A 230,686-nucleotide genomic window follows, 5' to 3' on the forward strand; every position below is an offset into this window, starting at 1 on the left:
GATATTCGGCTTTGCGTTTCAGCGTTGACCATTGTGGATTGCGGTGCTGCGCTTCTGACTGATGGTAAAATGAGGTCATGTCTTTCAACAGCCTCAAACATCAGAGGGAGAAGCGCAGTGAAACACTATTGTGCACTGGATGTATCGGTGAAAGAGACCGCGGTCTGCATTGTTGATGAGACAGGCAAGATTTGCCGGGAGACGAAAGTTGCCACTCACCCTGAGGATTTGATCTCGGTGATCAAGGATTCGAAGTGGCAGATTGAGCGGATCGGTCTTGAAGCCGGACCACTGTCGCAATGGCTTTATGAAGGGCTCGCCAAGGCAGGATTGCCGGTGATCTGCATCGAGACCAGGCATGCCAAGGCATTTTTGAAAGCCCAACCGAATAAGACGGACCGCAACGATGCGCGTGGCATGGCCCAGATGATGCGCGTCAATCTCTATCGGCCTGTGCATGTGAAGACATTGACGAGCCAGAAGCACCGAGCATTGCTGACCGCGCGCAAACTCTTGCAGGAAAAAGCCATCGCCATCGCGAATGACATTCGCGGATTGTTGCGCAACTTCGGTCTGAAAGTCGGATTGGTCGGCAAGATCAAATTCGAGGAGCGGATCAATGAGCTCGTCGAAGACAGGCCTGATCTACACGACATCATGCAGCCATTGTTGGCTGCACGCAAACTACTGCGCGCCGAGTTCACCAAGCTGCACAAGAAGGTTTTGGATTTGGTCCGCGAGGATGAAGTCTGTCGCCGATTGACGACGATCCCTGGTGTCGGCCCTGTTGTCGCTCTCACCTACACGGCAACCATCGATATTCCTGGCCGGTTTGCACATTCAAAGGCGGTCGGTTCTGTGCTCGGGCTGACGCCGAAACTGAACGAGTCTGGTGAAAGCAAACGGGTCGGGCGAGTATCCTGTTGCGGTGACGCGATGATGCGATCCCTGCTGTACGAAGCAGCGCAAGTCCTGCTTGTAAACGTTAAGAAATGGTCGTGGCTAAAAGCGTGGGCGATGAATATCGCCAGACGCCGCGGGAGGCAAAAGGCGGTTGTAGCGTTGGCCCGACGGCTTGCTGTGATCATGCATCGCATGTGGAGTGACGGAACCGAATTCTGTTGGACACGGGAGAGCTTGCCTGTTGCTGCGTAATTAGCAACCAAGGTGACAAGAACAAAAGGAGACAAGAAGATTCCGCCGACGGTGGAAAGATGTCCTTCGCAGGACGACGGATGGGGTGAGTTCGCTGGTTGTCTTGGTACGGTCGTCTATTGCGATCAGGTCGCCGATTAGATTGTTCCGCCTCATTCTTCTGGTCCCATAGTGGGAGGGCCACGCAGGCCGATCCCGGAGAGAAGCGCGATACTGCGAAGACATCAATCAACCATAGCTACGGACAGTCAGAAGGTGCTTGACCTCACCACGCCGAATAGAGAAGACAACNCCCGGAGAGAAGCGCGATACTGCGAAGACATCAATCAACCATAGCTACGGACAGTCAGAAGGTGCTTGACCTCACCACGCCGAATAGAGAAGACAACCAGCGATGCTCGGAACCGTCGATCTGAACCAGCTCGCCGTAGGCCTCGCGCCGCAGCCGCGGCTGATGGAACGTCCGTCGCTGCTTGCGCGACAGCCACAGGCCGGCCTCCGACATCCATTGGCGCAAGGTCTCGCGCGACACCGTCAGACCATCACGCTCCGCAAGCTTCTCGGCCGCCAGCGTCGGACCAAAGTCCGCATAGCGCTCGCGCACGATCGCCATGGCGTAATCGCGTACGCCGTCGCAGATCCGGTTGTTCGATGGCCGGCCGATCGCCTGGTGCCGGATCGACGCCGCACCGCCAGCGCCGATCCGGTCCAACAGACGACGCACCTGGCGGGTACNGATCCGGTTGTTCGATGGCCGGCCGATCGCCTGGTGCCGGATCGACGCCGCACCGCCAGCGCCGATCCGGTCCAACAGACGACGCACCTGGCGGGTACTCAAGCCAAGCACATGGGCCGCCGACACCAGCGTCATCCGCCCGGCAATCACTTTCGACAAGACCTCAATCCGCTGCAGGTCACGCTCGCTCATCGCAATCAATCCCATCCGCAATCTCCCAGGTCATCAAAACCCGGGGAGAGTGACATTCTTACTTTGCAGGATCAGGACACTTCAACTTTGCGGCTACANCAATCAATCCCATCCGCAATCTCCCAGGTCATCAAAACCCGGGGAGAGTGACATTCTTACTTTGCAGGATCAGGACACTTCAACTTTGCGGCTACACGAGAAAATCAGATAAGATAGATTATGGAACATATAGATGTGCCGAAATGCCCGTTTCCGGGCGTATTGCACCTACTCTTGGCTTGACCCAGCCGTTCGCGGCTGCTTATTCGTTCGCCACGAAACCTCGTTTTGCAAGGCCCGATGCGATGAGCGAATTGCGCGTTCTTTCAGATGCTTTCATTCCAGAACTGCCAAACCGCTACAATGGCAAAGTGCGCGAAAACTATGATCTGCCCGGCGGCGAACGCATCATCATCGCGACCGACCGGCTGAGCGCCTTCGACATCATCCTGACGTCCATTCCGCACAAGGGTCACGTGCTGACGCAGACGGCGCGCTACTGGTTCGAGGAAACCGCCGACATCTGCCCGAACCATGTGATCAGTTATCCCGACCCGAATGTCGTCATCGGCAAGCGGCTCGACATCCTGCCGGTCGAAATCGTCGTCCGCGGCTATCTCGCCGGCACCACCAGCACGTCGATCCTGACGAAATATCGCAACGGCGAGCGCGACATGTATGGCATTCGTTTGCCCGACGGTCTGCGCGACAATCAAAAGCTTCCGCAAGCAATCATCACGCCCACCAGCAAGGCCTTCGACGGAGGCCATGATGAACCGCTGTCGGAAGACGAAATTCTAGAGCAAGGCCTCCTGACGAAGCAACAGCTCGATACCGTGTGGAGCTATGCGCTGGCGCTGTTTGCGCGGGGCCAGGCGCGAGCCGCCGAACGTGGCCTGATCCTTGTCGATACGAAGTACGAGTTCGGCACCGACAAGGATGGAACCATCATCCTTGCCGACGAGATCCACACGCCCGACAGCAGTCGATACTGGATCGCCGACAGCTATCAGCAGAGCTTTGAAAACGGCGAGCGGCCGAAAAGCTTCGACAAGGATTTCGTGCGCGCCTGGGTCACCGAGCGCTGCGATCCCTACAGGGATCCGGTCCCGGAAATCCCGAGAGAACTGGTCGAGCAAACGTCAGCTGTCTATATCGAAGCCTATGAGAAGATCACCGGGCGCACCTTCGTTCCGAATCTTTCGGGTGGCACCGTGCTGGAGCGCATCCGCAAGAACCTGGCGCCGTATTTTTCGAAATAGGCCTGAATATTAGATATTTCGAACACGTGAAGTTCAGGCGTCTCCGAGCACGGGGACGTCGACTTCGAATTCGAGACGCATCAGGTCATAAGCCGGCTCGACATGATCAGGCGTTTCACCTTGGACGGTGTCGTAGTCGAGCGGCACATGCATATGCGTCAGAACGGCTTTCTTCGGACGAAGCCGATCGATCCAGCCAAGTGACTGCACCAGCGACAGATGGCTCGGATGAAATTTGTACTGGAGGGTATCGAGCACCAGAAGCTCGAGACCATAAAGGTTTGCGATCGTTTCCGGCGGAAAGTCGCTGACATCGCTGCAATAGGCGAAATCGCCGACGCGAAATCCGAGCGAGTGGATATTGCCGTGAAACTGCATCAAGGGCTGGAAGGTGATCGGGCCACCTGCCCCTGTTATGATCACGGATGAAAGATCGTCGGCGATGATATGTGCGTCGACGATGGGCGGATAGCCGCTTCCGGGCGGCGATTCCAGGCAGTAATGAAACCCTTCGCGAATCCGGCCCATAGTGAAAGCGTCCGCCCAGATCGGTACTCTCTTCTTATTTTCAATGACATAGCCGCGCAAGTCATCGATGCCATGCAGATGGTCCGCATGGGCATGGGTATAGAGCACCGCGTCGATGTGGCGGACATTTGCCGCCACCATCTGGGCGCGAAAATCCGGACCGGTATCGATGACCACAGTCGTCTTGCCGCCATCCGGCGCGATCTGCTCCACCAGCAGAGCGGCGCGCATGCGGCGGTTCTTCGGATTTTTGGGATCGCAGGCGCCCCAGTCCCCGGTGATACGCGGCACGCCAGGCGACGAACCACAGCCGAGAATGGTGAAAGCGCGCCTGAATGCCACGTTAGAGCCTCGGCATCTTGGAGAAGATGCGGAAAGCGTTTTCCGTCGTATGCGTTGCAATCTCGTCCTTCGTCACACCGATCGTATCGGCCAGAACATCGGCCGTGTGCGCCACATAGGCAGGCTCGTTGCGCTTGCCGCGAAACGGCTTGGGCGCAAGATAAGGTGCGTCGGTCTCAACAATCATGCGATCATGCGGAACCGTCTTCGCGATCTCGCGCAGTTCTTCCGATTTCGGGAAGGTCAGGATGCCGGAGAACGACACGTAGCCGCCGAGCTCGACGCCAATTCGCGCCAGATCCGGACCCGACGAGAAGCAATGCAGAAGGAAGGGGAAGGCGCCCTTCCCTGTCTCTTCGGTCAGGATCGCCGCCATGTCGTCGTCTGCCGAACGGCTATGAATGACGAGCGGCAAACCGGTTTCGCGCGCCGCAGCGATATGCCGGCGCAGACCCTCGGCCTGAGCGTCGCGCGGCGCGTTGTCGTAGAAATAATCGAGACCCGCCTCGCCGATCGCCACCACCTTCGGGTGGGCCGAAAGCCGGATGAGATCGTCTGCAGTGATATCAAGCTCTTCATCCGCGTTGTGCGGATGGGTGCCGACGGAACAGAAGACGTTCGGATAAGCTTCCGCAATCGCAAGGATCGTGTCGAACCGCTTCACGCGTGTCGAGATCGTGATCATCTGGCCGACGCCTGCTGCGCGCGCGCGCTCGATGATAGCGTCGCGCTCAGCCTCGAAGTCGGGAAAATCCAGATGGCAATGCGTATCGATAAGCATGCTGATCGTGCCTTATTACGCTTCCGGGGCGACATAGCGTGGGAAGACCGGCTTCGGCGCTTCAAGCGGCGTTCCGGAGACAAGACGGCCGGTCTCGCCGAGTGCCGCAAAGTCGCGCTTGTCGGCTGGGGCTGCCACCAGGTCGAGCAGTTTTCCTGACGATTCCGGCATGAAGGGCTGCAACAGGATGGCAATCTGGCGAACGACCTCGGCGGTGACGTAGAGCACGGTTGCCATACGCGCCGGATCGGTCTTTTTCAGGGCCCAAGGCTCCTGGCCGGCGAAATAGCGATCGGTCTCCGAAACGACCGCAATGATCGCCGCAAGCGCGCGGTGGATCATCTGCTTGCCCATCTCGTCGCGGGTGATCTCGAGCAGCGCATCGGCGGCCGCCAACATCGCCTTGTCTTCGTCGGTCAACGCACCGCAGACAGGAATATGGCCATCGCAATTCTTGACGATCATCGACAACGAACGGCTCGCCAAGTTGCCGATGCCATTGGCAAGGTCGGAGTTGATGCGGGTTGCAATCCCCTCCTCGCTGTAGCTTCCGTCCTGGCCGAAGGAAACCTCGCGCAGGAAGAAGTAGCGGATCTGGTCGAGACCGAAATGCTCGACGAGATTGAACGGATCGACGACGTTGCCGAGCGACTTCGACATCTTCTCGCCCTTGTTGAGCAGGAAGCCGTGGGCGAAGACGCGCTTGGGCAGCGGCAGGCCGGCCGACATCAGGAAAGCGGGCCAGTAGACCGCGTGAAAGCGGATGATGTCCTTGCCGATGATATGGATGTTCGCCGGCCAGAATTTCGCCCGCGGTCCCTGCGGATTGTCGAGATAGCCGGTCGCGGTGATGTAGTTGGTGAGCGCGTCGACCCAGACATACATGACATGACCAGGATCGTTCGGCACCTTGATGCCCCAATCGAAGGTGGTGCGCGAAACAGACAGGTCCTTGAGGCCTGACTTCACGAAGGAGATCACTTCGTTGCGGCGCTCAGCCGGGCCGATGAAGTCAGGGTTCTCTTCGTAGTGCTTCAGCAGCTTGTCCTGATACTCCGACAGCTTGAAGAAGTAGCTCTGCTCCTCGACCCATTCGACCGGCGTGCCCTGCGGACCGTAACGCACGCCGTCGGCGCGCAGCTCGGTCTCGTTCTCCTGGTAATAGGCTTCGTCGCGCACGGAGTACCAGCCGGCGTAGGAATCCTTGTAGAGGTCGCCCGCCTCGCCCATGCGGTTCCAGATGTCCTGCGACGCCTCGTGGTGGCGCTTCTCGGTGGTGCGGATGAAGTCGTCATTCGACGCGTTCAGGAGAACCGCCATCTTCTGGAATTCCGAGGAGTTCCGGTCGGCGAGTTCCTGAGGCGTCACGCCTTCGCGGCGCGCCGTCTGCTGCATCTTCTGGCCGTGTTCGTCCGTGCCCGTCAGGAAGAATACGTCGCGTCCGTCCAGGCGCTGGTAGCGCGCCATTGCATCCGTTGCGATCAACTCATAGGCGTGGCCGATATGCGGCTTGCCGTTCGGGTAGGAAATCGCGGTGGTGATGTAAAAGGGGGACGTGTCTCTCATAAGCGGATTCAATCTATCTCGGATAAAGCTACCGACGCTCTTAGCGCATACGCCGCGCGGAAGGAACCGGGAGATGGCAGAAAAGCCCGCACCGAAGCCGCTGATCGACATCCATTCCCGCTTGTGTGGACGCAAACGAAACAATAGAACAAATAGGAAACAAACGCGAAGGGATCGTCATGTTGCGCCAGCTTGAACGTCAATTCGAAGCGGCATCGGCCCACTACGCCGAAGACAACGGCATCGAGCGGGATGCAGATTGGTTCATGCTCAAGATGCAGGAGGAAATCGGCGAACTGACCCAGGCCTGGAACAAGCACACCGGCCGCGGCAGGCGGCATGGAAAATCAGAGGACGAGATCCAGACCGATATGGCGGACGAGGCCGCAGATCTGCTGGGTCACGTGCTGCTTTTCGCCCACCATCACGACCTGGATCTGGTCGCTGCGATCAAGCGCAAATGGAAGTTTCAGGTCCAGCTATAGCGCCGCCTTGACGTCGTCCAGCAGCGAAAGAATGGTTTGCTTGCGATCGAGATTATAGGCGTCGCTGATGGTGAGGCGTTCCCCGGTCGTGGCCGAAAGCCGGGCGAAACGCTCGGCGCGCATGATGTCGCCGGCAACGGCCGCATCGCGGGCTTCGCGCATCAGCCGGCCTGTCAGCAGCGACGTGAAGAAATCGAAGATCGTTTCGCTGTCCTTGGCCGAAAGCACGTCGGCAAGTTTGTGCATGTCCTTGCGGATCCCCGGCCCTTGCCCCGCGAGGATCGCCTCGAAGGTCGCGGTGATTTCCAGACCGCCGTAGTTGATGAGCTTCAGCGCCTCCGCCACGCTGCCATTGGCAGCGGCCAGAACGCGCGCGGCATTTTCGCTCTCAAGATCGAAGCCGAGATGACCGAGCGCCTGGCGCAGCGCCAAAGGCTCCAACGGCTTCAGCCGCAGCGGCAGGCAGCGCGAACGGATGGTTGGTAATAGCTTACCCGGCGCGTGGGTCAGCACCAGGAACAGCGACCGACGCGGCGGTTCCTCGAGAATTTTCAGGATGGCGTTGGCGGCGTTCCGGTTGAGATCGTCGGCCGGGTCGATGATGACGATGCGCCAGTTGCCGGTGCCGGATGTCTGCGAAAAGAACTTGCCGGCCCTTCGCACCTCGTCGACGGTGATGGCACCCTTGACCCTGCCCGTCTTCTCGTCGACCGGCCGCGTCAGATGCAGAAGATTGTGCGATGCGCCGGAGGCCAATTGCCGGCCGACGATCGAGGCCGGGTCGGGATCCTCAAGCCTTTCGGGCGCAGTCGCGGGATCCGGGTGATTGAGGATGTGGCTGGCGAAGCGAAACGCAAGCGTCGCCTTACCGATACCCTCCGGCCCTTCGATCAGAATGGCGTGGTGTCCCTTGCCCGAACGGTAGCTCTGGGCCAGAAACGCTTCCGCCTGCTCATGACCAAACAGCCGGTCGTTCTGGACCGGCGCGATTGCCCCTTCAAGTACACCTGGCGCTTCCGACGTCATGGTGCGGACCCCGCATTCGAAGGCCCGGAGACTTCAGCGTTCGCAAGCAAGCTCTCTAGCAGGCCGAGCACCTCTGCGGCAATCGCCTCGGCGGATTGCGTCGCATCGATAACCCGGCACCTGTCCGGATCCGCCCGTGCGATATCGAGGAAGGCCTCGCGGCGCTTTTCATGCGTCTCAAGCTCTTCCTTCTCGAAACGATCCGGGCTGTCATCGCCGGCGCGGCGTTGGGCGCGCTCGAGACCGATAGTCGCCGGCAGATCGAAAATCACGGTCCGGTCCGGGACTACGCCATTGATGGCAACCCGCTCCAGCGTCTCGACAAAGGCCGGCTCCAGATTGCCGGTGATGCCCTGGTAGACGCGCGACGAGTCCATGAAACGGTCGCAAAGCACGATCGTTCCCCCAGTCAGCGCCGGCCGGATGACCTCTTCGACATGATCGCTGCGCGCCGCAGCAAACAGAATGGCTTCCATTCGGACGCCGAAGGCTTCGGCCGCCCCCGAAAGCAGCACATGGCGCACCGCTTCGGCCCCGACCGATCCGCCCGGCTCGCGCGTCGTCAGCACCTTGTGGCCGAGCGCGCGCAGAGAATCGGCGAGCAGGCGCAACTGGGTCGATTTGCCGGCCCCTTCCCCGCCCTCGAATGTTACAAACAGACCTTTTGCCAGCGGCACAATGCTTTCCTATATCGGCATGCGATTTGGCTCTGTTTAGCCGATTGGCCCACCCGATGAAACCGCCAGAACCGGTTTTGTTACAGCCAGAAGAAGAAGAGTTCCTGCAGAGCGTCGAGCGCGCGGCTCGCCAGTGTCCCTTGGCCCACTGCTCCCGCCGTCTTGACCGGAACCTCGCGTAGCAGCTTTTCGCCGTTCCACAGTCGGACGACACCGACCTCGGCGCCGGCTTCCACGGGAGCGCGCAACGGCCATTTGTAGACGACACGGGCCGTCAGGCGTTCCGGGTTGTTGACCGGCAGCAGCACATCAACCGGCCCACCAGCGACAAGCGCGACATGGGAGGCCGCACCGCCGTAGATACTGGCCTCGCCGATCGCCTCGCCATCAGCAAAAATTCGCCGCTTTTCGAACGCCGTCATCGCCCAGTCAAGCACCTTGCGGCTTTCCTCCGTACGCTCCTTATCGGTATCGAGCCCGCCCATCGCGAGATAGACACGCCGGTCGCCACGCTGCATCGATGCGGCCAGCGAAAAACCGTAGCCTTCGGCAAAACCCGTGGCGACACCATCGACCCCGAGTTTGGCCGCGATCAACGGGTTCTTGTTGCGCTGAAGGATCTTGTTCCACTCGAACTCAGGCTGGGCGTAGAGCCGATAGAGATCGGGGTGCGCCTCGTGCAGATGACGGGTCAGCGTCACCAGTTCGGTCATAGTGATCCGGTTCTGGGGATCCGGCAGACCTGTGGCGTTACCGAACGTGGCGATAGGCATGCCGAGTTCGCGAGCGCGGGCCGTCATCTTTTCGGCAAAGGCGGTTTCGCTACCGGCCATCCCCTCTCCGAGGATGATGCAGGCATCATTGGCAAGCTGAACGGCCACCCCTTGCAACAGATCGGCCACGCGAATGCGCGACTTCAGCGCAGCAAACATCGTCGAAGTGCCGGATGGGGCGCCGCCCGTGCGCCACGCGTGTTCGGAAACGTCGAAGGCCGTTTCGGCCGAAAGCTCACCCTTGGCGATGGCCTCGGCCACCACTTCCATCGTCATCAACTTGGCAAGAGAGGCGGGCGGAACCGGTTCGTTCTCGGCGCGGGAAAACAGAACGGTGCCGGTTTCGGCATCCACCAGCAGGATCTGCTTTGCCTTGGTGTCAAACGCCACCGGCGGCGTCTGAGCCGCTGCCGCACTCGCGAGCAACGCCGCAAGGCCGAACGTGACCGTAAGCATCATCAAGCGCATGGGAAACTCCGGTTTCCCATTGGGCATAGCAGCGTCATCAGAATGGTACAACGCCCCAGGTTACCTGAGCGAACCGGTTCTGCCTTGGCGCTTCGCATGGGCAACGATGGATTCAGGCGTAAGCGGATTGGTCTCGACCATGATCGCTTCAAACGGCGATTCCGCATCGCTTACCCGCACTTCCACATAGGCGGCCGCATAGGCCATGTTGCCGTCAGGCATCGGAATGTATTCCGGTCGCTCGCGCGGGATCGGCCCGATTTCCGGAAGCATGACGAACTCGCTCAGCGACGGCGGTGCTGCAAATTGCGGGACAGGTGCAGCCAACGCCGTTACCGTACCGGCGGTATCAAGGGACGATTTCGGCGGAATGACCAGCGTTCCCAACTGGTTGCGCATCGGCTCATTCGAGGCGACCATCACGCCGGTTGCGATCTGGCCCTCCGGCATGACGCCCGGACTGCGGTCGCCCTTCGTGACATAGGACGCCATGAGATAGGGCATGTCGTTGCCTTCAAGCGGTGCGCGGCCGACATATTGCACCCGAACCTTGGCACTGCCCTTCTGCTTGATATCGAGCAAATCGGCTGTCTTCGACGAAACGTCGATGATGCGGCCATATTCATAGGGACCGCGATCGTTCACACGAACGATGACGGAAGTGCCGTTTTCGGTGTTGGTGACACGCGCATAGCTCGGCAGCGGAAAGGTCGGATGCGCGGCGGACAGATGAAGCTTGTCGTAGACTTCGCCATTGGCCGTCAGGCGACCATGAAAGGCCGAGCCGTACCAGGACGCGACACCGGTCTTGTTGTAACCGAAATCTTCCTTCGGCTGGTACCACTTGCCCTTGACCTGATAGGCTTTGCCGACCTGAAAGCGGCCGCCGCCCTTCGGAATATTCTTGCCGGTAGCGACACGGGGGCTCGCCTTCACGCCATAAACGGACTCAGCAAAGTATTCTTTGCTTCTCGACTTGCTCTTCTTGATACTGGACGTCGATCCGCAAGCCGCAAGCGTTGCGCAAAGCACAGGGACCGCCGCAAGGCGCAGTCCCTTGATCAGATATGCCGCATTTTTACTGGATGTCATCTGTCCCACAACATCATTCGAATAAGCCGTACTCGAAACCTTCCACTCGTGCCCCCAGCGGAAATCTCGGCGTCCCGAAACGGAACAGTCGATTAATCATGACAGCAACAAGGCAAAATTGCGAACCGACGAATGGCTGACGGCTCGAAATCTCCAGTTATGGTTTACGAATGGTTACCCGGACAAAATGGGCAGCGGATGCGCCAAGAAAATCTTTCCGCCCACGCATGTTAAATCTTGCAAAGCAGCAAGGCTTCGCGCAATAACGCCCTGCCCGGAGGAGTGGCCGAGCGGTTTAAGGCACCGGTCTTGAAAACCGGCGTGCGTGAAAGCGCACCGTGGGTTCGAATCCCACCTCCTCCGCCATGGCTGTCTCATTTTTCGCCACCCATTATTGCGCTCGGTCGCCAAGTGAATGCTTTGGCGGCGAACGCATACAAGTTTTGCGAGTATTCCCCGATCATAGCCGCAGCATTGACGGCGCTTGCAAGGCGGTGGCTCGACCCGCTTGCCATCCCAGATAATTTGAGGGAAAGTCTGATTCCGGCCCATCGAGCCCTGGGCGATCTCCCAGAACTAGAGAAAACCATGCCTCTTAAATATTTGACGACAGCCGCTTTTCTCGCGCTTCTTGCACTTGCCGGATGCGCAAGCACCGGCGGCAGCAACACGACCTATGCGCAGTGGCAAGGTCCAACACCTGTACCCGATCCGTCTGCGGCGAGTCCCGGCGGTTTCCGGCTCAGCTACTAACTTGCGCTAGTATACGCGTGTCGGACGGAGCGCATCGCGCGCTCCCATCCCCGGCCGCGCGATTTCAGTCGCATAGAGCTATTGGCCGCGAGATATTGTGATCGCGGGGCGATACAGGCGCCCATCGTTTGATCGGACGCCAGTCCCGGTGGAGCCCCTTCCGCTGCTTGATCCTATACTTCCAGGGAAATCGTCGTGAATCGCCGCATCACCGGTGGAAAGTATTGACTTCAATTATATTAGATATTCTTGATATTCAGTCCTCCAACAACCGAGGAACTGAACGATGCCCACCTACATCATTGAACGCGACGTCCCAGGGGCCGACAAGCTCAACCAGGACGACCTTTGCGCATTATCGGCAAAATCCAATGCTGTCGTCGCCGATCTTGGCGTACCATATACATGGATCACCAGTTATGTCGCCGGCGACAAGATTTACTGCGTCCACGAGGCATCAAGCGCCGACGTCATTCGCGAACATTCGGAACGCGCCGGATTTCCGGCGAACAAGATAACCGAAGTTGCTGCCGTCATAGGGCCTGCGACAGCATCCCAGGGGCGCAACGGTAAGTGACCGAAGCGACGTTATCATCGCAGTGCCCGGACACCGGGCACGAATGCGCGACGCAACGCCGGCAAAACAGTGATCCACCGGCACCGTCATTGACTTACGGCGGTATCAATGCAGGCTGGTTTGCCGGCATTCGGCGCCCATGCAGGGTTCCCCGGCACACCTTCCAAGGAGACGATCATGGCAAAAGGTCAAGTGCGAAGTAACCGCGAGGTTAGAAAGCCAAAGAAGGACAAGACTGTCAAAGCCGCCGTTGTGACGGAAGGCTCACAGGTGAAGCTGGCCGGCAGCAGTTTCTCCCTGGGCAAGAAAGACAAGAAGTAAGACGGTCGGCTTTAACCTCTCGAACTAACGACACGAGAGAGATATCCGTCAGTGGCCAGTCGAACTGGGGTGCGCAACGTCTCCGCGACATCCCGGCGCGACTGGTCGAGCACCCGCGGTCAGATGCCGGTTTCGTAGCGCGTTTGAACATCGTATGTATTTGGCTGGAGATGCGAAGATCGCTACAGGCGGATGCCGCTGGCCACTCGCACTCCATTACGGCGTCCAACATCATCGGAAGCATTTGCGGCGGGTATTGTTGATCAGCTGCCAGCGCCACGCTTTGAGGCGGGCGCCGGAAAATCGAAAACGCCAACGCACCTCACGCCAATCTTTGTGCCTTCATTGCCACAGCTTGAGCACCAGTGCTCGCCTTTCGCAAAGAACTGTTGAACACGGCACAGTGCCCGGCATGCTTGCTGGACTTCGGAACGAAAGCACGGTTCACATCGTTAACCAAACCATCGCCGCCACCTCTGATCTAGTGGACGTTCACCGTGCTTGCAGCCTTGCTTATCGCCTCGATTATCGCATCGCCTAACATCGCCCTCAGCGCTGCCACGGTCGACGACCTGCAAGCCGACTTCGAAACGGCCGTGCCCTGCCAGCAGATAGACGGCCGGAACGTTTGGAAGGGAACGATCGCCTACTACATCCAGTCCTTCGTCTATCAAGGCGACACGCCGGTCGCGACCGAAGCGGCCGACGCTGTGCTGCCGGAGGACAACTCCGCGGAAACCGTCAAGGAATTCGAGGACGCCTGCTCCGCGACGCAGCCGGCCTGATTCAGGCCTCCTCTAGCAGATCGCCCATCGATATTTCTGCTGATCCCTTGATGGCAGGCTATTTCCACTGCGTCCCATCGGCCGCGGCGCAACCGTGCGGCGGGTGTCCGTTGCCAAATGTCAGCTTCAGCCGGTCACAACCCCATTGATTGAGCGGCCCGGGCATCGCCGCATTCAACGCGATACCAACTTCGTCAAACGGGCTCTGCTTGTTATCCACGTATTGATACCAGCGAAACCCAAGGATCGCGGTCGCGGCGACAACGATGGTCAGCAAGATTTGAATCAGCTTCGTCATTAAACCCTCATTCCATAAACGGAAGGAGGCATATCAGCCTCGCGCGGCGCGTGCAGCGACGAGTTGGTCAATCTGCGCTTGATTGAACCAACATTCACAGAATTTTAGGCACTTGCGGAACACATATGGAACAGATAGTGTCTGTTCTTGATTTGTTTCACGCCTCTGGAGCGACTTGCCATGCTGACCCGCAAGCAACAGGAATTGCTTCTTTTCATCCATGAACGAATGAAGGAGTCCGGTGTACCGCCGTCCTTCGACGAGATGAAGGATGCACTCGACCTGGCATCCAAGTCGGGTATTCACCGGCTGATCACAGCGCTCGAGGAACGCGGCTTCATACGCCGGCTTCCCAACCGCGCCCGAGCGCTCGAAGTCATCAAACTGCCGGAAGCCTATGCTGCGAGCGCGCAGCCCCGTCGCGGGTTTTCGCCGAGCGTCATCGAGGGTAGCCTTGGCAAACCGCCCGCCCCTGCCCCCGCGGCGAAAACGCTGCCGGTTGCCGACAACAGCTCCGTGTCGGTTCCAGTGATGGGCCGCATTGCCGCCGGCGTGCCGATCTCGGCGATACAGAACAACACCCACGACATTACCGTGCCGCTCGATATGATCGGCAGCGGCGAGCACTACGCCCTTGAAGTGAAGGGTGATTCGATGATCGAGGCCGGCATTTTCGATGGCGATACGGTGATCATCCGCAATGCCACCACGGCCAATCCCGGCGATATCATCGTGGCACTAGTCGATGACGAGGAAGCAACGTTGAAACGCTTCCGGCGCAAGGGCGCTTCAATTGCTCTAGAGGCCGCCAACCCGGCCTATGAGACGCGCATCTTCGGGCCTGACCGGGTCAAGATTCAGGGCAAGCTCGTCGGCTTGATCCGCCGCTACCACTAAGCCCGTCTCACGCCAGCGCAATTCGAGGAAAAGTGCGGAGCGGTTTTCCGCCAGGAAATGCGTAAAAACAAATAGATAGAGCGCCTAGTGACTCCGTTTAAACCGGAAACGCTCTAGCCGCCTTCATGCCGGCCAGCCGCTCTCTTACTTCAACGTCTCGCCACATAGGGTAGCGAGACGGAGATTTTCGGATCGAGTGTTTTTCACGCTCGACGGATTTTACTCGTGAATCGAGTACTCGCCCAACTCGCAGAGATCCTGCTTGTCTTCAGTCGTGTCGAGACCGGAACCTTCTTCGAATTCAAAGCGCATGTCGTATTTGCAGACATCACGTCCGTCGGCGATGGTAATTTCCATGCTTTCGCCCGGATTAAGCACCTGCCGCCCGAAGACGTCGTCTTCCCACTGATCAACACCGACCGGCGATGTGTAGAAGTTCGTCAAAACGGCATTCGTCTTGTTCTTAAGCTGAAAGACGAGATCCTCAGCGCTTGCGGTGGCCGTCGTTACGGCAAGAATGGCAAGAGCAGTCAGGGCGATCTTATATTTCATTTTATGTCTTTTCCTCCATTGTTGGCTTTGTTTGACACTACCTATACGGGTCGCGCTGTTGGGATATTCATTCCCAGTTCTGTCTAGAGACAATATTTTCAGCACTGACAATAGTGACCGAATCACCATTTCGGGGCGCGTCCTCGCAAGGCCATGTCGTTGGCGACTGCGGACGTTCGCAAACTGGCGGGCAAGCGCAGCCCGGTCGAATTGCGCTTTGAAAACAGTGGTTGGCTGCGATGCGGGCAGCCTCGCTGCGCGTGTTGGACGCGCCGCATTGGCCCATGTTCCTTGCCCCCCGAAAACCGTACCTGCGTGCCGGCAGCATGTCCTTTGCGCAGGCACGCACAGCGTTTCACTTTCGACAATCGGGCTGCTATTGACGGAGAACCGCTTTAGCCAATCGCGCAGGCGCTGGGTGACTTGTTGCTTTCATCGTGCGAGGGGCTGAATCACGCGCTCGCCCGCCCTATCTACGTCACACTTTCGTTGACGCTCGCAACGAGCACGCGGCCGCTTACGCCACCGATGGCCGGTATTTCGACCGCCTTCGGATCTGCGTTCGCCTTGAACCTCGCGTGGGGCGTCGACCGCCAGCGGCATTCGCCGCTGCCAAACCTGTTGAGCGTGTGGCCGATGGCGCTCAATTCTCCTGAACGGAAACCCCGTCCTGGCCAATCTTGATCTCTACGCCGGTCGGTTTTGTTTCCTCGCGGTAGACATAGGCGCCGAGACCAATGACGGCGACGGCGAGCATGGCAATGATCAGATAGAGCCCATTACGGTTCATTCAGCAATTCCTCGCTTGGGTACGGTATGGGTAACTAGGTTCGTACCCAAGAAAGGCAACGGTGCGACGCGGACTGTTCGCTCCTCGCGCGGATGATGCAGGACGGATGCGAACGGCCGTAGGCTTTTTCTCCGCACGATCCGTTGGCCGAGCGCTCTTGCGACGCATCGGCTCGGGCCGCGGAACGTCCCCGACGTGGAGCACGAAAGCGTGCTGGCGCACGTATCGGGCACTTGGTCTGAATATGTGCCCGATGCGCGACGAGACGCCTCGTACCCCGCGCCTGAGCCCAATCGGCTGATGGCCCTACAACGAACGGCCTCAACGGGAGTGCGGTCCTCTGGATTGAGACTGCCCCCGAATGCGCTTGAGCACAAGCAACCCACCTCATAAGAAAGCTCATCAAATGCGCTTCAAAATCAGATGGATGATTGGATGAATCTCGATGTTCAGAACCTTGACGGAGCCTGCCACTGCGGAACGGTTCGCTTCAATGTGAAACTGAAGAGCGGCCTCCGCACCGCCCGCCGTTGCACTTGCTCCTATTGCCAGTTGAAGGGCGCGGTTGCCGTCTCTGCCGCCAAGGACGGGGTCACGGTTCTCTCCGGCGGCGAGGCACTCACCAAATATCAGTTCAACACGAAGGCTGCAGAGCATTACTTCTGCTCGAAGTGCGGCATCTACACATTCCACAAGCCGCGCGCGAACCCGGATTTCTACGGCGTCAACGCCGCGTGCCTTGAAGGCATAAGCCCATTCGATTTCGAGGAGCTACCGGTGAACGACGGCATCAACCACCCGATGGACACGAAGGGATCGACCGGCCCAAGGCTCGCAGGAACGCTCAAGTTTATCCCGGCGGAGTGACGACAGGCGCGGCTGGCAGGACGCCGGCCGCAGCCGTTCAAACTGCTGCACCCTGAATGAGGGGGGCGTTCGTTGCGCCGCCAAGACGTCGAAGATCTACTCGCGGAACGCGAACGGGCGCGCTTGACGAGGCAGAGTGTTGCCAGAAGCAATGGGGATGGAATCGGCAATCTGCTGCTTGGATCGAACGTCGAAGAGGGAGATAACGGGAACCAATTGCCACACCAAGAGGAATGTGTGGCAGCAGATGAAATCCTGCAGTCCAAATAGCGAAACTAATTCAACTACTTAGGAGTGGCTTTGGAGGCCTCGCCCGGAATTGAACCGGGGTACAAGGATTTGCAGTCCTCTGCGTCACCACTCCGCCACGAGGCCTCATCGACTGAGATTATCAAGTCGTGGCGAGCGTTTAGAATGAATATAGAAAGAGCGCAAGAGGGGATTTCTGAAAAACGTCCTCAGGCATTTCTGAAATTCCATCTTTCTCCAACTCTTCCACAGGCTTACCGATCCGGCCCCATAACGGATCGCCGCGAACCCCTTCGACGACAGGCGGCGGGCGCTATACGGCAGCGTCCGACACGAGGCAATTGGATGGATTTACCATTTCGACAGACGGCCCGAATCTTCCGTCCAACCCTTCTTCCGACGTCGCGGGGCGCTGCTACCTTGTACACCGTTTCACGGTAAAGCTACCTTGCACCAAGATTCTTCAGGGAATTGGACGTTGAATCCAGAGTTGATCATCTACCCAAGCTCATACTGACGGTAGTTTTCTGTGGAATGTGCATTGCGGTCGCAATCTGGCGTCTATTCCAGCTCGCGGTGACCGGCCGATTGGACATGTCGCCAATTTTCCCGAACCTTAAGGCAGATTTCCGAGCCAATCCCATCAAGCTGCTTCTAGCAAGCTCTCTTGTTGTGTTCTTTCTGGCACTATCGGCTCTGGGGTTGATAATCGGTATTGATATCGCGCTCGGTGGATAACTTAGACGGCTACACGCTTCCGGCCCTCATCATTCTCTCTGATGACGCCGAGCACCGTCTAACACCAGGGCTTGGGCTGTCCCTTCCAGGGCCGAACCAAGCCCTCCGATACGAGCACGGCGCCGAGAGAGCGGCCGTCGCGCATCACCACGCGCAGCTTTTCGCTGTTCTTGTCGTCGCTCCTGCCGATGGCCTCGATCAGCCTGAACTCGCCGGCGTTCAGCAACTCGCGCAATCGCTGCTTGGCGTAGAAGCCGCGGGCACGTTCGCTATCGCAACTCGCCTGCTTGATTCGCGGTGCATCGACGTCGGCGACACGGATCTCCTCGCCCTGGTAGCGGAATGTTCCGCCGTCGACGACGCAATTGTCGTTGCGGGTACCGCAGAAATAGAACTGATTCGCCTGGGGCTCGACGGCCGTGGGCTGCGCGATCGGGCGCTCGACGGGTGTCGGTGCGGCCAACCCGACATTGACTGCGGGTATCGGTCCGTCGACAGGCTTCGTCTTGTGCGTAGCCGAGGGCATGGCGACACGGGCCTGCGCCTTCGGCCGATCGTCCGACCTGGATGTGGATGTCGACTTGGGCGCCGATGCGAACACATCCGAAACGCCCGGCAGATCCCGCAACTGTCCACGGTGGTCGTACGCAACAACGCCGCCGACTGTCAGCACCGCGGCGAGATACCAGGGCAGCATTCCGCCCTTTTTCTTTGTCCGGCTGCCGCGGCGACGCCCGCGGCTTGTCGTGGTCTTAGCCATTCCGCCCCATCCTTAATCCGGGCGGCATTATGCTGCCGATCCGTTGCCGAATGGTTTTCAACGACAGCCCGAATGCGGGAGTTTGCGCACAAGTCGGTCGGGAGGACGCGGCGGTCCATGACTTTCATTCGATTGGAGCCGCCGCCACATCGTCGCCGACGAAGGAGCCGAATAGGCTCGGCTTCCGTGTAGCGTGAGCTTGTGGCGCCCTGTCGAAGCGAGGATCGCCCTCGCGAACGAATCATCGTTCCTTCGAAGACCCCGTCCCGTTGCGTCGGCGCGCCCACCAGACTGCGAACCTTCGGCGGCGGCGGCGTACTGAAGGAATATCGTGCGAGAGGATGAGTAAGCCCAAGGGCACCATCCAGAATCCGAGCACGGGCAGAAAGCCGAGAAAGCCGCCGAATATCAGCAGCCCGCCAACCAGCATGCGCAGCAGTGGTGATTCCGGCAGCCTCAGGCGCCATTTGCCAAGCACGATCTGCCGTGTGTGCGGGTCTATGCCGAAATGCGTCTGTTTTCTGTTTTTATGCATCATTCCCTATCCGGCTGCCTTTCCCACAATTGGGGGCTTCTCCACAGGCTCGCAACAAAACTTCTCACTTTTTTTAAAAAAACAGCTTGGCAAATCGGAAAAGCATTTGTATTAGCAGCCTCACTTCTGCAGGACACGCCGCGCAGATGATCCCTGGTAGCTCAGCGGTAGAGCATTCGACTGTTAATCGACAGGTCGCCGGTTCGAATCCGGCCCGGGGAGCCAGTTTTTAAAGAGCCATTCGCGGTAACGCCCGAATGGCTCTTTTTCATTTTGCGGCTATGGTGCCGGCGACGCCTTCCTCCTTCCTCGCCCCCGGGAATGTCATGAGCGCAAATCCCACAACGCCGATTCTGGTCTGGTTTCGTCGAGATTTGCGCCTTCAAGACAATCAGGCACTTGCCACCGCGGCGCAGACGGGTGGACCGGTGATTCCGATCTACATCAATGAACCGGAGGAAAGCGGCAATGGGCCGCTTGGTGGCGCGCAGCGTTGGTGGCTGCACCATTCGCTCCAGGCATTGCGGGCATCGCTGCGGGCACACGGCTCCGACTTTATCCTGCGGACCGGTGCGCCGTTGGATGTGATCGCCGAGATAGCGCGGGAATCGGGCGCGACGACCGTGTTCTGGAATCGCCGCTACGACCCGAGCGGAATAGGAACCGATGCGCCGCTGAAGAAAGCGCTCGTTGAACGCGGCTTCACCGTCAGCAGCTTTGCAGGGCAACTGTTGCATGAGCCGACACGGCTCCTCACGAAGGGTGGCGGCCCTTATCGCGTGTTCACGCCGTTCTGGCGTGCGTTTGAGGCCAGCGGCGAGCCGGCGGCGCCGATTGAGACGCCGGAAATGATCAGAGCGCCTGTGAGGTGGCCGGCATCCGAGGAGCTTGAACGGTGGAAGCTCTTGCCGACGCGGCCGGACTGGGCATCGACGTTCGCCGAAATCTGGACGCCGGGCGAGCAGGCCGCTGCCGAACGCCTGCACAAATTCGTTGAACATGCCCTTGCCGGCTACAAGGCTGAGCGGGACGTCCCTGCAGCGCAAGGTACGTCCATGCTCTCTGCGCATCTTGCCTTCGGCGAAATCTCTCCGGCGCAGATCTGGCAGGTCACGCGTGGCCTGACGGAAACGCCGGTGGACGATGTCGTCACTTTCCGCAAGGAACTCGCCTGGCGCGAGTTCTCTTACAATCTGCTGTTTCACAATCCGGATCTCGGCCGTCAAAACCTCGATCGTCGTTTTGATGGCTTTCGCTGGCTGGACAATGACGAACAGTTCCACCGCTGGACAAGGGGCCTGACCGGCTATCCGATTGTCGACGCCGGCATGCGGCAGCTCTGGCGCCACGGCTACATGCACAATCGCGTCAGGATGATCGTCGCCTCCTTCCTGATCAAGGACCTGCTGATCGACTGGCGACGCGGAGAGGCGTGGTTCCGCGACACGCTGGTCGATGCAGATCCGGCCTCGAACGCAGCAAGCTGGCAATGGGTGGCGGGGTCCGGCGCCGATGCCTCGCCTTTCTTCCGCATTTTCAACCCGGTGCTCCAGGGCGAGAAATTCGATCCGGAGGGGCTTTATGTGAAGCGTTTCGTTCCGGAGCTCGCTGATCTCGAGGCGCGTTATATCCATCGACCATTCTCGGCCCCCTCGGCAGTACTGGCTGCCGCCGGCATCGAGCTTGGAGTCTCCTACCCCACCCCCATCGTCGACCACGCCTTCGCGCGCGACCGCGCGTTGGCCGCGTTTCAGGAAATCAGAACCTAAAAAATCGCTACAACCGCGCCGCCACCGGTACAAATCCATGGTTGGCCTCTCGCAGGATTATCGCTAGGCTCACGTTACGGATGCAACGATTGCCGGAGGGTGGTTTATGCATGATACAGAAGCCTGCTTTGCCGAATTCGACAACGCCGAGCACCTTTCGACTGAAAATCTCTCGCAGGTGCTGAAGGACTTTCCGCTCAAGGCCCAGATGGTCCTGCGCGGCCTCGTTCACCTTGAGGCCGGCGCGCTGGCGCTCGCTTTGCCCAACGGTCGGCGGCTGCTGGTCAAGGGAAAGGTGCCGGGGCCATGCGCCGCCGTGACACTTCACAACTGGAATCTTCCGCACCGGGCAATCACCGGTGGCACCATCGGCGCCGCGGAAAGTTATATAGACGGCGATTGGGACAGCCCCGATGTCGGCGCCTTTCTCGAGCTTTTCCTTGTCAACGCAGACATCGGCAACAGATTCCCTAACCGGGCGCGCGGGTTGATGCGGCTGGTGGAAAAATTCCTCCACTGGGGCAATGCCAACACCAGGACGGGCGCACAGCGCAATATCTCTGCCCACTACGACCTCGGCAACGCCTTCTACCGTGAATGGCTCGATCCGAGCATGACCTATTCGTCGGCACTTTACGCTAGCGGCGCCAACGATCTGCAGTCGGCCCAGACTGCCAAATACCGGGCACTGGCCGAGGCGACGAATCTACGGCCCGGTGACCATGTGCTTGAGATCGGCTGCGGCTGGGGCGGTTTTGCAGAATTTGCGGCGACCGAGATCGGCTGCAAGGTCACCGGCCTGACCATCAGTCGCGAACAACTCGCGTTTGCCCGGGAACGCATGCACAGGGCCGGCGTCGCCGACCGCGTCGAGCTGAAATTCCAGGACTATCGCGAGGAGAAGGGCCTCTATGACCGAATCGTCTCGATCGAAATGTTCGAGGCGGTCGGGGAAAAATTCTGGTCGACCTATTTCTCGCAGCTGAAGCGCTGCCTGAAACCCGGCGGCAAGGCCGGCCTGCAGATCATCACGATCAAGCCGGAAGCCTACGAGGAGTACCGCTCCAATCCGGACTTCATCCAAAAGTACGTTTTCCCCGGCGGCATGCTGCCGACGCGCGAGCATCTGGTCGATCTCGGGCGCAACGTCGGTCTGCGAATGATCAACGATTTCGGCTTCGGTGGCGACTACGCCCGAACGCTCGGCGAGTGGCGGCAGCGCTTCTGGTCGGTGTGGAGCCGGATCGAGCCGCTCGGTTTCGATCTGCGCTTCAAGCGCCTGTGGGAGTTCTATTTCTACTACTGCGAAGCCGGTTTCCGCGCCCGCAACATCGATGTCCGTCAGATCGTCTTCGAATGAGGCTCGCCGCCGCTACAGCGCCGCGCGTCTTATTAGACGCGCAAAGGTCGCTGTAGCACTTTGAATGGCTGCAAGTTTTTATCCTTAAATCGAATAGGATTTAAGGAAACATGCAGTAGGCTTTACCGATCGTCCGACAACGCCTATGAGGCAACCGATCCAGATCTTTTCTTGAAGGTTCCTCATGCGGCTTGCATGGTTTTTCCTGGCGCTCGCGATCGCGACTGAGGTGGCGGGCCTGACGGCGATGAAGGCCGCATCCGCCAATGGCTCCTATCTCGGCCACGTAGTGATGTATGTCTCCATTGCGCTTTCCTACGTCTTCCTGGCAAAGGCCGTGAAGACCATTTCCGTCGGCGTTGCCTATGCCATCTGGGAGGGGTCCGGGGTCGCGATCATTACGCTCGTTTCGGTGTTCGTGTTCGGCCATGTGCTGACCGGCCGGGAAATGCTGGGCCTGTCGATGGCGGTGGCCGGTATCCTGCTCGTCAATGCAGGCGAACACCGCGAAGAGGACGCTCCGGCCACGGAGGGAGCCATCGATGAGCGCACCTAGTCTCTATTTCGTCTTTGCCGTCATCGCCGGCATCCTCGACATCGCTGCCAATCTCGCTTCGACCAAATCGAATGGCTTCGCGCGCCGCGGCTGGGGCGCGCTTTCCATCGTTCTCGTGCTCGCCGCCTTTGCCTTCCTTGCCGAAGCGGTCAAGGGCATGGAACTTGCGATCGCCTACGCGGTTCTCGGCGCGACCGGGATTTTCGGCACGGCCATTTGCGGCCGCCTGCTCTTCGGCCAGAAGCTCAAGCCGATCGGCTGGGTCGGCCTCGCCCTGATCTTCGGCGCAGTACTGGTGCTTCACACGGCCTGATGTGGCCGCCCCTTGGCGCTCGTGCGGGTGTTCGTCGCTTTTGGCGGCGTCGCGCCTTGCCGGGTCAGCCGGTCAACGAGCGCGAAGTAGGCACCATATGGCAGCAGGCGTGACAACTTTGCGATAGTGATAGAGCGCTTCGGGAAGCTGACTTCGAAATGCTTCGACTTCAGGCCCTCGACGACGTGCTGAGCGGCCTCGTCTGCACTGACCATGCCGGACCTTGCAAATCCAAGCCGCGGCGAACCGGTCGTGTCGACAGGCCCCGGATTGATCAACTGCAGGCGAATGCCGATCCGGTCCAGATCGAGCTTCAAGCTCTCGGCCAGATTGATCAGGGCCGCCTTCGTGGCGCCATGGGCGGCGTTGCCCGGCAAACCGCCATAACCTGCAGCCCCCGACACGATGGCGATGTGGCCCTGCCCCCTTGCCTTCATGTGGGCCACTGCCGGCAGCAGACAATTGACGACACCGTTCACATTGACCGCAAAGCTCCGCTCAAAAGCGTCGCGATGCAGATCGTCGCCCCTCACCGGGATTGTCACCCCCGCATTGAACACGGCCAGAGACAGGTCGCCGTGATCATATTCGATCGATGCCAACACACGTTCCATATCCTGAGGGTCGGTGACATCGCCATCGAGAACGATGATGCGGCCGTCGGCGGCAGCTTCCTGTTGCAGGGCCACCAGTTTTTCGTGATTTCTGGAGGTGACGACCACCGAATAGCCGTCTCGCACCAGCCGCAATGCCAGCGCTCGGCCTATTCCCGAACTCGCTCCCGTTACCCATGCCAACCCATGCTCGGAATTCGTCTTGTGCATACTCATTGCCCATACCTCGGCACGCACCCGCCCGGTGCACGCTCAACTCAAGGGGCCGGCGAATGACACGCCCGGCCCAGACCAATCCCCCTCCAATATCCGGCGCGCACCCAGAGCGGCCTCGACCCTAAGCTTTCCCCTCGAAGACGTTTTTTGTTCGGGACAGGGCAGCGGTGAAACGCTATTTCTTGCCTGGGAAACAGGCTGAGCCGAAAACACGCCAATATTTCGGCGATCCGGTGTCGTTCTCAACGTTCGCCGGCCACTCGGCGTTTTTCTTCGGTAACGCGGCTCGCTTCAGCGGCCGTTCTCAAGCACGAGGTTCTGCAATGGCCATTCTTCCGTCCGTTCTTGAAGCAATCGGCAACACGCCCCTGATCCGGCTGAAATCCGTATCCGAGGCAACCGGCTGCACGATCCTCGGCAAGGCGGAGTTTCTCAATCCGGGACAGTCGGTGAAGGATCGCGCCGCGCTCTGGATCATCCGGGAGGCGGAGAAGGCCGGGCAGTTGAAGCCGGGGGGCGTGATCGTCGAAGGGACTGCCGGCAATACCGGCATTGGCCTTGCCCTCGTCGGGCAGGCACTCGGCTATCGGACCGTCATCGTCATTCCGGAAACCCAGAGCCAGGAAAAGAAGGATGCGCTGCGTCTTCTTGGAGCAGAGCTCGTCGAAGTGCCGGCTGTGCCGTACAAGAACCCGAACAACTACGTGAAGATCTCCGGTCGCCTGGCCGCTGAACTCGCAAAGACCGAACCGAACGGCGCCATCTGGGCAAACCAGTTCGACAATGTCGCCAATCGTGACGCCCATGTCGCCACCACGGCGCCTGAAATCTGGCGCGATACGGACGGCAAGGTCGACGGCTTCATCTGCTCTGTCGGCTCCGGCGGTACGCTTGCGGGCGTTGCAGAGGGCCTGCGCGCCAAGAACCCTGCGATCAAGATCGGCCTTGCCGACCCTGATGGTGCGGCGCTCTACAATTACTACGCGCACGGGGAGTTGAAGGCGAGCGGAAGCTCCATCACCGAGGGCATCGGCCAGGGCCGCATCACCGCCAACCTCGAAGGCTTCAGTCCAGACTTTTCCTACCAGATCTCCGATGCCGAGGCCGTGCCGCTGGTCTTCGACCTGATCGAACGCGAAGGCATTTGCGTCGGCGGATCAACGGGCATCAATATTGCCGGCGCCGTCCGGCTCGCCAAGGAGCTCGGTCCGGGACATACGATCGTGACGATCCTTTGCGACTATGGTAACCGCTATCAATCGAAACTCTTCAACCCGGACTTCCTGGCCTCGAAGGGCCTGCCTGTTCCGGCCTGGTTGAAGGGCCCCTCAAGCATCACCGTTCCATACGAATCAGTCGGATAAGATTTGCGATGACAAAGACCGTGACTGCCCTCTTCCGCGAAGATTTCTATCTCTCGACTTGCGAAGCAAGTGTCACCGGAATTCTGGAGGATGGCGGGATCGAGCTTGATCAGACCTGCTTCTACGCCACGTCAGGCGGACAGCCGGGCGATAGCGGCTTCCTGGAGCGCAGCGACGGCAGCCGCATCGACGTTGCCGTTGCCCGTCATGGCGCGACGAAGGACATCATCATCCATGTCCCGGCGGAAGGACAGCCAGCGCCTGATATCGGCGAGAAGCTGGTCGTGCATATCGACTGGCCGCGCCGCTACCGGCTGATGCGCATGCACACGGCTTGCCATCTGCTCTCCGTCGTTTGTCCCTTCCCGATCACGGGCGCAGCCGTAGGCGAAGATGAAAGCCGGGTCGATTTCGACATGAGCGAAACGATCGATAAGGACGAGGTGACGGCAGCGCTGAGGAAGCTCGTCGACGAGAACCACCCGGTCTATCTGCAGTGGATCACCGACGAGGAACTCGCAGCCAACCCCGGTATCGTCAAATCCAAGAATGTACGCCCGCCCGTCGGGCTTGGTCGCGTCAGCCTTGTCTGCATCGGTGAAAACTCGGCGATCGACAGCCAGCCCTGCGGCGGTACACATGTGTCGGAAACCCAGGAAGTCGGCGCGATCCACATCGCCAAGATCGAGAAGAAGGGCAAGGAAAACCGCCGTTTCCGCATCCGCTTCGGCACGGCAGACGACCGCCAGACAATCTGAACAGGAGATACGACCATGACCAACAACAAAAGCGCTTACGTCGTTTCTCCGGACTGGTTGCAGCAGCGGCTCAACAATCCCACCATTCGCATTCTCGATGCCGCCTGGTATCTGCCAGCCCAGAACAGAGACCCGAAAGCGGAGTACGACGTGGGCCACATTCCCGGTGCCGTGTTCTTCGACCAGGATGCGATCGCCGATCACACGAGCGGACTGCCGCATACGCTGCCGACGCCGGAAGCCTTCGCCACGGCCGTTGGTGCGCTCGGTGTCAGCGAGACCGATACGATCGTCGTCTATGACGGCCCGGGCATCATGACCGCGCCGCGCGTGTGGTGGATGCTGCGCATCATGGGCGCAAAGGACGTCTATGTGCTCGATGGCGGCATGGACGGCTGGAAGAAGGACGGACGCCCGGTGACGACGGACGTTCCCTCGCCCACGCCCGTCACGTTCAACGTTACTTTCACGCCTTCGGCGGTAACCTCGCTTGAGCGCATGAAGGACATCGTGCAATCAGGCAAGGTCCAAATTGCCGATGCGCGGGGCGCCGGGCGCTTCCTCGGCGAAGAGCCAGAGCCGCGTGCCGGAATGCGCTCCGGCCACATGCCGGGCGCGCACAGCCTGCCTTCCACCACCTTTTCCGAGAACGGCAAGTTCAAAGATCTCGACACGCTGCGCAAGACATTTGCCGAGGCGGGCGTCGACCTTTCCAAGCCCGTGGTGACAACCTGCGGCTCAGGCGTCACGGCAGCCATCATCACGCTGGCGCTGCAATCCCTCGGCCACACCGACAATACGCTTTACGACGGCTCCTGGTCCGAATGGGGTGGCCGCGCGGATACCTCCGTTGTGACCGGCAGCGAGTGACATCATGCGCCCTCCCAAGCTCGCCTCACTGACTGCCCACGTCACCGAACTGGAAATGACGGCACCGCCCAAGCAGAGCTTGCCGATGCCGGTCAACATCCAGACGGCAATCCTGCGCGTGTCCGACATCCCGCTGAATTACTATCGGTTCCTCTATCTGCGGGTTGGCAAACGCTGGCACTGGGCCGATCGTATCCGCATGAGCGACGAAAAGCTGGCTGCGTTACTCGCCGACAAACGCACGAGCGTTACCGTGCTCTATGTCAACGGCGCACCTGCCGGCTTCTTCGAGCTTCACCAGGCCGATGACAACGTCGTCGAGCTGACGCATTTCGGCTTGATGGAGCACGCGCTCGGGCTTGGCCTCGGCAAATGGTTCCTGCTGCAAACGCTGTTTGCTGCGTGGACCTTGAACCCGAGCAAGGTTACGGTCACGACCAACAATCTCGACCACCCACGGGCGCTCCAGCTCTATCAGCAATTCGGCTTCTCGCCCGTCGCCACCCGCGAAGCGACCATCGAGCCGCTGACGGACGAAGAACTGCTGGCCTTCGCTAAGAATCTCTGACGTCCGCACGGCCGCAAGTTTCGGGTGTCGCCGCCGCACCAGGCGGGGCACAGTGCGCATCAAATGATCCCTATTGATCTGGAGATGCACGATGGCCCTGCGCTACATACCGATGTCCACCGATCAGGCCGAGCGCCTAAGACAGGGTGGCAACGATGCTTATGGCAACCCGCCGGAACGCCAGATATCCGATGGCGACGGCGTTCCCTGTCGGCATTGCCTTGGCAACGTCGATGCCGGCGACACCTATCTGATCTTCGCGCTGCGGCCTTTTACGTCGCTGCAGCCCTATGCCGAGACCGGTCCGGTTTTCATGCATGCCGACGAATGCCCGGCATATAGCGACGAAGTTCGGCCGCCCATCCTGACGTCGAGCAAAGACTATCTGCTGCGCGGCTACGGCAGCAATGAGCGCATCATCTATGGGACCGGCGGCGTGGTTCCCGCCGAGCAGCTCGAATCTCGCGCTGAAGCTCTGCTCTCCATGCCTGAGGTCGCAAGTGTGCATGTCCGATCGGCCAAGAACAATTGTTATCAATGCAGGATAGAGCGCCCCTGAAGCGTCGGTCCGGCCATGGCCGGACCGACTTCGTTAGGGTTCAGGCGACGTTGAGCACCGCTTCCGGCGCGTAGGCGTCGTAACCGAGTGCCTCGGCAACGGGGGCGTTGGTCACCCGTCCGCGGTGAACGTTGAGACCGGCACGCAGGTGCCGATCTTCCGCGACTGCCTTCAGACCACGATCAGCCAGTTGCAGACCGTAGTGCAGCGTGGCGTTGTTGAGCGCATGGGCTGACGTCACCGGGACGGCGCCAGGCATATTCGCGACGCAATAGTGGACGATCCCGTCGACCTCGTAAGTCGGGTCCGAATGGGTGGTCGCGTGCGATGTCTCGAAGCAGCCGCCCTGGTCGATGGCGACATCGACGATGACGGCACCCTTCTTCATCCCGGTCAGCATTTCCCGCGTCACAAGCTTAGGTGCGGCAGCGCCTGGAATGAGAACGGCTCCGATGACCAGATCGGCAGAGAAAACCTCATCCTCGAGGGCATCGATGGTGGAGTAGCGCGTGTGTATACGACCGCCGAAGATGTCGTCGAGCTGGCGCAGACGAGGAATAGAGCGATCGAGGATGCTGACATCAGCGCCAAGTCCAGCTGCCATTCTGGCGGCATGGAGGCCGACGACGCCGCCGCCGATAATCGCGACCTTGGCGGGAAGCACACCGGGCACACCGCCGAGCAGAATGCCGCGGCCACCGTTGGCCTTCTGCAGCGATGTCGCACCGGCCTGAATGGCCAGGCGACCCGCGACTTCCGACATCGGCGCCAGAAGCGGCAAGCCGCCGCGCTCGTCCGTGACGGTTTCATAGGCGATGGCCGTGACGCCCGAATTGAGCAGACCCTTGGTCTGTTCCGGATCCGGCGCGAGATGCAGGTAGGTATAGAGAATTTGGCCCTCGCGCAGCTGTGCCCATTCGGAAGGCTGCGGCTCCTTGACCTTGACGATCATGTCCGATTTTTCGAACACATCCTTTGCCGTCGCGACTATCTTCGCGCCAGCGGCACGGTAGGTATCGTCATCCGCGCCGATCCCCGCTCCTGCCTTGGTTTCAATGATAACCTCGTGGCCGTGAGCGACATATTCACGTACCGACCCGGGGGTCAGGCCGACTCGGTATTCATGGTTTTTGATTTCCTTCGGGCAACCGACACGCATCGCGCGTTCCTCTCCTGTTGTGGGCAATTTTGCCTCATTGACACGCCCTCAGCAAAACACGCGGCGAAACGAATGTCCTTGCAAAGATGTCTCCGCGGAGGCATCAATTTCGAAGAATATTGCGTCATTGTCCGAGCTATTGGTGGAAATCGCGAATGAGTGAACTTGATGCCATCGATCATGCGATTCTGCGCATTCTTCAGCAGAACGGCAGGATTTCGAACGCCGATCTGGCGGCCAAGGTAGGGCTGTCGCCATCGGCCTGTTCGCGCCGGGTCGATATCCTGGAGAAATCAGGCACCATCAGCGGCTACCACGCCCGCCTCGCCCACAAGGCGCTCGACTACCAGATCATGGTGATCGTGCATATTTCCCTGTCCGGGCAGTTCGCCAAGACGCTGGCCGAGTTCGAGGCAGCGGTAAAGCTCTGCCCCAATGTTCTCGTCTGTTACCTGATGTCGGGCGAATACGACTACATTCTGCGGGTCGCGGCCAAGGACCTGCAGGACTACGAACGCATCCACCGAGACTGGCTTTCCGCCCTGCCCCATGTGGTCAAGATCAACTCGAGCTTTTCCTTGCGGGAAGTGATCGACCGGCCGAACGTCGGCATATAACGAGCTGCGATAGCGTTAGCGGCCGACGACGCAATCGCGACCACGCGCTTTCGCTGAATAGAGCCTGAGATCAGCCTCAGACAGCAGATGCGCAATCGCGACACCATCGTCAGGCGTGGACGACAATCCGATGCTGACGGTCACGGCTTTGCCATCGGGGGTGAAAACACCAGCGGACACCGCTAGCCGGATGGTCTCGGCATGCCTCAGCGCATCGGCATGCGACAATCCCGGGCACAGCACGACGAACTCTTCACCGCCATAACGAAAGAGCCGATCTCCCTGGCGCAAGCGTGCTTTCATCACTTCCACAAGCTTCTGCAGGATGCGGTCACCCTCCTGGTGGCCGAAGCGATCGTTGACGCCCTTGAAGTGATCGACGTCGATGATCAACAGACTGACCGCAGCTTTTGAGGCTACGGCAGCGCGCAGCATCTGCGGCCCTTCGATATCGAAGCGGCTGCGGTCGAGACATCCCGTCAGCGTGTCCTGGCCGGACCGTGAAAGCAGGTCTTCATAGCGTTCGCGGAAAGTCAGATCGTTGAAGATGTCGCCGAGAGGCCGGTCCGACATCGCCAGGAACGGATGGCGCGAAACATTGAGATAGAGGCCGATAGCGATGGCGTAGAAAGTCGCGGCCAGCATTTTCGCGATCCATCCGCCCCACAGCACCTCCATAGGCGCATCGTTCAGCCAGTGCAGAGCCGCGTAAAATGCCAATTGATCGAAGCTCAGGATCACGACACCGCAGATCAGGAAGCGGACGGTTACGAAGCGGCGCAACCATTTGCCGAGACGCTCGTAGAGCAGGATGATCAGGAGCGTATCGAGGTAGAGAACCAACGTCCCCCACACCATCAGCCCGCCCATTTCATCGATGAAGGCGATGTCGGCCGAACGGCCCGGAACAATCGAAACAGTCTCGTGCTGGCGCAGCAGCAGGCTGAGGATGACCGTGAGCAAGTTTCCCGCGAGCAGACCATAGATCGGCTGACGGACGGTCGCGGCATCCTCCTTCACGTAAAGCAAGAGGATGATCATCAGCTTGCCGGAGAAAAGCACGACCGATCCCGGAGAGACGATCCCGAACGGCAATTGCACGTAAAAGACCGCCGCCAGATAGGTTTCGATGAAATGCATCACGCCCAGGGCCGCGACAAAAACGCCGAGACCCAGCCGGGCACGAAGCTGCAACAACCAGATCATCGCCGTGACGTAGACCAGTGCTTCGCCGACGAAAATAATGAGATTGGCGTTGGGCATGCTGTTGAAAAGGTTCCGGTTTCGCCAGACAAACCGTTAGGTGGAAAGCTTAAAGAAAACTTTAGCTCGGTTGCAGACGGACCGGAATTGCAATGCGAGAATCAACTGCTTTGCGAAGTGTTGCCTTTCCGGCATAGTCGCGACCAACCCACCGTGGTTCGCATGTCAAATCAGAAACCGCGGATTGCACACGCAATGGCATTCATCAATGGAGGGCAAGCATGCAATCGACGACATCCCCGTTCCACCTCTCGCGCCGCTCGCTTCTGTCCGGCGTCGCCGCCGCCTCGGCGCTGGTAATGCTTCACCCCTTCTCCGCACGTGCTGCCGCCAACCAGGCGCATCTGCGCATCATGGAAACGACCGACCTGCACGTTCACGTCTTTCCCTACGACTACTACGGCGACAAGCCGAACGACACGCTGGGGCTAGCACGCACGGCCTCGATCGTCGACGCCATCCGGGCGGAGGCAACCAACTCGATCCTCGTCGATAACGGCGACTTCCTGCAGGGAAACCCGATGGGCGACTACATCGCCTATCAGCGTGGCATGAAGGATGGTGACATCCATCCTGTTATCGCTGCAATGAACGTGCTTGGCTACGATTGCGGCACGCTCGGCAACCACGAATTCAACTATGGCCTTGATTTCATGTTCAAGGTGCTGAACGGCGCCAACTTCCCGCTGGTCTGCGCCAACCTGACCAAGGGCGCGCTCGCCGCCGATGCCCGACAGGACCAGCTGTTCCTCAAGCCCTACGTCATTCTCGACCGCAAGGTGAAGGACGGTGCCGGCGCCGAGCATGCGATCCGGGTCGGGCTCATCGGTTTCGTGCCTCCGCAGATCATGTCCTGGGACGCAAAGCACCTTGAGGGCAAGGCCAATGCCCGCGATATCGTCACGGCGGCCCAAGCCTGGGTTCCGCAGATGCGCGAGGAAGGTGCCGATATCGTCATCGCGCTTTCCCACTCCGGCATCGGTCAGCAGGACTACGCCGAAAACCTCGAAAACGCATCGGTTCCGCTGGCCGCGGTCGAAGGCATCGACGCCATCGTGACCGGGCATAGCCATCTCGATTTCCCCGGTCCGAAGTTCGCCAAAATCGCCGGCGTCGACAATGCCAAGGGGCTGATTTCGGGCAAGCCCGGCGTCATGGGCGGGTTCTGGGGTTCGCATCTCGGCCTGATCGATCTGCTGATCGAACGCGAAGGCGGCGCCTGGCGCGTCATCAGCTCCACCAGCGAAGCGCGGCCGATCTACCGGCGCGAGGACAAGAAGGTGATCGCCGAGGTCGCCGAAAAGCCGGAAGTGCTGGCGGCGGCACAAAAGGAACACGAGGCAACACTTGCCTATGTTCGCACGCCGGTCGGCAAAAGCGCGGTGCCGCTCTATTCCTACTTCGCCCTGGTCGCCGACGATCCGTCTGTCCAGATCGTCAGCCAGGCGCAGACCTGGTACATCAAGGACATGCTGAAGGATACGGAGCACAAGGATCTGCCTGTGCTCTCCGCTGCGGCTCCATTCAAGGCCGGCGGTCGCGGCGGCGCCGACTACTACACCGACGTTCCGGCCGGCGACATCGCCATCAAGAACGTCGCCGATCTCTATCTCTACCCCAACACGGTCCAGGCCGTCGTCATCACCGGCGAGCAGGTGCGCAACTGGCTGGAAATGTCCGCAGGCATCTTCAACCAGGTGAAGGCTGGAGCCTCGGATGCAGCCCTGATCAACGGTGACTTTCCGTCCTACAACTTCGATGTCATCGACGGCGTCACTTACCAGATCGACCTGTCCGAGCCGCCGAAGTTCGACAAGGACGGCAATGCCATCAACCCGTCAGCCAATCGTATCAAGAACCTGAACTTCAATGGACAACCGATTGACCCGGCGCAGAAATTTGTCGTCGCGACGAACAACTACCGCGCCGGTGGCGGCGGCCATTTCCCTGATATCGCTGCCGACAAGGTGGTCTTCGTGGCACCCGACACCAACCGCGACGTAGTGGTTCGCTACATCATTGACCAGGGAACCATAAATCCGGCGGCCGATGCCAACTGGACCTTCGCGCCACTCGCGAACACCAGCGTCACGTTCGACAGCGGCCCGAAGGCAAGGCAGTTCCTGTCGCAGGTCAAAGGCGTGACGATCGAGGATGCGGGTGAAGCCGCAGAAGGATTCGCCCGTTTCCGCATCAAGCTGTGATGCCGAGTGCCCCCGCAAGGCGGGGGTACGTCCCCTGGCGTGGAGAACGGAAGTGCCGCTACCAGCAAATGCCAAAAGCGGCAATGCGGATGCTGAAGCAGCCATCAATCTGGACGTGAGTGAGCCGCTTGCGCTTACGATGGACACGAGCTCTTGACGCCAAGTCACTGCAATATTTTTATAAATCGGACGTCGCGGCTTGCCGCCAACAATCAGACTTGCCGCGACGGGGCGTCGTCAGAAAACAACGACGGTCCGGTCTGGTCGATGATCTGGCGGCCCTTGCGGAAAGCGGCATCGATCGCGTCTTGTTCGGACGTGAACAGATCGGCCCGGATGAAGCTGCGCACCCGCACGTCGCCTTCGGCGATCGTCTTCTCGATGCTGCCAGCCAGACGGAACTGCGAGCCTTCGCGCATCGGTGTCGCGCGGATCGTGCACTCTGCATAGGCTTCGGTTTTTCCCGATGCGCCTTGAGCCTCGTTTTCGGTGGAGCCGGAGCGGCCGAACAGTTTTGAGAAAAATGATGCCATGAGCAAGACTTAGACGCGACGGCGAAAGCTGTCAAAGCCAAAGTGTCGATGTCGACCCTCTGCCATTACGTCTCCGCCCACCAGCCGTCAGATGATCAGATTGGACAGGATCTCGTTCTCGGTGATGTCCTGATACCGCAGGCCGGCAGCGTCGAACCGCGACTTCAGGATCGGGAAATTCTCCGCGTGCTTGGTCTCTATGCCGATGAGGATCGAACCGAAATTGCGCGCGGACTTCTTCAAATATTCGAAGCGCGAGATATCGTCCTCGTCGCCGAGCAGGTTGAGGAAGTCGCGCAAGGCACCAGGGCGCTGCGCCATGCGCAGGATGAAATACTTCTTGAGCCCCGCATGCCGCATCGCCCGCTCCTTGACGTCAGGAAGACGCTCGAAGTCGAAGTTGCCGCCGGAGACGACGGCGATGACGGTCTTGCCTTCAAGCTTTTCGCGACCGATCGCGTCCAGCGCCGTGATCGACAATGCGCCTGCGGGCTCGAGCACAACGCCCTCGACATTCAACATGTCGATGATCGTCATGCAGATCGCGTTTTCCGGAAGCAGCATGACCTGGTCGGCAGAGAAGCGGCGAAGAGCCGCAAAATTCAGATCGCCGATCCGCCCGACAGCTGCGCCATCGACGAAGTTGTCGACTTGGTCGAGCGTGACAAGACTGCCGGTCTCGAGGCTCTGCCGGAGGCTCGGCGCGCCTGATGGTTCGCAGAAGACGAAATGGTCGGCGGCGACATCATCCTTCAGATAGCCGGTGACGCCGGCCGACAGGCCACCGCCACCGACCGGAAGCACGACGAGATCGGGCCTGACGCCCTCGGGCAATTGCTCGGCGATTTCAGCGGCAACAGTCGCCTGCCCTTCGATGATGTCGAGATGATCGAACGGCGGCACCATGACGCCATCGATCGTTTCCACATGCTCGCGCGCAGCCTTGTAGCATTGGTCGAAGATGTCGCCGACAAGGCGGATCGTGATGAACTCGCCGCCGAACATGCGGGTCTTGTCAATCTTCTGCTGCGGCGTGGTCACCGGCATGAAGACGACGCCAGGAACACTGAAATGCCGGCAGACGAAGGCGAAGCCCTGCGCGTGGTTGCCTGCCGAGGCGCACACGAAGGTCTTGCCCGTCGCGCCGGCACCAAGCACCTTGCGGAAGAAATTGAACGCGCCTCTGATCTTGTAGGAGCGAACCGGCGAAAGGTCCTCGCGCTTGAGGAAGATGTTGGCGCCGTACCTGGCGCTCAGATGTTCGTTCAATTGCAGCGGCGTGGCCGGAAAAATATCACGCATCGCCGTGGTTGCGTTGTCAACATCCTGCTTCGTCACGTGAGGTCATCCATTGAGTTTGCCGATGGCAGCCGCTATTGCACATTGCAGCGCTCGAGGCCATCGCTTTGACTCGAATCGACCGGCGGTGGACAATGTAACCGCTTCGCGCCTCGCCAGATCACGTAGTTTCATTTCCAGGAAATCGAACGTTTGAACGCAACCCTGATCCGGCATGCTGTGCACATCGCAGCGATCCTCGGCCTCTACCTGTCGGTGGCGATGCTCGTGCCGGCGATGGTCGACCTCTATTACGGCCATCGCGATTGGCAGATCTTTGCTGTATCCGCCTTCATGATCGGCGGCCTTTCGGCAGCGACGTTCATGGCGACGCGCATGGGACCGCCGCCGTTTTCGAAGAAGTTCGGCTTTCTGCTGGTCAACCTGCTCTGGGCGGTATTTTCAGTCGTCGGCGCCATCCCGCTGTGGCTGTCTTCATTGAAGCTCGACTTCGCGCAGGCGCTGTTCGAATCCGTCTCCGCCATCACGACAACCGGATCGACCGTCATCGTCGGGCTCGACGATGCGCCGCCGGGACTGCTCGTCTGGCGCTCGCTCTTGTGCTGGCTCGGCGGCATCGGCATCGTCGTCCTTGGCCTGTTCATCATCCCCTATCTCCGGGTTGGCGGCATGTCGTTCTTCAAGATGGAATCCTCCGATACGAGCGACAAGCCGTTCGCTCGCGTCGCAAGCTTCAGCCGCGCATTCCTTCTCATCTATATCTCGATCACGGTTCTCTGCACGATCGGGTACAACATGACGGGCATGAACCGGTTCGACGCGATCAATCATGCGATGTCGACGGTGGCGACGGGCGGTTTCTCGACGCATGATGCGTCATTCGGCTATTTCGGCAGTATCCCGCTGCTCTGGACGGCGACCTTCTTCATGGCGCTCTGCAGCCTGCCGTTCTCGATCCTGATCGTGCTTGTCGTGCGCGGCCGCCTCGACGCGCTTCGCGACCCGCAGATCATCGTCTTCCTCGGCTATCTCTCGGCCTTCTCGATCGCCGTGGCGATCTATCATCGCCTCGTCAGTGGCGTCGAGTTTCACCTGGCGCTTGCACATTCCTTCTTCAACATCACCTCGATCCTTTCGACCAGCGGCTATGCGAGCGAGGACTACAGCCTGTGGGGTCCCTTCGTGGTGATGGTCGCTTTCATCGCAACCTTCATGGGCGGCTGTTCCGGATCGACTGCCGGCGGCATCAAGGCCTATCGCTTCGTGGTGCTCTTCAACGCCATCCGCTCGGGCCTCAACAAGCTCATCTACCCCAATGCGATCTATGCCGTACGTTACGGTAACAACACTGTTGATGCCGATACGCAGCGCGCGATCTTCCTGTTCTTCACCACCTATATCCTGCTGTGGGTGCTGGGCAGCCTCGGCATGGGCGCGCTCGGCTATGATTTCATAACCGCGACCTCAGCGGTCATCACCTGCCTTTCCAATGTCGGTCCCGGCCTCGGCAGTCTCATTGGCCCGGCGGGCAACTTCTCGACACTCCAGGACCCGGAGCTTTATCTCCTGTCGCTGATGATGTTGCTGGGTCGTCTGGAAGTGCTGACCGTTCTGGTGATTCTGACGCCGATCTTCTGGAAACATTGACCATTGCCGCGCCGGCCCTATCGTCTTGACTCGATGCGGCAAATGCCGAAAGTCGCATCCAAGGGACAAAGGGGAACGTCATGGCGAAACATCGGTCACTGCTGGCGGTGCTAACCGCCGCAAGCATGCTCTGCATAAGCGTCGAGGCAAAGGCCGGGCCGCTCGTCGACGCCGCGACCAAGGCGGAACAATTGGCGACCTCCGGCGACCCGGCCAAAGCACGGGAACTCCTGCGGCAAGCGGTCGGTGATTTTTCGCAAACCCTGCCGTTCTCCATCGGCAAGGCCGTCTTCATCACCAAGGAACCGGCTGGCTATGCCATGTACGAGCCCAAGGACGGGACCGTCTTCAAGACCGGGGAAGCGCTCGTATCCTACGTCGAACCGGTCGGCCTCACCTGGAAGGACGCGGCCACCAAGGGCAAGTTGGAAACGCACTTCACCGTCGATTTCGACATCCTCAATCCCAAGGGCGATATCCTTGCCGGGCAGAAGGCATTTGGCGACTTCACCTTCACCGGTTACCTCAAGAACCAGGAGATCTATTCGACCCTGACGATCGACGTTTCCGGGGCTCCGGTCGGTGACTACGTGCTGCGCTTCCATTTCAACGATATCAACAGCGGCAAGACAGCGACGATCGATCAGCCGTTCAAGATAGCCGGACCGTGAGACAATGCCTGACATGATTACGACGATCGGCTTCGATGCCGATGATACGCTTTGGCAAAACGAACAGTTCTATCGCCTGACCGAGGCGCGCTTCGCCGAACTGCTCAAGGACCATGCCGACACGGAAAGCCTGCCCGCACGGCTGCTGGCCGCCGAAAAGCGCAACCTCGGCCTGTACGGTTTTGGCATCAAGGGCTTCGTGCTGTCGATGGTGGAGACCGCTGTCGACGTGACGGACGGGCGCGTCCCGTCATCGGTGATCGCAGAAATCCTTGCGGCCGGACGCGAGATGCTGGTCCACCCGGTCGAGCCGCTGCCACATGTCAAGGAAACGCTCGAGACGCTTCATGGCACCTTCCGGTTGGTGATGATTACCAAGGGCGACCTCTTCGACCAGGAGCGCAAGCTCGCCGCCTCTGGATTGGGCGATTACTTCAACGCCGTCGAAATCGTCAGCGACAAAACGGCCGCCACATACGATCGCATCTTCACACGCCACGGCGACGGCCCGGCGAAAAGCCTGATGGTCGGCAACTCGTTGAAGTCCGACATCGTCCCTGCCCTCGAGGCCGGCAGTTGGGGCATCTATGTGCCGCATGCCCTCACCTGGGCATTCGAGCATCACGACAAACCCGACAGCCATCCGCGCTTCCGCGAGATCGCCGATCTCGGTGGTCTGTCGGATGCACTGCAAACGTTGCCCGACGACAGCGCCGCGCGTCTAAATAAGACGCGCTAAGGTCGCTGTAGCCCTTTGAATTGCTGCCTGTTTTTATCCTTAAATCGAATAGGATTTAAGGAACCATGCAGTAGGGCTCTCGCCTGGACCAGAGCGGCTTTGACATCGTAAGTTGCGATGACGAGGCTTGTGGTCCTGCGCTTTAGGGCGACCCGAAAAGAGCTATGAAATCCGAACGAATCGGAGAAAGCTGCGGGAAACCGAAAGGCACGTTGAGGGAGAAACAGTTTGGCGGAGCTATTCGGGGCCACTGTCGCCATGGCGTTCACCAGCATGCTGATCGGGTGGATTGTCAGGAAGCTTTCCTCCACGGGCGTCTTTGCATCTCGCCTTGTCGGCTTGGCAATAATGCTGTTCATCGCACCGCCGATCTACATTTTCGCGTCAGGCGGCCCGTATTTCCAGGCATTCTTCGCCTATAGCCTTGGAGCACTGCTTGCTGGCGCGATCTTCTATTGTCTGCGCCAGAAGGAAAAGGACGCATAAACTCCGCCCGATCCAAAGCGCCTTCCGCTTTGCGGCCGTCGAAATAGCCCGGTCCACGGCCCGGCAGCGGGCCCGAAATTGCAATGCAGAGCGTATGTGCGCGTGCAGACGACCGGGTATCGCAGAGACGCTGGCAGCCATCGCACCGCTCGCGGAATCGGCCAGATCTGTGTTATGTGCCGCCATCAATCGAAATCGAGGTGATCGACATGGCCGAAAATTGGGAAAAGCCCGTAGCTTTGGCCCTGGAGGGACCGGAGAAATACACGACCATTACGAACACGACCGAAGCGTCCTGGGCGATGATCGAGGACTGGCCGCTCGAAGACAGCGCGCTGCTGACACTGGCACTCGATACGTGTGCTGCCGTGATCGAGGGCAAGCAACCGGCAGAGGCCGCCCGCAAAGCCTTCATCGATGCTGCGCGCGAAGCGGGCATTCCCGTCCGGGAGTAACCTTGCGCCCCGGGATAGAGCCCGGCTTACCCCTGTTACAAATGTACCTAAAGCGACGCGCGTCTTATTAGACGCGCAAGGTCGCTGTAGCACTTTGAATTACTGCAGGTTTCCTTAAATCGAATACGATTTAAGGAAAGTAGGTCGCCCTCCGGTGGATCGGCACTACCGGCTTCAAAGGCAAATTGGTCGCGCCCAATATAAAGCGACGCCTAAAACATGCCGAACGAGGCGCGAACATCCACAGTACGAACCCGGCCTACCCTTCCCCAATAACCCATTTGAGGGAGGAACAATTGGTGAAAGCGCCGGCAGCGGCTGAGGTCGTCCGGCTGCTCCAAACTCACCGTGAGGCTCACGCTATCGGCCAGCAAGAACGCGACAATCAAGTTTGGATGCAGAACCGCTTCGCCTTCGGACGATCCGCAACAATAAAGACTTCTGAAGACGCCATTTTTCGTTTCTCGACAGCCATTCGACAGCTGCCGTTCAGCTTCAATTAAGCCTAACTCCCAAATAGTGGGGACGATCATAAATCGAGGAAATCTGTGGTGGCGCTTCCCGGACCGGCTTTCATTCTCGCTCTCGTCGCCTTCATCGTCGTGGTACCTCTTGCGGCCAAGAAGGCTGAAGAGGGCCGGATTTACAGCCACAGCATCGCCACGAACTTCTAAACTGACGCCGCAGGTCTGCAACACGCCCCGGCGCACATCTCCTAAAGCTTGCCGTAACCATTCCTAGGTTTCGCCACCTCGACCGCGGTCGAAATACGGCATCTGCCGTATGTCACTGATCTCCCTGCCGATCTACGCCAAGGTTCCCCGTTTGCTAACCGTAGTGCGCCGGGTTCGAACCAAGGAGACTATCAATGAAGATCATCATTGCCGCAGTGGCATCGCTCGCGTTTGCCGGCTCGGCCTTCGCCGCTGTGTCGTCCGCGCCTGTCGAAAAGCAGACAGCCGTCAAGACCCACATCGGTCTTGAACTGGCCTATGGCCGGAATCGCATGAACGCTATAAGTCGTGATGGACCTCCAGCCTCGGAAAAAAAAGGCACAGGATAAACGTGGGGCTGCATCGAGTAACGGTAAGTCTTTTTACAACGGCAACTGAATTTTAGGAAAGGGCGGCCTCGGTCGCCCTGATTTCCGGATATTTTCACCCATGGTCGGGCGCACGCCCTTGGCGTATTTGCCCTGGCCCGAAACCCTATGTAGCGCATCGAACACCGGCGCGCGTTCCGCGGGCGTTGTTTCAAACCAGTGAGGGCAACACGGGCACATGAACTGGGCAACGAAAAATCCGCTGTTAGCCCTTCCAAAACGATAACGCCCAAGGTACTGAAAACGCCCAGTGCGGGCGTGGCGAAACTGGTAGACGCAAGAGACTTAAAATCTCTCGGCCTCGGCTGTGCGGGTTCGATCCCCGCCGCCCGCACCAGATGGCTGTTGCGGAAAGTGCTTCACGCGCAACACAGCGCGCCTACCCGCTCACCGGATGGCCCTACGTAAGTCCGCCTTTAGTTGGTGTGCCGCTTAGTGGTAGTAGAAGCAATCGCATTCGGCCCGCTGAGCATCATCGTGCCAGACCCTGACCGCCAGTTTCGTGCAGGCTCCCTTGTCCTCTAACCGCAGGCCAAGCAGGGAAACCGCTGCCGCCTTAGGGTTGAGTGCATCGACTTCAATTGCCGACCCTACCTGTTGCACGCCATTGCGGGCGGTCCAGGTGAAGATCTGAACGCTGTAGTGTTGCATTGAAAATCCTCCGCTATGCAGATGCAGTGGACGCAATACTCTTGCAGAAGCTTACGTGGAACGGACCGATCAAATTGTCCGAAAAGTCTGTCAACCGTCTTCGACGGTTGCCTCGGGTCGGTCACCGCCATCGGTATGCTCGAAGTGCCAGTCGCCTTTTTCGTCCTGGAAACTGATATCCTCGTCGTCGCCGCCGACCTGCTGTTCAGCCGCTGCGGCCTTGGCGGCCGCCAGCGCCATTTCTCGGCTGGGAAAGGGTTCCGAAAAAGCGTCGGCTGCCTTGTAGGCCCAACCGCCGTCGTGGGGAACGATGGAGTACGTGATGCGCGCCATGCTTCTCTCCCTGCACTCCGAAAGGCAATCCCGCCTTTCGCGGGCCGTTACCGCCCGGCCCAATATTCCTCCTCGTCAATGGCATTCTCATGCCGAACGGGGCGGATATTAACACAGGAATAGGCCGATAGGCCACTTTCGCGAATCAGAATGTGACAGGCCGTGCAACAACGAAAAAGCGGCCCTTTGCGGGGGCCGCTTTCCTTGTGATCTTTCAAGTCTTTTCCGTGGCTTAGGCTGACAGCTTCGTCGCAATCTTGGCGACATGCGCACCCTGATAGCGAGCGGCATCGAGCTCGACCGCCGAAGGCTGGCGCGCGCCGTCAGCGCCGGTGATGGTCGAAGCGCCGTAGGGCGAACCGCCCTTGATCTCTTCAAGACCCATCTGTCCCTGGAAGGCATAGGGAAGGCCGACGACGACCATGCCGTGGTGCATCAGGGTCGGAATGAAGCCGAGAATGGTTGTTTCCTGGCCGCCATGCTGCGTTGCCGATGACGTGAAGGCCGAGCCTACCTTGCCGACCAGCTTGCCCTGCGCCCAGAGAGACCCGGTCTGGTCGATGAAGTTGCGCATCTGCGAGGCAACGGTGCCGTAGCGTGTGCCGGCGCCAAAGATGATGGCGTCATAGTCCGCCAGTTCGTCGATAGTTGCGATCGGTGCGGCCTGATCCACCTTGTAGTACGATGCCTTGGCAACGTCTTCCGAGACCAGTTCGGGAACGCGCTTGACGACGACGTCGGCACCTGCCGATTTGGCGCCTTCCGCAACCGCGTTGGCCATCGTTTCGATGTGTCCATATGCCGAATAGTAGAGAACGAGAACCTTGGCCATAAATGCTCCTTTGGATTCAGGCAATTCCGCTTGATTACCGTCGCCTGCAGGATTTATCAAAATGCGTCCGGTTGCCAGGAGCCGTACGGTCAACAGAGCGTCCTCAATTCTCGAACAATCACCTGATGCTACTGAACAATCATCTCACATAAGCAGGATCGCCAATGAGCAGCCCTAAGATCGTTACTGCCGCCATGGTCGCCATTGGCGACGAGCTGCTGTCCGGCAGGACCAAGGACAAGAACATCGGCCATCTCGCCGACATGATGACGATGGTCGGGATCGATCTGCGCGAGGTCCGCATCGTTCCCGACGAGGAAGCCTCGATCGTCGACGCCATCAACGCCGTGCGCGAGCGCTATGACTACGTCTTTACGTCTGGTGGGATCGGGCCGACCCATGACGACATCACGGCCGACGCGGTCTCGAAGGCTTTCGCTGTAGACTGCATCTATGACGAACGAGCCATGACACTGCTCGGCGCGATGTACGAACGCCGCGGCATGGAATTCTCGGACGCGCGCAAGCGCATGGCGCGCATGCCGGAGGGTTCCCGATTGATCCCCAACCCGGTCTCCACCGCACCGGGCTTTGCCATTGGCAACGTGCACGTGATGGCCGGCGTGCCACAGGTGTTCCAGGCGATGCTCGACGCGATCATGCCGGATCTGCAGACCGGTACGCCGTTGCTCTCGCAATCGGTCCGCTCGCCCTATGGGGAAGGCGACATCGGCACGCCGCTGACCGAAGTGCAGAAGAACCATCCGGAGACGAGCATCGGCTCCTACCCCAAATTCGACGGCAAGGTCTTCTCCACCGACATCGTCGTGCGGGCGCGCGATCCGCAGGCTTTGTCGGCGGCCGCTGCCGATGTGCAGGCAATGATCGATACGATCACCGCCTCCCGCGCCAAAGTCTGACGGCCGGCGGGAGGAGCCGGCAGATGTGGAAGGATGCGAAGCTCTTGCGCACCGGCCGTCATTGCCGCTATTGCATGTCGGCAAATCAGGATGAAGCGTCAGCGCCTGCCCGATCTGCCGGATGCTTCGCCTTTACCTCGTCCAGACAAGCCGGAGCCCAGAAATGTCCCTGCCCGATAAAGCCTTCCCCGTTTCCTGGGATCAGTTCCACCGCGACGCGCGCGCGCTTGCCTGGCGGCTGGCCGACCAGGGGCAGGAATGGCGTGCCATGGTCTGCATCACGCGCGGCGGACTCGTGCCGGCGGCCATTATCTGCCGTGAGCTCAATATCCGCATGATCGAGACGGTGTGCATCGCTTCCTACCACGACTACGACACGCAGGGACAGATGAAGGTGCTGAAGGGCATCGCGCCTGAGATTGCCAAGGATGGCGGCGAAGGCGTGCTGATCATCGACGACCTGACCGATACCGGCAAGACGGCAGCCGAAGTTCGAGCCATGCTGCCGAAGGCACATTTTGCCGCCGTTTACGCCAAGCCCAAGGGCCGGCCGATGGTTGACACGTTCGTGACCGAAGTGAGCCAGGACACCTGGATCTACTTTCCGTGGGATCTGGGCTTCACCTATCAGGAGCCGATCGCCAAGGGAACGCGCGGCTAATAATCAGCTAATGCCAACATGTACGCCCTCGGCTCGCGCCAGCGAACCGAGGGCTTTTTTTACAACGCCGAACGCTTCAGCCAAGCGGCGGGATCGACGTCACCAAGGTTTCGGCCGTCAACCCCGGTCCGGCACGCGCACCGGCAGCACCATGGCGCCAGACACCGGCCGCGGCAGCCTCGAAGGCCGGCATGCCCTGCGCCAGATGCGCACCGACAATGCCTGCGAGAACATCGCCGGATCCCGCCGTTGCCAGTGACGGCGGGGCGTTGGCGTTCACGGCAACCTTCCCATCCGCCCCCGCGATGACGGTATCGGCTCCCTTGTAGACAATTGTGGCGTGGCTGATCCGCGCCGCCGCCTGGGCCTTCTCGATCTTCGACAGCTTTTCGTCGCGAGCGATCTCGGGGAAGAGCCTGGCAAACTCGCCCTCATGCGGAGTCATCACCACCCTGCCGGCCGCAACCGCCAGCCGCTCGAACAATTCTGACCTGCGCTCCTGAAACGACGTGATGCCGTCCGCATCGAGAACCAGCGCGCGGTCGCAAAGTTGTAGCGCAAAGTCGCACGCTCGGTCGCCAACGCCGAACCCGGGCCCGAGAACAAAAGCGCCGAGCCTTGTGTCCCGCAACCAATGCTCCAGGTCCTGCCGATCATCGATCTCCCTCAGCATCACCGCCGTCAGTTGTGCCGCATTGATATCAAGAGCCGATTTCGGTGACGCCACCGTCACCAGACCGGCCCCGGCGGCAAGACCGGCCGCTGCCGACAGCCGCGCGGCACCAGTCGCCTGAGCTCCTCCCGAGAAGACAACCAGATGGCCACGGCGGAACTTGTGGGTCGACGCGTCAAGCCTTGACGCCTGATCTGACCAGAGCGCCGGCGTGTTGAGGCGCCAGCCGCCGCCTTGCGCCTGCACGATGCGAGCCGGTATGCCGATATCGACTACGTCAAGCGCGCCGGACAGGGAGCGGCCGGGAAGCAGCAGATGACCCGGCTTCCTCGCCATGAAGGTGATCGTGTGGCTTGCCGCGAATGCCGCCCCCCGGATTTGCCCGGTTCGACCGTCAACGCCGCTCGGCAGGTCGACGGCAATGACGGGCACGCCCTTAGCGTTGATCCTTTCAATTACTTGCACCACCTGTTCCGGCAGATCGCGCGAGAGCCCTGCGCCGAAGAGTGCATCGACGACAACATCTCCAAGATGCGGCACGAGCGAAGCAAGCGGATCTATCGCGCCATCCCACAGTTGCCGTGCACGGTCCGCATCGCCAGAAAGGGCGGCGGCCGGGTCGCCGAAGGCGAAAACGGCAACGTTCGCACCGCACTCGGCAAGCGCTGATGCCGCGACATAGCCGTCGCCACCATTGTTGCCGGGGCCGCACAGCACGACATAGCGTTGTGCCTGCGGAAACAACCTGAGCACTGCGGCAGCCACTGCCAACCCGGCGCTGCGCATCAGCAGGAAGCTGTCGATCCCCGATTGCGCGGCTGCCAGGTCTATAGCCGCCATTTCGGCCGGCGTAATCAACACGTCATGAAGCGAAGAGTGCATGCCTCAGACTTAACGCTCTGCGCCGGCCAACGGCAAGTGGCACGCACAAAATGCTATCTGCTCATCTTTGATGCATCTGCACATATTTATTGCTTAAATAACGTGCTTTGATGCCTTCCACGACCAGACCATCGTCGCAAATCCGAGGACACCGGTGGAAAACTTATAAAAAATAGGCAGACCTCCTGGCGGCAAAGGCATGGAAAGCAGCCACCGCTCGTCACCCAAAAGAAATTTTGCCACTCGGCAATCATTTTGCAGAAAAACTGGCATGCAACGTGCATATTGAGCGGCGAGCGGGCATGATCCTGCTTTAAAGGGAGAAGCGGAGAGACATTTTCTCATGAAAAAGATCGAAGCGATCATAAAACCCTTCAAGCTCGACGAAGTGAAGGAAGCCCTTCAGGAAGTCGGCCTGCAGGGCATTACCGTCACGGAAGCAAAGGGCTTCGGTCGACAGAAGGGTCACACGGAGCTGTATCGCGGCGCCGAATACGTCGTGGACTTCCTGCCGAAGGTAAAGGTCGAAGTGGTGCTGGCGGACGAAAACGCGGAGGCTGTCATCGAGGCAATCCGCAATGCTGCACAAACCGGCCGGATTGGCGACGGAAAGATTTTCGTTTCCAACATTGAGGAAGTCATCCGAATTCGTACCGGCGAAACCGGCCTCGACGCCATCTGATCCTCAGGGGCCACTCGGCCCTGCACTTTTCAAACCTCGTCATCTCACACAGGGAATTACTGACAATGACGACTGCAAGCGATATTCTGAAGCAAATCAAGGACAACGACGTCAAGTTCGTCGACCTGCGCTTTACCGACCCCAAGGGCAAGCTGCAGCATGTAACGATGGATGTCGTCTGCGTCGACGAAGACATGTTCGCCGACGGCGTCATGTTCGACGGTTCCTCGATTGGCGGCTGGAAGGCCATCAACGAGTCCGACATGGTGCTGATGCCCGATCCGGAAACAGCGCATATGGACCCGTTCTTCGCGCAGTCGACGATGGTCATCATCTGCGACATTCTCGATCCGGTTTCGGGCGAAGCCTACAACCGCGACCCGCGCGGCACGGCAAAGAAGGCCGAAGCCTACCTGAAGGCCTCCGGTATCGGCGACACCGTCTTCGTTGGCCCGGAAGCCGAATTCTTCGTCTTCGACGACGTCAAGTACAAGGCCGATCCTTATAACACCGGCTTCAAGCTCGACTCCTCGGAACTGCCGTCCAACGACGACACTGACTACGAGACCGGCAACCTCGGCCACCGTCCGCGCGTCAAGGGCGGCTATTTCCCGGTCCCGCCGATCGACAGCTGCCAGGACATGCGCTCCGAAATGCTGACGGTTCTGTCCGAAATGGGCGTCACCGTCGAAAAGCATCACCATGAGGTGGCCGCTGCGCAGCACGAACTCGGCGTCAAGTTCGATGCTCTGGTTCGCAACGCCGACAAGATGCAGATCTACAAGTACGTCGTGCATCAGGTCGCAAACGCCTATGGCAAGACCGCAACCTTCATGCCGAAGCCGATCTTCGGCGACAACGGCTCGGGCATGCACGTGCACCTGTCGATCTGGAAGGACGGCAAGCCGACCTTCGCAGGCGACGAATATGCCGGCCTGTCGGAAAGCTGCCTCTACTTCATCGGCGGCATCATCAAGCATGCAAAATCGCTGAACGCCTTCACCAACCCGTCGACGAATTCCTACAAGCGTCTCGTCCCCGGCTACGAAGCCCCGGTTCTGCTTGCCTATTCCGCCCGCAACCGCTCGGCATCGTGCCGCATTCCGTTCGGCACCAACCCGAAGGCCAAGCGCGTCGAAGTCCGCTTCCCGGATCCGACCGCCAACCCCTACCTCGCCTTCGCAGCGATGCTGATGGCCGGCCTCGACGGCATCAAGAACAAGCTGCATCCGGGCAAGGCCATGGACAAGGACCTCTATGACCTGCCGCCGAAGGAACTGAAGAAGATCCCGACCGTTTGCGGCTCGCTGCGCGAAGCGCTCGAAAGCCTCGACAAGGATCGCAAGTACCTGACCGCCGGCGGCGTCTTCGACGACGATCAGATCGATTCCTTCATCGAACTGAAGATGCAGGAAGTCATGCGTTACGAAATGACCCCGCACCCGGTTGAGTACGACATGTACTACTCGGTCTAAGACCGACGGGTCGGACGGCGGATGCCGCACCCGGCCCGAAACGACGTGGCAAGCCGGCGGGGTTCAAGGGACCCCGTCGGCTTGTTTTTTAGGGGCAACCTGCCGCGGAGGTGTAAGAAGGCAGGGAAGACGTACACGAAGCCGTGCATGGCACCCTATTGATGTTTTGGGTTTGGCAACCCAGATAATCCCTTGAAAGGATGTGTTGCGTCATGAAACAGAGAAACGCGAAATTCGAGATCGGACAGGTGGTTCGCCATCGGGTTTTCCCGTTCCGCGGCGTCGTCTTCGACGTCGACCCGGAATACGCAAACACCGAGGAATGGTGGAATGCCATCCCGCAGGAGATCCGCCCAAGCAAGGATCAACCCTTCTACCACCTGTTCGCCGAAAACGACGACAGCGAGTATGTCGCCTACGTGTCCGAACAGAACCTGGTTTCCGACGAGAGCGATCGGCCGATACGCCACGCTCAGGTCGACGCCCTGTTCGAGAAGGATGACATCGGGCATTACAAGCCCAAGGTGACGTTCCGCCACTAGCGGCCGATACTGCCGCCTCGCCCAAATGAAAAACGCCCGGATTTCGTCCGGGCGTTTCTTTATTCCTGGCGTGGGCCGAAGCGCTTAGTTCTGCTTGGCCGCCTTCTGGGCGTCTTCAAGCTTCTTGCGCGCGTCTTCAGCCTTCTTCTGCATTTCTTCCTGCAGCAGGCGCTGGCGCTCTTCGAGCTGCGACTGTTCGATCGGCTCGCCGTCGAAAATGCCGGTAAAGCCTTCGAGACCCATCTTGATCGGGTTCGGTGCGCGCTGGAAGTTGACGGAGGTGAAGACCACCTCGTTGCCCTTCTTCAGGCTTGCGATCAGCTGGTCGGACAGCGGGGCTTCAGCCACGCACTTGTCGGGCATGCAGATGGCGTAGTCGAGCTTCACCGGCTTGCCGCCGTCGATCTGCATCTGGACGCCGGTCGGGATCAGTCGCGCTGACGGCACCGAAATCTGCAGGACCTTGCGGTTGACCTTGCCGGTTACGGTGATGAGGCCAACTGCGGTGACGAGCTGACCGTTGTTTGCTGTCAGCAGATTCTGAACGATGCAGACATCGTTGTCTTCCTGCTTGGTGCAGACCTTGAACCAACCCTGCGGGGGCTTGCCACCTGCCTGCTGGGCAGATGCAACGCCCGGAACGCCCGCAGCTGCTACAGAAAGCGCCAGCGTTGCCAGTCCCGCACGTTTGGTGAAGTTCGACTTGAAGATCATTGTGATTCCGTCTCCTGAAATCCGGTAACGGAACAATTCGTTCCGCAGGTGAGTATCGTCAGCCGCCGTTGTCCTGTTGGCCAAATAAGGCAAATGCATGACCCCGTTTCCGGAAACACCTGTTACATTGGCTCGTGCGGTTTATCCAGTGTTTCTTGCTTTTTTTTGACCTCTTGCCCGCCGGAATTTGCGTATAGCTTCGGTTGGAATTGTCGACCGGCATTGGTAACGTGCCGGGAATCGGCCTAATGCCACTTCACTGGAGATAACGTTGCGCACAATTCTTTCCGGTCTGGCCATCCTGCTGGCCGCAACCGCATTCGGTGGCGCCGCGACGGCCGCTCCCGTGCATGCCATCTCAATGCACGGCGAGCCTGCCCTGCCCGCGGACTTCAAAAGTTTCCCCTACGTCAACCCCGATGTAAAGAAGGGCGGCAAGATTTCCTACGGCGTGGTCGGGACCTTCGACAGCGTCAATCCCTTCATCCTGAAGAGCATGCGCACGACAGCGCGCGGCATGTGGGATCCAGAATACGGCAATCTCGTCTACGAATCGCTGATGCAACGCTCCCGCGACGAGCCGTTCACGATGTACGGCTTGCTCGCCCAGACGGTGGAATGGGACGACGACCGGACGTTCATTCAATTTAACATCAACCCGGATGCCCGCTGGGCGGACGGGCAGCCCGTAACGGCTGATGATGTCATCTTCACCTTCGAACTGATGCGCGACAAGGGCCGCGTTCCCTTCAGCAACCGAATGGCGAAGGTGGCGAAACTAGAGAAGGTCGGCGACCTCAGCGTCCGCTTCACCTTCACCGAAGATGCTGACCGCGAGCTGCCGCTGCTGCTCGGGCTTTCTCCGGTTCTGCCGAAACATGCAACCGATGTGGCGACCTTCGACCAGACAACGCTCAAGGCCCCGCTTGGCTCGGGCCCCTATCGCGTTGCTGAAGTCAAGCCGGGCGAACGGATCGTCTATCGCCGCAACCCGGATTATTGGGCCAAGAACCTTCCTTCCAAGGTCGGATTCGACAATTACGACGAGATCTCCGTCGAGTATTTCCTGCAGGAAAATTCCCTCTTCGAAGCCTTCAAGAAGGGCGAAATCGACATCTACCCGGAAGGCAGCGCCACAAAATGGGCGCGCGGCTACGATTTTCCGGCCGTGCGCTCTGGCGATGTCGTCAAGGAGACGTTCACACCGAAGACGCCTTCGGGCATGCTGGGCATCGTCTTCAACACCCGCAAGCCGATGTTCGACAACCTCAAGCTCCGCCAAGGCTTGGCGCTCGTCTTCGACTTCGAGTGGGTCAACAAGAACCTGTTCGACAGCGCATACACCCGCACCCAGAGCTACTGGCAGAACTCGACGCTTTCGTTCCTAGGCGCGGCAGCCGATGACCGCGAACTCGGGCTGATCGGCGATGCGCGCGAACAGATCAACCCGGCGATCCTCGACGGCACCTACCGCCTGCCGGTGACGGATGCCTCCGGCCGCGACCGCAATGTGCTGCGCGTTGCCGTCTCGCTGCTGCGCGAGGCCGGCTATCAGATCAAGGACGGCAAGATGGTCGACGCCAAGGGCGCACCGCTTGCCTTCGAAATCATGAGCCAGAATGCCGGCCAGGAGAAGATCGCCCTTGCCTACCAGCGCTTCCTGGCGCCGCTCGGCATCAAGGCCTCCGTGCGCACGGTCGACGATTCGCAGTATCAGCAACGCAGCCAGTCGTTCGACTACGACGTCATTATCAAGTCCTTCCCGTCCACGCTCTCGCCGGGCATCGAGCAGGTGGGGCGCTGGACCTCGCAGTCGCGCGATCGCCAAGGAAGCGACAACTTTGCCGGCGTTGCCGACAAGGACGTCGACCGGATGGTCGAGAACATCCTGCAGGCCAGAACGACAGAAGATTTCACCGCGGCCGTTCGTGCCCATGACAGGTTGCTGGTCAACAATTCCTACCTCGTGCCGCTCTACCACTTGGATGCCCAGTGGGTTGCACGGCGCAAGCATATTGCCCGGCCGGCCACCGTGCCGCTCTATGGCTACCAGTTGCCCGCCTGGTGGGACGCGAACGCCCAATAAAAGGGTCGCTTCCCTCTACAGCGCCGCGCGTCTTCTCAGACGCGCCAGGGTCGCTGCGGCACTTTGAATTGCTGCATGTTTTATCCTTAAATCGAATGCGATTTAAGGATAAAACATGCAGCAGGAACGCATTGAAAGCCCGATGGAACCGGCTTATCTCGCAGCTTTGTCCAAGAGGAAAGGCATCTCACATCATGCAAACCGTCAGCATCGATATCGTCTCCGACGTCGTCTGCCCGTGGTGCTATCTCGGCAAGGCTAGGCTCGACCAGGCGATCGCCGATGTCGCCTCGGAGTTGCAGGTCGCAGTGCAGTGGCGTCCCTATCAGCTCAATCCCGACCTTCCGCCTGAAGGCGTCGATCACAAGCAGCATCTTGCCGCCAAGCTCGGTGGCCAGGCAGCGGTCGACAAGGCGCATGAGACGTTGAAAGCACTCGGCAATGCCGATGGCATCGCCTTCGATTTCGATGCGGTGAAGATCAGCCCCAATACGCTCGACGCGCACCGGCTCATTCGCTGGGCGGCGACCAATGGCGAAGTGGCGCAATCGGCCGTCGTCAGCCTGCTCTTCAAGGCGAACTTCGAGGACGGCCGCAATGTCGGCGATCAGGCTGTTCTGCTCGATATCGCCGCTGAGGCCGGCCTCGACCGGCCCGTTATCGCAGCGCTCCTCAACTCGGATGCCGACAAGGATGCAGTCAAAGAAGAGATCGGCATGGCACGCGAGATGGGCGTCACCGGCGTCCCCTGCTTCATCCTCGACGGGCAATATGCCGTCATGGGTGCGCAATCGGTCGAAGTGCTCAGCAACGCGCTTCGCGAAATCGCGCAGATGAAGGCTACCGCTTGATTCCCTTAAATCGGAAGCGATTCAAGGAAGTACGCAGAAAAGCTAAAGCAATGGCAAGTCCTCTCGCGCCGCCAAAGGAACAGCGGCGCGAAGGCGATTAAACCTGTTTCGCCAACCCTGCGAGCTGCGTCATCACCATCGCCGCGCCCGAGAGGCGCTTTTCCGGCGTAACCAGCTCGCGCTGGAAGAAGATGCTGTGATCCGGCCTGATCTTCGCCAGCGTGCCCTGCTTGGCGATGTAGCCGACCAGCGCTGCCGGGTTCGGGAATTCCTTGTTGCGGAGCTGCACGACGACGCCCTTCGGGCCGGCATCGAGCTTTTCGACATTGGCCGTGCGGCAGAGCGACTTGATATAGACGATCTTCAGGAGGTGCTGCACCTCGATCGGCAGCGGGCCGAAGCGGTCGATCATCTCCGCGCCGAAACCGTCGATCTCCTTGAGGTCCGTCAGCTCGCCAAGGCGGCGGTAAAGGCCAAGCCGCAGATGCAGATCCGGCACATAATGTTCCGGGATCATCACCGGCGTGCCAACAGAGATTTGCGGCGACCAGCCGGTATCGTGGACCTCTTCCTCACCCTTGAGCTCAGCGACCGCTTCCTCGAGCATCTGCTGATAGAGTTCGAAGCCAACTTCCTTGATATGGCCGGACTGTTCTTCGCCGAGCAGGTTGCCGGCGCCGCGAATGTCGAGGTCGTGGCTTGCCAGCTGGAAGCCGGCGCCGAGCGTGTCCAGCGACTGCAACACCTTCAACCGCCGCTCGGCCGTTGCCGTCAGCGTCTTGTTGACCGGTAGCGTGAACAGCGCGAAGGCGCGCACCTTCGAACGACCGACGCGGCCGCGAAGCTGGTAGAGCTGCGCCAGGCCGAACATGTCGGCACGATGCACGATCAAGGTATTGGCCGTTGGCACATCGAGGCCGGATTCGACGATGGTCGTCGACAGCAGAACGTCATACTGCCCTTCATAGAAGGCGTTCATGATGTCTTCGAGTTCGGTTGCCGGCATCTGGCCGTGGGCGACGGCGACCTTCAGGTCCGGTACATCGGATTTCAGGAAGTCATGGATCTCCGAGAGATCGCTGAGGCGTGGGCAGACATAGAAGCTCTGGCCGCCGCGATAATGCTCGCGCATCAAGGTCTCACGGATCACCAGCGCGTCGAACGGCGAAATGAAGGTGCGCACCGCCATGCGGTCGACAGGCGCCGTGGTAATGAGCGACAGTTCGCGCACCCCGGTCAATGCCAGTTGCAGCGTGCGCGGGATCGGTGTCGCCGACAGCGTCAGCACATGCACGTCCGACTTCAGCTCCTTCAGCCGTTCCTTGTGCTTGACGCCGAAATGCTGCTCCTCGTCGATGATCAGCAAGCCAAGGTTGGCGAAATTGACCGTCGTTCCGAGCAGGGCATGGGTGCCGACCACGACATCGGTCTTGCCATCAGCTACTTCCTTCTTGGTCAGCGCCAGTTCCTTGGAGCCAACAAGGCGCGACGCCTGCTGGATGCGGATCGGCAGGCCGCGAAAACGTTCGGTGAATGTCTTGAAATGCTGCCGCGCAAGCAGCGTCGTCGGCACGACGACAGCAACTTGAACCCCATTCATTGCCGCGATGAAGGCCGCCCGCAGCGCAACCTCCGTCTTGCCAAAGCCGACGTCGCCGCAGACAAGGCGGTCCATCGGCCGCCCGCTGCCAAGATCCTCGCGCACGGCATCGATCGAACTCAGCTGGTCCTCGGTTTCGTCATAGGGGAAGCGCGCGACGAATTCGTCATAGGCTCCATCCTGGGCCACCAGCACGTGCGCATGCCGGGTGTGGCGCTCGGCGGCGATGCGGATGAGACCGCCCGCCATATCGAGCAGACGCTTCTTGAGCTTCGCCTTGCGAGCCTGCCAAGCGACGCCACCGAGCTTGTCGAGAATCGCATCGGTCCCTTCGGACCCGTAGCGGGACAGGAGCTCGATGTTTTCGACCGGGAGAAAGAGCTTGGCGTTGTCGGCATAGACGAGTTCGAGGCAATCGTGCGGCGCGCCGACCGCTTCGATCGTGCGCAGTCCGACGAAACGGCCGATACCGTGTTCGGCGTGCACCACGTAGCTGCCTTCATCAAGGCCCGCGACCTCGGCAATGAAGTCGGCACCGCGCTTGCGCCGCTTGGAGCGGCGGACCATGCGATCGCCGAGAATGTCCTGCTCGCCGATAACAACGAGATCACCCGTTTCAAAACCCGCTTCAAGGCTGAGGACCGCCGCTGCGGCTTCGCCTGACTTCAGCGTGTTGACGTCGGCCAGCGCCTTGATCTGGCGAATATTGCCAAGGCCATGTTCCACGAGAACCTGCAGCAGGCGGTCGAGAGACCCCTCGCTCCAGCCTGATACGACGACCTTGAAGCCTTTGGAGCGCTTCTCAGCGATGTATTTCACCGCCTGGTCGAAGACGTTGACGCGATCGCTCTCCGCCTCGCCTTCGCCGGCGCTCTTTGCCCAGCGCGCACCTTGCCGCGCATCGACGGTGACGACCTGGCGGACCTCGCCTTCCTGCTCGTTGAAGGGCGTGAGCCGGACGGCGCTGCGCTCGACTAGCGCCGCCGTAAATCCTTCCGCGTTCAGATAGAGGAACTCAGGCGGCACCGGCTTGTAGGGCGTGCCCTGAGTGGCCAGCGACCTGCCCGGCGACGCTGCCGTGTGGCGGGCATCGTAGTAGTCGAGAATGAGCTTCGACCGTTCGGCTGCGGCTTCCCGCGCCACATGGTCGGTGACGATGCGAAAGCCTTCGAGATAATCGAAGACGGTCTCGAGGCGATCGTAGAAGAGCGGCAGCCAATGCTCCATGCCGGCGTAACGACGCCCCTCGGAAACGGCCTGGTAGAGCGCATCATCGCGGGTCGTGGCACCGAAGAGCGACAGATATTGCTTGCGGAAATGGCTGATGGTTTCCGGCGTCAGCGACACCTCGCTCATCGGGTTGAGGTCGAGGGAGCGGACCTGGCCGGTCGTGCGCTGGCTGGCCGGATCGAAGGAGCGGATGGTTTCGAGCGTGTCGCCGAAGAAATCGAGCCGCAGCGGATCGCCACTGCCGGGAACGAAGACGTCGAGAATGCCGCCGCGCACGGCATATTCGCCGACTTCGCGAACGGTCGCCACGCGCTCGAAGCCGTTGCGTTCCAGACGCGCCGCGACATCGTCCATGCGCACCTGGTTGCCGGGACGCGCGGAGAAAGCGAGGCTTTCGATCACATCCTGCGGCGAAATCTTCTGCAGCGCGGCATTGACCGTCACCAGCACGATCGCCGCATGCGGCTTCTTGCGGTGGGCGATCAGAGCGCTGAGGGCCGCAAGCCTGCGCGCCGAGGTATCGGCACTCGGAGATACCCGGTCATAGGGAAGGCAGTCCCACCCAGGCAGGGTCAGGACCGGTATATCGGGGGCAACGAACCCGAGGACCTGCTCCAGGTCGGCTATGCGCTGGCCATCGGAAAGAATGTAGGCGATCGGCGCACCGGCGCGGGCCAGATCGGCAAGCACCAGCGCTTCGGCGCCGGATGGAACCGGGCCAATCGTGACTTCACGGGTCGCGGCGACAATCTTCTTCGGGTCAAGGCCAGCCAGCATCGATCTACTTCATCTCTTCGGGGAGCCGCTCGAAATTGGGGCGGTAGGCCGCGATGCGCGTAAACATCGGCGTCTGGTAGCGTTCGGGCACCGGCTTTTCGCCGATGATCCACCTAACGAGATCGTTGTCTTCCTCGCCCATGATGATCTCAAGCTCGTCCAGTTCAATGTCGGACAAGGCGGAAAGCTCGGCTTCTGCAAACTGCCCGAGGATCAGGTCCATTTCGCGTATGCCGCGATGCCAGGCACGAAACAGGATCCGGCGGCGACGCGGATCGAGATCGGCGCTGGTGCGTGAAATGCCAGTCATGGAGATTCCTTCCTGCCGTCCGCGGAGGTACGGTTTGTCGTCATTGGGCTCTATAAACGCTGAATAGATGATTGTCAGCCTTGCAAAACCCCGAATTGTCGTCGCAATTTCATTGCCATGCGCCCTGCCCTGCTCGACCCGCTCTTTTCACCGCTCAACACCCTACCCGGCATCGGCCCGAAGATCGGCGAGCTATATGCCCGACTTCTCGGCCGCGAAAGCATCGAAGACTGCCGCGTCGTCGACCTGGTTTTCCATGCGCCGCATTCGCTGATCGATCGACGGCAGCAGCCAGGAATCGCCAATGCGCCGCAAGGCGTCGTCGTCACGATCACCGGCCGCGTCGATCGCCATCAGCCTCCACCGCCGGGCAAGCAAAACCTGCCCTACCGTATCTTCCTGCATGACGACACCGGTGAACTGGCGCTCACCTTTTTCCGCGTCAAAGGCAACTGGCTGGAAAAATCGCTGCCGGTCGACGAAACCGTGATTGTCAGCGGCAAGGTCGACTGGTTCAATGGGCGGCCGTCGATGGTTCACCCGGACTATATGGTAAAGGCCAGCGAGGCGGACAACCTGCCGCTGGTCGAACCGGTTTATGGCCTGACGGCCGGTCTCTCCGCCCGCATCTTGCGCAAGTCGATCGAGGCGGCCGTCGCCCGCGTGCCTGACATGCCCGAGTGGATCGACGGTGCGCTTGCGGACAAGCAGGGCTTTCAAAGTGCCGCCGACAGCTTCCGCGCTCTGCATGAACCTCGCGACGCCACCGATATCGACCCGCAGGCGCCGGCGCGCCGACGGCTCGCCTATGACGAATTCCTGGCCGGCCAACTCTCCCTGGCCCTTGTTCGCCAGCGCCTGCGCAAGGTTACCGGGACGCCGGTGCATGCGACAGGCAAGCTGTCAGGCCCTGTCACCGCCGCACTGCCCTTCTCGCTGACCACGAGCCAATCGACTGCGATTGACGATATCCTCAAGGACATGGCCGGAAACGACCGGATGTTGCGGCTGCTGCAGGGCGACGTCGGCTCCGGCAAGACCATGGTTGCACTGATGGCGATGCTGGCGGCGGTCGAATCGGGCGGCCAGGCCGTGTTGATGGCTCCGACGGAAATCCTCGCCCGGCAGCATTTCGCGACGCTGTCGAAAATGGCTGCACCCGCAGGCATTACGATGGATGTTCTGACGGGACGCACCAAAGGCAAGGAGCGCGACGCGATCCTGGAGCGCATTGCCTCCGGCGAGACGCGGATCGTGGTCGGCACACACGCCCTGTTCCAGGATACGGTCAACTACGACCGGCTGACGCTTGCGGTCGTCGACGAACAGCACCGCTTCGGCGTCCACCAGCGCCTGCGCCTGACCGCCAAAGGCATCTCACCCCATATGCTGGTGATGACGGCCACGCCGATCCCCCGCACGTTGGTGCTAGCGGCCTTCGGCGACATGGATGTCTCCAAGCTGACGGAGAAGCCGGCGGGTCGAAAACCCATTCAGACGGTTACCATCCCGACCGAGCGGACCGACGAGATCGTCGACCGCCTCGCTGCAGCCCTCAAGGAGGGCAAGAAAGCCTATTGGATCTGCCCACTCGTCGAAGAATCCGAAGCGATCGACGTCATGTCAGCGGATGAACGTTATCAGGGTCTCTCCAAGCGCTTCGGCCGGGATGTCGGTCTCGTGCACGGCCGGATGAACGGCGCGGAAAAAGACACCGTCATGCTCGCCTTCAAGAACGGTGAAATCCGCCTGCTCGTGGCCACGACCGTCGTTGAAGTCGGCGTCGACGTGCCGGATGCCACCATCATGGTGATTGAACATGCGGAACGCTTCGGCCTGGCGCAATTGCATCAGTTGCGCGGCCGCGTCGGCCGTGGCGACGAAGCATCGACCTGTATCCTGCTCTACAAGAGCCCGCTGGGTGAAACCGGCCGGGCAAGGCTTTCGATCCTGCGCGACAGCGAAGATGGCTTTCTGATCGCCGAGGAAGATCTGAAGCTGCGCGGCGAAGGCGAACTGCTGGGAACGCGCCAATCCGGCACGCCCGGCTTTCGTATCGCCAGCCTCGAAGCGCATGGCGATCTGCTCGAAATCGCCCGCAAGGACGCGGCCTATCTGATCGAGCGGGATCCTGATCTTACATCGCCCCGTGGGGAGGCGCTTCGAACCCTGCTCTATCTCCACCGCCGCGACGAAGCGATCCGCTTCCTGCGCGCCGGCTGAAGCCTCAGGCGCTCTTCTGCTGGGCGATCTGGAGCGGTGGAGCGTTGGCGAGCGGCTTGTAGTCCGGTGCGACGAGACCGCCAGAAATCAAGAGCTTGGCCGCATCCTCGGCGCTCATTTCAAGCGGAATGATCTTGTCGCGGGGTACGAACAAAAGGAAGCCAGCGGTCGGGATCGGTGTCGGTGGCAGGAACACGGTCACCATATCCATGCCACGCTCGGAGAATTTGGCGGCGACTTCGCCTTTGACATCCGTGGCGATGAAGACCAGCGACCAGAGGCCGGGGCTCGGATATTCGATCAAGCCCGCCTTCTTGAACGAGGACGACTGCTCCTGCAGCACCGTCTGGAAGATCTGCTTCAACGACTTGTAGATGGTGCGAACGAGCGGCGTCCGGCTGACGAGCGATTCGCCGAAGGCAACGATCGAGCGACCGACCAGATTGGCTGTGAGGAAGCCCACCAAGGTGATGACGATGAGTGCGACCAGAAGCCCGAATCCGGGAATAGCCACAGGCGAATAGGTATCCGGATTATAGAAATTCGGCAGGTAGGGCTTCACCCATCCATCGGCCCACTCGATGAAGGTGCGCACCAACCAGACGGTGATGGCCAGCGGCGCGCAGATAATCAGCCCCGTCAGGAAATAGTTCCGCAACCGGGTCGCAATATAGCCGCTCTTCGAATTTTCGCCCATGCCTCTTCCGTTTAAACCTCACTCAGTGCCGAAAGCCGGATGATAGGCAACCGTACCTGTCGGTACCGCGCCGGAGAAGGCCAGCGCCATGAAGTATTGCGGCGCACAACCTGGGAATACAAGTGAAGATTCGTGTCGGAATCTGAACTTTTGGTAATAGTCGGGATCGCCCACGACCACACAGCCCAAGGCGCCGTCAGCGGCAAGCATCGCTAGCCCTTCGCGGATGAGCCGACTGCCAATCCCGTTTGCCTGGCGCTCCCGCATGACGGCCACCGGGCCAAGCCCAAACCAGCCTGCTGCCGGCGGCGTAAGGGTCACCGGCGAGAAGGCAACGTGGCCGACGATCTGACCTTCCTCTTCGGCGACGAGCGAGAGCATCAACGCGCCCTCGCCCCGAAGGCGTTCGATGATGAAGGGTTCGCTCTGGTCGCTGTGCGGGTGCCCCTCGAATGCGGCGGCCGTCACGTCGTGGATCGCCTGTTCGTCGCCCGCTCGCTCCGGCCGTATGATGATCATTCGACCGTCACCGATTTTGCCAGGTTGCGCGGCTGGTCGACGTCGGTGCCCATGAACACGGCCGTGTGATAGGCGAGCAGCTGGATCGGCAGCGAGAAGATCATCGGCGCAATGATCTCGTCGACATTCGGCAGAACGATCGTCGCCATCGTCTCGAGCTTCGAGGCGGCCGCCCCCTTTTCGTCGGTGATCAGGATGATGCGTCCACCGCGGGCTGCCACCTCCTGCATGTTCGACACGGTCTTTTCATAGAAGCGGTCGTGCGGGGCGATGACGATAACAGGCATGTTTTCGTCGATGAGCGCGATCGGACCATGCTTCAATTCACCGGCGGCATACCCCTCGGCGTGGATATAGGAGATTTCCTTGAGCTTCAGCGCGCCTTCCATCGCCAGCGGGAAGCTGGTGCCGCGACCGAGATAGAGCACGTCGCGGCACTTCGACAGTTCGCGCGACAGCATCTCGATCTTTGGCTGGATGGCGTTCAGCACCTGGCCCATGATGCGCGGCATTTCCGCGAGGTGGCGAACGAGTGTCTGTTCTTCATCGGCCGAGACAGTGCCACGGGCGCGGCCGGCGCCGATCGAAAGGGCGGCGAGCACCGCCAGCTGGCAGGTAAAGGCCTTGGTCGAGGCAACACCGATCTCAGGACCGGCCAGGATCGGGAACACGGCATCGGATTCGCGCGCAATGGTCGATTCGCGGGTGTTGACGACCGCGCCGATCGTCAGGCCATGGTCCTTGCAGTACCGAAGCGATGCCAACGTATCGGCGGTTTCGCCGGACTGCGAGATGAACAGCGCGGCCGACTGCGGCGACAGCGGGATTTCCCGGTAGCGGAACTCGGAGGCGACGTCGATTTCGACCGGCAGGCGGGCGTAACGCTCGAACCAGTATTTGCCGACGAGGCCGGCGAGATAGGCGGTGCCACAGGCGGAGATCGCCAAACTTGGTACACCGGCAAAATCGATTGAAGCCGTTGTGGCCTTCACCCGGTTTGCGGCAAAATCGATATAGTGGCCGAGCGCATGCGAGATCACCTCCGGCTGCTCATAGATTTCCTTTTCCATGAAGTGCCGGTGGTTGCCCTTGTCGATCATGTAGGCGGCAGCCATCGAGACCTGCCGCGGGCGGTCGACGGCATTGCCGGCGAGATCGAAGATATGGGCGCCGTTGGCGCCGATCACGGCCCAGTCGCCATCGATCAGATAGGTGATCTCATTGGTAAACGGCGAGAGCGCGATGGCGTCGGAACCCAGGAACATCTCGCCCTTGCCGTGGCCGATCGCCAGCGGCGGGCCGTTGCGGGCCGCCATGATGGTAGACGGGTCGTCCTGAAACAGAATGGCAAGCGCATAGGCACCTGTTACACGCTTTAGCATCGCATGCATGGCTTCACGCCGGCCGAGGCCGTCGCGACGGAACTTTGCCAGAAGATGCGCCACGACTTCCGTGTCGGTCTGCGTCTCGAATGTCGCACCGTCGGCGATCAGTTCGTCCTTCAGCTCGGAGAAGTTCTCGATGATGCCGTTGTGGACCACGGCAACGCCATCGGTGAAATGCGGATGGGCATTGCGCTCGGTCGGGGCGCCGTGCGTCGCCCAGCGGGTGTGGGCGATGCCGATCATGCCGGCCAGCGGCTCCTCGCGCAGCCGGGCCTCCAGATTGACCAGCTTGCCTTCCGCCCGGCGGCGCTCAAGCGTACCGGCATTGATGGTCGCAACGCCGGCCGAATCGTAGCCACGGTACTCCAGGCGCTTCAACGCATCGACAAGTCGCTCCGAGACCGGCTGGTTTCCAACGATGCCAACAATTCCGCACATAGTCGTCTCCAAATTCGTCCCGCGCCGTTTCGACGCCCCAATCGACAGCGCGGAAGTCCCGCCCGGCGCGTTGCCTTGGTAACGCATTTGCCGGACGAGGCAATCCGCCCCCGATTTCACTTTCGGTTTCAGTATTTAACGCGAACCTACTCGGCTGCCTTGGCCGCCTTTTTCGCGGCCTTCTGTGCCTCGTAGCGTTCGCGCAGGATACGCGCCCTGCCCGGCTTGATCTCCTGTCGTGCGCGGCCGAAGGCCACGGCATCGGCCGGCACATCCTCGGTGATGACACTGCCGGAAGCAACCAGCGCTCCGTCACCGATCGTCACCGGTGCAACCAGCGAGGAATTCGAGCCGACGAAGGCATTCTCGCCGATGCGGGTCTCGTGCTTGTTCACGCCATCATAATTGCAGGTGATCGTGCCTGCACCGATGTTGGACCCGGCCCCGACGAAGGCATCGCCGATATAGGTCAGATGGTTGACCTTGGCGCCGGCGCCGATTTCCGCCTTCTTGACCTCGCAGAAATTGCCGACCTTCGACTTTTCGCCGAGATCAGCCCCGGGGCGCAGACGTGCATAGGGTCCGACCGTTGCGCCGGCGCGCACCGTCGCTCCCTCGATATGCGAGAACGCATGGATGATGGCGCCGCTCTCGACGCGAACGCCCGGGCCAAACACGACATTCGGCTCGATCAGCACGTCCTGCTGCAGTTCCGTGTCCCAGGCGAGGAAAACGGTCTCCGGCGCGATCATCGACACACCGGACAGCATCAGCTCATGCCGGCGGCGCTGCTGCCAGAGCCGCTCGATATAGGCGAGTTCCGCCCGGGTGTTGCAGCCGGTCAGCTCTTCCTCTGGCGCCTCGACGGCGATGGCGCGGCCGCCGATCGCCCGCACGATCTCGACGAGGTCGGTCAGGTAGTACTCGCCCTTGACGTTGGCATTGCCAATACGATCGAGCAGATCGAGCGCCTTGTGCCCATCGATCGCCATCAGGCCGCCATTGCAATAGGTGATGCGGCGTTCTTCTTCGGTTGCGTCCTTGTGCTCGCGGATCGCGATCAGCGCGCCGTCCTCGACGATCAGCCGGCCATAGCCCGAAGGATCGGCGGCCTCAAAGCCGATGACCACCACATCGTTGCCGGCGGCCAGGCCGTCGCGCGCCGCCTTGAGAGGCTCAGGCGTGATCAGCGGCGTATCGCCAAAAACCACCAGGATGTCATCAAACCCCTTTGATATCGCCTCGCGCGCCGCCAAAACCGCATGTCCCGTTCCGAGCCGCTCCTTTTGCAGGAACGAAGCGATCGATACGCCGTCGATGCCGGCAGCACCTGAAACAGTTTCGGCGTCGCGCCCGACGACGAGAGCGACGTCGGAGATCGATGCACTCGACAGGGCGGCAACCACATGGGCGATCATCGGCCGGCCGGCCACCGGATGCAGCACCTTCGACATCGACGATTTCATCCGCGTGCTTTCACCCGCAGCCAGAACAATCGCCAGGCAACTCCGTTCCATCCAATGATCTCCTTGGTCTTTTTCTTGAGAACCAGATCCGGTCGCCCGATTCGGCCCCTTCCTATCAGCAACATATTGCGGGAAGCATAATTCACACAATCACGTCACGTTAACCCGCTTAAAACCCGATGATGGCATAAGGAGAAGCGGAGCCTGCCTCGGCAACCCATGCGCGTGCCTCGCTCCCCCGGGGAGAGAAGCAGTAATGCATGCCAGCACCGATCTCGACGCAGCGGCAAAGCCGTTCAACATTGCTCGGGCTGCAATCCGGTCGCCGCTTGCAGCGCTCGTTCTGGCGCTCATCCTCCTGTCGCTGCTTCTCACGGTCACGATCCCGCAGCCGATCGGCCCGATGTTCTGGGATCATTATCTTTATCTCGACGCCGCCAATCGCCTTGCTGACGCGCAGATCCCCTCGGTCGACTTCTTCGCACCGGTCGGGGCGCTCGGCTACTATCTCTTTGCAATCTTGCTGTCGGTTTTCCCGAACGGCCATCCCTTGCTGCTGGCCAGCTGGTGCCTTCTCATCGTCACCGGGCCATTGATCGGCCTGGTGGTGCTCGACATCCAAAAGCGTTCGCGCGCGCTGGCCTACACCATCCTGTTGCCGTTCCTTCTCTTTTCCATTCTCCCGTTCAACACCGGCGACTTCTACCCCTATCCGGGATCCGACGGCTTCGGCATCTACAACCGTCAGGTCTGCCAACTGCTTTACGTGCTCGCAGCGGCGCTGATCTATGTCCGCAATCCACGTACCCTCGCTGTTGTTGCCGCGGGAGCGATGATCGCACTTTTTTTCGTGAAGATCACCGGCGCAATCGCCGGTGTCATCCTGTGCTTGATGGCATTCGCGGCCGGACGGCTCGGCCTGCGCTCGGCGGTCACCGCGGCCCTGATCTTCTTCGGCATTCTTGCCGCTATCGAACTGTCGCTCGGCGCGGTATCGGCCTATGTCGCCGACATTCTGGCTTTGGTCGACGTCAATGACGGGATCCTGTTGGCGCGCCTGCTTCAGGCTGCATCGCTCAACGCCGGACTGCTTCTGCCCGCAGGCATTCTCTGCCTCGCCCTCTTCTTTTCCGCGTTGCCGGCCTATTCCATGTCAATGCGGGACGCTTGCCGACGGCCTTCGATCGCTGCCATTCGCAAAGTCTTCGATCAGAATTTCTTGTGGCTCGGTGCCTTTGTCGTTGCCGGCATCCTGTTTGAGAGCCAGAACACCGGCAGCCAGGCCTTCATCTTCCTCTACCCGCTGCTTCTCAAGATCACACTCGATTGTGTCGCGAATGGCTCATCCAGGCGGCAGACCATTGCGGTTTTTATCCTCGCCATCGCGGCGGCGCTGCCACCTATGACAACTGTCGTCCAGAAGAGCGCGCGCGCGTGGATCGGCGCCGTCAACAATATCCGGATCGAGAGCCGCAATCTGAAAACCATGGGGGCTGTCAATGTCCGCCCGATCCTCTCGCTGCGGGCCGAACGGATGCGAGACACCTATCTTGCCGAGCCAGGCGCCTTTGAGGCACTGGCCGACATGGGCGAATTGCCGTCATTCCTGCTTTACAGCGATTTCGACTTCCAGACCGGCTGGCTGACGAATGTCGATGATGCCATCGATGCATTGCGTACCTATGAGCACGCCAATGGCGTTCGCTTCGACACGATCCTCAATATCGATTTCGCCAATCCGTTTCCGTGGCTGATGGATCGCCACGCGCCGAAACGCGTCGCCATCGGCGCAGATCCGTTCCGCGCAATCCCGCCACCGGACTTGGAGGTGCGCGCGGCAGTCGCTGCCGTGGACATCGCACTCGTGCCGACCTGCCCGAGCACAAACGTCAACAGGACGCTGCTGTCGCTCTACCTGCCGAGCCTCGAGGCTGGCCACACGCGCATCACGCTGACGCCATGCTACGACGCATTCGTCCGCAACGGCCTGCGCCCCGGCGAAACGGCCGCCGGTTCATAACGATCACGCCTGCGGCCTCAGTCTGCTCTCGGTCAGAAGCCCGCTTTCCTCCAGGATGGGATAGGCGACCGAGGCTATATGGGCGTTGATGCGCTTCAAATCACGCAGCATGTCGAGATGCAGCGAGCTAGTCTGAAGACTTTCCAGCAGTCCGTCCCGCAGCCGCTCGATATGCCGTTCGGCCGACCGCTTCTCCATGTGGCGGACATTGACCTTTACCTCGATCAATTGCCGGGCGAGATCGGCGTTGCGGGTGACGAAAATGGTCTGAGCAACCCTGAGATTGTCGATCGTCAGGTTGAAGAGGCTCTTCAGCTCCTGATAGCCGTCCTCGGAGAATTTCAGGCCGTTGTTGACCTTCTTGCCGATTTGCTCACAGAGCCCCTTCTCGATGATATCGCCCATATGCTCGAGGTTGATGGCGTAGTCGATGATAACGATCGAGCGGCGGCCATCTTCCGGGCTCAGGCCATCGCGCCCCAGGCGCGATAGGAAAATCTTCACTTCCTGCTGCAGCAGATCGACCTGCTTTTCGAACTTGCCGACATCGCGGATCTCGGACAGATCGTTGTTGTTGAAGGCGGTCTGGGCGCGGATCAGCATCATCTCGATCAGGTCGCCGACCCGCAGCACTTCACGCGTCGCGCCTGAAAGCGCCATGACCGGCGTATGGAGCACGTTCTCGTCGAGGTAGCGCGGCCCGGTTTCGTCCGTTTCGTTATCGGGGATGAAGCGGATCATCAGCCGCGACAGCAGGCCGGCAAACGGCCAGGCAAGGATCGCCACGGCTAGATTGAATGCCAGGTGGATGTCCACCGGCAGGTTCTGCTTCGGCAAAGGCAGGCTTTGCAAGAGCTCGACGCTGACACCGGTCAGAGGCAGCGCGATCAGACATCCGATGGCGCGGACCACGAGATTGCCGAGCGTGACCCGTCGTGCTGACGGCGCCGAAGACAGCGTCGCCATGACAGGCGGGATCGCCCCGCCAAGATTGGCGCCGAGCACCAGCGCAACCGTCAAGCCGACGGAGAGAATGCCGGCCGTAGAAAGGGAAAGCACCAGCATCACCACGGCAAGGCTGGAGGACGAGGCGAAGGCAAGGCCCGCGGAGATGATCAATGCCACAGGCCAGGCGCTATCGAGCATGCCGAGAAACGCGGCCAGCGCCTCGGATTCGCGCATCGGCTCGGTCGCCAGGCCAAGCAGATGCAGCGACAGCAACATCAGGCCAATCCCGACAAAGGCCGCACCAAGACCCTGCCGGGCGTTCGAGCGGCTGACGCGATGCAGCACGACGCCCACCAGAATGATCATCGGCGACAGCCATTCGATGCCGGTGGCGACGATCCAGGCGGTGATCGCCGTGCCGACATTGGCGCCAAGCAACACGATCTGCGCCATGCGCGAGCGAATGAGCCCCTTTTCCACGAAGGATGAGGTCATCAATGCCGTCGCAGTCGAGCTTTGCAGAGCAATCGTGGCGACGAGACCGGTCAGGAACGATCGGGTCGGGCCGCTCGTTCCCTGTGCGAGGCCAGCCCGCAGCTTCGCCCCGAAGGCGCGCGTGACCCCTTCCTTGACCAGGGAAAGGCCGAACAGCAGCAGTGCTACCGCTCCGAACAGGTTGACCATCACGATTGTCGATTGCATGGCATGTCTTTCCGCAGGGCCGCATGAATCGCCTCGCCCCGATACGCGCAACCATAGTTCCTAAGTGTTTTCGATCTCAATCCAACACCGGCAAATTCGTCGTTTTTTCGGTCAAATTTCTGTTGCCGGCTAATAAATCCGACATCCGTTTTGTCAGCAACGTCTTCCCGTCGATGGCCATCGACGTCGCAGACAGCGATCTCGGCTCTCAAATTCGTCAGCGGCCCGAAGTCCCTGCGAATCACATGATTGCCCGCGATCTTCGGCTGGCGCGCAATTTGCGGCATTGCGCCCTTCATTTCCTGTTTCGTTTGTTTTAAGGAACGAACTCGTTTGGCTCACAGCCACCGCACTGCAACGAGGTTTCTGCCCCATGCTCGAATTCCTGAGAAAAGCCGCCCAGACCTGGGTCGTCAAAGGCCTGCTCGTCATTCTCGTGCTGTCTTTCATGGTGTGGGGCGCATCGACATCGATGATCGCGAACCAGTCGGATGCCGTGGTCGTCGTCGGTGACGTCAAGGTCAAGGCTCCGGACTTCCGGCTCGCCTACGAGCGCCAACTTGCGCTCGTTTCCCGCCAGCTCGGCACGCGCCTGACGCCGCAGCAGGCCAAGGCATTCGGCATCGAGCAGCAGGTTTATTCCCAGCTCGTCGCGGGTGCTGCCCTCGATCAGCTAGCCGGCGATATGAACCTTGGCCTTTCGGAAGACCGGCTGGCCAAGCTCATCGCCGAAGACCCGGCTTTCCACAGCGTCAACGGTCAGTTCGACCGCCTGACGTTCTCGAGCGTGCTGCGCAATGCCGGCCTTCGCGAACAGGATTACATCAACAACCGCAGCCAGGTCGCCGTGCGCTCGCAGATCGTCGATGCCCTGTCTGACGGTTATATCGCGCCAAAGGTGCTGAGCGACGCGATCGGCTCCTATCGCCACGAAAAGCGCTCGATCGACTACGTCCTGCTGTCGAACGCCAACATCGATCCGGTAAAGGCACCGGGCGACGACGTTCTCGCCCCCTGGTACGACAGCCGCAAGGCAAACTACCGCGCGCCGGAATACCGCAAGATCACCTACCTGAAGCTTGCACCCGAGGATCTTGCCGATGCGACGGCGGTGGTCGATGCGGACGTTCGTGCCGACTACGACAAGCGCAAGGACAGCTTCCGCACCGAGGCGACGCGCACGATCGAACAGCTCGCCTTCTCCTCGCGTGAGGCGGCAGACGCCGCGGCAGCCAAGCTCGCAGCCGGCACGTCCTACGACGACATCGTGAAAGCCGAAGGCAAGACGTCTGCCGACGTTCTGCTGGGTGACTTCACCACCGCAAGCGCTCCGGACGCAAAGATCGGCGAAGCCGCGTTTGCGATTGCTGCCGATGGCGGCACGTCGCCCGTTATCGATGGTGCCTTCGGACCGGTGATCCTGCGCGTGACGAACATCCGCCCGGAGACGGTTCGCAGCTTCGACGAGGTCAAGGAAGAACTCCGCAAGGAGATTGCCCTCTCCAACGCGCAGAACGAGATCATCGGCCTTCATGACAAGATCGAGGACGAGCGCGCGACCGGTGCTTCGCTCAAGGACATCGCCGAACTGCTCAAGCTGAAGGTCGCGACCGTCGACGGCATCGATGCGACCGGCAAGGACATGAATGGCGATGAAGTCGCCGGCCTGCCGGAGCCGAAGGCTCTGCTGCCGGACGCCTTCAAGGCTGAAGTAGGCGGAGAAACCCTGCCTGTTAACATCGGCCGCGACGGCTACGTCTGGTTCGACCTCGACGAAGTGGTTCCGGCTCGCGACCGCACGCTCGACGAAGCACGTGACGAAGTCGCCGCAGACTGGACTGCAGAACAGCAGCGCACGGCTCTCGCCACCAAGGCGACCGAACTGAAGCAGCGGATCGAAAAAGGCGCGACGCTCGCCGATATCGCAACCGAGCTTGGCCTTGCCGTCGAAACAAAGACGGGATTGACCCGGTCGACGTCTGATGCGGCGCTGAGCCCGGCCGCCGTCGCTGCTGCCTTCAGCGGCCCGGACGGCCACGTCGCCAATGCCGCCGGTATCGGTGGCGATGGTCAGATCCTGCTGCGGGTCACCTCGATCGAGAACAACGGCCCGACCGATGCCCTGGAAGACGACAGCCGTCAGATCCAGGCCATGGCCCGTGCCAGCGGCGACGACATTCTCGACCAAATGGTATCGACCCTGCAGTCGGCCTACGGTGTTTCGATCAATCAGACGCTTGCCGAAACGGCTTTGGCACAGAGATAAGCGGCAAGGAAAGCAACCGATGAGTGATCTGAAACCGTTCGTCGCCAAAGTCGCCGCCGGCGAGGCTCTCAACCGCGAAGACGCACGAGCGGCTTTCGAGATCATCATGTCGGGTGCGGCCACGCCATCGCAGATCGGCGGCTTCCTGATGGCCCTGCGCGTCCGTGGCGAAACTGTCGACGAGATCGTCGGCGCCGTTGCCGCCATGCGCGGCCGCATGCTCCCCGTCGACGCGCCGGCCGATGCTGTCGACATCGTCGGGACCGGCGGTGATGGCGCCGGTACCTACAATATCTCGACACTCGCCTCGCTGATCGTTGCGGGCGCGGGTGTCCCGGTCGCCAAGCATGGCAACCGTGCGCTGAGCTCCAAGTCCGGCACGGCCGATGCCCTGTCCTGCCTCGGCGTCAAGCTCGATATCGGCCCCGAGGCGATTTCACGCTGCATCAGGGAAGCCGGTGTCGGCTTCATGTTCGCCCAGCAGCACCATTCCGCCATGCGCCACGTCGGCCCGACGCGTGTCGAGCTCGGCACACGCACGATCTTCAACCTGCTCGGCCCGCTATCCAATCCTGCCGGCGTCAAGCGGCAACTTGTCGGCGTCTACGCACCGCAGTGGGTCCAGCCGCTGGCGGAAGTATTGCGCGACCTCGGCTCCGAGAATGTCTGGGTCGTGCATGGCGAAGGCCTCGACGAGATCACGACGACCGGCACGACGCAGGTCGCCGCTCTCGATAACGGCAAGATCACCGCTTTCACCTTGACGCCTGAAGATTTCGGCCTGCCAACGGTCACCCTCGACGCCCTGAAGGGCGGCGATGGCGCACACAATGCCGTTGCGCTCTTGGCCGTCCTCGACGGTGCAGAAAACGCCTACCGGGACATTTCGCTTGCCAATGCGGCTGCATCGCTGATGATTGCCGGCAAGGCCGCAGATCTTGGTCAGGGCATGACGCTCGCCCGCCAGTCGCTTTCCAGCGGTGGCGCCAAGGCGGCACTGCAGCGCCTGATCAGCGTTTCGAACGCTGCCTGAGACAACGCTGCTTGAGACAAGGAACCGCGCCATGACCGATATCCTGCGCAAGATCGAAGCCTACAAGCGCGACGAGATCGCTGCGGCCAAATCGCAAACGTCAATCGATGAGCTGAAGGCTCGCATCGCCGATCAATCCGCTCCGCGCGGTTTCCATGCGGCGTTGGCAGCGCGCCAACAGCAAGGCCGCTTCGGCCTGATCGCCGAGATCAAGAAGGCGAGCCCGTCGAAAGGCCTGATTCGACCCGACTTCGATCCACCGGCGCTGGCCAAGGCCTACGAGGCCGGCGGTGCGGCCTGTCTTTCCGTGCTGACGGATGGACCGAGCTTCCAGGGCGCGCCGGCGTTTCTTGAGGCGGCCCGCGCAGCCTGCGTGCTTCCGGCTTTGCGCAAGGACTTCATGTTCGACACCTACCAAGTGTTCGAGGCCCGCGCCTGGGGTGCAGACTGCATCCTGCTGATCATGGCATCGCTCAGCGACGACGATGCCCGGCGTCTGGAAGATTCTGCCTTTTCTCTCGGAATGGATGTACTGATCGAAGTGCATGACGCTGAAGAGATGGAGCGGGCGCTCAAGCTTGCCTCGCCACTTGTTGGCATCAACAATCGCAACCTGAGAACATTCGACGTCGATCTCGCCGTATCCGAGCAACTGGCGTCGATGGTTCCGTCTGATCGGCTGCTCGTCGGCGAGAGCGGTATCTTTACCCATGACGATTGCCAGCGTCTGGAAAGGAGCGGCATCACCACTTTCCTGGTCGGCGAGAGCCTGATGCGCAAGAGCGATGTCGAGACGGCAACACGTGTGCTCCTCACCGGCTCCGAAAGCGTGCTGGCGGCCGAGTGATGGGCAAGACCACACTCACGCATCTCGACAACAGCGGCGAAGCGAACATGGTCGACGTCGGCGCCAAGACCGAAACCGTCCGCATCGCCACTGCGGAGGGTCATGTCCGCATGCGTCCGGAGACACTTGCGCTGATCCTGGAGGGCGATGCCAAGAAGGGCGACGTTATCGGTACGGCGCGGCTGGCCGGCATCATGGCCGCCAAGCAGACGTCGAATCTGATCCCCCTTTGTCATCCGTTGATGCTGACCAAGGTGTCGGTCGACATCACACCCGATCCAGCATTGCCGGGCTTGCGGGTCGAAGCGCTTGCCAAACTGACCGGCAAGACCGGCGTCGAGATGGAAGCGCTGACGGCCGTCAGCATCGCCTGCCTGACGATCTACGACATGGCGAAGGCTGCGGATCGAGAAATGGAAATCGGCGGCATCCAGCTCGTCAGCAAATCCGGTGGACGCTCCGGCGATTATCGGCGCCAGGGAGACTGACCGACGATGTCGTTGCTTTCCGTTGAAGACGCGCTCAACAGGATCCTCGGCAGCGCCAGACCCCGCCACGCAATCGAACATGTGAGCCTGCATGAAGGCCTCGACCGTGTGCTGGCGCAAGATGTAACTGCACGCGTCACCCATCCCGCCTTCGACAATTCAGCGATGGATGGCTATGCGGTTCGCCATGAGGATGTCCACGCCATCGGTGCCGAACTTACGGTCATCGGCCAGTCCGCGGCCGGGCATGGCTTCGATGGCGAGGTAAAGTCCGGGCAGGCTGTCCGCATCTTTACCGGAGCCCCGCTTCCCGCGGGCGCCGATACCGTCATCATCCAAGAAGACACCGAACGGCTTGCCGACAACAAGATCCGCACCTCGTTCGCGCCGGGCAAAGGGCGGCATATCAGACTTTCCGGCCAGGATTTTGCAGCCGGCGAAACGGTGCTGCGCGCGGGAGACGTTCTGGATGCCGGTCGCCTGACGGTCGCCGCCGGCATGAACCATGCGGTGCTGCCAGTGTTCAAGAAACCGACGGTCGCGATCCTTGCAACCGGCGATGAACTGCTGACACCCGGAAGCATACCCGGTGCTGACCAGATCATTGCCTCCAACACATTCGGTGTTGCTGCCATTGCGCGTGACAACGGTGCCGACATCCTCGACCTCGGTATCGTCCCGGACAACCGCCAGGCGATCTCGGCGGCCGTCGAGCGTGCAAGGGCAGCGAGAGCCGATGTGCTCGTGACGCTCGGTGGCGCCTCGGTCGGCGATCATGACCTTGTGCAGTCGACATTGCTTGCGAGCGGGATGACGCTCGATTTCTGGCGGATCGCCATGCGGCCCGGAAAACCACTCATGGTCGGACAGCTCGGCGACATGGCGGTGCTCGGCCTGCCTGGCAATCCTGTATCGAGCCTCGTCTGTGCACTCTTGTTCCTTGAGCCGCTGGTCCGCAAACTGGCGAGACTACCTGATAGAGATCGGCTGACGACGGCCTGCCTCGCCTCGCCGCTGCCTGCCAACGACAAGCGCCAGGATTATGTGCGTGCACGGCTTTCGAGCGATGCGGACGGTTCGCTCGTCGCCCACCCCTTCCCGCGGCAGGACTCGTCGATGATGAAGGTGTTCGCGCAGTCCGATTGTCTGATCGTTCGCGCGCCGAACGCTGAAGAGGCGCCCGCCGGTACACCCTGCGAAATCGTCCGGCTCAGATAGCTTCCGGCGAAATCATCGGGATAAAACAGGCACCCCTTTTGGTCGACCGGACCCGGCGTCAGCAGAAACAAAGAATATTTGCTGTTCCATTGTCATATGCCCGACATGGAGACCCATTAATAACAGGATCATTCAATCATCGCTCAAGGCGGATGACTACGGATGTACTAGCAGGCGCCGTGATGATTTGAGGGAAAGGTCGGGTATTGCCCGACCTTTTGCTTTTCTACGGTTATTTGCTTTCCGGAACGATCATCGTTGCTGCTGCGACGGTGGCAGAGGGGGCGATCAGCGACGCCTACTGCATGTTTCCTAAATCGTATTCGATTTAAGGATAAAACATGACGCAATTCAAAGTGCTACAGCGACCTTTGCGCGCCTAGTAAGACGCGCGGCCCTGTAGGCAGCGTCGCGTCCCCAGCAAGGTTTCAGGCGGCAGTGTTCTCGCAACGGCTGACGAGGATCTTGTCGATGCGGCGGGAATCCATATCGATGACCTCGAAACGGTAACCGTGGGCGATCGCGATGTCGCCCTCTTCCGGCGTCTTGCGCAACTGCTGAACGAGAAAGCCCGCGATCGTTTCAAAATTTCCGTCGGCATCGATGCCTTCGATACCGATGGTCAGGTGGATCTCATCGATCGGCGTGCGTCCGTCGACCAGGTAGGTTCCATCCTCGCGCTGGCGGATCAGTGCGTGCTCGAGATCGTCATAGTTCGACGGCAGCACGCCGACGATCGCCTCTAGAATATCGGCGATGGTGATGATGCCTTCGGTGCTGCCGTATTCGTCGACGATCATCGCCATGTTGATACTCGACGACTTGAAAGCATCGAGCGCCTTCAGGCAGGACGCGGTTTCCGGCAAGGTATGGATCTCGCGCACATACTTGCGAACGTCGAGCGGAACGGACGTCGGGGCATTGAGGATTTCCTTCGCCAGAACCGCGCCAAGCACATCGCCGCTCGGCCCGTCGACCACGGGATAACGGGAGTGGCCGTATTGGCGGATCTTCTCGCCGATGGTCTCCAGGCTGTCGTTGATATCGATGAAGCTCATTTCGGTACGATGCGTCATGATCGATTTCACGTTGCGGTCACCGAGGCGGATGATGCGACGAAGCATCTCGTGCTCCGACTTTTCGATCGCGCCGCTCTCGACGCCTTCCGCCATGATCGCGTGCACTTCCTCTTCGGTAACATGGTCCGGATCATCCGGACGTATGCCCAGCAGCCGCATCATCAACGCGGCCGAGGTCTCGAAGAGATAGACGACCGGCGCCACGATGCGCGAAAGAAGCGTCATCGGCCGCGCCACGAACATCGCGAAGCCCTCGGAGTTCTTCAACGCCAGCTGCTTGGGGATCAACTCGCCGATAACGACGGAGAGGAAGGTGATGAGCGTTACCACGATCGCCACCGCCACCGGATGACCGTAGGGGCTGATCCAGGCGATGCTGTCGAAGAAGGGGGCGAACTTGGCCGCGATCGTCGCGCCACCATAGGCGCCGGCGAGCGTGCCGACCAGCGTGATGCCAACCTGAACGGTGGAAAGAAACTTGCCGGGGTCTTCCGCCAGCTTCAGTGCCGCTTCGGCGCGGAGATTTCCCTGTCTTGCCATCTGGCGAAGCAATGGCTTGCTTGCCGAGACGATTGCCATTTCCGAAAGAGCAAAAAATGCGTTGATCAAAAGCAGGACGAAAATGACAAAAAATTCGGACATGGTCTCCAAGTCACCGTTGACGAAAAGTCGCCCAATCGAGAGCGACCGTTCACCAGATAAGGCCAGCAGGCGATCCGAGCAAGCGCAGTTCTCGAAATCCGTGTCACCAAATGCGCTTCGCCCGTATTTCGCGAGGCGAGAGCGGACCGAAACTCGGACACGTCCGACGAAGGTGGCTCAGTTTTCGCCCGACCTGAGGGCGCCGCGCACGCGCTCGCGCCCGATCTTGATGACATTTTCCATCGCTGCGCGCGCGCCCGCTTCGTCGCGCCTGCCGATTTCCTCGACGATGCGGATGTGATTGCGGGCGACCTCGTCGACGCCGCCCTTTTCTTCGACGGGTGAACTCAGTTTGAAAATGCCGACCAGCGCCGCCTCGATCAGCCCACCGACCGTCCGCATGAACGGGTTGCCCGAAGCTTCCGCAATCGACAGATGGAATTTCAGATCGGCAAAGGCGAGGCTCTCGGCAGTATGGCCGGCCTCACCCATGGCGACCGCGAGGCGCATCATGCGGCTGATCTCGGCCTCAGAAGCGTTGCGCGCAGCAAGAGCCGCAGCGTGCGGCTCGAAGGCGAGACGCACTTCGGAGAGGTGGTAGAGGAACTCCTCGTCCACACCACATTCAAAATGCCAGGTCAGGATGTCGTTGTCGAAGAGGTTCCAATCATTTCTGGGCGTGACGCGCGTGCCAATGCGAGCCCGTGGCACGACCAGACCCTTTGCGGCAAGCGTCTTCATCGCTTCGCGAAGAACCGTGCGCGACACCTTAAAGCGCGCTGCAAGCTCCGGATCGCCGGGCAGGATCGACCCGATCGGGAACTCGCCTGAAACGATCGCCTTGCCAAGCTGGTCGACCACATGCGCATGACTGGTGCGCTTCCGCGTCCCGGAAAGGACAGTCTCCAGCAAGCTCCTGTTCAACCCACCTCCTCCAGGCACTCCCTTGCCTGACAGCGCCAAATGCAGCGCCTCAAAATGCCATATCTCGCCGGTCCACCCATCCCCACGAACAGGATGAGCAGGCCCAGGAATGGCCAACCGATTCCTCAAGCATTACACGAAATGCAGCCAAGCTGCACTATGGCTGAAACCGGCCCGCACGACCGTTGATTGCATCAATCTCGGCTGATTGGGTCATGCCGCAATAATGCGCCACCAAGCCTCGGCCCAATATATCGATAACGACAAACCCCGCCGTAACGGCGGGGTTTGAACATTTTCTGCGTTCTTCCGTTGTGCTTACTTCGGCAGCTGGTCGTCGACGCCTTCGACGTAGAAGTTCATGCCGAGCAGTGTGCCGTCATCCGACGATGCGCCTGCGGCCAGCCACTCGCTGCCATCCTGCTTCTTCAGCGGACCGGTGAACGGCTTCAGCTCGCCCGACTTGATCTTGGCTTCCGCTTCTTCGGCCAGCTTCTTCACGTCGTCAGGCATGTTGGTGTAGGGCGCCATAGTCAGGATGCCGTCCTTCAGGCCGTCCCAGCTCGACGTTGTTTCCCATTTGCCGTCGAGGAAAGCCTCGGTGCGCTTGATGTAGTAGGCGCCCCAGGTGTCGACGATCGCGGTCAGCTGGGTCTTCGGGCCGGCAGCGATCATGTCGGATGCCTGGCCAAAGGCCTTGATGCCGCGTTCTGCGGCCACCTGCATCGGCGCCGTCGTATCGGTGTGCTGGGTCAGGATATCGACGCCCTGGTCGACGAGCGCCTTGGCGGCATCGGCTTCCTTGCCCGGGTCAAACCAGGTGTTGGCCCATACGACCTTGATCTTGAAGTCCGGGTTGACCGAGCGCGCGCCGACGACGAAAGCGTTGATGCCCATCACCACTTCGGGGATCGGGAACGAGGCGATGTAACCGGCAACCCCCTTCTCGGACATCTTGGCAGCGATCACGCCCTGGATGTAGCGGCCCTCGTAGAAGCGGCTGTTATAGGTCGCCACATTCGGGGCGGTCTTGTAGCCGGTGGCGTGCTCGAACTTCACGTCCGGGAACTTCTGGGCGATCTTGATCGTCGCATCCATAAAGCCGAAGGACGTCGTGAAAATCAGGCCGCAGCCGGAACGTGCCATGCGCTCGATCGCGCGCTCGGCATCCGGGCCTTCCGGCACACTTTCGAGGAATTGCGTCTCGATCTTGTCACCGAGCTTCTTTTCCAGTTCCAGGCGACCGATATCGTGTGCCTGGGTCCAGCCGCCGTCGGTCTTGGAACCGACATAGACGAAGCAGACCTTCGCCTTGTCCTGAGCGGCAGCGGCGCTGGCAAAGCCGATGACGGCAGCGGTACTTGCGAGAGCGAGCAGTAGTTTTTTCATTTTCTTGACCTCTGTCGGTTTGAGAAACGTCCGTCTGGGTTGTTATTGTCACCGATCTGGCACAAACGGCTTACCGAGCGATGCCGGCGTATTGATCAGGGTCGTGCGCCGGTTATGTGAAATGAGGATGAGCACGACGATCGTCGCGAGATAGGGAAGCGACGACAGGAATTGCGACGGAATGCCGATGCCGAAGGCCTGCGCATGAAGCTGGCTGATGGAAACGGCACCGAACAGATAGCCGCCGGCAACGAGACGCCACGGACGCCAGGACGAAAACACCACCAGCGCAAGCGCGATCCAGCCACGGCCGGCAGACATGTTTTCCACCCATTGCGGAGTGTAGACCAGCGACAACTGCGCGCCGGCAAGGCCCGCGCAGGCACCGCCGAACATCACCGCGAGATAGCGCGTCCTGATGACGTTGACGCCAAGGGCATGGGCGGAGGCATGGCTGTCGCCGACCGCGCGCAGCTTCAAACCCGCGCGGCTCCTGAACAGGAACCAGTGAACGCCCGCGACCAGGGCAATCGACAGATAGAAGATGATGTCCTGCCGGAACAACAGCGGCCCGAGGACCGGAATATCAGCCAGCACCGGGATGACGATGGGTTGCAGCTTGATGCCCTGCATGCCGAGAAAGCTCTCTCCGAGCATACCGGAAACGCCAAGACCAAGCAGCGTCAACGCCAGGCCGGTCGCCACCTGGTTGGCAACCAGCGTCAACGTCAGGAATGCGAAGAGCTGTGAGAACACAGCGCCGCAGACGACCCCGGCCAGAATCCCGAGGTAGGGCGACCCGGTGATCCGGGTTGCGGCAAAGGCGCAGACGGCGCCCATGACCAGCATGCCCTCAACACCGAGATTGAGCACGCCAGAGCGCTCCGTCACCAGTTCGCCGAGGGCGGCAATGACAAGCGGTGTTGCGGCGGTGATGACGCTCAACAGTATGGCTTCGACGATCCCCATCAACGGCTCCCGTCCGTGTTTGTCTCGGCAAACCGATACCAGACCAGCCGGATGCGATAATGAATGAGCGTGTCGCAGGAGAGCACGAAGAACAGCAGCAGGCCCTGGAAGACGCGCGTGACCTTGTCCGACACGCCAATCGAGAGCTGCGCCGCTTCGCCGCCGAGATAGGTCAGCGCCAGAACGAGGCCGGCGGCGATGATGCCGAGCGGATTGAGCCGCCCGAGAAACGCGACGATGATCGCGGTGAAGCCATAGCCGGGCGAAATCACCGGGCGCAGCTGCTGGATCGCGCCGCTGACCTCGGAGATCCCGGCCAGACCGGCAAGCGCACCCGAGAGCAGCATCGAAAACCAGATCATCCGCCGCGACGAGAAACCGGCAAAGCGTCCTGCCCGCTCCGACTGACCGAGAACCGCGATCTCGAAGCCCTTCAGCGTATAACGCATCATGAACCAGACGAGGATCGCCGCGATGATGGCGAAGGCAAAACCCCAGTGGGTGCGCCCCGACGCGATCAGTTCCGGCAGGATGGCGTCAGCCGCAAAGCTGCGCGTCTCCGGGAAGTTCATGCCCTGCGGATTGCGCCAGGGGCCGCGCACGATCCAGTCGAGAAAGAGCTGGGCGACGTAGACCAGCATCAAGCTCGTCAGGATCTCGTTGGTGTTCATGTGCGCCTTGAGGAAGGCGGGAATGGCGGCAAACAGCGCGCCACCGAGCATGCCCATCAGCATCATCAGCGGCAGCACGAGCGGCGACTGCCACTCGTAAAACACCACCGGCAGGATCGAGCCGGCGATCGCTCCCATGATGAACTGCCCCTCGGCGCCGATGTTCCAGTTGTTCGAGCGGAAACAGACCGAAAGGCCGACGGCGATCAGGATCAGCGGCGCGGCCTTGATCGCCAGTTCGTGCAGCGACCAGACCTCGCTCAGCGGCTCGACGAAGAAGCTGTAGAGCGCCATGACCGGGTTCTTGCCCAGTAGTGCAAACATGATGCCGCCGAAGATGATCGTCAGTAGAAAGGCGATGAATGGGGACAGGATCGAGAACAGCGCCGATATCTTGGCGCGCTTTTCCAGTTCAATGCGCATGCACAGCCCCCGTGTCTTCCGTCTTGCCGTACATGCCACCCATCAGCAGGCCGATCTTCTCGCGCGAAAGCTCGCGCGCCGGATATGGATCGGAAAGCCGTCCTTCACTGATCACCGCGATCTCGGTCGCCACCTCGAAGATCTCGTCAAGGTCCTGGCTGATCACCAGCACCGCGGAGCCCGCCTTGGCGAGATCGACAAGCGCTTGACGGATCCGGCTCGCAGCGCCCGCGTCGACGCCCCAGGTCGGCTGGTTGACGACCAGGACGGCGGGCTGGCGGTCGAGCTCGCGACCGACGATGAATTTCTGCAAATTTCCGCCGGAAAGCGATCCGGCCGGAGGATCTTCCCCGCTCTTGCGCACGTCCATCGCTTCGGAGATGCGCTTGGTCGCCGTGGTCACCGCGTCCCGGCGGATGATCTTGAGAAAGCCGCCGCCGAGGAAGGCCCTGGCGTCGGACCGGCTTCTGGCCAGCACGAGATTGTCCGAGAGCGGCATCGCCGAAACCGCAGCGTGGCCATGGCGCTCTTCCGGAACGAAGCCGGCGCCCATCAGCCGTCGCGCGTTGATGTTCCTGTTGCCGACCGGCCTTTGCCTGATCTGCACCGCAGCATCGTCTGCAACCGGATACTCGCCGGACAGCGCGTCGAAGAGTTCGCCCTGGCCGTTGCCGGCCACACCGGCGATCGCCAGCACTTCGCCGGCACGCACCTTGAGACAGATGTTCTTCAGCGAAACGGCAAACGGCGTGCGTGCGGAAACGGAAAGGTGGCGCGCTTCCAGCTGCACCTCGCCCTTGGTGCTGGTGCCCTCGGCGGTCACCGCCGCAACGTCGCTTCCGACCATCATACGCGCCAGCGACGCCGGCGTTTCCACCTTGGGGTCACAGGCGCCCGTGACCTTGCCGTGGCGCAGCACGGTGGCGCGGTCGCAGATGCGCTGCACTTCCTCCAGCCGGTGGCTGATATAGAGAACCGAACGTCCCTCCGCCTTGAGCTTGTTGAGCGTCTCGAACAGTCGATCGGCCTCCTGCGGCGTCAGCACCGATGTCGGTTCGTCAAGAATGATCAGACGCGGGTTCTGCAAGAGGGCGCGGACGATCTCGATGCGCTGGCGTTCGCCGACGGAAAGGTCGGCCACATGCGCCTTCGGATCGAGCGGCAGGCCATAGGCGTGCGACAGGCGTGAAGCTTCCTCCGCGACCTCGGCCAGCGAAATGTTGCCGTCCATCGACAGCGCTATGTTTTCCGCTACCGTCAGCGCCTCGAACAGCGAAAAGTGCTGGAAAACCATGCCGATGCCGAGCTTGCGGGCCGCGGCCGGGCTGGCGATGCGCACGCTGCGCCCTTGCCACACGATCTCGCCTACCGTCGGCGCGAGAACGCCGAACAGCATTTTCACCAGCGTCGATTTTCCGGCACCGTTTTCGCCGAGAAGGGCGTGGATTTCGCCCTGGTCTATCTGCAGGTTGATTTCATTGCAGGCCGCAAACGAGCCAAACAATTTCGTCAGGTTGCTCACAGTCAACAACGGACCGTTCGCAGTTGCTCCCTCAACAGGCACGCTGCCCTCTTTTCCCCTCTGTCGATCCCCGTCCGCCTTAAGGCTTCGATCAAGGAATCAGCAGTGTTGTTCCACTCGTTTTTCTTGTCTCAAGATCCGTATGCGCGCGACCGGCGTCGGCAAGCGGATAAGTCTGATTGATATTGATACGCACTTTGTTGCTTTGCACAATATCAAAGAGGGAATTTGCACACGCTTCAAGCGCAGGCCGCGTCTGCACATACCCGAAGAGTGTCGGACGCGTCGCAAACAGCGAACCCTTCTGTGCCAGAATGCCGATGCTGAAGGCATCGACAGGACCGGACGAATTGCCGAAGCTCACCCAGAGGCCGCGCGATTTCAGGCAATCGAGCGAGGCCGGATAGGTGTCCTTGCCGACCGAATCATAAACGACATCAACACCCTTGCCGTCGGTCAGTTCCTTGACCCGGGCAACGAAATCGTCCGTGCGGTAGTTGATGACGTGGTCATAGCCATGGGCAAGCGCCAGATCGATCTTGTCCTGCGATCCGGCCGTACCAATGACGGTTGCACCCAGAGCCTTTGCCCATTGGCCGGCAATCAAGCCGACGCCGCCGGCAGCAGCATGGAAGAGCAGCGTCGTTTCAGGCCCAACCTGGAATGTCTGATTGAGCAGATATTGCGCGGTCATACCTTTCAGCATCATCGCCGCCGCCGTCTCAAGCGAGATGCCGTCCGGCACCTTGACCAGTTGCGAGGCTTCGACGTTTCGCTCGCTGGCATAGGCGCCATCCGACGAGGCGTAGGCCACCCGGTCGCCAACACCGAAGAGGCTGACGCCATCACCGACAGCCGTCACGATCCCCGCACCTTCCTTGCCCGGGACAAAGGGCAGGCCCGAGGCGGACTTGTAGAGCCCGGTGCGGAAATAGACGTCGATGAAATTCAACCCGACAGCCACCTGGCGGATCTGCACCTCACCCGGCCCCGGCGGCGAGAGCGTAACGCCCTCCAGCTTCAGGACTTCAGGTCCACCGAGTTCGCGTACGACAATTGCCTGTGCCATCGAAGAGCTCCTAGGTCCGGCCGAGCTTGGGGAGGATCTGCAGGACGAAACCAATCACGTAGAGATAGATGCCTGTTGCAAGAACACCGGTCACCACCCAGGCCGGTGTCACGAAATGCAGAAGCAGGGCGTACATGCTGAGCGCCGACCAGAGGAAAAAGACACCGAGGTTGAGCGGTCTTAACCGCTGGACGCGCACCGGATGCAGGAAGTTGATCGGCAGGAAGGTCAACACTACCGATACGAAGACGACGATCGAGGCGGTCAGCTCGCTCGCCTGGATGACGAACAGCGTAAAGACGACCATGTTCCAGACGACGGGAAAGCCCGAGAAAAAGTATTCGTCGGTCTTCATGCCCATGTCGGCATAGTAGATCGCGCTTGAGACAACGATGGCGCCGGCCGCAACGAAGGACCATGGCTCGCCGATCATGCCGCTCTGGTAGAGCGCAAACGCCGGCAGGAGCACGTAAGTCACATAGTCGATGACGTTGTCGAGCGTGTCGCCCGACCAATTGGGAAGCACTTCCTTGACCCGCACCTTGCGGGCGATCGGACCATCGATGCCATCCACCAGCAAGGCCAGGCCGAGCCACCAGAACATATCGACGAAGCGGTGTTCGGCCGCGGCGACGACGCCAAGAAAAGCGAGGAATGACCCGGAGGCGGTCAATATGTGCACGGAGAAGGCGCGGATCTCGGCGTAGGGGACTCGTTTGTAGTTGAAAAACTTCATCTGCGGACGCCGCCTATCCCCTTCTGCATTTCCCCAGACAGAGTTTTACTCTCTGCCTCAACCGCTGTGGCGGCGCATTGCGCGTAATATGCACCCTTTGCAACGCATCGCCAGCAAAATTCAAGCACGACTTTGTCCGGCGAAGATTGTTCTGTGGACACTTTCAAATTGCTTCTGCGCTGATTCAACCCATTTATTTCGCCTCTGCCCAAGACTAGAAGTAAGATGAGATGAAAGCAGCAGGCGCTTGATGGCGCGAGCGAAAGGGTTCTTTCCATCATGGATCATTACGACATCGCCGTCGTCGGCGCTGGCCTCGCGGGTTCTCTGGCAGCGATCGCTCTCGCGGAGAGCGGCTACCGCGTCGCGCTGATCGGACCGGAACCGGCATCATCAGACGGACGGACGACCGCGTTGATGGACCAGTCGATCGACTATCTGAAGAAATTGAACCTCTGGGAGAAGGTGCAGCCGCTGACGGCGCCGCTATCAACGATGCGCATTCTGGATGGGACAAACCGCCTGCTGCGCGCGCCGACAGTGAACTTCCGCGCGTCGGAAGTCGGCCTTGCGGCCTTCGGCTACAACATTCCGAACGCCCCCTTCCTCGACATTCTGCGGGAGCGGGCATCCGAGACGGAGACGCTCGATCGCATGACGATGTCAGCGTCCGATTTCGACCTCTCCGGCGACAAGGTGCGGATCTCGCTCGATGACGGGCGCGACATCACCGCCGATCTGGTCGTCGGTGCCGACGGCCGTCGGTCGCCGGTGCGGGAAGCCGCCAAGATTTCGGTCAGCACCTGGTCCTATCCGCAGACGGCCGTCGTCCTCAACTTTTCGCACGAGCTTTCCCACCAGGACACCTCGACGGAGTTTCACACCGAGAGCGGGCCCTTCACCCAGGTGCCCCTGCCCGGCAACCGCTCGAGCCTCGTCTGGGTGCGCAAGCCCGACGATGCCGCAGCCACGCTGGCGCTCGATCTCGCCGCACTCTCGCGCGCCGTCGAAGACCGGATGCAGTCGATCCTCGGCAAGGTCACGGTCGAAGGCAGCCCACAGTCCTTCCCGCTGTCGGGCATGAGCGCTCATCGCTTCGGCAAGGGCCGGGTCGCGCTCGTCGGCGAAGCGGCGCACGCCTTTCCGCCAATCGGCGCCCAGGGTCTCAACTTGAGCCTTCGCGACGCGATGACGCTGGTCGATCTGATCGGCGCAAAGACGGACGACAATCTCGCGGGCGACATCGGCGACCGGTTCGACAGTCGGCGCCGCCTCGATATCGTTAGCCGCACGGCGAGCGTCGATCTGTTGAACCGATCGCTGCTGTCGAGTTTCCTGCCGGTTCAGGCGCTGCGCGCCGTCGGCCTGCACATCCTCTCGGCTGCCGGACCGCTGCGCAGCCTGCTGATGCGCGAAGGCGTGCACCCCGGCAGCGCGTTTCACGCGTTGAAGGACAGCTTACGGGAAAAGATCGGCCGGAAGAGCGCCTGAGCGGATCAGATAGAGCAGCCCGGTCACGGTTGCGACCGAAAGCAGCGTCGTGATCAGGATCGTCGCAGAGGCCCGCTCCTGCCAGACGCCATATTGGTGGCCGATGACAAAGACATTGGTCGCTGTCGGCAGCGCCGCCAGCAGCACGGCCGTCTGCACCCACACCGGATCATAGTTGCCCGTCAGGCCGAGCGCCGTGAACACCAGCACCGGATGCAGGATAAGCTTGGCCGGCACGATATAGCCGATCTCGACCGGGATGCGTTTGATCGGCCGGAGCGCCAGCGTCACACCCATCGCAAACAACGCGCAAGGAGCGGCGGCCTGCGCCAGATAGTCGATCAACCGCTGCGCCGGCAGCGGAGGCTGGACCGCGAAAACGCCGCGATGACGCCGGCAAGGGTCGACAGAATGAACGGATGCAGGATGATCTTGCGGGCGATGCCAAGGGCCAGAACCGCAGGCTTTTCCTTTCGCCCACCGGAAAGCGCCATCATCGCCGGCGCCACGGTAAAGTGCGCCGCATTCTCGAAGCAGAAAATCAGTGCGACCGGCACCGCCGCCGCGTCACCCAGCGCCAGCAAGGCGAGGCCCGGCCCCATATAGCCGATATTGCCATAGGCCGCGGCAAAACCCTGGATCGTCGCTTCGCCAACGGTATTGCGCCGGACGTAGAGCCCGATGATGAAGATCAGCGAAAAGACCACATAGGTCGCACCGACGCTCGTCAGGATAAAATCTGCTCGTGTCAGTTGCTCGATCGGCGTTCGCGACACCAGCTTGAAGAACAGCGCCGGCAAGGCGAGATAGATGATGAAGGTGTTCAGCCACCCCATCGCTTCGCCTGGATGCTCGACGAAGCGGGCGGTGAGATAGCCGAGAAAGATCAACCCGAAGAACGGCAATACCAGGCCAGCAATTTCCGTCATGCCTCTCCCCGACCATGCTCATGCGACACATTGAGCGGGCACGTAATCCCCGCTCATAACCCGGTCGCTGTCGCGGTACCCACGCGTTGGGCACGATGCACACGCCCCTCACGCAATCGGGCCTGTTCAACCCAATATCATCAACCCGATCGATTCCAATAGGTTGAGGCGCACTTGGCTAGGGCCAACCCCGTCCATTGACCCGCTGATGACCTAGCCGATTTTCATCAGAATCGGGAAGGTCTGCTGGAACCAGATGGCGACGGAGCTGATGAAGCCGAAGAGGAAGGCAAGGCCGGCCAGCACCAGAAGCGCGCCCATCAGCTTTTCGACGAGACCGAGATGGCGACGGAACCGCAGGAGAAAGCGCATGAACGCACCGGAAAAACCGGCGGCGATCCAGAACGGGATCGCAAGCCCGAGCGAATAGACGGCCAGAAGCATGGCGCCGTCCGTGACCGTATCGCGCGCAGCTGCAACGCCGAGAATCGTGCCGAGCACCGGACCAATACACGGCGTCCAGCCAAAGGCGAAGGCAAGGCCCATGATATAGGCGCCCGACAGCGTCGCCGGCTTGCCGCCGCCTTGAAACCGCGCCTCGCGGGCAAGCAGGCCGATCTTGAACACGCCAAGGAAATGCAGGCCCATGATGATGATCACCACGCCGCCGATACGCGACAGGAGATCCATGTGCTGGCGCAACAGCAGGCCGATCGAGGATGCGCCGGCACCGAGCGACACGAACACGGTCGCAAAGCCGAGCGTAAACAGAAGCGCCGCCGGCAGAACGGCGCGCCGGGTGCTGCGGGCAGAAACCACCTCGCCGCTGCGGAACTGGTCGACCGACACCCCGGCCATATAGCAGAGATAGGGCGGGACAAGCGGCAGAACACAGGGCGAAAGAAAGGACAGAGCGCCAGCGAGAATGGCGGTCCAGATCGAAATATCGGCAATCGACAACGGCAAGAACTCCGGCATGCGGTATTTGGGCCATTCCTTAGCCGCATGACCGTGACGATACCAATCACCTTTTGGCGATCATTGCGCCATGCACCATTTCTTCACGAAAGCCGTAATTTTTGGGTTGACCGGCGGGAAGCTCAAGTGCATATGTCCGCCCACTTCCGCCGGGCTTCACCGCCGCGGCCAGGGAGCGCGTAGCTCAGCCGGTAGAGCAACTGACTTTTAATCAGTAGGTCCAGGGTTCGAATCCCTGCGCGCTCACCACTTAAATTCAAGCGCTTAGCTAAAAATCACTTGATCGCTGCTCCTTAGTGAGTCGCCACCGTACATCGAAATCCCTCAAAATCGCCGTGCCCTAACTGGAACGCCCTTGCCTTCCGCGTTGCTAAGATATGGGAATGCTTCGCCAGAAACACAGGTCACCGTACCGGCCGGCGCTGCTTGTACAGACGCAGGTGGTGACCGTGCCAGCCATTGGCATTCGGTAGCGGGCAGGAAAGTCGACAACCTCGTGGATCTTCTGAACTGGCTGTACGTCCGCCGACAGGCGGGATCGGTGCATTGGTCAGAAATGCAACTTTCTTGCCGGCGTAGTTGGAGCTTTCCCAGCGGCCGCGCGGATGAGAGGCCAAGCAGCGCGCCGGCCGCCTTTGAGAATCGGCACTATCGACAATTGCAAGCATTGCGTAGATGCTGAACCTCACGCCGTGGATGCAAAGACGTGCACCAGGCCCCGGGTTGATATCGAGCAAAGGGATGAAAGCATGAGAAAGCTTGTCATTGCGGTTGGAATGATTGGTACCCTCGCGTCCTGCACTCAGACAGAGCGAGGGACTGCAATCGGTGCAGGAACCGGCGCAATCATCGGAGGCGTGGTGAGCGACAGCTGGGGCGGCGCGGCTATCGGCGCTGTGGCCGGCGGCATTATGGGCAACCTGATTGGTCGTTCCCGGGAGCGTGACGGCTATTGTATCTATCGGGATCGCTATGGCCGCCGCTTCGAAGCACGCTGCCAATAGCAGCAGCCCAGGCGTCCGATAGCGCGACCGCCAAACATAATAATGGCTGGCAAAGGTTCGGTGCGCTCACAACCTTCAGATCCCCTCGCCACCTTCCGACGTCGCACCCGCGCCGCGGTGCCTGCTACGCATCTTCAGCGGGCTCGTCCCATATTCGCGGCTATAGGCGCGGGAAAAAGCCGACAGGCTGTCGAAGCCACAGCGCAGCGCGATCTCGCGGATCGGGCTGCCCGAATCGCGCACCAGTCGATGCGCCACCTGCAGGCGCAGGCGCAGGTAATAGGCGCCGGGGCTGGTCGATAATCCCTTTGTAAACAGCAGTTCCAGCTTCCGCTGCGAAATGGACAGCCGGCGTGCAAGCGCCGACACCGTCAGCGGCCGTTCGAGCGTTCGCTCCATCAGGCGGATCGCCTCAGCCAAACCGGGATCGCGGGTCTCGATCCGCCCGAGAGACACCACGGGCTGGATGTCCGTCGCGCTGTGGGTCTGGTCGTAGACGAAGATGCTGGCGACATCGAGCGCCAGCGCCGAGCCGAGGCGCTGGGTGATGAGGTGCAGCATCATGTCGAAGGTCGGTGACGCACCACCGGAGGTCCAGAACTTTCCATCGGTGACGAACCGATCCCCCAGCACCGTCAATGCTGGAAATGCCTGGCTGAAATCCTCCAGCTCCTCCCAGTGGGCGGTTGCCTTGCGGCCGTTGAGCAGACCGCTGCGGCCGAGCAGCCAGCAGCCCGATTCGATGCCGGCCACGATGCCAAAATGGCGGGCGCATTCCTGAAGCGTGGCGATGAACCGGCGCCCGACATGCCGATCGAGATTGAAGCCACCGATCGCCAGCAGGACATCGCCTTCAAGCGGCAGCGAGAACGTGCCGTCGACCGCGATCGGTATACCGCATGTCAGGATGACCGGCTCACCGTCGGCCGAAAGCAACCGCCAACGAAAGACCTGGCGGCCCGAGACGCGGTTGGCAGCGCGCATCGGATCCAGCACGGAGGCCAGCGACATGATCGACGATTCCGGCAGCACGACCACCACGACATCGATCATAGATTGTATTTTCTCAGTGCCAGACATGCGAGAAATGTCAAATTTCTGGCGTAAAATGTCAATTGGGCGGACCGCATTCAGGCATTATCAGGTGGCAATCGATCTCCCTTCGCGCGGTGCTGCAGCCCCGCGCAGAGACGTTCCCCTTTCCGCGATATTGCCGGAACGGGCCGGCCGGACCTAGATCCGACCGGCCCGTTTTTTTATCCAAGGTTCTTAAGGAGACAAAAGGCCAGCGATGTGCCGGCTCCCGAAATAGCGACGCGCAAGGGCGGACAGCCAGATCATCGACTGCCTCGCGTCAAACTCAACCTGTCCGTGCGATTGGTATGCCAATTGCGAACGAAGCCGGTGGCGGGGCATAGGCGACTATGCAGTTACGGCCAGCATCCTTGGCCTGATAGAGTGCGGCATCTGCCATACTGAAGAGCTCTTCCCAGCTGCTTTTCGCATCCTGTCCGACGACAAACCCGATGCTGACACTGACGGCAATGCGCTGGCCGTCGCAATGGATGTGCAATTGTTCGGTGGCAAGCCGCAACCGCTCGACGATCGCTCGCGCCTGCACCTCGTTCGTTTTCGGAAGGTAGAGCCCGAACTCCTCGCCGCCGAGCCTTGCGAAACAATCGGTCGCGCGCAGGTTTGCCCGCACCAGTTCGGCAAAGGCGATCAGCACCTGGTCGCCCGCCTGATGGCCGTAGCGATCATTGATGCGTTTGAAGAAATCGAGATCCATGACTGCAAGGGCGTCGCCCTTCCAGCCGAAACGCGGCAGTTGCGACAGGAACCACCGACGGTTTCCCACACCGGTCAGCATGTCCGTGTCGGCCGTTCGCCGCAATGCCGCCTCCGCCCGCTCCTTGACCAGCACCAGTGCAAAGAGCGCAATGGCGAAGTGGCTGATGATCAGCAGGAAGAAGGCGTAGGTCGTGGTGATCGGCAGGATATCCGGCTTGAGCAGGCCAACCACGACGGCAAGGCAGAGCGTGGCGCCGATTGCGAGTGAAGCCGCGAAGATGGTCCTGACCGGCAGCGGCTCGCTTTTCCGATCTGCGACGACTGCAAAGGCGGACGCGGCGAGAAACAGGAAGGCACCGGTATTGAATGCACTTGCGCGTATAGAATTGATGACGTGGAAGTGCGTGATCAGGCCGGCAATCGCGCCGGTCAAAGGAATGGCAAGCGCCAACCAATCCGCCCGGTGGCGCCTTTGGCCGCTCAGCCGGCGCAAACCGATCCAGAACAGGGCGTAGCCGCCAAGACCAAGTGTAAAACTGGAAAGCGTCCATAGAATAGCGGGTAGCAGCTTCTGCTCGCCATACCCTGAGAGCGTCGAGGCCAGAGCGAGAAAAAGAAACCCGGCTGCCAGAATGCCGAGCCCCTCGTTCCGGGGTGACTGCCACCGGAGATAAAGAAAGCACAACGCACCGACCAGAAACGACGATTTGTGAAGCAGCAGCACAGTTGCGAGGTCAAGTTGGGCGGTCATCGATCCGGCTCGGCGTGTTTGTTTGTCGCTGCGCCTCTATCGCATGGAGTTTAGGGAGTACTAAATGAAAATGAGAAATCGGCACCAGAGCCTGAAATTCCGGCATATTGGCCGCCAAGGCGCCCTCTCATCGCATCACATTTGGCCTCCCGTGTCGGTCAACGTGAAATTTCATGTTGCAGGGCGTGGGTGAAGCGTGTATCTCCGGCGCCGTTGGCACGGAGTGTAGCGCAGCCTGGTAGCGCATCTGGTTTGGGACCAGAGGGTCGGGAGTTCGAATCTCTCCACTCCGACCAACGAAATCCCTTGAAAATCTTATGTTATTAGTTGCCCTCGATGTTGGTTGCCGCCAATATGTGGGCATATCGGGCATTTTGTGCCCCGGATCGCAGGATGCGGTGATGCCATTGCCACCTCATGGTAAATCGACCACTCACCTTGCACTGACAAAATACGGACGAAAAGCCAGATTTATCCGTCTGAAAGTCATTCCGTTTTAAATCATTCTGCGCTATGGGAAGACGCATGTTGGGGCCGCAAAATGCTCCACCAGCGAAATAACGGAGCCGTTCGAGACAATGTCCGCAAAGATCTATCGTCCAGCAAAGACCGCCATGCAGTCTGGTAAAGCCAAGACGAATCTGTGGTTGCTGGAGTTCGATCAGGAAAAGCCGCGCACCATCGATCCGATCATGGGCTACACCAGCTCCGGCGACACGTTGCAGCAACTGCGACTGACTTTCGAAAGTGCGGAACAGGCAATCGCCTACGCTGAACGCAACGGCATCGAATACCGCGTGATCGCGCCGAAAGAGGCGACGCGCAAGACTGTGTCCTACCCGGACAATTTCCGTTTCAGCCGGATGCAGCCCTGGACCCATTGAGGTCCTGCCGTTTTCGACGGGCCCTGCCCGGAACGGCCCCTTAGCTCAGTTGGATAGAGCACCTGCCTTCTAAGCAGGTTGTCGCAGGTTCGAATCCTGCAGGGGTCGCCACCACTTATGCAGCGCCAGATACGTCTGGACGATCTCCAAAATTCCTGGACTCTGCGCCTCATATGTCTGGACTTAGGGTGATGCAAAGCTACGGAGCGCGCCGGAAGGACCCCGGTTACATAGCCGGCGGGAAAGCCCAACCATGTTTGTGCAAGAGCGCGTGGTCCGTGGAGATAAACTCTGGCTGTATGCCAAACGCTCGCCAAATTGCAACGAACAGTCCGTGCGGGACCGTAATGCGCATTTGATCGCATATGTCGTCCAAGGCGCTGTTCAGGTCGAGTGTCCGCTCATGAGCGACGATCCAGTTCTGCGGCGTTTCTGCCTCTAGCGCCGCTCTCACACTGTCATACACGAGCTGCGGGTCGGCCCAGGGAATTGATGGTGACCCTCTGGACCGAAGTCGTTTCAGAAGGAACGTTTTGCCCAGTTGTTGGAGGCCGTGGGTGAATTGCGTTCCCTCGCCAACGAGTGTGCCAACCCTTAAAACAGTCTGTGACTGTGGCGGGAAGCAGTCTCGAAAGCGCCGCTCGAAGGTGCGCTGCAATTGTGGCAAAGACTTCTCCGCACCTTCCTCGGCCGCCGTGGTGGAACTGATCAGTATCACCCGATCTATGGCGAGGGCGGCCAGTATCTCCAAGGGTTGAACTCTCGAGTAGAGAATTTCGTCGAACCTCTGCCTGAAGTCACGTACATTAACGGACTGACCGTGAGCAAAGATAACTGTCTGGAGTGTCACACCAATCCGATCAATGATTTTAGGCTGGGCGATCAATTCCCGAGCTGAGACCAAACTGATCTCCGTGACGCTCGAGAGGTGCGCCGCCAAAAGCCTACCGATGTAGCCCGAACCAATAATGGTAATTTTTCTCGGCAGCAGCGCGCTCATTGAATACGATCAAACTTCAGCAACATGCCGCCGGCGGGCGTCGCTGAAACCCGGTTTCGGGCGATGTATGATCGAGTCTTGTCGGTAGTGCCGATCAGGTACTTCGCCAATAGAAGCGACACGATAATACGGCACTGTTGCACCGCGATGGCGCGGCCTGGGCATATTTTTGCACCTCCGCCAAATGTGGCCAGCTTCGGGAGATTGGTGGCTGTTTGATATCGTGATGGATCGAACCGTGTACCTCCGTCGAAGCCCCGGCGGTGCATCTCCTCGATGGAAAGGACGGCATAGTCGGAGGCACGTAGGGCGACACCCCCTATGGTGATCGGAGCTTTCACTTCCCTTATGATAAACGGTATCGATGGGTGCAGTCGCAGCGTTTCCTGGACGGTTCTCGCCAGCAATGTCTTGTCGTCTGCGAAATAATCTAAGGGGTTCTCTCTGATCCGTTCGCTGACCTCCGATCTCAGATCGGCCTGCAGGTCGTTGTTCGAAGCCAGCTCGTACAACAACCAGGCGATGGTCGTCGAGGTCGTCTCAAAGCCAGCGATCAGCAATGTCATGAGGTTGTCGATAATCTCTGTCCTAGCGGCTTCAGGCGTCTCGTCGACCCAGTTGTGGGCTACAAGCATGCCCTGCAACTGGTCCATGATAAAATGGCGCAAGTGGAGCCTCTGACGACGGATCGCCAACCCCACGCCCCACCGACGCGTCCATCTGACGAGATCGGGCAAAATTAGAAATGTGCCGGAAGCGTTCCCAGCAGCAGCTATTGCATGTTCGATGGTTGTGGTCGCAGCAGACCCTTGGACATCGAAAACAGTCCGCAACAGAAACGCAGCTGTTACTTCCTGAATCGGCTTGAGTGCGGGATAGACCCCCGTCGGAAACCGTTCGAGGACTGAATAGCTGAAAAACATGAGATCGTCCGCCTCGATCGTCATGTGCTGGCGAATTGTCCGATAAACCGCTTGTTTGGCGGGGGCGTGGCCAGAGCCGCTCGTAACGAATACCGACTCGTCCCCAAAATAGGGTTTGAGGAAGCCGTAAGACGAGCTGACGTCGATCTCCTCAGGCCGCGCCTTGTGAAATTCCGCGAAGTGTTCCGGGTTCCAGAAGAAGGCAACTCTACGCTTTGAAAAACGGACCTGATGGTTGCTACCGCGTTCATTGTAACTTGGAAGAATGAGCTCAACCTGAAAGGTCTCGGCAGAATCAAAGCCCGTGCGGATAAGTTCGCGCTGATTGTAAGCCACCCATTTCAGTGTCCTAACCAGAGCATCCAGCATCGTCCCCTCCGCCATTGCCGGTCGTTTCGTGGCGAAGTTCGGTCCCACCCTTTGTCGCCACGCACTAGTTTTAAGCCGACCGCAATCCAAGTGCAATGTGTGATTGCGCGTCGCCGAAGGGCGTAGTTGGCCAAGTTCAGCGGTTGACACATGCGCCTTGACAGGAGAACGGAAAGTGAACATATTTCACCCGTCCATCCCGTCGGAAAAATCCGGAGATCGATAAAAGTCTACTGATCGGTTTAACCTTCGATAACGAGCTCCCGCGTACAAGCGGAGCTCAATGGGCCACGGAGTAGTCTTATGACTTCGACAGCGACACGAATAGGCATACGGGAAACCCGGTAGATCGTTCGCTGAGTCCTCTCGGCAGCGATCGCCGAGGTCACCCCCGTATGTCGGGTTCAACAAGGTGGCGGATCATGGGTCGCAAATACCTCAATACGCATAAGCAACCGGATCGCTCCCCTGCGACGATGATAGTCGCAGCGCGGTAGCGCGCGTCGGTCGGTTCATCACGAGCCGTCAACGATAACCTCCTGAACATTTCGATCAATGTTTCCCGCGGCCGCGAGGCGGTCAGCGAAGGGAGAAGTCTGTCATGCGTATTCCCCCTTCCGGGTTCACCGAACCCGTCATTGCCCTGTCGACCGATGAAACGGTGACGCTTGGCGTGCCTGTCGAGCTTTTGCAGACGCTGTCTGCAAAATTGGAAATCGGCCGCCACGCTGCTTCGCTCGGCACTCTGAACAAGGGAGCTTCCAAGTGAGCGAGTTCTCTTCTTATCAACTGGCCGCCCTCCAGGACTACATCTTCGGACCGAACCACGCTCCGGCCTGGGAGCCTAAGATTGGCGCGTGGAACCCCACGATCCCGACGATCTTCCCGACGGCCAAGAACCCGCGCCGCTTGGTCTACGCACGGCTTCCGCTGATGCGCCAGGGCCTGATGCAGTTCGACGTCGATCCAGAGGTCGTGTCGATCTCTGCCTGCCCGTTCGAGACGGAATACTGGTCAACCAGCTCGGAGGGCGAAGCCATCAAGCGCGTCCACATCCCCGATGTCGCGATCCTCATGCGGGACGCCCGCGTGATCTGCATCGATTATGTCCCCGTCGGCATCCAGAAGGACAAGCCGTGGCACGAGGCGAAGACGGCACAGCTCGAGACTCACTATGAAGAGGAGTTCGGCTGGCCCTATGTCGTCCACGACGAGCGCCGTGTCCTCGCGCAGCCAATGGCATCGAACGCAGCACTTCTGTGGCGCTACAAGCCGTGTGCCGCCGACCACCCCGCCTTGCCGGCCGTGCGCCGTGCCGTGATGGGAGTCGTACTCCCGGCAGGCATCGCTGCCATCACCCGCATGCTGGCGTCAAGCCATCCCGAAGTCGTCAAGCTTGGGGTAGATGCCGCGGCTTTCGTGTTCACCGCCGTCATGCAGCTGATTATCGCCGGCCGCGTGGTCGTCGATCTCTCCCTGCCTATCACCACAGCGTCGACCGTCATGAAGGGAGCGTCCGAATGAACATGAGCGTCAATCGCATGGAGTTCATGTATCCGCAGATGACGGTCATGACGCCCGCTGACCTCGGTATTCCGCCCTCGCCACGGGACTACAAGGCTGGCCAGCACTACGACATCGTGCCTGGCGACCACTTCCTGATCTACGACGCCGACAAAACCAAGGGCGCGCCGTTCGCCGTCCAACGCTGGCACGAGACGCCCGACGGGAAGAAGCATATCGAGCTTCAGAACGTGAAGGCGAACACGCCGCTCTATCTCGACACCTGGCAGATCGGCCACCTTGAACGCAACGGCCTGATCCGTCCGCTGGTGGCGGCCGCCGGCCGTGGCAAGAATGAGCGTTTGCCCGGATCGGCGCTGTGCCTGACGAAGGAACAGAAGGCCAAAGCCGAATACTGGCAGAGATACCTGCAGGTAGCCCTCGACGAGTGCGTTGAGTTCAACGACGGCAAGCCCTCGAAGCAGCTGATGAAGCAGGCGATCGAGCGTCTGGCCGCCGAGCGTGGCGACCGACCGCCTGGCATCTCGACCATCTACGAGAAGCTCTCGAAGTCGCGGCTCCTCGTAAACTTCGACCCCCTGGTCGCTCTCGCGCCGAACGTCTCGTCAGGCAACGACGACCCGCGCTACTGCGAACGGACCGAAGAGGCCATCAAGAAGGCCGTCGAACTCGCCTGGATGGACCCCAAGGGAACCTGGAAGAGCGTCCGATCCAAGCTGATCGAATGGACGGCCGAGGGTGGCGAGTACTACGATCTCGCCAATCTGGTAATCGACATCGGCGAAACCAAGCGCATGATGTCGCGCCGAACGATCCAGCGTCGCTTCTGGGCCGTGGATGGCTTCACTCGCGACGGTCTGCGCTACGGCTACGATCATGCCGCCCGTGTCCACGCCCGCCGTATCCGCCAGATCAGACCGGAGCGCCCGCTCGATGTAGTGGACGTCGATCATACGACGCTTGGCATCGTTGTCTACGACGACGTCCGCGGTATCGGATTCGGCCGTCCCGATCTCGTCCTCTTTCGCGACCGCCATTCTGGCATCGTCATCGGCTGGGCGATCAGCTTCGGGCCGCCTTCGTTGGAGACGTTCCTCGAAGGCCTCCTGCACGCGATCCTCCCCAAGGATGCGGGCGACCTGCCTTCTGGCATTTCCTATCCCTGGCACGGCCGCCCCGTCATGCTCGGCGTGGACAACGCCAAGCACCTGATCGGCATGCCGGTGCGCGAGGCGGCGATCGAGCTTGGCTTCCAGATCACGCCGTATCGTCCGGGCCATCCGTGGGAAAAGGGCGCGCTCGAGCATCTCTTCCACATCATGAACATCCAGCTGATCGACCGCCTTCCTGGCGCGACGACGATGTCGCCCAACGAGCGCAAGAAGTTCGATGCCGAGAAGATGAAGGCGGTGCCGCAGATTTCGCTCTCGGAGCTGAACGGCTTCCTCGCCTACTACTTTGCCACCGTCCACCACGCGCGCAGCCACGAGGGCCTCGGCGAACTGCACACCATGCACGGCGTTCCTGCGGACCTGTGGGAGAAGGGTATCGTCAACGCCCAGCATCGGCCGCTCGTGGATCGCGACATCATGGTTCGGTTGGCGGGTGACACGACGCCCGTCACGATCCAGGCCGACGGCGTGCGGTGGGAATACCTCGTCTACCAGTGCGCAGAACTCGAACAGTTGACGCTGAACCCGGCCCACAAGTTCGGGACGAAGCACCACAAGGCGACGGAGTACAAGGCCGTTCGCGATCCGGCCGACCTGTCCCGCATCTGGGTCCACAATCCCTATAACGGCCAGATGATCGAAGTGCCGATCTGCGCCGAGATGGCCTCCTACGCGAAAGGCATGCGCCTTTACCAGCACCGCCGGATCGTCGCCCATAACCGCGAGAAGAACCGCGCGGCCGACGACATCGAGATGCTGACACTGTCGATGACCGAGCTGGAAAACGAGCTTCTCGAAATCCACGCCAAGCGCCGCAAGCACGACACGGCCACCAAGCTCGCCCGGTTCATCTCCGGACAGCGCCAGCGCATCCGCCGCACGCAGGCAGTCGTGGTCGCGACATCCGGCGTCGGGCGGGTAGACTACGCCGCCCCGATGCCGGCCACAGAGCCAGACCCGCTCAATCGCCCAGCGTTGCCTGCTCCGGACACCGAGGCAATCTCGGCCGAGCAGCCCGCCGTTACGGCCGATACCACCGACATCGAAACGATCCGCTCCAAGTTCGAAGGATGGGAATGAACGCCATGTTCCACACTGAAGCCTTTCTCGCCCCCGAAGCCCGTGCCGCCGCGGCAGCACTCCCCAAGTCCCGTCGCCAGGAGATGATCAAAAACCTCCTCTACAGATACCCCGTCTTCAATCAGGGCGTGGCCTTCATCGGAAGCTTTCACCGCCCGACGGGCGAAGAACATGACAGTGGAGCCCTTGGCGCACTGATGGGCGAGAGCCACGCAGGCAAGTCCATGATCTGCCGCTACTACGCTTCGCTGTTCCCTAAGGGCGTCGGAGAAGGCGGCGAGACCTACCCTGTCGTCTATCTCGAGGCGACCGAAACCATGACGCCTGTGCATATGGCGGAGCGGCTCTACTATCTCACGGGCGCGCGCTCGATCCCCAAGATCAAAACCGGGGCGCTGATCGACAATTCCATCCTGCGTCTGGCGGCCGCCACCACACAGCTCGTCATCCTGGATGAATCCCAGCTCATTCTGACCGGCCGTCCGATGCCGCAGATCAAGGCATTTCGTGGCTTCATCAAACAGATGGTGGACGCGAGACTGTTCAACGTTCTGCTTGTCGGCGAGGAGACGCTTCACGAGACTGTCCACTCCATGAAGGCGCTCGCCAACCGCGGCTTCTACACCGAGACCGTCGAACCTATGGGCGACAGCGGCACCGAGTTCGAGATGTTCCGGCTGCTCATCGACAAGATCGACGAGCGCCTGCCGTTCCTGTCGAAGTCGGGTCTGGAGGTTTGGGCCAAGGACTTCCATCACTACAGCGGCGGCAAGATCGGCCGCCTGATGGGCCTGCTCGCCCGCGCCGGCCAGTTGGCAATCGGTCAGGACACCGCCTGCATCATGGTCGAGCAATTGCGGGAAACCGTGAACCGCATGCGCGCGCCTGGCGACCGCTATCCCTACTTCGAGAAAGGCTGACCCATGCTTATTGAGAACGCATTGGCGCGGCCGTTTTCCCGCTGGGATGTAGCGCTCGCCGAAGGCGAGCCTGCCTATGGCTACTTCGCGCGGCTGGTGGCGAACGAAGGCCACTCCAGCATGCGGGTGTATGCCAACGAGATCGGTCTGAACGGTCGCAACCTCGTCCCGCAGGAGTTTCTGGCGGCGATCCGACGGCTGCCGTTGTCGGCGGAGACCTTCCAGGCCATGGATCGCTGGACCCCGATCCGCGACGGCAACCTGTATCGGCTCGGTGCCGAGACCGCGCGGTTGAAGCAGATGTCTATGTCGAAGCGGCGCTGGTGCCGCTCGTGTGTGCGGGAGGCGCGCTACCATCGCGTCTGGTGGGACTTCGTGAGCTATCGGACTTGCCCCACCCACGGAGAGGAACTCGTCGATCGGACCGTACGTGAAGAAGTCGTGCGGTGGCACTGGCCGCATTTCGATGTCGGCCCTGACGGTATGGACCTGGCGGACGGTGCGGCACCGGGGACATCGTCTGCTTCGACCTACCTCGAGAGCTTCATCGAAGGCCGATTGCTCGGTCTGAAAGGACTGCCGATGTCCGGGGTCGCCATGCACCACGTTATCGATGCTTGCGAGACACTCGGCACCTTCTTGGCGGAAGACGGCTATGCGGCACTGACGATGCCTGAGGCGGACCTTCGGGATCGGCTGGCCGAGCGTATCCGGGATACGGTGCCGGAAGAGACGAGGCGGAGAGGTGTTCATGGATCACTGGGTCGGCTGGTCGATGGTGACGAGGAACCTGGGTCGCTGCGGCCTTGGCTCGAGCGCCAGTTTATCGAGGCTTTCGCTCTGGTCGGACGGATCGGGCGAAAGCGCTTCAGCCGAATGGAAATCGAGAAGCGGGACTTCACGCTGGCCGAGGCCGCCACCGAACTCGGCGTGAACCCCAAAGGTCTTTCTCGTTTCGCGAAGCATTTCGGGATCGGCCACACGCCATGGAAGGACGTTCACTCGTTCTCCAAGGACGATGTCGAGACGCTGCGCCACAAGCTGGCCGATCTCATCACACTGCCGGAGACGATCCCGATCACGGGAGTGCCTGGCCATGAGTTCCGGTTCCTCGAGAGGGCGGGATTCATCGTCAGCCATCCGAACCTGTTCACGGCATCGCCTGCTGTCCGATACCTCCGGGATGATGTCGTCAATCTGGTGGATCAGGCCGTCGCCAGGGCGGGCATGGAGACGAGCGCCGCGGCGAGCGTGTCTTCCTATGCGCGGCGGACCAATCAAGCGCTCGGCAGCGTCCTGGTGCAGGTTCTGAAAGGCAAGCTTGCATTGGTCGGCCTGTCGCCTGATGGGACGGGGCTTCGGCGTCTTCGGCTGGCGCTGCCGAAATCGGTGACAGTCAAAGCCGGTATGACACTAGGAGAGGCGGCAGCGCTGACGAAGCTCCAGCCGGCGTCAATCAGCGAGCTGGTCTCTTTGGGCGTGATCCAGCGGATCGAGGGATCGCCACGGCTGTCGGAGGCGTCGGTGCTGGAGTTCCATGCGACTTATGTGAACGCTGCGTTGCTGGCCGCCGATTTGGGATGTGCGGCCAGCTGGGCGAAAGCGAGATTGCAGGCGGTTGGTGCGGAACTGGCGTTCCAACTCCGCACCAACACAGTCCTCACCAGAGAAGAAGCATGGCGACTGCGAGATGCCTTACGCCCCCGTCGCCCCAGAGAATGAGCTCCGGATAATTGCTATGGGCGGCGCTTCAAGAGCTCAAGTGTTAGGTACTACAGATCGCGGATAAACACCGCCCCACTGGAGCAACTTCGCAATATTCGCTCAGCCCTAGTTCAGGAATTGCAAGTCTTTCAGAAATAGCCGGCGCTCGCCTCTGTGGCTTCGCTATGTGATGATCGGATTATCAACGTACGCTGGAGCGATTGTGACAACTGCATTTTACGATACTGATTTCTTTATCCGCGGCGGAAGCGCTGACCTTGAAGAGGTTGGTCATCGACGGCCGGCAAACAACAATAGTTCTGATCATGCTTACGTATCCGCATATTTCAGGAACATTAAGGAAGCGATTATCCAGCGGATCAATGAGTACGACGCAGTTTTCGGATGTGTCGCGTGGTTGAGCGATACTGAGGTATTGGACGCGCTTGCTTCAGGCGAAAAAGACGTGTGTATCATCGTTCAGAAAGAAGATTTCTTGAGGCCAGATGGTGACCGAGCAAATTATCGAGATTGGCTGCGTCGTAGTTATGCACGAGTGAAGCAACGGTTTTGGTATCAGGGCTTCCCCGATTACACATCTATAAGCTATCGACGTGAAAAAATGACTGTTATGGCGTACGAGTCCAGCGACAACCTCTGGCCAGGCGCAGACTCAATGACTATTGAGCCGTTCAGGTGTGCAGGGCGGCTGGTAAAACAGGGAGAGTTTATTCCTCGTATGCATAATAAATTCCTCGTTTTCTGCGACAAGGACGAGGAAGGAAATTACCACCCGATCGAAGTTTGGACTGGCAGTTACAACATGAGTAAGACCGCGACGCTCGGGTTTGAGAACGGGGTCGGAATCATCTCGACGGAGATTGGTAAAGCTTACCTCAGCGAATTCAGCGACATTCTTTTGCTCTCTGAGCCCCTTGATTGGCACAGTGAATGGATAGCGCCACAGCTCGCGATAGGGATTAGCTAATACTATTCGTTGACGAAAAAATACCCGTCGACCATCTTCTCCCGCACTTGGCCGAAGGGGTTGCCTCGCTCAATGTGGGCCTCGAACTGCGGATCGAGTTCCCAAGGATGGTCAAGCAGGCACCAGTCCAGGTGCAGGTGATCACCGTCCTTAGAGACGAGAACACCGACACCCTTGGCAGTACGTGTGACCCATGGGAGCGGAAATGGGAATCTGAAGACTTACCCGCGGGGTCGATATTCGGACGCGACAGCATCACGCTGCCAAGTCCTTTCTCGAAGTGGCGAGTAGCCGTGGCGGCTTTGGCCCCGCCAGCAGCCATCCTAATCCTTGGTTGGCTACTGGCGTGGATCGCAGCCGGCGGACGCCTTCGCGGAAGTGATCGCCGGGCTTATGGTTGGGCGACAACCTGGGGGTATTTCATCGTGAAGCCCATTCGCTCCAGTTCCCTGAACATGGTGTCGACGCGCTCGGCGGTAAACCAACCACCTTCGACCCGATCCGTGAATGCTTCTGATGCCTTGTTGAGAAGGCGAACGAGAGTGGCAGGATAGTCGTTGAGGATTTCCTCGCGCGTAAATACGACACGCGTCGTGTAGCGATCACCGCTGACGCCGTGTCCCAAAACGCTAGAGTCACCGCCAACCCCAGTGAGCAGCGGACGTCCCTCGAGACCACAGGGTTCTACGAACACGGCTACCCTCTCTGCCGTGGGGACCATTTCCATGATCGAATGCGCATGGGCAAGAAGGAAGTGCGTCCTGATCAATGTCATCCTCGTGGTCAGGTAGGGACCACGGCTATCCATCACCCGACCGTGGTCTTCATCATAGCTTTGGCAGATGGAGAAGACGCCGTCCGAATATGCCCGCCAATAGTCGAGGGTCGCGCCCAGGACTCTTCTGTTGGCCAAGCGCATACCTTCAATGCCTGTGAAGAGGTCTCCCTCGATATCCCACTGTCGGGCTTTCGGCGACACGTCTTGGCTGGTAAGCGTCAAGAAGTCGGACCAGCCGGAGTATGCAACGGACTTCATTCGGCGGCTTGCGGCCGTCAGAAGCGGCCGCAACTCATCGACGGCCACAAGGCGTCCTTCTTCGGTCAGCAGGGCATAAGCGCTCAGGACGTTATTGCTCGACATGAGCGCCAACAGTTCTTTGTTGACGTCGAGGACGTCACCGTCGCCCTCAAGCTGAACTTCATCGACCTGCAGGGCAAAGTCCTTCCGGGTGTCCTGTGCGAGAGTGGCGATTTTTTTCCAGTCAGGAAGCTCGGGCGGCTTGCCTGCGAGCGCAGCCGCCACCGCAGCCATAAGCTTTGCCTCGAGCTGTTCGGTCACCTTGCGCGCAATCTGGTCAACCTTGATGAGGTCGATCTCCTCGTTCTTCTCTGCGCGACGCCTGGCCCGTACATCCATGCAGGCTTCCAGAAGGTCGTTCCACTGATCGACCGTTTGGGCTGGGATGACCTCCGGCTTTGTGCTTCGGACGAAGACGTCGTAGTCACCCTTATCGGACTTCGCGACAACCGGAATTTCTCCGTGCCGCGGCACGTGGACGACGGGATACCTTCCGTCATGGTAATCCACCATACGAACTTCGCACTCGAATTCGGGGTGGAGGTGCCGTTTCATAATCCGGTGAACCACCTCGGCGGAGAACATCGAGAGCGGGAAGTTCTCGTCTGTCGGCAGCGGTCTGCCTTCGTCCGAGACGCCGAAGTAAATGCGGCCGCCGCCGCGGTTCGCCATCGCCGCGATACTTCTGACAATTTTGATCGCCGGCGGTCCGTCTGCGATGTTCATCCAAGACTTGAATTCAACCTCTCGAGTCTCGCAGCCGCGTCGAAGGTCATCTTCTATCAGTTGGGCATCAGTTTTCATCGGCATTCCCTGTTACTTTCGAGCAGGTTGCCGGATGCTCGTCAGTCGAGCAATCCCTCGGCGTCAGCAGTTGGTTCGGCCTCCCAGCCCCGTCAAGGAAGCGTGATTGTGTCCATGTAGTAATTGTCAGCCTGATCACGTTGGACGCCAAGATTCTGAGCCTCGAATTGGCGTACCTGACCTTCAAAAACGGAGGTTCCACTGACGCTAACTGAAATGACGTTGCGGGATTGGGAGTCCCCTTGCGGGTTGAAAAAGATTGCGCGCTCTGGAAGGCGTACGGTCTGCGCAACCTTTATCCCGATCCCCCTCAGTTCATCGATAGCCTCGACGCCTTGGTTCCACTCACGTTGTTCGGGATAAAGCCGAATTGCGAATGAAATCGGTTCGCCGCTAGGCATGTCGAATTTGCGGGTCAATTTTTTGTAGGCGTAGGCACTCCTTTGGACCCCGTCTGGGTCCACTAACATCGTGAACCCCATCGTTTGCCAGAAGGGAATGGATGTATGCGGGGCGCATTCAATTCGCACCACGGCGTTCCCGCGGTCATAAGCCCTTTGAAGCGCGTGTTCCGCCGCGCGGCGGCCGAGGCCTTTGCCGCGGAGATCAGGACGGACTTCAACGATGTCCGGTCCTCTCCGGCCGTCAGCGACGAAAGCGACCGTCTCGCTGCCGATCGCCAAGACGTCGAGCATGTCCTCCTCGTAGATTGCTTCGATGACGCCCCAGTTACAGAAGAAGCCCTCACCTGTTTCGCGCCGCTCACGTTCGAGCCAACGCTTTACATCTGCCAAGTCTTCCGCAGTGGCCTTCCGAGTAACGATACCTTGCATGTCGCCCCACGATTTCAACGCATTAATCAGACTGCTCGTCTGTATATAGAGGCGAGGACGGTCGTGCTCAATCGCACATTGATCGCTTCAGAGTTTTGGCCTGCCTATCTCGATCAGAATTCCATAAGCGGAATTTCCCGCAATGACTGCGACAATGAGCATCGCTATTATGAAGGCAACTACAAACCAGCCACGGTTTTCCCAAGCGCTATGGGCGACTGGTCTCCATCGTTCAGGAAGAATGGTGTCAATCAAAAGGTCCATCAGGGGTGAGCCTCGAACATTGACAGCTCCAGTGCGAAACCAAAATAGAATGCACGTAGGATAGTGCCGGCGCAAAGCCGACATGAGGTGACTCGTCTCCTAGCGCGCTCCCCGACTTCGTAGATATCAACCCACTGGCACAGCCGCAGTGAGAGTCCAGACGTATGAGGTGATTGGGCCATTGAGTCCGAGGGTATGAGGCACGGAGTCTGGTTTTAATTGGTCCGGCGGCTTGAAACCGTCAATGAAAACAGCGTTTCCGAGTCCAGAGGTATCTGGCGAGGCTCACCACTTTTCCATCTAGTTGATACTCTTGGTCTTACCTGAAATTGGGTGCGACCAAAGACTGTGCGCCAACTGTTCTCACCTCGCCGCATGCTGTCGGCATAGGGCTAAGCTGGCGCGCCGCCAGGCGAGACAATCGATGAGGCCGACACGGCCGTCCCAATCAGCTGGGCGTCGACTACAGCGCACACGTTATCGAGGCGACCCTACATCGCGTCGCACCGACTCTCGGCTGGCGCTGAGCCGCAGCTGCTCGTTTCCTCATGCTGAACGATCGGGCGCTCAGGGAACTGGTGGCGGGTGCGCGATCCCCTGGTAGTAATCACCTTCACCGGGCCCCATGAACTCATTCGTATAGCGTTCGCGTTCGTCACCCAACGTCCGGGCCGGCGGACGGTAGTAACCGTAAGCGCCGTACATCGGCATCGGCTCCACATACACATTGCCCGTCGGCATGGGATCAACATAGACGCCGCCGGGTGCAGGCTCGTAATAGTAGTTGTCGGCAAAAGCCGGTGCGGTGTTCCCGGCCAAGGTGACGACAAATGCGACGCATGACATTTTCGTAGAAATTCTCATGGCGCTGCTCCTATCTCCGGTCGGGATTCAGTCCCACCTGACGAGATACCAGGCAGCCTCTGCCTGCGGGCTTACGCTGCCTGGTAAGAATAACGCTTGATCGCTGCAACCGTTCCACCAGGCAGTCGGTTTCGACACGCAGTCGGTCGACTTGAAGCCTGGATCGGCGATCCTAGAGCGTTTCCGATTTATGCGGAACCGCACAAACGCTCTATCTCTTTGTTTTTACGCATATCCTGACGGAAAACCCGCTTCGCACTTTTCCTGGAAATGCTCTAGACGAAGCGGCCGAATAAAGGCGACCGACGCACGACCCAATTGCTCCCTGGACGACCTTAGGCTGACTGGGCATGAGGTCGTCCAGTATCAGCGGCAAACCGTGACGAAAGAACGAACGTGAAGCGTTAAGCCGGTCGGGGCAGTCCGGCAGGACCCTGCACGACTGCAACGATGGCTAAGAATGCCACCACCCCGGCTATGCCAATAGCCACAGTCATCCAGATGGACGGCACGACGCCGATCCCGGCCATCGACATGGACATGGCGAGCGGCGCAATCGCCGACATCATCTGTTTGGCCGACGTGGCCCAGCCGAGACGACTGCCGTATCCCTTTGGTCCGAACAGTTCGAGCGGCAATGTCCCGCCGACAATGCTTGTCAGACCGGAGCCTAATCCGAAGCAGATAGCGAACATTACCGCTCCGGCCACCCACGGTGTCGTCATCAGGAGGATCGTCAAACCGATTGGCAGGAGCCCGGTCGCGATAACAGCCAGCCATTTCTGCGACAGTTCACGGCCGAAGAGCAGGTTGATCAAGCGACTTGCGACCTGAGCCGGACCGAACAGCGAGGCTACCAGGAGACCTGCGGCACCAAACCCGAGCGCCTGTGTGAGCGGAACCATATGAACCAGGATCGCCGACAGCGCATAGCCTTCGATGGCAAAGCCAAGCAGCATGAGGGAGAATACAAGCGTTCCGTTCGCAAGTGGCCGGTGTTCGCCAACGGCCGCGACGGTACCCCTGGAAGCGAACACCGCAGTCGTCGTCAGCCGCGCCAGCGCCAAATGCACTGGAAGACAGACGAGGAGGTTCAACGCGGCAAAGAGCAGGTAGACTTCTCTCCAAGACAGAAAACCATGCAGCCAGGATGTCAGCGGCCAGAACAGCGAAGAGGCGAAACCAGCGATCAGTGTCAGGTGAACAATCGACTTCTGGGCTTTGTGTCCTCCAGTCTGAACGATAGCCGTGAAGGCAGTGGCATAGAGGACAGCGACAGAGACGATTTCGGTCAGCGCCAGTGCGACAGCGAAGGTGATTGGCCCGGTGGATACCGCCATCAAGACGAGTGTCGCGGAGGCTAACAGCGATCCTGCCGCCATCAATCGCCCCGCACCGATCCGGTCGGCAAGGTAGCCTGAGAGGGGTGCGGCAAGGCTGCCAACGAGCAGAGCCACCGAAAAGGCTCCGAAGACCCATTGCTGCGATTTGCCGATGTCTTCGGCGATTTCTGGCACCAGGATGCTGAAGGCATAATAGAGCGTGCCGTATCCGATAATTTGTGATGCGCCGAGGCCCGCCAGCGCCCATGTAGGAAGCTTCCGTCCTTCCATGATCACGCTCGCTCTTCTTCAACGACCGACGCCGAGCAACCACATCCGGACTTTCCCTCGGATTTGGCGGTCGCGTCGGCGACACAACAGGCATCCGTTTCTAAGGGCGCAGGTCCCCCACAGCATCCGGATGATGTGGCATTCACTGCGAGGTCGACAGAGCACACTCCTGTCTCGGGAAGGACAAGTTCGACCCGTCTGGCGGCGAGATGATCCCCTGCAAGCTCGGCGACCACGGAACGAACCTGTTCGTAGCCGGTCTTCATCAGGAATGTTGGAGCGCGGCCATAGGACTTCGAGCCGACGATGTAGAAATCCTTCTCCGGATGGGCCAATTCATCGACGCTGTGGGGCGGGACGGTACCGCAGGAATGAAGGTTCGGATCGATCAGTGGAGCCAGGGCTGGCGGGGCCTCCACGGCAGGATCGAGATCAATGCGGAGTTCTCGAAGAAACGATAGGTCAGGCCGGAAACCAGTCGTGACCACCACATGGTCGAGCGCCAGTGTGATAGGCTCTCCATTTGACACGGCTTCGACCACCACCCCTTCGCCTTCTGATTTCACACTTCTGGCAGCAAAGGACGTCAGCATTTTGAGGCGACCCTCGTCCATGGCCTTCTTCGCAGCCAACCCGAGGGCACCGCGCTCGGGTAGCTGGTCATTGAGACCGCCGCCAAGAAGGCGAGCTACACCATGGTGACGGAGCGCCCAGAAGATTTCAGTCGCAGGATCACTTTCCTGAAGTTCCAATAAGGCCAAGGCGACATTGATTGCGGAGTGACCACTTCCGACGACCAATGTTCGCTTGCCAACGAAGTCAGCCCGCCTGGTCCCGGCAACATCTGGAATGCCATAGGAGAGCCTGCCGGAGGCAATTTCACCAACAACAGGCAGCCCGTTGATCCCCATCGGGTTCGGTTGCGTCCATGTGCCGGATGCGTCGATAACGGCCTGTGCCTGGACGTCGTGCTCACCCGTTGCATCTTTGTAGCGGACCACGAAGGGCGCAGCCTCACGACCATTTGATGAGACCTTGTCAAACCCCGCACGCGTAATCGCCTTGACCGTAGCACTGAGTTTCAGGTTGTCAGCGATCTGAGGGATAGCAGATAGTGGAAGCAGATAGTTTTGAACGATCTCCCGACCCGTCGGCACACCATCTGCTCGTGGAGCGCTCCAGCCGTGGTCATCGAGCAATCGCCGCGCGGCATCGTCGATGTTGTATTTCCAGGGTGAGAACACGCGGACATGGCCCCAGTCAACAAGTGCTGAGCCGACGGAAGCCCCCCGTTCCAGGATAAGCGGTGTGATGCCTGCCTCGACCAGTCTCGCGGCAGCTGCGAGGCCAACAGGACCAGCACCAATCACTGCCACAGGAAGGTTACTATCTAAAGCCATCTGCATATCCTTTCGTATTTCTGGAAGTTTCGAAATTAGAGTGCGAAAAAAAGCCCTCAGGCTACGGTTTCGTCGGTCTGCTTTGAGCAAGCTGCGTCGGCGCAGCACTCATCGGCAAGGTAGCCAATCAGCGCGTTCATGTGCTTGTAGTTCGCGGTACAAATCAGTGTCGTCGCCTGACGATCCTGGATAACAAGGCCTGTATCGACGAGCCGCTTGAGGTGGTGTGAAAGGGTCGATGCCGGAATTTCCAGCTTCTCCTGCAGCTTCCCGACCGGCAGGCCATCTTCACCGGCACGCACAAGCGCACGGTAAATCTGAAGGCGGGTAACGTTGCCAATCGCTTCGAGCTGCGATGCTGCTTTTTCGATAATCATGGAAATAAGCTATGGCGAAAACCGCCTCCGGTCAAAGAGTATTTCGGCATTTGTGGAAATACGGTGCGCGTAGAAGTATACCGTCAATCTGGGTGCTCGTACCGCCCGCACCGGGCATGATGTTTTTAGGGTCCGGACCCAATAAGTGGGTTTCCTTGCGCACTGCGACGTGATTCACTCGCCTCAGCGAGGAGGCGGTTGCATGTCTGATTTCTTTTGGTTTTCCGACGCGCAGTGGGAGCGGATAGAGCCGCTTTTGCCGACAGATGTGCGAGGCAAGCCGCGCGTGGATGACCGCCGGGTCTTGAGCGGGATCGTCCATGCGCTGCGCTGTGGTGGCCGCTGGGCGGATTGCGCAGATGTCTATGGACCGAAGAAGACACTCTACAACCGCTTCGTCCGCTGGTCCGAACGCGGCATCTGGGAAGGCATCTTCAGTGCGCTCGCAGGGGCCGATGATGCGCCGGATCGACTGTTCATCGACAGCAGTTGCATCAAGGTCCACCGCTGTGCGGGTGGAGGAAAAGGGGGGCCTTGGCTCATGGTATCGGCCGCACCAAAGGTGGACGGAACACCAAGCTCCATGCTGTCTGCGATGCCAAAGGCCGCCCTCACGTCCTGCTCCTGACGCCCGGCAACGTCCACGATTGCAAGGTGGCGAGGCTCTGTATCGAAGCTCTGCCACCCTCCGCCGAACTCGTCGCCGACAAAGGCTATGACAGCCAGGCTCTGCGCGAGTGGCTCGACGAGCGTGGTACCCAAGCCGTCATCCCGCCGCGCAAGAACCGCAAAATCCAATATGAATACGACAAGGCCATCTACAAGCAGCGCAACGTCATCGAGCGCATGTTCTGTCGCCTCAAGGACTGGCGTCGCCTCGCGACCCGCTTCGACCGCAACATCAAAAACTTCATGGGGGCAATCGCACTCGCAGCCGCCGTCATCTGGTGGTTGTGAGTCCGGACCCTAGTTGTTGGGCTCACGTGCCGTGCCAAGTAGAATCACCCTGTCTACTAAAGCAAGGAACGATGGTGCAGCTTCAATCGACCCTTACCTGTCCGCACTGCGGGCAAACGGCAACGGAAACGATGCCCGTCGACGCTTGCCAGTTTTTCTATGAATGTATCGGATGTGGCACGATGCTCCGGCCAAAAGCTGGTGACTGTTGTGTGTTCTGCTCCTACGGTGACGTACCTTGCCCGCCGGTCCAAGAAGACAGGCAAAATAGAACAGGATCGTGTTGCTCCGCCTCCTGATAGGTCTTCATCCCCTGGTGGAGCTTCGAACAAGGCGTTTGTTCAGATGGCCTTGAGCTGAACCCGCTTCTCCAGCTTCTCCGCATCCTCTTTCCGCTCACTGTAGCGGTCAGTGAGGTACGACGACGCATCTCGGGTAAGCCACGTAAACTTCACCAGCTCTTCGCAGACGTCGACGACGCGGTCGTAGTAGGACGACGGCCTCATCCGGCCATCGCCGTCAAACTCCTGGTAGGCCTTGGCAAATGAAGACTGGTTCGGGATCGTGATCATCCGCATCCAGCGACCGAGAATGCGCATCTGGTTGACCGCATTGAACGACTGGCTGCCGCCGGACACTTCCATGACCGCCAGCGTCTTGCCCTGAGTCGGTCGAACGGAGCCGAGGGAAAGCGGGATCCAGTCAATCTGGGCCTTCATGATGCCGGTCATCGCGCCATGTCGCTCCGGGCTGACCCAGACCTGGCCCTCGGACCACTCGGAAAGGTCGCGCAGTTCTTTCACCTTGGGATGGCTGATCGGCGCTTCATCGGGGAGTGGTAAGCCCTTGGGATCGAACACCTGTACCTCGCAGCCGAAGCGCTCCAGCAGGCGGCGAGCTTCGTGTGCCAGAAGACGGCTGTAGGAGATTTCCCGGAGTGAACCGTACAGGATCAGGATGCGCGGCTTGCGTGTCGAGAACGCGGGATGCAGCGCATCGAGATCGAGCATACACAAGTGTTCACTGGCGGCGGCAGGAAGTGTTTCAGACAATGCGCCGTCCCTTCTCATCGAGGACGCGCTCGCCATCCTCCTTCGTGAACGCACCCTTGTGAGTGTCTGGAAGGATATCGAGGACGAGTTCGGACGGACGGGAAAGACGGGTACCCATCGGCGTGATGACGAACGGACGGTTGATCAGGATCGGGTCCTTCAGCATGGCATCGAGCAACTGATCATCGGTCAGCTCCGGATTATCGAGGCCCAGTTCCGCATAGGGCGTGCCTTTCTCGCGGATCGCCTCACGGACCGTAAGCCCCGCATCGGTGATCGTCTGCGCGAGCCGGTCGCGTGTTGGAGGCGTGTTCACGTAGTCGATGACAGTCGGCTCGATACCCGCGTTGCGGATCATTTCCAGCGTGTTGCGCGACGTGCCGCAGGCCGGGTTGTGATAGATAGTGACGTCCATGATCATGCCCTTTCGGCAACGGCTTTTTCGACGATGGTGTTCTTGGCGACGGCAGTGCCTGCTTCGTACCAGCCCTTCGAGCGGTTCACGATCCAGACGACGGACAGCATCACCGGGACCTCGATGAGGACCCCAACGACGGTTGCCAGCGCAGCACCCGACTGGAAGCCGAACAGGCTGATGGCCGCCGCGACCGCGAGTTCGAAGAAGTTTGATGCCCCAATCAGTGCGGACGGTCCCGCAACGCAATGCTGTTCGCCAGTCATCCGGTTCAAAAGGTATGCCAGGCCGGAATTGAAGTAGACCTGAATCAGGATCGGAACTGCAAGCAGTGCGATAATCGTCGGCTGGGCGGTAATCTGTTCACCCTGGAAGCCGAACAGCAGGACCAAGGTTGCCAGAAGCGCCAAGAGCGACAGAGGCTGCAGCTTGGTGAGAAGCCCATCGAGAGCCCTCGTCGTGCCGTCGGCCATCAACATCTTGCGAAGGACCTGCGAGATCGCCACAGGGATCAGGATGTAGAGCGCGACCGAGATCGTCAGCGTGTCCCAAGGGACCGTGATTGCCGACAGTCCGAGGAGTAGGCCGACAATCGGCGCGAACGCGACAATCATGATGGCGTCGTTGAGTGCGACCTGGGAAAGCGTGAAATGCGGCTCACCCTTTGTCAGGTTCGACCAGACGAAGACCATGGCCGTGCACGGCGCTGCGGCGAGAATGATCAGGCCCGCGATATAGGAGTCGATCTGGTCTTCGGGCAGCCACGAACGAAACAGGTAGCCTACGAACAGCCAACCGAGCAGCGCCATTGAGAACGGCTTGACCGCCCAGTTGATGAACAGGGTGACGCCGATCCCGCGCCAGTAGCTGCCGACCTTAGACAATGATCCGAAGTCGATCCTCAGCAGCATGGGGATAACCATCAACCATATCAGGACGGCGACGGGGATGTTCACCTTGGCGATTTCCGCTGCCCCGACGACCAGGAAGACGCCTGGCATCAGATGACCAAGCGCGATGCCGACAACAATGCAGAGAAACACCCAGACGGTAAGGTAACGTTCAAACGTCGACATCAGCTTGCCTTTTCCTGAGGCTGCGTGGAGCCTTCCATCCTGCCGATCTGGCGCAGGTGCTGTTCGAGGGCGAGCTTGTCGATGGAGGAATGCGGCAGGCTGAGAAACGCCGATATGCGGTTCTTGACGAACCTTGCAGCTTGAGCGAAGGCCTTTTGCACCTCGACTTCTGTCCCTTCGACGGCTGCCGGGTCTTCGACACCCCAATGTGCGGTCATGGGATGGCCAATCCACACAGGGCACGCTTCGCCTGCTGCGCTGTCGCAGACGGTGAAGATGAAGTCCATCTGCGGTGCGCCTGGCTCAGCGAAGACGTCCCAGCTTTTCGAGGAAAACCCCGTGGACGGATAACCGAGTGCGTCTAGCTCCCTGATGGCGTGAGGATTGACCTCGCCCTTTGGATTGCTGCCCGCGGAGTAGGCGCGGAAGCTGCCCTTGCCCTCGGCGTTGAGGATGGACTCGGCAAGAATAGAGCGATCGGAATTGCCCGTGCACAAGAAGAGCACGTTATAAACACGTTCAGACATTGGAGTTGTCCCTAGTGGTGTTGGTCCGACTTTAGAAAAATAAAGCCAGTCATGCGCTCACTCCCACGGGTGGGCAGCACGGCATGAGTTCGGCAATCAAAGGGGTGCAAATCTCCGCATTGCCGCCACAGCAGTCCTTGATCAGGAACAGTGTCAGTTCGCGGAACACATCGAGCTTTGCACGGTAGATGATTGAACGGCTGTGGCGCTCACCGGAGATCAAGCCAGCCTGTGTCAGCGTTTTGAGATGCGCAGACATGGTGTTTTGCGGCACGTCGACGATCTTCGCCAACTCGCCAACGGGCAGCCCGTCAGGCTCATGTTTGACGAGCAGCCGGAACGTGTCCAGACGAGTGCTCTGTGCGAGTGCGCCCAGCGCAGTGATGGCTTCCAAGTTATCCATATATCCAACCTATTGGATATATGGATACGAGTCAACGCGTTCTTCGAACTTTGAGCGCCTAGTACCTCTTAACAAGAATTTCTATGCCGGCACGACAGCCCGGCCTTCCCGACTGGGTCATCCGGTGTCCGACGGCACATAGAAAAACTCAATCAGAGAAACTCGTCCTCACACGCCCACGACAAATCCAAAAACGCGACTATCACAAATACTACTACTTCCCGTAGCAACAATATTCGGCTAGGACGGTTGCGCAACAAATTGCGCTGCCTTTTCCTGGAGTTCCGCTTTGCCTTTGTAAACCCCGGTCTCGCTTGTTTCACCACGTACGCCCGATAGCGATCGTCGCTGTCGGATCGCAACTCAATGCGTTCGTCGAGGTGACGGTTCGAGACCGGAATGGCATTGCCGACCTGTCGCCGCACAATTGCTTGTGCGGATCGAACCATCACCAACAACGCTGCCAGACCGCGTCCCCTGAACGGGTGCTCAAACCGTCGTCTTGATGGACTTCCAATCGGAAGAACCAGACGACATGTCTCACACATACCTGGTCCAGTGGACCATCAAACCCAAAATCGCGCCGCGTCCCTGGCTCGCCTGCAACCGTTGCCGAGCAGCACGTCCATTCGAGCCGAGCGGCAAGACACGGCTCAATGCCAATGGTCGGCGGCTGGATGCCTGGCTGATCTATCGCTGCTGCAGTTGCGACAGCACCTGGAACCGCCCCATCTTCGAACGCCGCCACATCCGCGATATCGATCCGCACACGCTCAACGCGCTTCAGACCAATGACGAAGCCTGGATCGAGAAGGTCTCTTTCGATCTCGACGGGTTGCGCCGGGATGCGGGGCAGATCGAGGAGTTTTCCGAGGTTCATGTGCAAAAGACGATTCTGAACCCGGCCGCCGAATCATCCCCGCCTCTGGAGATCGTTCTTGACCTGGCGATGAAAACATCGCTGCGAACGGAGCGGTTGCTATCCATGGAACTCGGCCTATCACGCAAGCGTATCGCCATACTTGAAGAGGCAGGCCGCCTCTCCACAGCACCATCGGGCAAGAACGCTCTACGGCGACCGGTGAAGGATGAAATGCGCATCACCATCGATCTTGCCGGCGAAGCCGATCGTAATGCAATCCTCAGCCGCGCCGGGCCTTAGCCGAAGATTGGCTGGGGTCTCGGCCCCGATCAAAGCGTGAAGAGCACGATGACGACAGCAAAGAGGGCTCCGTGCCATCGGCGCCCTCTCCTCGCATTCACAATCTTTAGAACTTTACGCCGATGCCGACGGTGAATTGATGCTGGTCGAAATCGACGTTGTAGCCGCCGACATCCTTGTCGCCATAGTCGTTGTAGCGATATTCGGCCCGACCGAACAGGCTGTCGGTGAAGGCGTAGTCGACACCGGCACCGATCGTCCAGCCATTGAAGGTTTCCTTTTCCTTGGAAGCCCCAGGCACATCGACAAAGCCGCGCGTAATCGCCCAGCCGCTGGTCGCATAGACAAGTGCCTTGTCGTTGACGACGTAACCCAGACGGCCGCGGACGGAACCGGATACATCGGTTCCGGCTTCCGGAGAGGCGCCGAAGATATCGAAGGTCTTGTCGTTCCAGTTATAGCTGACATCGCCTTCGATACCGTAGACCCAATCGCCTTGTTGGTAGTTGAAGCCGGCGAAGGCACCGAGAAGGCCGCCATTGAAATCCTGTGAAGCGCTTCCGCCCGGCGTACTGAAATCGCCATTAAGCCAGCCGCCACCACCCTGTAGACCGACATAACCGCCGGTCCAGACAAAGGTAGGCGCTGCTTCCACGAGGGGCGCCGGCTCGAGGTTTTCGGTCAGATCGGCGGCCGATGCCGCGGGCGCGAAGGCGGCCGCAGCAATGATTGCAACAAGCACATGCCTGATCATCACAGATGCCTCCTGTTGGTCCGATAGAAAGACTACCAACTTATGTAGGGCGCGTCTGCCGAAAAGGCTCGCTGCAGTGCAAGAATAATGAATTGCGCTTTTAAATCAGCTGGTTGGAAACCGTCAACCGGGCCACGTCGGACACCGTGCCCTGCATCATCAGTTACCGACGATACGAGCGCCTTCCAGCCGATCACCCGGCTTGATGCCGAGCCGTTTGACGGTTCCGGCATTGAGTTCCAGCACATAGGCCACCGGCTCACGCGAATCGATGATCGCCTCGGAAAACGGCACGGCATCCTGATGGATCGTCCGCACAGTACCGCTCTTGTCGATGAACAGCATGTCGAGCGCCAGATAGGTGTTCTTCATCCACATCATCACCCGACGGGTATCACCGAAATCGAACAACATTCCGTGATCGGGTGCCATTGAGCGCCGAAACATCAGCCCCTGCTCCCGCTGATCGGCATCGATGGCAAGCTCGACCGTGAACTCATGGATCTTGTTGTCGGCCGTCACCAGCCGCATCCGGTCGCTGGTGAATTGCGCTTCCGCTAGCGCAAAGGCTGCAAACAGTAGCGCCGACAAAAAAAGCGCCGTGGCGGCGCTTCTTGCAGAAAAGGTTCGAGCCATCGACATCAGTGCGAACGGCTTGTCGGTGTTGGGCCATCGGGATGGATCTCGGCCGCCATCAAGCCCTTTTCACCGTCGCCGAAGCGCACGAGAACCACTTGGCCGGGGCGCAGTTCCGTCAGACCGAAACGGCGCAACGTTTCCATATGAACGAAGATATCCTCCGTGCCCTCGCCGCGCGTCAAGAAGCCGAAGCCCTTGGTCCGGTTGAACCACTTGACCAAGACACGTTCGAGGCCGCTCGTCGGCGTTACCTGCACGTGGGTTCTGATCGGCGGCAGTTGCGAGGGATGAATGGCCGTCGACTGATCCATCGACAGAATGCGGAAGGCCTGGTAGCCACGGTCGCGCTTCTGGATGAGAGCCACGACGCGGGCCCCTTCGAGCACCGTCTGATAGCCGTCGCGCCGCAGGCAGGTCACGTGCACCAGCACATCCTGCATGCCGTTATCAGGCACGATGAAGCCAAACCCCTTGGCGACATCGAACCATTTGATCACGCCGGTGATTTCGACGAGGTCGAGGGCGTCGCTGCCAAAGTCGTCATCATGCATGACGTCTTTTGAAGATGTCCTATCCGCCATTCTCTCCCAGCCCCTCGTTTACGCGCGACTACCGACTACGGTTAACTGATTCTTATTGACCAGAATAACATCGTCCCGCCGCTGGTGCGCAAGACCCTCGGCGTATTTTGGCCTGGATCCAATGTAGGGACGCAGCCTTGCCTCTGGCTTGCTGGCAGATAAGTATACGCCATCTTCTTCGAAACAGGGACATTGCAATGCGTTATCTGCACACGATGGTTCGCGTCAAAAATCTGGACGAGGCCTTGAACTTCTATTGCACGCTTTTCGGCCTCAGCGAAATCCGTCGCTACGAGAACGAGAAGGGCCGCTTCACGCTTGTCTTCCTGGCCGCCCCAGGCGATCTCGACCGGGCAAAGGGCGAACTCTCGCCGTGCCTCGAACTCACCTACAATTGGGACAGCGAAGATTATACAGGCGGTCGCAACTTCGGTCACCTGGCCTATGAGGTGGATGACATTTATGGCTTCTGCCAGCACCTGATGGACAACGGCGTAACCATTAACCGCCCGCCACGCGATGGGCACATGGCCTTTGTGCGCTCACCCGACGGTATTTCGATCGAGATCCTGCAGAAGGGCGAGAACCTGGCGGCGCAGGAGCCCTGGGCGTCCATGGCCAACACCGGCGCCTGGTAAGCCTCGCGCAATTCTGGCCGCCGATGATTGACGTCTGCAGCCGGGAGTTTCGGCTTGGCACAGTCGAGTCGCGGATCCGTTGAATTGACGAATGATCCGGGGCCCGGCATCGACACCGGGCCTTCGCATGCTTGGCGCATGTGGGCTCAAGGTTAGCGCCAGTTTACAAATCACGTATCGTTCAGTAACTTTCCGCGCGAAACGTTGATACGGGGTTCTATCCGCGATGTCTCGTGGCGACGCCCCTAACTGTATTTGGCCTAATCCTTCCCGCGGCGATCCGATTGGTCGCCGCGCGAAATTCGTGTTTGTTTGTTCTGGGCGATGTTTCGGAACTGAGACTTAATGCATGGAAAGGCGACGATCTCGCCGATCATGCACGGAGAGCGGGGATAGGACGTTGCAACATCGGGAAACAAGGGGAGCGCTGCTGGCAACTTTCAGCCGCGCAGCCGCGATATCCGTTTCGCTGTTCGCGTTGAGCGGCTGCGTGTCTGCCGTCGCTGATAGCGAAGCAGCAAATGCGTTGAAGGTAGAGGAAGCGCAAGACGCTCTGCAGGTCGCCGATTCGCCCCAGACCGGCGCGACCGTTCGCGACGCTCAAGTGTCGGCGGTTGGCAGCAACCCGCAGGCATCCCAAGGCAATAGCGCTCTCGCGCCGGGTCAGGCCCCCGCGCAACAGGGTGGGCCGCTGACCATGCAGAGCACGGGCCTGCGTGCGGCCTCATCGAGCATCTATGGCCAGGCTCCGGCCGCGGCCGGTCAAGCGGCGATGGCGGGCGCACAGCCGCAGGCGACGGGCTCCGTCCCGGCCACAGGCGCTGCCCAGCCGAGCATGAACGCAACGACGAACAGCCTCTTCAGCGGCAGCCAAGGACAGGGGCAAATCCAGCCTCAGCCTCAGCCTCAGCCTCAGCCGCAACCCCAGCCGATCATCCAGCCGCAGCAAGGCGCATCGAATGAGACTTCCGGCGCCCCGTCCGATACAGCAGTGATGGCCTATGCCGCCCCGGAAGGCGCTACTCTTCCCGCCTCGGTACCGCTGCCCTTGAGCGCGCAAGCCGCCCTCGGCGGCAAGACATCGCGCGTGCTTCAGCCCGTACAAGCTGTTGAGCAGGCGCAGGCGGCAACAGACGTGGCGACCCAGGCCGCCACGGCCACGCCGAACGCCAAGGCCAGCGAAAGCGGCTCCAAGGAAGTACCGAAGACCTGGACGCTTGCGAGCCTGTTTGCGGGAAAACGCAAGGAGAAACAGCAGCAGGAAACGGCGCGCGCAGCGCAGCCGGCTGAGAAAAAAACCATCACCACCAGCAACGCCAGCCAGCCGCAGATGGCCTCGCTCGCCTATCAGGGCCTGCCCGGCGTCAAGATGAGCCCGCTGTTCAGCGTGGCGCATGAAGACCACGCGGCGGACGAAGAGGACGCACCGGTTCAGGTCGCCTCCCTTTCCGGCTTGGCCCGTCTGGCACCAAGCGGCCTTATCCTGCAGACCGAAAAGGTCGAGGCCGGCTGCTTCAAGCCGGAGCTGATGCAGATGCTCAAACAGGTTGAAACGCATTACGGCCGCCAAGTGATGGTGACTTCGGGCCTGCGCCCGATCAAGGTCAACCGCGCAAAGCAATCCCTCCATACGCGCTGCGAGGCGGCAGACATCCAGGTGAAGGGCGTCAGCAAGTGGGAGTTGGCAGATTTCCTGCGCAGCATTCCCGGGCGCGGTGGCGTTGGAACCTACTGCCACACGGAATCGGTTCATATCGACATCGGCGCCCAGCGCGATTGGAACTGGCGCTGCCGCCGCGGCAAGGGCTGAAGGCAAGCCCTTGTTTCCATGAGCTAATCCGCAGGATCCGTCCATCTTTTCCGGCTTTTGCATTTTTTACAGAAAAATGAAAATTGCCGCTTGCGGTAATCAAATCGCCTGACTATAAGACGCCCACACAGCAAGTGCGCCCTTCGTCTATCGGTTAGGACACCAGATTTTCATTCTGGGAAGAGGGGTTCGACTCCCCTAGGGCGNCGCCCACACAGCAAGTGCGCCCTTCGTCTATCGGTTAGGACACCAGATTTTCATTCTGGGAAGAGGGGTTCGACTCCCCTAGGGCGTGCCACTGTGACCCTCCCCTTCAGATGATTTTGTTATTGGTGATCGGCAGTTTCTTGCCGAGAATTCAGCGTGCGCTCGAATATGCGATGCGCACATGCACGCCGAACGGGTGCAGATTTTTCCGTTTCTTTTTCACGGGAAAAGCACACGAATTTTCAGATTCACGCTTGCAGTCTGCAAAGGCGCTGCCTATAAGGCGCCCACACAGCAAGTGCGCCCTTCGTCTATCGGTTAGGACACCAGATTTTCATTCTGGGAAGAGGGGTTCGACTCCCCTAGGGCGTGCCACTGTGACCNCTGACTATAAGACGCCCACACAGCAAGTGCGCCCTTCGTCTATCGGTTAGGACACCAGATTTTCATTCTGGGAAGAGGGGTTCGACTCCCCTAGGGCGTGCCACTGTGATCCCCTCCCCAGCACATTCGTTTCCGTTTTGGCGCCGATTGCATCGACCCATGCCCCTCGGCTTCAGGCATCTGCGCCATGTTCTTAGCCGTTGATTTTTCCTGCATTTTCCCCAGAAAAACCTCAAAAATCCTGACATTAGCGCTTGCAGCCGGCAAAAGCGCTGACTATAAGACGCCCACACAGCAAGTGCGCCCTTCGTCTATCGGTTAGGACACCAGATTTTCATTCTGGGAAGAGGGGTTCGACTCCCCTAGGGCGTGCCACTGTGATCCCCTCCATCGATCCTCCAAAATCAAAATGGTGAGTGGAAGGCGCGTCTCCTCCTGCGACTTCCGTTCGAGGAAGATGGGAATCGGAACATCAGGTGCCGGCAATAGCCGGGCCATNGCTGACTATAAGACGCCCACACAGCAAGTGCGCCCTTCGTCTATCGGTTAGGACACCAGATTTTCATTCTGGGAAGAGGGGTTCGACTCCCCTAGGGCGTGCCACTGTGACCTTCCCCTCGACATTGTTGATGTTCGGCCTGCACGTCTTCGCAGGACCAAAAATAGTCATGCTCCGTCCCGTGGCGCGGAGTACTTCTGCCCCGTCTCTGACGCAGGTTCACAGGAGATGACTGGACTCGATCCCGGCAGATAGTCATGCATTCCAAGCGGCACCGCAGAGCTTGACGGAATATAGATTCAGGCTGCCGGCTACATTGCCTTGGCAGCGTCGCTTACACGCAACTGCACGCGCCGCTGGCCTTGCCAAAGATCGGCCGAAACCGAACCCGCAACATGAATGGATGCGCCACGGCTGGCGAACAGGAAGTCGCCGAGCGGCGTCTCCACGGCCCGAAAGGCGATACCTTCGAGGCGGCTGCCGTCTTGCCCTTCGAGGGTCACCTTGATGTGGTTGGCTCCAACCTGGCGGCAGTCGCGCAGCCGATGCAGGGGGAAGGCGAAGACCGGCTGCGGATGGGCGGAGCCGTAGGGGCCGGCCTGCTCCAGCAGATCGATCAGTTCCAGCGTTGCGCCAGACGCGCCGAGCGCGCCGTCCACCTTCAGCGTCTGCACCGCAACGAGGTCCCGCACGGCTGCTTCAGCCTTCTCCTCAAAGAATTGGCGCAACCGGCCGAGCTTTGCCCGCTCGACCGTCAGGCCTGCGGCCATGGCGTGGCCGCCGCCTTTCACCAACAATCCGCCGTCGACGGCGGCACGAACCATCTTTCCCATGTCGAAACCAGCAATCGACCGACCCGATCCGGTGCCGCGACCATTCGGATCGAAGGCAATGGCAAAGGTCGGGCGACGGAATTTCTCTTTTATTCTCGCCGCGATCAGCCCGACGATACCGGGGTGCCAGTTCTCCCGCGCCGTCACAATGACGGAGGCGCCCTCGCCCGTGCCGTACTCAGCCAGAACCTCGGCCTCGGCCTCGGCCAACATCGCCGCTTCCATCGCCTGCCGCTCGCGGTTGAGCTCGTCGAGCCGTGCCGCAATCGTTTCAGCCGCAGCACTATCGTCCATCGTCAACAGGCGGCTGCCAAGCGCCGCGTCCCCGATGCGCCCGCCCGCATTGATGCGTGGCCCGACCAGAAAGCCGAGATGATATGGCGTCACGGGACCGCCGATCGCCGCCTTGCGCAACAGCGCGGCCAGCCCGACATTGCCCATATGCCGGGCTGCAATCAGCCCCTTGACCACATAGGCGCGATTGAGCCCCTTCAGCGGCACCACATCACAAACGGTTGCGAGTGCCACGAGATCGAGTTGCGCCAGTAGATCGAAAGTCCCAACGCGCGCATCACCAGCGGCGCGCAGCACCCGCACGGCATTGACGAGAACGAGATAGACGACGCCGGCAGCGCAAAGGTGCCCCTGGCCGGAGAGATCGTCCTCGCGGTTGGGATTGACCAGTGCATGGCATGGCGGCAACGTCGAGCCGACCTGGTGATGGTCGATGACGACGACGTCGATACCGCGTTGGGCCGCGACAGCGAGCGATTCATGGCTGGTCGAGCCACAGTCGACGGTGACGATGAGCCTGGCCCCGTTATCGATCAACTGTTCGATCGCCTGTGGGTTGGGGCCATAGCCTTCAAAGATGCGATCGGGGATGTAGATCTCGACCTCGAGCCCGAAATGTTCGAGGAAGCGCGCCATCAGCGCCGAGGATGCAGCGCCATCGACGTCGTAGTCGCCGAAGACCACTACCTTCTCGCGCCTGGATATTGCCAGCGACAGGCGCTCTGCCGCTTTGCGGCAGTCGGTCAAGGTGTCGGGGTCCGGCATCAGCGAGCGAAGCGTCGGGTCGAGGAAGGTCGCGGCATCGTCGAGCGAAACGCCACGGCCGGCCAGCACGCGTCCAATGAGATCGGAATAGCCATGAACCTGGCTGATCGCCAGCGCGCGGTTCTGCCCGGCCTGGTCGAGACGAGAGACCCAGCGCTGACCGCTGATCGATCGCTCGACGCCCAGAAAAGCTCGCTGTATCGGGTCTACCGGTTCTTCCATGCTGTCCACCTGCCTCAATCTCTTCGTTATTAGCGAACAATGCGCGCACGCAAAACCCGGCATGAAAAAGGCCCCACCGACGCCAATGGTCGATGGGGCCCGTTCTCAACAGCTTTGCACCTTGAGCTAGGCTGCCTTCGGCCGCTCGATGCGGATCACCTGCGGCTCGCCGACCAGATAGCCCTCGCTCTTGATCGCGACGATCGCATCGCGCACCGAATGCTCGGCGGTCGCGTGCGTCACCAAAATGATCGTCTGCGGCTCGTCCGATTCCTTCGGGTGCTTGGAATGCTGCATGATCGATTCCAGCGAAATGCCGTTTTCGGCCATGCGCGAAGCAATGCTCGCAAAGACGCCTGTGCGATCGACGACCTTCAGGCGGATGAAGTAGCCGCCTTCGTGGCTCTGGATCTGCGCGCGCTTGTAAGGCAGCAGCGCATTGGTCGGACGACCAAATGCGGGCACATGCTGGGCGCCAGGGCGGCTCTTGGCGATATCGGCGACGTCGCCGAGAACGGCCGACGCCGTCGCGTTGCCGCCGGCACCCGGACCGACCATCAGCAGCTCGCCGAGAATATCGGATTCGATCGCGACCGCATTGGTGACGCCATCGACCTGAGCGATCACCGAATCATAGGGAACCATCGTTGGATGTACGCGCTGCTCGATGCCGCTTTCGGTGCGCTGGGCGACCCCGAGAAGCTTGATCCGGTATCCGAGATCGGCCGCGGCATTGATATCGTCGATGGAGATATTGGTGATGCCTTCGAGATAGATGTCGTCGGCCGCAATCGCCGTGCCGAAGGCAAGGCTCGTCAGGATCGATAGCTTGTGGGCGGTATCGTTGCCTTCGATGTCGAAGGCCGGGTCGGCCTCAGCATAGCCGAGCCTCTGGGCTTCCTTCAGGCAGGCCTCGAAGGACAGACCCTCCTTCTCCATCTTCGTCAGGATGTAGTTGCAGGTGCCGTTCATGATCCCGTAGACGCGCGAGATCGTGTTGCCGGTCATGGATTCGCGCAGCGCCTTGATGACGGGAATGCCGCCAGCAACGGCAGCTTCGTAGTTGAGCAGCGCGCCGTTGTTCTCGGCAATGGCCGCAAGCTCGATGCCATGTGCTGCCAGCAACGCCTTGTTGGCGGTGACGACATGGATACCACGGCCGAGCGCCGTCTTGACCGCAGCATAGGCCGGGTCGCCGGAACCGCCCATCAATTCGATGAAGACATCGATATCGGCATTGGCAGCGAGCGAGACGGCATCGTCGAACCAGGTGGTCTTCGACAGATCGACTCCACGATCCCTGGAGCGGTCACGCGCCGTTACGGCTGTAATTTCGATTGCCCTGCCACATGTCGTTGCCAGCATCTCGTGACGATCCTGGAGGATTCGCACGAGCGAGGCACCGACGGTACCCAAGCCCGCAATGCCAATTTTGAGGGCATCTGCCATAGCCATTTCCTAACATGTGAGGGTCCCCGCCAGAACGGCGGGGCCGTTGCGGTAGGGGCGCGCGCCTGGCACGCCCCCGTCTTTTACCGATGCGCGTTGAGCGAGATGACGTTGTGCATCGTCTCGTCAGCCGTGGACAGGAACTTCTTGATATTGCGTGCCGCCTGACGAATGCGGTGCTCGTTTTCGACGAGCGCCAGACGCACATAGTCGTCACCCTGCTCGCCGAAGCCGATGCCCGGCGCTACGGCCACATCGGCCTTCTCTACAAGCAGCTTTGAGAATTCGAGCGATCCGAGATGACGGAACTTCTCCGGGATCTTGGCCCAGGCAAACATCGTGGCTGCCGGCGGCGGCACGTCGAAGCCGGCCTTGCCGAAGCTTTCGACCATCACGTCGCGACGGCGCTTGTAGATGTTGCGGACCTCGGCGATGTCGCTGCCGTCACCGTTAAGTGCCTGGGTGGCGGCAACCTGGATCGGCGTGAACGCACCATAGTCGAGATAAGACTTCACGCGCGTCAGCGCCGCGATCAACCGCTCGTTGCCGACGGCAAAGCCCATGCGCCAACCGGGCATGGAAAACGTCTTCGACATCGAGGTGAACTCGACCGCGATGTCGATCGCGCCCGGCACCTCGAGCACGGATGGTGGCGGCGCATCGTTGAAGTAGATTTCCGAATAGGCCAGATCCGACAAGACGATGATGTCGTGCTTCTTCGCGAATGCCACGACTTCCTTATAGAAATCGAGCGTCGCAACCTGCGCCGTCGGGTTCGACGGGTAATTGAGGATCAGCGCCAGCGGCTTCGGGATCGAATGGCGAACGGCGCGCTCCAGCGGCCCGAAGAATGTGTCGTCCGGCTCGACCGAGATCGAGCGGATGACGCCACCGGCCATCAGAAAGCCGAAGGCATGGATCGGATAGGTCGGATTAGGGCACAGGATCACGTCGCCCGGCGCGGTGATCGCCTGAGCCATGTTGGCAAAGCCTTCCTTGGAGCCAAGGGTGGCGACGACCTGCGTGTCCGGGTTCAGTTTGACGCCGAAGCGGCGGGCGTAATAGGCGGCCTGGGCACGACGCAGCCCGGGAATGCCCTTCGACGACGAATAACGATGCGTGCGCGGGTCCTGAACGGCCTCGCAGAGCTTGTCGACAATCGACTGCGGAGTGGGAAGATCCGGATTGCCCATGCCGAGGTCGATGATGTCAGCACCGGCCGCTCGCGCGCTTGCTTTCAAACGGTTGACCTGTTCGAAAACATAAGGCGGCAAACGCCGGACTTTGTGAAACTCTTCCATCTCCAAACCTCGTTTGGCGCACGTATCCGCCAGCGGTTGGCCGTCGCGAAAACATGCGCTTTGGTGAACGGCCGTCATTGCGGCCATTGAACGCTTTGCGTCCAAATCACCTGAAACGCAAGTGCTAATTCGTGATCTGTTTCAACGTGTCGGAGCCGTGGTCTTCGGCAAGCTTTCGCATTTCCTTCATGCGACGCTGATACTCCGCTTCGGAGATGGAGCCGGATTTGCGCGCGGCACCGAGCGCGGACAGCCGCGCCTGCATATCGGCGGCTTCCTGATTGGTCATCTGCTGCGTTGCCGCAGGCTTCTGGCCGTAGACGGAGGGATAATTTTCGAAATCGGTCTTCTGGCTGTTGCAGCCCGCAAGCGTGCCGAGGAGAATGATCCCGGCAACCCAGGTGATGGAGCGCTGTTTTCCGACGGCGAGCATACTGGCAAAGACCTCTGTTTTCGTGGCGCGACGATGCGCTAGCCCTTGTAATCATTTTCGGGCAGAATGTAAAAATACAAAACAAACAAGATGCTGTGGAGGAAACCGGGTGACAGCAGACAGGAATGCCGAAGGCAAGGACGGCTTTGCTGGCTTCGACCCGAAGTCCGTTGAACCCTACATCGTCAAGGATCCCGAAGGCCTCGCGGTCAACCTTGCCCGCGCAATGGAGCAGCTCGGCAAGGCGGCCTCAGCCTGGCTTGCGCCGCGCGAAACCGGCGAAAAATCCGACGTCTTCTCCGAACCTGTCACCGACATGGTCAAAACCCTCTCCAGGGTTTCCGAGTATTGGCTTTCCGATCCACGCCGGACGCTCGAAGCCCAGACCCATCTGATGGGCAGTTTCTTCGAGATGTGGTCTCGAACCTTGCATCGCATGTCCGGTGATGTTGTCGCCACCGATCCCGTGAGCTTGCAGCGCACCGACAAGCGCTTCGCCGACGAGGACTGGGTAAAAAACCCGTTCTTCGATTTCGTCCGGCAGGCCTATTTCATCACGTCGGACTGGGCTGACAAGATGGTGCGCGACGCGGAAGGGCTGGACGACCACACCAAACACAAGGCTGCCTTTTACGTCAGGCAGATTTCGAGTGCGCTCTCTCCGACCAATTTCGTCACCACCAACCCTCAGCTCTACCGGGAAACGGTTGCGACGAGCGGCGCCAATCTCGTCAAGGGCATGCAAATGTTTGCCGAGGACGTGGTGGCCGGTCGCGGCGATCTCAGGATGCGCCAGACCGATACCAGCAAATTCGCGATCGGCGAAAACATCGCGATCACCCCCGGCAAGGTGGTCGCGCAGAGCGACGTCTGCCAGGTGATCCAGTACGAGGCCTCGACGGAAACGGTGCTCAAGCGTCCGCTGTTGATCTGCCCGCCCTGGATCAACAAGTTCTACGTGCTCGACCTCAACCCGCAGAAATCCTACATCAAGTGGGCGGTCGATCAGGGACACACGGTGTTCGTCATCTCCTGGGTCAATCCGGACGAGCGGCATGCGGCCAAGGATTGGGAAGCCTATGCCCGCGAAGGCATCGGCTTTGCGCTCGACACCGTCGAACAGGCGACCGGCGAACGGGACGTGAATGCCATCGGCTATTGCGTCGGTGGAACGCTATTGGCCGCAACACTGGCGCTCCATGCCGCAGAGGGCGACGAGCGCATCCGCTCGGCAACGCTGTTTACCACCCAGGTCGACTTCACTCACGCCGGTGATCTCAAGGTCTTCGTCGACGAAGACCAGATCAGCCAGATGGAAGCCAACATGCGGGTGGCCGGCTATCTCGACGGCTCGAAAATGGCGACCGCGTTCAACATGCTGCGCGCCTCCGAACTGATCTGGCCCTACTTCGTCAACAACTACCTCAAGGGGCAGGAGCCCCTGCCCTTCGACCTGCTCTACTGGAATTCCGATTCGACCCGGATGCCGGCGGCCAACCATTCGTTCTACCTGCGCAACTGCTACCTGGAAAACCGTCTGTCGAAGGGCGAGATGATGCTGGCCGGCAAGCAGGTATCGCTGGGTGACGTCAAGATCCCGATCTACAACCTGGCAACCAAGGAAGACCATATCGCTCCGCCGCGCTCCGTTTTCCTCGGCAGTTCCTCCTTCGGTGGCAAGGTCACATACGTGCTTTCCGGCTCGGGCCACATCGCCGGCGTCGTGAACCCACCGGACAAGGGCAAGTACCAGTTCTGGACCGGCGGTCCTCCCAAGGGAGAGTTCGACGATTGGGTCAAAACGGCCACGGAGACCCCCGGGTCCTGGTGGCCGCACTGGCATCAGTGGATCGAAAAGCTGGACAAGAAGCGCGTGCCCGCGCGCAAGCCCGGCGGCACGCTCAACACGCTGGAAGAGGCGCCCGGCTCCTATGTGCGCGCCCGCGCCTGACCAAAGTGTGAACAGATCTTGATTTTCGATCGGCCACTCGTGCCCGCCACGCTCGTGCAGCGCTACAAACGCTTTCTATTCGACGCTCTCCTCGCCGATGGTACGGCATTGACCGGCTCATGCCCCAACACCGGGTCGATGCGCGGACTGACGACGCCGGGTTCGCGCATCTGGATGTCGGAGCATGATAGCCCGACGCGCAAGTACCGGCAGATGCTCGAAATCGTCGAGGCGGATGGTACGCTGGTCGGCATCAACACCGGCCTGCCCAACCGTCTGGCGGAAGAGGCCATTCGGCTCGGACTTGTCGCCGACCTTCATCTCTACGAGAACCTCGCCCGCGAGCAGAAATACGGGCGCAATTCGCGAATCGACATTCTCTTGAGCGACAGCCTGCGCGGTCTTGCCTATGTCGAGGTGAAGAATGTGCATTTCAGTCGCAACCCTGGCGTGGCCGAGTTTCCCGACAGCCCGACTGCACGTGGCGCCAAGCACCTCGAAGAACTGGGAGACATGGTCGAAGCCGGCCATCGCGCGATCATGGTCTACCTAGTGCAGCGCAGCGATTGCGATCACCTGCAGATCTGCCGCGACTACGACCCTGTATATGCCGCTGCCTTCGATCGTGCCATGACCAGAGGTGTCGAGGCCTATGCGGTGAAATGCCTGGTATCGCCCTCCGAGATAGCACCGATCGGCTTGATCGCAATCGATGAGGCAGGTGCCAGCGCTATTCGCAACTTCGCCTGAGTTACCGATTTGGCACGCACGGCATCGCCAACCCTTAGCAACCTGCAACATTCTACGGATAGGCGCAGGCATTGATCCGCGTTAGGCTTGCCGATCTGCTTAGCGGAAGATCGCGGCTGCGAAATACTGTGCGCTGCGCCCTATATCAGTCCCTCAAGGTGCACGGCAGTGGACGAGGCTGCCCCTGCTGGATTATGAAATTCGACAGGAAACAACTGAAAGTTCTGGAATGGTGACTTACATCGAGGCAGGGTCCGCGCCCTATAAGAACACCGGCGTCATCCGCCTCTACGGACCGGAGGGGTTCGAAGGTATGCGCAAGGCCTGTCAGGTGACGGCGCGTTGCCTCGACGAACTGGTGTCGCGCGTTCGGCCCGGGGTGACGACCGAGGAGATCGACCGCTTCGTCTTCGAGTTCGGCATGGACAACGGCGCGCTTCCGGCAACGCTGAACTACCGCGGCTATACCAAGTCGTCCTGCACCTCGATCAACCACGTTGTCTGCCACGGTATTCCGAACGACAAGCCGCTTCGCGACGGCGATATCGTCAATATCGACGTGACCTATGTGATCGATGGCTGGCACGGCGATTCCAGCCGCATGTATCCGGTCGGCGAGATCAAACGTGCCGCCGAGCGGCTTCTCGACGTGACGCATGAGTGCCTGATGCGCGGCATTGCCGCCGTGCGTCCTGGCGCCCGCACCGGCGCGATCGGCGAAGCCATCCAGGCCTATGCCGAAGCCGAACGGTGCTCGGTCGTACGCGACTTCTGCGGACACGGCGTCGGCCGGCTTTTCCACGACGCTCCCAACATCCTGCATTACGGCCGCGCCAACGAGGGGCCGGAACTGCGCGAAGGCATGATCTTCACCATCGAGCCGATGATCAATCTCGGTCGCCCGCACGTGAAGGTGCTTGCCGATGGCTGGACGGCGGTAACACGCGACCGTTCTCTCTCGGCGCAGTACGAGCATACGGTCGGCGTCACGGCTGATGGCTGCGAGATCTTCACGCTCTCGCCGGCCGGCCTCTTCAAGCCTGACATGGCCGCCATGGGCGCCGCATGAAGAAAAACTCCCGCTCATCCGCAGGCGATGCGACGCAGCCGGCGGACGAACGGTCGTTTTTTGCGGCTCTGCAGCCGCAGGACGCGCATGTCTCAGACGCGGCAGCTCAGGCGGTCGAGGCGCACTATCTTGGCCACCGTGATCGGCTGCGAACACGGTATCGCGAGCACGGCGACGCCGCGCTTGCCGACTACGAACTCCTCGAAATGCTGCTGTTCCGGCTTATCCCGCGCAAGGATACCAAGCCGATTGCCAAGGCGCTGCTGACGCGCTTTGGCACGCTTGCCGGTGTATTCGGCGCACCGCTCCCGTTGCTGCAGGAGGTCAAGGGTGTTGGCGAATCGGTCGCGCTCGACCTGAAGCTCGTCTCGACGATCGGGCACCGAACGCTGAAGAGTGACCTGCGCAAGAAGCACATTCTCTCGTCCTGGTCGGCGGTGATCGAATATTGCCACGCGGCTATGGCCTATGAGACCAAGGAGCAATTCCGGATATTATTCCTCGACAAGCGTAATGCGTTGATTGCCGACGAGGTCCAGCAGACGGGCACGATCGACCACACGCCTGTCTATCCGCGCGAGGTCGTCAAGCGCGCACTCGAATTGTCGGCAACCGCGATCATCCTTGCGCATAATCACCCCTCAGGCGACCCCACGCCGTCGCGGGCGGATATCGACATGACCAAGCTGATCGTCGAGACAGCCAAGCCGCTCGGCATTGCGGTGCACGATCACATCATCATCGGCAAGGACGGCCATGTAAGCCTGAAGGGGCTGCGCCTCTTCTAGAGCGTTTCCGATTTGGACGGAATCGCACAAACGCTTTTTTACGCATTTCCTGATGGAAAACCGCTTCGCACTTTTCCTGGAAATGCTCTAGCCGCCGGGCTTTGCAATCAAAGCCATCGGGCGCGGCGGAAGAAGCGATACAGCGTCAGGCAGAGCCCGATGATCACGGCCAGCACCACGAAATAACCGTAGCGGAATTTAAGCTCCGGCATGTCGTCGAAGTTCATCCCGTAGATACCGGCAATTGCCGTCGGCACTGCAAGGATAGCTGCCCAGGAGGCAAGCTTGCGGGAGATCTCCGTCTGCTCGGATTGGCCGATCATCAAGCTGGCTTCAAAGGTGAAGGCCAGAACCTCGCGCAACGCATCGATATCTTCCTGCACGCGGCGGACATGGTCGGTCACATCGCGAAACAGCGGTTGCAGTGCCGCCTCCATGCCGGGCAGATCGATATGCTCGTGCCGCCGGCAGACATCGACCAGCGGCACGGCGGCATTGCGAAGCCTGAGCAGGTTGCGCCGGAGCAGATAGAGCCGTTCGATATCCGCCTTCTCCAGCCGTTGGCGAAGCAGACGATCCTCGAGCCGTTCGACTTCCTCGTGAATGGCCTCGATTACCGGCATGTAATTGTCGACGATGAAATCGAGGATCGAATACAGGATATAGTTCTCACCATGAGCAAGGGCAGCGGGTGACGCTTCGCATCGCTGCCGCACGGCCATATAGGAGGTCGAGGCGCCGTGGCGAACCGAGACGACGTAGCCGCGCCCGACGAAGAGATGCGTTTCGCCGAACGCGATTTCGACTCCGACCATATGAGCGGTGCGGGCAACGACGAAAATCGAATCGCCATAGATCTCAAGTTTAGGACGTTGATGCGCCTTGCAGGCGTCTTCGATCGCCAGGTCATGCAGATCGAACTCGCGCTGCACCTGGCGAAGCAACGCAGCATCCGGTTCATGGAGACCGATCCAGATGACGGCATTCGGGCGGTTTCGCCATTTGCTCGCATCTTCCACCTGAATGTCCTGGATGCGCACGCCGTTTTCGTAGACCGCAGCGGCGATCACGCCCTGCCTGTCCTCCCCATGCGGCGGTTCCGTGGTGCGCGAATAGTCCGAGCTTGGCTCGTTCATCAGGTCGAACGCCATAGAAGACCTCCCATGCCCGCATGAATTCCATGCACCGGTATGCTATTGGGTCATCGAGCATACGCGTATTTCGTCATATTCGCACCCAACAGGTTTCAAAGACGAAAACCACTTCATCAAACTGTGCGATTGACGATATAGACGCATGCGAGCGAGACTTTTCGCAGCGCACAACGATTCTTCCTTTTTTACGGAAATGCCCATGAACCAGTTCGATCTCATCGTCGTCGGAAGCGGACCCGCCGGCCGCCGTGGCGCCATCCAGGCCGCCAAGCTCGGCAAGAAGGTTCTCGTCATCGAACAGGGCAAACGCGTCGGCGGCGTTTCCGTGCACACGGGCACGATCCCGTCGAAGACCCTGCGCGAAACGGCGCTCAATCTCTCGGGTTGGCGCGAACGCGGCTTTTACGGCCGCTCTTACCGCGTCAAGGAGGAGATCAGCGCCGAGGATCTGCGCCAGCGACTGATCATCACCCTCAATCATGAGGTTGAGGTTCTCGAACACCAGTTTGCCCGCAACCGCGTGCAGCAGATGCGCGGCAAGGCAAGTTTCGTCGATCAGACCACGCTTGAAGTGGTCAAGGACGACGGCGAGACTTTGCTCGTTTCGGCGACCAGCATCATGCTTGCCGTCGGCACGAAGCCATTCCGTCCGGACTACATGCCCTTCGACGGCAAGACCGTGCTCGACAGCGACGAGCTGCTCGATATCTCGCAGTTGCCGCGCTCGCTCGTGGTGATCGGCGCCGGCGTCGTCGGCATCGAATATGCGACGATATTCAGTGCGCTAGACACGCAAGTGACGGTGATCGACCCGAAGACGACGATGCTCGACTTCATCGACAAGGAGATTGTCGAGGACTTCACCTATCAATTGCGCGACCGCAACATGAAACTCCATCTCGGGCAGAAGGCGGAAAAGGTCGAACGGCTCGACGATGGTAAGGTTCTGCTGACGCTCGACAACGGCCGCAGGATCGTGACCGACATGGTGCTCTTTGCCGCCGGCCGCATGGGCGCGACCGACACGCTCAATCTTCCGGCCGCCGGGCTCGAAGCCGACAGCCGCGGTCGGCTCAAGGTCAATCCCGAAACCTTCCAGACCTCAGTGCCCAACATCTACGCCGCCGGCGACGTGGTCGGCTTCCCGAGCCTTGCCTCGACTTCGATGGAACAGGGACGCATTGCTGCTCGCGTCGCAGTCGGCGCCATCGCCATGGAGCCGCAAAAATACTTCCCTTACGGCATCTATGCCGTTCCGGAAATCTCCACCTGCGGCCTTTCAGAAGAGGAGGTCAAGGAGCGCGGCATTGCCTATGAATGCGGCATTGCGCGCTTTCGCGAAACCTCGCGCGGCCACATCATGGGGCTCGACTCCGGTCTTTTGAAGATGATCTTTTCGCTAAAGACGCGCCGCCTGCTCGGCGTGCACATCCTCGGTGAAGGCGCGACCGAGCTGGTTCATATCGGCCAGGCCGTGCTGAACCTCAAGGGCACCGTCGAGTACTTTGTCGAGAACACGTTCAACTATCCGACGCTTGCCGAAGCCTACAAGATTGCCGGCCTCGACGCCTGGAACCGCATGGGCGAGATCAAGCCGACGGCTTAAAATGCCGCGAGGCCGGCCAGGTCGGCCCCGAACAAACCGCCGCGAATCAGATAGCCTCGCCGCCCTGACGTCGCCAAATCCGGCCACTTGAGAACGGCATCAAGTGATCGGCCTGGGCTTCGTTTTCACGCATACGGCCCGAATATGCTGCGCATCGTCGGGCCGTGTTTTGGCGAGCGATTGAGCATGGCACTACGCATCCTCTCCCTGAATGCCTGGGGCGGCAAGCTGCATGCGCCGCTGATACCGTATCTTGTCGAAGTCAACGCAGACATCCTGTGTCTGCAGGAGGTCGTGCGCTCTCCGGAGACGAGGTCAGAGTGGCTCCTTTACCGCGATCGCGATGTCGAGCTGCCGCAGCGCGCCAATCTCTTCGACGAGATCTGCGCAGCCCTGCCTGATCATGACGGGTATTTCTGCCCGACGTCGAGAGGCGAGCTTTCCGATGGCGATCGTATGGTCCATTCCGAATTCGGATTGGCGACATTCGTGCGCAAATCCTTTCCCGTCATCGGCCAGGCGCTCGATTTCGTCCATGGCGAGTTTTCGCCCGACGGTTGGGGCGAACATCCGCGCGCCCGAAATGCCCACTGCCTCCGCCTCTTCAACTATGAGCATGGCTTTTCCATAACCATCGCGCAGATGCACGGCCTGCGGACCACGAACGGCAAGGGCGACACGCCGGAGCGGCAGGCGCAGGCGGATGCGCTGGTACAACTTATCGGCCGCATTTGGCCCGGAAACGAAAGGCTCGTCGTCTGCGGCGATTTCAATGTCCTGCCTGAAAGCGCAACCTTTGCGGCGCTCGGCAGTCTCGGCCTGTCCGATCTCGTCACCGGTCGAGGTCACACGGATACACGCACATCGCACTACGGCAAATCAGGGCGTTACGCCGATTACATGCTGGCCACGCCGGATGTCGATGTCATCAGCTTCGACGTTGTCGAACAACCGGAAGTCTCGGATCACCGGGCGTTGCTGCTCGATCTTCGGTAAAGCAAAACGTCTCTGTGCACCCACCACGCACGACAAACATTTCCCCAACAGAAAAGGCCCCGCCGTAAACGGCAGGGCCTCAATTTGTAAGCAATCGAAGAAGTGATTACTCGGCGCTGTCGTCAGCAGCCTTTTTCTTGGCCGGAGCCTTCTTCTTCGGAGCAGCGGCTTCTTCGCCTTCAGCGGCGTCAGCCTTGGCAGCGGCCTTCTTCTTGGCCGGAGCCTTCTTGGCAGCCTTGCCTTCGGTTTCTTCGTCGTCAGCCGTCAGCTCTTCCTTGGAAACCGTCTTGTCGGTTACCGAGATCTCGGAGAGCAGGTGATCGACAACCTTCTCTTCGAACAGCGGAGCGCGCAGCGAAGCGGCGGCACCAGGCGTGTTCTTGAAGTAGTCGAGGATCTGCTTTTCCTGGCCCGGGAACTGGCGGAGCTGTTCGAACAGCGAACGCTGCAGTTCGTCGTCGCTGACCTGAACGCCGGCCTTTTCGCCGATTTCCGAGAGAACGAGGCCGAGGCGAACGCGACGCTCAGCGAGCTTGCGGTATTCGGCGCGTGCTTCTTCTTCGGTGGTTTCTTCGTCAGCGAAGGTCTTGCCGGCCTGCTGCAGATCGGTGTTGATCTGACGCCAGATGTTTTCGAATTCGGCTTCGACGAGGCGCTCCGGCGTATCGAACTGGTAGAGTTCGTCGAGCTGGTCGAGGATCTGACGCTTCACCTTCTGGCGGGTCAGCGAGCCGTACTGGCTCTCGATCTGGCCGCGAACGATTTCCTTCAGCTTGTCAGCCGATTCGAGGCCGAGCTTGGTGGCCAGTTCGTCGTTGATTTCGATGTCCTGGGCCGAAGCAACGTCCTTGACGGTGATGTCGAAGGTGGCTTCCTTGCCAGCGAGGTTCGCTGCCGGGTAATCGGCCGGGAACGTCACGGTGATGGTCTTCTCGTCGCCAGCCTTGACGCCGACGAGCTGCTCTTCGAAGCCCGGGATGAAGCGGTTGGAGCCGAGAACGAGTTCTGCGTCTTCGTCCTTGCCGCCGTCGAAGGCTTCGCCGTCAACCTTGCCGAGGTAGTCGATGGTGACGCGGTCGCCGTTGGCGGCCTTGCCCTTCTTCGATTCGTAGGTGCGAGCGCTTTCAGCGATACGCAGGATCTGCTCGTTGACTTCGTCTTCGGCGATCTCGACGACTTCGCGCGTCACCTTGATGCCGCTGACGTCCTTGAGTTCGATCGCCGGGATGATTTCGTAAGCGACGGTGAACTCGAGGTCAGCCTCAGCGTTGAGGATCTTGTCGGCTTCGGACTCGTCCTCGGTCATCGCGATTTCCGGCTGGGTCGCCGACTTCTCGCCACGGCCCGAAAGGATCTCGGTCGGCTTTTCGCGGACGATCTCGTTGACGAGATCTGCCATGATCGACTTGCCATAGACCTTCTTCAGATGCGCGAACGGCACCTTGCCCGGCCGGAAGCCGTTGATCTTCACACGGTCCTTCACTTCGGCCAGACGCTCGTTCATCCGAGCTTCCATGTCCTTGGCCGGGATAACGACCTTGAGTTCGCGCTTCAGCCCTTGAGCGAGCGTTTCGATAACCTGCATGTTCAAACCTTCATTTCACGTTGACTGTGCTCTTCCCCTTAGAAAGGTCTGGCGAGCACGTGAGCCGATCCATTTGCCGGGAGTGGCTTTACGCAGTTCCGTAACCGTTTTGCAAGCAAAATGGCACTCCAGCCCCCTTCATCATAGCAGAATCCGGACTTTTGGCGCGATGCTTGTCTTGGTGCGGGTAGAGAGACTTGAACTCCCACGCCTTGCGGCACCAGAACCTAAATCTGGCGTGTCTACCAATTTCACCATACCCGCGTTCAGACAATCGCACCGCCTGATCGTATTCCCGCAAGACCAACCAACGGAAATACCGCAGATAGAATGGGCATGCTGAGGTTCAGGGCTTTCCCGAGCGCGGCGTCTCTATATCACTCGTTTTCGCGGGATCAAAGGGAAAATGCGGTTACCCACGACAGATCGATCCGATCCCGCAGCAAGCGGTCAATAGAGCGTCTCTTCGTAGACAGGCGTGCCTTCGACGGCGATCTGCCTTATCTGTGCGCGCCCCGCATTATTGACGCGAACATTGACCGAAAGCGCCTCGGCATTGCGCGCTTGCTCCAGCACCCGGCCCTCGCCCTCCGGAACATAGAATCGCTCGATGCCATATGCGACGTTTATCGATGACGGGTTTTCACTCGACGAAGGGTAATAGGTGAACGGTTGCGATTGAAGCACGACACTGTCATCCGTCGGCGCAAGGGGCTTGAAGGACGCTTGCGCCGCACCCCAGAAGCCGTCCGGTTGTTTTGCCAGACGCACGAAAACCGTCGCTTCCGCCGGCGCCGTCGGCAATCCGTCCTTGAAAAGTGCCGGCGGCAGCCAGGAAATGTCATAGCTCAGGATGACGTAGTCGCCGCGCAGCAGATCCCTCGGATCAACCGGCACGGTCTTCAGCAGGACTTCCTTGCCGTTGCGCAGGATCGAAGCCCGGCTTTCGACCATGTAGCCAAGCGCTGCCGTCTGAAGGACGGCGGCAATCAGCGCGGCGATGAGCGGCGGCAACCAGCGACGCTTTGGCGAGAGACCAGTCATGGCGAAACCTCCTCGCGTCGCGTCCGCATCAGGCGCCCTTCGATCCGGATCACCAGCCAGGCGATCGCCGCCACCAGCAGGCCGGAAATCAGGAAGAAGCCCGAGGTTCCGAGCATTGAGCCCAGCGTCTCGAATGCGAGATAGAGAAGTTCACCAGCAAACGCCGCATAACCGAGGTAACGCACTGCCCCGTTCTGCGCGCCGGCAAGTGCGATCCCAAGCAGAGCGACGATGAGCACGGCCGCGCCGGCGGCCACTTCACTGGTCAAACCGTCAGCTTCAAACTGCAGCACCGAGAAACCGATGAGTGCCAAGGCGAAGGAATAGAATGCGGGCGCGGAGCCGGCTTCAAGCGCGATGGGGCGAAGCGGCGAGCCCGGCATGGCTGCCGCAAGGAAGGCGACAATGCCGCCGCCTGCCAGCGTGCCGGCAAAACCCAAGGACGAGTTCTCGATATAGAGCCAAATCAGCCATCCCGTGACGAGAAGATAGGCGAGGTGCCGCGCGCGACCTGCATCCGTCACACGCACCAGAATGACCACGAGGATGGCGAGCGCCGGGACGAGCCAGGTCTGCCATTCGACGATATCGCCAAGACCGCCCTCCGACAGCAACGTCAGGAAATAGGCCCAGGCCAGCCCGCCGCACACTGTTGTGACAGCCGCCGATCGAAAGGCGAGCGCCGTCACGCAAGCGCCGGCGATCCAGAGCAGGATCGCATCGGCTGCATCACCCGAGAGATGATACATCTGCCCGACCAGGGCAATGCCGGCACCAAACGACATCGCCGCCAGCACCAGAGCCGCCGCGGCCAGGCCGCCATTGCCTCGCCGGAGAAGCAACGCACCGGCAAGATGAAAGCCCCAGATCAAGGCGACAATACCGATCAGGCGGGCAAGACGCGGCAGTGCTTCCCAATTGGCCGCGACAAGCAGCAGGACGGAGGCCGACAGCAGCAGGGCGGCGAGCACCAGCAGAACACGCCCCGCCCGAAAGGTGGATTCGCGACCATCATACTCCGCAAGCATCTGTCGCGCGGAAGCCTCCGGCAGAAGCCCCATGCCAACCCAATGCTTGAAGTCCTTTTCCAGACGACCGCGATACATGCTGCCCCACCTCCTTCGGCGGCCCTGCCCTTGAAGACAAAAACCGAGGCGCTTACCTAATCACGCAATGGCGGAAAAACACAACCATTCGATCGCTCGGACCAGACGTTGGTCCGCCAGGATCTGACGGCTTGCGCAATGCGCATATCTTCCATGCGGATATTGCACTGCACAAATCGATTTAAACACCCTATATTCAAATCATCAGAAGCGAACGAAGGCAAACAGCCAAGCGGACGCTAGCGGCAATGGTCAACCGCCCCGGAGTGCCGGGAAAGACCCGGACGAAAGTTCGATGGAATTCGGAGCGGCGCACTCCTCCTCCCAGCGCCCCTCCGATACGATTGGCAACACTCCTCCTCCCAGTTGCCAATCACCTTCAATGACGCTCGCTGGACCTCCTCCCCCAGCGGGCGTTATTTCTTTTCAGCCCCCCCGTTTTTCATCCATCGCGACCAAGCGAAGCAATTGCACAATATTTGCGCAGATATCTGTCGACTTCACATCGAGGTATGCGCCGCATGCATAGGTGCCATGAGGTAACTGATCTACCCAAATTCGGCAGACTGAAGTACCTTCAACTCATCGATCGGGGCGGCGCACTCCTCCTCCCAGCGCCCCTCGATTTGGATTGGCAGCACTCCTCCTCCCAGTTGCCGATCAGAATAAAACGACGCTCGCTGGATCTCCTCCCCCAGCGGGCGTTGTTTGATTCAGCCATCTTCTTCTCTCTGCAGTCTCTTACGGTTCTGTCGGCATCCGGCAGCACATTGGTGGTATGGCGTCGACATCCCGGCCACAATGAGACTTGCAATAGCTGCATGGGTGCGATGCAGCATTATCTCTGTAACTTCTGCTAAAATCGATTATATTTCGGGTCATCAGATGACGGCCAGCCGAGAGATAAGCGCTGGCACACGACCCTAGAAAGGATAGGATCATGAACCTCGCACGCTCTTTCAACAATTGGCGCAAGTATCGTCAGACCTGCAACGAACTCGGCCGCATGAGCGACCGGGAACTGAGCGACCTCGGCATCGGCCGCGGCGACATCCAGTACGTTGCACGTCAGGCCATCAAGTAATTCCAGGAGCGCTGCTTCGCGCAGCGCGCCGGACATTACCAACGCCCTCCGGTTCATTCCGGGGGGCGTTTTTCGTTGTCGAAATGCTGCCGCAAAATCACCTTCGCAATTGCGAAAGCGCGTCACCGATGGAGTTCTGCTTATAGCCAAGCAATCGTGCCTGGATTGAAGCTGGGAACCGCGGCGACACCGTCGGGCATCCGCGCAGAAAATAGCGCGATTACAAATCCTTAACGGGCCGCGCACGCACTTTAATCAATCTTTAAGTGATGGCGCGTTTTCGAGCGGGTGCAAATGTTGCCCAGCAATTTGGCGATGCACTGCACAAATGCATAGCAGCTGCATTTTCTTTGCACTCCACCTTCCAATTAGACAAGCGTATAAGAACCTCAACGACGCAGACAGATGGCTGTCGCGACAAACCGATCTTGAGGAAAAAGTCATGAACCCGATTCGTATCGCAAAAAGCTGGATTAACTACCGCCGCACCGTTAGCGAGCTCGGCAACCTGTCGAACCACGCTCTCAATGACATCGGCATCACCCGCTACGATATCCGCAACATCGCATCGCGTTCCTTCCGTTAATCGGAACGAACGACCAGACTTCCAAGACGGCGCCTTCAGGCGCCGTTTTCGTTTGTTCCCGGCGCAACGGCGGTTGGAACGACAGGACGAGCATGGTAGGAAGCCGACCATGAGCAAAGACACCTCCTCCCACTCTCCCATTCATGTCATCGGCGGCGGCCTTGCCGGCTCCGAAGCGGCCTGGCAGATCGCCGAGGCCGGCGTTCCGGTCGTGCTGCACGAGATGCGCGGCGTCCGCGGCACCGATGCACATAAGACGGACGGCCTTGCCGAACTCGTCTGTTCCAACTCGTTCCGCTCCGATGATGCGACCAGCAATGCCGTCGGCGTACTCCACGCCGAAATGCGCCTTGCAGGCTCGCTGATCATGAAGGCGGCCGATGCCAACCAGGTTCCGGCCGGCGGCGCGCTTGCCGTCGACCGCGACGGCTTCTCCGACGCCGTCACCGCGGCGATCGACGGCCATCCGCTGATCACCGTGGTACGCGAAGAAATCCGCGGCCTGCCGCCGAAGGAATGGGACCTTGCAGTAATTGCAACCGGTCCGCTGACAGCGCCTGATCTCGCCGAATCGATCCGCCAGGAAACGGGCGCTGATGCGCTTGCCTTCTTCGACGCCATCGCGCCGATCGTCTATACCGAGACGATCGACATGGACATCTGCTGGTACCAATCACGCTATGACAAGGTCGGCCCCGGCGGTACGGGCAAGGACTATATCAACTGCCCGATGAACGAAGAGCAGTACAACGCCTTCATCGACGCACTCGTGGCCGGCGACAAGACCGGCTTCAAGGAGTGGGAAGGCACGCCTTACTTCGATGGCTGCCTGCCGATCGAGGTGATGGCGGAGCGCGGACGCGAGACGCTTCGCTACGGACCGATGAAACCGATGGGGCTCACCAACGCCCACAATCCGACGGTCAAGGCCTATGCCGTCGTCCAGCTTCGTCAGGACAATGCGCTCGGCACGCTCTACAACATGGTCGGTTTCCAGACGAAGCTGAAGTATGGCGCGCAGGCGGAAGTCTTCCGGATGATCCCCGGTCTCGAGAACGCCGAGTTCGCGCGCCTCGGCGGCCTGCACCGCAACACCTATATCAACTCGCCGACCCTGCTCGACGGCACACTAACTCTCAAGTCGCGGCCAGGCCTGCGCTTTGCCGGTCAGATCACTGGCTGCGAGGGTTATGTCGAGAGCGCAAGCATCGGCTTGCTGGCCGGCAGGTTCGCCGCGGCGGAACGCAAGGGTGAAACTTTGGCTGCACCGCCGGCAACGACGGCCTTCGGCGCGCTGCTCAACCACATCACCGGCGGTCACATCGTTTCCGACGACGAGCCGGGCAAACGTTCGTTCCAGCCAATGAACGTCAACTTCGGCCTGTTCCCGCCGCTGGAACCCGGCGCCATCATCAAGCCCGAAGGCGCCAAGCGCTTCCGCGGCAAGGAAAAGGCCGCAGCGAAGAAACAGGCCACGGCCGCCCGAGCGCTCGGCGACTGCGCCGCCTGGCTGAACGGATGCGCCTGAGAGCCAAACATTTCCTCGCAAACCGGATCCACTCCGGTTTGCGAGGGCTTTCCTTTTACAGAACTAAACTGATGTCATGAATGCCCGCAGCGTTTGCTAGCGGAGCGCCGGCTATTCGCTCGCCTGCGCCGAAGACGGCACATTTGCCTCGTCTGCCGTAAACTCGGACTTCGGGCTGAAACTGCCCAACAGCCACAACGATACCTCGGCCGCCTCGGCAGCGTTGTGAAATTCGAACGCGTTGTCGAGATAGGCGAAATCAGGGAAATGGACAATCAGACCGCGGCCGCTGTCCGAACTGTTGACCCGGACTTTTCCCGGCTGAATGACGTGGCAGACATAATGCGTGCCGTGCGACTGGATGAAACCAGCCTTGCCGTCATGCAGCCGCAGAAAAATTGCCTTGCGGTCCGCCGTCGAATGAAGTGCACGGATCGCTTCGTCCGGAAAGGCGCGCCCGAACTCGACCATTGCCGAGCCAGCATCCGGATCGTCCCAATCCCGCTCGGCCCGTGCGTTCATCCACATGTAGAAGGCGCCGGCGAGAATGGCGATGATGATGAAAAGCAGCCAGAGCATCAGACAGGCCCCCTAAGTCGGTAATGAGTCGATAGGGTGTGTTTATACGATGCGAGCCTTGCGCCAATTTGACCAGCCTCGTGCCGTGGCTAGCTGGCCTACAACATGCCGCGCAGGTCTCGGCACCAAAGCGCGCCGCCATCTTTCGCTAACGTTTGACTTCGCTTCAAGCTCTGGTTTTTGTGCAGGTCGTTATAGCAAAGCCATTGAACACATTTGCGCGGCCGGCTTCAAAACCGCTTGCGCCTGCTCGCCCACCACATCCACCACTGCCGCCGCCATTGCGCCGGCCTTATCGGATTGCGCAGCAACTCTGCGCCGACAGCATCCGCGCGATTGAAGATCGGCTCGGCGAGGGCCAGGGGAACGAAGGCGGCGAAATTGTCGGGTGAGATCGTGTCGAGCCGGGCGCGCGCCTTGGCCAGATGATCGCGGCCGAAACCGGCGAAGGCCCGGATCGCCCGCCCGATTGCTTGCCCGTCTTCTCCGGCGAGCAGCGCTTCGCGGTCAAGCCCGGTTGCTCGCAGAAGCTCGGCCGGCAGATAGACCTGGCCGCGGCGGGAATGTTGCGGCAGGAGCAGAAGCAGGCCTGCGACGGTCTGCGCGACGCCGGCATGACCGGCTGCCTCCGCAGACCTTGCGGCGTTCTGCGGATCGAGGACGAGCGACGACAGCTGAATGAGCGCCGAGGCGGTCTCGCCGGCGTAACCTTCGAACGCCGCCCTGTCCTCCATCGGATCATCGTAGAGGTCGAAGATCCGTGCATCGATCATGTTCTGAAATACAGCGATCGGAAGCCGATGCTTACGAATGCACGCGAGCAACGCCCGCGCGAGCGGATGCCCCTCGCCCGTCGCCGCTTCGTTCTCCAACAGCTCCCGCCACCATTGCATTCGGATTTCACCGGGGATGGGCTCGTGCACGAGTTCGCGAATGCGGGCGAGCTCGGCGTTGAAGGCATAGAGCGGAGCGAGTGACGGCTGGCTGGCCACCGGCGCCAGCAGACAGGCGAGGTAACGGTCGCGATCCGTGTCCCTGAGGTCGGTCAGGATCTGGGCATCAATGTCTTGCACGCAAGTCTTCCCCTGGCCGCTATCAGACGGCAATCAGCGCGACGGCGACCGCACGCGCTTCGGCCAGCATCACGTTGTAGGTTCTGACAGCTGCTCCCGTGCTCATCGGATCGGACGAGATGTTCAATGCACGCAGGGCCGTTTTCAGCTCGGCCGGCAGTTGCCGGATATCGAGGCCGGTGCCGACCAACAGCACCTCGATGTCACTCGCTTCGTCCAGCACGCGCTGGAACTTCTCGACCAACAACGGATCGCCTTCAACAACGTCCCACGCATAGACGCCCGATGGCAGCATCAGCACGGAGCCGCGGTGCGACATATCGGCAAAGCGGAAGCCGCCATTGCCATAGGCATCGATCGGGGCGCGCCCCGGAAAATGCGCTTCGCGGATCTCGATACCCTTGGGCATTTCAGACTGAACCCTTTGCCGTTTGCGCCGCTCCGGCGCCCGGGCCGGAGGAATTCTCCCCGCCCTGGAAATGGTCCGTCCGCTTGCGGAAGAGAATGAGGATCGGACCAGCGATATAGATCGAAGAGATCGTGCCGACGATGACGCCAAACAAGAGGGTAACGCTGAAAGAGCGGATAAGACCGCCACCGAAGAGGTAGAGCGCCGCCAGCGCCAGCACCGTCGTCAGCGCCGTCAGGATCGTGCGCGACAGCGTCTGGTTGATCGAGGCGTCGATCAACACCGACAGCGGCATCTTCTTGTAGCGGCCGAGGTTCTCCCGGATACGATCATAGATGACGACCGTATCGTTCAGGGAGTAACCGACGATGGTCAGAACGGCGGCGATGCTGCCGAGATTGAACTCGATGCCGGTTATCACCAGGAAGCCGATCGTCAGCAGCACGTCGTGCAGGGTTGCGATGATGGCGCCGAGCGCGAAACGCCATTCGAAGCGCAGCCACACGTAAAGCAGGATCGCAGCAAAGGAGACCGCAAGCCCAATAGTGCCGGCGCGCGTCAATTCGCCCGAGACAACCGGACCGACGACTTCGACGCGCTTGAACGCATATTCGTCGCTGAGCTCTGCCCGGATGACGCCGATCGCGGTCTGCTCGGCGTTGTCGCCGGCTTCCTGTGACGGCACGCGCACCAGGACATCGTTACCAGAACCCAGATGCTGTACCTGAACTTCGCCGAGGTTCAACTCATCGAGCCGCACGCGCAGATCGGCGATATCGACATTGCCGGCCTTGCTTTCGAGTTCGATGATCGAGCCACCCTTGAAGTCGACCCCCAGATTGAGACCGAGACTTGCGAGCAGCAGTACGGAAGCAACCGACAAGGCGGCCATGACGATGAAGACCGGGTTGCGGATCGCCATGAAGCGGATGTCGAGATCGCTGAAGCGTCCCGTACGAATACCCTTCGGCAGATGCTGCGCCTTCCAGCCGCGCAGCCAGGCCTTGGCGATCCTGCGGGTGATCGTGTAGGCGGTAAACAAGGTCGTGAAGCTGCCGATCGCAAGCGTGACGGCGAAGCCGCGCACGGGACCAGACCCAAGGTAGAAAAGGATCGCACCGGCAATCAGCATCGTTAGATTGGCATCGAAAAGGCTGCTGAACGCGCGCGCAAAGCCCTTGTTGACCGATTGGACCAGCGGTTGACCACCGCGCGCTTCCTCGCGGATGCGCTCATAGATCAAAACGTTGGAATCGACAGCCACGCCGATGGTCAGAATGATTGCGGCAATACCCGGCAATGTCAGCGTCGCACCGGTGAGTGAAAGTGCGGCGATGATCAAAATGAGATTCACGGCCAGAGCCGCGACGGCGAAGATGCCGAAGACGCCGTAGAAGAAAATCATCGAAACAGCGACTGCAACGGCAGCGATGAAGCCGGCCTTGAGGCCGTCACCGATCGCGTCATCGCCCACGCCCGGCCCGACGGTCCGCTCCTCGACGACAGTCAACGTCGCCGGTAGTGGCCCGGTTCTGACGAGGGCTGCGAGATCGGTGGCACCCTCCTCCGGCAGATCGGCGGTAATGATTGCCGTATCGCCCTTGACGGCAGCCGCAAGTGTCGGCGCAGCGACGACCTGGTCGTCGAGAATGATCGCGACTTTCTGGTCGGCGCCCTTTGCCTGAAGTGCGGCAACACGGCCGGTTGCCGCCGGTGTCAGCTTGATCGCGACCGACGCCTCGGCACTTGTCGCGTCGATATCCGGCTGCGCGGCGGTGAAGTCTTCGCCCGACAGCAGCCGGGTCTTCTCGACGAGATAGGGTATCGGCGGATCGTCGAAGGAATAAAGAACTTCGCTGCCGGCCGGCGGCTGCGCTTCAACAGCCTGCTCAACGGGCACGGCGACATTCAGCATCTGGAAGGAAACGCGGGCGCGCTGGCTAAGCAGGTCCTTCAGGCGCTGCGGATCCGCCAGACCCGGCACCTGGACGATAAGCCGATCATCACCCCGGCGCTGGATCAGGGGGTCTGCCACCCCGACTTCGGCAATCCGGCGCCGAACGACGTCCATGGTCTGTGCCAGAGCCTGCGACATCCTGTAGTCGATGCCTTCGTCGCTCAGGCGAAGGCGGATCAAGTCGTCTGCCTCGGCGCTGTCGAAGGCAAGTTCGGTAACTTCGTCGCTGACCAGACCACCAGTTTCCACCGGTGCCATGAGCGGAGCAAGCGCCGCACGCGCTGTCGGCAACTTGGCTCGGTCACGAACCCGCAGCGAGATCAACTGACCTTCGCCCGACAGGCCGAAATAGGCAATGTCGGCATCGCGCAGCGCTTTGCCGACATCATTTGTCACCGCTTCAAGCCGCTCGGCGAGAATGTCCTCGCGCGAGGCCTGCAGCATGAAATGCGAGCCACCCTGGAGGTCGAGCCCCAACGCCACCTGACGGTGCGGAAGCCACGAAGGCAGCGCATCCGCCTGTTCCTTCGTCAGGAAGTTCGGCATCGCGAGCGCGACACCCAAAAGCACTGCCAGCCAAACAAGAGCGCTCTTCAACGGCTTCAGATTGGACATGCCTCAAACGCTCCGTTTCCCGGACACATCCGGTTGTGGCTGGACTTCGATTATTCCTTTACGGGTTCGCCCTTGACGCGAACTTCCGATACGCCGCTGCGAACGACGCGAATCTTGATGCCTTCGGCAATTTCGACTTCCAGCTCGCTATCGTCGACCACCTTCGTCACCTTGCCGACGATGCCGCCGCCGGTCACGACCTGGTCACCGCGACGGATGTTCTTCAGCAGCTCGTCGCGGCGCTTCATCTGTGCACGCTGCGGGCGAATGATGAGGAAATACATAACAACAAAGATCAGCAGGAAGGGCAGAATGGACATAAGGATGTCCGCGCCGCCGGTCGACGGGGCGCCGGCTGTCTGCGCAAAAGCTTCGGTAATGAACATCGATCACTCCTTGAGTTCAAAATATGCGGCGGTTCCTCCGCGCCAAATCGGCCGGAATATAAGGGCGCGCAGCCGCAATGCAAAGCGACGGCACCCGTATCCGTTCCAGTGCCTCTGACATAATTTGGGCAAGAGGAGAACCCCCTCTCCCACCCAGTGCGGCCTTTTCCAGCGCAAACCTGCGTGCTACCCGGTTAAACCGAAGCCAAGTGACTGATTCAGCAAGCGGAGATGGACCGATGAGTGAAACAAAGATCGACGTTCTCATCAAGGAAATGCAGAAGCTTTCCGCGGCGATCGAACGCATCGCCGGCCCCGCTGCCGCTGCCAACGATTGGGACGCGGCAGAGTGCTTCGTCTGGGCGCCGGCAAGCCACCACTTGCAGCCGGTCAAAAGACCGAACCGGATCGAACTGTCGCTGATCACCGGCGTCGACCACGTGCGTGATATCCTGGTCGACAACACGTTGCGCTTTACCGAAGGTTATCCGGCAAACAACGTGCTTCTGTGGGGCGCGCGCGGCATGGGGAAATCCTCGCTGGTCAAATCGGTTCACGCACAGGTCGCACGCGATACGGGCATCGCCGTGAAGCTGGTGGAGGTTCACCGCGAGGATATCGCGACGCTACCGGCGCTGATGGAAATCCTGAAATCCGCGCCGGTGCCGGTGATCGTTTTCTGCGACGACCTTTCCTTCGACCATGACGACACGTCCTACAAGTCGCTCAAAGCCGTGCTCGACGGTGGCGTCGAGGGGCGTCCGACCAACGTATTGCTCTACGCCACGTCCAACCGGCGTCATCTTCTGCCGCGGCACATGATGGAAAACGAGCAATCGACCGCCATCAACCCATCGGAAGCAGTCGAAGAGAAAGTATCATTGTCGGATCGCTTCGGACTGTGGCTCGGCTTCCACAAATGCAGCCAGGAAGATTATCTGGCGATGATCGACGGCTATGCGGCTCACTACGGCCTTGCGGTGGACAAGGATATTCTGCACGCCGATGCGCTGGAATGGTCGACGACGCGGGGAGCAAGGTCCGGCCGCGTCGCCTGGCAGTTCATTCAGGATCTGGCCGGTCGCCTGCGCCACCGGCTGGAAGGCTAAGCCGCCTATTCCAGGAACGTGGCCGGGTTCACGGCGCTGGCGTTCTTGCGCACTTCGAAGTGGACTTGCGGCTGGCTTGCGCGGCCGGTCATACCGGATGCCGCGAGCGTCTGGCCGCGCTGCACCTTCTGGCCGCGCTGGACTTTCAGTTCGGAAGCATTGCCGTAGACGGTGACCGTGCCGTCGTCGTGACGGATGAGAACGGCGTTGCCCAGTTCCTTCAGGCTGCTGCCGGAGTAGATGACCACACCATTTTCAGCTGCCTTGATCGGCGTGCCCTCGGGCACGGAGATGTTGATGCCGTCGTTGCGGTTGCCATCGACATTGGCGCCGTAGCCGGCAACGACCGCGCCGCGTACCGGCCAGCGATACTTGCTGATACCCGTCGACTTCGGCGATTCCTCGTCAACGTCAGGGGTCTTGCTGGCGACTTCGGACACGCTCTGCTTGGCAACGGGAGGCTGGTACTCGGCGGGCTTGCTCTTGTCGAGCGCGGCGACCTGACCTTCGGCTTTCTTGGGCGGAACCGATGCCGTCTTCACCTGGTCGGTCGCTGCGCCCGGCACCTTCAACGTCTGGCCGACACGGATCGATTCTGCCGTCAGGCCGTTGGCCTGCTTGAGGGCGCCGACCGAAACACCCGTTGCCTTGGCGATACGATTGAGGGAATCACCCGGCTTGACGGTGTACGAGCCGTTGCCGCTGCCCTCGCCCGTCGAAGCGACCTTGCCTGCAGCAACATCCGTCTTGCCTGCACTCTTATCGCGGGACTGCGACTGACCGGGCAGGATTGCGACATCGCGCTGATCGGTCGGCAAGGGCGATGGCTGGCGCTTGCTGCCATCCAGATCGGTCATCGTGTTGGACGCGGCAGCCTTCGCGGCACTGCTCGCAACACCGAAGGTCGGGATCACCAGGCGCTGACCGGGCTCGACCTGTCCAGCGGTCTTCAATCCGTTGGCCTTCAGGATTTCCTTTTCAGGAACACCGAAACGCTTGGAGAGAATGGACACACTGTCGCCCTGGCGAACCATGATCGAGGGAGCATTCTGCGTCGTCCAGCCGCTCTTGCTCGCAGTATCGTTGACGGCAGCGGGCAATGCCTGACGCGTGGCCGTGGAGACCTGCTCGACCTGGCGTGCGGCTGGGAACGGTTGCGGATCAATACGCTGGCTGGAGGCCGCCGTCGGATCGGCGAGGGTCGAACGCTGCACGCTCATCGGCGTCGAGGCGGCGCGGGCGCTGGAGACCGGCGTCGACGCCGTATTGACCGGATCGTAGCCACCGTTCGCCGCGGGATAAGGCTGCCCGAGAGCCGAGTTGCGCGTATCGGCCGGAGAGACAACAGCCATCTGGCCGCTGTCGACATCGCCGCGCGGCACCGGCGTGGTATTTCTCTGAATTGAGCTGGTCGTCAGCGTGTCCGATCGCGAAAACAAGCCGTCGAAACGGCTGGCGTCGGAGCTGCACCCTGTGGCAACGCCTGCCAGCAAAACTGCTGCACACAGGCGGATCGTGGACTTTCCAACCTTGGGAGATACAAACTGACGCATGACGCTTACCCACTCCGAACGCAACTCGATGTGGGATGATTAAAGCGTATTAGAGTTACCGCACGGTTAAGGGCGACACCACCAAAGACCTAGTTTGACAGAATGCTAACCATAGACCGGTGCAAAGGCTCGCCTTAGCGGCGCTGCAAACTTAGATCAGTTCGGAATAGAGGCGTTCGATCTCGGAGACGGCACGCCGCTCGGTTGGCTCGCCCTCATAGCTAATGCTTGTCAGATCCCAGGCAAAAATCTGGCGTCCAGCCGGCGCTGCGGGAGCTTCCGACTGCGCAGTCTTGTCTTCCTCGAGAAGCACGCTCACCAGCGTCTGGAACGTCGTCTCTCCATCAAGGCCGCTTGCCTGATCGTATTCGAGCGAGCGTAGCCCGGCGACAGCCGCCTCACGCGTCCCGAAATAGCGCAGGCTATGCTGGTCCTCGGACCGCAGGCCATCATAGTACTCGATGAAGCCCTTGTAGTAGCCACTGTGATCACCGGTCTCCAGGAACTTTCCGAACGCCTGGTATTCCCGCAAGGCCAATTGCGGCGACAGGCGGTTGTTCCACTCGTCGCGCGTCAGGGCCGGTTGGCCGTCGGAGGATCTTCTGTTCTGACTGAGATAAAGCAGCGCATCGGCGGAAAGCGAAATCCGCGGCGTCGGATCGAAGAACGTGGCCTGCATCGCCTGAGCGGCATTTTCATCCTTACCGCCTGCGCCGGATTGCCCCGCCGCACGGCCGGCAAGGTTGCCCAGTCCATCGCCTGATGCCGCGGCCGTCAGCCTGTTCGCAATCTGCATGTGCCGTCTCCGTCAACCGCACGACCAGATCGCCTTTCCGAACCGCATAGAAATTCAGCGACTCGCAAGGCCAAACCTTTCGTGCAGCCGAAGGCGTATGGCGCGAAGCTTGCGCGAAACTGGAGAGATTAGGATTTTGTTAACCAATAGACGGTCGTCGGGGCGATCCGCCCGCCCTCATCACGTGGCCACGACGAGGATCTCTGCGTCGCACTTTTAAAAGAGCCGCCATGCCTACTGCATGTTTTCTTAAATCGCATTCGATTTAAGGATAAAAACATGCAGCAATTCAAAGTGCTACAGCGACCTTTGCGCGTCTAATAAGACGCGCGGCGCTGTAGTGTCCTGAGACGTCACGATCCGTGAGCACGGCTCTGACGAGCCGCGCCATGCTCCAATTCCCCCACATGAATGTGCATGGTTGGGCTCCAAGCCGTAGCGGGACAGCACAGATCACGCAAGTGGGTTGCTAACCTAGAGGTAAGACGCCAGTTGCGGAACGATCGGAAGGTAAGGCGCGTCGAACAGATCCTCACGATCGAGGCGGCTGCCGGTGCGGCTGACACGAACGATGCGACAATGCGTTTCGCTCATCATGATCGGAACGACCAGCGTTCCGCCGGACACGAGATGGTCGGAGAACATGCGCGGCAGGCTGTTGAACGCAGCGGTAATCAAGATGCGATCGAACGTGCCCTCGCCCGGTACTCCGGCACTGCCATCGGCATGGCGGACGATGACATTGCGCACACCCGACTTTTCCAGGCTTTTCTGCGCAGTGGAGACGAGTGTCTGGTAGCGGTCGATTGTCAGCACGCGCTCGGCGATGCGGCCCATCACTGCAGCGGTAAAGCCGCTGCCGGTTCCCACCTCGAGGATGCGCTGCCCGGACTTGAGGTTAAGGCAGTGCAACAGCCGGACGGCGAAGTCATAGCCTTCCATGAACGAGCCGCAGTCGAGTGGGATCGTCCGCTGCGAATGAGCGTCCGCCTGGAACTGCGGCGGCGCGAAATGGCCGCGCTGCGTCTGCTCGACCGCGTTCAGCAGGCCCTGGTTGCTGATGCCTTCGGCGCGCAGCCGCAAGACCATCGCCGCAAAGCCTTCCTGTTCCGAAACACGTCCGCTCAAGCGACGGTCCCTTCGCTCAAGGCCCGTGCCAGACGGTCCTGCACTGAATAGTCGGTCAGGTCGAGCTTGAGCGGCGTCACCGAGATCCGGTTTTCACGAAGCGCGTGGATATCGGTACCGGCGCGAAAATCACCGAAGCGCTCGCCAAAACGCAGCCAGAAGTAGGGAAAGCCGCGACCGTCGGCACGCTCGTCGATGGAAAGACCGAAGTCGAGCTTGCCTTGCGAAGTCACTTCGGTGCCGGCGACGGCATCGGCGGAGCACTTCGGGAAGTTGAGGTTGAGCAACGTACCATCAGGAAGATCAACTGCCAGCAGGCTGCGGATCAACGCAGGCGCGTGACGCTCGACCACGTCCCAGGCCACCGCCTCGCCGACGACGTGGCTGTAGGCCTGGCTCAACGCCATGGAGCGGATGCCCTGCAGCGTTCCCTCGATCGCACCGGCGACGGTGCCGGAATAGGTGACGTCGTCAGCCATGTTGGCGCCGATATTGACGCCCGATAGGACGAGATCCGGCTTGCTGTCCAGCACCTTGCGCACAGCCATGATCACGCAATCAGTCGGCGTGCCCCTGAGCGCAAAACGCTTCTCGGAGATCTGACGCAAGCGCAGCGGTTCCGACAACGTCAGCGAATGGGCAAGACCGCTCTGATCGGCCTCGGGCGCCACCACCCAGACATCCTCGGAAAGCGTCTTGGCTATCCGCTCGAGGACCGCAAGGCCTTCGGCGTGGATGCCATCGTCGTTTGTCAGCAGGATCCGCATTGCGATTTCTTTCCCGTCAGGCAGCTTTTTCGATACGTTTCTGGCCGCCCATATAGGGAAGCAATACATCCGGCACCGAAACCGAGCCGTCGGCGTTCAGGTAATTTTCGATAACGGCGATCAGGGCGCGGCCGACGGCGACGCCGGAACCGTTCAGCGAGTGAACGAACCTTGTGCCCTTGTCTTCCTTGTTGCGGTAACGCGCATTCATGCGCCGCGCCTGGAAATCGCCGCAGACCGAGCAGGACGAAATCTCGCGATATGTGTCCTGTCCCGGCAACCAGACCTCGAGATCGTAGGTCTTGCGGGCGCCAAAGCCCATGTCGCCGGTGCAAAGCGTCATCACGCGGTAGTGCAGACCCAGACGCTTCAGCACTTCTTCGGCGCAGGCAGTCATGCGCTCATGCTCGGCAACGGACGTCTCGGCATCGGTGATCGACACGAGTTCGACCTTGTTGAACTGGTGCTGGCGCAGCATGCCACGCGTGTCGCGGCCCGAAGAACCGGCCTCCGAACGAAAGGACGGGGTCAACGCGGTAAAGCGCAACGGCAGCTTTTCGCCATCGAGGATCTGCTCGCGCACGATGTTGGTCAATGGCACTTCCGCCGTCGGGATCAACCAGCGATCGTCGGTTGTGCGGAACAGGTCTTCGGCAAATTTCGGCAGTTGGCCGGTGCCGTACATCGCATCGTCACGCACCAATAGCGGCGGCTGTACTTCGGTATAGCCGTGCTCTTGGGTGTGCAGGTCGAGCATGAACTGGCCGAGCGCGCGTTCGAGCCGGGCGAGCTGGCCCTTCAGGATGGTGAAGCGGGATCCGGCAATGCGCGCGGCTCCCTCAAAATCCATCAGCCCGAGCGCCTCGCCGACTTCGAAATGCTCGCGCGGCTGGTGGTTCCAGGTGGGTTTGGCACCGATAACCCGTGTCACGACATTGCCCGCCTCGTCCGAACCAACAGGGACGTCGTCGAGCGGAATATTAGGAAGACGCGACAGGGCGTCGTTCAGTTCGGCTTCGACCTGGCGGCTCTCTTCCTCGAGCGCCGGCATTGAATTCTTCAGTTCGGCAACTTCGGCCTTGAGCTTTTCGGCGAGCTCATTGTTCTTCTGTGCCATGGCCGCGCCGATATCCTTCGACGCCGCGTTGCGGCGCGACTGCATGTCCTGCAGCGACTGAAGGATTGTGCGGCGACGTTCGTCGATGGCGATCAGCGACGCAGACGATGGTTCCGCGCCCCGCTTCGCCAGGGCGGCATCCAGCACATCGGCATTCTCACGGATCCATTTGATATCAAGCATTGTCGTTCCACGCGTTTTGCAGGTCACGGCGCGGAACCGTCGAATGCTCAGCCCTTTGCGGGGCCAACCTCTTCGGAAGTTTCTTCCTGCGACTGGGCAGCCTCACGCTTGAGCGCATCCGCTGCCCGCTGTCTCTCGACGAGTCGCGCCGTATAGATCGAAATTTCGTAGAGAAGGATGGCGGGCAGTGCAAGGCCGATCTGGGAGACTGGGTCCGGCGGTGTCAGGACGGCCGCGACAATGAAGGCAATCACGATCGCGTATTTGCGCTTCTCGGCAAGTCCCTGTGCGCTGACGAAGCCAACGCGGGCCAGAAGCGTGGTGACCACCGGCAGCTGGAACACGAGGCCGAAAGCAAAGACCAGCGACATGATCAGGCTCAGATATTCCGAGACCTTGGGCAGAAGCTGGATTGCAACATGCCCCTCGTCACCGCCCTGCTCCATCGCCAGGAAGAACCACATGACCATCGGCGTGAAGAAGAAATAGACGAGCGCGCCACCGAGCAGGAACAGGAGCGGCGAGGCAATCAGGAACGGCAGGAATGCCGCACGCTCGTTCTTGTAGAGGCCGGGGGCGACGAACTTGTAGATCTGCGACGCGATCACCGGAAAGGCGATCACGAGAGCGCCGAACATCGCCACCTTGATCTGGGTGAAAAAGAACTCCTGCGGAGCAGTGTAGATCAGCTCGACATTGCGTTGATCCATCCCGGCCCAACCGACCGCCCATTTGAACGGCAGCACCAGAAGGTTGAAGAGACCCTTGGCAAAGTAGAAGCAGACGAGAAAGGCGATGAAGAACGCGCCAACGGCCCACATCAGCCGCTTTCTGAGCTCGATCAGATGTTCGATCAGCGGCTGCGGCCGGTCCTCGATATCGCCGCTCATACGTCACCTTTCTTGCGCGTTGCCGCGCGTGTCTTTTGTGTTTTTTCTTTCGGCTGCTCTGCCTCGACCTTGGAAGGCCTCTTTGCAGCCGTCTTGGCGGGTGCAGATTTGGCGGTTGCCGCCTTCGCCGGTGAGGCCTTCTTGGGCGCGGGCGTAGCGTCTGCCTTGGCCTTCGTTACCCGTTTCGGCTTTGCCGCAGGCTCAGAAGCTTCGGCACGCTGCATTTGCCGGCTGGCAGAACCAATCGCCGCGGCCGCAATGCTGTTGGCTGGCTTTGCCTCGGCCGCGCCAACGGCAACCGGTTCCACGGAGGAAACTGGCGGCTCTGCAGCGGATACGGGCGCCTTGTCTGGTGATGCGGCCTTCTGGAGATCGGATTTGATCTCGTTGCCGATCTGGCGCAACGGGTTCATCGCGTCACGTAGCGCATTTGCCGGATTGAGGCTTTGCGCGTCGCTGATCGTTTTACGGACGTCTTCGAGATCCGCCTCACGCAACGCCTCATCGAATTGCTGGCGGAAATCCGACGCCATGCCGCGCAGCTTCGACGTCATGCGGCCAAAGGCGCGCAACATCGGCGGCAAATCCTTCGGTCCGACAACAACGATCAGTACGATGGCAATGACGACTAGCTCGGTCCAGCCGATATCAAGCATTCGATATGTCCTGCAAACCCGTGGTGCGGCCGGCCGGGAGGTAATCCCAGCCTGGCGCTATCGGTGCTCGATCGTTAGCGAACTTCGTCAGACTTGTGATCAACAGTCTTGCCGTCGAGCGGCTTGTCGGCGGAAGCGACGTCGTCGTCGTTCATGCCCTTCTTGAAACTCTTGATGCCCTTGGCAACGTCGCCCATCAGTTCCGGAATCTTGCCGCGACCGAACAACAACAGCACCACGACCAGAACGATCAGCCAGTGCCAGATACTAAAGGAACCCATGCGTTTACTCCCTCTGAGCCTTCCCCGATTTAGGCCCTATTCGCGTGTCAATTTTCAGGCGCGCCACCAGCACAGCCTCTTTTCGCCACAGACCCTAAGATGTCGGAACATCTTTTTCAAACAGCAATATATCCCGCTCGTTAACTGAAAGCATTACATCGCGCAATCCTTGCGGCAATTGGTCCGCGCGGATACGGGCGCGCACGGTTCCATCGCAGCCCGCCACAGCCAGTTCGAGCAGTTCGACAACGCCGATGAAACGGCGCGAGACGATCCGCGCCTGTATGTCGCCTTCGTCCTTGCCGACACGCAGCCCCGAAAGCCGCACGGCCACGGAAAGGCGCTGGCCATCGCGGTACTTGCTGGCATCCACGCCGCCGAGCGGCGTATCGACGCGACCGTTGCGCACCTGGGCGTCGAACACGTTGATTTCCGAAAAGAAACCGGCGGCAAACAGGTCCCGTGGCTCTCGATAAAGCTCGTCGGCGGTGCCGACCTGGACCAGGCGCCCATCCTTGAGCAGAGCGATCCGGTCGGCCATGCGCATCGCTTCCTCGGCATCATGCGTGACGACGATCGCGGTGGCACGCGTCTCTCTGAGGATGGCGAGCGTATCGGCGCGGATCGAATCCTTGAGCCGCGAGTCGAGCCCGGAGAACGGTTCGTCCATCAACAGCACAGCAGGCCGCGGCGCGAGCGCACGGGCGAGCGCCACACGCTGCTGCTCGCCACCCGAAAGCACATGGGGATAACGATCTCCGTAATGCGAAAGACCGACCCGTTCCAGGGCTGCGTCGGCCTGGATCAGCGCTTCTTTCTTCGGAAGCGCCGTCAGCCCAAAGCGAACATTGTCGCGGATCGTCATGTGCGGAAACAGCGCAAAGTCCTGGAACATCAGACCGACACCGCGCTTTTCCGGCGGCAAGAAGACCGACGGGCCAGAAATCTCCTGGCCGTTAAGCAGGAGGCGGCCGGCGCTTTGCATCTCGATGCCGGCGGCGATCCGCAGCAGCGTCGTCTTGCCGGAACCGGAGGGGCCGAGCAGGCAAAGGACCTCGCCGGCCTTGGCCGCCAGGCTGACGCCCTTGATAGTCTCCTTGGAATGGTAGTTGTGGTGGATATCCTCGAATGTCAGGCTCGCCGCGAAAGATACGCCCGCCGTCCGTCGCGTTGCCATGACGGGCCCGTCCTGCGTATCTGAAACCATGCTGCGTATTCCTTGACACCGGTGGCACCGCGGCGACCATGCCGGGTGCAGGCTCGATGGAGAAAGCCGATATCTCCAATCAGGTTTTTTAATCGGCCTCTTCGCCCTTCGGAGTCAAGAGCCCCAGTTCTTCCAGATCGAGCTGGGTGATCGGATCCTCGTTTTCCGCCAGGTCATCTTCGCCGACGGGCACGGGAATATGCAGGTTGGACGGAACGCGGCCGGAGAGAAGCCCCGCTCCCTTCAACTCCTCGATGCCAGGCAGGTCGCGCAGTTCCTCCAGGCCGAAGTGGTCGAGAAAATCGCGTGTCGTTCCGAAGGTGACCGGACGCCCGGGCGTGCGGCGGCGGCCACGGAAGCGGACCCAGCCCGCCTCCATCAGCACATCCAGCGTGCCCTTGGATGTCTGCACACCGCGAATGTCTTCAATTTCGGCGCGGGTAACCGGCTGGTGGTAGGCGATGATCGCCAGAACCTCTAGCGCGGCGCGCGACAACTTGCGAACCTCCTTCTCATCCGTCTGCACGACGAAGGACAGGTCGGCGGCCGTGCGGAACGCCCAGTGATCGGCCACCTGCACCAGATTGACGCCACGGCCTGCATAAAGCGCCTTCAATCGCGCCATGATGCGCGGGACATCGGCACCGCGCGGCAGGCGGGTGGCGATGTAAGCCTCGGAGATTGGCTGCGCGGAGGCAAACACCAGCGCTTCGGCAATTCGCTCGGTTTCCTGCTCCATGCGCGGATCGAACACAAGGCCGTCGTTCTCGCCGTCTTCGTCTGTCACGTCCGGGAGGTATTTCTGCGGCTCAGCCACGGGCTGCCTCCATATCGGCGAGCGTCGCCGCATCGATCGGGTTCGGCCCACGCCGCAGATATATCGGCGCGAACGCTTCTTCCTGGCGGATTTCCAGGCGCCCCTCACGTACCATTTCCAGCGAGGCGGCAAAGGAACTGGCGATGGCCGTCGCCCGCTCCTTCGGCGTCGTCATGTAACGCAACAGGAAGTGATCGAGCGCGGTCCAATCGTCCAGATGGCCGATCATGCGTGCCAGGATCAATCGCGCATCGGCGAGCGACCAGACGTGGCGCTTTTCGATCGTCACTTGCGTGATCGCTGTCCGTTGCCGCAAGCTCGCATACGCGGTCAGCAGATCGTAAAGCGAAGCGTCATAGTCCGACTTCCGCTCGGTGACGATATGCTCCGGCGCACCACGCACGAAAACATCGCGGCCGAGGCGGTTTCGGTTGATCAGCCGGGTGGCGGCCTCGCGCATGGCTTCGAGGCGCTTCAGCCGGAACGCCAGCGCCGATGCCATTTCCTCACCGGAGGGACCATCATCCTTCGCCTGCTGCGGGATCAGCAGCCGCGACTTGAGATAGGCAAGCCAAGCCGCCATGACGAGATAGTCGGCGGCCAGTTCGATGCGGATGCTGCGCGCCCGCTCGACAAAGGCGATGTATTGTTCGGCCAATGCCAGCACCGAGATGCGAGCAAGATCGACCCGCTGGCTGCGAGCAAGATGGAGGAGCAGATCGAGCGGGCCCTCGAAGCCGGCGATGTCGATGACCAGCGCCTCATCGTGCAATCCGCGCTCCGCAGTCTCGTCCTGCCACAAGGGATCCATCGGCGCTTTCGCCCCGGACCTGCCTTGCTTTTCACCCGCGTTGCTCACGACAGCCTGATCCTTTCCCGCCGGCCGTACCCGTCCTCAAACCGTCGCGAACAGGCTGTTGAATTCGGCACGTAGTTCCTGCTCGTTCGCATTATCAGGCTTGCGGAAGGCGGCCTCTGCGGCCCTTGCCCTGCGCAATGTCTCTCCGGCCAGAACCGGGACGACATCCGCTACAGCCTTCATCTCGTCCATTATGCCATGACAATGCAAGACGAGATCAAGTCCGGCGTCGATGATGTTGCGCGCGCGGGTGGACATGTCGCCGGCCAGCGCATTCATCGAAACGTCGTCGGACATCAACAACCCGTCGAAACCGATATGGCCGCGGATGATCTCACGCACAACCTTGGCCGAGGTCGTTGCCGGATTGTCCGGATCGATCGCCGTGAAGACCATGTGCGCCGACATCGCCATGACCTCGTCCTTCATGGCGATGAAGGGCAGGAAATCGCTCTTGGCAAGCTCGTCGAAGGTTTCGCTGACCACCGGCAGGCTGTGGTGGGAATCGACGAAAGTGCGGCCATGGCCGGGCATATGTTTCATTACCGGCAGCATGCCACCGGACTTAAGGCCTTCCGCCATCGCCCGACCGATCGCCGTGACACTCTGCGGATCGTGTCCATAGGCGCGATTGCCGATCACATCGTGACTGCCGGGAACCGGCACGTCGAGCACCGGCAGGCAATCGACGGTGATGCCGAACCGCATCAGATCGAACGCATGCAGCCGCCCCATCAACCAGGCCGCACGCAAACCGCCCTCGGCATCACGGCGGTAGATCTCGCCGATCGCCGCACCATTCGGATACTGCTGAACAAGCGGCGGCCGGATGCGCTGAACACGTCCGCCTTCCTGGTCGATCAGCACGGGTGCCGCGGGATTGCCGATACTGTCACGTAGCGCCGCGACCAGATCGGAAATCTGCTGTTCCTCGCCAATGTTGCGGCCAAAGAGGATGAAGCCCCAGGGCCGCTCGCCATCAAAGAAGCTGCGCTCTTCGCTCGAAAGAGAAAGACCCTTGCAGCCGGAGATAAATGCTTTTGATTCGCTCATGCCAAAAGCATAATGCGCGGCTTGCCCACAGCGAAGCGAGAATAGCTATCGGTGCGCGTCATGCACAGACTACTGTCACTGAAACGTGAAAGGGCGCGGCATCTCTGCCGCGCCCCTCTGGGGATAATATTGCTGCTGTGACTACTTGGTCACGAGGCAGCTGCCACCAGCGCCCTTGTAGCGCGAGCAAAGCGCATTGGCCTCTTCGCGCGAACCGGCCGGGATGCGGACACGATAGTAGGTGCCCTTACCCGCGATCTCCGCCTTGCGGATATCCACGCCGCGACCACCGATAACGCTTCCGAACTTGTTCGAAAGGCTGTTGTAGGACTTCTTCGCTTCGGCCTCGGAGGGCAGCGACGCCACCTGGATGAAGTAGGTGCCAGCCGGCACTGATGCCGTCGAAACCTGCTGGGTATCCGTTGCAGGGTTGGCGGCGGCCTGCGTTTCCGCCGGACGTGCGCTTGCGCTTTCAGGTACGGCGCCAGCCACGTTGCCAGCCTGCCCGGTCGGGCGGGTCTGAGGCAGCGGTGCCTCAACGCCAGCGGCGTTTACCGTGGCGTCGCTCGCGGCAGCAAGTGCGACCTGGTCGGCACCTGCAAGTGCCTCGCCGGCTGCGCGAAGTTCGGAACCGGCGCCCGTGGCTGTCGCCTGGCCCTCAGTGCCCGACGCCGCAACCTGACCCGAAGCCGTTGCCGGAACCGGCTGGGTGTTGCCAGCAACTTCCGTCGCCGGTTCAGCAACCGGCTCTTCGCGGGCGACGAGCGTGCCGTCCGGCTTGACGATCATCGTGCGTACTTTTCGCGGCGCGACTGCGGGAGCCTTGTCCTCTTCCTGATCAGCCGGCACGGCAGCACCGTCACCAGGCAGAAGGCGGGCAGACTCCTCGTCCGCATTCGGTGAAGCACCCAGAGCATCCGCTTCATCGCTGCCGTCATTCGGCAGGTTTTCCGGTGTCAGCGTCCGCTGGACGACGTCCATCGGTTCCTCGGTCGAGGAGACGAGTGCCTCCTGCCGAGGACCCGTGCCCTGAGCACCGGCAACGCGGTCATAGACGGCCTTGTCCTGGTTCGGCACGGTCTTCCCGCCCTTTTCCTCGGGCACGACCTTTACCGGGGACTTGTCGGCGAGAATGATCTTCGGACCCTCGCCGGACGAAACGGCATCGCTGCCACCCATCCAGGCGTAGACGCCTGCACCACCGAGAATGATGATGCCGGCGACGCTTGCAGCGAGCAGCATTGTGCGCTGCGAGCAGCGACCGGAGCCGTATTCGTTATAAACACCGGCGTCGGCCTGGCCGGACATAGGCTGAGCGCGCTCGGATTCGCGCGGCGTGTTCTGACGTTCGACCATCGAGCGACGGAAGTCTTCTTCCATTGCCTTCTCGAACTCGTCGAAATCATCCATCGGTGCTGCGCCGAGCGATGCGGCCGGCTTGGCTGCCGGCGCGGAGCGTGCAGGTTCACGAGCCTCGACGGGGCGAGCCTGCGTCTCCCTGACGGATGGTGCCGGCGTCCCGAAGAGCTGGGCCATTTCCGCGTCGATATCGAGATCGTAGTCGGCGGGATAAGCGACCGGCTTTTCTGTCTCGATGACCGGCAGTTGCGGTACATCCATATCGGCGATCGGTGCGACGCCGGTATCGGCTTCAGCGATCATCGACGGATCGAACGGCAGAACGCTTTCAACCGGCGGCTCTTCGATTTCTAAGGGCGCAGCTGCGACCGACGGTGCTACGAAGGGCTCTTCATGCTGTACCGGCTCCTGCTCGATAGCGGCGAAAACCGGCTGCTGCACTGCGGCGGCGATATCCTCAGAAGCGTCGAATTCCGGAAGCTCCATTTCCATCGCCACATCCGAGAGCTCCATTTCGAAGTTCTCGATGTCGAAGCTCGGCTCGTTCTCCGGCTCGGTAGCCGGAAGAGCGGGCTCGACGACAGCCTCTGGCGCAACCGCTGCGGCCACCGGTGCGGCGGCTACAGGTGCTGCGGCAGCAGGGATCGACGAGACGATCGGACCAGCAAAGGCGCGCTGCTGGCCGGCACCCGAGGGCGAAGCGACCGGGGTGGCGCGACTGAACGTCGGCGTGAAGGGATAGGGGCTCTTCTTGACAGGTGGCGCAGCCACGACAGCCGGCTCGGCCCGCGCATGAATCGCAGGATGAGTGTGAACTGCAGCGGCGACCAGGCCGGTCGCAGCCGGTACCGGAAACCGCTCGATATCGGCAAGAAGCTCATCGACGGCGTTATCTGTTGTCGGCTCTGCCGCAACCGCAGCGACCTGCTCGATCACTGCCGGTTCGTACGAGTAGGCATTGTCCGACGCATAGGCGTTGCTGCCCTCGGCAGCCGGAGCCGGTTCGAAAGCCGGCTCTACGGCAACCGGAGCGACCTGCTCGATCACTGTCGGTTCGTACGAATAGGCATTGTCCGACGCATAGGCGTTGCTGGCCTCGGCGGCCGGAGCCACTTCGAAGGCTGGCTCGACGGACAGCGAGGCCTGCTCTGTTGCCAGTTGATCGGCGAAATCGGAAACGTCGAACGAAATGTCCTCGACCGGCGCATGCCATTCTTCAGGTGCACCAACGTGCTGTTTGATCGGCGCAATCTCGGCCGTCGGAGAAAGATCGACGTCACCGAGCGAGAGCTCGAGTTCGCGTTCCAGATCGAAGGTCGGCTCGACCGCTTCCGAAACCACGTCGTATCCCGTTACGTCAGTGATCGAAGTGGACGTCGCCTCGGGAACCGCAACGAATTCGGCGTGGCCGCGGTCGACTTCTTCAAGAGCGGCCTCTGGCCATGTCTCTGCGAGTTCGACCGGCTGATACTCCGGTTTAATCGCCGGCGCATCTTCGATTGGCGCCGATTCGGCCACAGCAAACTCGGCTGGCGCAAATTCAAGCACCGGCTCGACCTGCTGAAGCTCTTCTGCGGGCGCAGCTACAGTTTCAACTGGATCGTTGTCCGGCTGAACATCTGCCGCGCGCGGCGCATCATAGGTATCGAACTCTCGAAGGAGCTCTTCCTCGAGATCGAACGTCGGATCTTGCCGGACGGCTTCCTGGTGGCGTTGCAATTCCTGCAACTGCTGGACAGCCGGCCGGGCATCGTAGCCGACGATCCGGGCGAGTTCGGCCAACGGATCATCGTCTGCCAATACATCGAATTCAGCCGGCCCGCTTCGTGCGAATTGTTTGTCTGCCATGCTCTCCACTCACAATTGCCTGCATTCACTTGCCAGTGCATTGTGGGAAAATGGTGACAATACTTATCGCATTTCTTCCGGTGCAGAGGTGCCTGTAATGGACAGGCCCGACTTCAGTACGGAAGCGACAGCATGCACCAGCCCGAGTCTGGCAGTACTTAATTCTCTATTTTTATCGTTAACAAAACGTAATTCCGGATTCTCTTTACCTTTGTTCCAGTGTCCATGGAAGGCAGCGGCAAGATCGTAAAGGTAAAACGCGATGCGATGCGGCTCTTGCGCCAGTGCCGCAGCCTCCACGACGCGCGGATATTCTGCGAGCTTGGCGACCAGCTGCAGCTCCGCCGGATCGACGATCAGGCCATTGATTGCGCCGGCAAAATCGACGGTGGACAGGTCGAGTTCGGGGAAAGCGTCCGCAGCCTGACGGAAGACAGACCGGCAACGCGCATGTGCGTACTGCACGTAGAAGACCGGGTTGTCCTTGGACTGCTCTGTCACCTTCGCAAAATCGAAATCCAACGGCTCGGAGTTCTTCCGGTAGATCATCATGAACCGGACCGGATCGCGTCCGACTTCATCAACGACGTCGCGCAACGTCACGAAGTCACCGGAACGCTTGGACATCTTGACCGGCTCACCCTCGCGATAGAGCTTGACCAACTGGCAAAGCAGTACAGTCAGCTTCGACGCACCGCCAGACACCGCGCGTGCCAGCGCCTCAAGCCGCTTGACGTAACCACCGTGGTCGGCGCCGAGCACATAGATCATTTCGTCGAAGCCGCGGTCAAACTTGTCCTTGAAGTAAGCAACGTCGGCAGCGAAGTAGGTATAACTGCCATCCGACTTGATCAAAGGCCGGTCGATATCGTCGCCGACCTCGGTCGAGCGGAACAGCGTTTGCTCCCGGTCTTCCCAGTCCTCCGGCAGCTGGCCCTTCGGCGGTGGCAGCGTGCCCTTGTAGACGTGGCCCTTGAAGGTCAGGTCGTTGATCGCGGTGCGGATCTTGGCAGCGCCATTGGCATGCAGGGTCCGCTCCGAGAAGAAGACATCATGGGTGACGTTCAGGGCGGCAAGATCCTCGCGGATCATGACCATCATCGCATCAATAGTGCGCTCCTTGACCAGCGGCATCCACTTGTCCTCGGGCATCAGCCGCAGGCTCGTGCCGAATTCGTCGGCCAGCGCCTCGCCGACGGGTACGAGATAATCGCCGGGATAGAGGCCCGACGGGATCTCGCCGATCTCCTCGCCAAGCGCCTGCCGGTAGCGAAGGAAGGCCGAACGCGCCAACACATCGATCTGCGAGCCGGCGTCGTTGATGTAATATTCCTTGGTCACCTCGTAGCCGGCAAAGGCTAGCAGGTTCGCAAGCGCGTCGCCGACGACGGCACCGCGGCAATGGCCGACATGCATTGGCCCGGTCGGATTGGCCGACACGTATTCGACGTTGACCTTGCGGCCGGCACCGGTCGTGCTGCGGCCGTAGTCCGCACCGGTGCGAACCATCGCGGTCAACAGCTTCTGCCAGTAGGAGACGGAAAGCCGCACGTTGATGAAGCCTGGACCGGCAACGGAAACATCGGTGACCTCAGGGTCCTGCTTGAGCTTCTCGACGATCAGATCGGCAAGCGCGCGCGGATTCATGCCCAGCGGTTTGGCAAGCACCATCGCGGCATTGGTCGCGACATCGCCATGGCTGGGGTCGCGCGGCGGCTCGACATTGATACGGGCGAAGTCAAGTTCGGATCGCTTTTCTCGAACGACATCAAGCGTTTCGAGAATATCCTTAATTCTTGATTCGAAGTCCGTGAAGAGATTCATCTGATCCGTCCGCTTTTCCCGACAGAATATGGTCGGTGCAAAACTCAAAAGGAGGCCCGGTTCGGTTGAACCAAAAGCCTCCGGGCGGGGCGTCCCTACCGCAAATCGGGCGTATGGTCAAACAAACGGCGGTGGACACTGATGGCGAAGGTATCCGTCATTCCGGCCAGATAGTCGCCGACATGACGCGCCCGCGCCGGCTCGGCCATACCAGGGATCTGGTCGATCCAATAATGTTCGCGCATCAGCAAAGGGTCGGCCATGAAGGCGCGATAGAGATCGCAAACGATCGACGCAGCTCCTTCGCGCACCCGCATCACCTCGGGATGGCGATAGATCCGCGTCATCAGCAGTCTCTTGATCTGTTTGTCGGTCTCGCCCATCTCGTCCGAGAATGTCGCTATGACCCTACCAGCCTGCCTGACATCCATGGCACTTTCGGGCCTGATATCCCGGAGGCGCGTCTGCGCGACCGCAATCACGTCCTCGACCATCGCCGTGATCTGGCGGCGCATAATCTCATGGGTGAAGCGGCTCGCTTCAAGGCCGGGATAACGATCGCTGACCTCGCGCATCAGGCGGGCGAGAAACGGCACGTCCTCCAGCATCTCGAAGGTCAGGTAGCCGGACCTCAGACCGTCATCGATATCATGGGTGTTGTAGGCGATATCATCGGCGATCGCCGCCACCTGTGCTTCGAGGCTCGCAAAGCTTGCAAGCTCAAGGTCGTGAATAGCGCAATAGTCCAGGATCGGCTGCGGCACCGGGCCGTGGGTGCCCTGCCCGTCAAGGCTCAGAAGCGGCCCATTGTGTTTTACCAGCCCCTCCAGGCTTTCCCAGGTGAGGTTCAGGCCGTCAAACTCGGCGTAGCGCCGCTCGAGTTTGGTGACGATACGCAACGATTGGGCGTTGTGATCGAAGCCGCCATAGGGCTTGAGCATCTCATGCAGCGCATCCTCGCCCGTATGCCCGAACGGCGTGTGGCCGAAATCATGGACGAGCGCCACGCCTTCGGCGAGGTCCTCGTCCAGCTTCAGCGCTCGCGCCAGCGCGCGTGCAATCTGCGCCACCTCGATCGTGTGGGTCAGGCGGGTGCGATAGTGGTCGCCGTCGGCGGCGATGAAGACCTGCGTCTTGTGTTTTAGCCGGCGAAAGGCGGTCGTATGCACGATGCGGTCGCGGTCACGTTGAAAATCGGACCGCGTCGGGCTTGTCGCTTCCGGGTAGAGCCTGCCGCGCGTCGCCCAGGGATTCGACGCGAATGGCGCATGTTCACCGTAACCGAAGCCGAGCGCATTTTTGTCGAACGTCATTTCACACCTGCGTGGTCGCCCCATTGACGGGACATTCAAGCCTTCATACCTATAGTGAAAGCTACGGGAAAGCGTCGACCAAACATCGACCGATTCCGGAAGTCAAAGCAACGGTTTGGCGCTCGACATTAAAAGACATGTCGAAACCGGCCAAGTGCCGAATATGCAATGAAAACGAATCTCTCCGGTTCTTGACCCCGGCAGGAGGCAAATATGACACAGGAAACAGTGACCCTTTCCGACGCGGCCGCCAAGCGGATCGCCACCATTCTGCATTCGGACGGCCATAAGAATGCCATGCGGGTTTCCGTCGAGGGCGGTGGCTGCTCGGGCTTCTCGTACAAATTTGATCTGGTCGACGATGCGAACGACGACGACCTCGTGCTTGAAAAGGACGATGCCAAGGTCCTGATCGACAGCTTGTCGCTCGTCTATATGGGTGGCTCGGAGATCGACTTCATCGACAACCTGCTCGGCCAGTCCTTTCAGATAAAGAATCCGAATGCTGTCGCAAGCTGCGGATGCGGAACGAGTTTTTCCATCTGACCCAAGCGGGCGCATTCCCGTGCGCCGCTCATTGCTACAGATATGGCGATCCCAGCCAGAGCAGGCGGTTTGCCAAGCGCGCAGCTAAAGGCTGGGCATTCAAATCCTTTAGCGTCACCTCTTCCGCAGACTCCGCGATTGCGGCGATGCGGCTGCTGACATCGCGTGCGAAGCCGTCATCGAGCACTTCGAGATCGAATTCGAAGTTGAGGCGTAGCGACCGCGGATCGAGGTTCGTCGAGCCGACATAGGCCCAAGTCTCATCAACGGCGAGCAGCTTGGAGTGATTGAAGGCACCCTTTGCGCGCCAGACGCGGCAATGCCCCTTCAACACCTGATCGAACTGCGCTGTCATGGCGCGGTCGACCAGCAGCAGATTGTTGACCGCGGGCACGACAATATCCACCTCTACGCCACGGCGGGCGGCCGTCACAAGCGCGCTGATCAACTCCCGGTCAGGAAGAAAATAGGGCGACATCAGTCGAATGTTCTTTCGCGCCACCGAGAACGCACCCATCAGCATCTTGTGATTGGTTTCATTCGTTTTGTCGGGCCCCGACGGTACAGCGCGCATCAGAATGCCGGGCGCCTTTGCCGCCGGCGAGGTCGGCTCGATTTTCCACGTGTCACTTGCCAGAAGTTCACCCGTCGAAAACTGCCAATCCTCGGCAGAAACCTGGAAGATGTCGGCAACGACAGGCCCGGTGATGCGGAAATGGGTGTCATAGGCCGCTTCGGGACCGGCGATTTCGGTGGTGAAGCCGGCGCGGATGTTCATGCCGCCGGCAAAGGCGACCTTGCCATCGACGACCAGGATCTTCCGGTGCGTGCGCAGATTGGCATAGGGCAATCTGAGCCCCATGATGATGTTGCCGTTGAAGACGGCCGTGGGCACGCTCGCAGCCTTGAGATAACCGACGATGCTCGGTACGGAGTAGCGTGCGCCCACCGCATCGATCAGCACCCGTACCTCGACCCCTCGCCCACGCGCCGCTATCAATGCATCGGCGAAGCGCAAGCCGAGCGCGTCTCGATCGAAGATGTAACTTTCAAGCAGGATGCTGCGGCGCGCGTGGGTGATCTCATGCAGCATGGCGGTATAGGCCGCATCCCCGCCCTCGAGCATGCTTATGCGGTTGCCTGTGGACATCGCATGCCGCGACACCCGGTCACCGAGGATTTTCATTGCCGAGAATCGTTGGCCGAAACGCGTGCCAATCTCGGCATCGGATACATCGAAGCGCCCGAACTGATCGGGGCCGCGGCCGCGCAGCAACGAGCGTTGCATGCCGATGGACGAGCGGCGGATGCGGTTAATGCCGGCAACACCATAGACGACCGCCCCAACAATCGGTGACAGCAGCACGACGCCGACCCAACCGGCTGCCGCCCGAACATCGTCCTTGGTCATGGCGGCATGGATGGCCGCCGGCACGCCCAAGACGAAAGACAGGAAAACGAGGAAATGCGGCCAATAGTTCTGGATGAGGTCGATCATGTGGGGGACTATAGCCTTCGGCGGGTGGGAATCAATTCAACGGCATGCCCGCATACGGCAAGTGCGTGAAAAGCGCTGCCCGTTATTGATGTACGGGGCCTTTCTCCGCGAAAAGACCGCAGGTATCGGATTTGTCAAACGAATCCCGAGTCGTTACAAGAAGCCGTCCGGAAGGATTCACTGACATAGAAGGGCGTTTCGAGCCATGAAGATTGCCACCTGGAACATCAATGGCGTCAAGGCGCGAATCGACGGCCTGCTGGCGTGGTTGAAAGAATCGAACCCGGACATCGTCTGCCTGCAGGAGATCAAGTCGGTCGATGAAAACTTCCCGCGCCTTGAGATCGAAGCGCTCGGCTATCACGTCGAAACGCACGGCCAGAAAGGCTTCAACGGCGTTGCGCTGCTTTCCAAGCTGAAACCTGACGAAGTCAACCGCGGTCTGCCGGGCGACGACGCGGACGAGCAGGCTCGATTTATCGAAGGCGTCTTCTCCGTCTCCGGCGGCGTCATCCGCGTCTGCTCGCTCTACCTGCCAAATGGCAACCCGGTCGATAGCGAGAAGTACCCTTACAAACTGCGCTGGATGGAGCGCCTTTCCGCCTACGCGCAACGTCGGCTGGAACTGGAAGAGCCGCTCATTCTTGCCGGCGACTACAATGTCATCCCCGAGGAACACGACTGCTGGGACGTCAAGGTCTGGCAGAACGATGCGCTGTTCCTGCCTGAGACACGCCAGGCTTTTCGCCAGTTGCGGAATCTCGGCCTGACTGACGCAGTGCGCTCGACCACGGATGACGTTCCCCTCTACTCATTCTGGGACTATCAGGCCGGATGCTGGCCGAAGAATTTCGGGATACGGATCGATCACCTGATGCTATCGCCGGAAGCGGCGGACAGGCTGGTCTCGACGTCGATCGAGAAGCACGTGCGGGCCTGGGAAAAACCATCCGACCACGTACCGGTCGCGGGCTATTTCGCGTTCGAACGTCCGCTTTGAAGCGGAGGTGACGCCAAGGGCAGCGCCTAGTCGTCGTCGCCCTGCGTGTGCATGTTCTGCGACAGGTTGATCGCCTTACGGCGATCATCTTCGGTTGCCAGAGAAAATGCCTGTTCCTGCATCGACTGCAGCCATGGCCGATCCTTCGGCGAACATTGATCGAGTGCCGCGGTCATGTAGGCGAGACCGCGGATGGTCTGACCTTCCTGGAAAATGACATTGCCGAAAACGCCCATGGCGCCGGCATGACCGTTCTTGCGTGCGCGGTTCAGCCACTTCTTGGCCTGCTGGACGTTGACGTTGCCGCCCTCGCCCGAAAGCAACATGCGCGCCAACTGGAACTGCGCCTCCGATACGCCGAAGGTCGATGCAGCCTGAAAGTAAAGCTGACGTGCCTGCGACATGTCGGACTTGATGGGGCTGTCCGGAATACCGCGACGATAGTAGCCGGCAAGCGAGATCAGCGCGTTGACAAAGTAGCCCGTATCCTCGGAGCCAGGTTCGACACCCTGCTGGGCAATCTCGCTGTAAATCTTGAAGGCTTCGAGGTCGTTTTCGGCGACGCCGTCGCCGTAGGCATACATATTGGCAAGCGCCCAGCGGGAGCCGGTATGCCCCTTTTCGGCGGCATAGCGGTAGGCTTCGACCGCTTCGTCCTTGCGGCCGTTCTTGTAGGCGGAGAAGCCGAATTTGAACAGGGCAAACGGACCGGATTCCTTGCTGACACCGGTGCCCGGATCAAAGGCACGTGCCGGACCAGCCGTAGCGCCGCCGACCACCAGCGACACGCCGAGCATCGCAACCTTCAGAGACTTCAGTTCACCCGCAAGCATCACAGTCTAATTCTTCCGTTCCAGCCGGCCACGCCGAACTCATCACCGCTGCAAACACAAACGCCTGAATGACTCTTTGCCATTCACTTGTTCACCGAAACCGCCGAAAACACCGGCTCACTCAGTCCAGAATGAAACTCCATTGTGTGTAGCCTTACCGAACCATTTCCGCGGAAGTGCGGCAGTTCGTTCAAGACGACACATGACGTCATTTCGTTACAAACATTGCGGGCCCGATCCTCAAGTCGCACGTTTGTCCTTAACATCGCTGCTCCCTGTTTGTGGCGGGAAATGGACATACTGACCTTGAGTCCGACCCTAGCAAACTCTAGCATTAAATGTGTTGCTGAATCGTCACATTGGCGTCGAGCGGAACAGTCACCAACAGATGTCGCTCAAGGCAAAAAGAAAGGCCCGGTGATGAAACCGGGCCTTGCGCGTCCTGATCAATGGAGGATCAGAATTTTACTTTGATCGCTGTCGAAATCGCACCGAAGAAGTCGTTGCCATAGTCGTAGGAAACATCGTCTCCGATGACCTGGCCGTCGAAGTTGACGGCGCCAGAACTGCCGCTCGTCAGGATACCGACAGCACCTGCAAGGCGGAACTCAACATTCTTCGTGGGCGAATAGGCAACACCGGTGCCCAGCGCCCAAGTGTCGGACTGTGTGCCATAGCCATGGCTCGTGCCACGATCCCACGTTAGGCTGACGGCACCGCTCCACTGTTCATTGAACTTGTGACCAACGCCGCCAGAGATCGTCCAGCCGTCGCGATAGAGCAGGTCGAGCGAGGTGCAAGGCTGCTCCAGGGTACCGCCGGAAGGCGGGCAGAACTTGAGAACCTGAAGCTGGCTCCAGTCCGTCCACTTGACCGAACCGAACGCGACCCAGCCAGGTGCAATACCGGATTGAACTTTGAGCTCGAGCGAGTCCGGCATGGAGGCGAACCCGGCCACATCGTAGAAGTTGACCGGCGCCGGTCCGCGCACATTGCGCAGATCGATCGTACCCGCCAGATTATCCAGATCAACGGCACTGTTATAGACCAAGCTTGCGCGTACCGCGTACTCCGGTATTTCGTAGCCGACGCCGGCGCGCCAACCCCAACCGTCACCTTGGAGATCCAGCCTGCCGATGCCGGATTGCAACCCGCCGAATGCCGGCGGCACACCCGTGAAATCCTGTACCAATCTCTCCTTGAAGCCGCCGACCTCTTGGTAAAAGACGCCGCCGATGACGCGGAACTGGCCCTGCCCCATGTCAAACTTGTATGAGCAAGTCGCGGCGTAGTTGTCGCTCTCGACCTTCGTCTCAATGTTGTTGTTGGCGCCGGCCCAATTTACGCCCGGATTTGTATGAGCTCCCCATGGCTGCGAATAGTCAGCCATGCAGTCGACGTCCTCTCCGAAGCGGGCCTTGATGCCCACACGCGGCACCCAATAGCTCTCCGTGTCTTCGACAGAATTGGGACGGGAGTTCAGATTGCCACCGCCAGTACCGGGTCCGGTTCCGTTGAATGGGAAGGCTGCAGACGTCGTATTCGTATCCCTGACGTTCTTCAGTTCGCGCTGCGGGTTGACATAGGTTGTCGTCGCTTCCGCTGCATAGTCCGACGGGTCGAACAGCAGGTCGATATTGTAACCGCCGCGTTCAAGACCGCCAGCGTGCGCCGCCGATGCAACCAGAATTCCGGCCGCCAACGCAAAGACGCCCCGCTTCAAATTCTCATGAGCCATTAAGCTCCTCCCCCTGCATTTCAATCTGCGACAATCCACCTCACGTCGCCTGTGCGAAAAGTATTCTCACGATCGTGTGAAATCGCAAATGCCGCTTTCCAGGGGTATTGTGCTCATGTGCGCCATAAAATTTACGTAAGATTCTCATCATCTGAACACAATCCAAACAATTTGAAATATTTTTGCGCAATACGGGTATTTATCGACTAATGTTAGGATATTTTACCAGCATAACCCGAAAGTGTTACTCAACAACAACAGCATTGGTTTTTGCAGGAAAAAACGCGAATTTGGGTTTGAAAGCGGGGCTCTAACTCCCAGGTCGGTGCGTCAGAAAGCCACTGTTTTGGCCGAACGAATCGGCTTGGCGACACCTCTAGCGATCTCGCCAGAAAATGCGAAATCCGCGACGTTTCCGCCGCGGATGACACAAGATCAGAGCTTGCAGTACCCTCAGCCGGCTTCTGCAACCCGCGCCAAGGCGATGCCGAGGGAGTCCTTCTGCAGATCCAGTTCAACGAGACGTTCACGCTCGGCTTCGACCAGCTCCGGCTTTGCATTGGCGACGAACTTCTCGTTGGCCAGCTTGCTGAGGATACGTTCCCGCTCGACTTCGACCTTGGAGATCGCTTTTTCCAGACGCGATTTTTCGGCCGAGAGATCGATCAGGTTGCCAAGCGGCAGGCAGAACGTTGCCTCCGCAACGACGATCTGCGCGCTGCCGCCCGGCGCCACCGCCACATGGTCGATATGCTCGACGCGCGCCAGGCGACCGATGGCCGAAGCATGCCGCTCTAGCCGCTCGCGCGTCAGTGCATTGGCTGCGACCACGATGAGTGGTGCGGTCGCTGCCGGCGGGACGTTCATTTCCGAACGGACCGAACGGATGCCGGAAACCAGATCGATCAGCCAGTTGATCTCGTCAGCTGCGGCATCGTCGGCGTAGGAGGCAGACGGCCATTCCGCGTGGCAGAGCAGGCCCGCGCGCTCACGCCCCTCGCCCGCCGTCTGATCCCAGAGCTCTTCGGTCATGAAGGGCATGAAGGGGTGCAGCAGCTTGTAGATCTCATCGAGAACATAGGCGACACAAGCTTGGGATTCGCGTTTTGCCGCTTCATCCTCGCCGCTGAAGACCGGCTTCAGCAGTTCGAGGTACCAGTCGCAGAACTGGTTCCAGACGAACCGATAGAGACTGCCAGCGGCCTCGTTGAACCGGAAGCCTTCGAGCGCTTCGGTGACATCGCGGATCGTCCGTGAGAGCTCGGTCAGGATCCAGCGATTGATCGTCAGCGACGATGCCTCGGGGATGAAGCCGTCACTATTGGTGACGCCGTTCATCTGGGCAAAACGCGTGGCGTTCCAGAGCTTCGTTCCGAAATTGCGGTAGCCGGCAATGCGAGCGGTGTCGAGCTTCACGTCGCGCCCCTGGGCGGCCATGATCGCCAGGGTAAAGCGCAGCGCGTCGGCACCGTATTCGTCCATCAGTTCCAAGGGGTCGATGACGTTGCCCTTGGACTTCGACATCTTCTGCCCATTCTTGTCGCGAACGAGCGCGTGGACATAGACGGTGTGGAACGGCTCGACCGGCGTACCGTCCGCATCCTTCATGAAATGCAGACCCATCATCATCATGCGGGCGACCCAGAAGAAGATGATGTCGAAGCCGGTGACCAAAACATCGGTCTGATAGTATTTTTCGAGTTCCGGCGTTTCGTTCGGCCAGCCGAGCGTCGAGAACGGCCAGAGCGCCGACGAGAACCAGGTGTCCAGCACGTCTTCGTCACGGGTCAGGATCTCGCCCGGCTTGAAGTTTTCAAGCAGGTCTTCGACATAGGCCTTCATTGGACCTTCGTGCGCCAGATAGTGCTGGATCGCGGCGTGCAGCGCCTCTTCCTCGGTCTTCTCTACGAAGACCTGGCCGTCCGGGCCATACCAGGCCGGGATCTGGTGTCCCCACCAGAGTTGGCGCGAGACGCACCAGGGCTGGATGTTCTCCATCCATTCGTAATAGGTCTTCTCCCAGTTCTTCGGGACGAAGTTGGTACGACCTTCCTTGACCGATGCGATCGCGGGCTTCGCCAGCGTCTTCGCATCGACATACCATTGCTCGGTCAGGCGCGGCTCGATCGGCACCCCGCCACGGTCGCCGTGCGGGACCATGTGCTTGTGCGGCTCAATCTTGTCGAGCAGGCCGCCTTCCTCGAAGATCCGAACGATGATCTTGCGCGCTTCGAAACGGTCCTTGCCCTCAAGCTCATCCCAGGCGCCATGCAGGGCCGCGGGGTCGCTGAGGCCCTCGAGGAACTCCTCATTGTCCTTGATGGTGATCCGACCTTCGATGGTCAGGATGTTGATGGCTGCGAGGCCTGCACGTTTGCCGACGTCGAAATCGTTGAAATCGTGCGCGGGCGTAATCTTGACGGCGCCCGTTCCAGCGGTCGGATCGGCATAGTCGTCACCGACAACGGGGATACGGCGGCCGACAATCGGCAGAATGACGTGTTTGCCGATGAGCGGCTTGTAGCGCGCGTCTTCCGGATTGACGGCAATACCGCTGTCGCCAAGCATCGTTTCCGGCCGCGTGGTGGCAACGACCAGGTAGTCGCGAGTTTCCCATTCCGTCGCCTTGCCGTTTTCGTCGAAGGCGACCGGATGCTGATAGGTGACACCCGGCTCGAGTGGATAGCGCAGGTACCAGAGGTTTCCGTTGATTTCGTGCTGCTCGACCTCCAGGTCGGAAATCGCCGTCAGCAGCTTCGGGTCCCAATTGACCAGACGCTTGTCCTTATAGATCAAGCCTTCCTTGTAGAGCGAGACGAACACTTCGAGGACGGCCTCCGACAGACCATCGTCCATGGTGAAGCGCTCGCGCGACCAGTCGCAGGAAGCGCCAAGCCGCTTCAGCTGGTTGAAAATCAACCCGCCGGATTCGGCCTTCCACTCCCAGACCTTCTCGATGAAGGCTTCACGGCCCATCTGGCGGCGGTGCTGCTGTTGTTCCATCAGCTTGCGCTCGACGACCATCTGCGTGGCGATACCGGCATGGTCCATGCCCGGCTGCCACAGCACGTCCTTGCCGCGCATGCGCTCGAACCGTACCAGCACGTCCTGCAGCGTGTTGTTCAGCGCATGGCCCATGTGCAGCGAGCCCGTCACGTTCGGTGGCGGGATCACGATACAGAAGCTGTCGGCGCCGGGCTTTGCTCCCGCACCCGCACGAAACGCGTTTTCTTCGTCCCACTTCTTGGCGATACGTGGGTCGACGGATGCGGAATCGTAGGTCTTATCAAGCATTTTGAAGCCAATTTTGGAGATTGATGTCTATGTCTTGTAAACCGGAACGACCGGTGCAAGTCAACACGAACGCAAAAAGGCCGCGACTGTTCCGCGGCCTCTGTATCGGAAAGGTTCAGATCCTAGCGCCGGGGGCCGCGCGCGACGCGTTCGATCTCTTCACGCACCAGCCGTTCAACCAAGGTCGGTAGGTTGTCGTCCAGCCATTCCTGCAGCATCGGGCGCAGCATTTCTTCGGCAATTTCGTCGAACGACCGCCGCGTGCTGAGGTCGACCGCCTGGGCAAGATTGTCGAAGGACTGAGCGACCTGACGACCAACCTCGGGTGAAAGGATCGCAGGCGCGGCCTTTTCGGTCACGGGCTCTTCGGCAATAACAGCCACCGGTCCGCCCGAAACGGCTACGGGTGCCGGGTCTGCTACCTTCAGCGCTTCAACAGCTACCGCCCGATTGACGGGCTCTTGTACGGCGCTCACCGAGAGACGATCAACCGGCGCCGGCGGCGCGGACACTGCTGCCATACGTGACGTGATGACCGGACTATCCTGAACGCTGCGCGAAGGCACATCCTTGACCGGCTCTTTGGCGGTATAGCTCATGGTGTGGCGCTCGGAGGCCGCCCTTACTCGGGCTGCAACGTCCGCCAGCGAAAGCGGCGGCTGCGCGATGCTCGAATGCGGCTCCGAAGGAATGACGGCCACCTCGATCTCCGGCGAAGGTGTAGCGAGCTTGGACGCCTCGCCATGGTCCTCCCGCCTGCCGAAAGCGGCAGCCTCGATTTCGCTGTCGATCGTCAGTTCAATCTCATCCGAGCCGTCGTCCTCGTATTGGTCACGCGAGGAGAAATCGGTCTGCCCCGGCTCATTGCTCTCGATGATCTTGCGAATGGATGCGAGAATCTCATCCATCGAAGGTTCACGCGCGACATTGAGCTGTGCCATTTCTATCCCCGTTTGACGCGGCAGAGCATGTGTCCCGAAACGACGCATGTGCCGATAACAAACAAACCTTAAGTGAGTCCGCGGACGAAACATACGCCACGAATCAGACACTTGGATTGTTGCACAGATTTGTTTCGATCGGCAGAAGCAGAAACGCCCCGGTTTCCCGAGGCGTTTTCTTTGATCAGCGGCCGTCGACGGTTCGAAGTCCGAACCATTTGTCCTTGACGGCTTCGTAATGCTCTTCGGCGCGATATTCCGCGACCTGCAGGCCCTGGCTCTTGACGCTCAGTGTCGCGGTGGCAGCGAGCAGACCGTAGCTTGCGACGACGGCGTCGCGCTGGGCGATAGCCAGCTGTTCCTGCGCATTCAGAACGGTCTGCTGCGAATCGAGCACGTCGAGCGTAGTGCGCTGACCAACATTGCGCTCTTCGATGACGCCGGCAAGCGCCATGTTAGCCGCCGAGATCTGCGTCTTGTTGGCGCCGATGCGCGCAATTGCCGCCTCAAGTTGGGCGTGTGCGCTCACGACGTTCTGCTGAACGGCGGCGCGCTGCGAATCGACGAGGATGCGCTGCTGGCCCAAGGTCTCCTTCGCTTGGCGAATCTGACCGTATTCCGCGCCACCCTGGTAGATCGGCACCGTCAGGCGGGCAGTAACGCTCGACGCGTTGCTGTCAAGACCGTCGCCGGAGTTGCCGGTCACGCGTCCAACCTGCCCCTGAATGCTCACGCCGGGCAGCATGGTGCCTTCAGCAGACTTCACCTGGAAGCCGGCCGTATCGACGTTGTACTGGGCGGCGAGAATGGTCGGGTGCTGACGCAATCCCAGGGCAACAGCCTGATCGAGCGAACGCGGAAGCCCCTTGGTGGCCGGCCCCGGCTGCTTGATACCCGTCGGCGCAACGCCGACGATCTGCACGTAGACTGATTCGCTCTGCTTCAACTGCGCAATGGCGGTAATCAGAAGCGACTGCGCGTCGGCAAGCGATGCCTCGGAAAGGCTGACGTCCGTGCGGGTGCCTTCACCCACGTCAAGGCGAGCCTGGGATGCGTTCAGCTGTTCCCTGAGGAAGGCGAGGTTCTGCCGGCGAATAACAACGATCTGCTGGTCGCGCGCGATGTTGGCGTAGGACGTGGCTGCTGCGAGCAGAATCTGGATCTCGTTTGCGCGAAGCGATTCGCGGTTGGCGAAGACATTCGATTCAGCGGCGCGAACATTGTTCAGCGTCTGAAAGCCATCAAAAATCATCTGGGTTACGGTGATACCGATCTGCCCCTGATGAAAGTCCCGGCTTCCGGTAAGCTCGTTGTCGACGTTTGAAAGCGTTCCGTTTGCAAAAGCCGAAACCTGTGGACGAAACCCGGACTTCGCGATCGGCACCCCTTCGTCGGTCGCCCTAAGACCAGCGCGCGCGGCGTTCAGATCCGGGTTATTTTCATAGGCTTTGGCCATTGCGCCGAAGATCGTCTCCGCCAGCACGGCCTGCGGCGCAAGCAGTACACTCGTCGAGACGGCAGCCCAAAAGGCTGCTTTGCGGACAATCGACACCATACTTCCCTCTCCGATCGGGGCGGCAAAGCCAGCCCACTATTTCCTGCGGCACCATTCCGACGTCGAAACCGGGCCGCCCTAAATACGGCGATGAAGCGCTCACACCGCCCACCGGTGAGCAAATCACTACCTCAGCACTCTTTGAAACCCGGATTCGGCCTGATCACAACTGTACACCGATACTGCGCACGATCATTTCAAAAAGAAACAGGTGGTTCGTTGCCAATTGGCAACATTGCTATTTTAGCAGCACAATCAAATGTTGAGATACCTCAATAAGTGGCACCTCAAAAAACAAAAGTCTGCTCGCGGCGGAAGCCGGGAAGCGGCTTGACCGCAGTGTTGAAATCCGCCCTTTCGGACGTCTTCCCATGCTCATGGACATAAAGCTTAGCACGCGAAGCGTTACCGAAGCCTTCAACGGCAATAAGCCGGCCGCCGTCGCGCAACTGCTCGAACAAGGCCGGAGGAAGCACTTCTACCGAACCATGAACGAAAATGACATCATAGGGTGCCTCGCCGGCATATCCCTTGCCAAGATCGCCGGTGACCACGGCAACGTTGTCATAGCCCAGCCGTGCCAAGGTTTCCGTCGCAGTTGCGGCAAGCGCTTCATCGCTTTCGAGTGCGACGACCGAACCGGCGATCAACGAAAGCAGCGCCGAGGCGTAACCGGTGCCACAGCCGATCTCCAGCACCACGTCTGACTTCGAGATTTCGGCGAGTTGCAGCAGCTTGGCGAGCGGCGACGGCTCCATCAGGTACCGCGGGCTTGCGCCCTTAGCGCCGTCGAGTTCGATGTCGGCATCGATATAGGCGAGTTCCTTCATCCGCGAAGGCACGAATTCTTCGCGCGGTACGGAGAGGAAAGCGGACAGGATCGCATGGGACGTCACATCCGTCGTCCGGATCTGGTTGTCCACCATCTTGGTGCGCGCCGCTTCGAAATTCATCATACTGCCCTCGTGTCCGGATGGCACGGCACCGGTATCCCGGATGACCGCGCAGTCGTCTTCTGGCTGCCAAATATGGCGCCTTTATATAAGCTCATAAATCGCCCTCCCGCTGGTTTCAAGCGACAGCGACATCTTGCAGCGGAAAAAGGAACGAGAAACACCGAAGCGACGTTTGCACGGCCCGGCACGGGCGGCGGCGCTGGCTGCCGCCAGAACAGAGAGAGCCTGACGTCAGCGGCCAGGCGCCCCTTCGAGCCCAACGAGGGCAATCTTCGTATAACCGGCGTTCTGGATGAGGTTCATGACCGTCATCAGCTCGCCGTAGTCGACGGCCTTGTCCGCACGCAGCAGAACGCGCGTCTCGGTGTTACCCTCCGTCAGGCGCTGAAGCTCCACCGCAAATTCCTCACGGGCTGTTTCTTCGTTGCCAATCGCCAGACCGAGGTCGGCGTTGAGCGTGACGAAGACCGGCTTATCGTCGCGCGGCGTCGGCTTGGAGGCCGATTGCGGCAGATCGACCTTCATGTCCACGGTCGCAAGTGGTGCCGCGACCATGAAGATGATCAGCAAAACGAGCATGACATCGATGAATGGGGTGACGTTGATCTCGCTGTTCTCGTCGAGATCGCCGCCGCTGTCGGTAACCTTGCCGGCCATGTCTCACCCGATCCTTGCGATCGACGCGTCTGCCGGATGGGCAAAGCCATCCTGGCGACGCGGTTGCGCCTTGCGGACCAGGCGATGATCGAGATCGCGGCTGACAAGCCGTTCGACGGCGGCTGCCGCGTCGGCGAGGATCACCTTGTAGCCACCCACCGCGCGGGCAAAGTAGTTGTAGATGATAACGGCGGGGATAGCGGCAACGAGACCGATTGCGGTCGCCAGCAGCGCTTCGGCAATACCGGGAGCAACGATCGCCAGGTTGGTCGTCTGCGCTTTGCTGATGCCAATGAAGGAGTTCATGATCCCCCAGACGGTTCCGAACAGACCGACGAACGGGCCGACGGAGCCGATCGAGGCAAGGATGCCCGTTCCGCTCGTCATGCGCTTGCCGGCGCGAACCTCGATACGCGTCAGCAGCGATGCGACGCGTTCCTTGAGACCAGCTGCCGGTGCGTGATCGAGCACAGCCTCCGAACGCACCATCTCATCGATCGCAGCGGCAACCATTTCCGCGGCAGGGCCCGCCTTGCCGTTGAATGTGGACTTAAGCTCTGCCAACCCGTTTGCAGCGGAGAGCTGACGGACGGCGCGGCTGAGGCGCGCCTTTGCGGCGAAGAGTTCAAACGTCTTGGCCACGAAAATCGCCCAGGTGATGACCGAGGCGAGCGCCAGCCCGATCATCACTGCCTTCACCACCATGTCGGCGGCAAGGAACATGCCGATAGGCGAAAGGTCGTGTGGCAGGACTGGGTTGGCCGCCGCTTCTGCTGCGGGCGTCTCAATCGACACAGCCGGTGTTTGTGCGCCGGCTTCAGACCCGGTGGCCGGAAGACCGTCGACAGTCGGCTGCTCGCCACGGGCCGCTGCATTGGCATTGGCCCGTGCCGTTCCCGCAGGTCCCGCGTCTTGAGCCTGGCTGACCGCAGGAGCGGTCGTTTCGGTTGAGGTTGTCGCCTGTGCAAACACGACCGTCGAGGGAAGACCAGAAGCCAGCACCAATGTCGCTGCGGCCAACAAATTCAGCTTCGATCGTGTTCGATTGGGCATCTTGTTCCTCGCGTACTGGTCCGTTTCGCCATCACAAAAATCACAGGGCAGCCGGAATTTCGGCCACCTCAACGTGCATTGGCCGCTCTTTACGACAAACTATGAACGAAACACAAGGATTTGTGGAGTATAAAGATCAAGAATAATTTCATGCCTGCGTTTCAATCGAGATCTCAAAGGGCGGGAGAGTTATCGACGAAGCCGTCACTTCTCCAGTCATATGCGCGGTGCCGCTCCCAAGGGCGTTGCAGCGACGTAAACGACGTCTTGAAGCGCATTTTCGGAAGCTCATCGCCTGCAACCGGCTCGGCGAAAATCTCGATCGCACCTACCAATCGCAGCAGGCGTCCACTCAGGATCCGCGCCCGGCCGGATGAACAGGTCCGCTCGGTGCTTCCCGGCACGATCAGCAGATCGACCTGATTGCACAGCACCTCAAACAGGTAGGGGTTTTCGACGAGAGCAACGGTCCAGCCGGCATCGCTTCGAGCGATGCACCATTCTTTCTCGCGGCACGAAAAAGCATTCGGCGAAACTTGGCCGAGCGCGGAGTTGATATCGTGACGGATGGCGGCGGCTGTCGCGGCATCGATGGTCCTCGTTTGCGCCTTCGCGGGCCGTAGCTTCGCCTCGGGATAAAGACCATCAGCGACCGCCCCTTGCGCGGGCATCGGAGCGACGTGGGCGTCGACCGCCAATGCCCGCTGCCATTGAGAGAAAAGGAAGTCGGAGGGACGATCCCGGTTCGTCGCAATGGCGGCGTCGGTGACCAATCCGACGAGGCGCCCATCTTCCGATACCACGATCGCCGGCAATTGCCTGTCTTCGAACGCGAGGCACACGAGTCCGGAAAACAGCAGCACGGCTCCGAGCCCTGCCAGCCAAGTGCGCAACACACACAGAATAACGCCGCCGGCAGCGATAAGAACGAATGCCAGCGGCCCGACGCGGCCGGTCAGAAACTCGCCGTCGAGCGACGTGACGAAGCGGGCGATCACCAGCATACCGTCAAGGCCCCAAGCCATGACGGSGAGCGGGTACTGCTCGAGACCGAAAGGCGTCAACACCATGGCGAAGAGGCCGAACGGCATGATCACAATGCTGATCAGTGGCGCTGCGAGAATATTGGCGAGCAACCCATAGGCCGGCAGTCGCTGGAAATAGGCGGCAGAGTAAACCGCGGTTGCAAGTCCGCCGATCAATGAGGTCGCAACCACGCCGATAACGAAACCCGTGACGAGCCGCCTGCCCCACCAACGCCCGGCGACTGCCGGCTCTTCTGCTTCCGCACGCTCGCGCCAGCGCGCATAGCCAGCAACCAACGCCAGCGTGGCGGCGAACGACATCTGGAAGCCCGGCCCCGCAACGGCAGATGGCGTGATCACGATGATGACAATCGCAGCCAGCGCGATATTTCTCAGGCTGATCGACATGCGGTCGAAGAAGACCGCAACCAGCATGTTCGAAATCATGATCCAGGCGCGGACGGCGGATACGGCTCCACCGGAAATCAAGATGTAAAGGAAGACCATTGCCAGAGCGCCCGCAGCGGCAACCTTCTTGATCGCCACGCGCTGCGCCAACCCGGGAACCGCACTCAAGACGGTACGCGCTCCGATTAGAAACGTACCTGCCGCAAGCACCATGTTGAGACCGGAGATCGCCAAAACGTGCGCCAAGCCCGCCTGTCGCAGCATCTCGACGGTGTCGCGACCAATCGCCCTTTCTTCCGCCGTCACCAGGGCTGCAGCGAGCGCACCAGTGTCGCCACCGACTGCCGTGCGGATCCGCTCGCCGACCGTTTCGCGTAGCGCGGCCAGATACTCCGCCATCCGCATCCAAAACGAGCGGTCCGCCACCGTCGCAGCACCGTCGGCTATCGGGCTAAGTGGCGCACCATAGAAGTAACCGACGGCGCCGATCTGCCGGAAATAAGAATCGAATGCGAAGTCGTTGAGGCCTGGCAACGCAGGGCCGGAAGGCGGCGAAAGACGCGCCCTGCCCTCGATCGTTGCCCCGATCGCCAACGGCGCGTGCGGGCTGCGCGACAGCACCATGGCCTTCAACGGCGCACGGCGCAACGTCGGCTTCGTGGTTTGCTCGATGACAATTCCGTAGCGCCAGTGGTCCCGATCATTCTTCTCGCGCGAAAATACCTTGCCGCGCAGGTTCGTCGTTACCGGTCCATCGAGAACGATCGTGTCGATGCGCGATGCCTCGATCGCCGCAAGCATCATTCCCGCCGTGAACAGCCCCGCTGCGATCCTCGGCGCACGCAGGGCGCGCACACGGAGGTTGCACAGCAAGGCGGCTATTCCGAAAACGCAAAGCAGCAGTGCAAGTTTGATGAGTCCGAGGTCATAGGGCAGCGAGAGCCACGTCAGCACGCCGGCGGCTAACAGGACGGGGACAAGCACCAATCCGTGGCCGAAGGCCGATTCTTCTTCGACCGCTTCGCGCCAGTGTGCGGCAATCGCCTCTGGTCGGAGGCGTGCGTGCGCGAGCGCGGCGCAAGATTTGACAAGGGGAAAAACGAGGTTGCCGCGTGCATTCGCAGGCGTTGCAGACATGCTCCCGATCGAAACCGAAGCGGGTGGTGCCGGAGCGACACGATCTGCGTCCTGCATCAAAGACCGGACTTCGATCTCGCTCATCGTACGGTACCACTCCCCTAAGACGGTAGAGGTCGATCATGCAACCAACATCACCCAACCGCAACCTGAACGTCATCTGCCGAAAAAAGCGGCAAACCTATATGGAATGGTACCGCATCATTATCCTGACAGTTATTGATCCGGTTGGACATATTGCTCTAACGTGCGATTATTGCGTCGCCATATGCACATTTTCGCATCGCACAATTTGCCTTTCGTACAGCTTGGCAGCCGAAAATAAATCATATAGCAAATTCGCAACGTTCATTTTCGTGGCATGGTCTCTGTGCCACGTTGCCATAAGACGGAGGGTCCCCATGACAGAAAAAAGCGCGGTCGTAACATTCGATGGAAAGTCGGCGGAGCTACCAGTGCGATCGGGGTCCATCGGTCCTGATGTGGTCGATATCGGCTCGCTCTACAAGCAGACCAAGATGTTCACCTACGACCCGGGCTTTACGTCGACGGCGTCGTGCGAATCCAAGATCACCTATATCGACGGTGACGAAGGCGTGCTCCTGCACCGCGGCTACCCGATCGAACAGCTCGCAGAACATGGCGACTTCCTCGAAGTCTGCTATCTCCTGCTTTACGGCGAACTGCCGACGAAGGCGCAGAAGGCTGACTTCGACTACCGCGTCACACACCACACCATGGTGCATGAGCAGATGTCGCGCTTCTTCACCGGCTTCCGTCGCGATGCCCACCCGATGGCCGTCATGTGCGGTTGCGTCGGCGCCCTGTCGGCCTTCTATCACGACTCGACCGACATCACCGATCCGCACCAGCGCATGGTCGCTTCGCTGCGCATGATCGCCAAGATGCCGACGATCGCCGCGATGGCCTACAAGTACCATATCGGCCAGCCGTTCGTTTATCCGAAGAACGATCTAGACTACGCCTCGAACTTCCTGCGCATGTGCTTTGCCGTGCCTTGCGAGGAATATGTAGTGAACCCGGTGTTGTCGCGCGCCATGGATCGCATCTTCATCCTGCATGCCGACCACGAGCAGAATGCTTCGACCTCGACCGTGCGCCTTGCCGGTTCGTCAGGTGCCAATCCCTTTGCCTGCATCGCCGCTGGCATCGCCTGCCTCTGGGGCCCGGCCCACGGCGGCGCGAACGAAGCTGCGCTCAACATGCTGGCCGAAATCGGCACGGCTGACCGCATTCCGGAATACATCGCCAAGGCCAAGGACAAGAATGATCCGTTCCGCCTGATGGGCTTCGGCCACCGCGTCTACAAGAACTACGATCCGCGCGCCAAGATCATGCAGAAGACCACGCATGAAGTGCTTGCAGAACTCGGCCACAAGGACGATCCCCTCCTCGAAGTGGCGATGGAACTCGAACGTATCGCGCTCACCGACGAGTACTTCGTCGAGAAGAAGCTCTACCCGAACATCGACTTCTACTCCGGCATCACGCTGAAGGCGCTGGGCTTCCCCACCACCATGTTCACCGTGCTGTTCGCGCTTGCGCGCACCGTCGGCTGGATCGCCCAGTGGAACGAAATGATCGAAGATCCGGAACAGCGCATCGGCCGCCCGCGCCAGCTCTATGTCGGCGCTCCGCAGCGTGACTACGTGCCGGTCTCCAAGCGTTAACGCCAAACGGAAATCAGGAAATGAGAAAAGCCCGGTCAGAGATGACCGGGCTTTCGATTTTGCAGATAGGAGAGGACGATCTCGGCGCCCAATTCGCCCGGCGGTCTGCTTGTCGCCATGCGCTGCTGTACCAGCGCGTAGCCGTCGAGCATCGACGCGCGCTGGGCCGTCGGCCCGGACAGCCGCTCGACCCAGCGGGTCAAGGCGCCCGGACGAATGCTCTGGTTGAAATACTCCGGCACGATCGGGAAATCGGCGATGAGATTGGGAAGCGCCCCGCTCCAGATGCGGATGCGGTTGTGCAGCAACCGCACAAGCCAGTCGGCATCATAGGTAGAAACGACGGGAACGCCGGCTAGCGCAAGCTCTAGGATGACCGTTCCCGACGCGGCGATTGCCGCATCCGCCTTGTCGAAGGCAGCCCATTTCTCGGTGGCTCCCACCAATATTTCCGGCTGAACCGTCCAACCGGCCGTGATCTCGCGCACCAGTTTTTCCTGGCGCGGAACCGTCGGCAACAGCAAGCGGACGCCGGAATGCCGGCGAGCGAGTTCCTCGGTCATCTGCCTGAAGATCGGTAGCAGCCGCTTGATTTCGCTTGAACGCGATCCCGGCAGAAGCAGGCAGGTGGAAACCGCGCTACCATTGACGTCGTTCAGTCTTTCGCGTCGGCTGGCGCGGACGGCAAGCACATTGGCATCCGAGGCAAGCCGATGGCCGATATAGGTCGTCGGCGGCCCCTCAAGCTTGCGCATGGTCTCGGGCTCGAACGGCAGCACCGCCAGAACATGATCGACATAGCTGCGCATGCGCGGCGCGCGTTCCGGCTTCCAGGCCCATACGCTCGGGCAGACATAGTTGATGACAGGCAGATCCGGCAGCGCGTCGCGAACGCGACGCGCGACACGATGGGTGAAATCCGGACTATCGATGATCAGCAAGGCATCGGGGCGCGCAGCAATAATGGCATTCGCCGTCTGGCGGATGCGCAGAATCAACTTTGGCAGACGCGCGAGCACTTGCGAGAAGCCCATGATCGAAAGTTCGGAATAATCGAACAGCGATTCCAGGCCTTCGCCCTCAAGACCGTCGCCGCCAACGCCGACAAGCTCGACATCACGCCCGCATTGTGCACGCAGTGCCCGCACCAGATCTGCGCCAAGAAGATCGCCCGATACCTCGCCGGCAATGACCGCCAGCTTGTAGCCTTGTCCGCTCATGCTTTTCCCCGGTGACCGCTCCGCTCGACACCAATGACAAACAGCCCCGCGCGGTTGGCAGCTTCGATCACCTCCGCGCGCTCGAGCACCAGGGCGCGACCGGCCTCGACAGCAATTCCGGCAAGCCCGGCCGCGACAGCGCCAGCGACGGTCGATGGTCCGATCGATGGCAGATCCGCACGCAAGTCCTGCCCCGGCTTACAAAGCTTGACCAGAACGCCACGCCGACGCGCCGAGACGCGTCCTTCCGTCTTGAGTGTCGCCACCCGCTCGAGCATCGCATCGGTGCCCTCGGCGCCCTCCAGGGCAACCACGCGACCACCGACAGCGATGGCGCCCTGCCCCACGTCGAGTTCGCCAAGCGCGTTGGCGGCAGCGATGCCGGCCTCAACGTCGCGTCTGTCATCGTCCGATGGGGCGATAGCGCCAATCGGCCCTGGATCCGCCAGAAGGTTCGGAACCACCTCATGCACGCCGATCACGTGGGCGCCGCTTGCTTCGATGAGTTGCATCGCCATGCGCAAGACAGCGTCATCGCCGCCAGACACCAGCGTCTTCAAAACGCTCGGTATTCTGGCAAGCGTTTTCAGCGTCGGGCGAATGTCGCGCCATTCCGGTCTACGACGGACCCAGCCCGAAAGCACAACGCGGTCGATGCGTTGTTCTTTGAATGTGCGGCTGATGCCGGAGAAATCGCCGATGGCGAGCACGGAGTGATCGAAACCGACCCAATCGCTCTCTTCCGCTTCGCGCGAGAGCGCGATCACAAATGGATCTTCTCCACGGGCACGAACGGCCTCGGCCACATGATGCGGCAGCGCTCCGCCGCCGGCGATGATCGCGAGCCGGCCGCCAGTTGCTGCGCGGCTCGCCGTGGCCGACATCACGGTCAGGCCTTGCCGCGACTTGGTGAAGACAGTGCCCTGTCGCTTTCGGCTGCGATGAAATCGAGGATTTCGACAACAGGCGCACAGTCGGCATAATCAGCGCGAATGGCGGCGGCATTGGCGCGAACTGATTCTGGGCCCTCGAAGATCTGCTTGTAGGCGCGGCGAACCACGTGGATCGTTGCACGCTCAATGCCCGCCCGGGTCATGCCCACAACGTTCAGCCCGCTCAGGACACCGGGATTGCCGTTGAGCATGCCATAGGGAATGACGTCGTAGCTTACGGCGGAGAGGCCGCCGATGAACGCCTGACGACCGATGCGCGTGAATTGGTGCACGGCACAGCCGCCGCCAAGGATAGCGCGGTCCTCGATCGTCACATGGCCGGCCAACAACACGTTGTTCGACATGATGATGTTGCTGCCGAGGCGGCAATCATGCGCCACATGCGAATAGGCGAGGAACAGATTGTTATTGCCGACGATCGTCGCACCGCCATATTCGACGGTTCCCGCATTCATCGTGACACCTTCGCGGATCGTGCAGTTGTCGCCGATCTGCAAAATGGTGTCGACAGTGCTGTGATGCACGCTTTGCGAATCTCCGCCAATGACGGCATTCGGGAAAATCTTGGTGCCCTTGCCGACCGTCGTGCGGCCGGCGACAACGACGTGGCTCATCAGTTCCATGTCGTCTCCGAGAACGACTTTCGGCCCGATGTAGCAAAACGGGCCGATTTTGACGTTCTCACCGATGACCGCGCCATCTTCGATGATCGAGGACGGGTGGATCTTCGCTGTTGATGCAATCATGTTTAAGCGTCTTCCGTGCTGACTATCATCGCGCCGATATCAGCTTCCGCGACAAGTTGCCCGTCAACTTTTGCGTCACAATGAAACTTCCAGATATTGCCGCGCTGTTTCTGCTTCACGACATGAAACTCAACACGATCACCCGGAACAACCGGCTTGCGGAAGCGCGCATTGTCGATGGTCATGAAGTAGACGAGGTTGGTACCCGAAGCAGTCTTGCGCGCGCAGATCGCGCCCGCCGTCTGCGCCATGCCCTCGATCAGCAGGACGCCCGGCATGATCGGCTTCTCCGGAAAATGGCCGGTAAAGTGCGGCTCATTTGCCGAGACGTTCTTGATGCCGATCGCCGAATTGTCGCCGTCGATCTCGATGATCCGGTCGACGAGCAGGAAGGGATAACGATGCGGAAGAAGCTTCAGGATCTCCTGAATATCAGCCGTACCCAGAACCGTTGCCGCCTCACTCATTCGTGCCATCCTTCTTTTTCTGTCTGTCACTTGCGCGCAAGGCCATTTCGGCGACATCGCGCAGGAAATCGCGCATGGGGCGCGCTGGAATACCGCCATAGCGTTCGCCCGCAGGGACGTCGCTTGCAACGCCGCTCATGGCAGCGATCTGAACGCCGTCACCCACAGTGATGTGGCCGTTGACGCCGCTACCGCCGCCGATCATCACGCCGTCACCAATCCTGGTGCTGCCGGCGATGCCGACCTGACTGACGATGCCGCAATAACGGCCGATGCGGACGTTGTGGCCGATCTGTACAAGGTTGTCGATCTTCGTGCCTTCGCCGATGACGGTGTCGTCCATGGTGCCACGATCGATCGTCGTGTTCGCGCCGATCTCGACATGATCCTGAATGATCACACGTCCGACCTGAACGATCTTGATCATTCCACCCTTGGGGCCCGGCGCGTAGCCGAACCCATCCTGGCCGATCCGGGCACCTGGGTGAATGATGACACTGTTGCCGACAAGAGCGCAGAGAACGCTTGCGCCCGCCGCGATCGTGCAGTCTCGGCCAATGCGAACGCCCGGCCCTATGACGACACCTGCGGCAATTCTCGTTCCGCTACCAATTTCGGCGCCGGCCCCAACGACTGCCATCGGCTCGATCTCCACGCCCTCTTCAAGGCGTGCCGTCGGGTCAACGAAGGCGGCCGGCGACACACCGGCAAGGCTGGTATTGCGCGCCGGGCGCATGGCAGCCTCGTGCAAGAGTGTACCTGCCAGCGCGAAGGCCGTATGCGGCCGCGCAGTCAAGAGAACGGGAATGTGAGACGGTACGAGTGGGGCGATCGTCTTGTCGCAGATAATCGCGGAAGCCTGGCAGCTTTCCAGCTCAGCACGGTACTTGCGCGAAAGCATGTAACAGACGTCACCGGGCTTTGCCCGATTGACAGGTGCTACCGAGTGGATAGCGCGATCTGCCACCGCGCCATCCGTCAGATCCGCCCCAATTTGGTTCGCCAGGTCACCCAGACGAATCCCTTGATGGGGCGGAAAAAACCAATTCTGTTCCATGGACACTCCAGAACGATCTACTTTTGGCAGTTCTGGACTGCTTCTTTATCAGAACGACGAGGAAATACCGAACTTCAGATTCTGAACCCGGTCGAAATCTTCCTTCGCGATCGGCCAAGCGTAGTCGACACGCAGCGGACCGAACGGCGACGCCCAGATCAGGCCGAGACCGACCGATGCACGCAGCGAGGAGTCGTTACCCAGTACCGTTTCACTGGGCAGCGTAGCGACCTTATTGCTGTAGAGCGTACCTGCATCGGCGAAGATTGCGCCGCGGAAGCCGCTGTCACGCGGGATGCCAGGCAGCGGAAACGTTGCTTCGGCCGACGCCGTGAAATAGGTGGTGCCACCAAGCGCATCGCCTGTTGCCTGATCACGCGGGCCGACCCCGTTGCGCTCGAAGCCACGAATATCGTTGCTGCCCAGTTGGAACTGGTCAAAGACCTGAAGATCGCTACCGGTCTCGAAGATATGACCCGCACCGCCGGCAAGCGAAGCAATAATATCCGCCTCATCGTTCACCGTGTAATACCACTTGGCCTTACCGGTGATCTTGTAGAAATCAGAGTCGCCACCGAGGCCGGCGAACTCCTGCGTAAACGTCGCCAGAATGCCATCGTGCGGCAGTTGCGCATCATCGAGCGTGTTGTAAGTGATCGATTGCGATACCGACGAACGGACCCAGTTTCCGCCTTCAACCGCTCGGACGTAAGGCGAAGACAGATCTGCAATATTACCGCTATAGTCAAACGTCGTGAAGTTATACCGCAGCGTGGTCGACAGGTTCTCTGTGATCGGCGCCGCTATGCGCAGGCTGAAACCCTGGTCTTCATAGCTGTAGTCTTCGTCGTCGAAGTCGTTTTCGTTCTTGAAGACGTCGAAGCCGGCAGCCAGACGATAGCCAAGGAAATACGGCTCGGTGAACGAAACGTTGTAGGTCCGACTCTCTTCGCCGCGACCTGCCGCGACGCGAATGTACTGACCGCGACCCAGGAAGTTCTTTTCCTCGATCGAGGCTTCGACGAGGAAGCCGCCACCGCTGCCAGCGGAGTAGCCGGCACCGATACCGAACGAACCGGTCGACTGATCCTGTACGTCAACGATAACCACGACGCGGTCTGCCGCACTGCCAGGTGCCGTCGAGATATTGACGGTCGAGAAGTAACCGAGAGCCTCAAGGCGACGCTTGGCGCGCGCAACCATTTCCTGATTGAAGGCATCGCCTTCACCCATATCGAACTCGCGGCGAATGACGTAGTCGCGAGTTCGGGTGTTGCCGCGAATTTCGATACGCTCGACGTAGGCGCGCTCGCCCTGATCGACGAGATAGTCGACGGCAATCGTATGATTGCTGAGGTCGCGGTTACCGCGCGGCGTCACGCGGGCAAACGGGTAGCCAGCCGAAGCGACGCGCCTCGAGATCTCGCTCATCGTTTCCTGAATGTCCCTGGCCTTGTAGACCGAGCCTTCGCGGCTAAGCACGACGCCCTTCAGCGATTCGGCATCCACACCTTCAACCGTCGATTCGACAGTCACTGCACCAAAGTCGTAGCGCGGACCTTCTTCAACGGTGATCGTCACGGTGTATTCGTTGGTCGCCTCATTAAGAGAAGACTCGGACGAAACGACCTGGAAGTCGGCATAACCGCGGTTGTAGTAGAACTGACGCAGCAACTCTTCGTCAGCGCGCAGCTTGTCCGGGTTGTAGACGTCCTTGCGGGTCAGGAACGAGAAGATACCTGATTCCTTCGTCGCAATGATGGATTGCAGACGACCATCGCTATAGGCTTCGTTGCCGACAAAATTGATCTGCGCAATCTTGGTGCGCTCGCCTTCGTTGATGACGAAAGCAAGATTGACGCGACCTTCAGCGATCGGGACGACCTGGGTCGTCACAGTGACATCACTGCGACCGATCGCAGCATAGGCGTCCTTGATCGACTGGATATCCGTTTCGACCGTCGCCTGGCTGTAGGGTCCGAGCGGCTGCGTGCGGACGGCGAGCTGAAGCTTGTCGTCCTTGATCTTGCGGTTGCCGTTGAAGACGACCTGGTTGACCAGTTGGTTCTCGCTGACGGTGACGACAAGCGTGCCGCCAGCGACATTGATGCTGACATCGGAGAAATAGCCTGTCGCGTAAAGGCGCTTCACGGAAGCATCGATATCGGCGTTGCTGAAGCTCTTGCCAGGGACAATCGTGATGTTCGCACGAACCGTTTCAGCGCTGACGCGCGTGGCTCCGCGGACTTCAACACGACTAATGGTCGCGGCCTCTGCGACGGAAGCGCCTGCGAGCAATCCAACACCAGCGCCAGAAACCACCATACTCGTGGACAGCGCAAACGCCGACACCGCGTTCAAAAACCTTGAACCAGCTTTCATGTTCAAATCTTACCTTTTCCCAACGTCGCGCGGCAATTTCGTGCCGACTCCGGTCACGGTTGCCGTTTTACCCGCTTTTCCCATACAAGCAAGTCAGCTCGTTAATTTCTGTTTACTTCAATTCGAACCGTGGCTTAACGGCCACTACAGATTCGAGTTATCGTAAACAAATCCTTGCTGGACAAGCCATTGAAATCCAATCGTTCACAGTATCGGTCGTCGTCCGCCTCAGATGCTCGCCGGCCGAACGCTAGCCGAAGAACATCGAAATGTCGTTCCAGGTCGCAAAAACCATGAGCATCAGCACCATGGCAAAGCCGATCCGATAAGCGACGTCCTGCGCAGCAGCTCCAACCGGCTTTCCGCGCAAGGCCTCAACCGCATAGAACATCAGGTGGCCGCCATCAAGCACCGGAACCGGCATGAGGTTAAGCAATCCTATGGAAACTGACAGGACGGCTGCAAGCTGCAGCACGGCAGCCACACCCAGTGTCGCCATTTGGCCCGAGGCCTGAGCGACACGGATCGGACCACCAAGCTGATCCGCCTTCATACGTCCCGTAACGAGGTTCGCCAGATAGTCGAACGTGCCGGTGACAATGTGCCAGCTCTGAAGCGCCCCCTGCCCTATGGCTTCGATCGGACCGTAAGTCACCAGTCGGAAATTGCCCGCATCCTGATCGGTGACGATACCGATGATTCCGACCTCCATCTTGTTGCCGAACTGGTCCGATATCTCGGTTCGCTCAGGCACCATCGGAAGATCCAGGAATGAACCGTCCCGCTGGATCCGGATCTTGATTTCCAGTTCAGGTCGCACGCTGACATAGCGGCGAACGTCGTCGAAGGTCGCGACCGGCGTTCCGTCGATGGCGATCAACCTATCGCGCGGAAGAATGCCTGCCTTGGCGGCAGCACTGTTCTCTTTCACCTGGGCAACGACCGGGTCCGCAACCGAACGCCCATAAACGGCGAAGAGAACGGCAAAAATGGCGATGGCAAGGATGAAGTTGGCGATCGGACCGGCCGCAACGGTCGCGGCACGCTTCCACAGCTTGGCGCCCAGGAAGGTTCGTGACCGTTCCTCAGGCGAGATCGCCTCCAGCCGCTTGTAATCGGGCGTACTGGCCGCATCCTCGTCGCCATAGAACTTGACGTAGCCGCCCAGCGGTATTGCACAGAACTTCCACCTCGTGCCGTGTTTATCGGTCCACCCGAGCAGTTCCGGCCCGAAGCCGACCGAAAAAGCCAGGATACGAATGCCCGACCACCGGCCGACGAGGTAGTGTCCCATTTCATGCACGAAGACCAAAAGGGTCAGCACCAACAGGAAGGGTACGATGTAGCCGGTCACGAATTGCAGGCCAACAAGCAGATATGTCATGAACTTTCCTTAAGCCTGCCACCAGCATCACAGGCCGAGCAAGACCGAACCAAAGGCGATCTGACGCCCATCGCTGAGGACATACTGTATCAGCACCAGGACCAGCGTAGCGATGCAGGCAAAGACCAATCCGTCGACCCGATCCATGACCCCGCCATGCCCAGGAATGAGATGGCTCGAATCCTTGACGCCGAATCGGCGCTTTATGAAGGATTCGAAGAGGTCTCCGATCTGGCTCGCGACGGAGAGAACCAGCGCCACAGCCGGGACACGCAGATCTTGCAGCGGAAAATATGCCATAAAAACGGCAATGCCGGCCACAACGCCGGAAATCGTCCCGCCAATGGCGCCCGACCAGGTCTTGCCGGGCGAAATGCGCGGCGCGAGCTTGGGGCCTCCGATCGCCCGACCGACGAAATAGGCAAGAATATCGGTTCCCCAAACGACGGCGAAGACGAACAAGGTCGCGATCAGGCCGGGTTGGTCAACCCCGCGCAGGGCCGCCAGCGAGATGCCGGTCAATCCTGCGTAGACGATGCCGCCGGGCAACCACCAGCTGCCTTTCTTGAGCGATACCCAAAGCACTGCGATAACGACAGCAATGAGCAAGGCCGGCAGACTGTAGCCGATATATCCGAGAAGAATGAGAGCGGCGATTATCGCCAGCGACAGCCAACCGAAGGCATTGCCTTGAAAATCGCGCTCCGGCAGCCCGGTAATCGTCGACCACTCGTAGTAAACGAGCAGTGCGATCAGGACCGAAAGAAGCTGGAAGGCCAAGCCGCCGAACCAGGTCGCACCGAGTGCGACCGCCGCGAGCACCACTCCCGAGGCGATGCGAAGCTTGAGTTCTGTTTGCATTTACGAACCAACCGCTAACGTCGGCTGCGCCAGACCGCCGAAGCGACGCTCGCGGCAGGCGAATTTCTCGAGCGCAGACAGAAACGTCTCACGCGTGAAGTCTGGCCAAAGCTCCGGAACGAACAGCAGTTCGGAATAGGCTCCCTGCCAAAGAAGAAAGTTTGAAAGCCGTTCTTCGCCGCTGGTGCGAATAATGAGATCCGGATCGGGAATGCCGGCCGTATCGAGCGAAGCGGCGATGCGCTCAGGCGTTATGTCCTCTGGCCGCAGACGGCCTTCGGCAACTTCAGTTGCCAGGCGGCGCATGGCGCGCGTCATCTCGTCACGCGCACCATAGTTGAAGGCGATCACCAGCGTAATGCCGGTATTCCCGCTCGTCGTCTCCTCAGCCTCGATCAGCAGGGGCAGGATGTCGCCGCGCAGGTTCGATCGCTCCCCGATGACGCGGATGCGAACGTTCTCGCGGTGCAGGTCGGCAAGGTCGCGACGAATGAAGGCCTTGAGCAAGCCCATCAGATCCGTCACTTCGGCCTGCGGCCTGTTCCAGTTTTCGGACGAGAAGGCAAACAGCGTGAGGTAACGGATCCCCGCTTCAGCCGCCGTCTTCACCGCGTCACGAACCGCTTCAACACCCTTGCGGTGTCCCATCGTGCGCGGCAGACCGCGCGCATTCGCCCAGCGCCCGTTGCCATCCATGATGATGGCAACGTGTTCCGGAACGGTGATCGGGATGAGATTTTGCATAAGGCGTCCGCGAAAGGAGACTCAGATCAAGAGCAGATCAGACCTGCATAATTTCCTTTTCCTTATCGACGAGCAAGCGGTCGATATCGGAAATCGTTTCATCGGTCATCTTTTGCACCCGCTCAGACTGAGCACGGCTAATATCCTGTCCGATGTCGCCATCCTTTTCGGCTTTTTTCAGGTCGTCCATACCATCGCGCCGAACATGGCGGACCGCGACCTTGGCCTTCTCGGCATAGTCGTGCGCCACCTTGACCAGCGACTTGCGGCGCTCCTCGTTGAGTTCAGGCAGCGGGATGCGCAGGTTCTGGCCGTCGATGATCGGGTTCAGGCCGAGGTTTGATTCGCGGATGCCACGGTCGACAGCGCCGACCATCTGCTTGTCCCATACCGAAACGGACAGCATGCGCGGTTCCGGCACGGTGATGTTTGCCACCTGATTGAGCGGAACACGCGAGCCGTAGGCTTCAACGGTTACCGGATCGAGAACATTCGCCGACGCGCGGCCGGTGCGCAGCGACGCGATATCGCTCTTGAATGCGGAGATAGCGCCGTCCATGCGACGCTTCAGTTCCTTCAGGTCTACACCTTCACTCATGGCTGGAAACTCCCGTTCTGTCTTTCATCGGCCGATAGCCGTCTTGCAGCTCTTAATTGTCGGTAACGATGGTGGCGCGGCCGCCACCCGTCAATATTTCAGCGAAGCCACCCTTCTCGTGGATCGAGAAGACGACGATCGGAATGGCGTTCTCGCGTGCGAGCGCCACCGCTGCCACGTCCATGACCGCGAGGCCCTTTTCCAGGACTGCGCTGTGGGTCAGGCGGTCGAAGCGTGTGGCCGTCGGATCCTTCTTCGGATCAGCGGAATAAATGCCGTCGACCTGCGTGCCCTTGAAGATCGCCTGTGCGCCCATTTCGGCGGCGCGCAAGGCAGCGGCAGAATCGGTCGTGAAGAACGGATTGCCCGTGCCGCCTGCAAAGATCACAACGCGTCCGAGCGACAGATGATAAAGCGTTGCGCGCTGCGAGAAGCTCTCGCAGATTTCCGGCATTGCGATTGCCGAGAGCACCACCGTGTCGATGTCGAGCTTGCGCAGAGACGTCGCCAGCGCCAGCGCGTTGATGACGGTCGCCAGCATGCCCATATGGTCGCCAGTTACCCGGTCGCCGCCCTTGGAGGCAACGGCCACGCCGCGGAAGATGTTGCCGCCGCCAACGACGACGCCCACTTCGACGCCCATGGCGCGTGCTTCGGCAATGTCGGCGGCAATGCGGTCGGCAACCGCCACATCGATACCGAAGCCCTGGCTTCCCATCAGGGCTTCACCGGAGGCTTTGAGTAGAACACGCTTGTAGATTGGCTCGGCCGACATCATCGCTCCTGAACAGATCGGTACGCGGGCGCACAAAACGGCGCGCTGCGTATAAGGACATATTGCGCTACCCGGTTTCAACCGCTGCGGAGCTTTTTCCGGCGGGTCCGGCGCATTGACGAAGCCGGATACACGAAGGGCACCGCGTTGTCACGCGATGCCCCAAGGTTTTCCAAACAAGGGTGAAGAAATCAGCCCTTGGCGACAGCCGCAACTTCGGCTGCGAAGTCCGATTCTTCCTTCTCGACGCCTTCGCCGAGCAGAAGGCGCGCCATGCCGGTCACTTCGATCGGTGCGCCAGCGAGCTTTTCAGCGTCCTTGACGGCCTGACCGACGGTGATTTCCGGGTTCATGACGAAGGCCTGCGACAGCAGGGCGACTTCTTCGAAGAACTTGCGCATACGGCCTTCGACCATCTTTTCGATGATGTTGTCCGGCTTGCCCGAAGCGCGCGACTGTTCGATGAACACGTTGCGCTCGCGCTCGGCGACAGCGGCGTCGACTTCGTCGGCGCGGATTGCCAGCGGGTTGGTGGCAGCAATGTGCATGGCGACCTGACGACCGACCGAGAACAGAACTTCCTTGTCGCCAACCGACTTCAGCGCAACGAGAACGCCGAGCTTGCCGATGCCGTCGCCGGCAGCGTTGTGGATGTAGGTGGCAACGACGCCATCTTCGACCTTGAGCAAGGCTGCGCGGCGAAGCGTCATGTTCTCGCCGATCGTGGCAATCGCGTCCTTGATCGTCTCGTCGACCGACTTGCCGGTTGCCGGGTAGTTGGCATTGGCAATGGCTTCGACAGAACCGTCGGTGCCGAGCGCGACGTTGGCAACGCCACGAACGAGTTCCTGGAAGGCTTCGTTGCGGGCAACGAAGTCGGTCTCCGAGTTGACTTCGACGACAACGGCCTTGACGCCGCCGCTGACAATACCGATGAGGCCTTCAGCAGCCGTGCGGCCCGACTTCTTGTCGGCCTTGGCGATGCCCTTGGCACGCAGCCAGTCGATCGCAGCTTCCATGTCGCCGTTGGTTTCGGCGAGCGCCTTCTTGCAATCCATCATGCCTGCGCCGGTCTTTTCGCGCAGTTCCTTCACCATTGCTGCAGTTACACTCATCTTTTTGCCTCTTTGTCTGTTTGGCTGGCGCGCTGCCCGCAAGTGGCGCGGCACCAGGAGGTGTGGCAGGGGAATGGCTTGCGTATGTGACACCGTGATGAACGCGCCCACCGCGATGATATCCGGGGCGCGGATCGCCGGCCCAAGCCGCTTCATCCCTCGCTGAAAAGAACAAGGCCGTTCAGACTTTTCATCACAAACGGCCTCGCCCCGACATTAGATTGGTGCGGCGGTTCATGCCCGCCGCGCCTTCCGATCAGGCTTCGGAGGCTTCGTCGAGCGCCGGCTCGATCATAGCTTCAGCCGATGCGCCGAGATCGCGGCCCGATGCGCCCTGCTGACGGGCAATGCCGTCGATGGCTGCACGAGCGATGAGATCGCAGTAAAGAGCGATCGCACGCGAGGCGTCGTCATTGCCCGGGATCGGGTAGTCGATCTGGTCCGGATCGCAGTTGGAGTCGATAACGGCAACAACCGGGATGCCAAGACGCTTGGCTTCGTCGATTGCAATCGATTCCTTGTTGGTGTCGATGATGAACATCAGGTCCGGCGTGCCGCCCATGTCGCGGATACCGCCGAGAGCGCGGTTGAGCTTTTCGCGTTCGCGCTCGAGGTTCAGGCGCTCCTTCTTCGTGAAGCCCGAAGCTTCCGAAGCGAGGATTTCGTCGAGCTTGCGCAGGCGCTGGATCGAGTTCGAAATCGTCTTCCAGTTGGTCATCATGCCGCCGAGCCAGCGAGCATTGACGTAGTACTGGGCCGAACGCTTGGCGGCGTCAGCAATGATTTCCGAAGCCTGGCGCTTGGTGCCGACGAACAGAACGCGGCCGCCGTTGGCGACGGTGTCGCTTACGATCTGCAGGGCGCGCGACAGCATCGGAACCGTCTGTGCGAGGTCGATGATGTGAACGTTGTTACGATCGCCGAAGATGTAGGGCTTCATCTTCGGGTTCCAGCGATGCGTCTGGTGGCCGAAGTGAACACCAGCTTCAAGCAGCTGGCGCATGCTAAAATCAGGCAATGCCATGCCTTTTCTCCTTTTCCGGTTGAACCTCCGCGAGACGTCGAGCTCATCTTTCGAAAAGCCCACCGGCGGAACGATCCGGATTTCTCCCGGAACATCCCATGCCTCACGTGTGGAATGGGCAGCCCCTTAGCGGCTACTGCCCGACAAATCAAGACTTGAAGTCTGTTTTTGTCATATCGACTACTTGCATTCCTCCGATTTGAAGACTTCGAGGTCGGCAAGCTTGCCGCTCAGCACGAAGTCGCCGTAATCCATCGTCAGGTCGCGGGTGATGCCGTTTTCGTAGAGTTTGAACGACATGCGGTAGATCGGCAGCGCGTCGCTGCTGTTGTCGTCGTTGAAATAGGAAATGGTGACCGGCCAATAATTCTCGGCGCCGAGCTTGCCGGCCTTGCCTGCATCCGGCTCATCGGGCGCCGGTTTACGCGACTTGCCGACGAAGGTCGAGGTGATCAGCGTCTTGTCGCCCGAATCGGAACCATCGAAGATCCGTGCCTCGAAAAAGCTCTCGCCCTTCTTGGCACGATCGATGACTTCGACCATGTGCTGGGTCGGAAACCGGCTTGCAGCCAGCTCGACCTCGCGCTTGTCCGGCGCGGTCAGCTCGACCTTGACGCCGGTCTTGTCGTCATGGGCCGTGCCGCGCACCTCCTTGTCGAGCTTTTCGTCGGTGAAGGAGCGGGTCAGAAAGCGGAAGTTGCCCGACTTCAGATCCTCATAGGTGGTCGTCTGCTGGTCGGTCATGCGCGTTTCTTCGCCGGTATTCACCTGCGTCACGAAACGGAAGCTGACCGTATACCCCTCGCAGGCCGATCCGTTGAACTCGTAGACCATGCGGCCGTACATGCCGGAGATACCCGAGCGGTCGGAAGCGTCTTTGAGTTCGAGATCGTAGACCGCCCGATGTGGCACGAGGACACTGGCGCTTGCCGTACCGACGCCCGAAACCGTCATCACCGCGAAGCAGGCGCTGCCTAAACTGGCGAGACCGAAGCCTTTACGAAACATCCGTTTCCTCCTGTTGGACTCGCCGGCAATGCTATAAACAAGCTTTCGGCAGAAGCGAGGCGTCACCACATTTAAATGCCGCATCCCGCTGCGATCCGGTCTGAATGCCGGATTTTAACACAAAAGACAACAACGGAGCTTTCCATGTCCGCAGAGATCGAAACGCGCCTCAAGGACCTCGGCGTCACCCTTCCCCAGGCTGCAGCCCCGGCGGCGAACTATGTGCCCTACGTCATCAGCGGCTCGATGCTCTACATCTCCGGACAGCTGCCAATGGAAGGCGGAAAGATCGCCGTTACCGGCCATGTGGGCAAGGACGTTGACGTCGCGGGCGCCCAGCGCGCCGCCGAACTCTGCGCGATCAACATTCTGGCACAAGCCAAATCCGCACTTGGCGGCGACCTCGGCCGCATCCGCCGGCTGGTCAAGATCAACGGCTTCGTTGCCTCGACACCAGAGTTCATCGAACAGCATCTCGTCCTCAACGGCGCATCCAACCTGCTTGCAAACGTCCTTGGCGACGCCGGCAAGCACGCGCGCGCTGCCGTCGGCATGGCCGCCCTGCCCTTCAATGCCGCCGTCGAGATCGACGCGGTCATCGAGATCGCGTGATCGGGTGCCGGGCATGACAGATATTTCCTGGCTGAAAGCTCAACCGATCGCCCATCGCGGCTATCACGACATGAACAAGCAAGTCTGGGAAAACACGCTTTCGGCGTTTTCCCGCGCTGTTGATGCCGGCTTTGCGATCGAATGCGACCTGCAATACACCGCCGACAGCGTGCCGGTCGTCTTCCACGACGACGACACCGAGCGGCTGTGCGGCATCAAGGGTGACGTGCGATCGAGGACGGCCGGCGAGCTCGGCCTGATGTCCATCGGCGGAACGAAGGACAGGGTGCCAACGCTGTCGCAAATGCTTCGGCTCGTCAAAGGGCGCGTGCCGCTCATCATCGAGCTCAAGGGACGCAAGGACGACGACGAGGGGTTTGCCGCCGCCGTCCTGGAAACGCTCGAAGGCTACAAAGGCCATGTCGCCCTCATGAGCTTCGACCATTGGTTGCTCAAGGATCTGAAAGCGCTCGATGCACCCTATCCGCTCGGGTTGATCGCCGAGGGGGCAAGGCCGGAGACCTTCTTCGTGCATGAAGAGGCCATGCAACTCGGCCTCGACTTCATCTCCTACCACTACGGCCATCTGCCGAACTCGTTCATCACCAAGGAACGTACGCTAGGCCGAACGATCATCACCTGGACCGTTCGCGACAGGCAGGCTGAAGAATATACCTACGCCAACGCCGATCAGATGACCTTCGAGGGTTTCGACCCGCGGGAGGCATTGATTTCCTGAGCTCATGTCCGACGCCGTCACCATCCGCATAGAGCAATCCTTCTCCGAGATACCGGCGGCGCGCTGGAACATGCTTTCCGGCGCGGCGAAGGGACGAGACGGGGCGGTCTACAACCCGTTCGTCTCGCACGCCTATCTCTCGGCGCTGGAGGAATCGGGCTCGGCCACGGCCAAAAGCGGCTGGCTCGGCCAACACCTGCTGATGGAGGGCGCTGACGGAGAGCTTCTTGGGGCGCTCGTCTGCTATCTGAAAAACCATAGCCAGGGCGAATATGTCTTCGACCACGGCTGGGCGGATGCGTTCGAGCGCGCCGGCGGTCGTTATTACCCCAAACTTCAAGGCTCCATTCCCTTCACGCCCGCAACCGGACCGAGGCTCCTGACGGTTTCGGGCCAAGACGGCTCGCCCGTACAGGACGGGCTTGCGGCAGGTCTGAAGGAGCTTGCACGGCGGCATGACGCCTCATCGGCGCATGTGACCTTCGTCCCGGATGCCGAGATGCCGGTATTCGAACGGGCAGGTTTCCTGCATCGAACCGACCAGCAGTTCCATTTCCTGAACGAAGGCTATGGCACGCACGGCGAATTCCTGGAAACGCTGGCATCCAGAAAGCGCAAGGCCCTGAAGAAGGAGCGTCGCGCCGCACTCGAAAACGGCATCACGATCGACTGGTTGACCGGCAGCGATCTGACGGAAGCAATCTGGGACCAGTTCTTCACGTTCTACATGGACACCGGCGACCGCAAATGGGGGCGCCCCTATCTCACCCGCGCCTTCTATTCGCTGATCGGCGAGCGCATGGCGGACGACATTGTGCTGGTGATGGCACGGCGCAACGGCCGCTATATCGCAGGCGCGATCAACTTCATCGGCGGCGACGCGCTCTATGGCCGCCACTGGGGCTGCATCGAGGAGCACCCCTTCCTGCATTTCGAAGTCTGCTATCACCAGGCCATCGATTTCGCCATCGCAAAGTGCCTCAAACGCGTGGAAGCCGGCGCGCAGGGCGAGCACAAGCTCGCCCGCGGCTACATGCCGGTCACGACGCATTCAGCGCACTACATCAGCCATCCCGGCCTCGCCCGGGCGGTCTCGGACTATCTCGTTCGCGAACGAAGGGATGTGGAAGAGACGGCTGAGTTTCTTGCCGAACACGGCCCTTTCCGCAAAGGTGAGCGCCAGGACGATTGAACCGCTCTCGGCGCTGGCCGGATCCAATCTACGAGGAAATACAATGAGCGTTTACGACACCAACAACATCTTCGCGAAGATCCTGCGGGGCGAGATCCCGTCGCACCGGGTCTACGAGGACGATGCGACGATCGCCTTCATGGATGTGATGCCGCAGGCTGAAGGCCACATACTGGTCGTCCCCAAAGCCGCTTCCCGCAATCTGCTGGATGCCGACGCTACGAGCCTGCCGGCACTGATCACCGCCGTTCAGAAAATCGCCGTCGCAGCCAAGGAAGCCTTCGACGCCGACGGCGTGACGATCATGCAGTTCAACGAGGCTCCTGCCGGCCAGTCCGTCTTCCACCTGCACTTCCACGTTATCCCGCGGCGCGACGGAATTCCGCTGAAGCCGCATTCCGGCACGATGGAAGATGGCGCGGTATTGGCCGCCAACGCCGAGAAAGTGCGCCAGGCACTTTAAATGCGAATCTGACGGTCGCACCAGCGGCCGTCACCGGCTGCGTATTGAGCCCCTAAAGTATGTCCCGCAAAAGTGTTCAGCGGTTTTGCGATAACGACATACGCAAAAACAAAAGCTTAAAGCGCATCAAGTGAATCTGAAAGATCGCGACGCACTTTAGAAGCCCAGCCACCATAGGCCTGCAGCCAACGTTGCGATCGTTGTTGCTATGCCGATTGCCGGTTTGCGGCCAAGCAGGAAGAATGCCGTTGCCCCTATCGCGACGGCTCCCAGACGCAGCCATAACGGCGATTGCTCAAGAACGCCTGTCGGATAGAGTATGAGCTTGGCAATGACGGCTGCGACGAGCGCAGTCGCCACCGCCCTCACCCAGTTCAATGCCTCGGAATCGTCGCGCAGCCGGTTTCCGGCGATAACACCCAGCCAGCGCCAGATGTCGGTCGCGAGCCAGCCGGCGATCGCGATGAAGGCGTAGGCCCACCAACCGTCCTGCCAGGTCATGCGCCGATCTCCCGGCGACGGCGCCAGAGCCCTTCCACCGCCCAGGCCAGCGTGCCGCCGCCAACGCCTGCGAGCAGGATGTCAAATTCAGGGGCGAGCCAATAGAACAGCGGACTGGCGATAAGACCGAAGAGCAGCGCGATGTAGACCACCGGATGACGTGCCGAATGCCAGATCGAAGCCAGGAAGTAGATCGGCGTCAGGAAGAACAGGCAGCCGGCGACAATCGGCGGAAAATCGGCGACAAAGTGATAGACGATGGCGACCAACACCATGTTGGCGACGACGAGCGTGATGCCAAAGCCGGCGAAGAAGGCAACGCGCTTCTCGCGTGGCACCGCCTGCACCTTTTCCATGGCAAAGACCCAGGCGGTGATCGCGACAAAGTGCGACAAGAACAGCAGTAGCCATGTCGGCGTTTTCGCTGTGCGCAGCTCCGGAATGAGTGCTGCAACCATCGGCATCAACCGGACAGACGAAAGCGACACAGCGAGGAAAGCAGCCGCGAGACTGGCACCGCTCATCATCGAACTGACGAGAATGACCTTGGCCGGCAGTGCCCACACCATGCCGGTCATGAAAACGACCTGCTCCGGCGGAATTCCAGCCTGAGCCGTCAGGGAACAGAAGCCGACGAAGGACAGCATCAGGATAAAGGCCGGAAGGCTGAACAGGCCACGCATCCCAGTCAGAAACCAGACGACCGACGACTGGTCGTTTTCATCACTCTTCATCAGTCATTCCGGGATTGTTTTCATTCAGAGAAACGCTGCCGGATGAGACCATCCGGCAGCGCCAAACATCATGCCCGATCGGGCTACTTCTTGCGTGGCACCTTCGGCACCGTCTTGCCCTTTCGTGGGCTCGCCTCGCCGGCAGCCTTACCGTCGTCGTCCGAAGACGACTTGGTTGCTACCTTCTTCGGCTTGGCCTTCGGTGCCGGTTCAGCGCCGACGGCTTCCTTTTCCTCGGCCTTCTTCGGTTTGGCGCTCTTCATCGCGGGGCGGGTCACTTCCGCCTTCGGCCTGATTGGCGCCGTTTCCGGAACGGCATCAAGCAGCAACCCCTTGGTTCCGTCGGCCTTCGTGCCGATCGTCACGCGCAGTACGCCGCCCTTCTTCAACTTGCCGAACAGAATCTCGTCGGCGAGCGGTTTCTTGATGTGCTCCTGGATGACGCGGGCGAGCGGCCGCGCACCCATCTTCTCGTCGTAGCCCTTCTCGGCAAGCCACGCGATGGCATCGGGCGCCAGATCGAACGTGACGTTGCGTTCGGCCAACTGGGTTTCCAGCTGCATGACGAACTTCTGCACGACCTGATGGATAACCGGCGTCGGCAGCGATGCGAACGGGATGACCGCATCGAGACGGTTGCGGAACTCGGGCGTGAACAGGCGGTTCAACGCTTCTTCGTCCTCGCCGGTGCGCTTGGACGACCCGAAGCCGATAGCGGCCCGTGCCATTTCCGAAGCGCCCGCATTGGTCGTCATGATCAGGATGACGTTACGGAAGTCGATCTTCTTGCCGTTGTGATCCGTGAGCGAGCCATGGTCCATGACCTGCAGCAGGATGTTGAACAGGTCTGGATGCGCCTTCTCGATTTCGTCAAGCAGCAGCACGCAATGCGGATGCTGGTCGACGCCATCGGTCAGAAGGCCGCCCTGGTCGAAGCCGACATAGCCGGGAGGTGCACCGAGCAGACGCGACACGGTGTGCCGCTCCATGTATTCCGACATATCGAAACGTAGGAGCTCGACGCCGAGCGACGTCGCAAGCTGCTTGGCGACTTCGGTCTTGCCGACGCCGGTCGGACCGGAGAAGACGTAGCAGCCGATCGGCTTGTTCGGTTCACGCAGGCCCGCGCGGGCGAGCTTGATCGACGAGGCAAGCGCCTCGATCGCCAGATCCTGGCCGTAGACGACGGAACGCAGTTCCTTCTCGAGGTTGGCCAGCACCGCCTCGTCGTCCTTGGAGACGGTCTTCGGCGGAATGCGGGCCATTGTCGCGACGGTGGCTTCGATCTCCCGCTCGGTGATCAGCTTGCGGCGCTTGCTGACCGGCAGCAACATCTGGGCTGCACCGGATTCGTCGATCACGTCGATCGCCTTGTCCGGCAGCTTGCGGTCGTTGATGTAGCGGGCCGAAAGCTCGACCGCCGCCTTGATCGCCTCGTTCGAGTATTTCAGATGATGATAATCCTCGAAGTAGGGCTTCAGGCCTTTCATGATCTCGATGGTATCGGCGATCGTCGGCTCGTTGACGTCGATCTTCTGGAAGCGGCGCACCAGCGCGCGGTCCTTTTCGAAGAACTGCCGGTATTCCTTGTAGGTGGTCGACCCGATGCAGCGGATCGCGCCCGACGAAAGCGCAGGCTTCAACAGGTTCGACGCATCCATAGCGCCGCCTGAGGTGGCGCCGGCACCGATGACCGTATGGATTTCATCGATGAACAGCACCGCACCCGGGTAGTCCTCGAGTTCCTTGACGACCTGCTTCAGGCGCTCTTCGAAATCGCCGCGATAGCGCGTTCCGGCCAGCAGCGTGCCCATGTCGAGCGAAAAGATCGTCGCGTCCTGGAGCGCCTCCGGCACCTTCTTTTCGATGATGCGCTTGGCAAGGCCCTCGGCGATCGCCGTCTTGCCGACGCCGGGGTCGCCGACATAGAGCGGGTTGTTCTTCGAACGGCGGCAGAGAACCTGGATCGTGCGGTTGACCTCGGCGTGGCGGCCGATCAGAGGATCGATCTTGCCGGACTTCGCCTTTTCGTTGAGATTGACGCAATAGGCCGTCAGGGCATCCTGCTGCTTTTTGGCGCTTGCCTCTTCGTTTTCGCGTGCAGGCTTCTGCTCGGATTCGTGTTCCTCAGCTCCGCGCACCGGACGTGCCTCGGAGCTTCCCGGCCGTTTGCCGATACCGTGCGAGATGAAGTTGACCGCGTCGTAGCGCGTCATCTCCTGCTCCTGCAGGAAATAGGCGGCATGGCTCTCGCGCTCGGCGAAGATGGCAACGAGAACGTTCGCCCCCGTCACTTCCTCGCGTCCGGACGATTGGACATGAATGACGGCGCGCTGGATGACGCGCTGGAAACCGGCGGTCGGCTTCGAATCCTCGTCATAGCCGGTGATCAGGTTCGACAATTCGTTGTCGACATAATCTGTCACGGTCTTGCGCAGCGTCTCGAGATTGACGTTGCACGCGCCCATCACGGCCGCTGCGTCGGCATCGTCGATCAATGCCAGAAGCAGATGCTCAAGCGTCGCATATTCGTGGTGGCGCTCGTTGGCAAAAGTCAGTGCCTGGTGCAGCGCCTTTTCGAGGCTGGGCGAAAATGTTGGCACGTTAGTTCCTCATTTCTTTTCCATGACGCATTGCAACGGATGCTGATGCTGGCGGGCGAAATCCATCACCTGCGTCACCTTCGTTTCGGCGACTTCGTACGTAAAGACGCCGCACTCCCCCACACCGTGATTGTGGACGTGGAGCATAATGCGAGTCGCCTCTTCCGGGTTCTTCTGAAAAAAACGTTCCAGAATGTGGATGACAAACTCCATTGGCGTGTAATCGTCATTCAAAAGCAGAACGCGATACAAACTCGGCTTCTTGGTCTTCGGCTTGGTGCGCGTGATGACGGAGGTGCTGCGATTGCTTCCGCCTCCTTCGTCGTCGCTTCCTTGCTGCATCCGGACCGGCATGGCGATCATTCGTGTCTTTTCCTTAGTACAAGCCGCGGATCCATCTGATGTGGCCGCAGCGTGCTTGCCCTTTATCTAATGGTTCGTTTCTAGATTTTAAGACCGAACCAACGCACTGCAATCATAATCGCACGGAGAGGCAGAAGATTGATCAACTTTCTTCGATCCACCGCGAAGTGCGCGAAACAGCAAAAAGGCCGGTCGCTGTATCGGCGACCGGCCTTCCAAATGACGGCAATGATCCGTTGCGTTACGCGGCAGCAGCAGCCTTGACCGCTGCGGTTGCCTTGGCAACCGGCGCTTCGTACGGCTTGTAGGCGTCCTTGGCGAGGTCGGCATACATCTCGCCGATCTTGGTTGCCTCGGCAAAGAAGCCTTCATAGCTCGACTTCAGGAAATTGGTCTGCAGTTCGAAGGCCGTCTCGACGCTCTTGACGCTGGAGAGCTTCTCCACATGGGCAACGCTGTCTTCGAAGGACTTCTTGGAAAAATCGGCAGCCTCGGTCGCAATGGCCTGAAGGCCCTTGGTCCAGGCGGAATAGCTTTTCACAGCCACGTCAATGGCTTCTTTGCTTTTCTTGTTTGCATCATCGAAGTTGAACATCGGGTGTCTCCTTAGTGACGGCCTGATCTGAAGGCTTTAGTTTATGTGCACTGCACAAAAAGTCAAGTCCAGCGTGCAGTGCAATAAAACACAATACTTGCAACAGCTTGATGAAAAAACGCAGCCGACGTTCAAAATTCTTCGACTTTACGCCCTGAAAAAACATGAAAGCATTGAAAAACCCGGCGCGATCGCTCGCCACCGGGTCATTTCCTGAAACCATCGATCAGCGACTTAGAGGTCGATGTCAAGGATCGCCATGGAGAAGTTGTAGGACAGTTCGCCATCTTCTTCGTCGCGGAAGACGACGCCGAGGAATTCGTCACCGAGATAGACTTCAGCCGACTCGTCCTTCTTCGGGCGAGCCTTGACGACCATCGACTGGTTGAACGTGCGCTTGAGGTAGGCTTCAAGCTTGCGGATTTCTTCGGGCTTCAAATGTCTTCTCCGTAGCCGTTTTTGATGTGCGGCGCTTCTCGCACGCTGCATTGGCGGGTGTAAACCCCTCGAAAGCAGCTACGCACCGGTTCCCGATGGTTCAAATTTCGAAGCTGCTCAGGATCTGGTCCATCTGGCGCGACGGTTCGGAACACCCGGCTTCGCCGACGACCTTGGCGGGAACGCCCGCAACCGTCGTTTTCGGCGGCACCGGTTTGAGGACGACCGAGCCGGCAGCAATGCGCGAGCAGTGGCCGATGTGGATATTGCCGAGGATCTTGGCGCCTGCACCGATCAGCACGCCGTCGGCGATCTTCGGATGACGGTCGCTGCCTTCCTTGCCGGTGCCGCCAAGCGTGACCCCATGCAGGATTGAAACGTTGTCGCCGATGACAGCGGTTTCGCCGACCACCAGCCCGGTGGCGTGATCGAGGAAGATACCGCGGCCGATCCGGGCAGCCGGATTGATGTCGGTCTGGTAGACGCTGGATGCCCTGCTCTGCAGATAGAACGCGAAATCCCGGCGCCCGCGCTTCAGGAGCCAATGGGCGAGACGGTGCGTCTGGATCGCGTGAAAGCCTTTGAAGTAAAGCACGGGCTCAAGGAAGCGGGTGCAGGCCGGGTCTCGATCGTAGACGGCCTGGATGTCGACGCGCAGGATCGCGCCCCATTCCGGCCAATCCTCCAGCATTTCGGCAAATGTCTGCCGCAGCAGGTTCGCCTGCAGATCGGGATGATCGAGGCGCTCGCAGATACGGTAGATGACGCTTTCTTCCAGCGAATGCTGGTTGACGACCGTCGAATAGAGGAACGCTGCCAGCATCGGATCCTGCTCGGCGGCAAGACGGGCCTCCTCGCGCAGGCTGCTCCAGATCGGGTCCATCAACTTGAGGGATTCCGTCTGACGAAGTTCGGTCGTCGCGACCATCGTCGCACTCCTTCTTAATCGGTCGATGCCTTCAATATAGGGGAAATCCGGCAGGACATAAATGGCCGGGCCACAGTTCGACCAGAGGTCGTAGACACACCTAAGCTCGCCCCACCTCTTCGAGAAATTCGAGTACCGCCTTCTTGAACACCCGATCACCGACCGCAAGCATATGGTCCCTGCCCGGAATATCAAGCGCACAGGCATTCGGCATCAGGTCTGCAAGTTCCTGCGGCGAGCCGGCGATATCGTCCGTTGTGCCGACGCCGATCAAGGTCGGAGCGTCGATGCGGCCCATATCCTCGGCGGTCAGAAGGTCACGCGACGTCGATATGCAGGCGGCCAGTGCCTGACGATCGCTCTTGGTCTGGTCGGCAAACGCGCGGAACATGCGGCCGCGTGCATGCGTCACCACATCGAGCGACGGCGCAACCAGCGCGTCGGCGATCGGGTCCCAATCGCCGACCCCGGTGACCATGCCCATACCGAGGCCACCGAACACCAGAGAGCGCACGCGGTCGGGATGGGCAAGCGCCAGGAATGCGGAGATGCGCGCGCCCATCGAATAGCCCATCACATGCGCCTCTGCGATGCCGAGATGCCCGAGCAGTGCGACCGCATCGCCGGCCATCTGCTGGGGATGGTAGAGGGCTGGATCGTATGGCTTGCTACTTTTGCCATGGCCACGGTTGTCGAACGCGATTACCCGGTAACCGGCATCGCCAAGCGTCTTCAGCCAGCCGGGAAAAACCCAGTTGACGTTGGCGCTCGAAGCAAAGCCGTGAACGAGCAGGATCGGCGCACCGGAAGGATCGCCCTCGTCGAAGAAGGCGATATCCAGCCCTTCATGCGTGAAGTGCGAAAATGGCGGCGGATTGAGATCCATCATTCTGGTCCTTGAGGCGGCATCGGTTTGGCGCAACCTAATTTGTCGTCCCGTAGAGGGGAACCCCGGCCCGGCAAAAACCACAGGTGCGGCGTGTTTGCCGCTACACTTTTGCAACAAAGCTCACTATGGTGCCGGCAAATTCGACCCTCAAAGACTTGCATACATCGGAGCATGACATGGCCGGCCACAGCATCCCCCATTTCCAGAATGACGGCGGACATCAGGCAATCGAGATCGGCGTCAAGGAATTCATGTGCACCGGCGCGTCCGTTCCCTACGACCACCCGCACATCTTCATCGACATGGGCGACGACAATGAAAAGGTCTGCTCCTACTGCTCGACGCTCTATCGCTACAATCCGAAGCTGAAGGCGACCGAAACCAACCCGCCGGGCTGTCTCTTCACCTTCCAGGCGACCTGATACCCGCGCGGATGTCAACCGCGGTCGCGATCGTCGGTGCCGGCATCGGCGGGCTCACGGCGGCCCTGTGCCTCGCGCATCGCGGCTTCGACGTCGACATTATCGAACAGGCGGCCGTTCTGACCGAAGTCGGCGCCGGGCTTCAGCTTTCCCCGAATGCATCGCGCATCCTCAGCGAACTCGGCTTGCTCGACGCGCTCGAATCCGTCTGGACCGAGCCGGATGCGATCACGCTCGTCGATGGAAAGTCGCTTCGCGCGCTTGCACGCGTTCCCTCGGGGCGTTTTGCCCGTGACCGCTGGAGCGCGCCCTACGGCGTGTTACACCGGGCAAGCCTTCAACGAATCCTGATTGCCGCCGTGACGGCCGAGCCGCGCTGCCGTCTCCACCTGGGACACCGCATCGAAGGCGATGCCGAACAGGCGATTGCCTCCACTACCGGGCGGACGCCGGCGCTGATCATCGGTGCCGATGGCATCTGGTCGCGCCTGCGCAATGCGATTGCGGGTGCTGGCACCGTCCAGTTTTCGGGCAATGTCGCCTGGCGCTTGACGGTCACGCGCGCTGCCGCCGACAACCTTCTGCAGCCGGATCGCGTTACCGCCTTTCTTGGCGCACGGGCGCATCTTGTCGCCTATCCCCTGCGAGAAATTGGCGGCTTCAACCTGGTTGCGATCATCGAAGGCAAGGAAACCGACGGCGTCTGGGTCGGCAAGGATTCCGAAGTCAGGCGTCGCGACTACCTTGACGCCTTCTCAACCTGGAACAACGGCCTGCAAACATTGCTGAAAAACGCCGACGCGCCGACCTATTGGCCACTTTGCACAGTGACTGACGGCGCTTGGCAGGATGGACGAAAGATCGTTCTGATCGGGGACGCTGCCCATGCGATGACGCCGTTTGCGGCGCAAGGCGCTGCCATGGCGATCGAAGATGCAGACGCACTTGCAGCCTGCCTCAGCAGCGCAAACGACATCAGCGAAGCGCTGAGGGCCTTCGAGGCCACACGCCGGCCACGCATCGCCCAAGTGCGCCGCCGCGCCGCTTTCAACCGCTTCGCCTACCACGCCCGCGGCCCGTTCCGGCTCGGGCGAGATATCGTCCTGTCGATGAAGGGTCCGGAAGCGCTCGCAGCCGATTTCGATTGGCTCTACGGCTACGGCGCTCCCGAACGCTAAAAACGGTCAGACTGCCCTTGCTGCGGCAAGTCCCGCCTCGATATCCCGGCGAATATCGGCAACATCCTCAAGACCGATCTGCAGGCGAAGGACCGGCCCCTCGGTCGGCGCCAACGCCACCTTTCGATCCGACAGGCCAACGTGAAGCGCCAGACTTTCGAAGCCGCCCCAGGAATATCCAAGGCCGAACAGCGACAGCGCATCGAGGAACGCGTGCGCCTTCGCCTTGAAGCGCTCGGGGCTTTCAGCTTTCAGCACGAAGGAAAAGATGCCGCTCGCCCCGGTAAAATCGCGCTTCCAGAGGTCGTGGCCGGGGAAGCTCGGAAGCGCCGGATGCAGAACGCGGGCAACCTCATCACGGCCTTCCAGCCACGTGGCGAGCGACAGCGCGCTTTCCTGGTGCCGCTCGAGGCGGATGCCCATGGTGCGCAGCCCGCGCAGGATCTGGTAGCTGTCATCCGGAGACACGCAGACGCCGAGCGTGACCATGGCTTCCGTCAGCGCCGGCCAATGGGCGGCGTTGGCGGAGACCGTGCCGAGCAGCACGTCGGAATGGCCTGAGGGATATTTGGTGGAAGCATGGATCGACACGTCGACGCCATGGTCGAGCGGTTTGAAATAGACCGGTGTCGCCCAGGTGTTGTCCATGGTGACAACGCAGCCGTGGCGGTGCGCGACGTCGGCTATCGCCCGGATATCCTGCATCTCGAACGTATTGGAGCCTGGCGCCTCCGTATGAACCAGGCGCGTGTTCGGGCGAACCAGGCTTTCGATCGCAGCGCCAATCATCGGGTCGTAATATTCGACGGTAACGCCGAGACGCTTCAGCATCGTGTCGCAGAAATGCCGGGTCGGGAAATAGACCGAATCGACGATGAGCGCATGGTCGCCGGACGAGAGATAGGCGAGGAACGGCACGGTGACGGCAGCAAGGCCCGAGGGAACGAGGATCGTGCCTGCAGCTCCCTCGAGCTCGTTGATCGCGTCACAGAGCGCATCCGTCGTCGGTGTGCCACGGGTGCCGTAGGTGTATTTCTGCTCGCGCGTCTCCATCGCCCTGGCGTTCGGGAACAGCACCGTGGACGCGTGAACGACCGGTGGATTGACGAAACCGAAATAGTCGGAAGGTTTGTTTCCGGTATGGGCCAGTCGGGTGTTGATACCCATCTTGCCATTCACATTGCCGCTGTCTGCCATTGAATATTCCGATGTTGAAAAACCGATCCGGAACTCTTCGAACGCCCTACAACCGCGGTCAAGTGGCAAAATCCGACAAAGGCGCTTTGCGACCGAAAGCAGCAGCCATTGACGAATTTTCGCCCAGCAATTGCCCGTTCTCTGCAAAACCTGCCTAAACTTCTGGCTTATTTCAGGTTTTTTACTCGCAAGTTCAGAAAATCGGCGACGTCTCTTGACCCTCATTGATTTTGAGCATGAGATAGATTGCACTCGCGCCATGAGGGTGGCGGAGGCTGCACGCGCAGGGAGACGCGCTGGTGCAGACGGGAACGAACGACAACAGAAAAAGGTTCTAAAAATGGCAAGAAGAATTCTGACAGCCCTCGTTGGCGCTGCTGTCATGGGGATTGGCGCACATGCGGCTTCGGCTGCGACACTCGATGACGTGAAGGCCAAGGGCTTTGTCCAATGCGGCGTGAATACCGGCCTCGCCGGCTTCGCTGCCCCGGACGCTTCGGGCAACTGGAGCGGATTCGACATTGATTATTGCAAGGCGATCGCTGCCGCGATCTTCGCGGATGGCTCCAAGGTAAAATACACACCCACTTCGGCCAAGGAACGTTTCCCGGCCCTGCAGTCCGGTGAAGTCGACGTGCTTGCCCGTAACACCACGTGGACGATCAACCGCGACACCGCTCTCGGCTTCAACTTCCGCCCGGTCAACTATTACGACGGCCAGGGCTTCATGGTCCGCAAGGGCCTGAACGTTAAGTCGGCCCTCGAACTCTCCGGCGCCGCCGTCTGCGTACAGACCGGCACCACCACCGAGCTCAACCTTGCCGACTATTTCAAGTCCAACAACCTGCAGTACAACCCGGTCGTCTTCGAAAAGCTCGACGAAGTGAACGCGGCCTATGACGCCGGTCGTTGCGACGTCTACACCACCGACCAGTCGGGCCTCTATTCGCTGCGCCTGACGCTTTCCAAGCCCGACGATCACATGATCCTGCCGGAAATCATCTCGAAGGAGCCGCTTGGTCCGGCCGTCCGCCAGGGTGACGACCAGTGGTTCGATATCGTCAGCTGGGTTCACTACGCGCTGATCCAGGCCGAAGAGTTCGGCGTCACGCAGGCAAACGTCGAAGAAATGAAGAAGTCCACCAACCCGGACGTTCAGCGCTTCCTCGGCGTCGAAGCTGACAGCAAGATCGGCACCGACCTCGGCCTCACCAACGAATGGGCCGTCAACGTCATCAAGGCAGTCGGCAACTACGGCGAAGTCTTCGACCGTAACATTGGCGCCGGCAGCCCGCTGAAGATCGAACGCGGCCTCAACGCGCTGTGGAGCAAGGGCGGAATTCAGTACGCTCCTCCGGTCCGTTAAGACGGCCCGACACGAAAGGGGGAAGCGGCACGCCGCTTCCCCATCCCAACGATAAAAACACCCAAAAGGGTGACAAGGGGAAAGAGGCATTGCATGGCGATTGGCGTCACAACTACGCCTGAGAAGAGCAAACCTTCGGGCTCGTTCATCAACGACCCGCAAGTGCGCGGGATATTTTACCAGGTCATAACCGTCGTTATCCTCGTTGCCGTCGTCTATTGGATAGCGGACAACACGATCGAAAACCTCAAGCGTGCGAACATCGCGTCCGGCTACGGCTTCCTCAAGGGGCGTGCCGGTTTCGACGTCGGACAGTCCTTGATCGCCTATACCAGCGATTCCACCTACGGGCGCGCGCTCGTCGTCGGTTTCGTCAATACGCTGCTGGTTGCCGTGACCGGCATCATCACCGCAACGATCATCGGCTTCATTGTCGGCATCGGGCGGCTCTCGCACAATTGGCTGATCGCGAAACTGTCACTCGCCTATGTCGAAGTGTTCCGCAACATCCCGCCGCTGCTGGTCATCTTCTTCTGGTACAGCGGCGTTCTGGCCGTGCTTCCGCAACCGCGGGAATCGGCAGCGCTGCCGCTCAACATCTTCCTCAACAACCGCGGCATTGCCTTTCCGAAGCCGGTCTTCGGCGACGGCTCGCAGTATGTCTTCTACGCGTTCGTGATCGCCGTCATCGCCAGCTTCTTCGTGGCCCGCTATGCGCGCATCAAGCAGGAAGCAACCGGACAGCGCCTCCCGGTTCTGTGGATAGTGCTAGGCCTCGTCGTCGGCCTCCCGCTCCTTGTCTTCCTTGCAACGGGTTCGCCGATCACCTTCGACGTGCCGGTCGCCGGCAAGTTCAACCTCACCGGCGGCTCGGTCATCGGACCGGAGTTCCTGTCGCTGTTCCTGGCGCTTTCCTTCTATACCGCAGCCTTTATCGCCGAAATCGTTCGGGCAGGTATCCGTGGCGTGTCAACGGGACAGACCGAGGCAGCCCACGCGCTGGGCGTCCGGCCCGGTCTCACGACCCGCCTCGTCGTCGTGCCGCAGGCGATGCGGATCATCATTCCGCCACTCACCAGCCAGTATCTCAACCTGACCAAGAACTCGTCGCTGGCGATCGCCATCGGCTACGCAGACTTGGTTGCCGTCGGCGGAACGATCCTCAACCAGACTGGTCAAGCGGTCGAGATCGTGTCGATCTGGATCATCGTCTACCTGTCGTTGAGCCTGTCGACGTCCTTGCTGATGAACTGGTTCAATGCCCGCATGGCCCTGGTGGAAAGGTAAGATCATGAACACGCACCAGGGAAATTTCGTCCGCACTTCGATGATCGAGGCTGCACCCGCTCCCATACTGACGGGCGGCCTTGCCTACTGGCTTCGCAAGAACCTCTTTGCGACGCCGAAGGATTCGATTCTTACGATCATAAGCCTGCTCGTGCTCGCCTGGCTCGTACCGCCGGCAGTGCAATGGCTCTTCATCGATGCCGCCTGGACGGGCGGCGGGCGTGGGGTCTGCGCCACCGTCGCACAGGGCGGCTCGCAGCCGGACGGCTGGAGCGGCGCGTGCTGGGCCTTCGTCAATGCCAAGTTCGACCAATTCCTCTTCGGGCGTTACCCGATCGAGGAGCGCTGGCGGCCGGCCCTCATCGGCATCCTGTTCATCCTGTTCCTGACGCCGATGCTGATCCCGAAGGTCCCCTACAAGAACATTAATGCGATCCTGCTTCTCGTCGTGCTACCGATCCTGTCGCTTATCCTTTTGCCAGGCGGTTGGTTTGGTCTGACCTTCGTCGAAACCCCACTGTGGGGCGGCCTGATGGTGACGCTGGTGCTGTCGTTCGTCGGCATCGCGGTATCGCTGCCCCTAGGCATCCTGCTTGCGCTTGGCCGAAAATCGACCATGCCGGTGATCAAGATGCTGTGCACGTTCTTCATCGAAGTTGTGCGCGGCATCCCGCTCATCACCGTTCTGTTCATGGCCAGTGTCATGCTGCCGCTGTTCCTGCCGCAGGGTGTGACCTTCGACAAGTTCCTGCGCGCGCTGATCGGCGTGTCGTTCTTCGCCTCCGCCTATATGGCCGAGGTGGTGCGCGGCGGTCTGCAGGCGATCGGCAAGGGGCAGTATGAGGGTGCCGATTCGCTCGGCCTCAGCTACTGGCAGAAGATGAACCTCATCGTGCTGCCGCAGGCGCTGAAGCTGGTGATCCCCGGCATCGTCAACACCTTCATCGGACTGTTCAAGGATACGTCGCTGGTTTCGATCATCGGCATGTTCGATCTGCTCGGCATCGTCCGGCTGAACTTCTCGGATGCCAACTGGGCCTCGGCGGTCACGCCGATCTCCGGGCTAATTTTCGCAGGCTTCATATTCTGGCTTTTCTGCTTTGGTATGTCGCGCTATTCAGGCTTCATGGAACGTGTGCTCGACACGGCCCATAAACGATAAAAGGGGGGAACCGCATGGCAAATACAGCCACTGCTTCCAAGATGACCGTATCCGCGACCGACGTTGCGGTCGAAATCAACGGAATGAACAAATGGTACGGGGACTTCCACGTTCTCCGTGACATCAACCTGAAGGTCATGAAGGGCGAGCGTATCGTCATCGCCGGCCCGTCGGGCTCCGGCAAATCGACGATGATCCGCTGCATCAACCGACTGGAAGAGCACCAGAAGGGCAAGATCGTCGTCGACGGCATCGAGCTCACCAACGACCTGAAGAAGATCGATGAAGTGCGCCGCGAAGTCGGCATGGTGTTCCAGCACTTCAACCTGTTCCCGCACCTGACTATCCTGGAAAACTGCACGCTTGCACCGATCTGGGTTCGCAAGATGCCGAAGAAGCAGGCCGAAGAAATCGCGATGCACTTCCTGAAGCGCGTCAAGATCCCAGAGCAGGCCCTCAAATATCCAGGCCAGCTTTCGGGCGGTCAGCAGCAGCGCGTGGCGATCGCCCGCTCGCTGTGCATGAAGCCAAAAATCCTGCTGTTTGATGAGCCCACTTCGGCGCTCGACCCGGAAATGGTCAAGGAAGTGCTCGATACGATGGTCGGCCTTGCTGAAGAAGGCATGACCATGCTGTGCGTGACCCACGAAATGGGCTTTGCCCGCCAGGTCGCCAACCGCGTGATCTTCATGGACCAGGGCCAGATCGTCGAACAGAACTCGCCTGCCGAGTTCTTCGACAATCCGCAGCATGAGCGCACCAAGCTCTTCCTCAGCCAGATCCTGCACTAGGCATCCGAGCTAGACTTCAAACAGAAAGCCCGCCTTTCCGGCGGGCTTTTTTGCTATCTGGCCGTCGTGAAATGCGGTCACTCGACGTGATAGCGCAGCATACCGACCGACCAGCGGATGCCGCGCTTATCCAGGTCCTCGGTCCAGGTCTTCTGCAACCGCGAGACTATTTCGCTCAAGGTCTCGCGCGCGCGGAGCTCGACCTTGAGTCCCCGTGCCTTCGGCGCGACCGCCGCCAGATCAACGGGATCGTTGACCACCAGGGCAACGAACGCACTCTCACCTTCGCCCGATGCTTCGAAGTCGAAGCCGTAATATTCGTCCGGCAGTGTCAAAGGCACGTTGGCGCTGAGTGGGGTAATCTTCTGCGCGAACTCGTTGGGAAAGATCTGGGTTGCTGCGCCCTCTGCATTGACGTCGAGCAGGATGAGGCTCCCGGCAATCTTGCTTGCGACCGTCAGCTTGAACACGTCACCGGCCTTCATCGACGTTGGCCTGTCGATGCCGAGGGTCACGTCACCAGCGTCGGCCTTGCCGACGATATCGCCGACCGCATCGATTGCATTCGCATCCTGATAGCTTACCTGGCCGGTACTGCTGCCGGTAACGGGCTGATACCGAGCCTTCGCATCCGCACGCGCCTGTACCGGCGCTATGGCACTGGCACCGAGGTTCTGCGCCTTCGTCTCCAGTTGCGGGTCGAGGGTCTCGCATTTTTTCTGCGAGGCGCAGTAAGCGGCAGATTGCACCGTGACATATTCGAAAAGCTCGGCGTTGCTGGTCAGGCCATTGGCGTTCGCGTCCGCCGCCGCCCCCATCTGCCCGGCGACATAGGCCGCGGTGAAGACACCGTGACGGCTTTCGACGGGCAGCCGCACATCGTCCCAGGCCACCTGATAGGGCGCGCTTGCGCTCCAGGCAACGGTACCGCTTTCGTTGACGTGGGCCGGCTTGTCGACGACGCCGAGATCGATCCGCAGCCCGCGCGTCAGTGCCTGCTCCACCGGTTTCGCCACGGGGCGCGGTAGGAAACGCGCGCCGTCGATGCCTGCGGACACATCGTTGGAGAGCGACCGCGAGATCGTGCCAGAGTGACAGGCGTCGATCACCAGGGTCACCGCCCTGCCCTTCAAGCGTTCGAGGATGGCATCGAGCTCGTCATCAGTGATGGCGCCATCCCAATCCTTGTTCTTGGCGACCAGATCGAATGGCGCCAGCGCCTCATCCATGCCGTCGTCCTCGTCGTCATCGAGATCCGTCACCTGAAGACCGTGACCCGAATAATAGAGATAGGCCCGGTCACCGGGCTGCGTGCCCGCGACCAGCCATTCTTCGATCGACGACAGGATGGCCGCGCCCGTCGCCTGCTCATCCTTCAGTACTCGGATCGCGGAACGATCGAAGCCGAGTGTGCCTGTCAGCAATCCTTCCATGGCAACGAGGTCGTTTTTCGGGCCGTGCAGGAACAGCTTCGGCGGCAGGTTCTGATAGTTTCCTATCCCGATGAGCAAGGCCCGGTCCGCAGCCAAGACAGGCGAACAGGTCCCCAGCGCCATGAGCGGCAGCAGGAAACGCCAGACACCGATGTCCGCGGTCATTGCCCGCGCTCCCGCGTGTAGAGCGGTTGGATAGCGACGGCACTGTCGGTGCCGTCCAGCCGCTCTTCCAGAAGGCGCAGAAACTCGGATGCCTCGACGCCTGGGCTGGATAAAGCAGCAACCACCGCATCGATCGGGGCGTTTGTCGAGACGACCACAAGATGATCGGCGCCAAAAGGTTTGACCACCTCCAGGTCCCTGAGCTTGAACACATGGCTGCCGGAGCCCGAGACCTGGGCATCGAGAAGCTGGACTTCCCCGGTATTAGCCAGATTGAACACCAGCATGTTCGCGTATCCGGACTGCGGAGCGTCGAAGTTCAGGCGGTCGCCTGATGAATAGATGTCCTTGACCGGCGTCAGCGAGACTTTGCCCGGGTTCTGCGCGGCAAGCACCTTCAGGAAATCAAGAAGGATGAATTTATCGACCACACCCTGCACCATGTCGGCAGCGACATGTTCGCCGGCAACGTCGCCGTTCGGCGTGTAGAATGTGCCGCTCGTGGCATCCCATCGATAGGGAACACCGCTGCCACCGACATTTTCAAGCGTCGGCGCTGTGCCGTTGACGCTGAGCGCCAGCGTTCCTGTCCAACCCATGTCTCGGGCGGGCTTCAGCTTTGACGACCGGCCTGTTGCTGCTGCACCATTGCCGTCTGCCAGCGCCGCACTTCTCGGCAGCGACAGGACGATCTCCCTGTCCGATCGCGGCACCTGTGGTGTGAAGTTCGGCACCTGCAGCGCCTCGGACTGGAGCTTGACGTTGGAGAAGACGTAATCCTCGAGTTCGACCCGCGAAATCAGCCCGTCGCCATCGCGATCGGCGGCCCCCTCAAGCGCGCGGGCGAAACTCCAACTGAGCGCGCCGCGCGGCTCGCCTTCAATCACCACCTCCGGTGTCAGCTGGCTCTCAAGCGATGCGGCAAGGATAGTCACCTGCGACAGGTCCGCATCCTTCACCGCCGCGCCGGAAACCGCCTCTTGCGACGGCGGCGGCAACTGCGCCCGCACCGTCGGTGCGAGCCGCGTCTTGCCGGAGATCGATCGGTTCATGCCGCCGGAATAACAGCTGTCGGAGACAAACAGCACCTGGACACCCTTGGCCTCAGCTTCCGCGAACCAGGCATTGAGTTCATTGTCGACGATGATCTCCTTTGCCGTCTCCTCGGCCCGGCTACGATCGAATCCCGGCAACTCCAGAAACTCATCAAGCCCATCCGGCTCGCTGCCGGCGACAAGTTCCGGCATCTGGGCGCCGTGACCGGCATAAGTGAAGATGATCATGTCGCCTTTTGTCGCGGCACCGACAAGTTCCAGCCAGCCGGCGCGGATCGCGTCCTTCGTCGCCTTTTCGTTGATGAATTCGCGGATGGTGCCGACGTCCGCCGTCTTCAGTGCCTGGGCAACGTCGCGCGCATCCTTGACCGCGCCATCGAGGCTGACCTCATGCGGATAGACGTCGACGCCGACGACAAGCGCCGACGTGGCCGCCAGCGCCGGCAGACCCGCTAGACTAAAGAAAGCGCACGAAATCAGAGCCTTGCGCAGCACAGCCTATTTCTCCACATCAACTTCGACGCGGCGATCCAACTGATGTAGCATCGCTTCGTCGTAGGCACCCGGATCATCCGGTTTGAACGGCTCCTCCTCGCCCTTGCCAATCGTCGTCCAGGTGCCCTTGTAGCCAGCACCGACAAGATAGTTGGCAAGCGCCTCGGCCCTTGCCAACGACAGTTTCAGGTTCGCCTCAGCGCTGCCGATCGGATCAGTATGGCCGATCAAGGTAATTGCATCCGCCTTTGCCGATTTCAGGCACTCGAACAAATCCTTTGCCGACTGCAACCCTTCAGGCGTGAACTCGGCTGTTCCGAAGACATAGCGAACCGGCGTCGCCTTCTTTCTGATCGAGACACCGCGATAGGAGAACTTGCAGGCGCCGCGCATCGCAAGCTTCACCGGCTTGATTGCTGCAAGCCGCATCTCGGAGGCGAGCCGATCGAGGCGCAGAATGTAAGCCTTGTCCGGCGCCATCCACTCGGGCGTCAGTTCCTCGTTGGCCGCATCCTCAAGTGCCTGCTGGTAATAGGTTGCCGCACGTTCATAGTTCTTTCGCTCCCGGTCGATGTCGCCGAGCGCGTCGAGGATCTGCCAAGGCCCACCGACGTCGCTCAGCACAGCTTCAAGCTCACCCTCGAAAGTATCGAGCCTGGCACCGGCCCCGACTGCGTTGGCGATGCGATTGAACGTTGCTAGCGCCGCTACACGCCGGGTAAGCGCTGCCTCGGTACTCGAACATGCATTCGTGCGCTCCGGCGCGGCCGCTGCCCGCGCCCCGACCTCGTCGCCCCTGTTGAGAGCCTCCGAGGTTTTCACTAACGCGTCGCAGGCGCGCGCCGGGTAAGCGAGCGGCAAAAGCATTGCGGATGCGACGATCAACCCTTTCATCAATTCATCCATCGCGCATCCGCTATTCTCTAATCTCGAAAGTTACCATCTGCACGCTGCTGGCGCCGTTGTCGGCCTGCGCCTTCTTCGCGAGATTGACCGCCAATCCGCGCGTCGGCGGCAACTTCGATTGGACGACGAATGCGCGCGCTTTCTCCACCGTGAGCCTTTGATCGGCCAGACCGCCAACCCGGCAGAAGGCCAGCATGGTTTCGGCGGGCGCTGCCGTATCGAAGGTCAGCGTGCCGGTTCCCGGCTGCGGGATCAGCCTGCTTTCGCCGGGCTGCAGCGTCGTGTGGCCGATCATCTCATCTGGGATGATTTCGACATTGCCGTTTTCCTCGACATAGAGGATCTGCAGTTCGCAGGCCTGATTGACGCTGAGTTCGAACGACAGCTGGTCACCGACCTTGGCCGTCGTCGTCGGCACCTTCAAGGCAAGCTCAAGCTTGGTGCCGCCAGCCTTCTCCTGCTTGCGATAGTCAGGCGCGGCTGCGGCTACGGATTGCGGTTTTTCCTCCGACTGCTGCTCGGTGCCGGCAACGACGATCGTGCTGGTATCGAGCGGGCGCCGCTGGGCGAGCGGCTCCAGCAACAGGGCATATTGCTGTTCGACCTCGTTGCGCGGAACAGTCCCGCCAGCTTCGAGCGTCGTGACCCAATCAAGCCCGAGACGCAGGACATCCACTTCCGCTACTCGCTTGATCGCCTCAGAAAACTGCTGCGGCGTCATGTCGAACTCCGCCGCCAGAGCATCGAAGTCGAGCTCATCTTCATACTTGTCGGCAAAGTAGGTGACGATCTCGGCGTCGCCGGGTGCGTGCTTGCTCTGAAGCCCGCCATCCGGCGTCGGTTCGGTTACGTCGAGTTTTTGCAGAGCCTCGACGAAGCGTTCGCGGTCCTTGCGGTAGGCCTCGTCCAGCTCCTCCTGCTTCACGTACATGGCCAACAGCACGCCCTGCTGGTCCTTGCTGAACAGCGTCGACGTGGCGATATGCTCGCGCAACTGATCACGTTTCGACAGAATGCCATCGGCGTGGCAATCGAAGCAGGAGCGGGCATTGACGATCTCCACGCCCTTGCCGATCGGCCGGTCACGGAACGAAACGATGGTCGTCGGCCCGACATCGAGCTGTTTTCCTGCCGCGGTCGACAGATAATAACCCTGCATGCCGTTGGGCAGTGAAAAGATCATCTCGCCACCGTCGTGCTCGAACGGCACAAGGCCGGCATCGAGCGCACCCAACTCCTTGGGTCCATGCGGAAAACGCTTGAGCACCTGTTTGCCGACATCGCCGGCGAAATCGTAGGATTTCCAATAGTAGCCGCCAAACGGCATGTCGTGACGCTCGAGCATGCGATTGTGGTCCGATACGCCGGACGAACCGTCAGCAAAGCCGGCACGCAGAACGTTACGCCGCCTTATGTTGTCGTCGACATCGATCTTGAAGCGCGTTTCCAGCTCGCGAATATGCGTCGGCAGCTTCATCAGTCTGTTATAGACCTCCGGCCGGGCGCCATTGCTCATGAACCAGTCGATCCGCATGATCGGCAGTTGCGTATGCGTCTCGGTGGAAAGCGCCTGAAGCGACGCATCGCTCGTCGGATCAACGCCGTAGAAATAGCGCTTGATCAGGAAATCGTAATCAGCGTTATCCCACTGCAGCTCGCGCAGATCGACCCGGACGAGCAGACCATTGGTGCCGTCCACCTCCGCCGGCACCACCAGCTTCGGGCCATAGGACAAGGAATTCAGCAGCTTCTTGAAGCCACCGGCCAGCACGTCCATGCGCTTCATGAACGTGGCGTCGTCTTCGCAACCCATCATGCCGTTATACTGGTCACGGTAGGAGAAATAGCGCATGTGCTGACGATCAAGCGCACTGACCTTGGAAATGTCCTTGAGCGCCGCCTCGACGAACTGGTCATGGGACAGCATCGGGCGCGATCGGGCGGGTTTGGTGGCTGCCGTCTGCGGCAGGTTCTTTTCGCTGAGCGAATTGATCCAGTCCTCGAGCACCTTGACCTCTTCGTCCGTCGGGCGCTTGCCAAGCGGCATGCGGCCGCTGGTGACCGAGGTGAAGAGGCGCGATTTCGCAGCATTGCCCGGCGTGACGAAATTGGCATCGGCGGCGATCGATGTCAGCTCACCGGCGGGGTAGCTGCCTTGAGAGCTTTCACCCGGCCCATGGCAGTTGCGGCAATACTTGCCGATGAAGGCATCGGCCTGTTGGGCGACTTCGGCATTGTCGCCGGTCAGCGCCGTCGAGGCCGTGGTCTCCTTGCACACTGCCGTCACAGACTGCGCCACCGGCGCCGGTGCTTTCACCTCGCGATCGGACAGGAACGCGTAGATCGCGCGACGATCGTCGTCGCTGAGTATCGAAAGTCCCTTGGCGATCCGTCGCATGACCGGGTCGCTGATCGGTGCGCCCGAAAGCTTCTTGCCTTCGTCTATAAGGCCCGTGGTAAACACTTCCGGCGCAGTGAGCCCCGCCATCTTCGCCTTGCCGATATCCGGTGCGACCGCACCGGTCAGCCCCTTCTCGCCGTGAAAAGCTCTTTCCAGGTCGAGCCCATAAGTCGTCGTGCGCGGCGTGTGACAGTCGCCACAGCCACCGACATTTTCGACCAGGTAACGGCCACGCTCCATCTGCGACGCTTCGCGCGGCTGGTAGGCTTGAACTGTGAAATTGCTGCGTTTCCAGAGAGTTATGGTCGTTTGCCGACTAAAAGGAAAAGCGATCTCATGTTCCTTCGAGACGGCGTCTGATTGCGGCAAGGTCTCGACGTAAGCCTTGATATCGAGCACGTCCTCCGGCTTCATACCGCCATAGGATGTGTAGGGCATGACCGGGTAGAGATTGTTGCCGTCACGATCAAGCCCGACCATGACAGCGTTGAGGAACTGGGCGTTGCTCCAGCCACCGATGCCGTTGGCATGGGGCGAAATGTTCGGCGCGTAGAAAGTGCCGATCGCCGTGTTCATCTCCATGCCGCCGGACAGCAGTCCAGTTTCGTCGCCCGACCCGTGGCAGGCGCCACAACCAGCGGCGTTGAACATGTACTTGCCGTTCTCGACATTCGCCTTGTAGGTCGAGAAGGCGTCCTCGGCGAAAGCGTCGCGCACCGATGCGACGCCGGGACAGAGCATGGCGGCCAGCAGACCGGCGGCCAGAGCCAGTGCGTGCCTATTGCGGATGCCGGCACCTGACGAGACGTTCGCTCGCATTTCACGCAGACTGCGCATGGCCGTACTCCCTTAATCCAAAAATCTTCAATAAAACTGCTATCGAAACTGAAACTGTTCGAACTCTACGCGACGCGGCTTCTTTCCAAGCTCTTTCAACCCTTTGACGATCGCCTCCCGCAGCGGCGCAGGACCGCAGAACCAAAGATCGGCCTCGCCCGGATCGATGACGCTGCCCGCCGCCAGTTTGGCCGCGTCCAGCCGCCCGTCTGTGGCCGAATCGTGCAGCACGAAGCTGAAGTTGCCGAGCTTTTCCGCCTGCGCCTCGAAGGTTTCAAGGCCGATGGCTTCCTTTCGGTCGCGCACGCAATAGACCATGTGGATGTCCTGGTCCTCATCGCCCTTCAAATGGCTGGCCATGGCGAGAAACGGCGTGACCCCGATACCTCCGGCAAGCCAGATCTGCTTCTTCGCCCCGCGTCGGTGATTGAACTGGCCGTATCCGCCTTCGAGCTTCAACCGGTCGCCGACAGCAATCTGATCGCGCAACGCCTGCGTATAGTCGCCGAGCGGCTTGATGGCGAAGCGCACCGTGCCGTTGCCATCGATGTCGGCGATTGTGAAGGGGTGCGGCTCGCGCAGACCAGCCTTCAGGACACGCAGGAAACCGAACTGCCCCGGTTTGGCCCTCAGCGCGCGCCCCTTTGAACGCGCCGAAATGATCGTCGCACCATCGTGCTTTTCGACCTCGGAAACCTCGTAGCATCGCGTCCTCAGCCACGGCAGAAGCTGCGTATAGGCGTAGCTGAGGATCCCGAGTGCTGCGAACGCATTGAGATAGACCGCCAGCAGCGCCGTGCTGTCATAGGGGCGCTTGATGAACATCTGGTGGAACGCGACAAGCGCGAACAAGAGCCCGATGAACCGATGGGTATAACGCCACAGGTGATAGGGTATCTCGATTCTGGTCTTCGGGATGATCTTGACGATGCTGAGAACAAGCAGCGCCGTCAGCCCGTAGAAGCCATACTTGCCGGCGGAGGCAGCAAGCTGGTTCAAACCGCTGGTGAACGACAGCCCCTTGAAATCAGGCGTCAGGAAATAATGGACGAGAATGAGCATCAGCACGGAGATGCCGATCCGGCGATGAAGGTGATAGATGCGGTCGAGCCCGCCGAACAGCGGTTCGATGACGGGCGGACGTGCCGCCATGAACTGCGCAATCGCCATTCCGACGAAAGCCATCGAGGACGCCATCAGCGAGAACGTCGTCTGCGCGTTCGTATGGCTGACCGCCGGGACGGCAAGCAGCCCCGCAAACACAATCAGCGACCAGACCAGAAACGCACCCACCTTCAGCCCAAGCCCCTCAACGTCGATGTCCGACGTTCTTTTTAGAGAAGACTGACAAGCAGTTTCCTCTTCGTCAACACCATTCAAGGCTGGAACGGCCGAACGAGCACTTTTATTCAGGCCATTGAAATCTGAAGCTTTTACCGACTCATAATGATTACTTCGACCAGCATAATCCTTCCTGATTAGTGGTCATCAGTTCGTTTGCCATCGAAACGAAACTGTGCCACGTTCTGATATATCAGAAACTGTGGGATGCGTATGTCGGTTCACTCCCAGGCCCACCTCGCCTATCTCGCCCTCGAGCGACTGATCGTCACGCTCAAGCTTGTGCCCGGCATGCTGCTGACGGAAAAGCAGCTGATCGAGCTTGCCGGTCATGGCCGTACGCCCGTGCGTGAAGCCATTCAGAAACTCGCCTGGCAGGAACTGATGGAGGTTCGCCCGCGTGTCGGCCTGCAGATAACGACAATCGGGCCGGACGATCGAGCGCATGTGATGCAAACCCGTCAAAAGCTGGAACCGCTGGCGGCAAGCCTGGTGGCGGAGCATGCCGACGCGGATGCACGACGAGCCATGAAGGGATGCGCCGCAGAGATGAGCCGATGCGCGGATGCCGGCGATCTCGAAGGCTTCCTCGTGGCCGACAAGGTCTTCGATGAACTGATGGAGGAGGCCTGCCCCAATACGTTCCTGACGGCCGCCCTCGCCCCGCTGCAGACGCACGCTCGACGCATCTGGTTTGCCGACGCAACCGTTGAGCGAATGCGCGGATCGGTCGACCGCCACATCGAGGCGATCGACGCCATCGTGCTTGCCGACGCCGAGGGTGCCGCGGCGGCGATGTCAGCCTTGATGGACTACCTGGCTCGGGATTGAGGCATCAGGCGCCCGGCAACATGCTGCCCGTCTTCAGCCGACGTACATGCCAGTCGAAGGCTTCCTCGAGGATATGCGGCGTCTGCCCCGCACGCGCTGCAACAGCCCGCTTGAAGTAATCCCCCAGCAACTCGCGGTAAGCGGGATGGCAACAGTTGCGGATGATGATCGGCGCGCGCTCGCGCGGCGCCAGCCCGCGGAGATCCGCAAGCCCGTGCTCGGTGACCAGAATATCGACGTCATGCTCCGTGTGGTCCACATGGGAAACCATCGGCACCACGGACGAGATCGCCCCACCCTTGGCCACCGATTTGGCGACGAAGATCGACAGGAAGGCGTTGCGGGCAAAATCGCCGGAACCGCCGATGCCGTTCATCATGTCGGTGCCGCCGACATGGGTCGAATTGACGTTGCCGTAGATATCGAACTCGAGCGCGGTGTTGATGCCGATGACGCCCAGGCGCCGGATGATTTCCGGGTGGTTGCTGACCTCCTGCGGCCGCAGGATCACCCTGTCCTTGTAGGCGCGGATGTTGCGAAAGACGCGATCGGCCCAGGCGCTGCTCAGCGTCATCGATGCCGCCGAGGCGAAGCTGAGCTTGCCGGCCTCAAAGAGCTCGAAGGTGCTGTCCTGCAGCACTTCGCTGTACATGCGCAGATCATGAAAGGGGCTGTCGACGAGGCCGCTCAGAACCGAATTCGCAATAACGCCAATACCCGCCTGCAACGGGTTCAACGTCATGTCGAGCCTACCCTTGCGCACCTCGTCCTGAAGAAAGCCGATCAGGTGGCCCGCGATCGAATTGGTCTCGGCATCGGGCGGCGAAATGCGCGCGGCACTGTCCTGCTTTTCGGTGATGACGATCGCGGCAATCTTGTCCGGATCAACAGGGATATAGGGCGAGCCGACGCGAATGTCGCAGGCAACTACCGGGATCGGCGTGCGCGATGGGCGTTTCGCCGGGATGTAGATGTCGTGCAGCCCCTCAAGCTCCGGGCTGTGGCTGAGATTGAGCTCGACAATCACTTTCTTGGCGAGGATCGCAAAACTTGCGGAGTTGCCGACCGATGTCGAAGGAACGATGCCGCCATCCTCGGTGATCGCCACGGCCTCGACGACGGCATAGTCGATCGGGCTGATCTGGCCGGAGCGGAGTTGCTCGACGGTCTCAGACAGATGCTGGTCGATGAACATGACCTCGCCGCGGTTGATCGCCGCGCGAAGGGCCGGATCGGACTGGAAGGGAAGCCGGCGTGCGAGAACACCCGCTTCCGTCAGGATCTTGTCGATGTCGTGCCCAAGCGAGGCCCCGGTCATCAAGGTGATGCGAAACTTCTCCTGCGCCGCACGCTGCGCCATGGCCAACGGCACCGCCTTGGCGTCGCCTGCCTTGGTAAAGCCGCTCATGCCGATCGTCATGCCATCCTCGATGAGCGCCGCCGCCGCCTCCGGCGTGACGATCCGGTCATGCAACGATTTGCGGCGAATTCTGGTCTCAAGGCTCATGGGCCACTCCCTGCAAGATCCGCTGTCGCCGGCGATCTCCGGCGGGGACTCCTTCTTGGCCGTTCGTTCCGCATGGACGCGGTCGAGCGACATATGAAAATGCTGGGGAACGATAGTGTCTGCGAAAGGCTGCCGGTACGCTGATTGCTCAGATCGGGGCTGCCGGAAACGCATAGCTCATGCTCCGGTCGCGACTGTCGCACAGATGCGAAAAAGGGCGCACCCGATGATGCGCCCTCCAAATGCTGCGACGATGTTTCGTATCTTGTCGTCAGTTAGCCGACAAAGGCGCGCTCGATGACGAACTCGGCCGGCTTGTTGTTGGACCCCTCGGTCAGGCCTGCGGCCTCGAGGATTTCCTTGGTGTCCTTCAACATTGCCGTCGAGCCGCAGATCATTCCGCGATCGATGGCTGGGTCGAGCGGCGGCAGACCGAGATCGGCAAAGAATTTGCCGTTGACCATCAGGTCGGTCACACGGCCCTTGAAGGGATAGTCCTCGCGGGTCACCGTCGCATAATGGCGAAGCTTGTCGCCGACGATCTCGTTCAGGAATTCGTGATTGCGAATTTCCTCGACGAGGTCGAAACCGTATTTCAGCTCGGCCACATCGCGGCAGGTGTGCGTGAGGATGACTTCCTCAAACTTCTCGTAGGTCTCGGGGTCGCGGATCAGGCTGGCGAAAGGCGCAATGCCGGTGCCGGTCGAGAACATGTAGAGCCTGCGGCCGGGAACCAGCGCGTCGAGCACCAGCGTGCCGGTCGGCTTCTTGCGCATCAGCACCTTGTCGCCTGGCTTGATCGCCTGCAGGTGAGATGTCAGCGGGCCATCAGGAACCTTGATCGAGAAGAATTCGAGTTCCTCGTCCCAGGCCGGGCTTGCGATCGAGTAGGCGCGGTAGACGGGTTTGTCGCCGACCATCAAACCAATCATCGCAAACTCGCCGGAGCGGAAGCGGAACTCCGCAGGACGGGTCATGCGGAAGCGGAAGAGCCGATCCGTATAGTGGGTGACGCTCGTCACCGTTTCAACGAAGACACCGGCGGGTGCCTGGATCGCGAAATCTTCCGTTTTTGCCGGAGCATTCATCGTGGCTACAGTCCTGTAAATGATGACCCTGTCTATCAACAATACGCGGATATTCCAAGCCGCACTCAACGGGAAGGAATTCCCTTCTAAATATAGTCGCTTTCGCGCATTTCGGCGTGCTTCACACTGTCGCGGTCAGCACTGCCTTCAAGAAACGCGCCGCCAGCTATAGGACCTGGCGTCAGCAGAGGGTCTCGCGGTCGGCTGATAGTGGTTGGCGATACCGGGCAACCGGCCTTCCGTCAGACGCTTCAGGGCCATGGCATTGGTTACCGCGAAACTGTCGACGCCGCAACGCAGCATCAACGGGATCTGATCGATCAGAACGTCGCCGACAGCCCTCACCTCACCGGCAAAACCAAGCCGCGCGCGCAGCAGCGACGCATGGCTGAAAGCCCGCCCGTCATTGAAGGCCGGGAACGCGACCGCGACCAGCGCAATACGATCGAGATAGGGTTGTAGCTTGGCAACGTCATCTGCAGGAGCGACGACTACGCCTAAACCCACCTCGTCCGTCTCAGCCACCTTGGCGAGAAACGTCTCGAAGCCGAGTATCGCCTTCTCGTTGGAACCCGCTTTGGTCTCGTCGTTTTCGATGATCCAGGGATCGTCGCTCACAAAGCCGGTTTCTTTCCAGATTTTTGTCATGTCCGTTCCTTGCGCCTCAAGCGGCTTCCTGTGCGCTGCCGCCGTAGAGCGCGTCCTTGAAGGGTTGCGGGCCGACGCGACGGTACGCTTCGAGGAACGTCTCCGACTTGTCATTGCGCAGCCCGAGATAGGTATCGACGATCGTTTCGATCGCGTCGGTCACCTTTTCCGGTTCGAAACCGCGACCGATGATCTCGCCGATCGACGTGTTCTCGTCGCCGGAGCCGCCGAGCGTGATCTGATAGAGTTCCGCCCCCTTCTTCTCTACGCCGAGCAGGCCGATATGGCCAACGTGGTGATGGCCGCAGGCATTGATGCAGCCGGAGATCTTGATCTTCAGTTCGCCGATCTCAGCCTGACGTTCAGGCGCGCCGAAGCGCGTCGAGATCTCCTGCGCCACCGGGATGGAGCGCGCATTTGCAAGCGCGCAGTAGTCGAGCCCGGGACAGGCAATGATATCGGTGATCAGTCCGGCATTGGCTGTCGCCAGGCCGGCAACGACGAGCGCCCGGTAGATCGGCTCCAGATCAGCCAGAGCCACATGCGGCAGGATCAGGTTCTGCTCGTGGCTGACACGGATCTCGTCGAAGGCATACTCCTCGGCGATGTCTGCAACAGCCTCCATCTGCGCGTCGGTCGCGTCCCCCGGAATGCCGCCGATCGGCTTCAGCGAGATCGTCACCATGCCGTAGTCCGGATGCTTGTGCGGCTGCACGTTCTGGTGAACCCAGCGTGAGAATTCCGGATCGGTCTTCTTCCAGCGCGCCAGACTTTCCCAGCCCTCGGCACGCGGCTCCAGCGCTGGCGGCGCGAAATAGGTGGAGATGGCCTGAATATCAGCTTCTGGAAGCTTCAGCTCCGTATCCTTCAGCGCCGCGAACTCGACCTCGACCTGACGGGAAAGCTCTTCGGCACCGGTTTCGTGGACGAGGATCTTGATGCGCGCCTTGTACTTGTTGTCGCGACGGCCATGCAGGTTGTACACGCGCATGATCGCCGTCGTGTAGGACAGCAGGTCCTCTTCCGGCAGGAAGTCCCGGATCTTCTTGGCAATCATCGGCGTGCGGCCCTGTCCGCCACCGACATAAACGGCAAAGCCGATGCGGCCGTCCTCATCCTTTTTCAGGTGCAGGCCGATGTCGTGCACCTGGATCGCGGCGCGGTCGCGCTCAGCACCTGTGACAGCAATCTTGAACTTGCGCGGCAGGAACGAGAATTCCGGGTGAACGCTCGACCATTGTCTGAGGATTTCGGCATAAGGCCTTGGATCAGCGACTTCATCGGCAGCAGCGCCGGCGAAATGATCGGCCGTCACATTGCGAATGCAATTGCCCGACGTCTGCAACGCGTGCATCTCGACGCTTGCCAGCTCATCCAGGATATCCGGCGTGTCGGAAAGGCGCGGCCAGTTGTACTGGATGTTCTGACGGGTGGTGAAGTGGCCATAGCCGCGGTCATACTTGCGGGCGATGTGGGCGAGCATACGCATCTGGCGGCTGGACAGCGTGCCATAGGGGATCGCAACGCGCAGCATGTAGGCGTGCAACTGCAGGTATACGCCATTCATCAGGCGCAGCGGCTTGAATGCGTCTTCGGCCAACTCGCCACTCAGGCGGCGCTCGACCTGATCGCGGAACTGGTCGACGCGCGAGGAGACGAAGGCATGATCGAATTCATCGTAACGGTACATGTTGTATCGGTTCCTCAGGCAGCAAAGTTCGGGCCGGCAAGGCCATTGTATCCGGCGGCATAGGGGATCGAAGGGCCTTCGGCCCGGATACGCTCGCGCATGCGCAAGGGCCGCAGGGTGCCGTTGACTTCCTCGACGTCGACGACATTGGCATCGACCACCTTGTTGTCGTCGAAGGCAACCTTGCCTGTCGCTTCCAGTGCGGTGACCGCCTCGGCATGGCGGGCGATGAAGGCCTGCTGGAGCGATTCGACCCAGTTGCCCGAGGCATCCAGCCAGACGGATATGCCATCCGAAAGCCGATTTGCCGTCAAAACCTTGTTCACCATGACGTTTCCCTTAGTTCAGAATCTGTTCGCTGCGCTCCGCAGCTTCGATCTTCGTTTGCTTGTTGGTGCGTTTGCCCGCCACCAGAGGCTCGGAACGCTCGAAATTCGCGCCGGCGACAGCGTCACCGATAATGACCATCACCGGGCCGGAAAGTTCCGTGCGGCCCTCTAGGTCCGGCAAGTCCTTCAGCGTGCCATGCATCAGCCGGCGATCGGCACGGCTGGCGTTCTCGATCACAGCCACGGTGGTTTCTGCGGGCAAGCCCGCCTGCATCAAGCGACCGGCAACCGACGCAGCGACAGTGCGGCCCATATAGACGGCGATCGTGGCGCCGGAGACGGCAAGCCGCGCCCAGTCGGGCAGCACTTCACCGGTCAGATCGTGGCCGGTTGTAAAGACCAGTGACGACGCGACGCCGCGCAGGGTCAGCGGCAGTTCGAAATCGGCAGCAGCGGCAAAGGCGGAAGTGATGCCCGGCACGATCTCATAGGTAATGCCCGCATCGCGCAATGCTGCCATCTCTTCGCCAGCACGGCCGTAGACAAGCGGATCGCCGGATTTCAGGCGAACGACGCGCTTGCCCTCACCCGCGAGCTCCACCAGCAGCTGGTTGATCTCGTCCTGCGACTTCGTGTGGCAACCCTTGCGCTTGCCGACGGAGAGCCTTTCCGCATCGCGGCGACCCATATCGACGATCGCCTGCGGCACCAGCGCATCATAGACGATCGCATCGGCTTCCATCATCACGCGCTGCGCCCTGAGCGTCAGCAGGTCTTCGGCGCCCGGACCGGCGCCGACGAGCCAGACGTGGCCCGCGGTGGCATGCGCGGCATCAAGCAGGCGAGAAGCCTCGCGGCGCGCGGCGGCGACATCACCCAGCGCAACCTTGTCCGCAACCGGCCCCTGGAAGAAACGGCGCCAGTACAGGCGGCGCGCAACGCCGCGCGGCACCAGTCGATCGACGGCATCACGATAGCTGGCTGCGAGCGACGCAACGAGCCCCAGCGACGGCGACAGCAGCTGGTCGATCTGTGCCCGGATCATCTGGGCAAGCACCGGGCCGGCGCCTTCGGTGCCGATCGCAACGGCAACTGGTGCGCGATTGACGAGCGCCGGCGTGAAGAAATCGCAGTAGTCGGGCTGGTCGACGGCATTTGCCGGGATTTTCTGTTCGCGTGCAGCAATGACGATCTGGCGATCCTTGGCCGCATTGCCAGTCGCGGCAAACACAAGGATGACGCCTTCAAGCTGGTGCGGAGCGAAGGTATCGCGCACGGTTTCAATCACGCGCTCGCCGAGGTATGCCGCGAAGTCTGCCTCGGGCGCGTCCGCGTAGACGACGATCGAAGCTTCGGTGTTGAGCAGCAACCGCACCTTTGCAAAGGCCTCGTCGCCATTGCCGAACACCGCCACGCGCTTTTGCGCGACGCGAAAGAATGCGGGAAAGACGGAGAGCTGCTGCACCATGTTCTTGCAATCGGTTCCTACTACAGGCTCCGCTGAATATCCCGCATAGCCCACGGCAATTGAAGAAACAGAAATTTCAATGGCTTTCGGGTCACGTATTGTTTTGCTCGGCCATGCAGCATTTTGAGCAAATATCTCCGGAAGGGCCGGCCGGTGGCGCTGTCGGTGGCCATTGCGCCAAAGGGGCAACCTCCGTTAAATGCCGCAACACATCTGCCGGAGACTGAAGACATGACACAATCCGAACTGGCCGAACGGCTGCTCAACGTGATCGAGCAGGACATCCTGCCCCTGACGGAAAAGGGTGTCGCCGCAGGCAACAAGGTGTTCGGCGCCGCGATCCTGCGCAAAACAGACCTTTCTCTCGTTCTCGCCGAGACCAACAACGAGACCGAAAACCCGCTCTGGCACGGTGAAGTGCACACGCTCAAGCGCTTCTACGAGATGGCAGAAAAGCCTGACACGCGCGATCTGATCTTCCTTTCCACGCACGAGCCTTGCTCGATGTGCCTGTCGGCGATCACCTGGGCGGGCTTTGACAATTTCTACTATTTCTTCAGCCACGAAGATTCGCGCGACAGCTTCTCCATTCCGCACGACCTGAAGATCCTGAAGGAAGTGTTCCTGCTTGAACCCGGCGGCTACGCGCAGAACAACGCCTTCTGGACGTCGTCGTCGATCGCAGCGGTCGCAAAGGACGCCGACCAGTCAACGCGAGAGAAGCTTGCGGCCCAGGACGCGCGCATCCGCGAGCGCTATCAGCACCTGTCCGACAGCTACCAGTCGGGCAAAAACGACAACGCCATTCCGTTGAACTGATCCCATGGAACCATCACGCGACATCAAGGGCCTTCTCGACATCATGCAGGCGCTCAGGCAGCCGGAGACCGGCTGCCCCTGGGACGTCGTCCAGACGTTCGAAACGATCAAGCCCTATACGATCGAGGAAGCCTACGAAGTTGCCGACGCAATCGAGCGCGGCGACATGCATGACCTTTGCGACGAGCTGGGCGACCTGCTGCTGCAGGTGGTTTTTCACGCCCGCATGGCCGAAGAGGCCGGCGAATTCGCCTTCGGCGATGTCGTCGAGGCCGTTACGCGCAAGATGATCCGCCGCCACCCGCATGTTTTCGCCCGTTCGGACGCCGACACGCCGGAAACGGTCAAGACCCAGTGGGACAAGATCAAGCAGGCTGAAAAGGCCGAGCGCCAGGCGCGGCGCGCCACACGCGGCCTGCCATCCGACGGCGCTGCCAGTCATCTGGGCTCGATCCAGCGCAGCTTCCCGGCCCTTATCGAGGCGCTGAAGCTTCAGGAGCGCGCCGCCAAAGTCGGTTTCGACTGGTCGGAGCCGGAACCGATCCTCGACAAGATCGAGGAAGAGATCGGCGAGCTGCGCCAAGCGCTGCGGGAAAAGGACCGTGCGAAGGTAGCCGATGAACTCGGCGACCTGATCTTTGCGGTGGTGAATATCGGCCGGCATGTCGGCGCCGACCCTGAAATGGCGCTGCGCGGCACCAACACCAAGTTCCGCCGCCGTTTTGCCCATATCGAGCATGAGCTTGAAGCTCACGGAGAAACGCTCGAGGCGGCAACGCTGGAACGGATGGAAGAACTCTGGCAAGCGGCCAAGGCGATCGAACGGCAATTGGCCTGAGGCGATAGCGCCTCAGGCAGAAGATCTTACCAGTCTTCGGCGACCGGCTTCGGCCCGTTGCCGAGACGCCGCTCCAGGTCCACAGCCTCGTTTTCGGTCAGGCGCAGATCGAGGCTGACCGTGCCGTCCTCGAGATCTTCGCGACCATCGACGATCGCGTGTTCGTAGACCCAGGGCAGAAGCTGCAACTGATCGACGCCGAGAACGACGGTGCACTCTGTCAAGACGCCGGACAGACGACGACCGATCTCGGCAAGCAGCACGTCGACGCCCTCGCCTGTAATCGCCGAGACCGCCACGGTGTTATCAGTGCTTGCAGCCTTGTTCGTCAGGGCTTCGCGCGCTTCCGGCTCAAGCCGGTCGATCTTGTTCCAGACTTCGACAAGCCTCGCTGCCGCTTCCTTCTCGTCGATACCGAGATCAGCAAGGATGCGCAGAACGTCACTTGCCTGCGCCTGATTGTCCGGATCGGAAAGATCGCGCACATGCAGGATCAGGTCGGCTTCGAGCACCTCTTCGAGCGTCGCACGGAAGGCGGCGACAAGATGCGTCGGCAGGTCGGAGATGAAGCCGACTGTGTCGGACAGGATCACCATGCGGCCATGCGGCAGTTTCAACCGCCGCAGCGTCGGGTCGAGCGTTGCAAACAGCATGTCCTCGGCCAGCACGCCGGCTCCGGTCATTCTGTTGAACAGCGTCGATTTGCCGGCGTTGGTGTAGCCGACAAGCGCCACGATCGGGTGCGGAACCTTCTTGCGCTTGGAGCGATGCAATTGCCGGGTGCGGCGAACCTGCTCCAGCTCGCGCTCGAGCTTGACGATGCGGTCCTGCAGCAGGCGCCGGTCGGCCTCGATCTGAGTTTCGCCGGGGCCGCCCATGAAGCCGCCACCACCGCGCTGACGCTCAAGGTGGGTCCAGCTGCGCACGAGCCGGCCCTTCTGATAATTGAGATGCGCCAGATCGACCTGCAGCGTGCCTTCCTTGGTGGAAGCGCGTCGCCCGAAGATTTCAAGGATCAGGCCCGTCCGGTCGATGACCTTGGCGTTCCATTCCTTTTCCAGGTTGCGCTGCTGCACGGGCGTCAGCGGATGGTCAACGATGACGAGGCCGGCATCCTGTTCGACGAGGATGTGGCCAATCTCTTCGATCTTGCCGGTGCCCAACAGCGTCCCCGGCTTTGGCTGAGCCACTGAAACGATGGCGCCATGAACGACGTTCAGGTCGATCGCCCGAGCCAGGCCAGTCGCCTCCTCCAGCCGACTTTCGTCGGTGCGGGTGCTGG

General features: G+C 60.3%; 212 protein-coding genes, 14 tRNA genes and 4 pseudogenes (1 of these 230 cut by a window edge). 95 read left to right on the plus strand and 135 right to left on the minus strand.

Translation table 11 applies throughout. From position 1 onward, the window contains the following. The first annotated feature begins 117 nt into the window (after positions 1-117). Complete coding sequence (locus ASD52_RS21035; protein WP_057225463.1) at positions 118-1,155, plus strand: IS110 family transposase; 1,038 nt, start codon at positions 118-120, stop codon at positions 1,153-1,155. A 388-nt stretch (positions 1,156-1,543) separates the two neighbouring features. Here ASD52_RS21035 and ASD52_RS40240 read toward each other — a convergent pair. Then, positions 1,544-1,890, minus strand: a pseudogene (locus ASD52_RS40240) (ISNCY family transposase); the annotation flags it as partial. A 1-nt stretch (position 1,891) separates the two neighbouring features. Then, positions 1,892-2,098: pseudogene (locus ASD52_RS40245) on the minus strand (helix-turn-helix domain-containing protein); the annotation flags it as partial. Between the two features lie 338 nt (positions 2,099-2,436). Between ASD52_RS40245 and ASD52_RS21045 the strand changes: the two are divergent. Then, on the plus strand, positions 2,437-3,384 hold the full coding sequence (locus ASD52_RS21045) for a phosphoribosylaminoimidazolesuccinocarboxamide synthase (protein WP_025427063.1): 948 nt from the start codon (positions 2,437-2,439) through the stop codon (positions 3,382-3,384). 33 nt (positions 3,385-3,417) lie between these two features. Here the strand turns inward: ASD52_RS21045 and ASD52_RS21050 are convergent, their stop codons facing one another. The 3 genes from ASD52_RS21050 to metG are packed head-to-tail and all read right to left on the minus strand — an operon-like array spanning position 3,418 to position 6,601. Then, on the minus strand, positions 3,418-4,254 hold the full coding sequence (locus ASD52_RS21050) for an MBL fold metallo-hydrolase (RefSeq protein WP_057210388.1): 837 nt from the start codon (positions 4,252-4,254) through the stop codon (positions 3,418-3,420). A 1-nt stretch (position 4,255) separates the two neighbouring features. After that, entirely contained in the window at positions 4,256-5,035 is a 780-nt protein-coding gene (locus ASD52_RS21055; protein ID WP_025427061.1) for a TatD family hydrolase, read from the minus strand. Positions 5,036-5,050: 15 nt separating this feature from the next. Then, positions 5,051-6,601, minus strand: coding sequence for a methionine--tRNA ligase (gene metG, locus ASD52_RS21060; protein ID WP_057210390.1), 1,551 nt, complete (start codon positions 6,599-6,601; stop codon positions 5,051-5,053). Positions 6,602-6,780: 179 nt separating this feature from the next. Here metG and ASD52_RS21065 point away from each other — a divergent pair, with 179 nt between their 5' ends. Continuing rightward, on the plus strand, positions 6,781-7,086 hold the full coding sequence (locus tag ASD52_RS21065; RefSeq protein WP_057214155.1) for a pyrophosphatase: 306 nt from the start codon (positions 6,781-6,783) through the stop codon (positions 7,084-7,086). Here the strand turns inward: ASD52_RS21065 and ASD52_RS21070 are convergent. The 4 genes from ASD52_RS21070 to ASD52_RS21085 form a co-directional block, all read right to left on the minus strand. Continuing rightward, positions 7,081-8,112 (minus strand): DNA polymerase III subunit delta', encoded by a 1,032-nt coding sequence (locus tag ASD52_RS21070; RefSeq protein WP_025427058.1) that lies wholly within the window; start codon positions 8,110-8,112, stop codon positions 7,081-7,083. The genes ASD52_RS21065 and ASD52_RS21070 overlap by 6 nt on opposite strands. After that, positions 8,109-8,789 carry a dTMP kinase gene (tmk, locus tag ASD52_RS21075; protein WP_038576098.1) on the minus strand — a complete coding sequence of 227 codons (681 nt, stop codon included), beginning with the start codon at positions 8,787-8,789 and terminating at the stop codon, positions 8,109-8,111. Before tmk ends, ASD52_RS21070 begins: the two co-directional genes overlap by 4 nt. 80 nt (positions 8,790-8,869) lie before the next feature. Continuing rightward, entirely contained in the window at positions 8,870-10,030 is a 1,161-nt protein-coding gene (locus ASD52_RS21080) for a D-alanyl-D-alanine carboxypeptidase family protein (protein ID WP_025427057.1), read from the minus strand. A 60-nt stretch (positions 10,031-10,090) separates the two neighbouring features. Then, positions 10,091-11,122 carry a septal ring lytic transglycosylase RlpA family protein gene (locus ASD52_RS21085; protein ID WP_025427056.1) on the minus strand — a complete coding sequence of 344 codons (1,032 nt, stop codon included), beginning with the start codon at positions 11,120-11,122 and terminating at the stop codon, positions 10,091-10,093. Positions 11,123-11,398: 276 nt separating this feature from the next. On the opposite strand from ASD52_RS21085, the gene ASD52_RS21090 reads away from it, so the two are divergent. The 4 genes from ASD52_RS21090 (at position 11,399) to ASD52_RS21105 (ending at position 13,558) form a co-directional block, all read left to right on the plus strand. After that, positions 11,399-11,488, plus strand: a tRNA-Ser gene (locus tag ASD52_RS21090). Positions 11,489-12,161: 673 nt separating this feature from the next. Further along, on the plus strand, positions 12,162-12,452 hold the full coding sequence (locus tag ASD52_RS21095; RefSeq protein WP_025427055.1) for a DUF4242 domain-containing protein: 291 nt from the start codon (positions 12,162-12,164) through the stop codon (positions 12,450-12,452). A gap of 177 nt (positions 12,453-12,629) precedes the next feature. Further along, the gene (locus ASD52_RS39420) at positions 12,630-12,773 is read left to right on the plus strand and encodes a hypothetical protein (RefSeq protein WP_164474927.1); all 144 of its coding nucleotides are present in this window, start codon (positions 12,630-12,632) and stop codon (positions 12,771-12,773) included. A 497-nt stretch (positions 12,774-13,270) separates the two neighbouring features. Then, a complete protein-coding gene (locus tag ASD52_RS21105; RefSeq protein WP_025427054.1) occupies positions 13,271-13,558 on the plus strand; it encodes a hypothetical protein in 288 nt (95 codons plus the stop codon). A gap of 58 nt (positions 13,559-13,616) precedes the next feature. Here the strand turns inward: ASD52_RS21105 and ASD52_RS21110 are convergent, their stop codons facing one another. After that, positions 13,617-13,856: a hypothetical protein gene (locus ASD52_RS21110; protein ID WP_025427053.1), complete on the minus strand. Its 240-nt coding sequence runs from the start codon at positions 13,854-13,856 to the stop codon at positions 13,617-13,619. Between the two features lie 180 nt (positions 13,857-14,036). Here ASD52_RS21110 and lexA point away from each other — a divergent pair, with 180 nt between their 5' ends. Beyond that, a complete protein-coding gene (gene lexA, locus ASD52_RS21115; protein WP_025427052.1) occupies positions 14,037-14,753 on the plus strand; it encodes a transcriptional repressor LexA in 717 nt (238 codons plus the stop codon). A gap of 219 nt (positions 14,754-14,972) precedes the next feature. On the opposite strand, the gene ASD52_RS21120 is transcribed toward lexA, so the two are convergent. Both ASD52_RS21120 and ASD52_RS39425 read right to left on the minus strand, forming a co-directional pair. Further along, positions 14,973-15,305, minus strand: a complete 333-nt coding sequence (locus ASD52_RS21120; RefSeq protein WP_025427051.1) for a hypothetical protein — start codon at positions 15,303-15,305, stop codon at positions 14,973-14,975. A 643-nt stretch (positions 15,306-15,948) separates the two neighbouring features. After that, positions 15,949-16,095, minus strand: coding sequence for a hypothetical protein (locus ASD52_RS39425; RefSeq protein WP_025427050.1), 147 nt, complete (start codon positions 16,093-16,095; stop codon positions 15,949-15,951). Positions 16,096-16,530: 435 nt separating this feature from the next. On the opposite strand from ASD52_RS39425, the gene ASD52_RS21125 reads away from it, so the two are divergent. After that, positions 16,531-16,962, plus strand: a complete 432-nt coding sequence (locus tag ASD52_RS21125; protein WP_025427049.1) for a GFA family protein — start codon at positions 16,531-16,533, stop codon at positions 16,960-16,962. 301 nt (positions 16,963-17,263) lie between these two features. Here ASD52_RS21125 and ASD52_RS21130 read toward each other — a convergent pair. The 3 genes from ASD52_RS21130 to ASD52_RS21145 form a co-directional block, all read right to left on the minus strand. Beyond that, positions 17,264-17,337: transfer RNA gene (locus ASD52_RS21130), tRNA-Cys, on the minus strand. Between the two features lie 670 nt (positions 17,338-18,007). Next, positions 18,008-18,709 carry a thermonuclease family protein gene (locus tag ASD52_RS21140; RefSeq protein ID WP_025427047.1) on the minus strand — a complete coding sequence of 234 codons (702 nt, stop codon included), beginning with the start codon at positions 18,707-18,709 and terminating at the stop codon, positions 18,008-18,010. 241 nt (positions 18,710-18,950) lie between these two features. Next, complete coding sequence (locus tag ASD52_RS21145) at positions 18,951-19,244, minus strand: hypothetical protein (protein WP_025427046.1); 294 nt, start codon at positions 19,242-19,244, stop codon at positions 18,951-18,953. 150 nt (positions 19,245-19,394) lie between these two features. On the opposite strand from ASD52_RS21145, the gene ASD52_RS21150 reads away from it, so the two are divergent. The 5 genes from ASD52_RS21150 to ASD52_RS21170 all read left to right on the plus strand — a co-directional run bounded on the left by ASD52_RS21150 (position 19,395) and on the right by ASD52_RS21170 (position 23,242). Further along, a tRNA-Asn gene (locus ASD52_RS21150) sits at positions 19,395-19,469 on the plus strand. A gap of 101 nt (positions 19,470-19,570) precedes the next feature. Continuing rightward, positions 19,571-21,013 (plus strand): deoxyribodipyrimidine photo-lyase, encoded by a 1,443-nt coding sequence (locus ASD52_RS21155; RefSeq protein ID WP_057225465.1) that lies wholly within the window; start codon positions 19,571-19,573, stop codon positions 21,011-21,013. Between the two features lie 106 nt (positions 21,014-21,119). Beyond that, entirely contained in the window at positions 21,120-22,373 is a 1,254-nt protein-coding gene (locus ASD52_RS21160) for a cyclopropane-fatty-acyl-phospholipid synthase family protein (protein WP_057214161.1), read from the plus strand. 184 nt (positions 22,374-22,557) lie between these two features. After that, the gene (locus ASD52_RS21165; RefSeq protein WP_025427043.1) at positions 22,558-22,929 is read left to right on the plus strand and encodes an SMR family transporter; all 372 of its coding nucleotides are present in this window, start codon (positions 22,558-22,560) and stop codon (positions 22,927-22,929) included. After that, positions 22,916-23,242 (plus strand): SMR family transporter, encoded by a 327-nt coding sequence (locus tag ASD52_RS21170; protein ID WP_025427042.1) that lies wholly within the window; start codon positions 22,916-22,918, stop codon positions 23,240-23,242. The genes ASD52_RS21165 and ASD52_RS21170 overlap by 14 nt, the downstream gene beginning before the upstream one ends. Here ASD52_RS21170 and ASD52_RS21175 read toward each other — a convergent pair. Continuing rightward, positions 23,230-24,072 (minus strand): SDR family NAD(P)-dependent oxidoreductase, encoded by an 843-nt coding sequence (locus ASD52_RS21175; RefSeq protein ID WP_025427041.1) that lies wholly within the window; start codon positions 24,070-24,072, stop codon positions 23,230-23,232. The two genes, ASD52_RS21170 and ASD52_RS21175, sit on opposite strands and share 13 nt — an antisense overlap. A 323-nt stretch (positions 24,073-24,395) precedes the next feature. On the opposite strand from ASD52_RS21175, the gene ASD52_RS21180 reads away from it, so the two are divergent. The 5 genes from ASD52_RS21180 to ASD52_RS21200 all read left to right on the plus strand — a co-directional run bounded on the left by ASD52_RS21180 (position 24,396) and on the right by ASD52_RS21200 (position 28,191). Further along, a complete protein-coding gene (locus ASD52_RS21180; protein ID WP_025427040.1) occupies positions 24,396-25,436 on the plus strand; it encodes a cysteine synthase A in 1,041 nt (346 codons plus the stop codon). Between the two features lie 8 nt (positions 25,437-25,444). Then, positions 25,445-26,194 carry an alanyl-tRNA editing protein gene (locus ASD52_RS21185; RefSeq protein WP_025427039.1) on the plus strand — a complete coding sequence of 250 codons (750 nt, stop codon included), beginning with the start codon at positions 25,445-25,447 and terminating at the stop codon, positions 26,192-26,194. Between the two features lie 15 nt (positions 26,195-26,209). Further along, positions 26,210-27,064 (plus strand): 3-mercaptopyruvate sulfurtransferase, encoded by an 855-nt coding sequence (sseA, locus tag ASD52_RS38655; RefSeq protein WP_025427038.1) that lies wholly within the window; start codon positions 26,210-26,212, stop codon positions 27,062-27,064. Between the two features lie 4 nt (positions 27,065-27,068). Further along, entirely contained in the window at positions 27,069-27,632 is a 564-nt protein-coding gene (locus ASD52_RS38660) for a GNAT family N-acetyltransferase (protein ID WP_025427037.1), read from the plus strand. 91 nt (positions 27,633-27,723) lie between these two features. After that, positions 27,724-28,191 carry a DUF1203 domain-containing protein gene (locus tag ASD52_RS21200; RefSeq protein WP_025427036.1) on the plus strand — a complete coding sequence of 156 codons (468 nt, stop codon included), beginning with the start codon at positions 27,724-27,726 and terminating at the stop codon, positions 28,189-28,191. A 40-nt stretch (positions 28,192-28,231) separates the two neighbouring features. On the opposite strand, the gene ald is transcribed toward ASD52_RS21200, so the two are convergent. Beyond that, the gene (gene ald, locus ASD52_RS21205; protein WP_025427035.1) at positions 28,232-29,350 is read right to left on the minus strand and encodes an alanine dehydrogenase; all 1,119 of its coding nucleotides are present in this window, start codon (positions 29,348-29,350) and stop codon (positions 28,232-28,234) included. 155 nt (positions 29,351-29,505) lie between these two features. Here ald and ASD52_RS21210 point away from each other — a divergent pair, with 155 nt between their 5' ends. Continuing rightward, positions 29,506-29,967: an Lrp/AsnC family transcriptional regulator gene (locus tag ASD52_RS21210; RefSeq protein ID WP_025427034.1), complete on the plus strand. Its 462-nt coding sequence runs from the start codon at positions 29,506-29,508 to the stop codon at positions 29,965-29,967. A 15-nt stretch (positions 29,968-29,982) separates the two neighbouring features. On the opposite strand, the gene ASD52_RS21215 is transcribed toward ASD52_RS21210, so the two are convergent. Continuing rightward, positions 29,983-31,230 (minus strand): GGDEF domain-containing protein, encoded by a 1,248-nt coding sequence (locus tag ASD52_RS21215; protein ID WP_025427033.1) that lies wholly within the window; start codon positions 31,228-31,230, stop codon positions 29,983-29,985. A 221-nt stretch (positions 31,231-31,451) separates the two neighbouring features. Between ASD52_RS21215 and ASD52_RS21220 the strand changes: the two genes are divergently transcribed. Next, complete coding sequence (locus ASD52_RS21220; RefSeq protein ID WP_025427032.1) at positions 31,452-33,434, plus strand: bifunctional 2',3'-cyclic-nucleotide 2'-phosphodiesterase/3'-nucleotidase; 1,983 nt, start codon at positions 31,452-31,454, stop codon at positions 33,432-33,434. A 212-nt stretch (positions 33,435-33,646) separates the two neighbouring features. Here ASD52_RS21220 and ASD52_RS21225 read toward each other — a convergent pair whose 3' ends face one another. Both ASD52_RS21225 and ilvA read right to left on the minus strand, forming a co-directional pair. Further along, a complete protein-coding gene (locus tag ASD52_RS21225) occupies positions 33,647-33,967 on the minus strand; it encodes an HlyU family transcriptional regulator (RefSeq protein ID WP_025427031.1) in 321 nt (106 codons plus the stop codon). 87 nt (positions 33,968-34,054) lie between these two features. Beyond that, positions 34,055-35,305, minus strand: coding sequence for a threonine ammonia-lyase (gene ilvA / locus ASD52_RS21230; RefSeq protein ID WP_025427030.1), 1,251 nt, complete (start codon positions 35,303-35,305; stop codon positions 34,055-34,057). A 153-nt stretch (positions 35,306-35,458) separates the two neighbouring features. Here ilvA and ASD52_RS21235 point away from each other — a divergent pair, with 153 nt between their 5' ends. From ASD52_RS21235 to ASD52_RS21270, 9 genes are all read left to right on the plus strand, one after another. After that, positions 35,459-36,913 carry a TrkH family potassium uptake protein gene (locus tag ASD52_RS21235; protein WP_025427029.1) on the plus strand — a complete coding sequence of 485 codons (1,455 nt, stop codon included), beginning with the start codon at positions 35,459-35,461 and terminating at the stop codon, positions 36,911-36,913. Positions 36,914-36,993: 80 nt separating this feature from the next. Continuing rightward, positions 36,994-37,584, plus strand: a complete 591-nt coding sequence (locus ASD52_RS21240; protein WP_025427028.1) for a hypothetical protein — start codon at positions 36,994-36,996, stop codon at positions 37,582-37,584. 4 nt (positions 37,585-37,588) lie between these two features. After that, positions 37,589-38,323, plus strand: a complete 735-nt coding sequence (locus ASD52_RS21245; RefSeq protein WP_057210396.1) for an HAD family hydrolase — start codon at positions 37,589-37,591, stop codon at positions 38,321-38,323. 228 nt (positions 38,324-38,551) lie between these two features. After that, the gene (locus tag ASD52_RS21250; protein WP_025427026.1) at positions 38,552-38,809 is read left to right on the plus strand and encodes a hypothetical protein; all 258 of its coding nucleotides are present in this window, start codon (positions 38,552-38,554) and stop codon (positions 38,807-38,809) included. A gap of 209 nt (positions 38,810-39,018) precedes the next feature. Continuing rightward, positions 39,019-39,264: a DUF982 domain-containing protein gene (locus ASD52_RS21255; protein WP_025427025.1), complete on the plus strand. Its 246-nt coding sequence runs from the start codon at positions 39,019-39,021 to the stop codon at positions 39,262-39,264. Positions 39,265-39,563: 299 nt separating this feature from the next. Continuing rightward, positions 39,564-39,767, plus strand: a complete 204-nt coding sequence (locus tag ASD52_RS21260) for a hypothetical protein (RefSeq protein ID WP_128090372.1) — start codon at positions 39,564-39,566, stop codon at positions 39,765-39,767. Positions 39,768-39,815: 48 nt separating this feature from the next. Then, positions 39,816-39,938 carry a hypothetical protein gene (locus ASD52_RS40630; RefSeq protein WP_255569942.1) on the plus strand — a complete coding sequence of 41 codons (123 nt, stop codon included), beginning with the start codon at positions 39,816-39,818 and terminating at the stop codon, positions 39,936-39,938. Positions 39,939-40,132: 194 nt separating this feature from the next. Next, entirely contained in the window at positions 40,133-40,327 is a 195-nt protein-coding gene (locus ASD52_RS21265; protein WP_057225466.1) for a hypothetical protein, read from the plus strand. A 291-nt stretch (positions 40,328-40,618) separates the two neighbouring features. Beyond that, a tRNA-Leu gene (locus tag ASD52_RS21270) sits at positions 40,619-40,703 on the plus strand. A 95-nt stretch (positions 40,704-40,798) separates the two neighbouring features. Here ASD52_RS21270 and ASD52_RS21275 read toward each other — a convergent pair. From ASD52_RS21275 to wrbA, 3 genes are all read right to left on the minus strand, one after another. Continuing rightward, positions 40,799-41,017, minus strand: coding sequence for a hypothetical protein (locus ASD52_RS21275; protein WP_025427022.1), 219 nt, complete (start codon positions 41,015-41,017; stop codon positions 40,799-40,801). 90 nt (positions 41,018-41,107) lie between these two features. Beyond that, positions 41,108-41,350 (minus strand): DUF2188 domain-containing protein, encoded by a 243-nt coding sequence (locus ASD52_RS21280; RefSeq protein WP_025427021.1) that lies wholly within the window; start codon positions 41,348-41,350, stop codon positions 41,108-41,110. A gap of 232 nt (positions 41,351-41,582) precedes the next feature. Beyond that, positions 41,583-42,182: an NAD(P)H:quinone oxidoreductase gene (wrbA, locus tag ASD52_RS21285; protein WP_025427020.1), complete on the minus strand. Its 600-nt coding sequence runs from the start codon at positions 42,180-42,182 to the stop codon at positions 41,583-41,585. Positions 42,183-42,346: 164 nt separating this feature from the next. Here wrbA and ASD52_RS21290 point away from each other — a divergent pair, with 164 nt between their 5' ends. After that, on the plus strand, positions 42,347-43,102 hold the full coding sequence (locus ASD52_RS21290; protein ID WP_025427019.1) for a competence/damage-inducible protein A: 756 nt from the start codon (positions 42,347-42,349) through the stop codon (positions 43,100-43,102). Between the two features lie 163 nt (positions 43,103-43,265). Continuing rightward, a complete protein-coding gene (gene gpt, locus ASD52_RS21295; RefSeq protein WP_025427018.1) occupies positions 43,266-43,763 on the plus strand; it encodes a xanthine phosphoribosyltransferase in 498 nt (165 codons plus the stop codon). 76 nt (positions 43,764-43,839) lie between these two features. Here the strand turns inward: gpt and ASD52_RS21300 are convergent, their stop codons facing one another. Then, on the minus strand, positions 43,840-45,318 hold the full coding sequence (locus ASD52_RS21300) for a bifunctional ADP-dependent NAD(P)H-hydrate dehydratase/NAD(P)H-hydrate epimerase (protein WP_057209392.1): 1,479 nt from the start codon (positions 45,316-45,318) through the stop codon (positions 43,840-43,842). A gap of 343 nt (positions 45,319-45,661) precedes the next feature. Between ASD52_RS21300 and ASD52_RS21305 the strand changes: the two genes are divergently transcribed. The 3 genes from ASD52_RS21305 to hspQ all read left to right on the plus strand — a co-directional run bounded on the left by ASD52_RS21305 (position 45,662) and on the right by hspQ (position 48,017). Further along, positions 45,662-46,000, plus strand: a complete 339-nt coding sequence (locus ASD52_RS21305) for a P-II family nitrogen regulator (protein WP_025427016.1) — start codon at positions 45,662-45,664, stop codon at positions 45,998-46,000. A 65-nt stretch (positions 46,001-46,065) separates the two neighbouring features. Beyond that, positions 46,066-47,475, plus strand: a complete 1,410-nt coding sequence (glnA, locus tag ASD52_RS21310) for a type I glutamate--ammonia ligase (protein ID WP_025427015.1) — start codon at positions 46,066-46,068, stop codon at positions 47,473-47,475. A gap of 212 nt (positions 47,476-47,687) precedes the next feature. Further along, entirely contained in the window at positions 47,688-48,017 is a 330-nt protein-coding gene (gene hspQ / locus ASD52_RS21315; protein WP_025427014.1) for a heat shock protein HspQ, read from the plus strand. Positions 48,018-48,101: 84 nt separating this feature from the next. Here the strand turns inward: hspQ and ASD52_RS21320 are convergent, their stop codons facing one another. Continuing rightward, on the minus strand, positions 48,102-48,731 hold the full coding sequence (locus ASD52_RS21320; RefSeq protein ID WP_057209395.1) for an invasion associated locus B family protein: 630 nt from the start codon (positions 48,729-48,731) through the stop codon (positions 48,102-48,104). A 271-nt stretch (positions 48,732-49,002) separates the two neighbouring features. On the opposite strand from ASD52_RS21320, the gene ASD52_RS21325 reads away from it, so the two are divergent. Beyond that, positions 49,003-50,817 (plus strand): extracellular solute-binding protein, encoded by a 1,815-nt coding sequence (locus ASD52_RS21325; protein WP_025427012.1) that lies wholly within the window; start codon positions 49,003-49,005, stop codon positions 50,815-50,817. A gap of 194 nt (positions 50,818-51,011) precedes the next feature. After that, positions 51,012-51,668 carry a DsbA family oxidoreductase gene (locus ASD52_RS21330; RefSeq protein WP_025427011.1) on the plus strand — a complete coding sequence of 219 codons (657 nt, stop codon included), beginning with the start codon at positions 51,012-51,014 and terminating at the stop codon, positions 51,666-51,668. 97 nt (positions 51,669-51,765) lie between these two features. On the opposite strand, the gene mfd is transcribed toward ASD52_RS21330, so the two are convergent. Together mfd and ASD52_RS21340 are read right to left on the minus strand one after the other, a co-directional pair. Next, entirely contained in the window at positions 51,766-55,275 is a 3,510-nt protein-coding gene (mfd, locus tag ASD52_RS21335; protein ID WP_057209398.1) for a transcription-repair coupling factor, read from the minus strand. A 4-nt stretch (positions 55,276-55,279) separates the two neighbouring features. Next, positions 55,280-55,585: a succinate dehydrogenase assembly factor 2 gene (locus ASD52_RS21340; RefSeq protein ID WP_025427009.1), complete on the minus strand. Its 306-nt coding sequence runs from the start codon at positions 55,583-55,585 to the stop codon at positions 55,280-55,282. 117 nt (positions 55,586-55,702) lie between these two features. Between ASD52_RS21340 and recG the strand changes: the two genes are divergently transcribed. After that, a complete protein-coding gene (gene recG, locus ASD52_RS21345) occupies positions 55,703-57,808 on the plus strand; it encodes an ATP-dependent DNA helicase RecG (protein WP_025427008.1) in 2,106 nt (701 codons plus the stop codon). A 4-nt stretch (positions 57,809-57,812) separates the two neighbouring features. Here recG and ASD52_RS21350 read toward each other — a convergent pair whose 3' ends face one another. The 4 genes from ASD52_RS21350 to glmU all read right to left on the minus strand — a co-directional run bounded on the left by ASD52_RS21350 (position 57,813) and on the right by glmU (position 62,364). Next, positions 57,813-58,505: a DUF502 domain-containing protein gene (locus ASD52_RS21350; RefSeq protein WP_025427007.1), complete on the minus strand. Its 693-nt coding sequence runs from the start codon at positions 58,503-58,505 to the stop codon at positions 57,813-57,815. An 18-nt stretch (positions 58,506-58,523) separates the two neighbouring features. Next, entirely contained in the window at positions 58,524-59,021 is a 498-nt protein-coding gene (locus tag ASD52_RS21355; RefSeq protein WP_025427006.1) for an N-acetyltransferase, read from the minus strand. Then, entirely contained in the window at positions 59,021-60,847 is a 1,827-nt protein-coding gene (gene glmS, locus ASD52_RS21360) for a glutamine--fructose-6-phosphate transaminase (isomerizing) (RefSeq protein WP_025427005.1), read from the minus strand. Before glmS ends, ASD52_RS21355 begins: the two co-directional genes overlap by 1 nt. Positions 60,848-60,993: 146 nt before the next feature. Continuing rightward, a complete protein-coding gene (glmU, locus tag ASD52_RS21365; protein WP_025427004.1) occupies positions 60,994-62,364 on the minus strand; it encodes a bifunctional UDP-N-acetylglucosamine diphosphorylase/glucosamine-1-phosphate N-acetyltransferase GlmU in 1,371 nt (456 codons plus the stop codon). 205 nt (positions 62,365-62,569) lie between these two features. Here glmU and ASD52_RS21370 point away from each other — a divergent pair, with 205 nt between their 5' ends. Then, complete coding sequence (locus ASD52_RS21370) at positions 62,570-64,333, plus strand: hypothetical protein (RefSeq protein WP_025427003.1); 1,764 nt, start codon at positions 62,570-62,572, stop codon at positions 64,331-64,333. A 3-nt stretch (positions 64,334-64,336) separates the two neighbouring features. Here ASD52_RS21370 and ASD52_RS21375 read toward each other — a convergent pair whose 3' ends face one another. Continuing rightward, on the minus strand, positions 64,337-65,983 hold the full coding sequence (locus ASD52_RS21375; RefSeq protein ID WP_025427002.1) for a Na/Pi cotransporter family protein: 1,647 nt from the start codon (positions 65,981-65,983) through the stop codon (positions 64,337-64,339). A 23-nt stretch (positions 65,984-66,006) separates the two neighbouring features. Between ASD52_RS21375 and ASD52_RS21380 the strand changes: the two genes are divergently transcribed. Genes ASD52_RS21380 through glp form a run of 6 tightly spaced genes read left to right on the plus strand, consistent with a single transcriptional unit; the run spans position 66,007 to position 71,835 of the window. Further along, positions 66,007-66,303 carry a hypothetical protein gene (locus tag ASD52_RS21380; RefSeq protein ID WP_057209401.1) on the plus strand — a complete coding sequence of 99 codons (297 nt, stop codon included), beginning with the start codon at positions 66,007-66,009 and terminating at the stop codon, positions 66,301-66,303. A gap of 53 nt (positions 66,304-66,356) precedes the next feature. After that, complete coding sequence (locus ASD52_RS21385) at positions 66,357-68,249, plus strand: peptidylprolyl isomerase (RefSeq protein WP_025427000.1); 1,893 nt, start codon at positions 66,357-66,359, stop codon at positions 68,247-68,249. 19 nt (positions 68,250-68,268) lie between these two features. After that, positions 68,269-69,282 carry an anthranilate phosphoribosyltransferase gene (gene trpD / locus ASD52_RS21390; protein WP_025426999.1) on the plus strand — a complete coding sequence of 338 codons (1,014 nt, stop codon included), beginning with the start codon at positions 68,269-68,271 and terminating at the stop codon, positions 69,280-69,282. A 31-nt stretch (positions 69,283-69,313) separates the two neighbouring features. Then, a complete protein-coding gene (gene trpC, locus ASD52_RS21395; RefSeq protein ID WP_025426998.1) occupies positions 69,314-70,129 on the plus strand; it encodes an indole-3-glycerol phosphate synthase TrpC in 816 nt (271 codons plus the stop codon). Next, positions 70,129-70,617 (plus strand): cyclic pyranopterin monophosphate synthase MoaC, encoded by a 489-nt coding sequence (gene moaC, locus ASD52_RS21400; protein ID WP_025426997.1) that lies wholly within the window; start codon positions 70,129-70,131, stop codon positions 70,615-70,617. The genes trpC and moaC overlap by 1 nt, the downstream gene beginning before the upstream one ends. 6 nt (positions 70,618-70,623) lie before the next feature. Continuing rightward, positions 70,624-71,835 (plus strand): gephyrin-like molybdotransferase Glp, encoded by a 1,212-nt coding sequence (gene glp / locus ASD52_RS21405; protein ID WP_057209404.1) that lies wholly within the window; start codon positions 70,624-70,626, stop codon positions 71,833-71,835. Between the two features lie 428 nt (positions 71,836-72,263). On the opposite strand, the gene ASD52_RS21410 is transcribed toward glp, so the two are convergent. The 8 genes from ASD52_RS21410 to pcsA form a co-directional block, all read right to left on the minus strand. Continuing rightward, positions 72,264-73,556 carry a hemolysin family protein gene (locus ASD52_RS21410; RefSeq protein ID WP_025426996.1) on the minus strand — a complete coding sequence of 431 codons (1,293 nt, stop codon included), beginning with the start codon at positions 73,554-73,556 and terminating at the stop codon, positions 72,264-72,266. 177 nt (positions 73,557-73,733) lie between these two features. Then, positions 73,734-74,480: a FadR/GntR family transcriptional regulator gene (locus ASD52_RS21415; protein WP_025426995.1), complete on the minus strand. Its 747-nt coding sequence runs from the start codon at positions 74,478-74,480 to the stop codon at positions 73,734-73,736. Between the two features lie 318 nt (positions 74,481-74,798). Continuing rightward, complete coding sequence (locus ASD52_RS21420; protein WP_025426994.1) at positions 74,799-75,869, minus strand: BMP family ABC transporter substrate-binding protein; 1,071 nt, start codon at positions 75,867-75,869, stop codon at positions 74,799-74,801. 48 nt (positions 75,870-75,917) lie between these two features. Next, positions 75,918-76,838 (minus strand): ABC transporter permease, encoded by a 921-nt coding sequence (locus ASD52_RS21425; RefSeq protein WP_025426993.1) that lies wholly within the window; start codon positions 76,836-76,838, stop codon positions 75,918-75,920. Next, complete coding sequence (locus ASD52_RS21430; protein WP_057209407.1) at positions 76,838-77,932, minus strand: ABC transporter permease; 1,095 nt, start codon at positions 77,930-77,932, stop codon at positions 76,838-76,840. Before ASD52_RS21430 ends, ASD52_RS21425 begins: the two co-directional genes overlap by 1 nt. Continuing rightward, a complete protein-coding gene (locus tag ASD52_RS21435; RefSeq protein ID WP_057209410.1) occupies positions 77,922-79,496 on the minus strand; it encodes an ABC transporter ATP-binding protein in 1,575 nt (524 codons plus the stop codon). The genes ASD52_RS21430 and ASD52_RS21435 overlap by 11 nt, the downstream gene beginning before the upstream one ends. Positions 79,497-79,545: 49 nt before the next feature. After that, positions 79,546-80,523, minus strand: a complete 978-nt coding sequence (locus tag ASD52_RS21440; protein ID WP_025426990.1) for a quinone oxidoreductase — start codon at positions 80,521-80,523, stop codon at positions 79,546-79,548. Between the two features lie 10 nt (positions 80,524-80,533). Next, complete coding sequence (gene pcsA / locus ASD52_RS21445; RefSeq protein WP_025426989.1) at positions 80,534-81,259, minus strand: phosphatidylcholine synthase; 726 nt, start codon at positions 81,257-81,259, stop codon at positions 80,534-80,536. Between the two features lie 279 nt (positions 81,260-81,538). On the opposite strand from pcsA, the gene ASD52_RS21450 reads away from it, so the two are divergent. Further along, on the plus strand, positions 81,539-82,750 hold the full coding sequence (locus ASD52_RS21450; RefSeq protein ID WP_025426988.1) for a UbiH/UbiF family hydroxylase: 1,212 nt from the start codon (positions 81,539-81,541) through the stop codon (positions 82,748-82,750). Here the strand turns inward: ASD52_RS21450 and ASD52_RS21455 are convergent. Then, positions 82,718-83,679, minus strand: a pseudogene (locus ASD52_RS21455) (AEC family transporter). The gene ASD52_RS21450 and the pseudogene ASD52_RS21455 sit on opposite strands and share 33 nt — an antisense overlap. Positions 83,680-83,892: 213 nt before the next feature. Beyond that, on the minus strand, positions 83,893-84,639 hold the full coding sequence (locus tag ASD52_RS21460; protein WP_025426986.1) for a cytochrome c biogenesis CcdA family protein: 747 nt from the start codon (positions 84,637-84,639) through the stop codon (positions 83,893-83,895). Between the two features lie 191 nt (positions 84,640-84,830). Between ASD52_RS21460 and ASD52_RS21465 the strand changes: the two genes are divergently transcribed. Beyond that, positions 84,831-84,906: transfer RNA gene (locus tag ASD52_RS21465), tRNA-Lys, on the plus strand. A gap of 500 nt (positions 84,907-85,406) precedes the next feature. After that, positions 85,407-85,661 carry a YMGG-like glycine zipper-containing protein gene (locus tag ASD52_RS21470; protein ID WP_025426985.1) on the plus strand — a complete coding sequence of 85 codons (255 nt, stop codon included), beginning with the start codon at positions 85,407-85,409 and terminating at the stop codon, positions 85,659-85,661. A gap of 75 nt (positions 85,662-85,736) precedes the next feature. Here the strand turns inward: ASD52_RS21470 and ASD52_RS21475 are convergent, their stop codons facing one another. Together ASD52_RS21475 and ASD52_RS21480 are read right to left on the minus strand one after the other, a co-directional pair. Beyond that, a complete protein-coding gene (locus tag ASD52_RS21475) occupies positions 85,737-86,741 on the minus strand; it encodes a GlxA family transcriptional regulator (protein WP_025426984.1) in 1,005 nt (334 codons plus the stop codon). Positions 86,742-87,021: 280 nt separating this feature from the next. Beyond that, a complete protein-coding gene (locus ASD52_RS21480) occupies positions 87,022-88,203 on the minus strand; it encodes a GGDEF domain-containing protein (RefSeq protein WP_057209414.1) in 1,182 nt (393 codons plus the stop codon). A gap of 219 nt (positions 88,204-88,422) precedes the next feature. Between ASD52_RS21480 and ASD52_RS21485 the strand changes: the two genes are divergently transcribed. From ASD52_RS21485 to ASD52_RS21495, 3 genes are all read left to right on the plus strand, one after another. After that, positions 88,423-88,499 (plus strand) — tRNA-Pro (locus tag ASD52_RS21485). 282 nt (positions 88,500-88,781) lie between these two features. Continuing rightward, positions 88,782-89,087 (plus strand): ETC complex I subunit, encoded by a 306-nt coding sequence (locus tag ASD52_RS21490; protein WP_025426983.1) that lies wholly within the window; start codon positions 88,782-88,784, stop codon positions 89,085-89,087. Between the two features lie 34 nt (positions 89,088-89,121). Then, positions 89,122-89,198 (plus strand) — tRNA-Arg (locus tag ASD52_RS21495). A 115-nt stretch (positions 89,199-89,313) separates the two neighbouring features. Here the strand turns inward: ASD52_RS21495 and ASD52_RS21500 are convergent. Together ASD52_RS21500 and ASD52_RS21505 are read right to left on the minus strand one after the other, a co-directional pair. Next, positions 89,314-90,087 (minus strand): hypothetical protein, encoded by a 774-nt coding sequence (locus tag ASD52_RS21500; protein WP_057225468.1) that lies wholly within the window; start codon positions 90,085-90,087, stop codon positions 89,314-89,316. Then, positions 90,084-91,379, minus strand: coding sequence for a cytochrome P450 (locus ASD52_RS21505; RefSeq protein ID WP_162254174.1), 1,296 nt, complete (start codon positions 91,377-91,379; stop codon positions 90,084-90,086). Before ASD52_RS21505 ends, ASD52_RS21500 begins: the two co-directional genes overlap by 4 nt. Before the next feature lie 601 nt (positions 91,380-91,980). Here ASD52_RS21505 and ASD52_RS38665 point away from each other — a divergent pair. The 6 genes from ASD52_RS38665 (at position 91,981) to ASD52_RS38670 (ending at position 98,767) form a co-directional block, all read left to right on the plus strand. Next, the gene (locus ASD52_RS38665; RefSeq protein ID WP_156613008.1) at positions 91,981-92,148 is read left to right on the plus strand and encodes a hypothetical protein; all 168 of its coding nucleotides are present in this window, start codon (positions 91,981-91,983) and stop codon (positions 92,146-92,148) included. Further along, positions 92,145-92,903: a hypothetical protein gene (locus ASD52_RS21510; protein ID WP_057225472.1), complete on the plus strand. Its 759-nt coding sequence runs from the start codon at positions 92,145-92,147 to the stop codon at positions 92,901-92,903. The genes ASD52_RS38665 and ASD52_RS21510 overlap by 4 nt, the downstream gene beginning before the upstream one ends. Beyond that, entirely contained in the window at positions 92,900-95,155 is a 2,256-nt protein-coding gene (locus ASD52_RS21515; RefSeq protein WP_057225474.1) for a DDE-type integrase/transposase/recombinase, read from the plus strand. The genes ASD52_RS21510 and ASD52_RS21515 overlap by 4 nt, the downstream gene beginning before the upstream one ends. Further along, complete coding sequence (locus ASD52_RS21520; RefSeq protein ID WP_057225475.1) at positions 95,152-96,075, plus strand: TniB family NTP-binding protein; 924 nt, start codon at positions 95,152-95,154, stop codon at positions 96,073-96,075. Before ASD52_RS21515 ends, ASD52_RS21520 begins: the two co-directional genes overlap by 4 nt. 3 nt (positions 96,076-96,078) lie before the next feature. Continuing rightward, entirely contained in the window at positions 96,079-97,797 is a 1,719-nt protein-coding gene (locus ASD52_RS21525; protein ID WP_057225477.1) for a TniQ family protein, read from the plus strand. A gap of 205 nt (positions 97,798-98,002) precedes the next feature. Continuing rightward, on the plus strand, positions 98,003-98,767 hold the full coding sequence (locus tag ASD52_RS38670; protein ID WP_156613009.1) for a phospholipase D-like domain-containing protein: 765 nt from the start codon (positions 98,003-98,005) through the stop codon (positions 98,765-98,767). Between the two features lie 391 nt (positions 98,768-99,158). On the opposite strand, the gene ASD52_RS21535 is transcribed toward ASD52_RS38670, so the two are convergent. Together ASD52_RS21535 and ASD52_RS21540 are read right to left on the minus strand one after the other, a co-directional pair. After that, positions 99,159-100,649, minus strand: coding sequence for an ATP-binding protein (locus ASD52_RS21535; RefSeq protein WP_162254175.1), 1,491 nt, complete (start codon positions 100,647-100,649; stop codon positions 99,159-99,161). A 92-nt stretch (positions 100,650-100,741) separates the two neighbouring features. Then, entirely contained in the window at positions 100,742-101,482 is a 741-nt protein-coding gene (locus tag ASD52_RS21540) for a GNAT family N-acetyltransferase (protein ID WP_057225482.1), read from the minus strand. A 707-nt stretch (positions 101,483-102,189) separates the two neighbouring features. On the opposite strand from ASD52_RS21540, the pseudogene ASD52_RS38675 reads away from it, so the two are divergent. Further along, a pseudogene (locus tag ASD52_RS38675) lies at positions 102,190-102,273 on the plus strand (flavin-dependent oxidoreductase); the annotation flags it as partial. A gap of 40 nt (positions 102,274-102,313) precedes the next feature. On the opposite strand, the gene ASD52_RS21545 reads toward ASD52_RS38675, so the two are convergent. From ASD52_RS21545 to ASD52_RS21560, 4 genes are all read right to left on the minus strand, one after another. Beyond that, on the minus strand, positions 102,314-102,610 hold the full coding sequence (locus ASD52_RS21545) for a hypothetical protein (RefSeq protein WP_025426897.1): 297 nt from the start codon (positions 102,608-102,610) through the stop codon (positions 102,314-102,316). 404 nt (positions 102,611-103,014) lie between these two features. Beyond that, positions 103,015-104,223, minus strand: a complete 1,209-nt coding sequence (gene arsK / locus ASD52_RS21550) for an arsenite efflux MFS transporter ArsK (protein WP_057204995.1) — start codon at positions 104,221-104,223, stop codon at positions 103,015-103,017. Positions 104,224-104,225: 2 nt separating this feature from the next. Continuing rightward, entirely contained in the window at positions 104,226-105,623 is a 1,398-nt protein-coding gene (locus ASD52_RS21555) for an FAD-dependent oxidoreductase (RefSeq protein WP_057225520.1), read from the minus strand. 56 nt (positions 105,624-105,679) lie between these two features. Further along, positions 105,680-106,000 (minus strand): metalloregulator ArsR/SmtB family transcription factor, encoded by a 321-nt coding sequence (locus ASD52_RS21560; RefSeq protein ID WP_025426894.1) that lies wholly within the window; start codon positions 105,998-106,000, stop codon positions 105,680-105,682. Between the two features lie 202 nt (positions 106,001-106,202). On the opposite strand from ASD52_RS21560, the gene ASD52_RS37645 reads away from it, so the two are divergent. Both ASD52_RS37645 and ASD52_RS40250 read left to right on the plus strand, forming a co-directional pair. After that, positions 106,203-106,957, plus strand: a protein-coding gene (locus ASD52_RS37645) for an IS5 family transposase (protein WP_156408123.1) whose coding sequence is annotated in 2 segments (ribosomal slippage) — positions 106,203-106,536 and positions 106,536-106,957 — 756 coding nt in all. Because the reading frame shifts where the segments join, the coding sequence is not laid out codon by codon here. Between the two features lie 74 nt (positions 106,958-107,031). After that, positions 107,032-107,256 (plus strand): GDCCVxC domain-containing (seleno)protein, encoded by a 225-nt coding sequence (locus ASD52_RS40250; protein WP_239637575.1) that lies wholly within the window; start codon positions 107,032-107,034, stop codon positions 107,254-107,256. A 42-nt stretch (positions 107,257-107,298) separates the two neighbouring features. Here ASD52_RS40250 and arsH read toward each other — a convergent pair whose 3' ends face one another. The 5 genes from arsH to ASD52_RS21590 are packed head-to-tail and all read right to left on the minus strand — an operon-like array spanning position 107,299 to position 110,430. Next, entirely contained in the window at positions 107,299-108,027 is a 729-nt protein-coding gene (gene arsH / locus ASD52_RS21570; RefSeq protein WP_025426893.1) for an arsenical resistance protein ArsH, read from the minus strand. Continuing rightward, positions 108,002-108,430 carry an arsenate reductase (glutaredoxin) gene (arsC, locus tag ASD52_RS21575; RefSeq protein WP_225906175.1) on the minus strand — a complete coding sequence of 143 codons (429 nt, stop codon included), beginning with the start codon at positions 108,428-108,430 and terminating at the stop codon, positions 108,002-108,004. Before arsC ends, arsH begins: the two co-directional genes overlap by 26 nt. Continuing rightward, the gene (arsB, locus tag ASD52_RS21580) at positions 108,427-109,500 is read right to left on the minus strand and encodes an ACR3 family arsenite efflux transporter (RefSeq protein WP_057205006.1); all 1,074 of its coding nucleotides are present in this window, start codon (positions 109,498-109,500) and stop codon (positions 108,427-108,429) included. Before arsB ends, arsC begins: the two co-directional genes overlap by 4 nt. Beyond that, complete coding sequence (locus ASD52_RS21585; protein ID WP_057225484.1) at positions 109,500-110,027, minus strand: arsenate reductase ArsC; 528 nt, start codon at positions 110,025-110,027, stop codon at positions 109,500-109,502. Before ASD52_RS21585 ends, arsB begins: the two co-directional genes overlap by 1 nt. A gap of 49 nt (positions 110,028-110,076) precedes the next feature. Next, entirely contained in the window at positions 110,077-110,430 is a 354-nt protein-coding gene (locus ASD52_RS21590; RefSeq protein ID WP_025426889.1) for a metalloregulator ArsR/SmtB family transcription factor, read from the minus strand. Between the two features lie 535 nt (positions 110,431-110,965). On the opposite strand from ASD52_RS21590, the gene ASD52_RS21595 reads away from it, so the two are divergent. Then, entirely contained in the window at positions 110,966-111,592 is a 627-nt protein-coding gene (locus ASD52_RS21595; protein ID WP_057205010.1) for a DUF1062 domain-containing protein, read from the plus strand. A 106-nt stretch (positions 111,593-111,698) separates the two neighbouring features. Here ASD52_RS21595 and ASD52_RS21600 read toward each other — a convergent pair whose 3' ends face one another. From ASD52_RS21600 to ASD52_RS21610, 3 genes are all read right to left on the minus strand, one after another. Continuing rightward, positions 111,699-112,346, minus strand: coding sequence for an outer membrane protein (locus ASD52_RS21600; RefSeq protein ID WP_025426887.1), 648 nt, complete (start codon positions 112,344-112,346; stop codon positions 111,699-111,701). A gap of 159 nt (positions 112,347-112,505) precedes the next feature. Then, entirely contained in the window at positions 112,506-112,988 is a 483-nt protein-coding gene (locus ASD52_RS21605) for a DUF192 domain-containing protein (protein WP_025426886.1), read from the minus strand. After that, positions 112,988-113,566, minus strand: coding sequence for a cold-shock protein (locus ASD52_RS21610; RefSeq protein WP_025426885.1), 579 nt, complete (start codon positions 113,564-113,566; stop codon positions 112,988-112,990). Before ASD52_RS21610 ends, ASD52_RS21605 begins: the two co-directional genes overlap by 1 nt. Positions 113,567-113,763: 197 nt before the next feature. Here ASD52_RS21610 and ASD52_RS21615 point away from each other — a divergent pair, with 197 nt between their 5' ends. From ASD52_RS21615 to ASD52_RS21650, 8 genes are all read left to right on the plus strand, one after another. Further along, the gene (locus ASD52_RS21615) at positions 113,764-114,204 is read left to right on the plus strand and encodes a VOC family protein (protein WP_025426884.1); all 441 of its coding nucleotides are present in this window, start codon (positions 113,764-113,766) and stop codon (positions 114,202-114,204) included. Between the two features lie 400 nt (positions 114,205-114,604). Then, positions 114,605-116,014 carry a YcbK family protein gene (locus ASD52_RS21620; RefSeq protein WP_057214177.1) on the plus strand — a complete coding sequence of 470 codons (1,410 nt, stop codon included), beginning with the start codon at positions 114,605-114,607 and terminating at the stop codon, positions 116,012-116,014. Between the two features lie 136 nt (positions 116,015-116,150). Beyond that, positions 116,151-116,223 (plus strand) — tRNA-Glu (locus tag ASD52_RS21625). 14 nt (positions 116,224-116,237) lie between these two features. Next, a tRNA-Glu gene (locus ASD52_RS21630) sits at positions 116,238-116,312 on the plus strand. Between the two features lie 209 nt (positions 116,313-116,521). Next, positions 116,522-116,596 (plus strand) — tRNA-Glu (locus ASD52_RS21635). Between the two features lie 37 nt (positions 116,597-116,633). After that, positions 116,634-116,708, plus strand: a tRNA-Glu gene (locus ASD52_RS21640). A gap of 197 nt (positions 116,709-116,905) precedes the next feature. Beyond that, positions 116,906-116,980: transfer RNA gene (locus ASD52_RS21645), tRNA-Glu, on the plus strand. Positions 116,981-117,133: 153 nt separating this feature from the next. Then, positions 117,134-117,208: transfer RNA gene (locus ASD52_RS21650), tRNA-Glu, on the plus strand. A gap of 207 nt (positions 117,209-117,415) precedes the next feature. On the opposite strand, the gene recJ is transcribed toward ASD52_RS21650, so the two are convergent. The 4 genes from recJ to ASD52_RS21670 form a co-directional block, all read right to left on the minus strand. Then, on the minus strand, positions 117,416-119,218 hold the full coding sequence (recJ, locus tag ASD52_RS21655; RefSeq protein ID WP_057205021.1) for a single-stranded-DNA-specific exonuclease RecJ: 1,803 nt from the start codon (positions 119,216-119,218) through the stop codon (positions 117,416-117,418). A gap of 126 nt (positions 119,219-119,344) precedes the next feature. Beyond that, positions 119,345-120,667 (minus strand): homoserine dehydrogenase, encoded by a 1,323-nt coding sequence (locus ASD52_RS21660; RefSeq protein WP_025426881.1) that lies wholly within the window; start codon positions 120,665-120,667, stop codon positions 119,345-119,347. 83 nt (positions 120,668-120,750) lie between these two features. After that, positions 120,751-121,968 carry an LL-diaminopimelate aminotransferase gene (locus tag ASD52_RS21665; protein ID WP_025426880.1) on the minus strand — a complete coding sequence of 406 codons (1,218 nt, stop codon included), beginning with the start codon at positions 121,966-121,968 and terminating at the stop codon, positions 120,751-120,753. 124 nt (positions 121,969-122,092) lie between these two features. Further along, the gene (locus tag ASD52_RS21670; protein WP_025426879.1) at positions 122,093-122,401 is read right to left on the minus strand and encodes a hypothetical protein; all 309 of its coding nucleotides are present in this window, start codon (positions 122,399-122,401) and stop codon (positions 122,093-122,095) included. Positions 122,402-122,510: 109 nt separating this feature from the next. Between ASD52_RS21670 and phaC the strand changes: the two genes are divergently transcribed. The 4 genes from phaC (at position 122,511) to radC (ending at position 126,959) form a co-directional block, all read left to right on the plus strand. Beyond that, positions 122,511-124,352, plus strand: coding sequence for a poly(3-hydroxyalkanoate) polymerase subunit PhaC (gene phaC / locus ASD52_RS21675; protein WP_025426878.1), 1,842 nt, complete (start codon positions 122,511-122,513; stop codon positions 124,350-124,352). A gap of 18 nt (positions 124,353-124,370) precedes the next feature. Next, a complete protein-coding gene (sfsA, locus tag ASD52_RS21680; protein ID WP_025426877.1) occupies positions 124,371-125,102 on the plus strand; it encodes a DNA/RNA nuclease SfsA in 732 nt (243 codons plus the stop codon). Positions 125,103-125,331: 229 nt separating this feature from the next. Continuing rightward, the gene (gene map, locus ASD52_RS21685) at positions 125,332-126,171 is read left to right on the plus strand and encodes a type I methionyl aminopeptidase (RefSeq protein ID WP_057205024.1); all 840 of its coding nucleotides are present in this window, start codon (positions 125,332-125,334) and stop codon (positions 126,169-126,171) included. Continuing rightward, the gene (gene radC, locus ASD52_RS21690; RefSeq protein ID WP_057225486.1) at positions 126,168-126,959 is read left to right on the plus strand and encodes a DNA repair protein RadC; all 792 of its coding nucleotides are present in this window, start codon (positions 126,168-126,170) and stop codon (positions 126,957-126,959) included. Before map ends, radC begins: the two co-directional genes overlap by 4 nt. A gap of 107 nt (positions 126,960-127,066) precedes the next feature. Here the strand turns inward: radC and ASD52_RS21695 are convergent, their stop codons facing one another. Beyond that, the gene (locus tag ASD52_RS21695; protein WP_025426874.1) at positions 127,067-128,110 is read right to left on the minus strand and encodes a magnesium and cobalt transport protein CorA; all 1,044 of its coding nucleotides are present in this window, start codon (positions 128,108-128,110) and stop codon (positions 127,067-127,069) included. Between the two features lie 202 nt (positions 128,111-128,312). On the opposite strand from ASD52_RS21695, the gene sthA reads away from it, so the two are divergent. Both sthA and ASD52_RS21705 read left to right on the plus strand, forming a co-directional pair. After that, entirely contained in the window at positions 128,313-129,719 is a 1,407-nt protein-coding gene (sthA, locus tag ASD52_RS21700) for a Si-specific NAD(P)(+) transhydrogenase (RefSeq protein WP_025426873.1), read from the plus strand. 186 nt (positions 129,720-129,905) lie between these two features. Continuing rightward, positions 129,906-130,715: an endonuclease/exonuclease/phosphatase family protein gene (locus ASD52_RS21705; RefSeq protein WP_025426872.1), complete on the plus strand. Its 810-nt coding sequence runs from the start codon at positions 129,906-129,908 to the stop codon at positions 130,713-130,715. Between the two features lie 106 nt (positions 130,716-130,821). Here the strand turns inward: ASD52_RS21705 and tig are convergent, their stop codons facing one another. The 4 genes from tig to ASD52_RS21725 form a co-directional block, all read right to left on the minus strand. Continuing rightward, the gene (gene tig, locus ASD52_RS21710; protein WP_025426871.1) at positions 130,822-132,300 is read right to left on the minus strand and encodes a trigger factor; all 1,479 of its coding nucleotides are present in this window, start codon (positions 132,298-132,300) and stop codon (positions 130,822-130,824) included. A 179-nt stretch (positions 132,301-132,479) separates the two neighbouring features. Next, a tRNA-Leu gene (locus ASD52_RS21715) sits at positions 132,480-132,564 on the minus strand. A gap of 186 nt (positions 132,565-132,750) precedes the next feature. Further along, positions 132,751-133,344, minus strand: a complete 594-nt coding sequence (locus tag ASD52_RS21720) for a GDYXXLXY domain-containing protein (protein ID WP_025426870.1) — start codon at positions 133,342-133,344, stop codon at positions 132,751-132,753. Further along, complete coding sequence (locus ASD52_RS21725) at positions 133,341-134,450, minus strand: DUF2157 domain-containing protein (RefSeq protein ID WP_057205027.1); 1,110 nt, start codon at positions 134,448-134,450, stop codon at positions 133,341-133,343. Before ASD52_RS21725 ends, ASD52_RS21720 begins: the two co-directional genes overlap by 4 nt. Before the next feature lie 940 nt (positions 134,451-135,390). On the opposite strand from ASD52_RS21725, the gene ASD52_RS37655 reads away from it, so the two are divergent. From ASD52_RS37655 to trmFO, 3 genes are all read left to right on the plus strand, one after another. Further along, positions 135,391-135,534 carry a DUF1127 domain-containing protein gene (locus ASD52_RS37655; protein ID WP_067698887.1) on the plus strand — a complete coding sequence of 48 codons (144 nt, stop codon included), beginning with the start codon at positions 135,391-135,393 and terminating at the stop codon, positions 135,532-135,534. A gap of 442 nt (positions 135,535-135,976) precedes the next feature. After that, positions 135,977-136,120 carry a DUF1127 domain-containing protein gene (locus ASD52_RS37660; protein ID WP_065781539.1) on the plus strand — a complete coding sequence of 48 codons (144 nt, stop codon included), beginning with the start codon at positions 135,977-135,979 and terminating at the stop codon, positions 136,118-136,120. Between the two features lie 109 nt (positions 136,121-136,229). Next, positions 136,230-137,648 carry a methylenetetrahydrofolate--tRNA-(uracil(54)-C(5))-methyltransferase (FADH(2)-oxidizing) TrmFO gene (trmFO, locus tag ASD52_RS21730; protein ID WP_025426868.1) on the plus strand — a complete coding sequence of 473 codons (1,419 nt, stop codon included), beginning with the start codon at positions 136,230-136,232 and terminating at the stop codon, positions 137,646-137,648. Positions 137,649-137,759: 111 nt separating this feature from the next. On the opposite strand, the gene ASD52_RS21735 is transcribed toward trmFO, so the two are convergent. From ASD52_RS21735 to yajC, 5 genes are all read right to left on the minus strand, one after another. Then, a complete protein-coding gene (locus ASD52_RS21735) occupies positions 137,760-138,227 on the minus strand; it encodes a hypothetical protein (RefSeq protein ID WP_025426867.1) in 468 nt (155 codons plus the stop codon). Between the two features lie 230 nt (positions 138,228-138,457). After that, positions 138,458-139,300: a phytoene/squalene synthase family protein gene (locus ASD52_RS21740; RefSeq protein ID WP_025426866.1), complete on the minus strand. Its 843-nt coding sequence runs from the start codon at positions 139,298-139,300 to the stop codon at positions 138,458-138,460. Between the two features lie 22 nt (positions 139,301-139,322). Further along, the gene (locus ASD52_RS21745) at positions 139,323-139,709 is read right to left on the minus strand and encodes an Mth938-like domain-containing protein (RefSeq protein WP_025426865.1); all 387 of its coding nucleotides are present in this window, start codon (positions 139,707-139,709) and stop codon (positions 139,323-139,325) included. A 1-nt stretch (position 139,710) separates the two neighbouring features. Beyond that, positions 139,711-142,281: a protein translocase subunit SecDF gene (secDF, locus tag ASD52_RS21750; RefSeq protein ID WP_057214180.1), complete on the minus strand. Its 2,571-nt coding sequence runs from the start codon at positions 142,279-142,281 to the stop codon at positions 139,711-139,713. Between the two features lie 50 nt (positions 142,282-142,331). Continuing rightward, the gene (yajC, locus tag ASD52_RS21755) at positions 142,332-142,667 is read right to left on the minus strand and encodes a preprotein translocase subunit YajC (protein ID WP_025426863.1); all 336 of its coding nucleotides are present in this window, start codon (positions 142,665-142,667) and stop codon (positions 142,332-142,334) included. A 239-nt stretch (positions 142,668-142,906) separates the two neighbouring features. Here yajC and ASD52_RS21760 point away from each other — a divergent pair, with 239 nt between their 5' ends. Further along, on the plus strand, positions 142,907-143,776 hold the full coding sequence (locus tag ASD52_RS21760; protein WP_025426862.1) for an ATP-binding protein: 870 nt from the start codon (positions 142,907-142,909) through the stop codon (positions 143,774-143,776). Between the two features lie 5 nt (positions 143,777-143,781). Here the strand turns inward: ASD52_RS21760 and ASD52_RS21765 are convergent, their stop codons facing one another. From ASD52_RS21765 to ASD52_RS21835, 15 genes are all read right to left on the minus strand, one after another. After that, on the minus strand, positions 143,782-145,329 hold the full coding sequence (locus tag ASD52_RS21765; RefSeq protein ID WP_025426861.1) for a peptidoglycan DD-metalloendopeptidase family protein: 1,548 nt from the start codon (positions 145,327-145,329) through the stop codon (positions 143,782-143,784). A 151-nt stretch (positions 145,330-145,480) separates the two neighbouring features. Next, on the minus strand, positions 145,481-146,125 hold the full coding sequence (locus ASD52_RS21770) for a hypothetical protein (protein ID WP_025426860.1): 645 nt from the start codon (positions 146,123-146,125) through the stop codon (positions 145,481-145,483). Between the two features lie 474 nt (positions 146,126-146,599). Further along, positions 146,600-147,253, minus strand: coding sequence for a protein-L-isoaspartate(D-aspartate) O-methyltransferase (locus ASD52_RS21775; RefSeq protein ID WP_057214183.1), 654 nt, complete (start codon positions 147,251-147,253; stop codon positions 146,600-146,602). After that, entirely contained in the window at positions 147,250-148,020 is a 771-nt protein-coding gene (gene surE, locus ASD52_RS21780) for a 5'/3'-nucleotidase SurE (RefSeq protein WP_057205034.1), read from the minus strand. Before surE ends, ASD52_RS21775 begins: the two co-directional genes overlap by 4 nt. 16 nt (positions 148,021-148,036) lie before the next feature. Then, positions 148,037-149,320 (minus strand): serine--tRNA ligase, encoded by a 1,284-nt coding sequence (serS, locus tag ASD52_RS21785; protein ID WP_025426857.1) that lies wholly within the window; start codon positions 149,318-149,320, stop codon positions 148,037-148,039. Between the two features lie 47 nt (positions 149,321-149,367). Further along, complete coding sequence (gene tatC / locus ASD52_RS21790; protein WP_025426856.1) at positions 149,368-150,210, minus strand: twin-arginine translocase subunit TatC; 843 nt, start codon at positions 150,208-150,210, stop codon at positions 149,368-149,370. Continuing rightward, positions 150,207-150,866, minus strand: a complete 660-nt coding sequence (gene tatB / locus ASD52_RS21795) for a Sec-independent protein translocase protein TatB (RefSeq protein ID WP_025426855.1) — start codon at positions 150,864-150,866, stop codon at positions 150,207-150,209. Before tatB ends, tatC begins: the two co-directional genes overlap by 4 nt. Positions 150,867-150,940: 74 nt before the next feature. Continuing rightward, positions 150,941-151,147, minus strand: coding sequence for a twin-arginine translocase TatA/TatE family subunit (locus tag ASD52_RS21800; RefSeq protein ID WP_025426854.1), 207 nt, complete (start codon positions 151,145-151,147; stop codon positions 150,941-150,943). Positions 151,148-151,241: 94 nt separating this feature from the next. Continuing rightward, positions 151,242-152,354, minus strand: a complete 1,113-nt coding sequence (locus ASD52_RS21805) for an ABC transporter ATP-binding protein (protein ID WP_025426853.1) — start codon at positions 152,352-152,354, stop codon at positions 151,242-151,244. An 88-nt stretch (positions 152,355-152,442) separates the two neighbouring features. After that, a complete protein-coding gene (scpB, locus tag ASD52_RS21810) occupies positions 152,443-153,171 on the minus strand; it encodes an SMC-Scp complex subunit ScpB (RefSeq protein ID WP_025426852.1) in 729 nt (242 codons plus the stop codon). Further along, positions 153,164-153,982: a ScpA family protein gene (locus tag ASD52_RS21815; protein ID WP_057214186.1), complete on the minus strand. Its 819-nt coding sequence runs from the start codon at positions 153,980-153,982 to the stop codon at positions 153,164-153,166. Before ASD52_RS21815 ends, scpB begins: the two co-directional genes overlap by 8 nt. 84 nt (positions 153,983-154,066) lie before the next feature. After that, entirely contained in the window at positions 154,067-155,083 is a 1,017-nt protein-coding gene (nagZ, locus tag ASD52_RS21820) for a beta-N-acetylhexosaminidase (protein ID WP_025426850.1), read from the minus strand. A 141-nt stretch (positions 155,084-155,224) separates the two neighbouring features. After that, positions 155,225-158,290, minus strand: a complete 3,066-nt coding sequence (locus ASD52_RS21825) for an SPOR domain-containing protein (RefSeq protein WP_057225488.1) — start codon at positions 158,288-158,290, stop codon at positions 155,225-155,227. A 63-nt stretch (positions 158,291-158,353) separates the two neighbouring features. After that, entirely contained in the window at positions 158,354-160,114 is a 1,761-nt protein-coding gene (gene argS, locus ASD52_RS21830; RefSeq protein ID WP_057205041.1) for an arginine--tRNA ligase, read from the minus strand. 95 nt (positions 160,115-160,209) lie between these two features. Beyond that, complete coding sequence (locus ASD52_RS21835; RefSeq protein WP_057205045.1) at positions 160,210-161,427, minus strand: deoxyguanosinetriphosphate triphosphohydrolase; 1,218 nt, start codon at positions 161,425-161,427, stop codon at positions 160,210-160,212. Between the two features lie 213 nt (positions 161,428-161,640). Between ASD52_RS21835 and erpA the strand changes: the two genes are divergently transcribed. Next, on the plus strand, positions 161,641-161,973 hold the full coding sequence (gene erpA, locus ASD52_RS21840) for an iron-sulfur cluster insertion protein ErpA (protein WP_025426846.1): 333 nt from the start codon (positions 161,641-161,643) through the stop codon (positions 161,971-161,973). A 34-nt stretch (positions 161,974-162,007) separates the two neighbouring features. On the opposite strand, the gene ASD52_RS21845 is transcribed toward erpA, so the two are convergent. After that, a complete protein-coding gene (locus ASD52_RS21845; RefSeq protein WP_025426845.1) occupies positions 162,008-163,471 on the minus strand; it encodes a phosphatidylserine/phosphatidylglycerophosphate/cardiolipin synthase family protein in 1,464 nt (487 codons plus the stop codon). A 205-nt stretch (positions 163,472-163,676) separates the two neighbouring features. Between ASD52_RS21845 and xth the strand changes: the two genes are divergently transcribed. Further along, positions 163,677-164,471 carry an exodeoxyribonuclease III gene (gene xth, locus ASD52_RS21850; protein ID WP_025426844.1) on the plus strand — a complete coding sequence of 265 codons (795 nt, stop codon included), beginning with the start codon at positions 163,677-163,679 and terminating at the stop codon, positions 164,469-164,471. Positions 164,472-164,497: 26 nt separating this feature from the next. Here xth and exoR read toward each other — a convergent pair whose 3' ends face one another. The 9 genes from exoR to ASD52_RS21895 all read right to left on the minus strand — a co-directional run bounded on the left by exoR (position 164,498) and on the right by ASD52_RS21895 (position 178,152). Further along, positions 164,498-165,304 (minus strand): exopolysaccharide production regulator ExoR, encoded by an 807-nt coding sequence (gene exoR, locus ASD52_RS21855; RefSeq protein ID WP_025426843.1) that lies wholly within the window; start codon positions 165,302-165,304, stop codon positions 164,498-164,500. A 457-nt stretch (positions 165,305-165,761) separates the two neighbouring features. Beyond that, a complete protein-coding gene (locus tag ASD52_RS21860; RefSeq protein ID WP_025426842.1) occupies positions 165,762-167,042 on the minus strand; it encodes an OmpP1/FadL family transporter in 1,281 nt (426 codons plus the stop codon). Between the two features lie 453 nt (positions 167,043-167,495). Then, positions 167,496-170,336, minus strand: coding sequence for a valine--tRNA ligase (locus ASD52_RS21865; RefSeq protein ID WP_057214197.1), 2,841 nt, complete (start codon positions 170,334-170,336; stop codon positions 167,496-167,498). A gap of 122 nt (positions 170,337-170,458) precedes the next feature. Beyond that, positions 170,459-171,277, minus strand: coding sequence for a PopZ family protein (locus tag ASD52_RS21870; RefSeq protein WP_057214200.1), 819 nt, complete (start codon positions 171,275-171,277; stop codon positions 170,459-170,461). 184 nt (positions 171,278-171,461) lie between these two features. Then, on the minus strand, positions 171,462-172,832 hold the full coding sequence (gene tolC / locus ASD52_RS21875) for an outer membrane channel protein TolC (RefSeq protein WP_025426839.1): 1,371 nt from the start codon (positions 172,830-172,832) through the stop codon (positions 171,462-171,464). A 287-nt stretch (positions 172,833-173,119) separates the two neighbouring features. Then, entirely contained in the window at positions 173,120-173,785 is a 666-nt protein-coding gene (locus tag ASD52_RS21880) for a protein-L-isoaspartate O-methyltransferase (RefSeq protein ID WP_025426838.1), read from the minus strand. 234 nt (positions 173,786-174,019) lie between these two features. Next, positions 174,020-174,445, minus strand: a complete 426-nt coding sequence (exbD, locus tag ASD52_RS21885) for a TonB system transport protein ExbD (RefSeq protein WP_025426837.1) — start codon at positions 174,443-174,445, stop codon at positions 174,020-174,022. Positions 174,446-174,448: 3 nt separating this feature from the next. Further along, positions 174,449-175,498: a tonB-system energizer ExbB gene (gene exbB, locus ASD52_RS21890; RefSeq protein ID WP_057205051.1), complete on the minus strand. Its 1,050-nt coding sequence runs from the start codon at positions 175,496-175,498 to the stop codon at positions 174,449-174,451. A 173-nt stretch (positions 175,499-175,671) separates the two neighbouring features. Further along, positions 175,672-178,152, minus strand: coding sequence for a ComEC/Rec2 family competence protein (locus tag ASD52_RS21895; RefSeq protein WP_057214203.1), 2,481 nt, complete (start codon positions 178,150-178,152; stop codon positions 175,672-175,674). Between the two features lie 317 nt (positions 178,153-178,469). On the opposite strand from ASD52_RS21895, the gene gltA reads away from it, so the two are divergent. Further along, positions 178,470-179,759, plus strand: a complete 1,290-nt coding sequence (gene gltA, locus ASD52_RS21900) for a citrate synthase (protein ID WP_025426831.1) — start codon at positions 178,470-178,472, stop codon at positions 179,757-179,759. A gap of 35 nt (positions 179,760-179,794) precedes the next feature. On the opposite strand, the gene lpxB is transcribed toward gltA, so the two are convergent. The 14 genes from lpxB to ASD52_RS21970 form a co-directional block, all read right to left on the minus strand. Beyond that, complete coding sequence (gene lpxB, locus ASD52_RS21905; protein ID WP_057205058.1) at positions 179,795-180,979, minus strand: lipid-A-disaccharide synthase; 1,185 nt, start codon at positions 180,977-180,979, stop codon at positions 179,795-179,797. Continuing rightward, a complete protein-coding gene (locus ASD52_RS21910) occupies positions 180,976-181,863 on the minus strand; it encodes an LpxI family protein (protein ID WP_025426829.1) in 888 nt (295 codons plus the stop codon). Before ASD52_RS21910 ends, lpxB begins: the two co-directional genes overlap by 4 nt. Positions 181,864-181,868: 5 nt before the next feature. Continuing rightward, the gene (gene lpxA, locus ASD52_RS21915; protein WP_025426828.1) at positions 181,869-182,678 is read right to left on the minus strand and encodes an acyl-ACP--UDP-N-acetylglucosamine O-acyltransferase; all 810 of its coding nucleotides are present in this window, start codon (positions 182,676-182,678) and stop codon (positions 181,869-181,871) included. A 2-nt stretch (positions 182,679-182,680) separates the two neighbouring features. Further along, the gene (fabZ, locus tag ASD52_RS21920) at positions 182,681-183,145 is read right to left on the minus strand and encodes a 3-hydroxyacyl-ACP dehydratase FabZ (protein ID WP_025426827.1); all 465 of its coding nucleotides are present in this window, start codon (positions 183,143-183,145) and stop codon (positions 182,681-182,683) included. Beyond that, positions 183,138-184,202 carry a UDP-3-O-(3-hydroxymyristoyl)glucosamine N-acyltransferase gene (lpxD, locus tag ASD52_RS21925; protein ID WP_025426826.1) on the minus strand — a complete coding sequence of 355 codons (1,065 nt, stop codon included), beginning with the start codon at positions 184,200-184,202 and terminating at the stop codon, positions 183,138-183,140. Before lpxD ends, fabZ begins: the two co-directional genes overlap by 8 nt. A 48-nt stretch (positions 184,203-184,250) precedes the next feature. Continuing rightward, positions 184,251-186,584, minus strand: coding sequence for an outer membrane protein assembly factor BamA (gene bamA / locus ASD52_RS21930; RefSeq protein WP_025426825.1), 2,334 nt, complete (start codon positions 186,582-186,584; stop codon positions 184,251-184,253). A 250-nt stretch (positions 186,585-186,834) separates the two neighbouring features. Next, a complete protein-coding gene (rseP, locus tag ASD52_RS21935; RefSeq protein ID WP_025426824.1) occupies positions 186,835-187,968 on the minus strand; it encodes an RIP metalloprotease RseP in 1,134 nt (377 codons plus the stop codon). Between the two features lie 27 nt (positions 187,969-187,995). Next, positions 187,996-188,829: a phosphatidate cytidylyltransferase gene (locus ASD52_RS21940; RefSeq protein WP_025426823.1), complete on the minus strand. Its 834-nt coding sequence runs from the start codon at positions 188,827-188,829 to the stop codon at positions 187,996-187,998. Continuing rightward, the gene (locus ASD52_RS21945) at positions 188,830-189,573 is read right to left on the minus strand and encodes an isoprenyl transferase (RefSeq protein WP_025426822.1); all 744 of its coding nucleotides are present in this window, start codon (positions 189,571-189,573) and stop codon (positions 188,830-188,832) included. 37 nt (positions 189,574-189,610) lie between these two features. Further along, entirely contained in the window at positions 189,611-190,171 is a 561-nt protein-coding gene (frr, locus tag ASD52_RS21950) for a ribosome recycling factor (protein WP_025426821.1), read from the minus strand. 52 nt (positions 190,172-190,223) lie between these two features. After that, the gene (gene pyrH, locus ASD52_RS21955) at positions 190,224-190,946 is read right to left on the minus strand and encodes a UMP kinase (RefSeq protein ID WP_025426820.1); all 723 of its coding nucleotides are present in this window, start codon (positions 190,944-190,946) and stop codon (positions 190,224-190,226) included. Between the two features lie 191 nt (positions 190,947-191,137). Continuing rightward, entirely contained in the window at positions 191,138-192,061 is a 924-nt protein-coding gene (gene tsf / locus ASD52_RS21960; protein WP_025426819.1) for a translation elongation factor Ts, read from the minus strand. Between the two features lie 256 nt (positions 192,062-192,317). Next, on the minus strand, positions 192,318-193,085 hold the full coding sequence (gene rpsB / locus ASD52_RS21965; RefSeq protein ID WP_038576045.1) for a 30S ribosomal protein S2: 768 nt from the start codon (positions 193,083-193,085) through the stop codon (positions 192,318-192,320). Between the two features lie 180 nt (positions 193,086-193,265). Further along, positions 193,266-194,093: a cell envelope integrity EipB family protein gene (locus ASD52_RS21970; RefSeq protein WP_025426817.1), complete on the minus strand. Its 828-nt coding sequence runs from the start codon at positions 194,091-194,093 to the stop codon at positions 193,266-193,268. 144 nt (positions 194,094-194,237) lie between these two features. Between ASD52_RS21970 and ASD52_RS21975 the strand changes: the two genes are divergently transcribed. The 4 genes from ASD52_RS21975 to ASD52_RS21990 are packed head-to-tail and all read left to right on the plus strand — an operon-like array spanning position 194,238 to position 197,099. Continuing rightward, positions 194,238-194,705 carry a RidA family protein gene (locus ASD52_RS21975; protein ID WP_025426816.1) on the plus strand — a complete coding sequence of 156 codons (468 nt, stop codon included), beginning with the start codon at positions 194,238-194,240 and terminating at the stop codon, positions 194,703-194,705. Between the two features lie 13 nt (positions 194,706-194,718). Next, positions 194,719-195,444 (plus strand): glycerophosphodiester phosphodiesterase, encoded by a 726-nt coding sequence (locus tag ASD52_RS21980; RefSeq protein WP_057214206.1) that lies wholly within the window; start codon positions 194,719-194,721, stop codon positions 195,442-195,444. Between the two features lie 4 nt (positions 195,445-195,448). Beyond that, on the plus strand, positions 195,449-196,636 hold the full coding sequence (locus ASD52_RS21985; RefSeq protein ID WP_057205064.1) for a GNAT family N-acetyltransferase: 1,188 nt from the start codon (positions 195,449-195,451) through the stop codon (positions 196,634-196,636). A gap of 43 nt (positions 196,637-196,679) precedes the next feature. Further along, a complete protein-coding gene (locus ASD52_RS21990; RefSeq protein ID WP_025426813.1) occupies positions 196,680-197,099 on the plus strand; it encodes an HIT family protein in 420 nt (139 codons plus the stop codon). Positions 197,100-197,255: 156 nt separating this feature from the next. On the opposite strand, the gene ASD52_RS21995 is transcribed toward ASD52_RS21990, so the two are convergent. The 9 genes from ASD52_RS21995 to ASD52_RS22030 form a co-directional block, all read right to left on the minus strand. Continuing rightward, on the minus strand, positions 197,256-197,600 hold the full coding sequence (locus tag ASD52_RS21995; RefSeq protein ID WP_038576042.1) for an AzlD domain-containing protein: 345 nt from the start codon (positions 197,598-197,600) through the stop codon (positions 197,256-197,258). Continuing rightward, positions 197,597-198,334 carry an AzlC family ABC transporter permease gene (locus ASD52_RS22000; RefSeq protein ID WP_025426811.1) on the minus strand — a complete coding sequence of 246 codons (738 nt, stop codon included), beginning with the start codon at positions 198,332-198,334 and terminating at the stop codon, positions 197,597-197,599. Before ASD52_RS22000 ends, ASD52_RS21995 begins: the two co-directional genes overlap by 4 nt. An 83-nt stretch (positions 198,335-198,417) precedes the next feature. Next, positions 198,418-200,937, minus strand: coding sequence for an ATP-dependent Clp protease ATP-binding subunit ClpA (clpA, locus tag ASD52_RS22005; RefSeq protein ID WP_025426810.1), 2,520 nt, complete (start codon positions 200,935-200,937; stop codon positions 198,418-198,420). Positions 200,938-200,946: 9 nt separating this feature from the next. Further along, a complete protein-coding gene (gene clpS, locus ASD52_RS22010; RefSeq protein WP_025426809.1) occupies positions 200,947-201,300 on the minus strand; it encodes an ATP-dependent Clp protease adapter ClpS in 354 nt (117 codons plus the stop codon). A 241-nt stretch (positions 201,301-201,541) separates the two neighbouring features. Then, positions 201,542-201,895: a phasin family protein gene (locus ASD52_RS22015; protein WP_025426808.1), complete on the minus strand. Its 354-nt coding sequence runs from the start codon at positions 201,893-201,895 to the stop codon at positions 201,542-201,544. Then, positions 201,879-202,097 carry a hypothetical protein gene (locus tag ASD52_RS38680; RefSeq protein ID WP_128090394.1) on the minus strand — a complete coding sequence of 73 codons (219 nt, stop codon included), beginning with the start codon at positions 202,095-202,097 and terminating at the stop codon, positions 201,879-201,881. The genes ASD52_RS22015 and ASD52_RS38680 overlap by 17 nt, the downstream gene beginning before the upstream one ends. A 32-nt stretch (positions 202,098-202,129) precedes the next feature. Continuing rightward, positions 202,130-202,333: a DUF3126 family protein gene (locus ASD52_RS22020; RefSeq protein WP_003535016.1), complete on the minus strand. Its 204-nt coding sequence runs from the start codon at positions 202,331-202,333 to the stop codon at positions 202,130-202,132. 100 nt (positions 202,334-202,433) lie between these two features. After that, positions 202,434-203,261: a serine O-acetyltransferase gene (gene cysE / locus ASD52_RS22025; RefSeq protein WP_025426807.1), complete on the minus strand. Its 828-nt coding sequence runs from the start codon at positions 203,259-203,261 to the stop codon at positions 202,434-202,436. A 100-nt stretch (positions 203,262-203,361) separates the two neighbouring features. Further along, positions 203,362-204,147, minus strand: coding sequence for an alpha/beta hydrolase (locus ASD52_RS22030; protein ID WP_025426806.1), 786 nt, complete (start codon positions 204,145-204,147; stop codon positions 203,362-203,364). Between the two features lie 179 nt (positions 204,148-204,326). On the opposite strand from ASD52_RS22030, the gene ASD52_RS22035 reads away from it, so the two are divergent. Together ASD52_RS22035 and ASD52_RS22040 are read left to right on the plus strand one after the other, a co-directional pair. Further along, the gene (locus ASD52_RS22035; protein ID WP_025426805.1) at positions 204,327-204,572 is read left to right on the plus strand and encodes a zinc-finger domain-containing protein; all 246 of its coding nucleotides are present in this window, start codon (positions 204,327-204,329) and stop codon (positions 204,570-204,572) included. 11 nt (positions 204,573-204,583) lie between these two features. Beyond that, positions 204,584-205,750, plus strand: coding sequence for an FAD-dependent monooxygenase (locus ASD52_RS22040; protein ID WP_025426804.1), 1,167 nt, complete (start codon positions 204,584-204,586; stop codon positions 205,748-205,750). 6 nt (positions 205,751-205,756) lie between these two features. Here the strand turns inward: ASD52_RS22040 and ASD52_RS22045 are convergent, their stop codons facing one another. Further along, a complete protein-coding gene (locus ASD52_RS22045; RefSeq protein ID WP_025426803.1) occupies positions 205,757-206,947 on the minus strand; it encodes a cystathionine beta-lyase in 1,191 nt (396 codons plus the stop codon). A 340-nt stretch (positions 206,948-207,287) separates the two neighbouring features. Between ASD52_RS22045 and ASD52_RS22050 the strand changes: the two genes are divergently transcribed. The 4 genes from ASD52_RS22050 (at position 207,288) to ASD52_RS22065 (ending at position 211,553) form a co-directional block, all read left to right on the plus strand. Beyond that, positions 207,288-208,313 (plus strand): amino acid ABC transporter substrate-binding protein, encoded by a 1,026-nt coding sequence (locus ASD52_RS22050; protein ID WP_025426802.1) that lies wholly within the window; start codon positions 207,288-207,290, stop codon positions 208,311-208,313. 93 nt (positions 208,314-208,406) lie between these two features. Beyond that, positions 208,407-209,600: an amino acid ABC transporter permease gene (locus tag ASD52_RS22055; RefSeq protein ID WP_025426801.1), complete on the plus strand. Its 1,194-nt coding sequence runs from the start codon at positions 208,407-208,409 to the stop codon at positions 209,598-209,600. Positions 209,601-209,604: 4 nt separating this feature from the next. Next, positions 209,605-210,762 (plus strand): amino acid ABC transporter permease, encoded by a 1,158-nt coding sequence (locus tag ASD52_RS22060; protein ID WP_025426800.1) that lies wholly within the window; start codon positions 209,605-209,607, stop codon positions 210,760-210,762. Positions 210,763-210,776: 14 nt separating this feature from the next. Next, on the plus strand, positions 210,777-211,553 hold the full coding sequence (locus tag ASD52_RS22065) for an amino acid ABC transporter ATP-binding protein (protein ID WP_025426799.1): 777 nt from the start codon (positions 210,777-210,779) through the stop codon (positions 211,551-211,553). A gap of 77 nt (positions 211,554-211,630) precedes the next feature. Here the strand turns inward: ASD52_RS22065 and ASD52_RS22070 are convergent, their stop codons facing one another. Genes ASD52_RS22070 through ASD52_RS22090 form a run of 5 tightly spaced genes read right to left on the minus strand, consistent with a single transcriptional unit; the run spans position 211,631 to position 220,138 of the window. Further along, positions 211,631-213,151: a caspase family protein gene (locus ASD52_RS22070; protein ID WP_057225490.1), complete on the minus strand. Its 1,521-nt coding sequence runs from the start codon at positions 213,149-213,151 to the stop codon at positions 211,631-211,633. After that, positions 213,148-214,701: a caspase family protein gene (locus ASD52_RS22075; protein ID WP_025426797.1), complete on the minus strand. Its 1,554-nt coding sequence runs from the start codon at positions 214,699-214,701 to the stop codon at positions 213,148-213,150. The genes ASD52_RS22070 and ASD52_RS22075 overlap by 4 nt, the downstream gene beginning before the upstream one ends. Positions 214,702-214,704: 3 nt before the next feature. Then, positions 214,705-215,595: an OmpA family protein gene (locus ASD52_RS22080; protein WP_158071682.1), complete on the minus strand. Its 891-nt coding sequence runs from the start codon at positions 215,593-215,595 to the stop codon at positions 214,705-214,707. 22 nt (positions 215,596-215,617) lie between these two features. Continuing rightward, positions 215,618-218,845, minus strand: a complete 3,228-nt coding sequence (locus ASD52_RS22085; protein ID WP_057205076.1) for a c-type cytochrome — start codon at positions 218,843-218,845, stop codon at positions 215,618-215,620. A 39-nt stretch (positions 218,846-218,884) separates the two neighbouring features. Continuing rightward, a complete protein-coding gene (locus tag ASD52_RS22090) occupies positions 218,885-220,138 on the minus strand; it encodes a ferric reductase-like transmembrane domain-containing protein (RefSeq protein ID WP_025426794.1) in 1,254 nt (417 codons plus the stop codon). A gap of 261 nt (positions 220,139-220,399) precedes the next feature. Between ASD52_RS22090 and ASD52_RS22095 the strand changes: the two genes are divergently transcribed. Further along, entirely contained in the window at positions 220,400-221,017 is a 618-nt protein-coding gene (locus tag ASD52_RS22095) for a GntR family transcriptional regulator (protein ID WP_025426793.1), read from the plus strand. A gap of 4 nt (positions 221,018-221,021) precedes the next feature. On the opposite strand, the gene ASD52_RS22100 is transcribed toward ASD52_RS22095, so the two are convergent. From ASD52_RS22100 to cysG, 6 genes are all read right to left on the minus strand, one after another. After that, positions 221,022-222,524 carry an acetyl-CoA hydrolase/transferase family protein gene (locus tag ASD52_RS22100; protein WP_025426792.1) on the minus strand — a complete coding sequence of 501 codons (1,503 nt, stop codon included), beginning with the start codon at positions 222,522-222,524 and terminating at the stop codon, positions 221,022-221,024. A 275-nt stretch (positions 222,525-222,799) separates the two neighbouring features. After that, positions 222,800-223,612 (minus strand): ferredoxin--NADP reductase, encoded by an 813-nt coding sequence (locus ASD52_RS22105; protein WP_025426791.1) that lies wholly within the window; start codon positions 223,610-223,612, stop codon positions 222,800-222,802. Positions 223,613-223,759: 147 nt separating this feature from the next. Further along, a complete protein-coding gene (locus ASD52_RS22110; protein WP_057225492.1) occupies positions 223,760-224,260 on the minus strand; it encodes a DUF934 domain-containing protein in 501 nt (166 codons plus the stop codon). A gap of 16 nt (positions 224,261-224,276) precedes the next feature. Beyond that, positions 224,277-225,950 carry a nitrite/sulfite reductase gene (locus ASD52_RS22115; protein ID WP_025426789.1) on the minus strand — a complete coding sequence of 558 codons (1,674 nt, stop codon included), beginning with the start codon at positions 225,948-225,950 and terminating at the stop codon, positions 224,277-224,279. Positions 225,951-225,964: 14 nt separating this feature from the next. Then, a complete protein-coding gene (locus ASD52_RS22120) occupies positions 225,965-226,279 on the minus strand; it encodes a DUF2849 domain-containing protein (RefSeq protein WP_025426788.1) in 315 nt (104 codons plus the stop codon). Positions 226,280-226,289: 10 nt separating this feature from the next. Further along, on the minus strand, positions 226,290-227,747 hold the full coding sequence (cysG, locus tag ASD52_RS22125; RefSeq protein WP_025426787.1) for a siroheme synthase CysG: 1,458 nt from the start codon (positions 227,745-227,747) through the stop codon (positions 226,290-226,292). Positions 227,748-227,978: 231 nt separating this feature from the next. Here cysG and ASD52_RS22130 point away from each other — a divergent pair, with 231 nt between their 5' ends. Continuing rightward, on the plus strand, positions 227,979-228,566 hold the full coding sequence (locus tag ASD52_RS22130) for a nucleoside deaminase (RefSeq protein ID WP_025426786.1): 588 nt from the start codon (positions 227,979-227,981) through the stop codon (positions 228,564-228,566). Between the two features lie 4 nt (positions 228,567-228,570). Further along, positions 228,571-229,404, plus strand: a complete 834-nt coding sequence (gene mazG / locus ASD52_RS22135; RefSeq protein WP_025426785.1) for a nucleoside triphosphate pyrophosphohydrolase — start codon at positions 228,571-228,573, stop codon at positions 229,402-229,404. Between the two features lie 26 nt (positions 229,405-229,430). Here the strand turns inward: mazG and hflX are convergent, their stop codons facing one another. Beyond that, positions 229,431-230,686, minus strand: the 3' portion of a protein-coding gene (gene hflX / locus ASD52_RS22140) for a GTPase HflX (RefSeq protein WP_057205085.1). Its footprint extends 70 nt past the window's final position; 1,256 of the gene's 1,326 nt are visible here — the last part of the coding sequence; its start codon lies beyond the right edge, outside the window; its stop codon occupies positions 229,431-229,433.

Source organism: Ensifer sp. Root142, assembly GCF_001426785.1.
In the GTDB taxonomy this organism is placed as follows: Bacteria; Pseudomonadota; Alphaproteobacteria; order Rhizobiales; family Rhizobiaceae; genus Ensifer; species Ensifer canadensis.

Coding starts and splice junctions, on each gene's coding strand:
- ASD52_RS21055 (WP_025427061.1), bottom strand. CDS start 5,035: ATGCTTATCGATACGCATTGCCATCTGGATTTTCCCGACTTCGAGGCT.
- metG (WP_057210390.1), bottom strand. CDS start 6,601: ATGAGAGACACGTCCCCCTTTTACATCACCACCGCGATTTCCTACCCG.
- ASD52_RS21065 (WP_057214155.1), top strand. CDS start 6,781: ATGTTGCGCCAGCTTGAACGTCAATTCGAAGCGGCATCGGCCCACTAC.
- ASD52_RS21070 (WP_025427058.1), bottom strand. CDS start 8,112: ATGACGTCGGAAGCGCCAGGTGTACTTGAAGGGGCAATCGCGCCGGTC.
- ASD52_RS21080 (WP_025427057.1), bottom strand. CDS start 10,030: ATGCGCTTGATGATGCTTACGGTCACGTTCGGCCTTGCGGCGTTGCTC.
- ASD52_RS21085 (WP_025427056.1), bottom strand. CDS start 11,122: ATGACATCCAGTAAAAATGCGGCATATCTGATCAAGGGACTGCGCCTT.
- ASD52_RS21095 (WP_025427055.1), top strand. CDS start 12,162: ATGCCCACCTACATCATTGAACGCGACGTCCCAGGGGCCGACAAGCTC.
- ASD52_RS39420 (WP_164474927.1), top strand. CDS start 12,630: ATGGCAAAAGGTCAAGTGCGAAGTAACCGCGAGGTTAGAAAGCCAAAG.
- ASD52_RS21110 (WP_025427053.1), bottom strand. CDS start 13,856: ATGACGAAGCTGATTCAAATCTTGCTGACCATCGTTGTCGCCGCGACC.
- lexA (WP_025427052.1), top strand. CDS start 14,037: ATGCTGACCCGCAAGCAACAGGAATTGCTTCTTTTCATCCATGAACGA.
- ASD52_RS21120 (WP_025427051.1), bottom strand. CDS start 15,305: ATGAAATATAAGATCGCCCTGACTGCTCTTGCCATTCTTGCCGTAACG.
- ASD52_RS39425 (WP_025427050.1), bottom strand. CDS start 16,095: ATGAACCGTAATGGGCTCTATCTGATCATTGCCATGCTCGCCGTCGCC.
- ASD52_RS21125 (WP_025427049.1), top strand. CDS start 16,531: ATGAATCTCGATGTTCAGAACCTTGACGGAGCCTGCCACTGCGGAACG.
- ASD52_RS21140 (WP_025427047.1), bottom strand. CDS start 18,709: ATGGCTAAGACCACGACAAGCCGCGGGCGTCGCCGCGGCAGCCGGACA.
- ASD52_RS21145 (WP_025427046.1), bottom strand. CDS start 19,244: ATGCATAAAAACAGAAAACAGACGCATTTCGGCATAGACCCGCACACA.
- ASD52_RS21155 (WP_057225465.1), top strand. CDS start 19,571: ATGAGCGCAAATCCCACAACGCCGATTCTGGTCTGGTTTCGTCGAGAT.
- ASD52_RS21160 (WP_057214161.1), top strand. CDS start 21,120: ATGCATGATACAGAAGCCTGCTTTGCCGAATTCGACAACGCCGAGCAC.
- ASD52_RS21165 (WP_025427043.1), top strand. CDS start 22,558: ATGCGGCTTGCATGGTTTTTCCTGGCGCTCGCGATCGCGACTGAGGTG.
- ASD52_RS21170 (WP_025427042.1), top strand. CDS start 22,916: ATGAGCGCACCTAGTCTCTATTTCGTCTTTGCCGTCATCGCCGGCATC.
- ASD52_RS21175 (WP_025427041.1), bottom strand. CDS start 24,072: ATGAGTATGCACAAGACGAATTCCGAGCATGGGTTGGCATGGGTAACG.
- ASD52_RS21180 (WP_025427040.1), top strand. CDS start 24,396: ATGGCCATTCTTCCGTCCGTTCTTGAAGCAATCGGCAACACGCCCCTG.
- ASD52_RS21185 (WP_025427039.1), top strand. CDS start 25,445: ATGACAAAGACCGTGACTGCCCTCTTCCGCGAAGATTTCTATCTCTCG.
- sseA (WP_025427038.1), top strand. CDS start 26,210: ATGACCAACAACAAAAGCGCTTACGTCGTTTCTCCGGACTGGTTGCAG.
- ASD52_RS38660 (WP_025427037.1), top strand. CDS start 27,069: ATGCGCCCTCCCAAGCTCGCCTCACTGACTGCCCACGTCACCGAACTG.
- ASD52_RS21200 (WP_025427036.1), top strand. CDS start 27,724: ATGGCCCTGCGCTACATACCGATGTCCACCGATCAGGCCGAGCGCCTA.
- ald (WP_025427035.1), bottom strand. CDS start 29,350: ATGCGTGTCGGTTGCCCGAAGGAAATCAAAAACCATGAATACCGAGTC.
- ASD52_RS21210 (WP_025427034.1), top strand. CDS start 29,506: ATGAGTGAACTTGATGCCATCGATCATGCGATTCTGCGCATTCTTCAG.
- ASD52_RS21215 (WP_025427033.1), bottom strand. CDS start 31,230: ATGCCCAACGCCAATCTCATTATTTTCGTCGGCGAAGCACTGGTCTAC.
- ASD52_RS21220 (WP_025427032.1), top strand. CDS start 31,452: ATGCAATCGACGACATCCCCGTTCCACCTCTCGCGCCGCTCGCTTCTG.
- ASD52_RS21225 (WP_025427031.1), bottom strand. CDS start 33,967: ATGGCATCATTTTTCTCAAAACTGTTCGGCCGCTCCGGCTCCACCGAA.
- ASD52_RS21240 (WP_025427028.1), top strand. CDS start 36,994: ATGGCGAAACATCGGTCACTGCTGGCGGTGCTAACCGCCGCAAGCATG.
- ASD52_RS21245 (WP_057210396.1), top strand. CDS start 37,589: ATGCCTGACATGATTACGACGATCGGCTTCGATGCCGATGATACGCTT.
- ASD52_RS21255 (WP_025427025.1), top strand. CDS start 39,019: ATGGCCGAAAATTGGGAAAAGCCCGTAGCTTTGGCCCTGGAGGGACCG.
- ASD52_RS21265 (WP_057225466.1), top strand. CDS start 40,133: ATGAAGATCATCATTGCCGCAGTGGCATCGCTCGCGTTTGCCGGCTCG.
- ASD52_RS21275 (WP_025427022.1), bottom strand. CDS start 41,017: ATGCAACACTACAGCGTTCAGATCTTCACCTGGACCGCCCGCAATGGC.
- ASD52_RS21280 (WP_025427021.1), bottom strand. CDS start 41,350: ATGGCGCGCATCACGTACTCCATCGTTCCCCACGACGGCGGTTGGGCC.
- wrbA (WP_025427020.1), bottom strand. CDS start 42,182: ATGGCCAAGGTTCTCGTTCTCTACTATTCGGCATATGGACACATCGAA.
- ASD52_RS21290 (WP_025427019.1), top strand. CDS start 42,347: ATGAGCAGCCCTAAGATCGTTACTGCCGCCATGGTCGCCATTGGCGAC.
- gpt (WP_025427018.1), top strand. CDS start 43,266: ATGTCCCTGCCCGATAAAGCCTTCCCCGTTTCCTGGGATCAGTTCCAC.
- ASD52_RS21300 (WP_057209392.1), bottom strand. CDS start 45,318: ATGCACTCTTCGCTTCATGACGTGTTGATTACGCCGGCCGAAATGGCG.
- ASD52_RS21305 (WP_025427016.1), top strand. CDS start 45,662: ATGAAAAAGATCGAAGCGATCATAAAACCCTTCAAGCTCGACGAAGTG.
- glnA (WP_025427015.1), top strand. CDS start 46,066: ATGACGACTGCAAGCGATATTCTGAAGCAAATCAAGGACAACGACGTC.
- hspQ (WP_025427014.1), top strand. CDS start 47,688: ATGAAACAGAGAAACGCGAAATTCGAGATCGGACAGGTGGTTCGCCAT.
- ASD52_RS21320 (WP_057209395.1), bottom strand. CDS start 48,731: ATGATCTTCAAGTCGAACTTCACCAAACGTGCGGGACTGGCAACGCTG.
- ASD52_RS21330 (WP_025427011.1), top strand. CDS start 51,012: ATGCAAACCGTCAGCATCGATATCGTCTCCGACGTCGTCTGCCCGTGG.
- mfd (WP_057209398.1), bottom strand. CDS start 55,275: ATGCTGGCTGGCCTTGACCCGAAGAAGATTGTCGCCGCGACCCGTGAA.
- ASD52_RS21340 (WP_025427009.1), bottom strand. CDS start 55,585: ATGACTGGCATTTCACGCACCAGCGCCGATCTCGATCCGCGTCGCCGC.
- recG (WP_025427008.1), top strand. CDS start 55,703: ATGCGCCCTGCCCTGCTCGACCCGCTCTTTTCACCGCTCAACACCCTA.
- ASD52_RS21350 (WP_025427007.1), bottom strand. CDS start 58,505: ATGGGCGAAAATTCGAAGAGCGGCTATATTGCGACCCGGTTGCGGAAC.
- glmS (WP_025427005.1), bottom strand. CDS start 60,847: ATGTGCGGAATTGTTGGCATCGTTGGAAACCAGCCGGTCTCGGAGCGA.
- glmU (WP_025427004.1), bottom strand. CDS start 62,364: ATGGAACGGAGTTGCCTGGCGATTGTTCTGGCTGCGGGTGAAAGCACG.
- ASD52_RS21370 (WP_025427003.1), top strand. CDS start 62,570: ATGCATGCCAGCACCGATCTCGACGCAGCGGCAAAGCCGTTCAACATT.
- ASD52_RS21375 (WP_025427002.1), bottom strand. CDS start 65,983: ATGCAATCGACAATCGTGATGGTCAACCTGTTCGGAGCGGTAGCACTG.
- ASD52_RS21380 (WP_057209401.1), top strand. CDS start 66,007: ATGAATCGCCTCGCCCCGATACGCGCAACCATAGTTCCTAAGTGTTTT.
- ASD52_RS21385 (WP_025427000.1), top strand. CDS start 66,357: ATGCTCGAATTCCTGAGAAAAGCCGCCCAGACCTGGGTCGTCAAAGGC.
- trpD (WP_025426999.1), top strand. CDS start 68,269: ATGAGTGATCTGAAACCGTTCGTCGCCAAAGTCGCCGCCGGCGAGGCT.
- trpC (WP_025426998.1), top strand. CDS start 69,314: ATGACCGATATCCTGCGCAAGATCGAAGCCTACAAGCGCGACGAGATC.
- moaC (WP_025426997.1), top strand. CDS start 70,129: ATGGGCAAGACCACACTCACGCATCTCGACAACAGCGGCGAAGCGAAC.
- glp (WP_057209404.1), top strand. CDS start 70,624: ATGTCGTTGCTTTCCGTTGAAGACGCGCTCAACAGGATCCTCGGCAGC.
- ASD52_RS21410 (WP_025426996.1), bottom strand. CDS start 73,556: ATGTCCGAATTTTTTGTCATTTTCGTCCTGCTTTTGATCAACGCATTT.
- ASD52_RS21420 (WP_025426994.1), bottom strand. CDS start 75,869: ATGAAAAAACTACTGCTCGCTCTCGCAAGTACCGCTGCCGTCATCGGC.
- ASD52_RS21425 (WP_025426993.1), bottom strand. CDS start 76,838: ATGGGGATCGTCGAAGCCATACTGTTGAGCGTCATCACCGCCGCAACA.
- ASD52_RS21430 (WP_057209407.1), bottom strand. CDS start 77,932: ATGCGCATTGAACTGGAAAAGCGCGCCAAGATATCGGCGCTGTTCTCG.
- ASD52_RS21440 (WP_025426990.1), bottom strand. CDS start 80,523: ATGGCACAGGCAATTGTCGTACGCGAACTCGGTGGACCTGAAGTCCTG.
- pcsA (WP_025426989.1), bottom strand. CDS start 81,259: ATGAAGTTTTTCAACTACAAACGAGTCCCCTACGCCGAGATCCGCGCC.
- ASD52_RS21450 (WP_025426988.1), top strand. CDS start 81,539: ATGGATCATTACGACATCGCCGTCGTCGGCGCTGGCCTCGCGGGTTCT.
- ASD52_RS21470 (WP_025426985.1), top strand. CDS start 85,407: ATGAGAAAGCTTGTCATTGCGGTTGGAATGATTGGTACCCTCGCGTCC.
- ASD52_RS21475 (WP_025426984.1), bottom strand. CDS start 86,741: ATGTCTGGCACTGAGAAAATACAATCTATGATCGATGTCGTGGTGGTC.
- ASD52_RS21480 (WP_057209414.1), bottom strand. CDS start 88,203: ATGACCGCCCAACTTGACCTCGCAACTGTGCTGCTGCTTCACAAATCG.
- ASD52_RS21490 (WP_025426983.1), top strand. CDS start 88,782: ATGTCCGCAAAGATCTATCGTCCAGCAAAGACCGCCATGCAGTCTGGT.
- ASD52_RS21500 (WP_057225468.1), bottom strand. CDS start 90,087: ATGAGCGCGCTGCTGCCGAGAAAAATTACCATTATTGGTTCGGGCTAC.
- ASD52_RS21505 (WP_162254174.1), bottom strand. CDS start 91,379: ATGCTGGATGCTCTGGTTAGGACACTGAAATGGGTGGCTTACAATCAG.
- ASD52_RS38665 (WP_156613008.1), top strand. CDS start 91,981: ATGCGTATTCCCCCTTCCGGGTTCACCGAACCCGTCATTGCCCTGTCG.
- ASD52_RS21515 (WP_057225474.1), top strand. CDS start 92,900: ATGAACATGAGCGTCAATCGCATGGAGTTCATGTATCCGCAGATGACG.
- ASD52_RS21520 (WP_057225475.1), top strand. CDS start 95,152: ATGAACGCCATGTTCCACACTGAAGCCTTTCTCGCCCCCGAAGCCCGT.
- ASD52_RS21525 (WP_057225477.1), top strand. CDS start 96,079: ATGCTTATTGAGAACGCATTGGCGCGGCCGTTTTCCCGCTGGGATGTA.
- ASD52_RS21535 (WP_162254175.1), bottom strand. CDS start 100,649: ATGAAAACTGATGCCCAACTGATAGAAGATGACCTTCGACGCGGCTGC.
- ASD52_RS21540 (WP_057225482.1), bottom strand. CDS start 101,482: ATGCAAGGTATCGTTACTCGGAAGGCCACTGCGGAAGACTTGGCAGAT.
- ASD52_RS21545 (WP_025426897.1), bottom strand. CDS start 102,610: ATGAGAATTTCTACGAAAATGTCATGCGTCGCATTTGTCGTCACCTTG.
- arsK (WP_057204995.1), bottom strand. CDS start 104,223: ATGGAAGGACGGAAGCTTCCTACATGGGCGCTGGCGGGCCTCGGCGCA.
- ASD52_RS21555 (WP_057225520.1), bottom strand. CDS start 105,623: ATGGCTTTAGATAGTAACCTTCCTGTGGCAGTGATTGGTGCTGGTCCT.
- ASD52_RS21560 (WP_025426894.1), bottom strand. CDS start 106,000: ATGATTATCGAAAAAGCAGCATCGCAGCTCGAAGCGATTGGCAACGTT.
- arsH (WP_025426893.1), bottom strand. CDS start 108,027: ATGAGAAGGGACGGCGCATTGTCTGAAACACTTCCTGCCGCCGCCAGT.
- arsC (WP_225906175.1), bottom strand. CDS start 108,430: ATGATCATGGACGTCACTATCTATCACAACCCGGCCTGCGGCACGTCG.
- arsB (WP_057205006.1), bottom strand. CDS start 109,500: ATGTCGACGTTTGAACGTTACCTTACCGTCTGGGTGTTTCTCTGCATT.
- ASD52_RS21585 (WP_057225484.1), bottom strand. CDS start 110,027: ATGTCTGAACGTGTTTATAACGTGCTCTTCTTGTGCACGGGCAATTCC.
- ASD52_RS21590 (WP_025426889.1), bottom strand. CDS start 110,430: ATGGATAACTTGGAAGCCATCACTGCGCTGGGCGCACTCGCACAGAGC.
- ASD52_RS21595 (WP_057205010.1), top strand. CDS start 110,966: ATGTCTCACACATACCTGGTCCAGTGGACCATCAAACCCAAAATCGCG.
- ASD52_RS21600 (WP_025426887.1), bottom strand. CDS start 112,346: ATGATCAGGCATGTGCTTGTTGCAATCATTGCTGCGGCCGCCTTCGCG.
- ASD52_RS21605 (WP_025426886.1), bottom strand. CDS start 112,988: ATGTCGATGGCTCGAACCTTTTCTGCAAGAAGCGCCGCCACGGCGCTT.
- ASD52_RS21610 (WP_025426885.1), bottom strand. CDS start 113,566: ATGGCGGATAGGACATCTTCAAAAGACGTCATGCATGATGACGACTTT.
- ASD52_RS21615 (WP_025426884.1), top strand. CDS start 113,764: ATGCGTTATCTGCACACGATGGTTCGCGTCAAAAATCTGGACGAGGCC.
- recJ (WP_057205021.1), bottom strand. CDS start 119,218: ATGGAAGAACCGGTAGACCCGATACAGCGAGCTTTTCTGGGCGTCGAG.
- ASD52_RS21660 (WP_025426881.1), bottom strand. CDS start 120,667: ATGGCAGATGCCCTCAAAATTGGCATTGCGGGCTTGGGTACCGTCGGT.
- ASD52_RS21665 (WP_025426880.1), bottom strand. CDS start 121,968: ATGGAAGAGTTTCACAAAGTCCGGCGTTTGCCGCCTTATGTTTTCGAA.
- ASD52_RS21670 (WP_025426879.1), bottom strand. CDS start 122,401: ATGCTCGCCGTCGGAAAACAGCGCTCCATCACCTGGGTTGCCGGGATC.
- map (WP_057205024.1), top strand. CDS start 125,332: ATGGTGACTTACATCGAGGCAGGGTCCGCGCCCTATAAGAACACCGGC.
- radC (WP_057225486.1), top strand. CDS start 126,168: ATGAAGAAAAACTCCCGCTCATCCGCAGGCGATGCGACGCAGCCGGCG.
- ASD52_RS21695 (WP_025426874.1), bottom strand. CDS start 128,110: ATGGCGTTCGACCTGATGAACGAGCCAAGCTCGGACTATTCGCGCACC.
- sthA (WP_025426873.1), top strand. CDS start 128,313: ATGAACCAGTTCGATCTCATCGTCGTCGGAAGCGGACCCGCCGGCCGC.
- ASD52_RS21705 (WP_025426872.1), top strand. CDS start 129,906: ATGGCACTACGCATCCTCTCCCTGAATGCCTGGGGCGGCAAGCTGCAT.
- tig (WP_025426871.1), bottom strand. CDS start 132,300: ATGCAGGTTATCGAAACGCTCGCTCAAGGGCTGAAGCGCGAACTCAAG.
- ASD52_RS21720 (WP_025426870.1), bottom strand. CDS start 133,344: ATGACTGGTCTCTCGCCAAAGCGTCGCTGGTTGCCGCCGCTCATCGCC.
- ASD52_RS21725 (WP_057205027.1), bottom strand. CDS start 134,450: ATGTATCGCGGTCGTCTGGAAAAGGACTTCAAGCATTGGGTTGGCATG.
- ASD52_RS37655 (WP_067698887.1), top strand. CDS start 135,391: ATGAACCTCGCACGCTCTTTCAACAATTGGCGCAAGTATCGTCAGACC.
- ASD52_RS37660 (WP_065781539.1), top strand. CDS start 135,977: ATGAACCCGATTCGTATCGCAAAAAGCTGGATTAACTACCGCCGCACC.
- trmFO (WP_025426868.1), top strand. CDS start 136,230: ATGAGCAAAGACACCTCCTCCCACTCTCCCATTCATGTCATCGGCGGC.
- ASD52_RS21735 (WP_025426867.1), bottom strand. CDS start 138,227: ATGCTCTGGCTGCTTTTCATCATCATCGCCATTCTCGCCGGCGCCTTC.
- ASD52_RS21745 (WP_025426865.1), bottom strand. CDS start 139,709: ATGCCCAAGGGTATCGAGATCCGCGAAGCGCATTTTCCGGGGCGCGCC.
- secDF (WP_057214180.1), bottom strand. CDS start 142,281: ATGTCCAATCTGAAGCCGTTGAAGAGCGCTCTTGTTTGGCTGGCAGTG.
- yajC (WP_025426863.1), bottom strand. CDS start 142,667: ATGTTCATTACCGAAGCTTTTGCGCAGACAGCCGGCGCCCCGTCGACC.
- ASD52_RS21760 (WP_025426862.1), top strand. CDS start 142,907: ATGAGTGAAACAAAGATCGACGTTCTCATCAAGGAAATGCAGAAGCTT.
- ASD52_RS21765 (WP_025426861.1), bottom strand. CDS start 145,329: ATGCGTCAGTTTGTATCTCCCAAGGTTGGAAAGTCCACGATCCGCCTG.
- ASD52_RS21770 (WP_025426860.1), bottom strand. CDS start 146,125: ATGCAGATTGCGAACAGGCTGACGGCCGCGGCATCAGGCGATGGACTG.
- surE (WP_057205034.1), bottom strand. CDS start 148,020: ATGCGGATCCTGCTGACAAACGACGATGGCATCCACGCCGAAGGCCTT.
- serS (WP_025426857.1), bottom strand. CDS start 149,320: ATGCTTGATATCAAATGGATCCGTGAGAATGCCGATGTGCTGGATGCC.
- tatC (WP_025426856.1), bottom strand. CDS start 150,210: ATGAGCGGCGATATCGAGGACCGGCCGCAGCCGCTGATCGAACATCTG.
- tatB (WP_025426855.1), bottom strand. CDS start 150,866: ATGCTTGATATCGGCTGGACCGAGCTAGTCGTCATTGCCATCGTACTG.
- ASD52_RS21800 (WP_025426854.1), bottom strand. CDS start 151,147: ATGGGTTCCTTTAGTATCTGGCACTGGCTGATCGTTCTGGTCGTGGTG.
- ASD52_RS21805 (WP_025426853.1), bottom strand. CDS start 152,354: ATGGTTTCAGATACGCAGGACGGGCCCGTCATGGCAACGCGACGGACG.
- ASD52_RS21815 (WP_057214186.1), bottom strand. CDS start 153,982: ATGGATCCCTTGTGGCAGGACGAGACTGCGGAGCGCGGATTGCACGAT.
- nagZ (WP_025426850.1), bottom strand. CDS start 155,083: ATGAGCGAATCAAAAGCATTTATCTCCGGCTGCAAGGGTCTTTCTCTT.
- ASD52_RS21825 (WP_057225488.1), bottom strand. CDS start 158,290: ATGGCAGACAAACAATTCGCACGAAGCGGGCCGGCTGAATTCGATGTA.
- argS (WP_057205041.1), bottom strand. CDS start 160,114: ATGAATCTCTTCACGGACTTCGAATCAAGAATTAAGGATATTCTCGAA.
- ASD52_RS21835 (WP_057205045.1), bottom strand. CDS start 161,427: ATGACGTTCGACAAAAATGCGCTCGGCTTCGGTTACGGTGAACATGCG.
- erpA (WP_025426846.1), top strand. CDS start 161,641: ATGACACAGGAAACAGTGACCCTTTCCGACGCGGCCGCCAAGCGGATC.
- ASD52_RS21845 (WP_025426845.1), bottom strand. CDS start 163,471: ATGATCGACCTCATCCAGAACTATTGGCCGCATTTCCTCGTTTTCCTG.
- xth (WP_025426844.1), top strand. CDS start 163,677: ATGAAGATTGCCACCTGGAACATCAATGGCGTCAAGGCGCGAATCGAC.
- exoR (WP_025426843.1), bottom strand. CDS start 165,304: ATGCTTGCGGGTGAACTGAAGTCTCTGAAGGTTGCGATGCTCGGCGTG.
- ASD52_RS21860 (WP_025426842.1), bottom strand. CDS start 167,042: ATGGCTCATGAGAATTTGAAGCGGGGCGTCTTTGCGTTGGCGGCCGGA.
- ASD52_RS21865 (WP_057214197.1), bottom strand. CDS start 170,336: ATGCTTGATAAGACCTACGATTCCGCATCCGTCGACCCACGTATCGCC.
- ASD52_RS21870 (WP_057214200.1), bottom strand. CDS start 171,277: ATGGCACAGCTCAATGTCGCGCGTGAACCTTCGATGGATGAGATTCTC.
- tolC (WP_025426839.1), bottom strand. CDS start 172,832: ATGGTGTCGATTGTCCGCAAAGCAGCCTTTTGGGCTGCCGTCTCGACG.
- ASD52_RS21880 (WP_025426838.1), bottom strand. CDS start 173,785: ATGAATTTCGAAGCGGCGCGCACCAAGATGGTGGACAACCAGATCCGG.
- exbD (WP_025426837.1), bottom strand. CDS start 174,445: ATGGCCGGCAAGGTTACCGACAGCGGCGGCGATCTCGACGAGAACAGC.
- exbB (WP_057205051.1), bottom strand. CDS start 175,498: ATGCCCAATCGAACACGATCGAAGCTGAATTTGTTGGCCGCAGCGACA.
- gltA (WP_025426831.1), top strand. CDS start 178,470: ATGACAGAAAAAAGCGCGGTCGTAACATTCGATGGAAAGTCGGCGGAG.
- lpxB (WP_057205058.1), bottom strand. CDS start 180,979: ATGAGCGGACAAGGCTACAAGCTGGCGGTCATTGCCGGCGAGGTATCG.
- ASD52_RS21910 (WP_025426829.1), bottom strand. CDS start 181,863: ATGTCGGCCACGGCGAGCCGCGCAGCAACTGGCGGCCGGCTCGCGATC.
- lpxA (WP_025426828.1), bottom strand. CDS start 182,678: ATGATTGCATCAACAGCGAAGATCCACCCGTCCTCGATCATCGAAGAT.
- fabZ (WP_025426827.1), bottom strand. CDS start 183,145: ATGAGTGAGGCGGCAACGGTTCTGGGTACGGCTGATATTCAGGAGATC.
- lpxD (WP_025426826.1), bottom strand. CDS start 184,202: ATGGAACAGAATTGGTTTTTTCCGCCCCATCAAGGGATTCGTCTGGGT.
- bamA (WP_025426825.1), bottom strand. CDS start 186,584: ATGAAAGCTGGTTCAAGGTTTTTGAACGCGGTGTCGGCGTTTGCGCTG.
- rseP (WP_025426824.1), bottom strand. CDS start 187,968: ATGACATATCTGCTTGTTGGCCTGCAATTCGTGACCGGCTACATCGTA.
- ASD52_RS21940 (WP_025426823.1), bottom strand. CDS start 188,829: ATGCAAACAGAACTCAAGCTTCGCATCGCCTCGGGAGTGGTGCTCGCG.
- ASD52_RS21945 (WP_025426822.1), bottom strand. CDS start 189,573: ATGCAAAATCTCATCCCGATCACCGTTCCGGAACACGTTGCCATCATC.
- frr (WP_025426821.1), bottom strand. CDS start 190,171: ATGAGTGAAGGTGTAGACCTGAAGGAACTGAAGCGTCGCATGGACGGC.
- pyrH (WP_025426820.1), bottom strand. CDS start 190,946: ATGTCGGCCGAGCCAATCTACAAGCGTGTTCTACTCAAAGCCTCCGGT.
- tsf (WP_025426819.1), bottom strand. CDS start 192,061: ATGAGTGTAACTGCAGCAATGGTGAAGGAACTGCGCGAAAAGACCGGC.
- rpsB (WP_038576045.1), bottom strand. CDS start 193,085: ATGGCATTGCCTGATTTTAGCATGCGCCAGCTGCTTGAAGCTGGTGTT.
- ASD52_RS21970 (WP_025426817.1), bottom strand. CDS start 194,093: ATGTTTCGTAAAGGCTTCGGTCTCGCCAGTTTAGGCAGCGCCTGCTTC.
- ASD52_RS21975 (WP_025426816.1), top strand. CDS start 194,238: ATGTCCGCAGAGATCGAAACGCGCCTCAAGGACCTCGGCGTCACCCTT.
- ASD52_RS21980 (WP_057214206.1), top strand. CDS start 194,719: ATGACAGATATTTCCTGGCTGAAAGCTCAACCGATCGCCCATCGCGGC.
- ASD52_RS21985 (WP_057205064.1), top strand. CDS start 195,449: ATGTCCGACGCCGTCACCATCCGCATAGAGCAATCCTTCTCCGAGATA.
- ASD52_RS21990 (WP_025426813.1), top strand. CDS start 196,680: ATGAGCGTTTACGACACCAACAACATCTTCGCGAAGATCCTGCGGGGC.
- ASD52_RS21995 (WP_038576042.1), bottom strand. CDS start 197,600: ATGACCTGGCAGGACGGTTGGTGGGCCTACGCCTTCATCGCGATCGCC.
- ASD52_RS22000 (WP_025426811.1), bottom strand. CDS start 198,334: ATGAAGAGTGATGAAAACGACCAGTCGTCGGTCGTCTGGTTTCTGACT.
- clpS (WP_025426809.1), bottom strand. CDS start 201,300: ATGATCGCCATGCCGGTCCGGATGCAGCAAGGAAGCGACGACGAAGGA.
- ASD52_RS22015 (WP_025426808.1), bottom strand. CDS start 201,895: ATGTTCAACTTCGATGATGCAAACAAGAAAAGCAAAGAAGCCATTGAC.
- cysE (WP_025426807.1), bottom strand. CDS start 203,261: ATGGTCGCGACGACCGAACTTCGTCAGACGGAATCCCTCAAGTTGATG.
- ASD52_RS22030 (WP_025426806.1), bottom strand. CDS start 204,147: ATGGATCTCAATCCGCCGCCATTTTCGCACTTCACGCATGAAGGGCTG.
- ASD52_RS22035 (WP_025426805.1), top strand. CDS start 204,327: ATGGCCGGCCACAGCATCCCCCATTTCCAGAATGACGGCGGACATCAG.
- ASD52_RS22040 (WP_025426804.1), top strand. CDS start 204,584: ATGTCAACCGCGGTCGCGATCGTCGGTGCCGGCATCGGCGGGCTCACG.
- ASD52_RS22045 (WP_025426803.1), bottom strand. CDS start 206,947: ATGGCAGACAGCGGCAATGTGAATGGCAAGATGGGTATCAACACCCGA.
- ASD52_RS22050 (WP_025426802.1), top strand. CDS start 207,288: ATGGCAAGAAGAATTCTGACAGCCCTCGTTGGCGCTGCTGTCATGGGG.
- ASD52_RS22055 (WP_025426801.1), top strand. CDS start 208,407: ATGGCGATTGGCGTCACAACTACGCCTGAGAAGAGCAAACCTTCGGGC.
- ASD52_RS22060 (WP_025426800.1), top strand. CDS start 209,605: ATGAACACGCACCAGGGAAATTTCGTCCGCACTTCGATGATCGAGGCT.
- ASD52_RS22065 (WP_025426799.1), top strand. CDS start 210,777: ATGGCAAATACAGCCACTGCTTCCAAGATGACCGTATCCGCGACCGAC.
- ASD52_RS22070 (WP_057225490.1), bottom strand. CDS start 213,151: ATGACCGCGGACATCGGTGTCTGGCGTTTCCTGCTGCCGCTCATGGCG.
- ASD52_RS22080 (WP_158071682.1), bottom strand. CDS start 215,595: ATGAAAGGGTTGATCGTCGCATCCGCAATGCTTTTGCCGCTCGCTTAC.
- ASD52_RS22085 (WP_057205076.1), bottom strand. CDS start 218,845: ATGCGCAGTCTGCGTGAAATGCGAGCGAACGTCTCGTCAGGTGCCGGC.
- ASD52_RS22095 (WP_025426793.1), top strand. CDS start 220,400: ATGTCGGTTCACTCCCAGGCCCACCTCGCCTATCTCGCCCTCGAGCGA.
- ASD52_RS22100 (WP_025426792.1), bottom strand. CDS start 222,524: ATGAGCCTTGAGACCAGAATTCGCCGCAAATCGTTGCATGACCGGATC.
- ASD52_RS22105 (WP_025426791.1), bottom strand. CDS start 223,612: ATGAATGCTCCGGCAAAAACGGAAGATTTCGCGATCCAGGCACCCGCC.
- ASD52_RS22110 (WP_057225492.1), bottom strand. CDS start 224,260: ATGACAAAAATCTGGAAAGAAACCGGCTTTGTGAGCGACGATCCCTGG.
- ASD52_RS22115 (WP_025426789.1), bottom strand. CDS start 225,950: ATGTACCGTTACGATGAATTCGATCATGCCTTCGTCTCCTCGCGCGTC.
- ASD52_RS22120 (WP_025426788.1), bottom strand. CDS start 226,279: ATGGTGAACAAGGTTTTGACGGCAAATCGGCTTTCGGATGGCATATCC.
- cysG (WP_025426787.1), bottom strand. CDS start 227,747: ATGGTGCAGCAGCTCTCCGTCTTTCCCGCATTCTTTCGCGTCGCGCAA.
- ASD52_RS22130 (WP_025426786.1), top strand. CDS start 227,979: ATGACACAATCCGAACTGGCCGAACGGCTGCTCAACGTGATCGAGCAG.
- mazG (WP_025426785.1), top strand. CDS start 228,571: ATGGAACCATCACGCGACATCAAGGGCCTTCTCGACATCATGCAGGCG.